General features: G+C 43.0%; 204 protein-coding genes, 2 tRNA genes and 5 pseudogenes (2 of these 211 only partly in view). 132 read left to right on the top strand and 79 right to left on the bottom strand.

Annotated elements, in window-relative coordinates; genetic code table 11:
* The 6 genes from fadB to JMV76_RS10140 form a co-directional block, all read left to right on the top strand.
* A protein-coding gene (gene fadB / locus JMV76_RS10160) for a fatty acid oxidation complex subunit alpha FadB (RefSeq protein ID WP_201502581.1) crosses the window boundary here: on the top strand, positions 1–1,606 show its 3' portion. Its footprint begins 554 nt before the window's first position; the window shows 1,606 of its 2,160 coding nt (coding positions 555–2,160); the start codon falls outside the window, past its left edge; it ends in the stop codon at positions 1,604–1,606.
* A 259-nt stretch (positions 1,607–1,865) separates the two neighbouring features.
* Positions 1,866–3,038: an acetyl-CoA C-acyltransferase FadA gene (gene fadA, locus JMV76_RS10155; protein WP_201502580.1), complete on the top strand. Its 1,173-nt coding sequence runs from the start codon at positions 1,866–1,868 to the stop codon at positions 3,036–3,038.
* A gap of 520 nt (positions 3,039–3,558) precedes the next feature.
* Positions 3,559–3,909: an IS630 transposase-related protein gene (locus JMV76_RS14890; RefSeq protein WP_227690088.1), complete on the top strand. Its 351-nt coding sequence runs from the start codon at positions 3,559–3,561 to the stop codon at positions 3,907–3,909.
* 13 nt (positions 3,910–3,922) lie between these two features.
* A complete protein-coding gene (locus tag JMV76_RS10150; RefSeq protein ID WP_265090271.1) occupies positions 3,923–4,402 on the top strand; it encodes an IS630 family transposase in 480 nt (159 codons plus the stop codon).
* Positions 4,403–4,584: 182 nt separating this feature from the next.
* Positions 4,585–5,031 (top strand): hypothetical protein, encoded by a 447-nt coding sequence (locus JMV76_RS10145; protein WP_201502579.1) that lies wholly within the window; start codon positions 4,585–4,587, stop codon positions 5,029–5,031.
* A 17-nt stretch (positions 5,032–5,048) separates the two neighbouring features.
* The gene (locus JMV76_RS10140; protein ID WP_201502578.1) at positions 5,049–6,677 is read left to right on the top strand and encodes a rhomboid family intramembrane serine protease; all 1,629 of its coding nucleotides are present in this window, start codon (positions 5,049–5,051) and stop codon (positions 6,675–6,677) included.
* On the opposite strand, the gene JMV76_RS10135 is transcribed toward JMV76_RS10140, so the two are convergent.
* Positions 6,664–7,224, bottom strand: a complete 561-nt coding sequence (locus JMV76_RS10135; RefSeq protein WP_201502335.1) for an IS630 family transposase — start codon at positions 7,222–7,224, stop codon at positions 6,664–6,666. The two genes, JMV76_RS10140 and JMV76_RS10135, sit on opposite strands and share 14 nt — an antisense overlap.
* Positions 7,163–7,504, bottom strand: coding sequence for an IS630 transposase-related protein (locus JMV76_RS10130; protein ID WP_037026110.1), 342 nt, complete (start codon positions 7,502–7,504; stop codon positions 7,163–7,165). The genes JMV76_RS10135 and JMV76_RS10130 overlap by 62 nt, the downstream gene beginning before the upstream one ends.
* 371 nt (positions 7,505–7,875) lie before the next feature.
* Between JMV76_RS10130 and JMV76_RS10125 the strand changes: the two genes are divergently transcribed.
* From JMV76_RS10125 to JMV76_RS10115, 3 genes are all read left to right on the top strand, one after another.
* On the top strand, positions 7,876–8,451 hold the full coding sequence (locus tag JMV76_RS10125; RefSeq protein WP_201502577.1) for an isochorismatase family protein: 576 nt from the start codon (positions 7,876–7,878) through the stop codon (positions 8,449–8,451).
* Between the two features lie 180 nt (positions 8,452–8,631).
* On the top strand, positions 8,632–9,261 hold the full coding sequence (locus JMV76_RS10120) for an HD domain-containing protein (RefSeq protein WP_201502576.1): 630 nt from the start codon (positions 8,632–8,634) through the stop codon (positions 9,259–9,261).
* Positions 9,262–9,376: 115 nt separating this feature from the next.
* Complete coding sequence (locus tag JMV76_RS10115) at positions 9,377–9,982, top strand: DUF1287 domain-containing protein (RefSeq protein WP_055125874.1); 606 nt, start codon at positions 9,377–9,379, stop codon at positions 9,980–9,982.
* Between the two features lie 132 nt (positions 9,983–10,114).
* Here JMV76_RS10115 and asd read toward each other — a convergent pair whose 3' ends face one another.
* On the bottom strand, positions 10,115–10,951 hold the full coding sequence (gene asd / locus JMV76_RS10110) for an archaetidylserine decarboxylase (RefSeq protein ID WP_201502575.1): 837 nt from the start codon (positions 10,949–10,951) through the stop codon (positions 10,115–10,117).
* Between the two features lie 112 nt (positions 10,952–11,063).
* On the opposite strand from asd, the gene dtd reads away from it, so the two are divergent.
* From dtd to phoR, 3 genes are all read left to right on the top strand, one after another.
* Positions 11,064–11,519 carry a D-aminoacyl-tRNA deacylase gene (dtd, locus tag JMV76_RS10105; protein WP_201502574.1) on the top strand — a complete coding sequence of 152 codons (456 nt, stop codon included), beginning with the start codon at positions 11,064–11,066 and terminating at the stop codon, positions 11,517–11,519.
* Positions 11,520–11,675: 156 nt separating this feature from the next.
* The gene (gene phoB, locus JMV76_RS10100) at positions 11,676–12,380 is read left to right on the top strand and encodes a phosphate regulon transcriptional regulator PhoB (protein ID WP_201502573.1); all 705 of its coding nucleotides are present in this window, start codon (positions 11,676–11,678) and stop codon (positions 12,378–12,380) included.
* A gap of 80 nt (positions 12,381–12,460) precedes the next feature.
* Positions 12,461–13,564, top strand: a complete 1,104-nt coding sequence (phoR, locus tag JMV76_RS10095) for a phosphate regulon sensor histidine kinase PhoR (protein WP_201502572.1) — start codon at positions 12,461–12,463, stop codon at positions 13,562–13,564.
* Here the strand turns inward: phoR and JMV76_RS10090 are convergent.
* The gene (locus JMV76_RS10090) at positions 13,561–14,163 is read right to left on the bottom strand and encodes a M23 family metallopeptidase (protein WP_201502571.1); all 603 of its coding nucleotides are present in this window, start codon (positions 14,161–14,163) and stop codon (positions 13,561–13,563) included. The two genes, phoR and JMV76_RS10090, sit on opposite strands and share 4 nt — an antisense overlap.
* 195 nt (positions 14,164–14,358) lie before the next feature.
* Here JMV76_RS10090 and JMV76_RS10085 point away from each other — a divergent pair, with 195 nt between their 5' ends.
* Positions 14,359–15,060, top strand: coding sequence for a putative quorum-sensing-regulated virulence factor (locus tag JMV76_RS10085; protein ID WP_201502570.1), 702 nt, complete (start codon positions 14,359–14,361; stop codon positions 15,058–15,060).
* A 10-nt stretch (positions 15,061–15,070) separates the two neighbouring features.
* Here the strand turns inward: JMV76_RS10085 and JMV76_RS10080 are convergent, their stop codons facing one another.
* Positions 15,071–15,958 (bottom strand): alpha/beta hydrolase family protein, encoded by an 888-nt coding sequence (locus tag JMV76_RS10080; protein WP_201502569.1) that lies wholly within the window; start codon positions 15,956–15,958, stop codon positions 15,071–15,073.
* A gap of 286 nt (positions 15,959–16,244) precedes the next feature.
* On the opposite strand from JMV76_RS10080, the gene JMV76_RS10075 reads away from it, so the two are divergent.
* Entirely contained in the window at positions 16,245–16,922 is a 678-nt protein-coding gene (locus JMV76_RS10075; protein WP_045455284.1) for an LOG family protein, read from the top strand.
* 122 nt (positions 16,923–17,044) lie between these two features.
* Here the strand turns inward: JMV76_RS10075 and JMV76_RS10070 are convergent, their stop codons facing one another.
* Positions 17,045–18,661 carry an FAD-dependent oxidoreductase gene (locus JMV76_RS10070; RefSeq protein ID WP_201502568.1) on the bottom strand — a complete coding sequence of 539 codons (1,617 nt, stop codon included), beginning with the start codon at positions 18,659–18,661 and terminating at the stop codon, positions 17,045–17,047.
* A 491-nt stretch (positions 18,662–19,152) separates the two neighbouring features.
* Here JMV76_RS10070 and JMV76_RS10065 point away from each other — a divergent pair, with 491 nt between their 5' ends.
* Complete coding sequence (locus JMV76_RS10065; protein WP_045447953.1) at positions 19,153–19,587, top strand: COG4315 family predicted lipoprotein; 435 nt, start codon at positions 19,153–19,155, stop codon at positions 19,585–19,587.
* 109 nt (positions 19,588–19,696) lie between these two features.
* Here the strand turns inward: JMV76_RS10065 and JMV76_RS10060 are convergent, their stop codons facing one another.
* Both JMV76_RS10060 and JMV76_RS10055 read right to left on the bottom strand, forming a co-directional pair.
* Positions 19,697–20,785 (bottom strand): peptidoglycan bridge formation glycyltransferase FemA/FemB family protein, encoded by a 1,089-nt coding sequence (locus JMV76_RS10060; protein ID WP_201502567.1) that lies wholly within the window; start codon positions 20,783–20,785, stop codon positions 19,697–19,699.
* A gap of 219 nt (positions 20,786–21,004) precedes the next feature.
* Positions 21,005–21,628 carry a YceI family protein gene (locus JMV76_RS10055; protein WP_201502566.1) on the bottom strand — a complete coding sequence of 208 codons (624 nt, stop codon included), beginning with the start codon at positions 21,626–21,628 and terminating at the stop codon, positions 21,005–21,007.
* 466 nt (positions 21,629–22,094) lie between these two features.
* Here JMV76_RS10055 and JMV76_RS10050 point away from each other — a divergent pair, with 466 nt between their 5' ends.
* Complete coding sequence (locus JMV76_RS10050) at positions 22,095–22,376, top strand: type B 50S ribosomal protein L31 (RefSeq protein ID WP_149491046.1); 282 nt, start codon at positions 22,095–22,097, stop codon at positions 22,374–22,376.
* A gap of 139 nt (positions 22,377–22,515) precedes the next feature.
* Here the strand turns inward: JMV76_RS10050 and JMV76_RS10045 are convergent, their stop codons facing one another.
* The 4 genes from JMV76_RS10045 to JMV76_RS10030 all read right to left on the bottom strand — a co-directional run bounded on the left by JMV76_RS10045 (position 22,516) and on the right by JMV76_RS10030 (position 27,080).
* On the bottom strand, positions 22,516–23,358 hold the full coding sequence (locus JMV76_RS10045) for an SGNH/GDSL hydrolase family protein (protein WP_201502565.1): 843 nt from the start codon (positions 23,356–23,358) through the stop codon (positions 22,516–22,518).
* A 4-nt stretch (positions 23,359–23,362) separates the two neighbouring features.
* Positions 23,363–24,760, bottom strand: a complete 1,398-nt coding sequence (locus JMV76_RS10040; protein WP_201502564.1) for a nicotinate phosphoribosyltransferase — start codon at positions 24,758–24,760, stop codon at positions 23,363–23,365.
* Between the two features lie 133 nt (positions 24,761–24,893).
* Positions 24,894–25,943 carry a bifunctional nicotinamide-nucleotide adenylyltransferase/Nudix hydroxylase gene (locus JMV76_RS10035; protein WP_055125886.1) on the bottom strand — a complete coding sequence of 350 codons (1,050 nt, stop codon included), beginning with the start codon at positions 25,941–25,943 and terminating at the stop codon, positions 24,894–24,896.
* Positions 25,944–26,120: 177 nt separating this feature from the next.
* The gene (locus tag JMV76_RS10030) at positions 26,121–27,080 is read right to left on the bottom strand and encodes an alpha/beta fold hydrolase (RefSeq protein ID WP_201502563.1); all 960 of its coding nucleotides are present in this window, start codon (positions 27,078–27,080) and stop codon (positions 26,121–26,123) included.
* Between the two features lie 859 nt (positions 27,081–27,939).
* Between JMV76_RS10030 and nfuA the strand changes: the two genes are divergently transcribed.
* Together nfuA and JMV76_RS10020 are read left to right on the top strand one after the other, a co-directional pair.
* Positions 27,940–28,623 carry a Fe-S biogenesis protein NfuA gene (nfuA, locus tag JMV76_RS10025; protein WP_201502562.1) on the top strand — a complete coding sequence of 228 codons (684 nt, stop codon included), beginning with the start codon at positions 27,940–27,942 and terminating at the stop codon, positions 28,621–28,623.
* Between the two features lie 206 nt (positions 28,624–28,829).
* Entirely contained in the window at positions 28,830–30,152 is a 1,323-nt protein-coding gene (locus JMV76_RS10020) for an O-acetylhomoserine aminocarboxypropyltransferase/cysteine synthase family protein (RefSeq protein WP_201502561.1), read from the top strand.
* 140 nt (positions 30,153–30,292) lie between these two features.
* Here the strand turns inward: JMV76_RS10020 and JMV76_RS10015 are convergent, their stop codons facing one another.
* Both JMV76_RS10015 and rsmI read right to left on the bottom strand, forming a co-directional pair.
* Complete coding sequence (locus JMV76_RS10015) at positions 30,293–31,312, bottom strand: adenosine kinase (protein WP_201502560.1); 1,020 nt, start codon at positions 31,310–31,312, stop codon at positions 30,293–30,295.
* Positions 31,313–31,363: 51 nt separating this feature from the next.
* Positions 31,364–32,332 carry a 16S rRNA (cytidine(1402)-2'-O)-methyltransferase gene (rsmI, locus tag JMV76_RS10010; RefSeq protein WP_201502559.1) on the bottom strand — a complete coding sequence of 323 codons (969 nt, stop codon included), beginning with the start codon at positions 32,330–32,332 and terminating at the stop codon, positions 31,364–31,366.
* A gap of 135 nt (positions 32,333–32,467) precedes the next feature.
* Here rsmI and JMV76_RS10005 point away from each other — a divergent pair, with 135 nt between their 5' ends.
* Positions 32,468–32,953 carry a YraN family protein gene (locus JMV76_RS10005; protein WP_201502558.1) on the top strand — a complete coding sequence of 162 codons (486 nt, stop codon included), beginning with the start codon at positions 32,468–32,470 and terminating at the stop codon, positions 32,951–32,953.
* Positions 32,954–33,217: 264 nt separating this feature from the next.
* Positions 33,218–34,048, top strand: coding sequence for a BON domain-containing protein (locus tag JMV76_RS10000; RefSeq protein WP_045455256.1), 831 nt, complete (start codon positions 33,218–33,220; stop codon positions 34,046–34,048).
* Between the two features lie 213 nt (positions 34,049–34,261).
* Here the strand turns inward: JMV76_RS10000 and JMV76_RS09995 are convergent, their stop codons facing one another.
* Both JMV76_RS09995 and JMV76_RS09990 read right to left on the bottom strand, forming a co-directional pair.
* Positions 34,262–34,642 (bottom strand): transposase family protein, encoded by a 381-nt coding sequence (locus tag JMV76_RS09995; RefSeq protein WP_238069273.1) that lies wholly within the window; start codon positions 34,640–34,642, stop codon positions 34,262–34,264.
* An 11-nt stretch (positions 34,643–34,653) separates the two neighbouring features.
* A complete protein-coding gene (locus tag JMV76_RS09990; protein WP_201501705.1) occupies positions 34,654–35,094 on the bottom strand; it encodes a transposase family protein in 441 nt (146 codons plus the stop codon).
* A gap of 147 nt (positions 35,095–35,241) precedes the next feature.
* On the opposite strand from JMV76_RS09990, the gene JMV76_RS09985 reads away from it, so the two are divergent.
* The 6 genes from JMV76_RS09985 (at position 35,242) to hisC (ending at position 41,638) form a co-directional block, all read left to right on the top strand.
* Positions 35,242–36,249 (top strand): alpha/beta hydrolase, encoded by a 1,008-nt coding sequence (locus JMV76_RS09985; RefSeq protein ID WP_227690286.1) that lies wholly within the window; start codon positions 35,242–35,244, stop codon positions 36,247–36,249.
* 128 nt (positions 36,250–36,377) lie between these two features.
* Positions 36,378–36,623, top strand: a complete 246-nt coding sequence (locus tag JMV76_RS09980; RefSeq protein WP_025652491.1) for a BolA/IbaG family iron-sulfur metabolism protein — start codon at positions 36,378–36,380, stop codon at positions 36,621–36,623.
* Positions 36,624–36,728: 105 nt separating this feature from the next.
* Positions 36,729–37,997 (top strand): UDP-N-acetylglucosamine 1-carboxyvinyltransferase, encoded by a 1,269-nt coding sequence (gene murA, locus JMV76_RS09975; RefSeq protein WP_201502557.1) that lies wholly within the window; start codon positions 36,729–36,731, stop codon positions 37,995–37,997.
* Positions 37,998–38,144: 147 nt separating this feature from the next.
* Positions 38,145–38,840 (top strand): ATP phosphoribosyltransferase, encoded by a 696-nt coding sequence (hisG, locus tag JMV76_RS09970; RefSeq protein WP_045447985.1) that lies wholly within the window; start codon positions 38,145–38,147, stop codon positions 38,838–38,840.
* A gap of 289 nt (positions 38,841–39,129) precedes the next feature.
* Entirely contained in the window at positions 39,130–40,425 is a 1,296-nt protein-coding gene (gene hisD, locus JMV76_RS09965; protein WP_201502556.1) for a histidinol dehydrogenase, read from the top strand.
* Between the two features lie 79 nt (positions 40,426–40,504).
* Positions 40,505–41,638 (top strand): histidinol-phosphate transaminase, encoded by a 1,134-nt coding sequence (gene hisC, locus JMV76_RS09960; RefSeq protein WP_201502555.1) that lies wholly within the window; start codon positions 40,505–40,507, stop codon positions 41,636–41,638.
* Between the two features lie 125 nt (positions 41,639–41,763).
* On the opposite strand, the gene JMV76_RS09955 is transcribed toward hisC, so the two are convergent.
* Both JMV76_RS09955 and JMV76_RS09950 read right to left on the bottom strand, forming a co-directional pair.
* Entirely contained in the window at positions 41,764–43,416 is a 1,653-nt protein-coding gene (locus JMV76_RS09955) for an anthranilate synthase component I family protein (protein ID WP_227690284.1), read from the bottom strand.
* Between the two features lie 38 nt (positions 43,417–43,454).
* Positions 43,455–44,690: a beta-ketoacyl-ACP synthase II gene (locus tag JMV76_RS09950; protein WP_060491876.1), complete on the bottom strand. Its 1,236-nt coding sequence runs from the start codon at positions 44,688–44,690 to the stop codon at positions 43,455–43,457.
* Positions 44,691–45,186: 496 nt separating this feature from the next.
* On the opposite strand from JMV76_RS09950, the gene JMV76_RS09945 reads away from it, so the two are divergent.
* The 15 genes from JMV76_RS09945 (at position 45,187) to JMV76_RS09875 (ending at position 66,089) form a co-directional block, all read left to right on the top strand.
* Positions 45,187–46,389 carry an EcsC family protein gene (locus tag JMV76_RS09945; protein WP_201502553.1) on the top strand — a complete coding sequence of 401 codons (1,203 nt, stop codon included), beginning with the start codon at positions 45,187–45,189 and terminating at the stop codon, positions 46,387–46,389.
* 458 nt (positions 46,390–46,847) lie between these two features.
* Positions 46,848–47,222: a 30S ribosomal protein S12 gene (gene rpsL, locus JMV76_RS09940; RefSeq protein WP_011281154.1), complete on the top strand. Its 375-nt coding sequence runs from the start codon at positions 46,848–46,850 to the stop codon at positions 47,220–47,222.
* A 206-nt stretch (positions 47,223–47,428) separates the two neighbouring features.
* Complete coding sequence (gene rpsG, locus JMV76_RS09935; protein ID WP_021814163.1) at positions 47,429–47,902, top strand: 30S ribosomal protein S7; 474 nt, start codon at positions 47,429–47,431, stop codon at positions 47,900–47,902.
* 345 nt (positions 47,903–48,247) lie between these two features.
* Positions 48,248–50,374: an elongation factor G gene (gene fusA, locus JMV76_RS09930; RefSeq protein WP_201502552.1), complete on the top strand. Its 2,127-nt coding sequence runs from the start codon at positions 48,248–48,250 to the stop codon at positions 50,372–50,374.
* A gap of 224 nt (positions 50,375–50,598) precedes the next feature.
* Positions 50,599–51,789: an elongation factor Tu gene (gene tuf, locus JMV76_RS09925; protein ID WP_055124836.1), complete on the top strand. Its 1,191-nt coding sequence runs from the start codon at positions 50,599–50,601 to the stop codon at positions 51,787–51,789.
* A gap of 379 nt (positions 51,790–52,168) precedes the next feature.
* Positions 52,169–52,244 (top strand) — tRNA-Trp (locus JMV76_RS09920).
* A 51-nt stretch (positions 52,245–52,295) separates the two neighbouring features.
* Positions 52,296–52,784, top strand: coding sequence for a preprotein translocase subunit SecE (gene secE, locus JMV76_RS09915; RefSeq protein WP_193009082.1), 489 nt, complete (start codon positions 52,296–52,298; stop codon positions 52,782–52,784).
* A gap of 57 nt (positions 52,785–52,841) precedes the next feature.
* Positions 52,842–53,372 carry a transcription termination/antitermination protein NusG gene (gene nusG / locus JMV76_RS09910; protein WP_045443893.1) on the top strand — a complete coding sequence of 177 codons (531 nt, stop codon included), beginning with the start codon at positions 52,842–52,844 and terminating at the stop codon, positions 53,370–53,372.
* 91 nt (positions 53,373–53,463) lie between these two features.
* A complete protein-coding gene (gene rplK, locus JMV76_RS09905) occupies positions 53,464–53,895 on the top strand; it encodes a 50S ribosomal protein L11 (protein WP_010201717.1) in 432 nt (143 codons plus the stop codon).
* Positions 53,896–54,597, top strand: coding sequence for a 50S ribosomal protein L1 (rplA, locus tag JMV76_RS09900; RefSeq protein WP_045443901.1), 702 nt, complete (start codon positions 53,896–53,898; stop codon positions 54,595–54,597). It abuts the gene before it with no gap.
* A gap of 446 nt (positions 54,598–55,043) precedes the next feature.
* The gene (rplJ, locus tag JMV76_RS09895) at positions 55,044–55,571 is read left to right on the top strand and encodes a 50S ribosomal protein L10 (protein ID WP_201502551.1); all 528 of its coding nucleotides are present in this window, start codon (positions 55,044–55,046) and stop codon (positions 55,569–55,571) included.
* A gap of 126 nt (positions 55,572–55,697) precedes the next feature.
* The gene (gene rplL, locus JMV76_RS09890) at positions 55,698–56,069 is read left to right on the top strand and encodes a 50S ribosomal protein L7/L12 (RefSeq protein WP_011514491.1); all 372 of its coding nucleotides are present in this window, start codon (positions 55,698–55,700) and stop codon (positions 56,067–56,069) included.
* A gap of 791 nt (positions 56,070–56,860) precedes the next feature.
* The gene (rpoB, locus tag JMV76_RS09885; RefSeq protein WP_201502550.1) at positions 56,861–60,979 is read left to right on the top strand and encodes a DNA-directed RNA polymerase subunit beta; all 4,119 of its coding nucleotides are present in this window, start codon (positions 56,861–56,863) and stop codon (positions 60,977–60,979) included.
* 188 nt (positions 60,980–61,167) lie between these two features.
* Positions 61,168–65,400: a DNA-directed RNA polymerase subunit beta' gene (gene rpoC / locus JMV76_RS09880; protein ID WP_055124834.1), complete on the top strand. Its 4,233-nt coding sequence runs from the start codon at positions 61,168–61,170 to the stop codon at positions 65,398–65,400.
* Between the two features lie 167 nt (positions 65,401–65,567).
* A complete protein-coding gene (locus JMV76_RS09875; protein ID WP_045453401.1) occupies positions 65,568–66,089 on the top strand; it encodes a DUF6586 family protein in 522 nt (173 codons plus the stop codon).
* 185 nt (positions 66,090–66,274) lie between these two features.
* Here JMV76_RS09875 and JMV76_RS09870 read toward each other — a convergent pair whose 3' ends face one another.
* Positions 66,275–68,923, bottom strand: coding sequence for a penicillin-binding protein 1A (locus JMV76_RS09870; RefSeq protein WP_201502549.1), 2,649 nt, complete (start codon positions 68,921–68,923; stop codon positions 66,275–66,277).
* 193 nt (positions 68,924–69,116) lie between these two features.
* Here JMV76_RS09870 and pilM point away from each other — a divergent pair, with 193 nt between their 5' ends.
* From pilM to JMV76_RS09810, 12 genes are all read left to right on the top strand, one after another.
* A complete protein-coding gene (gene pilM / locus JMV76_RS09865; RefSeq protein WP_201502548.1) occupies positions 69,117–70,172 on the top strand; it encodes a type IV pilus assembly protein PilM in 1,056 nt (351 codons plus the stop codon).
* Positions 70,172–70,834: a PilN domain-containing protein gene (locus JMV76_RS09860; RefSeq protein WP_045443917.1), complete on the top strand. Its 663-nt coding sequence runs from the start codon at positions 70,172–70,174 to the stop codon at positions 70,832–70,834. Before pilM ends, JMV76_RS09860 begins: the two co-directional genes overlap by 1 nt.
* Positions 70,831–71,565: a type 4a pilus biogenesis protein PilO gene (locus JMV76_RS09855; protein WP_045453405.1), complete on the top strand. Its 735-nt coding sequence runs from the start codon at positions 70,831–70,833 to the stop codon at positions 71,563–71,565. The genes JMV76_RS09860 and JMV76_RS09855 overlap by 4 nt, the downstream gene beginning before the upstream one ends.
* Positions 71,565–72,098 carry a pilus assembly protein PilP gene (locus tag JMV76_RS09850; protein ID WP_045453409.1) on the top strand — a complete coding sequence of 178 codons (534 nt, stop codon included), beginning with the start codon at positions 71,565–71,567 and terminating at the stop codon, positions 72,096–72,098. Before JMV76_RS09855 ends, JMV76_RS09850 begins: the two co-directional genes overlap by 1 nt.
* 27 nt (positions 72,099–72,125) lie before the next feature.
* The gene (gene pilQ, locus JMV76_RS09845) at positions 72,126–74,465 is read left to right on the top strand and encodes a type IV pilus secretin PilQ (RefSeq protein ID WP_201502547.1); all 2,340 of its coding nucleotides are present in this window, start codon (positions 72,126–72,128) and stop codon (positions 74,463–74,465) included.
* A 164-nt stretch (positions 74,466–74,629) separates the two neighbouring features.
* Positions 74,630–75,190: a shikimate kinase AroK gene (aroK, locus tag JMV76_RS09840; RefSeq protein ID WP_045453412.1), complete on the top strand. Its 561-nt coding sequence runs from the start codon at positions 74,630–74,632 to the stop codon at positions 75,188–75,190.
* A 118-nt stretch (positions 75,191–75,308) separates the two neighbouring features.
* A complete protein-coding gene (gene aroB / locus JMV76_RS09835) occupies positions 75,309–76,418 on the top strand; it encodes a 3-dehydroquinate synthase (protein ID WP_201502546.1) in 1,110 nt (369 codons plus the stop codon).
* A 129-nt stretch (positions 76,419–76,547) separates the two neighbouring features.
* Complete coding sequence (locus JMV76_RS09830) at positions 76,548–77,621, top strand: hypothetical protein (RefSeq protein ID WP_201502545.1); 1,074 nt, start codon at positions 76,548–76,550, stop codon at positions 77,619–77,621.
* Positions 77,622–78,532: 911 nt separating this feature from the next.
* Entirely contained in the window at positions 78,533–82,996 is a 4,464-nt protein-coding gene (gltB, locus tag JMV76_RS09825; protein WP_201502544.1) for a glutamate synthase large subunit, read from the top strand.
* 180 nt (positions 82,997–83,176) lie between these two features.
* On the top strand, positions 83,177–84,598 hold the full coding sequence (locus JMV76_RS09820; RefSeq protein WP_060491863.1) for a glutamate synthase subunit beta: 1,422 nt from the start codon (positions 83,177–83,179) through the stop codon (positions 84,596–84,598).
* Between the two features lie 162 nt (positions 84,599–84,760).
* Positions 84,761–85,996 carry an FUSC family protein gene (locus JMV76_RS09815; RefSeq protein WP_201502543.1) on the top strand — a complete coding sequence of 412 codons (1,236 nt, stop codon included), beginning with the start codon at positions 84,761–84,763 and terminating at the stop codon, positions 85,994–85,996.
* Positions 85,997–86,241: 245 nt separating this feature from the next.
* The gene (locus JMV76_RS09810; RefSeq protein WP_201502542.1) at positions 86,242–87,477 is read left to right on the top strand and encodes an FUSC family protein; all 1,236 of its coding nucleotides are present in this window, start codon (positions 86,242–86,244) and stop codon (positions 87,475–87,477) included.
* Positions 87,478–87,719: 242 nt separating this feature from the next.
* On the opposite strand, the gene JMV76_RS09805 is transcribed toward JMV76_RS09810, so the two are convergent.
* Positions 87,720–88,841 (bottom strand): ABC transporter substrate-binding protein, encoded by a 1,122-nt coding sequence (locus JMV76_RS09805; RefSeq protein WP_045443939.1) that lies wholly within the window; start codon positions 88,839–88,841, stop codon positions 87,720–87,722.
* A gap of 444 nt (positions 88,842–89,285) precedes the next feature.
* On the opposite strand from JMV76_RS09805, the gene JMV76_RS09800 reads away from it, so the two are divergent.
* The 8 genes from JMV76_RS09800 to JMV76_RS09770 are packed head-to-tail and all read left to right on the top strand — an operon-like array spanning position 89,286 to position 92,341.
* Positions 89,286–89,546, top strand: a complete 261-nt coding sequence (locus JMV76_RS09800) for a hypothetical protein (RefSeq protein ID WP_201502541.1) — start codon at positions 89,286–89,288, stop codon at positions 89,544–89,546.
* A gap of 50 nt (positions 89,547–89,596) precedes the next feature.
* Positions 89,597–90,283 carry a DUF4268 domain-containing protein gene (locus JMV76_RS09795; protein ID WP_201502540.1) on the top strand — a complete coding sequence of 229 codons (687 nt, stop codon included), beginning with the start codon at positions 89,597–89,599 and terminating at the stop codon, positions 90,281–90,283.
* A 44-nt stretch (positions 90,284–90,327) separates the two neighbouring features.
* A complete protein-coding gene (locus JMV76_RS09790; RefSeq protein WP_201502539.1) occupies positions 90,328–90,678 on the top strand; it encodes an IS630 transposase-related protein in 351 nt (116 codons plus the stop codon).
* 13 nt (positions 90,679–90,691) lie between these two features.
* A complete protein-coding gene (locus JMV76_RS09785; protein WP_201502538.1) occupies positions 90,692–90,901 on the top strand; it encodes a transposase in 210 nt (69 codons plus the stop codon).
* Between the two features lie 58 nt (positions 90,902–90,959).
* Complete coding sequence (locus JMV76_RS14885) at positions 90,960–91,283, top strand: IS630 transposase-related protein (RefSeq protein WP_227690282.1); 324 nt, start codon at positions 90,960–90,962, stop codon at positions 91,281–91,283.
* On the top strand, positions 91,259–91,801 hold the full coding sequence (locus JMV76_RS14880) for an IS630 family transposase (protein ID WP_227690293.1): 543 nt from the start codon (positions 91,259–91,261) through the stop codon (positions 91,799–91,801). Before JMV76_RS14885 ends, JMV76_RS14880 begins: the two co-directional genes overlap by 25 nt.
* A complete protein-coding gene (locus JMV76_RS09775) occupies positions 91,777–92,073 on the top strand; it encodes a transposase (RefSeq protein WP_374190053.1) in 297 nt (98 codons plus the stop codon). Before JMV76_RS14880 ends, JMV76_RS09775 begins: the two co-directional genes overlap by 25 nt.
* The gene (locus JMV76_RS09770; protein ID WP_201502537.1) at positions 92,039–92,341 is read left to right on the top strand and encodes a DUF4268 domain-containing protein; all 303 of its coding nucleotides are present in this window, start codon (positions 92,039–92,041) and stop codon (positions 92,339–92,341) included. Before JMV76_RS09775 ends, JMV76_RS09770 begins: the two co-directional genes overlap by 35 nt.
* 110 nt (positions 92,342–92,451) lie before the next feature.
* Here JMV76_RS09770 and JMV76_RS09765 read toward each other — a convergent pair whose 3' ends face one another.
* Entirely contained in the window at positions 92,452–93,282 is an 831-nt protein-coding gene (locus JMV76_RS09765; protein ID WP_227690279.1) for a Cof-type HAD-IIB family hydrolase, read from the bottom strand.
* A 301-nt stretch (positions 93,283–93,583) separates the two neighbouring features.
* Here JMV76_RS09765 and JMV76_RS09760 point away from each other — a divergent pair, with 301 nt between their 5' ends.
* From JMV76_RS09760 to JMV76_RS09750, 3 genes are all read left to right on the top strand, one after another.
* Positions 93,584–94,099, top strand: a complete 516-nt coding sequence (locus JMV76_RS09760) for a hypothetical protein (protein WP_201502536.1) — start codon at positions 93,584–93,586, stop codon at positions 94,097–94,099.
* 382 nt (positions 94,100–94,481) lie between these two features.
* Positions 94,482–94,961, top strand: a complete 480-nt coding sequence (locus tag JMV76_RS09755) for a BLUF domain-containing protein (protein WP_045453424.1) — start codon at positions 94,482–94,484, stop codon at positions 94,959–94,961.
* Between the two features lie 181 nt (positions 94,962–95,142).
* Positions 95,143–95,958, top strand: a complete 816-nt coding sequence (locus JMV76_RS09750; protein ID WP_045453427.1) for a hypothetical protein — start codon at positions 95,143–95,145, stop codon at positions 95,956–95,958.
* Positions 95,959–96,097: 139 nt separating this feature from the next.
* Here JMV76_RS09750 and JMV76_RS09745 read toward each other — a convergent pair whose 3' ends face one another.
* From JMV76_RS09745 to parC, 3 genes are all read right to left on the bottom strand, one after another.
* Complete coding sequence (locus tag JMV76_RS09745) at positions 96,098–96,418, bottom strand: hypothetical protein (protein WP_045453431.1); 321 nt, start codon at positions 96,416–96,418, stop codon at positions 96,098–96,100.
* 236 nt (positions 96,419–96,654) lie between these two features.
* Positions 96,655–97,173 (bottom strand): DUF805 domain-containing protein, encoded by a 519-nt coding sequence (locus JMV76_RS09740; protein WP_201502535.1) that lies wholly within the window; start codon positions 97,171–97,173, stop codon positions 96,655–96,657.
* 90 nt (positions 97,174–97,263) lie between these two features.
* Entirely contained in the window at positions 97,264–99,573 is a 2,310-nt protein-coding gene (parC, locus tag JMV76_RS09735) for a DNA topoisomerase IV subunit A (RefSeq protein ID WP_201502534.1), read from the bottom strand.
* 571 nt (positions 99,574–100,144) lie between these two features.
* Here parC and JMV76_RS09730 point away from each other — a divergent pair.
* From JMV76_RS09730 to JMV76_RS09710, 5 genes and pseudogenes are all read left to right on the top strand, one after another.
* Entirely contained in the window at positions 100,145–101,872 is a 1,728-nt protein-coding gene (locus tag JMV76_RS09730; RefSeq protein ID WP_055124813.1) for an AMP-binding protein, read from the top strand.
* 608 nt (positions 101,873–102,480) lie between these two features.
* A complete protein-coding gene (locus tag JMV76_RS09725; RefSeq protein WP_201502533.1) occupies positions 102,481–104,250 on the top strand; it encodes an AMP-binding protein in 1,770 nt (589 codons plus the stop codon).
* 241 nt (positions 104,251–104,491) lie between these two features.
* A pseudogene (gene rph / locus JMV76_RS09720) lies at positions 104,492–105,207 on the top strand (ribonuclease PH).
* A gap of 77 nt (positions 105,208–105,284) precedes the next feature.
* The gene (locus JMV76_RS09715) at positions 105,285–105,776 is read left to right on the top strand and encodes a hypothetical protein (protein ID WP_060491852.1); all 492 of its coding nucleotides are present in this window, start codon (positions 105,285–105,287) and stop codon (positions 105,774–105,776) included.
* Between the two features lie 365 nt (positions 105,777–106,141).
* The gene (locus JMV76_RS09710; RefSeq protein WP_201502532.1) at positions 106,142–106,912 is read left to right on the top strand and encodes a hypothetical protein; all 771 of its coding nucleotides are present in this window, start codon (positions 106,142–106,144) and stop codon (positions 106,910–106,912) included.
* Positions 106,913–107,027: 115 nt separating this feature from the next.
* Here JMV76_RS09710 and hemJ read toward each other — a convergent pair whose 3' ends face one another.
* From hemJ to serB, 6 genes are all read right to left on the bottom strand, one after another.
* Positions 107,028–107,462, bottom strand: coding sequence for a protoporphyrinogen oxidase HemJ (gene hemJ / locus JMV76_RS09705; protein WP_045453451.1), 435 nt, complete (start codon positions 107,460–107,462; stop codon positions 107,028–107,030).
* An 89-nt stretch (positions 107,463–107,551) separates the two neighbouring features.
* Positions 107,552–108,586: a biotin synthase BioB gene (gene bioB / locus JMV76_RS09700; RefSeq protein ID WP_201502613.1), complete on the bottom strand. Its 1,035-nt coding sequence runs from the start codon at positions 108,584–108,586 to the stop codon at positions 107,552–107,554.
* A 359-nt stretch (positions 108,587–108,945) separates the two neighbouring features.
* Positions 108,946–109,452 (bottom strand): SCP2 sterol-binding domain-containing protein, encoded by a 507-nt coding sequence (locus JMV76_RS09695; protein ID WP_198330565.1) that lies wholly within the window; start codon positions 109,450–109,452, stop codon positions 108,946–108,948.
* A gap of 402 nt (positions 109,453–109,854) precedes the next feature.
* Complete coding sequence (gene aciT, locus JMV76_RS09690) at positions 109,855–110,256, bottom strand: AciT family ciprofloxacin tolerance protein (protein WP_227690277.1); 402 nt, start codon at positions 110,254–110,256, stop codon at positions 109,855–109,857.
* 239 nt (positions 110,257–110,495) lie between these two features.
* A complete protein-coding gene (locus JMV76_RS09685) occupies positions 110,496–111,491 on the bottom strand; it encodes a DUF368 domain-containing protein (RefSeq protein WP_201502531.1) in 996 nt (331 codons plus the stop codon).
* Between the two features lie 169 nt (positions 111,492–111,660).
* Entirely contained in the window at positions 111,661–112,851 is a 1,191-nt protein-coding gene (gene serB / locus JMV76_RS09680; protein ID WP_201502530.1) for a phosphoserine phosphatase SerB, read from the bottom strand.
* A 495-nt stretch (positions 112,852–113,346) separates the two neighbouring features.
* Between serB and JMV76_RS09675 the strand changes: the two genes are divergently transcribed.
* From JMV76_RS09675 to JMV76_RS14870, 7 genes are all read left to right on the top strand, one after another.
* On the top strand, positions 113,347–114,813 hold the full coding sequence (locus tag JMV76_RS09675; protein WP_201502529.1) for a hypothetical protein: 1,467 nt from the start codon (positions 113,347–113,349) through the stop codon (positions 114,811–114,813).
* A gap of 184 nt (positions 114,814–114,997) precedes the next feature.
* Positions 114,998–115,234 (top strand): PA3496 family putative envelope integrity protein, encoded by a 237-nt coding sequence (locus tag JMV76_RS09670; protein WP_045443968.1) that lies wholly within the window; start codon positions 114,998–115,000, stop codon positions 115,232–115,234.
* A gap of 283 nt (positions 115,235–115,517) precedes the next feature.
* Positions 115,518–116,075, top strand: a complete 558-nt coding sequence (locus tag JMV76_RS09665) for a YecA/YgfB family protein (RefSeq protein WP_055124803.1) — start codon at positions 115,518–115,520, stop codon at positions 116,073–116,075.
* Positions 116,076–116,160: 85 nt separating this feature from the next.
* Positions 116,161–116,610 carry a YbjQ family protein gene (locus tag JMV76_RS09660; protein ID WP_193009057.1) on the top strand — a complete coding sequence of 150 codons (450 nt, stop codon included), beginning with the start codon at positions 116,161–116,163 and terminating at the stop codon, positions 116,608–116,610.
* 60 nt (positions 116,611–116,670) lie between these two features.
* Positions 116,671–117,141: a YbjQ family protein gene (locus JMV76_RS09655; protein ID WP_193009056.1), complete on the top strand. Its 471-nt coding sequence runs from the start codon at positions 116,671–116,673 to the stop codon at positions 117,139–117,141.
* 777 nt (positions 117,142–117,918) lie between these two features.
* Positions 117,919–118,386: a bile acid:sodium symporter family protein gene (locus tag JMV76_RS14875; RefSeq protein WP_227690275.1), complete on the top strand. Its 468-nt coding sequence runs from the start codon at positions 117,919–117,921 to the stop codon at positions 118,384–118,386.
* Positions 118,368–118,766: a hypothetical protein gene (locus JMV76_RS14870; protein ID WP_227690297.1), complete on the top strand. Its 399-nt coding sequence runs from the start codon at positions 118,368–118,370 to the stop codon at positions 118,764–118,766. Before JMV76_RS14875 ends, JMV76_RS14870 begins: the two co-directional genes overlap by 19 nt.
* A gap of 99 nt (positions 118,767–118,865) precedes the next feature.
* Here JMV76_RS14870 and JMV76_RS09645 read toward each other — a convergent pair whose 3' ends face one another.
* A complete protein-coding gene (locus JMV76_RS09645) occupies positions 118,866–119,969 on the bottom strand; it encodes a formate/nitrite transporter family protein (RefSeq protein WP_201502528.1) in 1,104 nt (367 codons plus the stop codon).
* Positions 119,970–120,285: 316 nt separating this feature from the next.
* Between JMV76_RS09645 and JMV76_RS09640 the strand changes: the two genes are divergently transcribed.
* The 7 genes from JMV76_RS09640 (at position 120,286) to JMV76_RS09610 (ending at position 126,788) form a co-directional block, all read left to right on the top strand.
* Positions 120,286–123,222 (top strand): valine--tRNA ligase, encoded by a 2,937-nt coding sequence (locus JMV76_RS09640; protein ID WP_201502527.1) that lies wholly within the window; start codon positions 120,286–120,288, stop codon positions 123,220–123,222.
* Positions 123,219–123,413, top strand: coding sequence for a hypothetical protein (locus JMV76_RS09635; RefSeq protein ID WP_201502526.1), 195 nt, complete (start codon positions 123,219–123,221; stop codon positions 123,411–123,413). The genes JMV76_RS09640 and JMV76_RS09635 overlap by 4 nt, the downstream gene beginning before the upstream one ends.
* 62 nt (positions 123,414–123,475) lie before the next feature.
* Positions 123,476–124,641 (top strand): IS3 family transposase gene (locus tag JMV76_RS09630; RefSeq protein WP_201502525.1). Its coding sequence is split into 2 segments (ribosomal slippage): positions 123,476–123,734 and positions 123,734–124,641, totalling 1,167 coding nucleotides; the frame shifts between segments, so codons are not numbered across the junction.
* A 427-nt stretch (positions 124,642–125,068) separates the two neighbouring features.
* Positions 125,069–125,209: a hypothetical protein gene (locus JMV76_RS09625; RefSeq protein WP_201502619.1), complete on the top strand. Its 141-nt coding sequence runs from the start codon at positions 125,069–125,071 to the stop codon at positions 125,207–125,209.
* Positions 125,206–125,601 (top strand): hypothetical protein, encoded by a 396-nt coding sequence (locus JMV76_RS09620; protein WP_201502524.1) that lies wholly within the window; start codon positions 125,206–125,208, stop codon positions 125,599–125,601. The genes JMV76_RS09625 and JMV76_RS09620 overlap by 4 nt, the downstream gene beginning before the upstream one ends.
* Before the next feature lie 311 nt (positions 125,602–125,912).
* On the top strand, positions 125,913–126,335 hold the full coding sequence (locus JMV76_RS09615) for a YbaN family protein (protein WP_087813547.1): 423 nt from the start codon (positions 125,913–125,915) through the stop codon (positions 126,333–126,335).
* Positions 126,336–126,578: 243 nt separating this feature from the next.
* Positions 126,579–126,788, top strand: a complete 210-nt coding sequence (locus tag JMV76_RS09610; protein ID WP_045453470.1) for a cold-shock protein — start codon at positions 126,579–126,581, stop codon at positions 126,786–126,788.
* A 227-nt stretch (positions 126,789–127,015) separates the two neighbouring features.
* Here JMV76_RS09610 and JMV76_RS09605 read toward each other — a convergent pair whose 3' ends face one another.
* The gene (locus JMV76_RS09605) at positions 127,016–128,098 is read right to left on the bottom strand and encodes a YeiH family protein (RefSeq protein WP_201502523.1); all 1,083 of its coding nucleotides are present in this window, start codon (positions 128,096–128,098) and stop codon (positions 127,016–127,018) included.
* A gap of 192 nt (positions 128,099–128,290) precedes the next feature.
* Between JMV76_RS09605 and JMV76_RS09600 the strand changes: the two genes are divergently transcribed.
* Positions 128,291–129,223, top strand: a complete 933-nt coding sequence (locus JMV76_RS09600) for a LysR substrate-binding domain-containing protein (RefSeq protein ID WP_201502522.1) — start codon at positions 128,291–128,293, stop codon at positions 129,221–129,223.
* Between the two features lie 149 nt (positions 129,224–129,372).
* On the opposite strand, the gene JMV76_RS09595 is transcribed toward JMV76_RS09600, so the two are convergent.
* Both JMV76_RS09595 and JMV76_RS09590 read right to left on the bottom strand, forming a co-directional pair.
* On the bottom strand, positions 129,373–129,834 hold the full coding sequence (locus tag JMV76_RS09595) for a universal stress protein (protein WP_087813544.1): 462 nt from the start codon (positions 129,832–129,834) through the stop codon (positions 129,373–129,375).
* Between the two features lie 145 nt (positions 129,835–129,979).
* On the bottom strand, positions 129,980–130,441 hold the full coding sequence (locus tag JMV76_RS09590; protein ID WP_201502521.1) for a universal stress protein: 462 nt from the start codon (positions 130,439–130,441) through the stop codon (positions 129,980–129,982).
* A 263-nt stretch (positions 130,442–130,704) separates the two neighbouring features.
* On the opposite strand from JMV76_RS09590, the gene JMV76_RS09585 reads away from it, so the two are divergent.
* Positions 130,705–133,782, top strand: coding sequence for an insulinase family protein (locus JMV76_RS09585; protein WP_201502520.1), 3,078 nt, complete (start codon positions 130,705–130,707; stop codon positions 133,780–133,782).
* Between the two features lie 111 nt (positions 133,783–133,893).
* Here the strand turns inward: JMV76_RS09585 and JMV76_RS09580 are convergent, their stop codons facing one another.
* Together JMV76_RS09580 and JMV76_RS09575 are read right to left on the bottom strand one after the other, a co-directional pair.
* On the bottom strand, positions 133,894–135,222 hold the full coding sequence (locus JMV76_RS09580) for a serine hydrolase domain-containing protein (RefSeq protein ID WP_201502519.1): 1,329 nt from the start codon (positions 135,220–135,222) through the stop codon (positions 133,894–133,896).
* A 176-nt stretch (positions 135,223–135,398) separates the two neighbouring features.
* The gene (locus tag JMV76_RS09575; protein ID WP_045453478.1) at positions 135,399–135,962 is read right to left on the bottom strand and encodes an NUDIX hydrolase; all 564 of its coding nucleotides are present in this window, start codon (positions 135,960–135,962) and stop codon (positions 135,399–135,401) included.
* 591 nt (positions 135,963–136,553) lie between these two features.
* Between JMV76_RS09575 and JMV76_RS09570 the strand changes: the two genes are divergently transcribed.
* Entirely contained in the window at positions 136,554–137,288 is a 735-nt protein-coding gene (locus tag JMV76_RS09570) for an NUDIX hydrolase (RefSeq protein ID WP_201502518.1), read from the top strand.
* 67 nt (positions 137,289–137,355) lie between these two features.
* Here JMV76_RS09570 and JMV76_RS14865 read toward each other — a convergent pair whose 3' ends face one another.
* The 4 genes from JMV76_RS14865 to nhaA all read right to left on the bottom strand — a co-directional run bounded on the left by JMV76_RS14865 (position 137,356) and on the right by nhaA (position 140,745).
* On the bottom strand, positions 137,356–137,766 hold the full coding sequence (locus JMV76_RS14865) for a hypothetical protein (RefSeq protein ID WP_227690273.1): 411 nt from the start codon (positions 137,764–137,766) through the stop codon (positions 137,356–137,358).
* Positions 137,751–138,731: an oxygenase MpaB family protein gene (locus tag JMV76_RS09565; protein ID WP_227690271.1), complete on the bottom strand. Its 981-nt coding sequence runs from the start codon at positions 138,729–138,731 to the stop codon at positions 137,751–137,753. Before JMV76_RS09565 ends, JMV76_RS14865 begins: the two co-directional genes overlap by 16 nt.
* A 77-nt stretch (positions 138,732–138,808) precedes the next feature.
* Positions 138,809–139,393 (bottom strand): DUF2799 domain-containing protein, encoded by a 585-nt coding sequence (locus tag JMV76_RS09560; RefSeq protein ID WP_201502517.1) that lies wholly within the window; start codon positions 139,391–139,393, stop codon positions 138,809–138,811.
* A 149-nt stretch (positions 139,394–139,542) separates the two neighbouring features.
* Entirely contained in the window at positions 139,543–140,745 is a 1,203-nt protein-coding gene (gene nhaA / locus JMV76_RS09555; protein ID WP_109591860.1) for a Na+/H+ antiporter NhaA, read from the bottom strand.
* 497 nt (positions 140,746–141,242) lie between these two features.
* On the opposite strand from nhaA, the gene JMV76_RS09550 reads away from it, so the two are divergent.
* The gene (locus tag JMV76_RS09550) at positions 141,243–141,998 is read left to right on the top strand and encodes a TSUP family transporter (RefSeq protein WP_045453480.1); all 756 of its coding nucleotides are present in this window, start codon (positions 141,243–141,245) and stop codon (positions 141,996–141,998) included.
* A 105-nt stretch (positions 141,999–142,103) separates the two neighbouring features.
* Here the strand turns inward: JMV76_RS09550 and JMV76_RS09545 are convergent, their stop codons facing one another.
* The 3 genes from JMV76_RS09545 to radC all read right to left on the bottom strand — a co-directional run bounded on the left by JMV76_RS09545 (position 142,104) and on the right by radC (position 148,239).
* A complete protein-coding gene (locus tag JMV76_RS09545) occupies positions 142,104–143,480 on the bottom strand; it encodes a dicarboxylate/amino acid:cation symporter (RefSeq protein WP_045444003.1) in 1,377 nt (458 codons plus the stop codon).
* A gap of 780 nt (positions 143,481–144,260) precedes the next feature.
* Positions 144,261–147,206: an acyl-CoA dehydrogenase gene (locus JMV76_RS09540; RefSeq protein ID WP_201502516.1), complete on the bottom strand. Its 2,946-nt coding sequence runs from the start codon at positions 147,204–147,206 to the stop codon at positions 144,261–144,263.
* A gap of 349 nt (positions 147,207–147,555) precedes the next feature.
* On the bottom strand, positions 147,556–148,239 hold the full coding sequence (gene radC, locus JMV76_RS09535) for a RadC family protein (RefSeq protein WP_201502515.1): 684 nt from the start codon (positions 148,237–148,239) through the stop codon (positions 147,556–147,558).
* Positions 148,240–148,366: 127 nt separating this feature from the next.
* Here radC and coaBC point away from each other — a divergent pair, with 127 nt between their 5' ends.
* Both coaBC and JMV76_RS09525 read left to right on the top strand, forming a co-directional pair.
* Positions 148,367–149,779 carry a bifunctional phosphopantothenoylcysteine decarboxylase/phosphopantothenate--cysteine ligase CoaBC gene (gene coaBC, locus JMV76_RS15250; protein WP_201502514.1) on the top strand — a complete coding sequence of 471 codons (1,413 nt, stop codon included), beginning with the start codon at positions 148,367–148,369 and terminating at the stop codon, positions 149,777–149,779.
* A 39-nt stretch (positions 149,780–149,818) separates the two neighbouring features.
* A pseudogene (locus JMV76_RS09525) lies at positions 149,819–150,601 on the top strand (sulfite exporter TauE/SafE family protein).
* Between the two features lie 48 nt (positions 150,602–150,649).
* On the opposite strand, the gene JMV76_RS09520 reads toward JMV76_RS09525, so the two are convergent.
* The 3 genes from JMV76_RS09520 to JMV76_RS09510 all read right to left on the bottom strand — a co-directional run bounded on the left by JMV76_RS09520 (position 150,650) and on the right by JMV76_RS09510 (position 153,640).
* Positions 150,650–151,567, bottom strand: a complete 918-nt coding sequence (locus tag JMV76_RS09520) for a histone deacetylase family protein (protein ID WP_201502513.1) — start codon at positions 151,565–151,567, stop codon at positions 150,650–150,652.
* A gap of 118 nt (positions 151,568–151,685) precedes the next feature.
* On the bottom strand, positions 151,686–152,480 hold the full coding sequence (locus tag JMV76_RS09515) for a hypothetical protein (RefSeq protein ID WP_201502512.1): 795 nt from the start codon (positions 152,478–152,480) through the stop codon (positions 151,686–151,688).
* A gap of 68 nt (positions 152,481–152,548) precedes the next feature.
* Complete coding sequence (locus tag JMV76_RS09510) at positions 152,549–153,640, bottom strand: hypothetical protein (RefSeq protein ID WP_227690268.1); 1,092 nt, start codon at positions 153,638–153,640, stop codon at positions 152,549–152,551.
* A gap of 76 nt (positions 153,641–153,716) precedes the next feature.
* Here JMV76_RS09510 and ccmA point away from each other — a divergent pair, with 76 nt between their 5' ends.
* The 5 genes from ccmA (at position 153,717) to ccmE (ending at position 157,210) form a co-directional block, all read left to right on the top strand.
* A complete protein-coding gene (ccmA, locus tag JMV76_RS09505) occupies positions 153,717–154,346 on the top strand; it encodes a heme ABC exporter ATP-binding protein CcmA (protein ID WP_201502511.1) in 630 nt (209 codons plus the stop codon).
* Between the two features lie 58 nt (positions 154,347–154,404).
* A complete protein-coding gene (locus tag JMV76_RS09500; protein WP_227676482.1) occupies positions 154,405–155,142 on the top strand; it encodes a heme exporter protein CcmB in 738 nt (245 codons plus the stop codon).
* A gap of 241 nt (positions 155,143–155,383) precedes the next feature.
* Complete coding sequence (gene ccmC / locus JMV76_RS09495; protein WP_060491821.1) at positions 155,384–156,172, top strand: heme ABC transporter permease CcmC; 789 nt, start codon at positions 155,384–155,386, stop codon at positions 156,170–156,172.
* Positions 156,173–156,216: 44 nt separating this feature from the next.
* A complete protein-coding gene (ccmD, locus tag JMV76_RS09490) occupies positions 156,217–156,438 on the top strand; it encodes a heme exporter protein CcmD (RefSeq protein WP_201502510.1) in 222 nt (73 codons plus the stop codon).
* 271 nt (positions 156,439–156,709) lie between these two features.
* On the top strand, positions 156,710–157,210 hold the full coding sequence (gene ccmE / locus JMV76_RS09485) for a cytochrome c maturation protein CcmE (protein WP_045453493.1): 501 nt from the start codon (positions 156,710–156,712) through the stop codon (positions 157,208–157,210).
* A gap of 108 nt (positions 157,211–157,318) precedes the next feature.
* On the opposite strand, the gene JMV76_RS09480 is transcribed toward ccmE, so the two are convergent.
* From JMV76_RS09480 to JMV76_RS14860, 9 genes and pseudogenes are all read right to left on the bottom strand, one after another.
* A complete protein-coding gene (locus JMV76_RS09480) occupies positions 157,319–158,167 on the bottom strand; it encodes an aldo/keto reductase (RefSeq protein WP_201502509.1) in 849 nt (282 codons plus the stop codon).
* Between the two features lie 301 nt (positions 158,168–158,468).
* Positions 158,469–159,428 (bottom strand): MetQ/NlpA family ABC transporter substrate-binding protein, encoded by a 960-nt coding sequence (locus JMV76_RS09475; protein WP_201502508.1) that lies wholly within the window; start codon positions 159,426–159,428, stop codon positions 158,469–158,471.
* Positions 159,429–159,650: 222 nt separating this feature from the next.
* A complete protein-coding gene (locus JMV76_RS09470; RefSeq protein ID WP_045453498.1) occupies positions 159,651–160,337 on the bottom strand; it encodes a methionine ABC transporter permease in 687 nt (228 codons plus the stop codon).
* 19 nt (positions 160,338–160,356) lie between these two features.
* Positions 160,357–161,127, bottom strand: coding sequence for a methionine ABC transporter ATP-binding protein (locus tag JMV76_RS09465; RefSeq protein ID WP_201502507.1), 771 nt, complete (start codon positions 161,125–161,127; stop codon positions 160,357–160,359).
* A 543-nt stretch (positions 161,128–161,670) separates the two neighbouring features.
* On the bottom strand, positions 161,671–163,860 hold the full coding sequence (locus JMV76_RS09460) for a sensor histidine kinase (protein ID WP_201502506.1): 2,190 nt from the start codon (positions 163,858–163,860) through the stop codon (positions 161,671–161,673).
* 102 nt (positions 163,861–163,962) lie between these two features.
* The gene (locus tag JMV76_RS09455; RefSeq protein WP_045444030.1) at positions 163,963–164,685 is read right to left on the bottom strand and encodes a response regulator transcription factor; all 723 of its coding nucleotides are present in this window, start codon (positions 164,683–164,685) and stop codon (positions 163,963–163,965) included.
* A gap of 297 nt (positions 164,686–164,982) precedes the next feature.
* Positions 164,983–166,275 carry an efflux RND transporter periplasmic adaptor subunit gene (locus JMV76_RS09450; RefSeq protein WP_201502505.1) on the bottom strand — a complete coding sequence of 431 codons (1,293 nt, stop codon included), beginning with the start codon at positions 166,273–166,275 and terminating at the stop codon, positions 164,983–164,985.
* 679 nt (positions 166,276–166,954) lie between these two features.
* Positions 166,955–167,425 carry a transposase family protein gene (locus tag JMV76_RS09445; RefSeq protein WP_227690265.1) on the bottom strand — a complete coding sequence of 157 codons (471 nt, stop codon included), beginning with the start codon at positions 167,423–167,425 and terminating at the stop codon, positions 166,955–166,957.
* A 79-nt stretch (positions 167,426–167,504) separates the two neighbouring features.
* Positions 167,505–167,690, bottom strand: a pseudogene (locus tag JMV76_RS14860) (helix-turn-helix domain-containing protein); the annotation flags it as partial.
* 190 nt (positions 167,691–167,880) lie between these two features.
* On the opposite strand from JMV76_RS14860, the gene pilG reads away from it, so the two are divergent.
* The 9 genes and pseudogenes from pilG (at position 167,881) to JMV76_RS09395 (ending at position 181,247) form a co-directional block, all read left to right on the top strand.
* A complete protein-coding gene (pilG, locus tag JMV76_RS09435; protein WP_045453505.1) occupies positions 167,881–168,258 on the top strand; it encodes a twitching motility response regulator PilG in 378 nt (125 codons plus the stop codon).
* A 282-nt stretch (positions 168,259–168,540) separates the two neighbouring features.
* Complete coding sequence (locus JMV76_RS09430) at positions 168,541–168,903, top strand: response regulator (RefSeq protein WP_045444033.1); 363 nt, start codon at positions 168,541–168,543, stop codon at positions 168,901–168,903.
* Positions 168,904–168,906: 3 nt separating this feature from the next.
* Positions 168,907–169,437, top strand: a complete 531-nt coding sequence (locus JMV76_RS09425) for a chemotaxis protein CheW (RefSeq protein ID WP_055124771.1) — start codon at positions 168,907–168,909, stop codon at positions 169,435–169,437.
* A gap of 516 nt (positions 169,438–169,953) precedes the next feature.
* Positions 169,954–171,027, top strand: a pseudogene (locus JMV76_RS09420) (methyl-accepting chemotaxis protein); the annotation flags it as partial.
* Positions 171,028–171,172: 145 nt separating this feature from the next.
* Positions 171,173–172,114, top strand: a complete 942-nt coding sequence (locus tag JMV76_RS09415) for a CheR family methyltransferase (RefSeq protein ID WP_374190056.1) — start codon at positions 171,173–171,175, stop codon at positions 172,112–172,114.
* Between the two features lie 30 nt (positions 172,115–172,144).
* Positions 172,145–179,047 carry an Hpt domain-containing protein gene (locus tag JMV76_RS09410; protein ID WP_201502502.1) on the top strand — a complete coding sequence of 2,301 codons (6,903 nt, stop codon included), beginning with the start codon at positions 172,145–172,147 and terminating at the stop codon, positions 179,045–179,047.
* Positions 179,037–180,041 carry a chemotaxis protein CheB gene (locus JMV76_RS09405; protein WP_201502501.1) on the top strand — a complete coding sequence of 335 codons (1,005 nt, stop codon included), beginning with the start codon at positions 179,037–179,039 and terminating at the stop codon, positions 180,039–180,041. The genes JMV76_RS09410 and JMV76_RS09405 overlap by 11 nt, the downstream gene beginning before the upstream one ends.
* 17 nt (positions 180,042–180,058) lie before the next feature.
* Positions 180,059–180,574 carry a hypothetical protein gene (locus tag JMV76_RS09400; RefSeq protein WP_201502500.1) on the top strand — a complete coding sequence of 172 codons (516 nt, stop codon included), beginning with the start codon at positions 180,059–180,061 and terminating at the stop codon, positions 180,572–180,574.
* A gap of 145 nt (positions 180,575–180,719) precedes the next feature.
* Positions 180,720–181,247, top strand: coding sequence for a cytochrome b (locus JMV76_RS09395; protein WP_201502499.1), 528 nt, complete (start codon positions 180,720–180,722; stop codon positions 181,245–181,247).
* 109 nt (positions 181,248–181,356) lie between these two features.
* Here the strand turns inward: JMV76_RS09395 and minE are convergent, their stop codons facing one another.
* From minE to JMV76_RS09370, 5 genes are all read right to left on the bottom strand, one after another.
* A complete protein-coding gene (minE, locus tag JMV76_RS09390) occupies positions 181,357–181,647 on the bottom strand; it encodes a cell division topological specificity factor MinE (RefSeq protein WP_055124765.1) in 291 nt (96 codons plus the stop codon).
* Positions 181,647–182,462 carry a septum site-determining protein MinD gene (gene minD / locus JMV76_RS09385; RefSeq protein WP_045444058.1) on the bottom strand — a complete coding sequence of 272 codons (816 nt, stop codon included), beginning with the start codon at positions 182,460–182,462 and terminating at the stop codon, positions 181,647–181,649. Before minD ends, minE begins: the two co-directional genes overlap by 1 nt.
* Positions 182,463–182,912: 450 nt before the next feature.
* On the bottom strand, positions 182,913–183,776 hold the full coding sequence (gene minC / locus JMV76_RS09380; RefSeq protein WP_201502498.1) for a septum site-determining protein MinC: 864 nt from the start codon (positions 183,774–183,776) through the stop codon (positions 182,913–182,915).
* Positions 183,777–183,902: 126 nt separating this feature from the next.
* Complete coding sequence (locus JMV76_RS09375) at positions 183,903–184,964, bottom strand: hypothetical protein (protein ID WP_374190055.1); 1,062 nt, start codon at positions 184,962–184,964, stop codon at positions 183,903–183,905.
* 326 nt (positions 184,965–185,290) lie between these two features.
* On the bottom strand, positions 185,291–186,253 hold the full coding sequence (locus JMV76_RS09370) for an acyltransferase (protein ID WP_201502497.1): 963 nt from the start codon (positions 186,251–186,253) through the stop codon (positions 185,291–185,293).
* 355 nt (positions 186,254–186,608) lie between these two features.
* Here JMV76_RS09370 and JMV76_RS15180 point away from each other — a divergent pair, with 355 nt between their 5' ends.
* The 8 genes and pseudogenes from JMV76_RS15180 (at position 186,609) to JMV76_RS09335 (ending at position 195,440) form a co-directional block, all read left to right on the top strand.
* Positions 186,609–187,262 carry an OmpA family protein gene (locus JMV76_RS15180; RefSeq protein ID WP_055124860.1) on the top strand — a complete coding sequence of 218 codons (654 nt, stop codon included), beginning with the start codon at positions 186,609–186,611 and terminating at the stop codon, positions 187,260–187,262.
* 490 nt (positions 187,263–187,752) lie between these two features.
* Positions 187,753–189,213: an imelysin family protein gene (locus JMV76_RS09360; RefSeq protein ID WP_201502496.1), complete on the top strand. Its 1,461-nt coding sequence runs from the start codon at positions 187,753–187,755 to the stop codon at positions 189,211–189,213.
* A gap of 292 nt (positions 189,214–189,505) precedes the next feature.
* Positions 189,506–191,173: pseudogene (locus JMV76_RS09355) on the top strand (di-heme oxidoreductase family protein).
* Positions 191,174–191,324: 151 nt separating this feature from the next.
* Positions 191,325–192,473, top strand: a complete 1,149-nt coding sequence (locus JMV76_RS09350) for an imelysin family protein (RefSeq protein WP_201502495.1) — start codon at positions 191,325–191,327, stop codon at positions 192,471–192,473.
* A 3-nt stretch (positions 192,474–192,476) separates the two neighbouring features.
* Positions 192,477–194,015 carry a DUF1513 domain-containing protein gene (locus JMV76_RS09345; protein WP_201502494.1) on the top strand — a complete coding sequence of 513 codons (1,539 nt, stop codon included), beginning with the start codon at positions 192,477–192,479 and terminating at the stop codon, positions 194,013–194,015.
* 2 nt (positions 194,016–194,017) lie between these two features.
* Positions 194,018–194,686 carry a M48 family metallopeptidase gene (locus JMV76_RS09340; protein WP_201502493.1) on the top strand — a complete coding sequence of 223 codons (669 nt, stop codon included), beginning with the start codon at positions 194,018–194,020 and terminating at the stop codon, positions 194,684–194,686.
* Positions 194,687–194,835: 149 nt separating this feature from the next.
* On the top strand, positions 194,836–195,114 hold the full coding sequence (locus JMV76_RS15090) for a TPMT family class I SAM-dependent methyltransferase (RefSeq protein ID WP_265090289.1): 279 nt from the start codon (positions 194,836–194,838) through the stop codon (positions 195,112–195,114).
* Positions 195,042–195,440, top strand: coding sequence for a TPMT family class I SAM-dependent methyltransferase (locus tag JMV76_RS09335; RefSeq protein WP_265090288.1), 399 nt, complete (start codon positions 195,042–195,044; stop codon positions 195,438–195,440). The genes JMV76_RS15090 and JMV76_RS09335 overlap by 73 nt, the downstream gene beginning before the upstream one ends.
* On the opposite strand, the gene JMV76_RS09330 is transcribed toward JMV76_RS09335, so the two are convergent.
* The gene (locus tag JMV76_RS09330; RefSeq protein WP_201502492.1) at positions 195,418–196,101 is read right to left on the bottom strand and encodes an HD domain-containing protein; all 684 of its coding nucleotides are present in this window, start codon (positions 196,099–196,101) and stop codon (positions 195,418–195,420) included. The genes JMV76_RS09335 and JMV76_RS09330 overlap by 23 nt on opposite strands.
* 48 nt (positions 196,102–196,149) lie before the next feature.
* Positions 196,150–197,055: a hydrogen peroxide-inducible genes activator gene (locus JMV76_RS09325; RefSeq protein ID WP_201502491.1), complete on the bottom strand. Its 906-nt coding sequence runs from the start codon at positions 197,053–197,055 to the stop codon at positions 196,150–196,152.
* Positions 197,056–197,403: 348 nt separating this feature from the next.
* Between JMV76_RS09325 and ahpC the strand changes: the two genes are divergently transcribed.
* Complete coding sequence (gene ahpC / locus JMV76_RS09320) at positions 197,404–197,970, top strand: alkyl hydroperoxide reductase subunit C (protein WP_045453533.1); 567 nt, start codon at positions 197,404–197,406, stop codon at positions 197,968–197,970.
* A gap of 173 nt (positions 197,971–198,143) precedes the next feature.
* On the opposite strand, the gene JMV76_RS09315 is transcribed toward ahpC, so the two are convergent.
* Entirely contained in the window at positions 198,144–198,392 is a 249-nt protein-coding gene (locus JMV76_RS09315; RefSeq protein ID WP_201502490.1) for a YdcH family protein, read from the bottom strand.
* 502 nt (positions 198,393–198,894) lie between these two features.
* Here JMV76_RS09315 and ahpF point away from each other — a divergent pair.
* The 3 genes from ahpF (at position 198,895) to JMV76_RS09300 (ending at position 202,328) form a co-directional block, all read left to right on the top strand.
* Positions 198,895–200,472, top strand: coding sequence for an alkyl hydroperoxide reductase subunit F (ahpF, locus tag JMV76_RS09310; RefSeq protein ID WP_201502489.1), 1,578 nt, complete (start codon positions 198,895–198,897; stop codon positions 200,470–200,472).
* A gap of 129 nt (positions 200,473–200,601) precedes the next feature.
* A complete protein-coding gene (locus JMV76_RS09305; RefSeq protein ID WP_201502488.1) occupies positions 200,602–201,456 on the top strand; it encodes a hypothetical protein in 855 nt (284 codons plus the stop codon).
* 74 nt (positions 201,457–201,530) lie between these two features.
* Positions 201,531–202,328: a hypothetical protein gene (locus JMV76_RS09300; RefSeq protein WP_201502487.1), complete on the top strand. Its 798-nt coding sequence runs from the start codon at positions 201,531–201,533 to the stop codon at positions 202,326–202,328.
* 16 nt (positions 202,329–202,344) lie between these two features.
* Here JMV76_RS09300 and JMV76_RS09295 read toward each other — a convergent pair whose 3' ends face one another.
* The 5 genes from JMV76_RS09295 to JMV76_RS09275 form a co-directional block, all read right to left on the bottom strand.
* A complete protein-coding gene (locus JMV76_RS09295; RefSeq protein WP_227690261.1) occupies positions 202,345–203,094 on the bottom strand; it encodes a glutathione S-transferase family protein in 750 nt (249 codons plus the stop codon).
* Between the two features lie 150 nt (positions 203,095–203,244).
* Complete coding sequence (locus JMV76_RS09290; protein WP_021813753.1) at positions 203,245–203,577, bottom strand: TIGR01244 family sulfur transferase; 333 nt, start codon at positions 203,575–203,577, stop codon at positions 203,245–203,247.
* Between the two features lie 128 nt (positions 203,578–203,705).
* Positions 203,706–204,032 carry a beta-lactamase hydrolase domain-containing protein gene (locus JMV76_RS09285; protein WP_201502486.1) on the bottom strand — a complete coding sequence of 109 codons (327 nt, stop codon included), beginning with the start codon at positions 204,030–204,032 and terminating at the stop codon, positions 203,706–203,708.
* Positions 204,033–204,249: 217 nt separating this feature from the next.
* Positions 204,250–205,959, bottom strand: a complete 1,710-nt coding sequence (locus tag JMV76_RS09280) for a SulP family inorganic anion transporter (RefSeq protein WP_201502485.1) — start codon at positions 205,957–205,959, stop codon at positions 204,250–204,252.
* A gap of 238 nt (positions 205,960–206,197) precedes the next feature.
* The gene (locus tag JMV76_RS09275; protein ID WP_319020723.1) at positions 206,198–206,566 is read right to left on the bottom strand and encodes an ArsR/SmtB family transcription factor; all 369 of its coding nucleotides are present in this window, start codon (positions 206,564–206,566) and stop codon (positions 206,198–206,200) included.
* Positions 206,567–206,845: 279 nt separating this feature from the next.
* Here JMV76_RS09275 and JMV76_RS09270 point away from each other — a divergent pair, with 279 nt between their 5' ends.
* The 3 genes from JMV76_RS09270 (at position 206,846) to trxC (ending at position 208,602) form a co-directional block, all read left to right on the top strand.
* The gene (locus tag JMV76_RS09270) at positions 206,846–207,718 is read left to right on the top strand and encodes an MBL fold metallo-hydrolase (RefSeq protein WP_201502484.1); all 873 of its coding nucleotides are present in this window, start codon (positions 206,846–206,848) and stop codon (positions 207,716–207,718) included.
* 166 nt (positions 207,719–207,884) lie between these two features.
* On the top strand, positions 207,885–208,067 hold the full coding sequence (locus JMV76_RS09265; RefSeq protein ID WP_045444095.1) for a YgaP family membrane protein: 183 nt from the start codon (positions 207,885–207,887) through the stop codon (positions 208,065–208,067).
* Positions 208,068–208,164: 97 nt separating this feature from the next.
* The gene (gene trxC, locus JMV76_RS09260; protein ID WP_055124746.1) at positions 208,165–208,602 is read left to right on the top strand and encodes a thioredoxin TrxC; all 438 of its coding nucleotides are present in this window, start codon (positions 208,165–208,167) and stop codon (positions 208,600–208,602) included.
* Positions 208,603–208,762: 160 nt separating this feature from the next.
* Here trxC and JMV76_RS09255 read toward each other — a convergent pair whose 3' ends face one another.
* The 4 genes from JMV76_RS09255 to JMV76_RS09240 form a co-directional block, all read right to left on the bottom strand.
* On the bottom strand, positions 208,763–209,164 hold the full coding sequence (locus JMV76_RS09255) for a hypothetical protein (RefSeq protein WP_045444098.1): 402 nt from the start codon (positions 209,162–209,164) through the stop codon (positions 208,763–208,765).
* A gap of 147 nt (positions 209,165–209,311) precedes the next feature.
* A complete protein-coding gene (locus JMV76_RS09250) occupies positions 209,312–209,671 on the bottom strand; it encodes a SirB2 family protein (RefSeq protein WP_201502483.1) in 360 nt (119 codons plus the stop codon).
* Positions 209,672–209,763: 92 nt separating this feature from the next.
* Positions 209,764–210,087, bottom strand: a complete 324-nt coding sequence (locus JMV76_RS09245; protein WP_201502482.1) for a BolA family protein — start codon at positions 210,085–210,087, stop codon at positions 209,764–209,766.
* 352 nt (positions 210,088–210,439) lie between these two features.
* Positions 210,440–211,252 carry a M48 family metallopeptidase gene (locus JMV76_RS09240; protein ID WP_201502481.1) on the bottom strand — a complete coding sequence of 271 codons (813 nt, stop codon included), beginning with the start codon at positions 211,250–211,252 and terminating at the stop codon, positions 210,440–210,442.
* 672 nt (positions 211,253–211,924) lie between these two features.
* Between JMV76_RS09240 and JMV76_RS09235 the strand changes: the two genes are divergently transcribed.
* Positions 211,925–211,999, top strand: a tRNA-Gly gene (locus tag JMV76_RS09235).
* A 289-nt stretch (positions 212,000–212,288) separates the two neighbouring features.
* Positions 212,289–213,080 carry a glucose 1-dehydrogenase gene (locus JMV76_RS09230; protein ID WP_201502480.1) on the top strand — a complete coding sequence of 264 codons (792 nt, stop codon included), beginning with the start codon at positions 212,289–212,291 and terminating at the stop codon, positions 213,078–213,080.
* Positions 213,081–213,295: 215 nt separating this feature from the next.
* On the opposite strand, the gene JMV76_RS09225 is transcribed toward JMV76_RS09230, so the two are convergent.
* Complete coding sequence (locus tag JMV76_RS09225; protein ID WP_201502479.1) at positions 213,296–214,531, bottom strand: amidohydrolase family protein; 1,236 nt, start codon at positions 214,529–214,531, stop codon at positions 213,296–213,298.
* A 432-nt stretch (positions 214,532–214,963) separates the two neighbouring features.
* Here JMV76_RS09225 and JMV76_RS09220 point away from each other — a divergent pair, with 432 nt between their 5' ends.
* The 4 genes from JMV76_RS09220 (at position 214,964) to JMV76_RS09205 (ending at position 217,203) form a co-directional block, all read left to right on the top strand.
* Positions 214,964–215,323, top strand: a complete 360-nt coding sequence (locus tag JMV76_RS09220; RefSeq protein ID WP_109591771.1) for a hypothetical protein — start codon at positions 214,964–214,966, stop codon at positions 215,321–215,323.
* 188 nt (positions 215,324–215,511) lie between these two features.
* Entirely contained in the window at positions 215,512–216,240 is a 729-nt protein-coding gene (locus JMV76_RS09215; RefSeq protein ID WP_201502478.1) for a BLUF domain-containing protein, read from the top strand.
* 4 nt (positions 216,241–216,244) lie between these two features.
* Complete coding sequence (locus JMV76_RS09210; protein ID WP_201502477.1) at positions 216,245–216,778, top strand: GTP-binding protein; 534 nt, start codon at positions 216,245–216,247, stop codon at positions 216,776–216,778.
* Positions 216,779–216,786: 8 nt separating this feature from the next.
* On the top strand, positions 216,787–217,203 hold the full coding sequence (locus JMV76_RS09205) for a roadblock/LC7 domain-containing protein (RefSeq protein ID WP_201502476.1): 417 nt from the start codon (positions 216,787–216,789) through the stop codon (positions 217,201–217,203).
* Between the two features lie 880 nt (positions 217,204–218,083).
* Here JMV76_RS09205 and JMV76_RS09200 read toward each other — a convergent pair.
* The 3 genes from JMV76_RS09200 to nadR all read right to left on the bottom strand — a co-directional run bounded on the left by JMV76_RS09200 (position 218,084) and on the right by nadR (position 220,610).
* A complete protein-coding gene (locus tag JMV76_RS09200; RefSeq protein WP_201502475.1) occupies positions 218,084–218,551 on the bottom strand; it encodes an Mpo1 family 2-hydroxy fatty acid dioxygenase in 468 nt (155 codons plus the stop codon).
* A 196-nt stretch (positions 218,552–218,747) separates the two neighbouring features.
* The gene (gene pnuC, locus JMV76_RS09195) at positions 218,748–219,479 is read right to left on the bottom strand and encodes a nicotinamide riboside transporter PnuC (protein WP_201502474.1); all 732 of its coding nucleotides are present in this window, start codon (positions 219,477–219,479) and stop codon (positions 218,748–218,750) included.
* A gap of 90 nt (positions 219,480–219,569) precedes the next feature.
* Positions 219,570–220,610: a multifunctional transcriptional regulator/nicotinamide-nucleotide adenylyltransferase/ribosylnicotinamide kinase NadR gene (gene nadR, locus JMV76_RS09190; RefSeq protein WP_201502473.1), complete on the bottom strand. Its 1,041-nt coding sequence runs from the start codon at positions 220,608–220,610 to the stop codon at positions 219,570–219,572.
* A 561-nt stretch (positions 220,611–221,171) separates the two neighbouring features.
* Between nadR and JMV76_RS09185 the strand changes: the two genes are divergently transcribed.
* Together JMV76_RS09185 and glyQ are read left to right on the top strand one after the other, a co-directional pair.
* Positions 221,172–221,384, top strand: a complete 213-nt coding sequence (locus JMV76_RS09185; protein WP_201502472.1) for a PspC domain-containing protein — start codon at positions 221,172–221,174, stop codon at positions 221,382–221,384.
* Between the two features lie 449 nt (positions 221,385–221,833).
* On the top strand, positions 221,834–222,823 hold the full coding sequence (gene glyQ / locus JMV76_RS09180; RefSeq protein ID WP_374190054.1) for a glycine--tRNA ligase subunit alpha: 990 nt from the start codon (positions 221,834–221,836) through the stop codon (positions 222,821–222,823).
* Between the two features lie 8 nt (positions 222,824–222,831).
* Here glyQ and JMV76_RS09175 read toward each other — a convergent pair whose 3' ends face one another.
* Positions 222,832–223,290, bottom strand: a complete 459-nt coding sequence (locus JMV76_RS09175) for a DUF6998 domain-containing protein (protein WP_201502471.1) — start codon at positions 223,288–223,290, stop codon at positions 222,832–222,834.
* 125 nt (positions 223,291–223,415) lie between these two features.
* On the opposite strand from JMV76_RS09175, the gene glyS reads away from it, so the two are divergent.
* Together glyS and JMV76_RS09165 are read left to right on the top strand one after the other, a co-directional pair.
* Complete coding sequence (gene glyS, locus JMV76_RS09170) at positions 223,416–225,509, top strand: glycine--tRNA ligase subunit beta (RefSeq protein WP_201502470.1); 2,094 nt, start codon at positions 223,416–223,418, stop codon at positions 225,507–225,509.
* 251 nt (positions 225,510–225,760) lie between these two features.
* Entirely contained in the window at positions 225,761–226,057 is a 297-nt protein-coding gene (locus tag JMV76_RS09165; RefSeq protein WP_227690259.1) for a hypothetical protein, read from the top strand.
* Positions 226,058–226,139: 82 nt separating this feature from the next.
* Here the strand turns inward: JMV76_RS09165 and JMV76_RS09160 are convergent, their stop codons facing one another.
* Both JMV76_RS09160 and JMV76_RS09155 read right to left on the bottom strand, forming a co-directional pair.
* Entirely contained in the window at positions 226,140–226,571 is a 432-nt protein-coding gene (locus JMV76_RS09160; protein WP_201502469.1) for a cell division protein ZapA, read from the bottom strand.
* 109 nt (positions 226,572–226,680) lie between these two features.
* Positions 226,681–227,121, bottom strand: a complete 441-nt coding sequence (locus JMV76_RS09155) for a hypothetical protein (protein WP_201502468.1) — start codon at positions 227,119–227,121, stop codon at positions 226,681–226,683.
* 246 nt (positions 227,122–227,367) lie between these two features.
* Between JMV76_RS09155 and JMV76_RS09150 the strand changes: the two genes are divergently transcribed.
* The 4 genes from JMV76_RS09150 to JMV76_RS09135 all read left to right on the top strand — a co-directional run.
* The gene (locus tag JMV76_RS09150) at positions 227,368–228,021 is read left to right on the top strand and encodes a UPF0149 family protein (RefSeq protein WP_055124733.1); all 654 of its coding nucleotides are present in this window, start codon (positions 227,368–227,370) and stop codon (positions 228,019–228,021) included.
* Positions 228,022–228,099: 78 nt separating this feature from the next.
* Entirely contained in the window at positions 228,100–228,582 is a 483-nt protein-coding gene (locus JMV76_RS09145) for a nucleoside deaminase (RefSeq protein WP_201502467.1), read from the top strand.
* A gap of 135 nt (positions 228,583–228,717) precedes the next feature.
* The gene (argE, locus tag JMV76_RS09140; protein ID WP_201502466.1) at positions 228,718–229,938 is read left to right on the top strand and encodes an acetylornithine deacetylase; all 1,221 of its coding nucleotides are present in this window, start codon (positions 228,718–228,720) and stop codon (positions 229,936–229,938) included.
* Positions 229,939–230,072: 134 nt separating this feature from the next.
* A protein-coding gene (locus JMV76_RS09135; protein ID WP_201502465.1) for a LysE family translocator crosses the window boundary here: on the top strand, positions 230,073–230,686 show its 5' portion. 121 nt of this gene lie beyond the right edge of the window; only the first 614 of its 735 coding nucleotides appear in the window; the start codon lies at positions 230,073–230,075; its stop codon lies beyond the right edge, outside the window.

Below are 230,686 nucleotides of genomic sequence, written 5' to 3'. Positions count from 1 at the left end.
TGATGCGACTGTTACTGCAGATGACTTGCAAGATGCTGCGATTGATCTAGTCAAAAAATGTATCTCAGGTGAGCTTGATTGGAAAGCGAAGCGTGAAGAGAAGCTGGTTCCAGTTAAATTAAATCAGCTTGAGCAAGCAATGGCGTTTAACAGTGCCAAAGGTATGATCTTTGCCAAGGCCAATCCTAAGCAGTACCCTGCGCCAGCACTGGCTATCGCTGCAATGGAAAAACACGTTAATTTACCACGTGATAAAGCCATCGAAGTAGAAGCCGCTGGTTTTGCAAAAGCGGCGAAAACGCCACAAGCAGAAAGCTTGGTTGGTTTATTCTTAAGCGATCAGTTGGTTAAGAAGCTAGCCAAACAGCACAGCAAAAAAGCACATGAAATCAATGAAGCGGCCGTATTAGGCGCAGGCATCATGGGCGGCGGTATTGCTTATCAAGCAGCCAGCAAAGGCTTGCCAATCATCATGAAAGACATCAAGTCTGAGCAATTAGACCTTGGTATGGGCGAAGCCAGCAAGTTACTTGGTAAAATGGTTGATCGCGGCAAAATGACCCCAGCAAAAATGGGCGAAACCTTAAGCCGTATCCGTCCTACTTTGAATTATGGCGATTTTGCTGAAACTGATATCGTTATCGAAGCAGTGGTAGAAAATCCAAATGTGAAGCGTGCGGTTCTTAAAGAAGTTGAAGGCTTGGTAAAAGATGATTGTATCCTAGCATCAAATACGTCGACTATCTCTATTACTTATCTGGCTGAAGCACTTGAGCGTCCAGAAAACTTCGTTGGTATGCATTTCTTTAACCCAGTACACCGTATGCCATTGGTTGAAGTTATCCGCGGTGAGAAATCCTCTGAAGAAGCGATTGCGACCACTGTTGCGCTAGCCTCTAAAATGGGCAAAGTGCCTGTTGTCGTTAACGATTGCCCAGGTTTCTTAGTCAACCGTGTGTTGTTCCCATACTTTGGTGCCTTTGACTTGCTCCTTAAGCAAGGTGCTGATTTTGCTCATGTCGATAAAGTCATGGAAAAATTTGGCTGGCCGATGGGTCCTGCTTATCTAATCGATGTGGTTGGTTTGGATACGGGCGTACATGGTGCAGAAGTCATGGCTGAAGGTTTCCCTGACCGCATGAAGCCTGATTATAAAGGCGCGATCGAGCTTTTATATGAAAACAAACGCTTAGGTCAGAAAAACGGCGTTGGTTTCTATAAGTATGAAATGGACAAACGCGGCAAGCCAAAGAAAGTAGCTGATGAAGCCACTTATGAGCTATTAAAAACCACGACTGATAGTGACAAGCAAACGTTTGAAGATCAAGCGATTATTGACCGCACTATGCTGGCTTTCTGTAATGAAACTGTCCGTTGCCTAGAAGACAACATCGTCAGCACGCCGTCAGAAGCGGATATGGCGATGATTATGGGCGTTGGTTTCCCGCCATTCCGCGGTGGACCTTGCCGTTATATCGACCAAATGGGTCTAGATAACTACTTGGCACTGTGTGAAAAATACGCATACCTTGGCAAAGCTTATGAAGCCCCGCAAAAGATTCGCGACATGGCAACAGCAGGCGAGACCTTTTACGCCACCGCGTAATAGGCAGTCATTACTAGGATGAAGTGCCGTACGTGTGCTGTTTGAGGGTGAGAGCTATTAATCTATTTATATTTAATGGCACTATTTTTTAATAACAAATCTTTAATAGCACACGTACGATTATAGTTGGCTTCACTTAATGCTAGTACAAGGAAATCGAGCGCAGAGGTACGTATTGTACTTCAAGTGAGATTGACGAGGTAATAGCACTAAAGCGGACTGACTACACTGACAATAAAAACTGAAAAGGAAGTATAGTATGACAATCTTAAGTCCAAAAGACGTGGTCATCGTAGATGGCGTACGCTCAGCGATGGGTAAAACCAAAAACGGTATGTTCCGTCATGTCCGCGCTGATAGCATGTCTGCTGAGTTGGTCCGTGCATTGGTTGAGCGTAATGACTTTGACCCACGTGACGTCGAAGACATCATCTGGGGCTGTGTCAATCAGACCCTAGAGCAAGGCTTGAACATCGGTCGTAACATTGGCCTGCTAGCGGGTATTCCAAAGACTGCTGGCGGTCAAACCGTTAATCGTCTATGCGGTTCATCTATGCAGGCGCTACATACTGCTGCGGCTCAGATCATGACCAACCAAGGTGATGTTTTCATTATCGGTGGTGTTGAGCATATGGGTCACGTCGGCATGATGCATGGTGTTGATCTCAATCCTGAAGCGTCAAAGCATTATGCAAAAGCCTCAAACATGATGGGCTTGACCGCTGAAATGCTTGGTCGTATGAATAACATCACTCGCGAAGAGCAAGATGCCTTTGGTCTTGAGTCGCATCGCCGTGCATGGGCTGCGACTACCGAAGGTCGTTTTGACAATGAAATCATCGGCATCGAAGGTCATGACGAAGCAGGTCGCTTGCAACTATGTACCGTTGATGAAGTGATTCGTCCAGATGCCACGATGGAGCAAATGCAAAAGCTACGTCCAGCCTTTGATCCAGTAGGCGGTACCGTGACTGCTGCTACCTCATCTGCATTATCTGATGGCGCATCAGCGATGCTAGTCATGAGCGCGCAAAAAGCTAAAGAGCTAGGTCTTAAACCTCGCGCTCGTATTCGTAGCATGGCAATTGCTGGTTGTGACGCCGCTATCATGGGCTATGGTCCAGTACCTGCCACGCAAAAAGCATTGAAGCGCGCTGGCATGAGCATCGATGATATGCAAACCATCGAGCTAAACGAAGCATTTGCAGCGCAAGGCTTATCAGTACTTAAAGCATTGAATTTGACGGATAAGCAAGACATCGTCAACATCAATGGTGGCGCGATTGCACTTGGCCATCCACTTGGTTGTTCTGGTGCTCGTATCACGGTTACTTTGCTAAACGCCATGGAGCAATCAGATACTGAAATCGGTCTAGCGACCATGTGTATCGGTCTTGGTCAAGGTATCGCGACGATTATTGAGCGTGTGTAATTTTTATCTAATCTCCAAATAGCAGTAAATATTAATAAAGCTGATATTTGTTGATTAAACTTGTACTAATGCCTTGTAAAATGAGCGTCTCTCACTTAATGTTGGAGGCGCTTTTTTTTGGTTTAAGTCATAGTAATGAAAGGTAGAGTATAAATGGCACATCATAAATCGTCAGATAAGAGGCGCTTAGATTTAGAGGTGTTTAAGTTAAAAATGCGCTATGTTTTCCTTCCTTTTTTAGGTTTTAGTATTGGCGCCATTTTATTCTACAACATCATAAGATGGATTTTAGACATCTGTCTAGGGATATGGCCTCTAAAAGATACGGTCTGGAACTTAATTATCCCAATAATTATCAGTGTTATTTTAGTGCTTGTCATAATGCGATCAAGGATTAGACTGCTACGATTTGAATTATTTGATGATAATAGCGCTAATGTATTTTACTTGGTGATGATATAGTCTAATCCAAATAAAACCGATACAATCCTATTAACAATTGCATTTAATGAAATAAACGATGACTTATTCAATAGACTATCGCAAGCAGGTACTTTCTAGCATCGCTAATGGTATGACCATACGTGAAGCTTCCCTGTTTTATGGACTTAGCACCAGCACCATTCACAGCTGGCAGCAGAATTTAGCCCCTAAAACAACCAGAAATAAAGCACCGACTAAAATACCTGATGACGCATTGATTGAAGACGTAAGAAGATTCCCTGATGATTATAACTACGAAAGAGCTCGTCGATTAAATTGTAGTAAAACGGGCATCTTCAATGCTCTAAAGCGTCTTGGCATCAGTCAAAAAAAAGACACTGGAGCATCCAAAAGCATGTCTGATAAAGAGAGCTCAGTATCAGAGTAGGCTTAGTAGCTTTATGCAGCAAGGTTATCCCATAGTATATATGGATGAAAGTGGCTTTGAGGCTGAAACTATCAGACCTTATGGCTATGCACCGATTGGAACCCCTTGTATTGATAGCTACAACTGGCAAGCAAAAAAACGTACCAACGTCATCGGTGCTCTCTATGAGAAAGTACTGTTTGCGCTTGATTACTTTGAACAGAATATCAACAGCCATATATTTTATGACTGGTGCAAGTTCACGCTTATTCCAAGTCTCAAGACTAAATGCGTGATTGTCATGGATAATGCTCGGTTTCATAAAAATAAGCGTATTCAGAGATTACTGAACAGGCATGGCCATCGCATTCTATGGCTGCCACCCTACAGTCCTGATCTCAACCCCATTGAAAAGAAGTGGGCACAAGCAAAGTTTTTACGCCAAGGTTGGATGGAGAATAATCTGCCTAAACTATTTCATGATATAGGCTGTATCGATTTTATAACGACTTAACTATACTTGCTTTATTTCCGCCTATATCAATCAGTCAAGCTTACTTATATGAAGCAGCATATGACATTATTGATATAAGTAATATAAGTGATATTAAATTATATCCAAAACAAAAATACTTCCAATTTGATAATAAAAGTATTGAGAAACAAGGGGTTGTTTCTTACTTCAATACTAGGGAGATGGGGAAATCTAGACAAGAGTTAAAAATATACTTATATTTTGCCACTCCTTTTTATGGAGATAAAGATATCTGGTGGGGACAGGCTTTTACTAAGGTTATTGATAATGATCTTGAAGAAAAAGAGAAAGTTCAACAAATAGAAAATTTTAAAAAGATTTCTAGACAACAATATGCAAATGAAGAGATATCTACTGCTGATTATTTTGAAAAATTACAAAACTCAGATACTAAGTATGGTTATTTAGAAGCGATTAGATTGTCAGGTCAGCAACATATTAATGACCCAATAATACTTGTATCTCAGTTGAGCACACTTAACGAAAAAGCAGATAAAGAGTTAGCAAAATTCTTTAGATTTTTTATCATTGGCATGTTTATTTGCTTACTATTAGTCTTAAAAGCAACGATTGATAAAAAAGCATTTCAACAGTTTAAGTTACGCTAGATTTGTGGTGATAGGGCATGGATAATAATAAGCAAAGCCAGTATAGGTATAAAGATAAAAATAGAAGCAGAAACAAAAAAAGAGTAAGCAAAAGGGATAAACAGAAGCGAACACAAAGCCTAAGCGCTAAAGAATCGATCATAATAAAACTAAAGCAAATATTCTTGCCATATTTAGGTCTTAGTATCCTGACTATTCTGCTTTTTGGGGCTTTACGCTGGTTGCTTGATATTTATCTAGATGTTCTACCTTTAAAAGAGGGCTACTGGGATTTTGGTATTCCTCTCCTTTTATCTGTTTTAGTCGTTAGTATTTGGATGTGGCCGAGGTATGAGCTTCTAACTTTAAAGTGGGTTAAGCGTAGTAGTTCAGGCTACTTTTTTATAACGATGGTTCCAGCATTAGTGATACCGCTCGTTCTCAGCCAAAACTATTTGTCTAAAGCGGCTTACGAGGTCATTGAAGTAAATAGCTTGAATGATATTCGTCATTATCCAAAGCAAAAGTATTTCAGAGTAAATGATTTTGAGCCACTCAAATTAGAGAGCGTTTCTTATATAGAAACACAAGTAATCAGTGGACGAAATTTTGACTCAACATTGCATATTGATTATTACATTGCGACGCCATTTATAGCCGCTGAGAATATTTGGCTAGGTTCTAGCTACCACACGAAATACGATAATCGTGCAGACCAAAGTATTAAAGACAGTCAATATTCAGCATTTATTAACGACTCGCGCCATAAGTACGAAGCCAACGACCTCTCTACTATCAGCTACTTTAAGAAACTTAAATCATCAAATAGCAGAAATGCTTACTTACACACGATTTCTACGGCTAATAGGCAATCTAATTTGCCACCCTTGATATTGAAGCCAGAAACAGGATTACTTGCTGATAGCTTAGTTCGTGATTTTGTTTGGGGATTTGGTTCGTTTTTTATTGGTATGGTGCTGTGCTTGTTGCTCGTTCTCGCAGCAGAGTTTGATAGTCAAGAAAAGAAAAGTACGCAAAAACATATACAAAAGCGAAAACATATACAAAAACAAAAGCCCGTAAAAAAACGAGCACCAGTCAGTGATGTATCAAAAAGCCTAGTAGTTTGGTTTAGAAGTAATAAAGAGCGACCTGCGACGTTGGTGTTAATACTGACCTGTATAGGTGCATTTATACTGACCGTATTCATGGGTATGGATATCATTGACCCTCTATCTAGACAGGTAAATAGTGTGGGTGGGTTGACGATGGACGCGCTGCAAGCTGGTAAGTATTGGCGAGTAGTAACATCGCTTTTTGTACACGCAGGGATTATGCATTTAGTAATGAGTCTGGGGATGCTTTTTGCGACAGGTTATATTTTGGAAAAAGTATTGGGTCCTATACGTTTTACGATTGCGTTTTTTATATGTGGTATTTGCGCTAATGTTTTAGGGGTGCTATATTTTGATATGGATATGGCAGGTGTTTGGGGTGCTACATTTGGCTTGTTTGGTATCGCGATACCGTTGGTGGTCTTTAAGATTTTTAATAAAAAACATCGAGAGCTATTCGGCGGTACTATCGCTGCGATATTAATCATTACTTTAACCAGCATGTTCTTTGCATTTATAAACACGCTCATTTATATAGTCAATCCAGAATAAAATTGGTACAACCCATATCATGAAACAGCTTAGGTAAATTATTCTCCATCCACCCTTGTCGTAGAAACTTAGCCTGTGCCCATTTTTTTTCAATAGGGTTTAAATCAGGGCTGTAAGGCGGTAGAAATAACAAGCGATGACCATGCCTGTTGAGTAATCTCTGAACGCGTTTATGAAAGCTGGCGTTATCCATGACGATTACGCATTTTATTTTAAGACTTGGTATTAGCGTGTTTTTGCACCAGTTGTAGAATATGTCGCCATTGATATTCTTTTCGAAGTAATCAAGTGCAAATAACGCTTTTTCATATAAGGCACCAATAACATTGGTGCGTTTTTTACCTTGCCAGTTATAGCTATCGATGCAAGGGGTACCAATAGGTGCATAGCCATGAGAGCGGATGGTCTCAGCCTCGAAGCCACTCTCATCCATGTATACAATTGAATAGCCTTGAGCGATGTAGTCGCCCAGTTTACTTAGATATTTAGCTCTGTTTAATGGGCAAGCTTTTGGATGCTCTAAGGTCTTTTTTTTGACTGATACCAAGACGTTTTAAAGCGGCCTCGATGCCCGACTTACTACAGCCAAAACGCTGTGCTCTCTCGTACATGTAATCGTCTGGATGCTGTTCAACATCTTTTAATAAAGCTTCGTTAGGTATTTTACTGGGTGGTTTATTGCGAGTGAGTTTAATACTAGGATCTTTGAGCCAATTCTGTAGCGTGGCCTTACTAATGTCATAAAATGCACAAGCTTGTCTGATACTCATATCTTGTTGTTCGACACTTTTAATCACTTGAGCACGGAAGTCTGCTGAATAAGTCATAATCTTTTTACTTTTCGCTTGTTTTAAAACTACTGTACCACTTTTATAAAATATCTACTATATGGTGTATTATCTTTTAACCTTGTGTTTTGGCGTTGTTCTCGGTGTGGTCATGGTTATGACTCAAAAACAGTCTTTATTACGTAATGCTAGGCGTCATAATATATAGTTATTGGCTACTCTTCATTAAGAAACTATATCAAGCAGTATGAATCAAACGTGATGAATTGTTATTAATCATTATTAGAGACTATCTCCATTGACGCCCTCAGCAAACTATGACTAAATAAGAGTAAGGCTAATAAAGACAATATCAATGATAAAATTAACATAGCCTTTAACAATAAAGTCAGCCGTACAAGGAGTGTGCCATGTCTACTATGATTACCGACCGTACCTATCGAATCGCTCGCGAAAATACCCAAGCGATGATAATCGATGTTCAAGAACGCTTAACACCGCATATTTATGACCATGAAAACATCGTCAAAAAAATAGTGACGCTTATTAAAGGTTTACAAGCACTGAATATTCCTATCATGCTCAATGAACAGTATAAAAAAGGGCTCGGCGATACGCTACCTGAAATACGCGAGGTATTAGAAGGCGATAACGCCAAAAGCTTTGAAAAGGTCACTTTTAGCGCTTGTGATAATGATGATTCGTGGCATTATTTAGCGCAGCAAAATCGAAGTATTGTTTTGCTATTTGGCGTAGAGACACATGTCTGTGTACTACAAACAGCGCTTGATTTGCTAGATAATGGTATGCAGCCCGTCATCATTGGTGATGCGGTAGGCTCACGCTTTCCATATGATAAAAAGCAAGCAATACGCCGTATTCGCCGTGCTGGTGGCGTGATTACCACGGTTGAAACCATTCTGTTTGAGTTATGCCGTAGTAGTCAAGACCCTGCGTTTAAAACCATCAGTAACTTGATTAAATAGTTCTTTTGTTCAAAATAGAACCGATAGCGCTTACTCACATAAGCGCTATTTTTTATAGTGGTGTTAATTAGCTATAGGTTGGCATGCGCTTTTATAGCGCTCATAAAATGTATAATAATTGCTTATGCGTAAAGGTAAAATGAAGCGCTATATCTTCGTAGAAGAATTAAGAGAAAATTTATGCCATCAACAAAACCCCTTTTATTAACCAACCCAACGCTTGCCTCAAACATTGATATAGATCATGTCACTCATTTCTTATTAGAGCTTGATGCGCTTAAACGTATCAATCGTCGTAGCTATGTGACGCATACCACACGCAAAGAAAACTCTGCCGAACACTCATGGCATTTAGCCATGGCGTGCTGGTCTATCGCTGAACAGTTTGAGCTAGATGTCAATCATGAAAAACTACTCAAGATGGCGTTGGTACATGACTTGGGTGAGATTGACGCTGGAGATACGTTTTTATTCGCAAACAGTCGTAGCGAGGCGCACATTGAAGAACGTGCTGGTATTGCCAGGTTACAACGTGAGCGTGGCAATGGCATCATGGATTTAAATGAAATTTGGGAAGAGCAGGAGACGGGTAGTAGTAAAGAAACCCAGCTGATCAGAGTGGTTGATCGCTTATTGCCTTTTTTATTGAATTTAAATACCAATGGAAAAACGTGGATTGATGCTAACGTCACGTGCTCGCAAGTGGCTGCGGCACTTGCTTTTATCAAAGACAGCTTTCCTCCCATTCATGATTGGCTATCAAAAAATATCGACTATGCGACTCGGCAAGGGTGGTTGGTTGATGCTTAAGTAAAGCCATCATTTTGCCGTTTACATGTTTGCAAATATTTATCTTTTTCAACTAGTAAAGCATTTATAGTTAGCTCAATGAGCGGTTAAATCCATTATATAGAGAGATTGTTAAATGAGAATTACTGGCACTTATAAGGTTTTTGCTAAATCGCTCGTCTTTGTTAGCCTATTAACTTTGGCGCAACTAACGCAGGCCGCCGCACCTATTAGTAATGGTGATAAACTGGCGCACGATGCCAAAAAACAGATCGGCATTACCACTAGCTATGATCCTGCTTACCGCAAGTTGGATTTTCCGCGTGGCGATGTGCCGATAGAAACTGGCGTCTGTACCGATGTTATCGTCCGTGCTTATCGCTTGCAAAATATAGATCTACAGCAATTAGTCAACCATGATATGAAGTCAAATTGGTCGGCTTATCCAAAGACTTGGGGGCTCAAATCAACCGATAAGAATATCGACCATCGCCGAGTGCCCAATCTTGAAGTGTTTTTTGCGCGTCACGCAAAGACATTATCGACGACTGATAAAGCCAGTTTTCAAGCAGGGGATGTGGTGACGTGGCGACTACCGAATGGCAATTTGCCGCATACAGGTATCGTCTCTGATAAAGTCGCTGCGGATGGTACACCGCTGATTATTCACAATATCGGACGCGGCACGCAAGAAGAAAATATCTTATTTGCTTATCCTATTCTCAAACACTTTCGTTATTAACTACTTTTTTTATTAACTACTTTTATTATTAAGCTAGTACGTTGCGATAAGATAATTACCCATAATAAAAAGCTCAGTTCAACATAGATTAGGATGCTGAACTGAGCTTTTTTGAGTCGTTAAATCGCTTGCCTATTGAGTGTTAGCGACACCCAATAACTGTCCCATTTTTACCACACTATCGGCTTTCATACTGTCTTGCCAATCGGCTTTTGCGCCTTTTGGCAGTATCACAATAGCGGTTGAGCCTAAATAAAAACGACCCAGCTCATCGCCTTTCTCAAAGCTCATATTGTGCTCAGCTTCTTGAATATCGTCAGTGCGGGCAATTTTGCCAGTCGCCACCGTTTCGATACCAGCGACAATCATTGCCCCAACCATCACCACCGCTGCTTTACCATATGCTGTATCAAACAGACAAACCAAGCGTTCATTACGCGCAAATAAGTCTGGCACATTTGCTGCCGTAGTATTGTTGACCGAAAACAGCGTACCCGGTACATAACGGGTTTTGGTCAGAGTACCGGCGAAGGGCATATGTACACGGTGATAGTTACTGGGCGCAAGATAAACTGTCGCAAAACTGCCATCCGCAAAATAGCGCCCATCTTCACTGTCAGCAAGCAGTTGACCAACGTCATAATAGCGACCTTTTGCTTGGAGCAATTTATGGTCGTCAATTTGACCCAACTGCGAGATAATACCATCGGCAGGACTGACGATACCATGAGGCGTCATGTCGATAGGGCGCGCGTCTTCTTTTAGCTCACGGGTAAAAAAGTCATTAAAGCTCTCATAGGCGTTGAGACTTTGGCGCTCATACTCGTCCAAGCTGACGTTATAGGCTTTAGCAAAGCTACGGATAAACGTGCGTTTAACATAAGGGTGGCGACTAGCGGCTAGACGCCCAGCAACTTTACTCAGTTGCTGCTGCGGGACAAGCTGTTGTAAAGTAGTGAATACATTCATAATGAGGCTACCAAAATAGGGTGTGATGTAATAATTAATAAGCAAGAGAATGGCCGTATTTTATCATGGACGGCGTATTATTGTATGGGCATAATTGGTAAGGAATCCGTAAATGAAAGCACTTATACAGCGCGTACGCCATGCTAGTGTCACTGTCGATGCGCAGTGTGTTGGTACGATTGAGCAAGGCATATTGGCTTATATTGGTTTGGGGCCTGATGACGACCTAACAAGCGCCCAGCGCATGGTGGATAAAATCCTCACCTATCGTATTTTTGACAATGATGATGATCCTGCCAAGTACGGCAAACTGGATAAAAATGTCCAGCAAGTTGGTGGCAGACTATTATTGGTATCACAGTTTACGCTAATGGCAAAAACAGACAAGGGTCGTCGCCCTGACTTTGGTGGTGCGATGGCACCTGATGCGGCTCAAGCATTGTTTGCGCAATTGGTCGCCTATGCCAACACGCAACATTCAAACGTGGCAACTGGTCAGTTTGGCGCTAATATGCAAGTGTCGAGCGTCAATGATGGGCCATTGAATTTCTTGTTAGAAGTGAATTGAGTAAACTAAGCATTAGCCGTCACGAGACCTATGAACCGCTTAAAAGTTGAATGTCATTAAACTGTCATAATTACCCCGTTTAATAGAGAGCAGCAGGCGAGCATTTATCGCCTTTTTTGTCAGCCAAATGTTGTCCTCTAACACTGAGAATGCCGTATGTATAATGAGCAAATTTTGATTGTTGAAGATGAACCTGCGATTCGTGAAATGATCGTCATGACGCTAGAGATGGCGGGATTTGATAGTCTGCAGGCAGCGGATGTATCTGAGGCGCACCAACAAGTGGTCGATCACCGCCCTGCGCTGATTTTGCTAGATTGGATGCTGCCCGGTGATAAAAGTGGCATTGATTTTTGCCGATTGCTCAAAAATGATGAGCTACTCGCTGAGATACCAGTCATTATGCTGACGGCTAAAAGTGAAGAGGACAGCAAGGTGCATGGCCTTGACGCTGGGGCTGATGATTATATGACCAAGCCTTTTTCGACACGTGAGTTAATATCCAGAATCAAAGCAGTACTGCGGCGTAGTAACGCGCTCAGTAGTGATAAATCTATCGAAATCGGCAATCTGAGCCTTGATCCCAAAAGTCAGCGGGTGACAGCGGCTGGTAAAGTGGTTGATGTCGGGCCTACGGAATATCGATTACTGGCATTTTTTATGAGTCATCCAGAGCGTGCCTATACGCGGACGCAGCTGCTAGACCAAGTATGGGGCGGTAATGTATATATTGAAGATAGAACCATTGATGTGCATATCAAACGTTTGCGGACATTACTACGACCGCATCAATGTGATACGTTGATACAGACAGTGCGTGGGACAGGCTATCGATTTTCTAGCTTTATTGAACCAATTTAACAGACGGTTTTTATTCGCTATAAAAGCAGTATGTCAATCGTAGCACAGTGAAAAACGGCGAATAGTGATAAGGATGATGGATGAACACCCTAATATCGGCTCAAGGCGACCAACAAAATAAGTCACTGCTAGCAACTCAGCAGAATACAACGGATCAACTCAAAAAAATTAGAAGCGCACTACGCGCATTGCGTGATGCGGTGGTTTTGCTCAATGACGATGATGGGCTTGAATGGTGGAATCAGGCCGCCGAAGATTTAATGTTGTTACAGTTGTCAGATAAAGGTAAGTGCATTTTTGACTTTATTAGTGCGCCTGAATTTCGTCAGTATTATCAGGCGACGACCAACCCTAACGATGGTGCTCAGGATGGTGTACACATTGTCTCGTGGCGCGCGCCCAAGCGTTATCTAAAGTGTGAGCTCACGCCTTTTGGCGATGAGAAGCTGCTCATTATTTATGATGTGACGCGCTTGCATCATTTGGAGGAGATGCGCCGCGATTTTGTGGCGAATGTCTCGCATGAGTTACGCACACCGTTGACCGTCATGATGGGCTATCTAGAAAATTTTTCGGATCAGCCAGATATGCCGCCGCATTGGAAGCGCGGGTTTGAGCTGATGAGCCAACAGACTGCGCGTATGAATAGAATTGTGAATGACTTATTGCTGTTATCTCGCATCGAAATCGAAGAAACCCATGAGCTCAGCTATATTGATATGACCAAGCTGCTGACCCATGTTTATGATGATGCGCAAGCGTACAATCAAGAATATGGGCATACCATTCACTTGCAGATAGACACTTATGACGGACTGTATGGCTCAGAGATGTATCTAAATAGCGCGCTTTCTAATCTGGTGATTAATGCCATCAAATACACGCCCAAGGGCGGTAATATCGCCATTAGCTGGACAAAAACGTCAGAAGGTTGCCGATTTGCCGTCGAAGACAACGGTATTGGTATTGCACCTGAGCATATCGCACGGTTGACGGAGCGTTTTTATCGTATTGATAAAGGTCGTAGTCGGGCGACTGGCGGCACAGGGCTAGGTTTGGCAATCGTTAAACACGTTTTATATCAGCATGAGGCTAACTTACAAATTGAATCAGTAGAAGGGGTAGGCTCGACGTTCAGTATGGTATTTCCAGCTGCCCACATTAGATCAGCTGCGGTACCCTAATCTTTTTGTAAAAGTGGATAGGGGTTCACTGCACTGCCGCTGATATAAATACCGTAATGTACATGTGGCGGCGTACCTTTTGCATTGCCACTGTCGCCGACGTAGCCGATGATATCGCCGGCATTAACCCAGTCGTTTGGACTAATATCTGCATAATCTTCTAAATGCGCATAATAATGCCCTGCGCCGCCTGGTCCAACCACCACCACCACACGACCGCCTAACGTATTTTCACCAACTTTGCTGACGATGCCTTGTGTCGTGGCTCGTATTGGTGTGCCTCGTGCGGCAAAGATATCGATACCTTCATGACTGCGACCTTGACTGCGTGCAGCGCCCCATGTATCTGTTAGATGTTGCTCTGGAAGTGGACTGGGTAAGCTGTTTTCCGTCGGTAGTTCCTGCTGTAATAAACTGAGCTGTTGCCATTTTGCCATCACAAATGACTGAGTTTGTTGGCTGATACTGGGTAAGAGCCTATCAAATACAAATAATAGCATCAACAATACAGCCGCTTTAATGAGCACACTGAGTACACGATTTAAAAAGGTTGGCTTTTTCTGTGGCTTTAATTGTGGATTACTGTCATCTGCTGGCATCTATCTCTCTTCAGTTTTTTAAATGGACTTCAATTGATATTATATAAGTGAAGTTATCTATTCTTTGTATGCCATTGTTATCTCTAGTTTTTATCCCCATAAACATAACGTTTCTTTTAAAGTTTACGTATTTTTAAAACGTTACATAAAATACCAATGTTGTTATCTATTATTGTTATCCATGGCTGAACTTTTATGACTAATACTGCGCTGATTATCGATACCGAAACCGACCAAGGTCGTGATCCGCGTCCGATTCAAGTGGCGACTATTAATGCGATGACGGGCTTTGAGTGGATGAAGTACTTTAATAGTGGTCGTTCGATATCACCAGTTGTCATTAGAATTCATGGTATTACTGATGAGGATGTCGCTGGTCTTGAGCGCTTTGATTTAGAGGCGTTTGAGTTGCCGCAGTATTTGATTGGTCATAACGTCCGCTTTGATTGGCGGGTTATTGGCAGTCCGTCTACTAAGTTGATATGTACGGTTCGGCTGGCGCGTGTGGCTTTTCCAGAGTGGAGTGCTTATGGTCAGTCCAAATGTATCGAGCAATTATTAGGCAAAGAAGAAGCAAGCAGGATGACGATTGCCGCTCATGATGCGCTGGGTGATGCACGTATGTGTTATCTGCTTTATCAGGCGTGTTGTGAGCGCCTAGCCATTGCACCGACGGATTTTGCTGCTGTCCATGCTATCGCCAATAAAGCCAATCCAGTGAGCAAAATGCCCTTTGGCAAACATAAAGGCACGCTGATTAAAGACGTGCCCATCAGCTACGTAAAATGGATGCTGGGTAATATCCATAATATGCAGCCGTCGCTTTATTCTGCATTGACCAAACGCATCAAGGCAGAAAACATGAAAGAATCAATAGACGAATCCGTAGTTAAATAGGCTCTGAAGTCTATTGATTCTTTAGCCAATCAACCGCCATTTGCCAAAGCTGCGGTGCTTTAGCGTTGGTTCTGCTACTAAAATAGCGCATATGACCGATGCTGTTTAGACCAAAGTTTTTGGGATCTAAAAAGTGCTTTTCGACTGGCATTTTAGTAAAAACACGAATCATATCATCCATATTTTTGCTATTGGCAATGTCATCATCACTAAACCCCAGCCATAATGATGGCATAGTAATGTCATTGTAAAAGTGCGTTTGTATACTTTTGCCAAAGGCTGTTTTGATATAGCCTGCGCCATTACACCATTCGCGCCACTGCCGAGACACGCCCCGTGGTAGCGGTTCGCCCATACCAATTTTATCTGACGGCGTGTACCCTAACGTCAAGTTGGCGAGTGGAATAAAGGCATCCATAAAACCCATCGCTTTGAGTTTATAGGGCATGCTCATATTTTTAATACGACCTGATGAGCAGGCGACATTGAACACTGAAGCGAGCGCACTATAATTTGGCATCAAACCAATCAGCTGACCGCCAGCGCTATGACCAATTAAATGATAAGTGGCGTTGGAAAATTCATCTTGCAACGCATCAAGGACGGCTGGCATATCATGGCGACCCCAGCTAATCAGCGATGCATCGCATTTAGCCAATGCAGACGACAGCGATTTACCGATGCCTTCATTGTCAAAGGTTAGTACACCAAAGCCATTTTCTGCTAAGTGAGTGGCAAAATTGTGATAAAACTGGCGCTTGATACCCGTTGCTGGCGCGAGCATAACCGCTTTTTTTACCTCATTTTTAGGGCGATAGACAGTCGCTGCCAATGCCTGATTGCGCTCAGTCATGATACTCAGTGAATAAATATCCGTCTGATACTGTTTATTTTCCATGCTTTAACCTTCATATTGTTAGGGTTCTATGCGGTGTGGAGTGGTTATTTATTTGCAATTATTTATCAACAATCTGCTCTTAAAATGTAGTCATTACGTAGTGATAAACCGCTTAAATTAGCTGATAGCCACCTGATAGCATCGCTTATGTTAAGATAAATGCTGGCAAGCAAGGCGTTCAATTGTGACTTTCAAGTTCTATGCTATTTATCTTGGGTGGTATTATCCATTAGGGTTTTAACGAGTATTTAACAAAAACAATCGATATAAAAATTAAGGAAGCTATATGCAAATGAAAATTAACAATGACACTTATGAAGTCATTACCAGTCAGGACATTACCAATATTGAAAAAGCAGTGGATAAATCAACGTTAACGATGCCGTTGGTAGCGGTTTATTGTGGTTCGCGTTTGGGCAATAATGAAGTCTACGAGCAGGCAGCCCGCGAGTTGGGTAGTGCGCTTGCCGACAATGGCATGGGTTTGGTCTACGGCGGCGCGAGCATCGGGCTGATGGGTGCCGTTGCAGATGAGGTGATTCAAGGCGGTGCGCAAGCGGTCGGTGTGATTCCAACCTTTATGCTCAAGCACGAAATTGCTCATGAGCAGCTGACTCGTCTGCATTTAACCGATACCATGCACACCCGTAAAACCGTGATGGCAGAGTACGCGGATGCTTTTATTACCTTGCCGGGCGGGCTTGGTACCTTAGAAGAAATTATGGAAATCGCTACGTGGCGTCAGCTATATCAACATGAAAAACCGATGATTATTCTGAATATCAATGGTTTCTATGATCGTATGATCGAGCACTTAAAATATACGGCTGACCAAGGTTTTATGAAACAAGAAGATCTGGAGCGTTTGGTAGTATGTAACACGATTAATGAAGCCATTGAGCTATTAAAAACAGTCGTAAAAATAGACGATGCAGTCGATACCGAAAAAATGGCTGGTAATTAAGAGTACATATTCTTATTTATAAATGCTTTGATCTATAAATGTTTTTATCTATAAAAAAAGAGAGAAGGGCTGATCGTTAGCCATTCTCTCCTTTTTTTGTTCAATTTTTAATAGAACGCTTTTTATATCTCAGTAGCACTTGCATCATTAGCCGTGTTGAAACCCTTTAAAGTTGTCTCGCCAATACCGTGATTCACATCAGCCATTGCTAATGGAAAGCCTCGTTGCTCAGCCAGTGTACGCGCGACTTTATCAATCGCCATGCTATCGTGTTTTGTCAAATACGCCCAATTATGAGCATAACGATTGCGGTTGGCTGGCGTGTCATGATCGATTAAGCCAAGTTCAGTCAATTCATCAACGATTTGATCGGCAGCAATCAAAGTCGAGGATGCTTTGACGTTTTCTGCACGTGCATAGCGAATATTAGAGTACAAGCTTACATCAGCCACTCGCAGCGTATCGTCCTCACCAGGTATTTGTTGCCCACCATATAGCGCATTACCGACCGTACGCGCGCTATGGAAGGTCGGTACAAACTCAGCCACATAATCAATCGCTTGCTGACTACGCGCTTGTAACGGTGCTTTATCCCAGCCATCTTCGATGTAGTGCACATACTGTGGCGGCAGCTTAGGTTGGGCGCTGTCTTTGCTAGAGGCGACCAAGCCATCATCGAATAGCGTGATAAATTTGCTCATGCCATGTATTTGAAAATAACCACCGGGGTAAGGCGTGAGTTGTGCCATGCCTTCAGGTGTGCCGCGACTGCCATAAACGATAATCTCTGGTATCTGTCCGCCAGTATCATCCCAGTGGGTAATATAAGACGATTTAAACTCGACCATACGCGTGACTTTGACCCCGACCATATCGTCGATGACGCCCGTACGAAAACCGCAAGCGTTGATTAAATAATCCACTTCGATAGATTCGGTTGTATTTTTGGTCTCAGATTCGGTTGTAAGCTGAGTTTCAGAGCTGGCAGCTTGTTGATAATCAATACGCCATTTAGTAACATGATGGTCTGCGTTTGAGCAATTTTCACAATCAACAGGCATGACTTGCTTAACCTGCGTATCTGTAAAGACGTGGGCATGCTCATAATCTGCTAATGCCAATTGCGCAGAGGCCGCCAAGCGAAAAATATTCCAGCCATACTCTTGCACGACAATCAGTGGAAACTTGACTTTATTTAAGTCCAAATACTTAGCTACTGGTATCATCCATTCATCAACCGACCGCGGCACTGCGACTTGCTCACGTTCTGACAGCGCAATGAGTTGCTCATGGCTATAAAGCTGATAATAGTTTTCAGGTTCGCCCAACACTTTGTTATTAGCATCTTCAGCGATAAGCTTACGATACGCATCAGTCAAGATATCAAGACGTGGTAGCAAATCTTCTGGCAAGCCTTCATCGCGGGTTGGCACGGCAAATACTGTTGGGCGAACATCGATGGTATAAGGATAAAGGCGCAATATATCGATACATTGTTTGAGGAGAGCCACACAATCTTCATCAGGAATTTCGCGGTATAGATTGCCGCCAGCATGCAAGTGACACATCGGTGGACCATCAATCAGCGATTTGTTTTTTTCAAATACATAAGTTTCAAGCCCCAATGCCGCAAGGCGAATAGCAATGGTTGCTCCTGCCGTACCACCACCAAGAATACCGACGCGTTTGGCAGAGTGCGCTTGGTTTTTCACTGGGTTTTTAATGAAAGAGTGAGTCATTGTCGTTGTTATATCCTTAATAGCAGTTACAGCAGGTCATGCTCGGTGTATTTGTTAAATGTTTTATTTTAAAATTTTTGTCCTAATGGATGTTGTTCTAAGCCGTTTATAACTATTGATATGCGTGCAAAGGACGTCAAGTTCAATATGCATATGAAGCCGCAAGGGTCATATTTGTCATTGTGTAGTAATTCTTAAGCTGTATAGGGTATTCTACGAAAAATGACAACCAATATGACGGCAAATACGTAAGTAGATAGGTGAGTTTTGTCAATGAATGGCTATGCCAGTTTACCCAATTTGCAAATACATAAGCTTTTGTAAATTTATATATGGATAGAAACGACTGCGCTGTTGCATATGCTATATTAAAACTGCTTGAAGTCAGCGATAGGTTTTTTTGCTGCTTAAATAGTCTGACGATGAGAAAAATCCAAATAGAAATTTATGATGACAATCATAATCACAATCAAAATGACAAGGAAGTTATTATGAAACGTATGCTTATATTATCGGCTCTCACTGGTGTTTTAACGCTTACTGGTTGTACTACGTTAAACAATGTATTCGGCAATGATGATTCTGGCATGCATGATGTACAAGCCACCAATAAAAATACCGCGCCAGTCGCGAGTAAAAACGGCATGTTAGTCGATGCAAGCAATCACATGACCTTATATACCTTTGACAAAGATGGGATGAACAAATCAGAGTGTGGGAGTGCCTGTCTAATTGCTTGGCCAGCATTTATGGCACCGAGTAATGCCAAAGCATCAGGGCAGTTTGCAGCGTTTCAGCGCGAAGATGGCAAGTATCAATGGGCGGTAAATGGTAAACCGTTGTATTTCTATGCCAATGATACAAAGGTCGGCGATAAAGATGGCGACAATAAACTGGGCGTTTGGCATATCGTCAAAACCAAGTAAAGTAAGCCCATTGTCTACCGAAATGAAAGACAATTAGCATCAAAAAAGCAGCCATCGTAATGGCTGCTTTTTTATTGGCTTGACTGATTAGAATCGTAAAATAACGCGATCAAATATCTGCCAAAGCTTCAGCTTGTTCAGTCTCCAAGATAGTTTCTTTAGTAGGCTCTTTTCTATATAGAGGGAAAAAGTCAGAGCGTAAATCATTTTCGGTGAACCAGCTATCAGCGACTAATGCTGCGTATTTTTCTGGATTAACGACGAGTCTATAAGTTTTGAATAATAACTCTTGTGAGCTAAACCCTTTTTTATACTCGTATAAAGAATCTAGATTAGAGCCTACGCCGCCGCCAAGATGCAGTAATTTATAATGATTGGTTCGACCCCAATCACGAGCAACATGGGTAATGAGTTTGGAAGGTTGTAGATGAGTATAGGCGTTGAGCGTGCCTCCGAGATGAAACTGCATAATCCCCGATTCTTTGCAGATTGTGTAGATAGAGGAACCAATCGCTTTATTATCCTGATAGGCAGTTATCAGTAGTATTCTGTCTTGCAAATTTTCGAGCAAATTAAAAAAGTAATCATCATCAAAGAAGTAGTACTGATCTGCCTTCACCTGCGCCATCGTTTCTTTGTAAATATTGGAAAACATCACTGCATTCTCTCTGGTTAAACGCTCAATTTTTGTCACGACATCCATTTTTAAGGCTTTTTTGATACCTCTGCGATGACGATTCTGAGTCTCGCTCCAGTGCTCTTCTTCAGATTTACTCAAGTCAGACATCAATGTCAATCCATGAGTGAGTGCTTTGCCGACCGTTGGTAGCCACTCTTTATTGATGATTGGATGCAGTCTCATGAATAAAGACACACAGCCTTTTGCTAAGAGAAAACCCCTTACTTCTGCCAAAATTATGTCTAATTCGGCATCAGTGAGAGACTTATCCATGACAGGACCGCCGTAACCATAAGTAGAGGTAGCATCCCAATGCTCTGAGTCGATTTCTCTTATAATGAGAGGTAAAAAGATTTTTTTATTGTTATAAGTGGCAATCACTCCTTGAGGAGTGCCTTTATCGACAATAGCTGACGCAGCAATCCAACCAGATAAGTGATAAATATCAAAGTGATAATCAGCGATGTTTTTATCCCAGTCTTTATTTATCTCGGCAAATTCTACCTGTACTGTATCCATCTTTCTGCTCCCTCAGCTTTATGTTTTATATTCGTAAATCCGTATATATGAATATAACAATAAAAACTGAGGTTAACAAGCAAATGGGAAGTATTTATGCGATTTATTGAATATATATAAATGTCGAGTGAGTTGATTCATTATTGTCAAAAAAGCAGCCTTTATGATGGCTGCTTTTTTTAGAGTATGTAGCGATTTGTGCTTGGCTAAAAATTAGACTTATTTAGATTTTTTGTTGGTTTGCGCTTTTTTCTCTATCAACTCACCATCGATTTGGATCGGGACATTGGTGGTAATGCCATCTGCGAAAGCTGTCATACCATAGGCTGCGCGATCAATATTACCCGTTGCACGGAAGCCAATAACTGGCTCTTTGGTAAGAGGGCTGTTGGCGATTTTATTCAAAGTCACATCCAGCGTTAGTGGTTTGGTTTGACCCAGCATAGTAAAGTTACCTGTGACCTTGGCTTGTTGCGGATTTATAAATTTTACGCTGGTTGATTTAAAGATCATGGTTGGATATTTGGCGACGTTAAAAAATTCAGCCTTTTTTAAATGCTCATCACGTGCATCCCAATTGGTGTCAATGCTATCGGTTGCAATGGTGAAGCTCATATTGGTTTTACTGGGTGATTTGACGTCGTAATTAATGACCCCTTTGACGTCGTTAAAATGACCCATGGTGGTCGAAAATCCTAAGTGATTGACAGAAAATCCCACACGGGTGTGCGAGTCGTCTAATTGCCATTGATTAGGCAATGCCGCACCTGCAACAGTGGTGAGTGCCAGTGCTGAGCTGATAAGCAGGGCTTTTGCGCTATTCTTCATAACAGTATTTATCATTATATTGTCCTTATTGAGTGTTTATAAATAGTGGGTGCTTGATTAATGAGGCGACATCAGACGGTATCCATCATCATTAACAAATGATGAATATCAAAAATAAATTATTAAATAAATCTAAACTTAAATTATTTATTGGTTGTTTTAACTAATTTAATATTATACTAACATAGCGTATGCCTCTCAATAAAATAGAGGTTTCGGTGACAACTTATCACATATGTCACTCACAACTGCTGCTTGCGTCTAGCGGTAAAAACCGTTAAAATCGCGTTTTGATTTTCCCGCTGGGGAAAGGCTAAGTGAGCAGAGGAATGGTGTTGGGTGCTGGAATAAGCCAGTGACGCAGCTGCCATACTTATCAATGTCCTTAGTGCCTCAGTTACGTATGTCATGACTTGTTTGACACATCGTCTAAGATGGTGTTCAAGAGTGCTATACATACATCGGACATAGAGAGTTTATTATGCGTAAAGATATCCATCCTAATTACCAAGAAGTTTTATTCCATGATACTAACGCTGACGTGTTTTTCTTAACTCGTTCAACGGTTAAGACTAAAGCGACTCGTGAATATGAAGGTACAGAATATCCATACTACCCACTTGATATCTCAAGTGCGTCGCATCCATTCTATACTGGCGAACAACGCAAAACTTCTACTGAAGGCCGTGTTGCTAGCTTCAACAAACGCTTTGGTGCATTTGGTGGCCGTAAGAAAGCTGCTGATACTGACGCTGCAGAATAATTCACACCTATTGCGTGATATTATTTTGAGCATGTGTTTTCTCAAACATGCACAGCTATAGTATTAAGAACATAAAAAAACCGCTGACTATTCAGCGGTTTTTTTTGTTTAGATTTTTAGAAGTAACGGCTAAATGGTTTTAATCAGTCAACTCAGCATCGGAAGGGTTCAGTAACTGTATAATCAACTCTGACAATTGCTGCGCCCAATAGCCATACATGAGGCTACTAGGATGAAAACCGTCACTGGCAAACATCACTTTGATATCGATTGGAGTACCGTTCGAATGCTCTGCTATCATTCGTGGAAAGTCAGTGGCCATGTAGGTGACACTATCATGAGCGGCGCAAACTTGCTGCAACGTGTTATCAAGGATAGAGGCTTTGGCACCTACAAAGTTACTTAGCGGGGCAGGTATCGCAGGCATCTGTGCCATCGGCGGCAGGCTTAAAAAAATCAACTCTCGCACGCCAAATTTACGCTGAGCGATAGCGATAATACTTTCAATTTGCTGTTGCCATTTATCCACCGAGACTTTAGAGGTGGTGTCGTTGACGCCGACACTTAGCACCATCACATCAACAGGCTGGCTAGGCGCGGGTAGAACATAAAGCCTACGCAAGATATCGAAGCTGGTATGCCCCGTCGTTGCTTGCAATGACCAGTTCAGCGTATCAAACTGGTTGTGGATAGCGGACTGCTGCGTCAAAACAGGAATTAAGTTACCGACAAGCGCTTCTTGCTGCGTCTCACTACCGACGCCAGCCGCCGCCGAATCGCCAACGACCATTAGGTTTAATGTTCGCTTGTGCGCATCTTTTGGCGACTCAATCGCGTCATTTAATTGAACTTGCCCGTGCCTTTCACCATTTGGCTCAGGTAGCCGTACCGTATCACGCTTAATTTTGCGCCCTTGATAAAGATAAATAGGTGCAAGCAGTACATCTCTTGCCACCGAGGCGATTTTATTGCTATTTATCATATTGCTACCATCCTGCACGCTCCCGAATAGTGGTGAGATTGTCTTCAATTAATAATTTACCATCGACATAAATATCACGCAGTAGGTTATCTGCGTCTGCAGATAGGTCTTCAGCCTTGATGGTTTTTAGCTGTCCATTGCTGTTTTTGACCAGCGCCAAACGTCCCTTCTTTGAGCGTTTAGAGCGGCTGGTAATCGGGTCTTTATAGATGTCTGTCCATGTGCCATCGATAGAGATAGCACTGGCTTTCATCGCCCAGCTCATGGTGTCGCGGTTGACTTGTTGTAATAGACCACCGCCCATACCAAAGGTCACATTATCTGCGCTAAAGCCTGCTTTCATGACCACATCAATGATCTTAGTTAAGCTTTGTGGGCTGATGCCATCCCCTTGGATGACACGTACATAATCAGGCAGCACTTTATAGCCTTTACTATTAATTGTCGTTCCAAATTTTACTGCCAAGCGCTCTAAGGCTTCGCGAACCACTTTGGCAGGCTCACCACTATCGGGTCGGATAACCAAAGTCCCGCCCATATTTTTGACGTCGTCTTTTAGGCTGCCGCCCCAAATATTATCGATGGCGTTCCATAAGTCATAGCTGTCAGAGACCACTGAGAAGCTTTTACCAGCGCCGCCAAACTGCTCAATCATATTGGTAAAAGCAGCGGTTTCGCCATCACGACCCCACGCGGTCATGGTGCTATGCTCAGCGGCAGGAATAGAAAACGCGGGCATGTCCTTATCCATGTGATACCAGCGACTAGCAGCCACCAACGCTGTCATCGAATCGGTACCAGCAAAGTTCACCAAATGCGCTAAGCTGCCGAGCGCGACAGACTCTTGACTAGATGCCCCGCGCGAGCCGAAATCGTGCAAACGAAAAGTGAGTGATTCGGTATTGTCCGCTGATTTTTCTAACGCTTGACGAATGATGCCTTTGCAATAATGCGAGACACTAGCGACGGTTGATGGATACCAGATGGCACGAAGCAAGGCAGTCTCGATATAGCTTGGTAGCCAATAAAACTCAGGATCAGTGTTGATAACTTGGCAGACCACATTGGACACGGGTACGATGTTGCCTTCAGGGATGGCTTCGATACGTAGTGGTAAATAACCGCCATGTTTATCAACCAAACGCTCCCAGCCAGCACGGTTAAAGGTTAAACCATGTGCTTGAATGACCATTTCGGCTTCATCAATGTCTTGATGAGTGATTGGCGTGCTTAGATATTCTTTAATAAAGGCTTGCAAGCCAAAGAACACCACATCGTAGTCACCTTTACGCGCCTCAATGTAGCTGGACAGATACTCACTACCTTTTGGGTATTGCACCCAATGTGAGGTTTTGTAGCTGTCGCTATTTAGAATTAAATTGTTTAAATTGCTGGTATACATCACAGAACTCCTCTGCTTTGAGATGCCGTAGCTGCGTTAATGAAAGAACAGTTACGGCGGTTAGCCCTTGCTGTCTATCAGCTTGGGCGTGGAAAAGTGTTAATGAAAAATCGGATAATCGCCTGATAAAATCCTACAAACCGACCATTTTAGTAATAATTGCATAATGGTCTTCAAACATCATGGTAGCGTCAAGCTCAGCGAGTGGTAACCAAAAAGCCGTGGCTGCATCGTCGCCGCCTTTTACTTTTGGCAAGCCTTTTGGGTCATTTTTAAGTTGAAAATAAAAGGCTTGGGTAATCGTCCGACCACGTGCTGAGCGATATGGGTCATCAAAGGTATGCTGACTATGACAAGAGCCGCGCAATACTGGCTCAGGGACTTTTAGGCGAGTCTCCTCACGTAGCTCACGGATACAGGCATCGAATAAGGTCTCTTTTGGATTTAAAAATCCGCCTGGTAATGCCCACAGTCCGCGCCCTGGCATGCTGCGGCGCTCAACCAATAGAATATGTCCCGACTGGACAATCAGAGCATCTGCTGTCATAAAGGTTGGTGGATAAGGCGCTGATTCCCACTGTCTTTTATATTTATCAATAAAGTCCGCTTCTTCGTGTAGATTTTGATATTCGTCTGTCTTTTTGAAATCGTTCAGAACCTTGCGCGTCGATTCAGGCGTGCGTTCAGGAGTCGGGGTCGCGCCCATTAGATAGCTATCGCGAATTGGGGTGGCGGATAGATTGTGATAGCTCGGTACAGAGACGGACGCCCAGTTGGGGAATAGCGATAAATAATATGAGGAGCTGTCTTTGGAATGACCAATCAAGCCGATATCAGTTTGCAAATCACCAGTAACAGACTTCACGCCTGCTTGCACGTACTGTAGCCAGCGCGTGTCGTTGTAGAGTGCATCATCTAGAGCAACGCAGTGAATACGTGCTGCTTCTGCTGCTGAATACGCGCCTTTAATCATGGCAGCACGCTCAGCGACACTAAAGGGATTGCGTAAACTACGCGGTAAGTTAGCAGAGCCGATCAACATAATGACATTATCAGCACGCTTCAATGCTTCGTCGATGACCGCCTTATGTCCACGATGGAAGGGCTGGAAACGCCCGATAAAAACCAAATAACGATAGTGTTTATTATCTTTAGCTGAACTTTGCTCTGATGATTCGCTCATATACGCCACTTTCCTACTACGGATATTTCATTGGTTAAAATTTATTGAGTAAAAAGTAATGACGCCAATACTGACACAGCCCATCACTCGCTGACAAGTATAAAGATGTTTAGAGGTGTGCGGTTTTTGGTTATAGTCCGTACCATGTTGTAGTTAGGCTACAACCGCACCGCTATTTTAACGGGCATGCTGCTCAATCCACGCGGTAACTGTTGGCCAAATTTCGTGGGCGGCGTGACGACTGATCATAATGCGGCTGTGCGTATAATCGTCCAAATCTCCATGGCTGAGCGAGTATTCTCGAAAAATATTGGCAGGGTTTTTAAAGGGTTCAAAAAACAGCTGACAACCACGAGTAGGGGAAATGAAATTGTCGCCTTTTGCGCTGATAGCATAGATAGGTATCGTGATTTTTGGCATCTGTTGCCGGTAGTCTAAAGGTGCATCATTAGCGGCGAATGTATCCATGCTGGCTGTCTTAAATGTACGTTGCTTAAGAAAACTGCTGTTAAAGTTTTTTTGTAGATTCCAGTCGTACCACTGGCTCATCATATGATAGCTTTCATTAAAAGGCCCTAGCTTGATTTTTTTAGCAGGGATATAGCCAACCAGCCGCGTGAATAATTTTGCTACAAGAATTTTAGTATGATTTATCGGATTTATTGCAGCGCCATAAGCTTGGCAGGCAAACATGCTGGCGCTATTAATCTTATCGATATAGCAGGGATGCTGGATCAAAAACATCGTTAAGCCAACCCCGCCGCCGCTATGGGTGACGCAATGTAGATTATCGAGTTTTAATTCCTCAAAAAGGTAGCGAAAAGTCGCTTCATAGTCATAGGTTGCAACCGTTTCAAAGTTGAATTTTTCTTTGGGTATTGAGCTTGCGCCATGACCGCGCCATTCCATGATGTAGCAATGATGACCGAGGCGAGCTAGATACTCAGCGATTTTCAAACAGGTTTGTTTGTCCGAAAACGTGCCGTGCGTCAAAAATATGTTTTGCGCTTTTATGGCAAGTGTATTGGTGGTAGGGGTATCGCTCTTTGTTTCGTCTTTTGTATTATCCACAATCTTCCAAACGGCTGCTTGTTCGTCGTCTTTGGTCGTTACTAGATTCAGTGTTTGTGTCATCATAAGATTGATTCAACTAAAATATGAAATTTCTGCTAGCTTAAATGTAATGTTTAACAATGAAAATTATAGTAATAAATATAAAGATGCTAAAAAATTGCGTTATAAAATAGCGTTTGAACATCCTCTTTTCTTCGATATCTAAGCGATCTCTATAGTCAATATAAAAGAATATCAACTGGAGTAATGGATTGCGAAAAAATACCAACGCTACATGAATTTTGATATAGCGGGACATAATTTCTTTTACAGCTTTGGTATAGTCAACACCCTCCGGTACTAAAAGCGCGACGACTATAATAAGGGCAACAAGAATGCCTAATATAATGATCAATAAGTAAACCTATAAAAAGATATTTAGGACAACACACTTTACCTTGTAAATAGATCTAAAACTAGCGCTAGAAAATAGCAAGCATGATAAGTGCTTTGGTTGTATGGTCTCACACAGTGTTAGACATGCCGTAGCATTCGGAAGAAAGTAGGTGGTTAGTTAGTGTTCTAGGTGCTTGATAATCACGGTAGCTGTCTTTATATAGTAGGGGATATATCAATCATTAGATAAGCGCTATTTGTCGTCTCTATTTCGTCATTGTTAATAAAGCATTAATAAAACCGATAGCAGTCATTTGTGAGCATTTTGGTTTAATTCACAGTAGCGCAGTCGGAATTGTCGTCTGAGTACGTTATAATAGCTGCTATAAATTGAGCAAAATGTTATAACAACGGCAGTCCGCATTTTAAGACAACAGACCGTAATGATTGATAACCCGCATAACTTATACCCGCTACCTAATTTTAAATTCACGACACAGTAGCCATGACAGATATAGCGTTTGTGTCATAACGCATAGGACATATTATGAGTGAGCACAACCAAGCTGAGAGCCAACTAGACCAGTCAGCAGACTATGAATCAGCGCTAGATACTGAGCAAACTGTAGCAAAGAGCAATATTACTATTACTGAGTCAGCCCAAAGCTACTTAGCAGATTTGTTATCCAAGCAGGATACCGATGGTATCGGCGTGCGTATTTTCGTTGAGCATTCAGGTACGCCGCGTGCAGAGTGCTGTATGGCTTATAACCAACCGGGTGAAGAGGATAGCGCTGACCTGCGTTTTACGTATGAAAGCTTTTCTGCCTTTATCGAAGCGGCGTCTGTTCCTTATTTAGAGGATGCGGTGATTGACTATAATAAAGACCGTTTTGGTGGTCAGCTGACCTTCCGTGCGCCAAATTCTAAAGTGCCTAAAGTGGGTGCGGATGCCAGTGTCGAAGAACGTATCAACTACGTATTGCAGTCAGAGATTAATCCCGGCTTGGCGGCGCATGGTGGCGACGTACAGTTGCTTGAGCTGATTGATGAAGAAGGCGTTGGGCTGACTGCGGTATTGAAGTTTGGTGGTGGTTGCCAAGGCTGTTCAGCCGTTGACATGACCTTACGTCAAGGCGTTGAAGTACAACTTAAGCAGCAAATACCAGAGTTGACGCAAGTGATTGATGAGACCGATCATACCCGTACAGAAAACGCTTACTATAAATAGAAATCTCAGTAAAAGCCAAAGCGTTAAGTAATGTCTGAAGAGTTATTTTAATTAAAAAGCCAAGTTTTGATGAACTTGGCTTTTTTTATTGCTATGATTTGGTAGATTGTTTTTTAGTTGAATTTTCAGTGACATATTGTTGATTAATAATTTGTTGATTAGTCATTTATTGATTAATAACTTTTATCGAAATAAAGGAATATATGATGAGTGACGAACAAGCAGCCCAGCAAACAGCCCAAAAATCAGAGACGCCTCAACGTCTTGAGACCTTGGCGATTCACGCCGGTTATAGCGTTGAGCCAACGACCAAAGCGGTCGCAGTGCCGATTTATCACACCAGCTCGTACGCCTTTGATAACACTCAGCATGGTGCTGATTTGTTTGATCTAAAAGTTGCAGGCAATATTTATACCCGTATTATGAACCCGACCAATGCCGTGTTGGAGGAACGCGTCGCGGCACTCGAAGGCGGTATCGGTGCCCTTGCAGTAGCATCTGGCATGGCAGCCATTACTTATGCGATTCAAACCATCTGTGAAGCGGGTGATAATATCGTTGCTGTGTCGACCTTGTACGGCGGTACTTATAATTTGTTTGCCCATGCATTGCCGCGTCAAGGTATCGAAGTCCGCTTCTTTGATCACAAAAATCCTGAGGCGATTCGTGATTTGATCGATGATAAGACTAAGATGGTCTTTGCAGAAAGTATCGGTAATCCATTAGGTAACATCGTTGATATTCAAGCGCTGAGTGATATCGCACATGAATATGGTGTGCCAGTGGTGATTGATAGTACGGTTGCCACGCCTGCGTTATGTCGTCCTTTTGAGTTTGGTGCGGATATCGTGATTCATTCATTGACCAAATATATGAGTGGTACAGGTACCTCAATTGGTGGGGCGATTGTCGATAGTGGTAAATTCGCATGGGGCGACTATCCTGAGCGTTTTCCCTTATTGAACACGCCAGATCATAGTTATCACGGTGTGAACTTTGTCAAAGATGTCGGTGCAGCAGCCTTTATCGCTCGTGCTCGTGTGGCACCGCTGCGTAATACTGGCGCGGCACTTAGCCCGCTCAATGCTTTTGGTATTTTGCAGGGTATGGAGACATTGAGTCTACGTATGGAGCGCCATGTACAGAACGCGCAAGCCGTTGCGGAATATCTGCGTGACCATGACAAGGTTGCTTGGGTGAAATATGCAGGTTTGCCAGATCATCCTGAGCATGAGCTTGCCAAAAAATACATGAAAGGCACGCCTTCTGCTATTTTGACCTTTGGAGTAAAAGGTGGCTTGGAAGCTGGTGCTCGCTTTATCGATGCGCTGCAGCTGATTACTCGTTTGGTCAATATCGGTGATGCCAAATCACTAGCCTGTCATCCAGCGACGACCACCCATCGTCAGCTCAATGAGCAAGAGCTCGAAAATGCAGGTGTAAGCACTGATATGGTACGTCTATCAATTGGTATCGAGCACATCGAAGATATCAAAGCGGATCTTGCGCAAGCATTAGCCTCGGCTTAGTATTAAACGCTTTTTATTGAACTGAGCCATGTGAGCTGAGCAATGTGAACTGAATAATTTGTCTCATAATTAATAACAAAAAAGCCCATATCAATTGATATGGGCTTTTTTTGTTATCGGCAATGACAGATTTTTATAAGTTAAGCAGATAGTACACGCTTTGCAATATCTCTATAATCTTGTGAGGCCAATCGTGGTCCAAACTGTTGAATCACCTGCGCCGCTACTTCGCTGGCAAGACGACCACATTCAGGCAAGCTATAGTGCTGTGACAACGCGTATAAAAATGCTCCTGCGTAATTATCACCGGCACCGTTGGTATCAATGACATTAGTAACGATTGGTGTAGCAACTTCATAAATCTCAATTTCTGATTTGTCGTCAGCTTTATGGGCGATCGTTGCACCATTGGCACCATCAGTGACGACTGCCGTCTGGCAATACTCAAGCAGTGCGCGTGCGGCTGCCTTGACTTGTTTTTTGTCTGTAAAGAGCTTGGCTTCCTCACTATTACAGAATATCACTGCCACTTTATTGCCCAGCATATTGAGTAAACTGTCTTTGGCAAACTTCACCACGGCAGGATCAGCAAAACTTACGGCAATTTTTGCAGAATGAATCCCTGCTTGTTGACGCAACTGAGTCATGGCAGGCTGAATACTCTCAGTCATGGCCAAGTAGCCTTCTATATATAGCCAGTCAGCTTGTGTCAGCGCATCAAAATCGACATTTTCTGCGGTGATTTCGCTTGAAGTACCGAGATAAGTTTGCATGGTGCGCTCGCCATCTTCAGTCACTGCGACCACACATGAACCCGTTACTCCGCCTGCATGGATAGATTTCTCTGAAGTTGCAACACCTGCTTCATGTAAGTCTTTTAGATAAAACTCGCCTTGTTGATCGTCACCGACGCGGCACGCATAAAATGGCTTGCCGCCTAAACTGGCAAAGGTATACATCGTATTGGCCGCTGAGCCACCACCAGCCTGCTTTGATGGTGCAATTTCTGCCAGCTTAAAATACGCCAACAATTGCTGTTGCTCGTCGATACCGGCCAGCGTCATATTGCCTTTGGTCAAATCAGTCTCTTCTAGCGCCGCATCTGACAATACATATTCATGGTCAACCAATGCGTTGCCTATCGCCATTACATTGTACATTGCTCACTTCTCCTCAATTAAGTTATAAATGCCTATTTTTTATAGTCAAAATTAGTCAGCTTGTAGCTCAAGCAGACGCTGATATAGCGCATTCTTTTTTACGCCCGTGATATCAGCGCCCAATGCAGCGGCTTTTTTAACCGATAAGTCCTCAAGCAAGCGCTGCAATAATTTATCATGAATACTGATGTCATCCGCATCCTGCGCCACATTCACGCCAGCGACGACCACGACTATCTCACCGCGCTGTTGATTGTCATCAGCTTTGACAAATTCCACCAAATCGCCAAGGGTACTTTTATGGACAGTCTCAAAGGTCTTAGTCAATTCACGGCAAAACGTCACTTCACGATCTGCGCCAAATACCGCCGCCATGTCTTCTAAACTGGCGATAATACGATGCGGCGCTTCATAAAATATCAGCGTTTCGGTACGTGAGTTTAGAGCCGTAAGCTGTTTTTGGCGACCGTGGGTTTTGGCGGGTAAAAACCCAATAAAGCTAAAGCGGTCTGAGGGCAATCCTGCGACTGACAGTGCGGCAATGGCAGCAGAGGCACCAATGATAGGAGAGACTCTAACGCCTGCGGCATGAGCGGCCTGTACCAGTTGATAACCTGGATCACTGATGAGTGGCGTACCGGCATCACTTATCAAAGCAACCGAATGACCTTGCTCGATCATCTCGATAATTTTGGGTGTTTGCATGGCACTATTGTGCTCATGATATGCCCAAAGCTTGTTATGACCTTTTTGCTTGGTCGCGGTATCAGCGTCTGTCACGTTATTATCGGTATTATTTTTAGTGTTGGGAGCTTCTGACTCTTTTGCGTCGTCGGCTTTACTGCCTTTGGTATCAATGCCAAAATGCGACAATAGCTTACCTGAGGTACGGGTGTCTTCACAGGCAATGATGGCGACTTGCTTTAAAACATCAATGGCATGCGGCGTCATATCGCTTAAATTGCCAATCGGCGTGGCAACGATATATAGACAAGCTGGCATCGCGGTAGGGCTGGACATGAAAACCTCGGAGTATTAAAAGCGGAAATGAAAATATAATGTGGCGCGCTGACTGACAAAACTGGTCAAAAATAGAACTTAAGCAAAGCATAAAACACCATACCAGCATCTGCACGCGAAAGTGGCTAGTTTAGCATGATGTGCTATGATAATTATGAAATGTTAACCAGACCCATCGACCTTATGTCCAGTCATAAACCTTTGAACCTCACTTCACCAAGGCAGCGCCAAGGCAGTCTGTTCGAGCAGCAGGCGTGTGAGTTTTTACAATCGCAAGGATTGATTTTGATTGCCCAAAATTGGCAGCAGCCCAAAGTGGGTGAGCTGGATTTGATTATGCTGGAGACAGGTTCAGCATGGTCAACATTGGTATTTATCGAAGTGCGTCAACGGCAGCGTTCAGGTTTTGGTGGTGCTGCACTGAGCGTGACGGCAAGCAAACAACGTAAAGTGATTAAAACGGCGCAATATTTTTTGCAACAGCATCCTGAGTATGAGGATTATGACTGCCGGTTCGATATCATCGCTTATGATACGGTAGGTACTCATATTAAGACCAGTGGTCAAAACATAGCAAATCAGCCACAATGGCTCAAAGGTGCTTTTATAGCAGATACGTGATAATAGGATATAAAAGCAATCCAACTAGAAGGTAGTAAGTACTTATCATCGAGTGAGCGTTACCAAAAACCTAACCGCTGATAGTAAAAATTAAGTAAAGTAGCTAAGTTGTTAAGTTGTTAAGTTGTTAAGTTGTTAAGTTGTTAAGTTGTTAAGTTGTTATTAACTGAATTAACAGTTGTCAAAACAAATGTTATTAGATTAAAACTGGCTCAATCAATTGACTTTATACGATCGTCACACTCATGTTCTAAGAGGTAAATCATGACACGGATGCATTTGCGCACTGCTATTTTTGGCTCATCACGCCGCACCGCGATAGGCGTCATGCTAATGACCAGCATCGTCACTACGGGCTGTACCACCAATTATTTGACCAACAGTACAGAAGGTACGTATGGTGTGCCGATGACAGAGCGTACCATTCCGCAGCGACTACTGGATCGCAGTATTGAACATACTGTCAAAATCAATGTTTATGGGTTAAAAGAAGACCTGCAACAAACCAGCCGTATGGGTATTGATAGCTTTAATAGTGAAGTGTTATTGACAGGCGAAGTACCGACTGAGGCCATCAAAGTAGAAGTCGAAAAAGTTGTCAGCTCTATGCCAGATGTGCGTCATGTCTATAATGAGCTAAACGTCAGCGCGTCTAAAGGCTATAGCTCGACGGTTCATGATGGCTATATCACCTCAAAGCTGCTGGCAAAAGTAGCCGCGAGTGATGGTGTCAAAGCCTCACAGATCAAAGCCGTGACCAATGATGGTGTGGTTTATATTATGGGACGTATGACACCGACTCAGCAGAGTCACCTAATCGATATCGCCAATAGCACCGTTGGTGTGACTGAGCTGGTGCTGCTGACGACCGTCGTTGATGACAGGGGCGTAAAGATAAGTAAAGACGACATTATGTCTGAAAATAACTTGGTAAATCCTGCTTCAGCGCCAGTCGTTGTGGATGCTGCTAGCGTTAATAATTCTGAAGCGCCAGCGTCCGTTGGCACATCGACTCCTATCGTCGTGACCGAAGATGGCACAACCGTTGAGCAACCGTCATCAAGCCCCTATATTGACCTGTATCAAGATCAGTAAAAAGTGTTCTAAAACACAGCTGTTATTTATCAATGAAACAAAAAAACAGTGGCTAAATAGCTTGTAGGGTAAGCTATTTGCCCCGTTAGTTTAAACCGTGTTTAATGACAAGAAACCTAAACACTGTTAACAGGAAAAACACGAGAACTTCTGAGCCAGCCAGTAAGATATAAAAAGCGAAGAATAGACGAGACAGTAGACCTCTTGCAAAAGTCAGATATTAAGCTCAAGATTTACCAGTCCTGCGAACAGCTTCATTCTTAAATCATAACGTTGACGTCGATTACGGTAGCGTTCAGCCACAATTTTGAATAGCTTAATCAGCCCTATTTTATGCTCAACCAGAATACGACATTTTGCCAAATATTGATTGGCCTGTTTGCAAAGCGCTAGCAACTCACCGCCTTTTGGTTTCTTAAAGGGGATAAAGGTCTGATCGTGTAGCTTGGCTATACCTTGATAACCGCTGTCTGCTAGATAGCTGGTGTTTTTAGGCAGCCAATCAGGACAAGTTTGTTTATAAAGACTAAAGTCATGTACTGAACCGTTGCAGGTTTGCACATCCAATATCAGTCCTGTTTGCCAATGTACGATGACTTGCGCTTTTAAGGTATGTTGTTTCTTTTTTCCACTGTAGTACTGTTTTTGGTTTTTTTTGGCCGTTCAATGGGCGTTTCGGTGGCATCAATGATGACTGCTGACCAATTGATATCCTCAGGCTTACCGTGTGGCAGTTTTCGTGGCAAATCAAATCTGCCTGAGTGGATAAGGATGTCTTCTACTCTTCTGACAATGCGACTGGCAGAGGACTCATGAACGTTGAAGTCCACACCAATATGATAAAGGGTTCGGTATTCACGCCAATAGGTCAGTGCGAGTAAAATCTGCGCCTCTAAGCTAAGTTCACTTGGACGACCTGATTTGGTCTTGGAAGCTTCATGCTCTTGCATGGCTTCTAGCATTTTCTCAAAAGTGGCTTTGTGGATGCCAGTATAACGTTTAAAACCTGCATCGCTCTGTTCAAGTAGTTTGGCTATATTTGGCATATCTTTTAAATATTTAGGGTTCAGTTATAGTCTTTGAGTCTTGAAACTACTTTTGCAAGAGGTCTAGTATTAATGCTTATTTTATAAAACGGCTGTCGCAGTGCTGTTAATTTTGATCCATGTATAAATATAATAGGGATACTGGCAATGAAGGATGCAAACAAGCGCTTAGAATATAATAAAAGCCGTCAAAAAATAAATAATGAAAGCATGATTAGTAATACTGCTAGCAAAGTAGGCATTCTAAAATTCACAGGTGTCGCCGCCTTAGCACTGGGTAGCGTTGCCCTAGCCACCCAGAATGCGCAAGCCTTATCGCCACTGGCTATCGTCAATGGCATTACTGCTAGTGGCGGCGTTGGCGTCAGCAAAAACATTCTCTATGGTGATGAGCCCGATCAAGATTTGGATATTTATTATCCCAAGCCATTAGCACAAGCGATGAAAGCCCAAAGCGCTATCAATGATTGTGTGATTAATGATAGCTATCCGATGGTGGTGTTTGTCCACGGTGGCTCATGGGAGAGTGGCAGTAAAGAACAGTACGCATTTGTTGGTCAGAGTTTGGCGCAAGCAGGTTATGTCACCGCCGTAATTAATTATCGTAAAGCGCCTGAGCATGTGTACCCTGATTATGTCAAAGATACGGCGCAAGCGATTGCTTGGAGTATCAATAATGCTCCGAGCTTACATGCTGATCCTAAACGCTTGGCGGTAATTGGACATTCTGCTGGTGCATTTAACGCAGTTGCAGCGGTCGCCAATGAAGATTTTTTAGCGCCTTATGGTATTAAGCCAAAAGATATTACCGCGGTCGTGGGTATTGCTGGTCCTTATAGTTATGACTTCCGTAAATTTGATAGCGCCACCGCCTTTGCTGCTGATGCTACGCCAGACGACGTTATGCCAGACCGTCAAATCAAAGGCGAGCAGCCCCCGTATTTATTGTTGACTGCCGAAAAAGACAAAGTGGTGTATGCGACCAATACGATTAAAATGACCAAAGCGTTGCAAGAGGCGGGCGTCACTGTGGAAAACGGTGAAATAAAAGGTGCCAGTCATGCGACCAGTATTGGTGCGATGGCACCGCCGCTACGTTGGGTCAATGATGTACGCGCGCAAGTACTGACGTACTTGGATAAAATGCTCAAATAATGGACGGCAATCAGAAGTTAGGTGCAGTTGCGTAAGACAGTACTGTAAGATGCTTAAACTCTTGTTATAATGTCGTCACTTTAAATCTATACCCTATCTGACACTTTAAGGCAGAATATTCTATGAGCATGAACGCTGACGATTTGATTGCATTTTTACAGACTCACTTCCCAGACGCTTTTATTCAAGCTGCTAATCAAGGTAATAAGTTTGATGTACGCGTGGTTGATGCAAGCTTTGAAGGTAAGCGTGCCGTGCAACGTCAGCAGGCGATTTATGCATTAGTCAATGATAAGATCGCCAGTGGCGATATTCATGCGCTCAATATTCAAGCGCTGACGCCTGCTGAATGGGACGTTCAATCCAAAGGCTAGACCGTTATACATATGATTGGGCTTATTAGACTGGCTATTATATTGGCTAGGTGTGATTGGTCTGATTTTCACTATTTTAATACTCATCGTTAGGTTGTCACTTCTATGGATCAATTTTTAATCACTGGTAGTAGTTGTATCGCAGGGGAAGTTACTATCTCAGGCGCCAAAAATGCTGCTTTGCCGTTACTTGCCGCTATGATATTGGCCGAGACGCCAACGACATTGCACAATGTGCCATCGTTACAAGATGTGCGGACGTTGATTGAATTGATCGGTGGCATGGGTATCAAAATCCAAAAGCAGGACGATACTGTCACCTGCGATACCAAAAATATCGATAATTTCTATGCACCGTATGATTTAGTAAAGACCATGCGCGCCTCAATTTTAGTGCTTGGACCATTGCTAGCACGTTTTGGTGAGGCAGAAGTGTCATTGCCCGGCGGTTGTGCCATTGGTTCACGTCCTGTTGACCAACACCTAAAAGCCTTTGAGGCGATGGGTGCTGACATTAGTGTCGAAAATGGTTACGTAAAAGCACAAGCGCCAAAAGGCGGTAAGCTGATTGGCTGTAACTACTCTTTTGATATGATTACCGTTGGCGGTACTGAAAACGTCATTATGGCAGCCGCACTTGCCAAAGGTACGACCGTCTTAGGTAATTGTGCCCTTGAGCCAGAAGTCGTTGATTTGGCCAATATGTTGGTCGCGATGGGCGCTAAAATCAGCGGTATCGGCACTTCGATTATGACCATCGAAGGCGTTGAGCGCTTACACGGTTGTGAGTATTCGGTGGTACCGGATCGTATCGAAACAGGCTCATACCTTGCTGGCGCACTCATGACGCGTGGCGATGTGTTGACTAAAAACACCTCTGCGCTATTACTAACACCTGTATTAGAAAAATTCGAAGACATGGGTGCCATTATTACCACTGGTGATGGTTGGATTCGTGCGCAGATGAAAGGTCGCCCTAAAGCGGTTGATATCCGTACTCAGCCGCATCCAGGTTTCCCAACCGATATGCAAGCGCAGGTCATGGCTATTGCGTGTCTGGCGGATGGTACGAGTACCTTTATCGAAAATATCTTTGAAAACCGCTATATGCATGTCCCTGAGCTTAATCGTCTAGGCGCTTCTATCCAAGTAGATGGTCATACGGCCGTAGTAAAAGGCGTCGAAAACTTCACCGCTGCCCCTGTGATGGCGACTGATTTACGTGCGTCTATGTCATTGGTGATGGCAGCGGCAACTGCTGAAGGTGAAAGTTTAATCGACCGCATTTATCATATCGATCGTGGTTATGAGCATGTCGAAGAAAAGCTGCGTGCGCTTGGGGTCAATATCGAACGTATCAATACTAATGACTAATATCGATTTTCTTATCAAATCCATGACCTCAATGATTGATACGATTGGCGTTGATATGAATGGCTTAGCAATCTACCACTATTAGTAACCTACCACTAAAAGCCCCCTTCAGCGGGGGTGTTAACTGCACATGGACACGATGTCATTATGACTGAAGCAAGCAATAGCCTACCAAATGATGGTTTGTTAAATGAAGTAAATGATGAGTTTTCAGGCTTAACACTGGCCTTATCAAAAGGTCGTATTCTAGAAGAGACCATGCCACTGCTACGCGCAGCTGGTGTTGAGTTATTAGAAGATCCTGAAGCCTCACGCAAACTTATTTTTCCAACCTCAAACCCCAACGTGCGTGTATTGATTTTGCGTGCCAGTGATGTGCCAACCTACGTTGAGCATGGCGCGGCTGACTTTGGAGTGGCGGGTAAAGATGTGTTGCTTGAGCATGGTGCCAACCATGTCTATGAATTACTTGATTTGCAAATTGCTCAGTGTAAGTTGATGACAGCTGGCGTGAAAGATGCGCCGCTACCCAATCGTCGCCTACGTATTGCGACCAAATACGTCAATGTTGCCCGTGCTTACTTTGCCAGCCAAGGTCAGCAAGTGGATGTGATTAAACTGTATGGCTCTATGGAGCTTGCGCCGTTGGTCGGATTGGGTGATTTGATCGTCGATGTGGTTGATACAGGTAATACGTTGCGCGCCAACGGTCTTGAAGCACGCGATCATATTTGCGATGTGTCCTCACGCCTTATCGTCAATCAAGTGAGCTACAAGCGTAAATTTGCGTTACTTGAGCCGATTTTAGATAGCTTCAAAAACAGTATTGCCAGCGCTTCATAAATTAATTCCTAATGAATCAATGCTTTATCAAACGATACTAATCATTGGTAATCTTAAGCATTGTCATACAAATTTTTAAACCAGTTTAGCGCTATAAGATAGATATAGCGTGCTAAACTGGTTTTGTTGTATTTGCTTGCCAGAAAGTATGAGGTTAGTATAATCTGAACAAACTAAATATATAAAAACTGGTATATCAGCCATCATAATTATTATTAATACTCAATACCCCTCATTTTTACATCGCTAATTTTCAGCAGTCTTTTATGCTCAGATATAGGATTAAGTCATGCGCCAACTAAGTACCCAAGATGCCGATTTTGACAGTCAATTGACAGAGTTACTTGCCTTTGAAACCGTCAATGATGCCGATTTGTTAAAGACCGTTGATGATATTATCGCGCAAGTTCGGCATGATGGCGATCGCGTCGTACTGGCGTTAACCCAGCAATTCGATCAGCATCCAGCGACGACAATGCAAGAGCTAGAGCTGTCTAAAGAGGCGCTTGCTGAAGCGTTTGCGAATCTTGATGATACAGTGAAATCCGCATTGACCACCGCAGCAACGCGTGTGCAGACCTTTCATGAGCGCCAAGTACAAGAGACTTGGCAGTATGAAGATGAGCTTGGTAATCGCTTGGGTCAAAAAGTCACTGCACTTGATCGAGTAGGCATCTATGTCCCTGGTGGTTTGGCCTCTTATCCATCTTCTGTATTGATGAATGCCATTCCTGCCAAAGTGGCGGGTGTTAAAGAGGTCATCATGGTGGTGCCAGCGCCAAAAGGCGTGCTCAATCCATTGGTGCTAGCCGCCGCACATTTGGCACAAGTCGACCGTGTCTTTACCATCGGCGGTGCGCAAGCGGTTGCTGCCTTGGCTTACGGTACCGAAACGATTCCAGCGGTGGATAAAATCACTGGCCCTGGTAATAAATATGTTGCTGCCGCCAAGCGCGCAGTATTTGGTCAAGTTGGGATTGATATGATCGCTGGTCCCTCTGAAGTATTGGTCTATGCAGAGGGCGAGGCGCAAGATCGCGCCGATTGGTTGGCGATGGATTTATTGTCACAAGCTGAACATGACCGTATCGCTCAAGCTATCTTTGTCACGACCAGTGAACAGCAGCTTGCAGACGTAGCGGCTGAAATTGAAAAAGCGCTGGCAGAGTTGCCAAAAGCCGATATCGCCCGCGATTCGCTAAAAAATCGTGGCGCACTTATTTTAGTCAAAGACCGCGTTGAAGGTATGGCGGTGATTAATCGGGTTGCCCCAGAACATTTAGAGTTGTCAGTTGATCATCCTGATGTGCTACTCAACGATATTCGTCATGCAGGTGCTATTTTCATGGGACGTCACACGCCTGAGGCGATTGGTGACTACTGCGCAGGACCCAATCACGTGTTGCCAACCTCTGGCACTGCGCGTTTCTCTTCACCGCTTGGTGTTTATGATTTCCAAAAGAAATCCTCTATTATTTATTGTACTGAAGCCGGTAGTAAGCCATTGGCTGAGACCGCAGATATTTTAGCGCAACGTGAGGACTTAGAAGCCCATGCGCGCTCAGCCCGTTATCGTTATCAGTAACGTGGCTTAATGATTGCTTTTGAATTGTAATTTTGAGATTTATATTTAATAATTTATGTGGCTAATAGTAGGATAACTTATGAGTGAGTTAAAGATAGACACCAGACTTTGGTCATCTAAAGCGCGTAATTTGTCACCTTACGTTCCTGGTGAGCAGCCTCAGCATGAAAATTTATGCAAATTAAATACTAATGAAAACCCATTCCCGCCGTCACCGAAAGTAGGCGAGGCAATCGCAAAGGTTCTAGAGCAGCAAGCGGCTGATCTGCGTTTATATCCAGCGCCTGAGTCTGATGATTTGCGTGCCGCATTGGCACAACTTTATGATATTGATATCAACCAAGTGTTTGTTGGCAATGGCTCTGATGAAGTATTGGCACTAGTATTTGCCAGCTTTTTCCTAAAAGAGCGACCTGTTTTAGCACCCGATATCAGCTATAGTTTCTATCCAGTCTATGCGCAGACCTTTGGTATCGAGCTGGTACAAATCGCCTTGGAAGAAGATTTTAGTATTGATCCTGATGCCTATCGCCAGCCTTGTAGCGGCATCATCATTGCCAATCCAAATGCCCCAACTGGACTGCTGTTATCGCTTGCCGATATTCGCAAGCTGGCTAGTGAGCACTCAAACTCAGTGATTGTGATTGATGAGGCTTATATTGATTTTGCACGGGCAGTTGACGGCAGTTCAGATGCAGAAATTTCAGCAGTGAGCTTAATCAATGAGTTTGACAACATTCTTGTGACCCAAACTTTTTCAAAGTCACGTTCGCTTGCTGGATTACGCGTTGGTATGGCTTTTGGTAATGCCTCATTGATTGAAGCCTTAACCCGTATGAAAAACAGCTTTAATAGCTATCCACTGGATAAGCTGGCGCAAGTAGGGGCGACTGCCAGTGTATTGGATGTCGAACATTTTACCCAGACCTGCCAGCAAGTCATCGACTTACGCCACTCTCTGACAGCAGAGCTGACAGTGTTAGGTTTTGATGTGTTGCCATCGCATGCCAACTTTGTTTTTGCCCGTCCTAAAGGCGGTAATGCCAATATGGTAGCGAATGCGTTACGTGAGCAAGGCATCATCGTCCGTCATTTTGACAAGCCACGCATCAATGAGTATTTGCGTATTACTACCGGTACAGCAGAGCAAAACAGCCGTTTGATAGATGCTTTACAGACGTTGCAGAAAGAGGCTGAAATTATTACTGATTAATATCTGGTTCGCGATTTTGACAGTTAATAATTGAATGACGATGCTTATATTGATAAAAAAGCCTGCCAACATTGTGTTGCGCAGGCTTTTTTATGGATTTCTTTGGTCGTACTTTTAGAACAACCTTAAGGATATTTGTGGGTATTTTCTTGAGTTAAAACGCTTAATAGATTACCGACTTTATCCAAACATTCTTGGTATTCAGCATCGCAATCAGAGGCGACAGTGATACCACCGCCTGCCCATAAGCTAATATGTCTTTTTTTATCCAACTCATTATGTGATGAAGTGTTAGCTTGCAGCGTACGAATGAGTACATTCCATTGACCACTACCATCAAAGTTCATATAGCCCAATGTGCCGCAATAAGCACCGCGCGGTGTAGTTTCTAGCTCAGATATAATTTCAACCGCTCGCTTTTTTGGTGTGCCAGTAATTGAGCCAGCAGGCAAACTACCAAACAAAACGGCAAGTGGGTGAGTGTCCGTCTGTAATTCTGCGGTAATGGTGCTGACCATATGGTGCACATTGCTAAAACTCTCAATCGCGAATAACTGCGGCACTTTTACGCTACCTATCTTGGCATATTTACCCAAGTCATTACGCAATAAATCGACAATCATCACATTTTCGGCGCGATCCTTTTCACTATCAGTCAGTTGCTGTTTATAAGCATGGTCTTGTTGAATATTGGTGCTGCGCGGCATCGTCCCTTTGATGGGCTTAGTGATGATATGGTGCTTGCCAGTATCGATATCCTTGGTAAATGTAAAGAACAACTCAGGCGAGCAGCTCAATAATTCAAACGGATGCTGGGACGTATTATTTTTGATTTCACAGTTAAAGGGATTAACCGCTAAGTATCCAGCAAAAGGTGCTCGGGTATTACGATGTAAAGCAGGTAAATAATCAATCAGCATCGGTAAAGCGCCATTATCGCTGGGGTTATGATCAAAAAAACCTTGCCATTCTTGGGTTAGGTTGATTTGATAACAGTCGCCTTGCTGTAGATAGTTTTGGGTTTGCTTAAATGATTGTTGATAGTCTTGTTTGCGCCATCGTGACTTTAATACTAAAGGAGCAGGCGTTGATGATGCTGTCAGTTGCGTTTTATTGAGACAGTCATCAGCCAGCTTTTTATCTACTATATCTAAATAAGAGACAAGTGCCGTGATCATTTTATTTTTTTGCTGATTATCAGAGTCGTTAGCAATTGCATTTATCTTTAATTCCCAACCCATGTTGCCATTATTTCCATCAGGTGTTAGGTAAATATCGTAATGTCCTAATACGGCACAAGGCTGTGCTGCTCGCTCAATTTTGGCGGCTGGGCTTAGCTCATGAGCCGCAATATCATAACCAATAAAACCTATCAAACCATGATGATAACTTGGTTTTTCATTTAAATCGCTTACTGATTCTGAGTTCTCATTATCAGTCTCATAAGTTTGACTATAACTGATTAATTCATCTTGCCAGTCGCTATAACTCATATGAGTGATATCATTGTGAACGGCGTCACGATAGGTTTTTGTGACTTGATAAAGGGCTGCTTGTTCGTTCGAATCTGGCGTGTTTTCAGCGCAATCATAAACAGACCAGCTTACTTTTGGCAATAAGCCAATCACTGGTTGACCATCATTGTTGAGCCAAACCAATTGCCAGTTTGCCTCAGTATCTTGTGCGATTAAATACTGCTGTAGCAGCGGCATAAGTTCTGCAGCCGATAGGTCACCAAAACGCCAGCTAGGTTTAGTAGCTGGCGATGGGTCAGACATTATCTGCTCAGTTTTGAGAGGATGTGCTGCGAGCATAGTTAGGCGTCAAACTTTTTAATGATTAATGTGGCATTAGTACCGCCAAAGCCAAAGCTGTTGCTCATTAGCGTCTCAAGCTTGGCTTCACGCATTTCGGTGACAATATCAAAGCCTTCAGCCGCAGGGTCTAAATTATCAACATTGATACTGGGCGCAATGAAGCCTTCTTCTAGCATCAATAAGCAATAGATTAATTCTTGCGCACCAACGGCACCAAGGCTATGACCTGTCATAGATTTAGTAGAGCTGATCGCAGGTACTTGACTGATATCATCGCCAAATGCTTTAGCAATGGCTTTAAGCTCAGTGATGTCACCAAGTGGCGTACTAGTACCGTGGCTATTGATATAGTCGACAGTTTGCAAACCAGCTTCGGCCAGTGCTTGCTGCATACAGCGCACGGCACCTTCACCACTTGGCGCAACCATTTCAGCGCCATCAGAGCTGGCACCATAACCGACGATTTCAGCCAGTATATTGGCACCACGTGCTTGGGCATGCTCTAGACTTTCAACCACTACCATCGCACCACCAGCAGCAATCACAAAGCCATCACGATCTTTATCATAAGCTCTTGAGGCGCGCTGCGGTGTCTCATTATACTGCGTACTGACTGCACCCATCGCATCAAACATACAAGACTGTGTCCAATGTTCCGCTTCACTACCACCCGCGAGTATCACATCTGCTTTGCCTAACTGAATAAGTTCAGCCGCATGACCGATACAATGGGTTGAGGTGGCACAAGCAGAGGTTAAAGAGTAGGAGACGCCTTGGATTTTTAGACCGGTAGCAAGCGCCGCTGATACTGAGCTGCCCATCGTTTTTGGCACAGCCATCGCGCCGACACCGCGCAGACCTTTATCCCGCATGGCATCTATAGCATTGACAATATTCTCTGTCGATGCGCCGCCAGAGCTTGCGACCACGCCCACGCGTGGATTATTATTGATGGTTTCAAGCGACAAACCAGACTGCTCAATGGCGTTTAAAGCACTAACATAAGCGTATAGACTGGCATCACTAAAAAACCGCTTCAACTTACGATCGATACCACTGGTATCAAGCGTCGACTGGTCGATACTGCCGCTAACGTGTGATTTAAACCCATGCTCAGCATAAGCCTCATTAAATGTAATGCCAGACTGCCCTTGCTTTAAAGCGGCAGTGACCGTGGCTAAATCATGTCCGATACAAGAGACAATCCCTGCTCCAGTGATAACAACGCGGCGCATATTCTATTCCTTATGAGTAACGATTTTTCACAATTACTTTTAATAATCGTTTTTAAGTATGTATTTCTATTATTTAATATTAGGGTGTATTGAGCGTCGAAGTCTCATTTTACAATCATTGTGATGATCATAGTAAAACTATATGCTTGGTAACTTATTATCTATAAGTAACGGACTACTTATAAATAGAAGTACAAGTGTACTGTGAGTTATGGCACATGATAACGTATCGAGCGTCCAAAATCTTTGTACAAGTGCAAAATAACGACAAAATCGCGCTTGCTGTCTAAATCCATCTAAAAAGACTATTTGCTTGAAGACAGCTTATAAGATGGTATCAATCATACATCAAGTGATACTTTTGGATACAAAATTTGTGATTGCGATAACATTGTTCGCACTGACATCGATTATAGTGATTGACTAGAATGGCACATCTATTATTATAAATCTCTTACAATAAAACAAAATTACTCATCACATTAAGGACATCACGATGGCGAAGCGCAGCACTCTCTCTAAAGGTATCACTACCGTTGGCTCTTTTACTCGCAACAATCTAGAGCGCGTGGGCGCTATGATTGATAGCATGAATGCTAAGACGGGAAAACCGCGTCAATACAAAGCAGTCAACTTAGGCGATGAAGACTATCAGCAGGATTTATTCCGTGAGCAAACGTTAAAAGCCACTCAGCAATTATTAGGGCCACGTTTTGCCACTTACGGTAAATATGCCAAAAAAGTAGTGCCAAACAGTTTTTTTCAGTCGACGGTCGATAGCGCTTTTGCACAAGTGGCAAATCTTGCTTCTAACTGGAGTCAGATTGATTTACCTAATGAGCATCGTTTCGCTAATATCGCAAGCTTGGATGATGAAGAGCGTTATGCATTAGCCACTGATATCGCCAATCAAAACCGTGCATTGGCAACGATAGGGGGCTTAACAGGTTTGGCTGGGCTTCCTGGTTTGCTGGCTGATACGCTATGGCTTTTATTGGTATCATTACGTACCGTCTATCAGTTGGGTGCTGTCTACAATAAACCCCTCACAGGTAAGCAAGGCGTCAAGATGGCTTATGAGCTGCTAGCAAATGCTGATCTGAGCAAGATGCAAGAAAAACAAGCATTGCTAGCAGGTATTGGCATTGGTAAAGGTTTATTGGATAATGCCCAAAGCAGTGGTCTACACAATGAGCTAAAAAACCTAGGTCTAAAGGATAAAAACGTCAACTTTTATGCAGAACAAGTTGACAGTATTGCCAGTCAGGTCGGTATAGACTTGGATAAAATCAATTTAACATGGATACGCAAATTCTTACCAGTTACCGCTGTTATCGTTGGTATGCGCTACAACAGCCAGCTCATTGATGAAGTGATTGGCGTGGCTCAAGCGACTTTTGCCCCAGAAGCCAAACTTGCCAATCGTGCAATCACTGATGATAGCGGTAATGAAGCTAAGGTAAACAAAACAGCTGACAATGACAAGCAGCAAGATGCTGAGAAAGAGTCAAGCAAGGATACTGATAGCAAGAAAGACACTGCTGAAGATAAAAACAACCGTCAAGAAGCTAATGAAAAGGTCGTGAAAGAAACGCAGAAAGACGATAATGACAACAATGACAACAATGACAAGCAAGGTAGTCAGAATAAATCCTCTGACAGCAAATCAAACAAGACGGCTAACAAGAAAAGCAAATAAGAGCATCTAAATAATCAGACTTAAGTACCTTCTTTCTTAAGCCAGCTTATATCATAGAAGGATTATGAGCTGAATATCTACTACTAATTTTGGCGATAGTATCTTTTTTATCTTGAAAAACAAGATACTATCGCCATTTAGTATTTATAAATTGCTATTTATTTATAGTCAAACATCTTATTTAAATCGTTCGTGACGCTACTTTCGATATACTGTATGACAATCTACTTTTTAGCTGATTTTTAACTAAAAATAGATAAAGTGTTATAGTAGTAGGGTGAATGCATATCTATCAAATGTTGTAAAGTGCAATCACGCATAAGTGGTTGAAATAGCAGCAACAACTCTTTATAATACACTGTCCTAAAAATGGGTGTACCAAAATCTGTCGTTAAAGTCAGATGGATGGTGCGTTTCCCCATTTTTTTGTTTTATACCAAACGGGAGAAGGATGCCTCATGGCAACAACTAACCAATTGATTCGTAAAGGTCGCAAAACCATCAAGGAAAAGTCAAAAGTTCCTGCGTTGGAAGCGTGCCCACAACGTCGTGGTGTATGTACTCGCGTATATACTACTACCCCTAAAAAACCTAACTCAGCCATGCGTAAAGTATGTCGTGTACGTTTGACTTCAGGCTATGAAGTATCAAGCTACATCGGCGGCGAAGGTCATAACTTACAAGAGCACAGTGTTGTTCTTATCCGTGGTGGTCGTGTAAAAGATCTACCAGGTGTACGTTATCACACCGTTCGTGGTGCATTAGATTGCGCAGGCGTAAAAGACCGTAAGCAAGGTCGCTCTAAATATGGTGCTAAGAAGCCTAAAGTTTAATAACTAATCGTTATTAGCTAAGCTTTTTTATACCAAACATTAACTGTGCATGGGTCTGGTGTTGACAGTATTATTAAATTAGTAATTCACTGTTAAAACATACCGCCGTGCAGTAAGGCTGACTGACAACTCGATATAACGCCATCCAATATTAATTGGTGCGAGATTGTGAATGTCAGACACTCCTGAAGAAAAGGATATTTATTATGCCAAGACGTCGCGTCGTTGCTACCCGTGAGATCCTACCGGATCCTAAGTTTGGTAGCCAAACTGTTGCAAAATTCATCAACCATGTAATGAGTCATGGTAAAAAATCTACTGCTGAGCGTATCGTTTATGGTGCACTTGAAACAGTAAGCGAAAAACGTAAAATCGAAGATCCAGTATCTTTCTTCGAAGAAGTTTTAGAAAATGTACGCCCAATGGTAGAAGTGAAAGCTCGCCGCGTTGGTGGTGCAACCTACCAAGTACCAATGGAAGTACGCCCCTCCCGTCGTACTGCCTTGGCTATGCGTTGGTTAGCGGAAGCTGCTGCTAAGCGTTCTGAAAAATCAATGGCTTTGCGTTTGGCTGGCGAATTGAATGATGCTGCTGATGGCAAAGGCGCTGCTATGAAAAAGCGTGACGAAGTTCACCGCATGGCAGATGCTAACAAAGCGTTCTCTCATTACCGCTTCTAAGCTCCTGTTTATTAGTAGTAGCTTTAGATTAGCTGGCTGAAGTCAGCTAATCTTACATTGTTATTTATTCTATTGATTGCCGCCATCATTTATTTTGTTGTAAATAGTTTTTAACTATCAACAACGAGATGGCGGACATCTATCAAGATGTCTCTCTTAATTAAGTATGCTTGTCACAAGAGAGCATCCCAAATCTGATGCCGCACTATTCTTAGTATTTGCTCTTTTTTTGTCCGTATTAGGCTCAATAATCAGTAAGTAATATGAAGCTGACCGCTTTGTCATAGAGTATGAGGTAGAGACACAATACATTATTATATACACGACTTTTCCTAGGAAAACACTATGGCTCGTAAAACTCCCCTAAAACGCTATCGCAACATTGGTATCTCAGCGCACATCGATGCTGGTAAGACAACCACTACTGAGCGTGTTTTATTTTATACCGGTGTTAGTCACAAACTTGGTGAAGTACATGATGGCGCAGCCACTATGGACTGGATGGAGCAAGAACAAGAGCGCGGTATTACTATTACCTCAGCGGCGACGACTTGTTTTTGGTCAGGTATGGCAAAACAGTTTGACGAACATCGTATCAACATCATTGACACCCCAGGTCACGTTGACTTCACGATCGAAGTTGAACGTTCTATGCGTGTACTTGATGGCGCTTGCATGGTTTACTGTGCAGTAGGCGGCGTTCAGCCACAGTCTGAGACCGTATGGCGTCAGGCAAATAAATATAAAGTTCCACGTCTTGCATTTGTAAACAAAATGGATCGCGTTGGCGCTGATTTCTATCGTGTTATTGAGCAGATCAAAACTCGTCTAGGCGGTAATCCTGTGCCATTGGTTATTCCAATTGGTAAAGAAGATGATTTCGAAGGCGTTATTGATCTAGTTACGATGAAAGCTCTTTATTGGGATGAAGCATCTCAAGGTATGGAGTTTGAAGAGCGCGAAATCCCAGCTGAACTACAAGAAAAAGCAGAAGAGTATCGTGAGATTCTTGTAGAAAATGCGGCTGAAGCAACAGAAGAATTGATGAATGAGTATCTAGAAAATGGCGAGTTGTCTGTAGAGCAGATCAACACTGCTATTCGTCAATTGACTATTGATAACCAAATCATTCCATTACTTTGTGGTACTGCCTTTAAAAACAAAGGTGTACAAAAGATGTTGGATGCGGTTATTCAGTATCTTCCAGCACCAATGGATGTACCTGCTATTAAAGGTATCCTTGATGACAAAGATGAAACTGAAGGCACTCGTGAAGCGTCAGATGAAGCGCCATTCTCAGCTTTAGCATTTAAAATCATGAATGACAAATTCGTTGGTAACTTAACCTTCGTTCGTGTTTATTCAGGTGTTTTAACGCAAGGCAGCAGTGTTTATAACCCAGTTAAAATGAAGCGTGAGCGCGTTGGTCGTATCGTACAGATGATGGCTAACTCTCAAGAAGAGTTGCAAGAAATCCGTACTGGTGATATCGCTGCATTGGTCGGCATGAAAGATGTAACGACTGGTGATACGCTATGTGATGAGCAAAATGTTATCACGCTTGAGCGTATGGAATTCCCCGATCCAGTTATCAGCCTAGCGGTTGAACCTAAGACCAAAGCTGACCAAGAAAGAATGTCAATCGCTTTGGGTCGTTTGGCGAAAGAAGATCCATCGTTCCGTGTACATACTGACGAAGAGTCTGGTCAGACAATCATCAGTGGTATGGGTGAGCTGCATCTAGAGATTCTTGTTGATCGTATGAAGCGTGAGTTTAACGTTGAAGCGAACATCGGTGCGCCGCAGGTTGCTTATCGTGAAACGATCCGTAACACGGTTGAGCAAGAAGGCAAATTCGTACGTCAGACTGGTGGTCGTGGTAAATTCGGTCACGTTTGGTTACGTCTTGAGCCACTTGATCCAGCGGGCGCAGTTGAATATGAATTCGCTGAAGAAGTTGTTGGTGGTACTGTACCGAAAGAATTCCATGGTGCTGTTGATAAAGGTATCCGAGAACGCATGAAAAATGGCGTACTTGCTGGTTATCCAGTGGTTGGCGTAAAAGCGACCTTGTATGACGGTTCTTACCATGACGTCGACTCGGATGAGCTATCATTTAAGATGGCTGGTTCTATGGCATTCAGAAAAGGCTTCATGGCAGCGGATCCAGCGCTACTTGAACCAATTATGAAAGTTGAAGTTGAAACGCCTGAAGATTATATGGGCGATATCATGGGCGATCTTAACCGTCGTCGTGGTTTAGTACAGGGTATGGAAGACCTACCTGGCGGTACTAAGCAGATCCGTGCCGAAGTACCATTAGCAGAAATGTTTGGTTATGCCACACAAATGCGCTCAATGTCACAAGGCCGTGCTACTTATTCAATGGAATTCCAAAAGTACGCTGAAATTCCAAAATCAGTTGCTGCTGACATCATCTCTAAATTCAACAGTAAAGATGATGACGAGTAAGTAATCGTCTATTAAATATGACAATGTAGCTATTATCTCTATGTTGTCATAGAAGAATACGCCAATAATTGGTTAAAAGACTTGTTATTGGCGGTGATTTTCTTATAATATCTGCACATTAGTATGTGTACCCTTTTAACAATTATCTTAATGTGGTCAAGATCGTCTTTGTTATCGTATTTATACGAGCTTAGCATTTGACCCCAAAAAAAGAGGAAATACCCATGGCAAAGGCCAAGTTTGAACGCGTAAAGCCACACGTCAACGTCGGTACAATCGGACACGTTGACCACGGTAAAACAACCCTAACAGCTGCCATCGCAACGGTAGCAGCAATCACTTCAGGTGGCGAAGCCAAAGACTACGCGTCTATTGACTCAGCACCAGAAGAAAAAGCACGTGGCATCACCATTAACACCTCACACGTAGAATATGACACCCCAGCACGTCACTACGCTCACGTTGATTGCCCAGGTCACGCCGATTATGTTAAAAACATGATCACTGGTGCCGCTCAAATGGACGGCGCAATCCTAGTCGTATCAGCAACTGACGGCCCAATGCCACAAACCCGTGAGCACATCCTGCTTTCACGTCAGGTTGGCGTACCGTACATCATCGTATTCATGAACAAATGTGATGTTGTTGATGACGAAGAATTGCTAGAACTTGTAGAAATGGAAGTTCGTGAACTTCTTAATGACTACGACTTCCCAGGTGATGATACCCCAATCATCCATGGTTCAGCGACTGAAGCCCTAAAAGGCTCACAAGAAAAATACGGCCAACCAGCGGTTGTAGAACTTCTTAACGTTCTTGACACCTACATCCCAGAGCCAGAGCGTGACGTTGACAAAGCATTCCTAATGCCAATCGAAGACGTATTCTCAATCTCAGGCCGTGGTACTGTAGTAACAGGTCGTGTTGAATCTGGTATCGTACGCGTAGGCGACGAAATCGAAATCGTCGGTATCCGTGACACTCAAAAAACCACCTGTACTGGTGTAGAGATGTTCCGTAAACTGCTTGACGAAGGTCGTGCAGGCGAAAACTGTGGCGTACTACTACGTGGTACTAAGCGTGAAGACGTACAACGTGGCCAAGTACTTGCTAAGCCAGGTTCAATCACGCCTCACACCAAGTTTGACGCTGAAGTATATGTATTGAGCAAAGAAGAGGGTGGTCGTCACACACCATTCCTAAACGGCTATCGTCCACAGTTCTACTTCCGTACTACTGACGTAACTGGCGCAATCCAATTACAAGACGGTACTGAAATGGTAATGCCTGGTGATAACGTTGAGATGGGCGTAGAGCTTATCCACCCAATCGCTATGGACAAAGGTCTTCGCTTCGCTATTCGTGAAGGCGGCCGTACTGTAGGTGCTGGTGTTGTTGCTAACGTACTAAACTAATCTGTCATTCTCAGTAATGAGATTGTGAGTTAGTCATAAAAAAGCCATCCTTGTTTAAGGGTGGCTTTTTTTAGATCAAATGATCAGGAAATATGGTTATTCTTCAGTAGTATGATCAAACCTTTCGTTGTCTTAGCAACATGATTAGCCAGTTATACCTATAACGTTTATAATATACTTTCCAATCTATTGTAATTCTAAGCGGAGCTTGCTATATTAACGCTGCTTCTTATTAGCCGCTTACATTTTCATTTTGTTAAAGTAATGATGATTTAGTAGCACATTCAAATAAGAGCAAAACTAGGTAAAAATAATAATTTTACCGCTAAAGGCTTGCATTTTATATCAAATATTGTATAATGCTGTCCTTTACACCCATAGGCGATTGGCTCAATTGGTAGAGCATCGGTCTCCAAAACCGAGGGTTGTAGGTTCGAGTCCTACATCGCCTGCCATCTTCTTATCACATCTTTGTTATACCTCACCATCTCCGAAGCGAGTTCTTTATGAGCAATGATCAAGATAACCTCGAGACTAAGTTATCTGATGCCAAGGCGGGTGCTGGTGGAATGCTGTCTAAAGGTAAGCACATCTCAGCGGGCAATCAAACAACTGCTGTTGAAGTGGCTAAAACAGGCTCAATAAAAGATGTGATATTGTGGCTACTTGCCGCAGCAGTATTAATCGGGGCGACGTTAGTTAATCAGTACTTACCTGGCTATTGGCAACCTGCCAATGATGTCTGGGTACGTATTGGTATTATCGTTGCCCTTATTGTATTCGCCTTAGTATGCTTGGCATTAACGCATCAAGGCCGCGCTTTTAAAATATTATTGAAAGACGCTGCTGTTGAATTGCGCCGAGTGACATGGCCAGGTAAGGATGAAACGTTTCAATATACCTGGCAGGTCATTGTCATGATTGCCATTGTTGGTTTTCTGGTTTGGTTATTAGATAACTTTTTCAATTGGTTCGTTGGCATCTTTATTGGTTAGTCGCACGTATTAGTGAGTCTTACCCCAAAATTTACTTATAATGATCAGGAGCGTGATATGCGTTGGTATATTGTCCAAGCGTTTTCAGGATATGAAAAGCAAGTACAGCGTTCATTAACTGATCGTATTAATCGTAGTGACTTTGCTGAATCATTCGGTGACGTATTGGTTCCTACTGAAGAAGTCGTCGAAATGAAAGACGGCAAAAAGCGTAAGAGTGAGCGTAAGTTCTTTCCGGGTTATGTATTGATCCAGATGGAAATGAACGACAATACTTGGCACATCGTTAAAGAGTGCCCACGTATTATGGGTTTCATCGGTGGCACACCTGAAACACCAGCGCCAATTACGCAAGTAGAAGCGGATCGTATTTTAAACCGTTTGAATCAAACTGAAACTGACCCACGTCCTAAGACTCTATTTGAGCCGGGCGAAGAGCTGTTGGTTATCGATGGTCCATTTACTGACTTTAAAGGGTTGGTAGAAAAGGTGGATTACGAGAAGTCTAAACTACATTTAACGGTAAACGTATTTAATCGACCGACTCAGGTCGAGCTTGAATTTAGTAAAGTTGAAAAGCTAGACTAAATCAGCAAAAAAGTTCATCAACCGGGGAGCTGTTAGTCAATAAGGTTTATACCACATTGATTTGGCGCTATTACCCATTTAGGAGAAAATCATGGCTAAGAAGATTGATGGTTACATCAAACTACAAGTCCCTGCAGGCAAAGCAAATCCTTCACCACCGATTGGTCCAGCATTGGGTCAAAAAGGCGTGAACATCATGGCGTTCTGTAAAGAATTTAACGCTGCGACCTCAAATCAAGAGCCGGGTCTACCGATTCCTACTGAGATCACTGTATATAGCGATAAGTCTTTTACTTTCATCATGAAGTCACCACCAGCTGCATACTTACTACGTAAGGCTGCTGGTATCGCTAAAGGTTCTGGTACACCAAATACCGCTAAAGTCGGTAAAGTTGACCGTGCACAACTAGAAGACATCGTTAAGACCAAAGATGCAGATTTAACTGCTGCTGATCTTGATGCTGCTGTTCGTACCATCGCTGGTACTGCACGTTCAATGGGTATTACCGTGGAGGGTGTGTAAATGAGCAAGCTAACCAAACGTCAAAAAGAAATTCAAAGCCGTATCGTACATGAAAAGCAGTATACAGTTGAAGAAGCGGTTCAAATCCTAAACGATTTACCACCTCTTAAATTCAAAGAGTCAATTGATATTGCGATTAACTTGGGTGTTGACCCACGTAAATCTGATCAAGTGGTTCGTGGCGCTACCAACCTACCTGCTGGTACTGGTAAAACCAAACGCGTTGCTGTATTTGCTCAAGGTGCTGCTGCTGAAGCCGCCAAAGAAGCTGGTGCAGATATCGTTGGTTTTGAAGACCTAGCAGAATCAATCAAAGCCGGTAACATGGACTTTGATATCGTTATTGCTGCTCCTGATGCAATGCGTGTTGTTGGTCAACTAGGTACTATCCTAGGTCCACGTGGTCTAATGCCTAACCCTAAAGTCGGTACGGTTACGCCTAACGTTGCTGAAGCGGTTACTAACGCTAAAGCCGGTCAAGCACAGTATCGTGTAGACAAAGCAGGTATCATCCACACGACTATCGGTCAAGTTGGTTTTACTGCTGAGCAAGTAATCCAGAATGCTGAAGCACTGATTGCAGATTTAAGACGTGCTAAGCCTGCTACTTCTAAAGGTACTTTCATTAAGAAAATTACTTTGTCTAGCACGATGGGTCCTGGTCTAAGTATTGATCCAGTTCCATATCGCACAGCAAAATAATTAGATATGTGCCTTTATTTGACGATTTTAAATGAAGGCTGCAAAAATATTTTAAAGAATTAGGTCAGCGTAGCAAACGCTATGCTGTCTAAGACCGTAGGTAGAAAGCGGTTTTACGTTTTTATTAATTGTTTTCGGATCATTAGTAATAACAACGAGCTGCTTTTGTTAATCGACGAAAGATGAAAATCTTAGTTGTCCTACGCAGACGGTGACCCACCCAGTTGTTGATAAGAGCCGATAGTTCAATCTATCACTTGATGTCATTCTGATAACGGTGCCGTAATCAGTCGTTATGAGTAAATTTATTATGAATAAATATGCTGATAACGTGTCGTATCAAGTCGGTCTAAGCGATTCGTTTAATTATTGAATGCCAATGCTTAAAAGCTTAGGTTTAAATGATTAAATATTCAGCTGATTGATAAGATTAAAGGAGTCAACTTATGGCATTAACGCTAGAGCAAAAACAACAAGTTATGGCTGAAGTGTCTGAAGTTGCTGCTAATGCTTACTCAGCAGTAGCTGCCGAATATCATGGTATTGGTGTTGCAAAGCTTACTAAGCTGCGCGAACAAGCCCGTGAAAAAGGCGTCGTTTTGAAAGTGGTAAAAAATACCCTAGCAAAACGTGCGTTTGAAGGCACTAAGTTTGAGAGCATGTCAGACCGTATGACTGGTCCATTACTTTTGGCTTTCTCTATGGAAGATTTGGGATCTGCTGCTCGAGTTGTTTTCGAGTTCAGTAAAGATCACAAAGCTTTAGAGACCAAATTGGTATCAGTTGGTGGTGTTGTTTATGGTCCAGAAGAGCTAGAGCGCGTATCGAAGCTACCAACTCGCGACGAAGCACTCTCTATCTTGATGGCTACTATGAATGCACCAGTTACCAAGCTTGTTCAAACTATGAACGCTGTTCCTAGTAAGCTTGTTCGCACGGTAGCAGCAATCAAAGACGCAAAAGAAGCGGCATAATTGCTTGTTTTAACGTAACTTTGACATCGCCGATTGCACTTTATTGCCAACCCTATTTGAAAATTTGGCAAGCAATCCAAGCGATTTTAAAATCAATTAATTTTTATCAGATAACGGAGAGTTCTCATGGCACTATCTAAAGATGACGTGTTAAACGCAATCGCTGAAATGTCAGTAATGGATATCGTTGAATTAATCAGCGCTATGGAAGAAAAATTCGGCGTAACAGCTGCTGTTGCTGCTGCACCTGCTGCTGCTGGCCCTGCTGCTGCTGCTGCTGAAGAAAAAGACGAGTTTGACGTAGTTCTTGCCAGCTTTGGCGAGAAGAAAGTTGGCGTAATTAAAGCCGTACGTGAAGCTACTGGTCTTGGCTTGAAAGAAGCGAAAGATTTGGTTGAAAGCGCTCCAGCTCCAATCAAAGAAGGCGTTAACAAAGCTGAAGCTGAAGAGTTGAAAAAGAAACTTGAAGAAGCTGGTGCAACTGTTGAACTAAAATAAGCTTCGCTTATCTTAGTGTTGTACAAAAAAAGCTGGTAATGCCTTGCATTGCCAGCTTTTTTTTACTATAATTCGTAGCTTGACCTTTTGTGTCTGCCAACAGTCGTATGCAACATCACGGTGGATACCCATCAAAAGGACAGACGATATACATGCAAGCACACATGCCAGTTTTTGAAATCAGTTAATTTAAGCTAAACGTCCATAGATGTTTGGCATTTTTTTGTGTCTGCATGCTTTCCCATTAACACTATAGTTTATACTGATTCTAAAAGTTATAGTTACCCCGATTATTATTAATTCTGAAAAGCTATTAAGTTTAGGTTGTCCGTTTCGCAGAGTATTACTGTCAGTAGTTAGGCTTATAGACGGTACATATCAGCGACGATATTAGTTTTGATAGAATTGTTGGTTTTGAAAGAGCCGGTTTTTTGAAAGAAAAATGACTAAATACAATCAGTTTTGATAGCAGATAACTTAGAAATACCCTTGAACGAGTCATTTTTTCTTACCTCTATGAGTAAGTTTTGCCTAAAAAGTAATATGTTTTAGATGATGTGATATTGAATTTGGTCGTCTGAGTGGTCATATAGACTGACTTAGATACCGATCATAAAATGAAAGTAAGGGTGCTAAGTAAGCACTGATAGCAGAAGTAGTAATTGACAAAAGATATCAACTGAACACGATTACCTGTTTTATATTATCGTTTACGTCGCCAAGTTTGCATCGTATTTATGCACGCTGGCCACGCTTTTAATTTGTTTCCACGTTTACTGTAAGGACTCTCGATGGCATATTCTTATACTGAAAAAAAGCGTATTCGCAAAAGTTTTGCTGAATTGCCCACTGTGATGGACATTCCCTATTTACTGTCTATTCAAGTAGATTCTTACGAGCAATTTTTGCAAGAGCACAAAAAGCCAAAAGCTCGTGAGAATACTGGTTTGCAAGCTGCGTATTCCTCTATTTTCCCAATTGAGAGTCACTCTGGTAATGCAGAGCTACAATTCGTTGAGTACTATTTAGGTACGCCTGAATTTGACGAGCGTGAGTGTATCTTGCGTGGCTCAACGTTTGCTGCGCCGATGCGCGTCAAAATCCGTCTGATCATCAAAGACAAAGACAGCAAAGACAAAGACAGCAAAGCGGCTATTAAAGATATCCGTGAGCAAAGCGTCTATATGGGCGAGATGCCTTTGATGACAGCTAACGGTACTTTTATCATCAATGGTACTGAGCGTGTTATCGTCTCTCAATTACATCGCTCACCTGGCGTGTTCTTTGACCATGATAAAGGTAAGTCGCATTCAAGTGGTAAGGTGCTATATAACGCGCGTATCATTCCTTACCGTGGTTCATGGTTAGATTTTGAATTTGATGCCAAAGACTTGGTCTTTGCTCGTATTGACCGTCGTCGTAAGCTATTGGCTTCAATTATTCTACGTGCGCTTGGTTTGACAACGTCTGAAATTTTAGATTTGTTCTTTGATAAAGTAGCCGTTTATAAAGGTGAAGAGCAGTTCGAGATTGATCTGGTTGCTGATCGCTTGCGCGGTGAGATGGCTCAGTTCGACATCGTATCACCAGAAGGTGATGTCATCGTAGAGCAGGGCAAGCGTATTAATGCACGCCGTATTCGTCAGCTTGAAGAAGCAGGTATGACGAAGACTGCGATACCTGATGAGCATCTCTATGAGCGTATTTTAGCTGAAGATATCGTGGTGAATGACGAAGTTATCGCTAAAGCGAATACTCTAATTGACCATGAGTTATTGGTTAAATTAAGCGCATTTGAAGCCAGCGAGTCTATCAAAGAGTTCAGCATTCTATTCACCAATGATATCGATCAAGGCAGTTATATTGCCGACACTTTGCGTGCTGATAGTACGTCAAGCCGTGAAGAAGCATTGATTGAAATCTATAAAGTCATGCGTCCAGGTGAGCCACCAACGGTTGAGACCGCTGAAAAACTATTTGACAGCATGTTCTTTAACGCTGATCGTTATGACTTATCGAACGTCGGTCGTATGAAATTTAACCGTCGTTTAGGGTTAGAGTTTGATAATACTGATGATCCAGACATCCAACGCGCTCGTAGCGTATTGACCAATGCCGATATCGTTAATGTCCTAAAAGAGCTGATTGAGATTCGTAATGGTCGCGGCGAAGTCGATGATATTGACCATTTAGGTAACCGCCGTATTCGTTCAGTAGGCGAGATGGCAGAAAACCAATTCCGTGTCGGTTTAGTACGTGTAGAGCGTGCGGTCAAAGAGCGTTTAAGCTCAGCGGAATCTGATAACTTGTCACCACAAGATTTGATTAACTCAAAGCCTGTTGCTGCTGCGGTTAAAGAGTTCTTTGGTTCAAGCCAGTTATCGCAGTTTATGGATCAGAACAACCCATTGTCTGAAGTTACCCATAAACGCCGTGTCTCAGCTCTAGGACCCGGTGGTCTGACCCGTGAACGTGCAGGCTTTGAAGTACGTGACGTACATGATACCCATTATGGCCGTGTATGCCCGATTGAGACTCCTGAAGGTCCAAACATTGGTCTTATTAACTCATTAGCGACCTTTGCTAAAACCAACAGCTTTGGCTTCTTAGAAACGCCTTATCGCCGTGTGGTTGATGGTAAAGTAACAGACGTTATTGAGTATCTATCAGCAATTGAAGAAGTTGGTACGGTCATTGCACAGGCTGATTCACCAGTAACCGCAGAAGGCGCGTTATCTGATGAAATGGTTAGTGTGCGTAGCTATGGTGAATTCGTGCGTATGCCGCCAGAAAAAGTGACGCATATGGATGTGTCGCCAAGTCAGGTAGTATCGGTAGCAGCAGGTCTAATTCCATTCTTAGAGCATGATGATGCTAACCGAGCGCTTATGGGCTCGAACATGCAGCGTCAGGCAGTTCCTACGCTACGTGCTGATAAGCCGTTAGTCGGTACGGGCATGGAGCGTCACGTTGCTCGTGACTCTGGCGTTTGTGTTATTGCTAAGCGTGGCGGTGTGATCGAAGACGTTGATGCCTCACGTGTTGTGGTTCGTGTCAATGAAGATGAGATGATTGCTGGTGAAGCTGGTATTGATATCTACAACCTCGTTAAATACACGCGTTCTAACCAAAATACTTGTATCAACCAACGTATTATCGTCAACCAAGGTGATGCTATTGCTGTAGGCGATATCTTGGCTGATGGTCCGTCAACGGATCTTGGTGAGCTTGCATTGGGTCAGAACATTCGCATCGCATTTATGCCGTGGAATGGTTACAACTTCGAAGATTCAATCTTGCTGTCTGAAAAAGTGGTTAAAGAAGATCGTTTCACGACCATTCATATCCAAGAATTGACTTGTGTGGCACGTGATACCAAGCTTGGAACCGAAGAGATCACTGCGGATATTCCAAACGTTGGTGAAGCTGCTCTATCAAGCCTCGATGAAGCAGGTATCGTCTATATCGGTGCTGAAGTGGATGCTGGTGATATTCTAGTTGGTAAAGTGACGCCAAAAGGTGAAACGCAACTAACGCCAGAAGAGAAATTGCTCCGGGCTATCTTTGGTGAAAAAGCGGCTGATGTTAAAGACACGTCACTACGTGTACCAACGTCAAGCAAAGGTACGGTTATTGACGTTCAAGTCTTTACTCGTGACGGCGTTGAAAAAGATGCACGTGCAAGAGCGATTGAAAAATCACAGCTTGATAGCTATCGTAAAGATTTAAAAGAAGAGCTACGTATCTTTGAAGAAGCGGCTCGTGGTCGTATTGGTAATCTGTTAGATGGTCAAAAAGTCAGCGGTGGTTCTGGTCTAAAAGCTGGTACAGTGATGGCATTGGCTGATATGAAAGATATGAGCCTTGAGACCTTACTGGATATCCAACCAGTTGAAGAAGAAATCTCTGAGCGTCTAACGCAAATCGCTGAGTACTTGGTTGATAAGCAAAAAGATATCGATGTGAAGTTTGCTGAGAAAAAACGCAAATTAACCGCTGGTGATGACTTACAACATGGCGTACAAAAAATCGTTAAGGTATATCTAGCGGTTAAGCGTCGTATTCAGCCTGGTGATAAAATGGCGGGTCGTCATGGTAACAAAGGTGTGGTATCGCGCATTATGCCAGTTGAAGATATGCCTTATGATGAAAATGGTAATACCGTTGACATCGTCTTGAACCCGCTTGGTGTACCATCTCGTATGAACATCGGTCAGGTTTTAGAGACGCATTTGGGTATGGCAGCGAAAGGCTTGGGCGAGAAGATCGATGGTATGCTCAAATCGCAAGCAGCGATCAAAGATTTACGTGACTTCTTAGACAAAATCTATAACCAAGTCGGCGGTGAGCAAGTTGATCTTGATAGCTTGAGTGATGATGACATCATGGCGCTAGCAGATAACTTGCGCGCTGGTGTACCAATGGGCACAGCAGTATTTGACGGCGCAAGAGAAAGCCAAGTTAAAGACCTGCTAGAGCTTGCTGGTATGGACCGTGATGGTCAGCAGACGTTGTATGATGGTCGTACTGGTCAGAAGTTTGACCGTAAAGTAACCGTTGGTTATATGTATATGCTCAAACTTAACCATTTGGTTGATGACAAAATGCATGCGCGTTCAACAGGTTCTTACTCATTAGTGACGCAGCAGCCACTCGGTGGTAAAGCTCAGTTTGGTGGTCAGCGCTTCGGTGAGATGGAAGTCTGGGCACTAGAAGCTTACGGCGCGACTTATACGCTACAAGAGATGCTGACTGTGAAGTCGGATGACGTTGAAGGCCGTACGCGTATGTACAAAAACATCGTTGATGGTGAGCAGTATATGGATCCAGGTATGCCTGAATCGTTTAACGTACTGACCAAAGAAATCAAATCATTGGGTATTAATATTGAGTTAAAACAAACCCATTAAGCACGGCTGATTGAGACTATCGTTAACATGGTCTCAGTTGATTATTATCCTTAGTGGTCAACCTAAAAGCAGTATGCGCATCGCTGCTGCTTTTAGTGATTTGTCTCAACCCTATTCATTGCCTTCATTCATCTTATTTGCGTCAATAATACGCTATCAGATGATTATAAAGATAACGGAGAAGCAACTTGAAAGATTTACTCGATATCATGCAAAGCCCTACCGGCAACGGTAATCAAGAGTTTGATAGCATTCAAATTACTTTAGCCTCACCTGACGTCATCAAGTCATGGTCACATGGCGAAGTGAAAAAGCCTGAAACTATTAACTATCGTACGTTTAAGCCTGAGCGTGATGGTCTATTTTGTGCCAAAATCTTTGGTCCAGTAAAAGACTTTGAATGTTTATGTGGTAAATATAAGCGCCGTAAGTTCCAAGGCGTTATCTGTGAAAAATGTGGCGTAGAAGTGACGACTGCGAAAGTACGTCGTGATCGTATGGGTCATATTGACCTAGCCAGTCCAGTGGCGCATATTTGGTTCTTAAAGTCATTACCAAGCCGCATCGGTCTATTGCTAGACATGACGCTACGTGATATCGAGCGCGTTCTATATTTTGAAAGCTATATTGTTACTGAGCCAGGTTTGACTTCTCTAGAGAAGTATCAACTGCTTGATGATGAAGACTATTATAAAGCCCTTGAAGAATTTGGCGATGAATTCACTGCCAAAATGGGTGCTGAAGCGGTTCAAGACCTATTGAAAGATATCGATTTAGATCTTGAAATCGATGATTTGCGCGAAGCAATTCCGCAAACTGGTTCTGAAACCAAGCTTAAAAAGATGTCTAAGCGTCTTAAATTATTAGAAGCCTTCCGTGACTCTAATAACAAGCCTGAGTGGATGGTGATGAATATCTTGCCAGTACTACCACCAGATTTGCGTCCGCTAGTACCACTAGAGGGTGGCCGTTTTGCGACTTCAGATCTAAACGATCTATATCGCCGCGTGATCAACCGTAATAACCGTCTAAAGCGTCTGCTTGAGCTGAGCGCCCCTGATATCATCGTACGTAACGAAAAGCGTATGTTGCAAGAATCAGTGGATGCCTTGCTTGATAACGGTCGTCGCGGTCGTGCGATCACTGGTAGTAACAAGCGTCCATTGAAATCTTTGGCAGATATGATCAAAGGTAAGCAAGGTCGTTTCCGTCAGAACTTACTTGGTAAGCGTGTCGATTATTCTGGTCGTTCGGTGATCGTTGTTGGTCCGACGCTACGTCTACATCAGTGCGGTTTACCAAAGAAAATGGCACTTGAATTATTCAAACCATTTACTTATAACAAATTATTGTCTCATGGTTTAGCCACGACAATTAAAGCTGCCAAAAAGATGGTAGAGCGTGAAGAGCCGCAAGTGTGGGATATGCTGGCCATGGTTATCCGTGAGCATCCAGTGCTTCTTAACCGTGCACCAACGCTTCACCGTTTGGGCTTGCAAGCATTTGAGCCAGTACTAATCGAAGGTAAAGCAATCCAATTGCATCCGCTCGTTTGTACCGCGTTTAACGCCGATTTTGATGGTGACCAAATGGCCGTTCACGTGCCATTGACACTAGAAGCACAGCTTGAATCACGTGCCTTAATGATGTCTACCAACAACATCTTGTCGCCTGCCAACGGTGATCCAATTATCGTACCGTCGCAAGATGTTGTATTGGGCTTGTACTACATCAGTCGCTCGTCTATCAATGCCAAAGGCGAGGGTATGATTTTTGCCACCGTTAATGAAGCATTGCGTGCGATTGGTTCAAACGATTTGCATGTAAACGCTAAGATCAAAGTGCGTGTCACCGAGACGCATATTGATGAAGATGGCAATGAGACTAAAGAAATCAGCTTAAAAGAAACGGTTGCAGGTCGTTTATTGATCTGGAACATCATGCCTAAAGGTATGTCTTTTGATGAATGTAACCAAGAGATGACGAAGAAAAACATCTCTCGTTTGATCAACTCTTGCTACCGTAAAGTTGGCGTTAAAGAAAGTGTCATGTTTGCTGACCAATTGATGTATCTTGGTTTTGCCCAAGCGACATTGTCTGGTGTGTCTATCGGTATTGATGACATGGTCATTCCACCACTGAAAAAGCAAATCATTGAAGTGGCAGAAGGCGAAGTTCGCGAAATCGAAGATCAATTCGAGCAAGGTTTTGTGACCGCTGGTGAGCGCTATAACAAAGTGGTTGATATCTGGTCACGTACCAATGACAAAGTCGCTAAAGCGATGATGGACAACTTGGCAACAGATAAAATCATGAACGCCAAAGGTGAGGAAGAAGAGCAGAAGTCATTCAACTCTATCTTTATCATGTCAGATTCTGGTGCTCGTGGTAGTGCTGCTCAGATTCGTCAGTTGGCTGGTATGCGTGGTTTGATGGCTAAGCCAGATGGTTCAATTATCGAAACGCCAATTAAAGCAAACTTCCGTGAAGGCTTGACCGTACTTCAGTACTTTATTTCAACGCATGGTGCACGTAAAGGTCTTGCGGATACGGCACTTAAAACGGCTAACTCAGGTTACTTGACGCGTCGTTTGGTTGATGTGGCACAAGATTTGGTTATTACCAGTGATGACTGTGGTACTGAGCAAGGCTTGCTCATGAAACCACATATTCAAGGTGGTGAAATCATTGAGAAGTTAGGCGAGCTAGTACTAGGTCGTGTGACGGCTCGTGATGTGACTTATAACGATGATGCCGATAAGGTATTGATTCCAGCAGGTACTTTGATCGATGAGCATTGGGTAAACGTGCTTGATAACAATGCGATTGATGATATCTGGGTACGCTCAGTTATTACTTGTAATGTTGAGCATGGTGTTTGTTCACAGTGTTATGGTCGTGATTTGGCTCGTGGTCATAAAGTGAATATCGGCGAATCAGTCGGTGTTATGGCTGCACAGTCTATCGGTGAACCAGGTACTCAGTTAACGATGCGTACATTCCACGTGGGCGGGGCAGCAAGCTCAGCATCAGTGGATAACAGCATCTCAGTTCGTAGTGCTGGTCAAGCGCATTTCGAAAACATGAAAACGGTTCAACATACCGATGGTCACTTAGTCATCGTATCGCGTTCAGCTGAAATCGCCTTGACCGATGAGCTTGGTCGTGAGCGTGAGCGCTATAAAGTGCCTTATGGTTCTAGCGTGCTTGTGAAACACGAAGATCAGGTTGATGCTGGTCAAACCATCGCTAAATGGGATCCGCACACGCATCCTATTATCACAGAATTTGCTGGTACAGCACGCTTCAGTGAGATTACTGATGGCTTAACTGCTACCGTAAAAGTTGATGATGCGACGGGTATGAGCTCATTTGAGATTCTTGCTACTCGTGACCGTTCAAGTTCAGCAAAAGACTTACGTCCTGCGATTATCTTGAACACTGATGAAGGTAAAGAAGTGGTTTACTTCTTACCAGCTGAAACCATCATTCGCGTCAGCGATGGTGAAAAAGTAGCAGCCGGTTCGATTTTGGGTCGTGTACCACAAGCCTCTTCAGGTACCAAAGATATTACCGGTGGTCTACCACGTGTTGCTGACTTGTTCGAAGCACGTCGTCCAAAAGATCATGCCATCATGGCAGAAATGACAGGTGTGGTTAGCTTTGGTAAAGAGACTAAAGGTAAAAACCGCTTCATCATCACCAATGAAGATGGTGAGATTCATGAAGAGCTAATCCCGAAATGGCGTCAAATCAACGTCTTTGAAAACGAAACGGTAGCACGTGGTGAAGTGATCGCTGATGGTCCACAGAATCCACATGATATCTTACGTTTGAAAGGTCAGACTGCACTTGCTGATTACATTGTTAACGAAGTACAGGATGTTTATCGCTTGCAGGGTGTAAAAATCAACGATAAGCACATCGAAGTGATTATTCGTCAGATGCTGCGTAAAGTTGAAATCACTGATGGCGGCGATTCAAACCACTTCAAAGGCGATCAAGCAGAGTACTCTGATATCAAAGCATTGAATGCGAAGCTGGAAGCGGAAGATAAATTCCCAGTACAGTTTGAACGTCAATTACTAGGTATCACCAAAGCAAGTCTGGCAACAGAAAGCTTTATCTCAGCAGCATCGTTTCAGGAGACGACCCGTGTACTAACTGCGGCTGCCGTGACTGGTAAAGTGGATGAGCTACGTGGTCTGAAAGAAAACGTCGTTGTTGGTCGCTTGATTCCTGCTGGTACTGGTCTTGCTTATCATAAAGCACGCAAAGAGAAAGCGGAGCAAAAACTGCTAGATAAAGATCTTAAAGCAGGGTTTGACAATGCAGCATTTGATATGTCAGCGAGCACGGATAGTAAAGACTTTGCAAGCTTTGATGAAGCCTTTGCCCAAGAGCTTAATCAGGATAATTAATAGTATTAAGCGTCTTTGATTTATTGTTAATTTGATAAAAAGCCAGCCTAAGTTGCTGGCTTTTTTGTGTGTGCAATAAAGTGAGAAATGCATGGTACTGTTATCTAAAAAAATAGTACACTGGAAAATATGCCCTAATTTACACTTCATATAAGGATAAGTCGCAAATGGTAGGTAAAACCCGCGTTGCCAAATATCAAGCAGATCGAACCAATCAAAAACTGTATTTCTGTCGTCTATCCTGCCAAGCAGCGGGAAGTACCGATGATAAGCAGCTATACCAAGCCCATTGTGAAACTGCTATTTTTCATCTATACGGTGCCTTTCTCGCATTTACCCAAGAGCTAGGTTATTTTTATAGTTTAAACATGAGCGCACCAACATTGTCAGATATTGAGCAAGCATTGAGCGAGCGTACCCAAGTATCACCTGAGATTCAGCGATTACAGCAGTTACAGCAGCAGGGTTTTTTGGCCAATATAGAGCGTGCGTATCAGCGTTGTTTGTACGCCGTGCCACCAGATACTATCGTAGATCAAACACCAAGCAATACTGCCTCGCCTGATCTTATTGTTAACGTTGTGACCTTGTCGAATCAATGGCTGCCAGATGAGACGACAATACGAGAATGGCGTCAGCAGTTTTTAGAGCTGATTGAGCAGCTACGTGCTGGTATGGTTGAGTTCTAAAAATAGTTATTAAAAATTTATCTCATTTTTATTACCATTTTTGAAATGAAGACGTGTCCTAGTTGACTGATGACTGTCCTTTAATAGAGTGGTATTGAGCAAAGTATTGAGTATAAAAAAGGCTTATTTAGCGAGTGCCAAATAAGCCTTTTTTTAAGTCATAAGTTTATATTATTAATGGTTGTCTACTCTGGTATCGGTGGCATGAGCTCAACGGGTGTTACCGATAAAGGGTTTTGCGGCACACTATCATTACTACGACTGTTACTAGGTTTGGCTGCTTGAGAGCTAGTTTGTACTTCAACAGGCTCAGCTGGTGGTGATTTACGCTGTTGAGTCTGCGTCTTAACTGGTTTTTCTGATTCGCTGCTATCCGTATCTTCATCATCGGCCAGAATACCATCATCAGTCATTTCTATAATTCTTTGTTTTTGCTTTTTCGATTTGGCGCGGTTATTGATAGACACCCACTGATGAGGCGTGTCTTTAAGTTGGGCTTTCATAAAATCCATCCAAACAGGTAGGGCTGCCACACCACCATATTCGCGACGACCCATGGTTGATGGTTGATCAAAACCCATCCATACGACAGTTGCATTGGTAGGATGAAAACCTGCAAACCAAGCATCTTTTGCTTCATTGGTGGTACCGGTCTTGCCACCAATATCATCACGACCTAAAGCCTTGGCTCGTACTGCCGTACCACGCTGTACGACATCACGTAAGATATCTGCCATCTCAAAAGCGACTCTGGGTTGTAAGATTCGAGGTGCTTGCTTAGCCACTGCATATTGAACCGCTGGCGCTTTTAAGCGATCGGCCTGTGGACTAGCATCATAAACCTTTAGATTTAGCGCTTTACCGTTTTGTTCACTATTATCACTGTTCTCTAAATTTTGTTCTTTAACCGTCACTTCATCATCGATAGCACTGTCTTCATTTTCAATTGACTTCTTATAATCTTCGATGAGATTTCTATTGAGGTCTTCAAGTTTTTCATTGAAGCAGGTGGCACACGCTTGGCGTGGGTTTGCCTGAAAGAGGAGGTTATTATTATAATTATAAATTTGTTCGATAAAATACGGCTGTACACGGTGACCACCATTCGCAAACGTGGCATAGGCTGTTGCCATTTGTAACGGTGTTGCTTGTCCTGCACCTAACGCTAACGACAAAGTCGTCGGTAGCTTTTCTTTATCAAGTCCGAATTCATCTAATAGGTCGCGCGTATCAGAGATACCAATGGCTTGTAAGAGACGAATAGAGACTAAGTTACGAGATAAATACAGTCCACGGCGTAAAGTGATTTCGCCTAAAAAACGTTGATCAGAATTTTTCGGTTTCCAGTCACCCACTTGAATCGGTCGATCCGAAACAATGCTATCTGGGCGATAGCCTTTTTCTAGAGCAGCAGTATAGACAAGCGGTTTAATGGTTGAGCCTGGTTGACGCCAGCCTTGTAGAGCACGATTGAATTTACTGTGATTAAAGTCAAAGCCACCGACCAATGCATTAACAGCGCCAGTTTCTGGATTCAAGGAGACCAGACTTCCTTGTAGTTTGGGAATTTGTCCCAACTGCCAATTACCATTCGCGGTCGGTATCAAACGAATGATATCGTTTTTATTGACAATTTGGCGGGCGTTGTCAGGAAAGTAACCGATACGATTGGCAGAAATATACTTGCGTGCCCAGCTCATCCCAGACCAACCAACGGTCACATTCTCACCAGAAGGCATTGTCGCCTCAAAACTGCGAGCATTCACTTTGGTGACTTTGGCAGGAGTCATATTGCTATAGCGGCGGAAATTTTCTAGAGGTTCATCATTTGCTTCAGCCCCGCGCCAACCATGACGATGTTCGTAATCCACCAAACCGGTCAGTACCGCCGCTTCCGCATCTGTCTGTGCCTTGCTATCAACGGTAAGACGTACCCGCCATCCACTATGCATCACTTGCTCACCATAGCGATCAACTAAGGTAGAGCGTGTCATTTCTGCCAAATACGGCATATTGACGTCGAGCTTCTCTTTATAGAGGTTAATGCCTACTGGTGAGCTGATCGCTTCGTCGCGTTGTGCTTTGCTGATATAGCCTAATTCGTGCATGCGTCCAATGATCCAGTTGCGGCGAGTCAGCGCGCGACTGGGATTGGCAACAGGATTGTATTTAGAAGGGGCTTTTGGCAGGCCTGCCAACATTGCTGTTTCAGCAATAGTGAGGTTTTCTAGGGATTTACTATAGTATTTTTTGGCCGCCGCGCGGATACCATAAGCGCCTTCGCCTAGATAGATTTTGTTGACATAAAGCGTCAAGATATCATTTTTACTGAGCTCATCTTCTATTTTACGTGCTAAAAATAGCTCGACCAATTTGCGATTTAAGGTACGCTCTGGACTTAAGAAGTAGTTTTTGGCAACCTGCATAGTAATGGTAGAGCCACCCGTTTGGCTGTCGTCATCAGTTACTACTTCTGTCACCGCGCGACCAAGACCCTTAATACTAATACCGCTGTGCTGAAAAAAGGACGCATCTTCTGCTGCTAAAAAAGCATGAGTCAAATTTTCAGGAATATCTTCAAAAGTAACGGGTAAGGATAAACGGTTACCATATTGGCCAATGAGTTTGTCATCACTACTATATATCTGTAATGGCATCTCTAAATTTGCTGTTTTAATCTCTTGAATGCTAGGCAGGGTAGGCGATAAATACATCGCCATCCCATAAAAACCAATGGGCACAGCAAGTGCTAAGATAACTGCCAATGCCAAGCAGGCAATAACAAGCCCCACCAAAAAGTGAATGAGACGGGCGGTAGCATTTTTTTTGGTCATAAGAAGACTTATCAATTAAAATTTGCAACAGATAAAACATTATACCTTGAACAAAATCAGCAGGTCATAATAAATGTGTAAGTTGACCTTAATAACCTGTTTAAATGCTTGAATCTATCTGTTAAGTAAAGTATAGTACTGGATTATTACAAATAACTATCAGATTGTATACTTAATATAAGGTATAGAGTTTGTGAGGCTATTTACTTCCAAAAGTCAGAATTTAATTGGTGTGGATATCTGTGCCACTTCAGTAAAGTTGGTTGACATACAGCGCCAACAGGGCATGTTTCATCTAAAATCTTATGGTACTGAAAGACTACCAGAAGGTATAGTCGTCGATAAACTTCTTGTAGATACTGAAGCGGTTGGTCATATTATTGCTAACTTAGCTAAACGTTGTCATGTCGCTGGTAGTAGTGCTGCAACTGCCGTGTCAGGGTCAGCAGTAATCACTAAAATTATTGATATGGATGCTGCGCTAAGCGACGTTGAGCGTGAAGCGCAGATACGTCTAGATGCTGATCAATACATACCTTATCCATTAGAAGACGTCAACCTAGACTTTGAAGTTTTAGGGCCTTCTTTAGCAAGTGATGACATGGTGCAAGTCTTACTTGCCGCATCACGCTCGGAGAATGTTGACCAAAGAGTTGATGCCTTAACCTTTGGTGGTCTTCAAACGAAGGTCATGGATATTGAATCCCATGCGATAGAGCGTGCTTTTGGACTCATGGTAAATAACTTACCAAATGCCCCTGAGTTAGTGGCTTTGATAGATATTGGTCACAATCAAACGACTTTATATATCGCTAAGAACGGTGAGTTTATCTATAGCCGTGAACAATTATTTGGTGGTGTTCAGTTAACAGAAGCGATACAAAACCGTTATGGACTATCTGCTGAAGAAGCGGCTGTTAGTAAGCGTGAGCGTACCTTACCAGATGACTACTATCTTGATGTGCTGACGCCTTTTATCGAAAATGCTATTCAACAAATTACTCGCTCATTGCAATTTTATTTTTCTTCAAGCCAATACAGTAGTATCGATCATGTGATCCTTGCTGGTGGTAGTAGCTCTATTTCTGGTCTTGCTGGCATGGCACAGCAAAAACTTGGGGTGACTGTCAGTATTGCCAACCCTTTTACCAATATGACTATTGCACCAAATATCGATAATGAGCAACTGGCCATTGATGCACCAAGTTTAATGGCTGCATGCGGTCTTGCGTTAAGGAGCTTCGACTAATGGCTCGTATTAACCTATTACCTTGGCGCCAAGAAGAGCGCGAGCGTCGCAATAAAGAATTTCTCACGTTAGTAGTGGCAGTGACTTTGCTCACTTTATTGGCTGCATTTGCTTCATGGAGCTACTTTAACAACGAGCTTGATGAACAACTTGATGCAAACGCATTGATTGAAAAAGAAAATGCGCTTCTAGATACGGCTTTGACTGAAATTGATAGTCTGGAGCAGCGCCGTGAGGATATTATTTCACGTATGCAAGTCATTCAAGACTTGCAGGGTCGACGTCCTGTGCCTGTTCGTTTATGGGATGATCTTGCTAAAGCCATCCCGCCGGCACTCTATTTGAATAATCTCAAGCGTGAAGGCGATGTTTTGACGCTGACAGGTCGAGCTGATAATCCTAATATTGTATCAAGTTTGATTCGTAATCTTGATGATAGTAAATGGATGGGTGATTCAGCCGTTAGTAATATCCAACAAAATATCAGTGCTTATGAATCTGCACCAGTGCTTAATAATACGGTCACCGCTGGTGAACAGCCGCGTCCTATTTATCCTGAAGACAGTTATGTACAGTTTGTGATCACGACCAAAGTACAGTCGGAAACAGCCGTTCCTGTAGAAGGTGCTGACGGTACCACTGTACCTGGAGGTGAGTTATGAAGCTTAACCGTAAAAAAAGCCTGATTAAAACCAAAAAAACAGCATTAAAACCAAAGCAACAGTTTGATTTACAGGAATTTCGCCGCAGTTTTGAGTCGTTAGACTCTGAAAACTACGGCAGCTGGCCATTACCTGTAAAGGTAACGGTAATAGGGCTTATCATTACGCTCATCGCAGCGTTGGCGTGGGCTTTACCGATTAGTAGTAAGATCGACGAGATCAATGCTGCTGAGAGCCAGCAACAAACGTTACTTGATAGCTATCGTGAAAAAGAATCACGCGCGCGTCATTTAAAAGCTTACCAAGAGCAAGTTGTCCAAATGGAAGCTGAGTTCAATACCTTACTCGATCAGCTACCAAAAGATACTCGTGTATCAGAGCTGGTAGAGGGCATTAACATGACGGGTGTCGGCAGCAATATACGTTTTCAAGACATTTCAGTAGAGCCTGAGATTGAAAACGAATTTTTTATTGAGCAACCTATCCGCATTGCTGCTTTGGGCGAATATCATCAGTTTGGTAGCTTTATTAGTGGTCTTGCCGCCTTACCACGAATCATTACTATGCATGATTTTGAGGTCAGCAATCCGCAGCCGACATTGGATGTTTTACCGGAGCTTAATTTGGTATTACAAACCAAAACCTATCGTTCAAAAGAAGCTGACCCTGAGGGTGATGAAACGGTTGCTGTCACTGACGCTGCGACCACTGATAATGCAGGAGGCAACTAATGAATATTCAAAAACTGCCTACGCTATTGGTTTTAAGCATGGCTGTATTGTCCATAACAGGGTGTGCGGATCGCATTGGTATGGCAGAGCAATCTATGACCGATATCCGTAATCAGCCAGCTCAACCTATTGAACCACCGCCCAAAGCTGAGCTAGTAGAAGACTTTGTTTATAGTGCCAGCGCACAGCGCAGTCCATTCTTACCACCGAGTTTAGTCAATGTCCAAGGTCCTACCACCTCCATCGATGGTGTGCGTCCTGACATTACCAGAGTGAAAGAACCTCTTGAGCAATATGAGCTATCGCAACTGATTTTTCGTGGTGTCGTAATTTCACCTGAAGGTCAGCGATATGCGTTGGTACAACGCCCTGATGGTTCAGTCGCGAGTGTTAAAGTAGGTGATTATCTTGGACTAAATGACGGCCGTATTGTTGAAATCACGCCGACCCAGATTAACTTGATTGAAATTGTGCCAGACAGCCGCGCTGGGTTTGTTGAAAAACCCCAGTCGTTGGTTTCACCCATAAGCTAAGTCGGCAGATTTTTTGAGGAATAAATAATGACAGTACGCAATAACAAGGTAACGATGATGAGCAACCGCGTATCTTCTGCTTTTGCCATTTCAGCATTGGCAATCAGCATGGTAGCAGTGAGTAATAGTGCCCATGCCGCACAGCGCATTAACGAAGTTTCTGTGGTACAAACTGCACCAGCAGTGACGCAAATGCGTTTGGGATTTGACGGTTTACCAGTGTTACCTGCCGCCTATCAGCTTGATAACCCTAGCCGTTTGGTACTAGATTTTGAAAAAGTGCAGAATGGACTTGCTAGTCGCTTTAATGAATACAATATTGGTATGATTGATAAGGTCACGACGTTGAATAGTGACAGTACTACGCGCCTGATTGTTGAGCTAAAACAGGCAGGTAACTATACGACATCGATTGAAGGTAACGATTTACTATTGACCATTACCGATCCTAACCGTCCAGTAATGACCAATGATCCTATCCAAGACGTACTCAATGACAATAATGCGATCACGACGACAGCAGTGGTTACACCGATTGTAGAAACCAGTAGTGCACCGGCAGTCAATATAGCCAGTAAAACGGTGGTTAAAAATCAAGTGCCTGCTGATACCATGGTGGTCAGAGTTAACCCATTATTAAGCCCACAACTTGCTGCATCGCAAGTGAGTAAGCAATATAGCTATGATGGTTTGAGTGCCGTCAATTTTGCCGCAGGAAATGATGGTGGTGGCAACGTTAGCATCGCACTTACCAATGAAGCCATTCCAGTTGATGTCCAACGTCAAGGCAACAAGTTAGTGGTACGCTTAACGGGTAGCACCGTGCCAAGAAATTTATTGCGCCGTTTGAATATTAATAGTGGTCTGGTTGATAGTATTGATACTAAAAACCAAGGTCAAAATGGTGTAATTACTATTAATGTCAAAGAAGATTATGAGTATCAGGCTTATCAATCAGGAAATCAGCTGAATATTAATATCAGAAAACCTGAGCTACTACGTGAGCCAACACTTGAAGAAAAAGTCTATAGTGGTGAAGCGCTATCTATGGAGTTTCAAGACGTTGAAATTCGCAGTGTCTTAGATATCCTAGCGCAGTTCACAGAAATGAATATTGTGGCTAGTGATTCAGTCGCGGGCAATATCACCTTACGTTTGATTAATGTCCCATGGGATCAAGCGCTAGATATTATTTTAAAGAGTAAAAATCTTGGTAAGCGTGAAAATGGCAATGTCATTTTGGTTGCGCCTTCCACCGAGCTTGCTGAGCAAGAAGCACGTGAGCTTGAAGCACAGCAAGCAGTTGAGTCTTTTGCGCCATTACGCACAGAATATATTCGTCTTAGCTATGCAAAAGCGCCAGATGTTTTGACACTTATTTCTCAAGGCAGTGGCTCATCAGGTGGCAGCAATGCAAATGCTGCTGATAACAATACCTTATTGTCTAATCGTGGAACGGTAACGGTAGATGAGCGTACCAATACTTTAATTATTAAAGATGTGGCTGACAGTATCGAGAATATCCATAAGTTGATTGGTAAAATTGATATTCCAGTCCGTCAGGTCATGATTGAAGCGCGTATTGTGAGTGCCACTGATAGCTTTAGTAAAGAGATTGGGGTTCGTTGGGGTATCTTGTCAAATGGTGCTGCTAACAACCGTAATTTATTGGTCGGTGGTAGTAATCAAACGCTATGGGATTTAAAAGACTTTGATGTAGAAACGACGACGGTAAATGGTCAAACGGTTTCTTATCCTTCATACGATATTACTCGTCCTGATAACTTAAACGTCGATTTAGGGGTTGCCAACCCTGCTGGTAGCATTGCCTTTGGCTTGCTTAGTATGTCAGATGTAATGCTTGATCTTGAATTGTCAGCACTGCAAGCGGATAATCGCGGTGAAGTGATTTCTACGCCGAAGATTCTGACAGCAGACAAGCAAACGGCGAAAGTTTCTTCAGGGACGCAGATTCCTTATCAAGAAGCGTCTGCCAGTGGAGCAACCACTACTAGCTTCAAAGAAGCAGCATTGAGTTTAGAGGCCACACCAAATATCACCCCAGATGGCAAAATCGGTTTGCAATTGTTAATCACTAACGGTACGCCGACCATTATTAATAATCAGGTTGCTATTGCTGAAGACTCTATTTCGACCAATGTTATTGTTGAAGATGGTCAAACGGTTGTGTTGGGTGGTGTCTTTAAGAATCGTACCAGCAATGGTGTCGATAAAGTACCGTTCTTAGGAGACCTACCTTATATTGGTCGCGCTTTCCGTAAAGACGTGCGTAGTAATTCGAAAGAAGAGTTATTGATATTTATCACGCCAAAATTGATCAATGATGGTATTAGCCGCATAGATTAATCATTTATTGATTGGTTTTCGCTCAAAAGAAGCAAGCCTCAACGCTTGCTTTTTTTATGGGAAAATTTTCATATTGATTGAATTTTACTAACAATAATCAACGCTCATTACTAGCCAGAATATCAATGACGTTGTATCATAGCTAATTTAGCTGAGTAAGTATTATGGTGGAGGAATTGCCGTCGGTATTTTTAGTAGGGCCGATGGGAGCAGGGAAGACAACCATCGGTAAATTGCTGGCTAAGCAGTTGGGGCGCACCTTTGTAGACAGCGATTGGTACATTGAATCGCAGACAGGGGCTGACATAGCTTGGATATTCGCTAAAGAAGGCGAGGCGGGCTTCCGTGAGCGTGAAACGCGCGCTATCGATGAGTTGACTCAAAAAGACCAAATCGTCTTAGCGACAGGTGGTGGCGCTGTGATGTGTGCTGAAAACAGAGCGTTTTTGCATCAGCGCGGTATCGTGGTTTATTTGAATGCGCCAGTTGATGTGCAAATGGCTCGCACGGCTAAAGACAAATCACGACCACTGTTACAGCAGCCAAATCCTAGAAAAATCTTGCAGGATTTATATAGTACCCGTGATCCCTTATATCGCCAAGTTGCTCATATTATTATGCCAACTGGTCATACTTATCCCCGTCATATGGTCAATCAGCTCTTACAGCAACTAGAGTCATTTACTGACTCGACTGCTATAGCACCAGAAGATAAAGAAAATTAACCATAATGATAAACTTTATCAAGGCGTGTCCTCATTTAAAAATGGCGATAAAAATCAGGACGCGCCCTAGTTAAGCTCAGCTACTTTTATCTCATTCAAAATGCTTAGGGAGTGTTTAATGGCAACGCCACTGTTTCATGACGGTTTAACGGTTCATACGCAAAGCCATGACTATCCAATCGTCATTACTGAAAAAACAGCGATAGATCACAACAGTATGGCAAAGCTGATCACACCTTATATTCGTGGTCGCCAAGTATTGATTGTCACTAATGATACTGTTGCGCCTTTATACCTAAACGCTTTAGAAAAAGAGTTAACAGAGCAGTTCACTGTGCGTGTTTGCGTATTGCCAGATGGTGAGCAATATAAGCATCAGAACAGTATCAATCAAATTTACGATGTATTGATGGCAGCGCATTTTAATCGTGACGTTACGCTTATTGCTCTAGGTGGTGGCGTTATTGGTGATATGACGGGCTTTGCTGCTGCAAGCTTTATGCGCGGTGTAAATTTTATCCAGATTCCAACCACGCTACTGTCACAAGTGGATTCGAGCGTTGGTGGTAAGACGGGCATCAATCATCCTCAAGGCAAAAACATGATTGGCGCTTTTTGGCAGCCGCAAATGGTCCTTGCTGATATGAGTACGCTCAAGACTTTGCCAGCGCGCGAGTTGTCAGCCGGGTTGGCTGAGGTTATTAAATATGCACTCATTATGGATGTCACGTTCTTAGATTGGCTGGAAGTCAATCTGCCAGCGATGATGGATTTGGATTTAGCGGTACTTGGTGATGCCGTAAAACGCTGCTGTCAGTATAAAGCGGATGTCGTCGCGCAAGATGAAAGAGAGTCAGGCGTGCGAGCATTGTTAAACTTCGGTCATACTTTTGGTCATGTCATTGAAACACATGAAGGCTATGGCAATTGGCTACACGGTGAGGCAGTCGCTGCTGGCATGGTACAAGCCGCAGAGTTATCACAGAAAATGGGTTGGTTAACGGTCGAAGACGTTGCTCGTATTAAGCGTATTTTAACCTTAGCAAATTTGCCTATCACCCCGCCACGCATTGATACACAAACGGCGCTGAGCTTGATGGGACATGATAAAAAAGTGAAACACGGACAAATCCGCCTGATTTTGTTAAAATCACTAGGTCAGGCCGTATTGACCAATGATTTCGATGAAGATCTTTTGCACGAGGTATTGTCACAACACCGCGTATAATGTCTTAAAGCTTTAGTGCTCGTGAATACTCACTGAACTCAACGGTTTAAAGCAGACTGGCTCGCCGCCATTCTACTTACTGCGCATCTCTTGAATGCGGTCAACTTTATTTTCACCAAGGATACTCCCATGGCAGCTTCAAGATCGACGCCGCGTACCGCTAGCCAGTCATATCGCCGTCAAGCGTTGATTTGGCTGATAATGACCTTGCTGCTGGGTGTGGTTACGGCTCTGATTTGGATGTTTAGTCAAACGCCAGCGATGGGTGCCAAAATTGAAAATGCCCCCATATCAGCACCGCAACCATTGAGTGCTGAGCTTGAGCAGCCCTTAAAAATAGAGTCGTTACACGAGCTTGATACCGACGTGCAGCCCATTAGTTTTGATACGACGGTACGTGATTTGCGCAATTATCCTGCTGAGTTTAAAGACAAACGTTATTTGTTGGCGAATAAAGGTAAGTGGACAGTGCAGGTGATGAATGTCGCCGAAAACGATGTGATTGTCAGTTATCTAGAAGGCCGCGCAGACCGTAATAAATTTGCTTATTTCCGTTATCTTGACGATGAAAATCAAGTCCGCTATATGTTAACTTATGGGCTCATGAGTAGTCCACAAGAAGCGGTTGGCGCGGCAAAACTGATAGACTTTAAGTTGCCAGCCAATGTGCGTGTGTTGCCAGAAGAGATCAATCGTTATGTCGGTATCATCGATAATTATGAACGCCCTGATCCGGTTAAAGATTTGAGCACCAGACGTACACGTTCTGTTGATCTAAAACCGACTAAGCGCGAAGTGCCAGTGCGCCAGCCACTGCCAGAAACGGATTATGGGGACAATGCTGGTCGTAGCAGTCAAGAAACTGCCAGTAATGGCGACAATGAAAGTATCCGTCAGTCAGCGGATACCTCCGATACTTTATCGGTCACTGAAGAGCGTATTGTTGGCAATGAAGAGGAAGTCTCCTCTGTCACCACGCCTAAAAATGAAGGTAGTGGAACTAAGTCTGAATCAGAGAATAAAAAACCAGTGACATCAGGCACTGAAAATACCACTAAAAAACCCCCAGTAGTCGCAACGCCAAAGCCGCCAAATAGTACCAGTAGCACAAATTCTGGCGCAAACGCTCCTAGCAAGAATACCAATCCTCCTAAGAGCAATAACGACAGCATAAAAACACTGATAGAAGACAAAAGTAATTAGAGTGTGTTTGTCCTTTGACCATATCGTTGATAGCTATGATAACCTCGTTACCACTATGATTGACAAAAACCCACTGACAAGCTGGTTAGTGGGTTTTTTTGTGGAGCATCATAAAGCATATAATTAGTGCTAAAAATACATTTCCAAAAGAAGTTGATCTTAATTAAGTATCTCAATTAAGCCTTGCCACAGATACTATGTATCAAAATTTGCATAGAACATTTAATCATCCTATAACCAATAGTAATAAGTTCTCTTACAAAATATGGTGGGTGAATCGATAGAAAAGACTAGATTTTTTGTCCGTCATTAATTAATATAACTGTGGGCGACGTTCTGTATAGTTATCGTAAAAATTGTTTTTTAACAATGAATTGGTAAACTTCTATCATTTAAAAGATACGTTACTAAAATTTTTTGTCTCAAGCGTTGTCACTTGCTATCTATAATTAAGCTATCGCGAGTGACGCAACCTCTCTTATTATCGCTCTCTTTAGAGTGAATGAAGCGCTTGATTACAGAGCGTCAGATATTCAAAATTAATCAAATGCACGGTTATTACATGCGTAGTCAATCAGTCTGGATTGCTAGGCATGGTGTGATAACAAGTGACACTCAAGATAGCGACATTGCGTTATTGATGATTAGGTAACGGGTATACAGGGCTGTATGTCATTGCCAAGGGCTACCGTTTACTATCTTTTAATATGTTAATGATCTATTGAAACATCATTCAATGACTGGGAGTGCCAGAGCTTTCACCTTAGTCTCAAAGTATGATGTCTATGAGCGTCACACCATTTATTAATTCGGATATACGAATATTAATTATTAGCCCGTTCTGCTTACGGTCTTCATTTTATGATCTGCATTGGATGCATAAATTGCCCGTTCACCTAAAAGGACTAGCCATGTCAATGATTTCCTCGCAAACCCACCTGGCCACGCCAGATGACTTTTCTGATAACTGTGGTTTTGGTTTGATCGCTCATATTGAGGGACAAGCCAGCCATGATTTGGTAAAAACTGCTATTCATAGTCTAAGCTGTATGACCCATCGCGGCGGTGTTGCTGCTGATGGTAGAACGGGTGATGGCTGTGGTCTACTACTGGCGACGCCTATTGAGTTTTTTAGAGGTATTGCTGCTGAGCAAGGGTTCGCGATTACTGACAACTTTGCCGTTGGTATGATCTTTGTCAATTTAGATGAGACAAAAGCTTTTGATAGCCAGCAAGTGCTGAGCGATGAGATTGTCGCCCAAGGATTAGAGGTTGCTGGCTGGCGTGATGTGCCGCTTGATTTGAGCATCGTCGGTGACATTGGCCGTGAGACTTTACCTGATTTTAAGCAAGTGTTTGTCAACGCCCCCGATGATTTGGCAGCGGATGACTTTAATCGTAAACTGTTTGTCGCACGCAAAAAAGCAGAGCAGCGCTTAGCTAATGATGAGCTGTTTTATGTGTGCTCATTAAGCTGCCAGACGATTATCTATAAAGGTTTGGTGATGCCATCAGACTTGCCAGCATTTTTCTTGGATCTACAAGATGCGCGTTTGGCATCGCATATCGTGGTATTCCATCAGCGTTTCTCCACCAATACCTTGCCGCGTTGGCCTTTGGCGCAGCCGTTTCGTTATCTTGCCCACAATGGCGAGTTGAACACCATCACAGGCAATCGCAACTGGTCTGAGGCACGGACGCCAAAACTAAAATCAGAAAAACTGCCCAATTTGAATGAGTTGACGCCACTGGTGAACAGTACGGGCTCTGACTCATCAAGCTTAGATAATATGCTTGAAGTCCTCATGTCAGGTGGTATGAATCTATTCCATGCGATGTCGATTCTCGTGCCACCTGCTTGGCAGAATGTCGATAGCATGGATATGGATTTGCGCGCCTTTTATGAGTTTTATTCGCAGCACATGGAAGCGTGGGATGGTCCAGCAGGTTTGGTGATTCAAGATGGACGCTATGCGGTCTGTATGCTTGATCGTAACGGTCTGCGCCCATCGCGTTGGGTGACGACTAAAAACGGCTATATCACCGTTGCCTCTGAAGTTGGTGTGTGGGATTACTCGCCAAAAGATGTATTGGCAAAAGGACGCGTTGGCCCTGGTCAAATGCTCGTTATTGATACTTTAACGGGTCAAATTTTAGATACTAAAGCGATTGCGACGTTACTTAAAAAAGCCCATCCGTACCGTAAATGGCTGCGTGAAGAAGCAACCCGTATCCGTGATGATGAGCGTTTAGAAGAAGAATTAGCAGCGCAAACATGCCGTGGTAATGAGCTAAAAACACTGCAAAAAATGTATCACATCACCAATGAAGAGCGTACTGAAATTATCCGCCCCAACGCCGAAAATGGTCAAGAGCCCGTCGGTTCAATGGGTGATGATACGCCTATGGCAGTGCTGTCGCAGCAAATCCGCCATGTCAGTGATTTCTTCCGTCAGCAGTTCGCACAGGTGACCAATCCACCGATTGATCCATTGCGTGAATCTATCGTGATGTCATTGCAGACCTGCCTCGGTGCTGAAACTAACGTGTTTGCGCCATCAGCGCGAGATGCACACCGTATTATCTTATCGTCGCCTGTACTGTCAGCTAGCAAGATGCAGCAGCTTGAGACCTTGGGTGATCTAGCCTTTAAAATGGCGCGTATTGATTTAAACTATGATCGCACCCTTGAGTTATCAGAAGCCATCATGGCTATCTGCGAGCAAGTGGCTAACAGCATCCGAGCTGGTCACACTTTGATTGTCTTGTCTGATAAAGATATCGATGCCGATAAAGTACCAGCCAACGCCATCATGGTAACGGGTGCGGTGCATCATTATTTGATTGGTCAAGGTATTCGTACTGATGCTAATTTAATCATTGAGACTGGTTTGGCGCGCGACTCGCATCAAGTGGCAGTATTGATTGGTTTTGGTGCGACCTGCGTCTATCCATATTTGGCTTATGATGTTATTGATGACTTAGTAGCGACTGGCGAGCTGCTTGGCGATCCGATTCAAGCGCGGGTTAATTTCCGTAAAGGCTTGGATAAAGGCTTGCTAAAAATCTTATCAAAAATGGGCATCTCGACCATTGTCTCTTATCGCGGCGCGCAGTTATTTGAAGCAGTGGGTCTCTCTGAAGAGGTGGTGAGCCTGTGTTTCAAAGGTGTACAGAGTCGTATTAAAGGTGCGACCTTTGCTGACTTAGCTGCCGATCAAGCACAGCTAGCGGCGAATGCTTTCAAGCGCCGCGCGCCACTCGATCAAGGTGGCTTACTGAAGTTTGTCTTCAACAAAGAATATCATGCCTTTAACCCAGACGTGATTAATAGCCTGCATACAGCTGTACGCACGGGTGATTACGACAATTATCGTAATTATGCCAACTTAGTGAATAGCCGTCCTGTGGCGACCTTGCGTGATTTATTGCAATTAAAAACAGATAACTCTATCGATGTGAATGACGTAGAGGATATCTCAGCTATTCTGACGCGCTTTGACTCGGCAGGCATGTCGTTAGGAGCATTGTCACCGGAAGCCCATGAAGCGATTGCCATGGCGATGAATACCATCGGTGGACGTTCAAACTCTGGTGAGGGCGGCGAAGATCCAGTACGTTATGGCACGCTGCGCAACTCAAAGATCAAACAAATTGCCTCGGGTCGTTTTGGCGTCACCCCAGCGTATTTGCGTTCAGCAGAAGTGATGCAAATCAAGGTTGCACAGGGTGCCAAGCCGGGTGAGGGAGGTCAGCTGCCGGGTGGTAAGGTCAATGCTTTGATTGCGCGCTTACGTTATTCTGTACCGGGTGTGACGTTGATTTCACCGCCACCGCATCATGATATCTATTCTATCGAAGATTTAGCACAGCTGATTTTTGACTTAAAACAAGTCAATCCAGATGCCTTGGTATCGGTGAAATTGGTCTCACGTCCGGGCGTTGGTACTATCGCGACTGGTGTGGCAAAAGCCTATGCCGATTTAATCACCATTTCAGGCTATGATGGCGGCACAGCAGCCTCTCCGCTATCGTCTATCCATCATGCAGGGTCACCATGGGAGCTAGGACTTGCTGAGACCCACCAATCACTACGAGTAAATGGCTTGCGTCATAAAGTTCGTATTCAAACTGATGGTGGTCTAAAGACAGGACTTGATGTGGTAAAAGCCGCTATCCTTGGGGCAGAAAGCTTTGGCTTTGGTACCACGCCGATGATAGCCGTTGGTTGTAAATACCTACGCATTTGCCATCTTAATAATTGCCCGACTGGGGTTGCGACGCAAAAAGCCAAGCTACGTGACGAGCATTTCATTGGTGAAGCAGAGATGCTCATTAACTTCTTTAAATTTGTAGCAACTGAAACGCGCGAATGGCTTGCCGCCCTTGGTGTGCGTAGTATGGAAGAGTTGGTCGGACGGACTGACTTGCTTGAAGTATTAGAAGGTAACACGGATAAGCAGCGTCATTTGGATTTAACGCCATTATTATTTAGCCATCCGGCCAGTAGTGGTAAAGCCCAAACCTGTCAGGTTGAGCGTAATGAGCCATTTGATAAAGGCTTACTCGCTGAACAGATGATTAGTGATATGCTGCTCAATATTCGTCAAGGTAATGGCGGCGATTATAGCTATTATGTCGGTAACTGTGATCGCTCTATCGGTGCGCGTATCTCTGGTGAAATTGCGCAAGTATGGGGCAACCTTGGCATGAGTGATATGCCAATTAAACTGCATCTGACTGGTACTGCTGGGCAAAGTTTAGGCGTCTGGAATGCAGGTGGTCTAAATATTGAGCTAGAAGGCGATGCCAATGATTATGTCGGCAAAGGTATGGCTGGCGGTGAGATTGTTATTTATCCACCAAAAGACTCAAGCTTTACGGCGCAAGAGACCGCCATCATTGGTAATACCTGCTTATATGGCGCAACGGGCGGCAAACTATATGCAGCTGGTACTGCTGGCGAGCGCTTTGGAGTGCGTAACTCTGGCGCGCACGCAGTCATCGAAGGCACAGGCGATCATTGTTGTGAATATATGACAGGTGGTATTGTCACTATTCTTGGACGTACGGGTCTCAACTTTGGCGCTGGTATGACAGGTGGCTTCGCTTATGTGCTCGATATGGAAGGCGATTTCTTTGACCGTTGTAACCATGAGCTGATCGATCTTAATCGTATCTCAAGTGAGCAAACCGAAGAGCATCGTATTCATTTGCAGCAAGTGATTGAAGCGCATGTTAATAAAACAGGCAGCGCGTGGGGTCAGACGATATTGGCTGACTTTGAGCATTATGTTCGTAAGTTTTATTTGGTGAAGCCTAAAGCGGCAAACATTGCGAGCCTTCTCAAGACCACCATGGCTGACCCACAGTAGCTTTGCTTGGATTATCCAATGTTCCGCTTTTAAAAACCTTTTAACTCAGAGGTTTTCAGCAGGTAAGTGACGGTCACGATATAAAGTTCTTAATTTTGCGATAAATGAGACATCGTTGACTGTCACCGCCCACTTTAAAAAAGCTTGATATAAAAAGCCTCATATTAAAGAGACAATACCATGGCAAAACGCTTAGAAAATAGTTTTCAGTTTTTAGATGTACCACGGCTTGAGCCGACCAAAAAAGACATCGCCACGCGCTCAACGGAATTTGTTGAAATTTATAAACCGTTTGAGAGTGAAGCCGTTGCGCAGCAGTCGCACCGCTGTCTGGAGTGTGGTAACCCTTACTGTGAATGGAAATGCCCTGTACATAACTACATTCCTAACTGGCTCAAATTGGCCACCGAAGGGCAGATATTTCAAGCGGCTGAATTGTGTCACCGCACCAATACGTTGCCTGAGGTCTGCGGCCGCGTCTGTCCACAAGATCGCTTATGTGAAGGCGCTTGTACCTTAAATGATGGTTTTGGCGCTGTGACCATTGGTAATGTCGAAAAGTACATCAACGATACTGCCTTTGCACTTGGCTGGCGTCCGGATATGTCTGATGTGGTTTGGACAGACAAAAAAGTCGCGATCATCGGTGCAGGGCCAGCAGGTTTGGGCTGTGCGGATATACTCGTTAGAAACGGCGTAAAACCAGTTGTGTTTGATAAGCGTCCTGAAATTGGTGGTTTACTGACTTTTGGTATTCCAGAATTCAAAATGGAAAAGGACGTCATGCGTAACCGCCGTGTCATCTTTGAAGGCATGGGCATGGAATTTCGTCTTGAGACAGAAATCGGTACTGATATTAGTATTGATGAACTCTTAAGCGAATACGATGCGGTATTTATGGGCATGGGTACTTACACTTATATGCGTGGCGGTTTTGCTGGTGAAGAGCTTGTCGGTGTTCATGATGCGCTAGATTACCTGATTGCCAACGTCAATCGCTGTAACGATTGGGAAAAAAATCCTGAAGAATATATCGACTTTAAAGGCAAAAGAGTGGTAGTACTAGGTGGTGGCGATACTGCGATGGATTGTAACCGTACCAGTATCCGCCAAGGCGCTGAGCAAGTAGTTTGTGCCTATCGCCGTGACGAAGAGAACATGCCAGGTTCGCGCCGCGAAGTGGTCAATGCTCGCGAGGAAGGCGTTGAGTTTCTATTCAATCGTCAACCGACAGAAATTATTGGCTTGAATGGTAAAGTGAATGGCGTGAAAGTCGTCACGACTCACTTGGGTGCGCCAGACAACCGTGGTCGTCAGCGTCCTGAGCCGATTCCTAATTCAGAAGAAATTATCCCATGTGATGCCGTAATTATGGCTTTTGGCTTCCGTCCTAGCCCTGCTGACTGGTTTGAGTCTCAGCAAGTGGCAATGGACAGCTCTGGTCGCGTGCTGGCAGCGGAAAAGCAAACCTTTAAATTCCAAACCAAAAACCCCAAGATATTTGCTGGTGGTGATATGGTACGCGGTTCTGATTTGGTCGTGACCGCGATTTGGGAAGGTCGTGAAGCCGCTGAAGGTATTTTGGACTTCTTAGAGGTATAATGGGTTTGGTTTACATCCAATTATTGAACACTCTATTTCGATCTCAAACGTCTTTTGCCTTTTAACAGGTAAGAGACGTTTTTTTTGATATCAGCAGTACATGATGGTTCGATATTACTTTTCATTGACTATATATTCTTCAATTAATAAGAGTACCTGTGCGTGAAACCAAAAATTTGGCAACGATTTACTGCACCATTCATTGAACCTTATGCGCGCTATCAGCATGCTGATATCTTGCACGCCATACGTATCGGTGCAGCCATCGTACTTGCGCTGTTAGCCAATCAAATAAGCCGTTTTCCACACGGAGAATGGACGACGATTACCGTCTTCATTATTTTGGGATTGCTACAGTATCAAGGCGCTATTTATACCAAAGCCAAAGAGCGAGTACTAGGCACGGTTTTGGGTATTGTCGTGGCATTTGCAATCTTATGGTTCAATAAAGGGACGGGTGCTTGGTTAGGGATAGAATACCTACTTATTGGTATAATTAGTGGGATTATTGGTTATTTTTCGGTCAGGCGGCTAGGGTATACTGGGTTACTCACTGGCATTACTATGCTGATGATCGTTTCTAATTTGAATCAAGTTAATATGGCGCAAGATGGTGTCTATCGTGCACTCAATATCTTAATCGGTACAGGTATTGCGGTCATGGTGACAGTGGTCTTACCTCTAAAGTCGACGTTGATGTGGCGATTTTTATTGGCAAATAATTTAGAAGCCTGTAGTACTCTTTATGCTGGTGTCGGACATCATATCGATGCTGAAATAGTGGCTCCCAAGTCGCTTGTCTATACTAGGGCGACAAGCTCAGCTAGCTTGTTTTATCCTCAAAGTAGCGCTACTGCAGATATGCCTGTTAATAAAGCGTTGATAAAATCGCTGCAGCAAATAAACAAGCGACTACTCGCAGTACGTCCACATATCGCTGCAACAGCAAGCGAGTCCGGCATTCATAAAGAGACGATAGAAACGATTCAGCGTACCCATCGCAATATCATCGGTACCATCGATTTGTTACTCAGTGCAGCACCGCGTTTGGCGAATATCGATATCGATGACGATAATCATACGCTACTGATTCACTATCAACACGAGCTCACCCAAGCCATGCAGCATATCGCGGCAGTATTACGCAGTCCAAGCGATCAGACTTTTCGACCTATTACGCGCATTGCGCTATCAGAATATCCTAGCGTACAGTATGCAACGTTTGAGTGGCAAGGATATTTTTGGTTGACGCAAACGTTGCAAGCACAACTGCAACAGTTAAGTGATCTGCTACAAACGACCAAACCGCAGTGGTATGCCGCTTCTGGTCTGCGCTATCAAAGGCGTGAACAGCGTAGAATGAAAGAGCAGGGGGGCGAGTCCGATTTACACTTGTAAATATAGGAGGTGCTGGCAAGTATTTGTCAGCACCTTTCAGCATTACCAATAGCCAAATGCTATGTTGTTAGGGTGTTTTTTTGTCGTTATGTGCTAGCATGTTTTGACCTTCAGCGTCTTTTATCTTTTAATAGGTAAAAGGCGTTATTTTTTGATCATGACTTTATCATCGCTTTATTAATAGTTAAGCCAGTAGCTAGAATTTAACCGATTTTTTCTTCCTTCACTTATAAGAGATACCCTGCGTGAAACCGACTTTTTGGCAACGATTTACCGCCCCGTTTGTAGAGCCTTATGCCCGTTATCAGCATGCAGATGTTTTGCATGCCATACGTTTGGGTCTGGCTGTACTTATTGCGCTCTTGTTAAATGAGTTTACGCACTTGCCGCATGGTGAGTGGACGACCATTACCGTGTTTGTGATTTTGGGTTTGTTGCAATATCAAGGAGCGATTTATACCAAGGCTAAAGAGCGGATATTGGGTACTTTGCTTGGGGTAGTAGTTGGGCTTAGCTTCTTATGGCTGATTAAAGATATCGGTGGCTGGCTGTGGTTGTATTATGGGCTGATTGGCAATATCAGTGGCATCATCGGTTATGTGGCGGTCAAGCAATTGGGCTATATCGGTCTGCTGACAGGTATTACCATGCTGATGATTGTGTCGAGTCCTGACCACAGCAATATTACTCAAGATGGCTTATATCGCGCGTTCAATATTTTGCTTGGTGCAGGAGTAGCGGTGGCCGCTACGTTAATTTTACCGCTTAAATCGACGTTGATGTGGCGGTTTTTGTTGGCCAGTAATCTTGAAACCTGCAGCAATTTGTATGCAGGGGTTGGCAATCATATTGATGCGGATGTCTTAGTGCCCAAGCCGTTTAAATATAGTAAGGCGACCAGTTCGGCCAGTATTATTTATCCATCGAACAGTTCTATACCAGATACACCCGTCAATAAGTCTTTGGTGAAAGCATTACAAAAAATTAATAAGCGTTTGCTTGCTGTGCGCCCGCATATCGCCGCCACAGTGAGCGAATCTGGTATTGAAAAGGAAACACTAGAAACCATTCAGCGTACCCATCGTAATATCATTGGTACCATTGATTTGCTGTTAAGTGCGGCACCGCGTTTGGCTAATATTGAGATTGATGATGAAAACCATATTTTGCTTATTCATTATCAGCACGAATTGACGCAAGCGATGCAGCATATGGCGGCTGTATTACGTAGTCCAAATGATGAAGTATTTCGACCGATTACGCGCATCGCCGTATCAGAATATCCAAGTGTAGAAAACTTAGGCTTTGAATGGCAAGGCTATTTTTGGCTGACCCAAACCTTACAAGTACAGTTGCAGCGACTTAGTGATTTATTACAAACCACCAAACCGCAATGGTTTGCTGCCTCTGGTCTACGCTATCAGCGCCGCGAACAGCGCCGTATTGAGCATAAAGGTAGTGAAACTGATTTGCACTTATAAATATAGTAAATCCTATATAAATCAGATACGGTGTCAGGCTCGATTAGTCTACTATTGTTAATAATTTCGCTCGCCTTCCTTGTATCCAAATTATATTGAACCGACTATAAAAGCTAAATAACAGCCAAATGAAGAATAAATAAAAAACGCTGACTCTCCCAAGTCAGCGTTTTTTTTGCGGTAACAGTTGTTAAAAAAGTTATTAAAAATGGCTATAAAAAACAGCTATCAACAAACAGTGATTAACGACCAGTTTTTAGCTTATCCCAATACTGCTGATAAACTTGCAATGCTTCATCGCCCACATCTTCTTGGAACTCAGCTTTTGCCAGTACGTCTTTGCTCGGATAGATGGTTGGATTGTTTCTCACCTCTTCTGGCATCATCTCACGCGCAGCCATATTAGGCGACGCATAACCAATCTCTTCGCTGACGATTTTAGAGTTCTCAGGACGCAGCAAGTAGTCAATAAACTTATGGGCTGCATCGACTTGTTTGGCGTTTTTCGGAATCACAAAATTATCCATCCACAAGATAGCGCCTTCAGTTGGATATTTATAAACCAAGCTGGTCAAGCCTTCGTTATTGGCGATAATTGCCTCGCCATTCCAACTCATACCAACCGTGGTTTCGCCTTCCATATAAGGCATACGCGAGGCATCCGAGTTAAAGGTCTTCACATTTGGCATCAAGGTCGTGAGCTTCTCATAAGCGGCTTTGATTTCGTCAGGATTTTTACTATTACCTGAATGCCCAAGGGTCAATAGCGCCATGCCAAACACTTCGCGCATATCGTTCATCAGCATCACTTGCCCTTTATACTCAGGACGCCATAAATCGTTCCAGCTATTTACAGTTGCAGGATCGACCTTGTCACCATTAATGGCAAGACCGGTGCTGCCCCACATATAAGGAATCGAATATTTGTTCTCTGGATCAACCTTGGTATTGGTAAAAGACGTATCAAGATTCTTAAAGTTGCTTAATTTAGATTTATCGAGCTCTTGCAGCAAGCCTTCTTTGGCCATTTTTTCGACATAATATGTTGATGGGATGGCTAAGTCATATTGGCTAGAGTCATCGAGCAATTTAAGCTTGGCGTACATAGCTTCGTTAGAATCAAAGGTGGTGTAATTGACCCGAATGCCTGTCTCTTCAGTAAAGCCGTCAAGGATTTCTTGCGGCATATACTCTGACCAGTTATACAGATTGAGCGTTTCAGCACTCGCCGCTGTACCATCAGCCGCTGTATTGTCTGACTTGCTACAGCTAGCAAGTGCTAGCCCAACAGCCACGGCTAATAGTGCTTTTGGTAGTATACGAGCGCTACGAGCAATGTTGTGGGGCGATGATAAATGAGTCAAAATATCTCTCCTAAATAAGAATGATGCAAATGAGTAAAAAGTTAAAAGATAGATAATGGAAGCTAAGGGCTAAATACTAAGTGCTGAATATAAATACTAAGTGCTGAATATAAATACTAAGTGCTGAATATAAGGTATCGAGCCAGTTGTGAAACTATTATGGCTATGATTGTTAAGAATTTAAAGGGCAAGGAAGAAGTTCGTTCTTCATAATATTGTTAAAAGTGGCGCTGATGCATGGCTGAAGAATCTATAAAATCACAAATATGAGGTTTACTGCTGTCTTTGAGTAAGATAATAAGCGTAAATAATCATGCTATGATGAGAGTTGCTTTACTCTTAAGCCATGAGTTTAAAACATGGTTTTTATAAGATGCAAAGAGTATAGATAAAATAAAAATAATCGAATGTTAATTAAATGGTTCGAATTAAAAGAGGCAAAAGATGAATAATCGTAAACGCGCTGGACTGATTACTGCTGTGCTTGGCATAATTGCCTTTATGACCATGTTTAACGCTGGCTCGCCGACACCTATCGTTAATTGGCCGGTTGAGACGTACATAGGTTTGGCATTTACGATTAGCTGGTTGAGTAATGTGCCTGTTTGGTTGGCCTATGTGCTGGCAGCGGTGGTGCTTATTTTGATCGTGATCGGATTTTATAAAATTGGTAGTTGGGTTTATGGGTTAGTCATGCAGAATTAAGTGGTTATTTTCAATAATTAAAATTATATAAAACATAGATTGAGGTTGTTATGGTCGGCAGAATTGAAAGAGTTGCTCTAAGAGAAATATGGCGGCATGAGGCTTATGACTTTACTACTTGGTTAAGCCAGAATATAGAAGCTTTAAACGAAGTGATTGATTTTGAAATACTAAATGTAGAAACAGAAAAGTCTACAGGTACTTTTTCTGTAGACATTATCGGAGAAGATTCAGCTGGTAATATGATTATTATCGAAAATCAGTTAGAGAAAAGTGATCATGATCATCTTGGCAAATTAATCACTTATTTAGCAGCATTTGATGCCAAAGTCGCTATATGGATTGTAGCTACTGCTAGGCAGGAACATATTCAGGCTGTAAGTTGGCTAAATGAAAATAAAGAATCTAGTTTTTATTTGATTCAAGTTGAGGGAATTAAAATTGGTGATAGCTTACCAGCACCTTTATTTATAACAATTGTAGAACCAAGCGAAGAATTAAAGCGAATTGGTAGTGTTAAGCAAGAAAATACAGAGCGACATAAGCTAAGACGTGATTTTTGGTCTCTTCTTCTTAATGAGTTTAAAACTAAAGATCCATTATTTCAAAATATATCGCCTTCTCAATATAACTGGATTGGAACTAGTTCTGGATTAAGAGGCGTCGGCTATACTTTTTGGTTAAAGAAAAATAGTGTTTCTATCAAATTGTATATTGATATAGTTAATCTTAGATAAAACCGATACAATGTTTATAATCAATTCATTTAGTGAAATAAACGATGACCTATTCAATCGACTTTCGCAAACAAGTACTGCGTAGCATTAAAGACGGCATGACCATTCGAGAAGCTGCTGCTTTTTACGAGCTTAGCACAAGCTCTATTCACAGCTGGCAGCAGAGCTTAGTTCCTAAAACGACTAGAAATAAAGCACCGACTAAAATATCAAATGAAGCATTACTGAAAGATGTTAAGCAGTATCCAGACGATTATATGTACGAGCGAGCACAGCGTTTAGGTTGCAGTAAGTCAGGCATTGAGTCGGCCTTAAAGCGTCTTGGCATCAGTCAAAAAAAAGACCTTAGAACATCCAAAAGCATGTCCGATCAAAAGAGCGGCGTATCAAAGTAAGCTTGATCATTTTATGAAGCAAGGCTATCCCATTATTTATATGGATGAAAGCGGCTTTGAAGCTGAAACTATTCGCCCTTACGGCTATACACCAATAGGAAAACCTTGCATTGATCGCTACAACTGGCAAGCAAAAAAGCGTACCAACGTCATCGGTGCTTTATATGAAAAGATGCTGTTTGCGCTTGATTACTTTGATAAAAATATTAATGGCGATATATAGTCTAATCCAAATAAAACCGATACAATCCTATTAACAATTGCATTTAATGAAATAAACGATGACTTATTCAATAGACTATCGCAAGCAGGTACTTTCTAGCATCGCTAATGGTATGACCATACGTGAAGCTTCCCTGTTTTATGGACTTAGCACCAGCACCATTCACAGCTGGCAGCAGAATTTAGCCCCTAAAACAACCAGAAATAAAGCACCGACTAAAATACCTGATGACGCATTGATTGAAGACGTAAGAAGATTCCCTGATGATTATAACTACGAAAGAGCTCGTCGATTAAATTGTAGTAAAACGGGCATCTTCAATGCTCTAAAGCGTCTTGGCATCAGTCAAAAAAGACACTGGAGCATCCAAAAGCATGTCTGATAAAGAGAGCTCAGTATCAGAGTAGGCTTAGTAGCTTTATGCAGCAAGGTTATCCCATAGTATATATGGATGAAAGTGGCTTTGAGGCTGAAACTATCAGACCTTATGGCTATGCACCGATTGGAACCCCTTGTATTGATAGCTACAACTGGCAAGCAAAAAAACGTACCAACGTCATCGGTGCTCTCTATGAGAAAGTACTGTTTGCGCTTGATTACTTTGAACAGAATATCAACAGCCATATATTTTATGACTGGTGCAAGTTCACGCTTATTCCAAGTCTCAAGACTAAATGCGTGATTGTCATGGATAATGCTCGGTTTCATAAAAATAAGCGTATTCAGAGATTACTGAACAGGCATGGCCATCGCATTCTATGGCTGCCACCCTACAGTCCTGATCTCAATCCTATCGAAAAGAAATGGGCGCAAGCAAAGTTTTTACGCCAAGGTTGGATGGAGAATAATCTGCCTAAACTATTTCATGATATAGGTTGTATCGATTTTATAACGACTTAACTATATTCTACGACTGGTGTAAATACACCCTAATCCCTAGTCTTAGAACCAAATGTGTAATTGTTATGGATAACGCCAGCTTTCACAAACGAGTTCAAAGACTGCTGAATAGGTACGGTCACAGGCTTCTATTCTTACCACCCTACAGTCCTGATCTAAATCCTATCGAAAAGAAATGGGCGCAAGCAAAGTTTCTACGCCAAGGTTGGATGGAGAATAATCTACCTAAACTATTTTATGATATGGGTTGTTCCAGTTTTATTGTGGATTGACTATAGAGGTAAAGGGTCAGGAGAAGATAATGTTAGTATCTTTAATCAGCTCTATGAGAATAGAGCAGAGATAGAAAGTAGTTTGAATTATAATATCAACTGGCTTAGTCTCGAAAAATACCGTGCTTGCGTCATTGATTGCGATATTGAGTCAGGTGGATGGCAAACTGACAAAGATGATTGGTATATTGTCATTGAAGAATGTATTGAGAAAATGATTCAGTTTAAAAGTGTCTTACAGCCTTATATTAATAAAATCAAAATTTAACTTATCAATAAATGTAGCTAGGCTGTGGCGTGTGTGCTAACCCGTGACTTGGATTGAGATTCCTTGGATTAGCACTTACACTACGAAAATGAAAAGCTTAACACTATCTTTTAAGACGCAATATGAAATTGCTCAAGCACCAACTGAATACCGCGCTCCTCAATCGTACCCGTGACGAAGTCTGCACGCGCAATCAATTCTTGCTTGGCATCACCCATCGCCACCGCATAGCCGACCAAGTCAAACATCTCTAAATCATTCATTCCATCACCGAACGCCATACACTCACTGGCATCTACCCCATAGTATTGACAGACGTCTTTAATGCCTCGCGCCTTGGATGCCTCTATCGGTAAGATATCTGCGCCGATCTGATGCCAATGGACGAGCTTTAAATCGTACTGGGCAAAATCGACGTCTTGCATTTTCTCTTGTTGATTGTTAAAAAATACTGAGCATTGATAGACGATATTCCCTTTATGATATTCAGGATCAACGATAGAGTTTGGCGTGATGGCATTAAACTCGCGCAAGCGCTCATTTTCACCTGACCAAGCGATATGGGTGGCAGAGTCAAACTTATGAATCAACTCGCTCTGCTGGCACAGACGCACGATTGTATCCGTTTGTTCAGCGGACAACGGATAGTGGCTAATCCGACCCTTTTTATCAAAACTATACTGCCCATTCATACAAATAATCGCATCTAAGACATCAGCTTCGAGCAAGGCTAAAATATCTGCTGGCAATATGGCTTTGGAGCGTCCCGTTGAAATCACCAGCTTAATATCAGTATCTGCAAGCTCCTCAAGGGTCGCTTTGTTGTGTTCGGCAATGATGCCATTGCGGCTCAAGGTATCATCGATGTCAAAAAAGATGATCTTGGGTGTCGGAGTCTTGATAGTCATACTTTCTTTGGCGATTTTGTCTTCGATAAACATGATGATCCTATTGTTTTTTTAGTCGTTTCAATACCAATGATTTAGATACTACTACAACACACCCAAAGAGATAAATACCTATAAAGTAACCTGCGATGATGCAAATTTGGCTACTGCTGCGGTATTCGCTTTGCTGGCGGTGCGATTTATTAATGCTTATTCCAAAGGTTAACAAAAACCCTAAACGATATAATTAACTTAAGAGTGGCTATTTATTATAAGGTTAGGATTAACGATCAATATCAGCTAACAAAATGATGAACGGTTTTTATCAGTGTATCCGCTACTTAAAGGAGCTAGTATGAAACTTTTTACCTTAAAATCAGTCACCGCTTTGACGGCACTGGCAACATTGGCACTATCTGCCAATGCCTTTGCAATGGATATTAAGTTTAACGATGCTGCTTGGAATGGCAGAAAAATACCTGAAGGGCAGCAGTGTCTAAACTATGATGGCAAAAATCCAGCCACGCCGAGCATGACGGTCTCAAACATACCGATGGGCGCGGAGAGCTTGGTTTTCGTTTATAACGATGTGAGCAATAAACGTATGCAACATGGTGGACATGGCATTGTAGAGTTTGCCCTACCAGAAGGTGCTACGAGTGCTGAGATTCCACGTGTGTTTGGGCACACTTATGAAGTGTCAGTCGGGATTGAGATGATCGCGGAATATCGTAGCCGTGCAGGGGAAGCGGGAGGGGCGTATAAACCACCTTGTTCAGGTGGTAAAAATCATCTGTATACGGTAGATGTGCAGGCTTGGCAAGGCGATAGTGTGCTTGCTGAGACAACGGTTGAGATGGGTCGGTATTGATTTGATGCCTTGGTCGTTTTAATGAGCGTAAAAAAGCCGTCTATACCGTGTGTATAGACGGCTTTTTAGTAAGAGTAAGTGATGTTTGCAACGTCTGAGCTATGAGTAAGCGTGGGTTAGTCGTATGTTAGGGTTGAGACCGTGCTATAGGAATATATAGATTAGGCTTGTTAACTATTAGAATAATGATATCGCAGTCATTGTACCAATTTTTATAGTACAATTGTACTCTGAGAAGTATAGGCGTCCTATTTCATTAAAATTCCAATGGTTATTTCTAGAAATACAATGATGCTAGATGACAAAAAACCACTAAGAAAAAAAATTTTATTGATTATACTTTATCTTAAATTAGATCAGGTTTTTATAAATAAGGTTTCTCATGACTATAGCGACAAGCCATACTCCAGAAAGCAAAAAAATAAATGGCGAGCATATTCTTATCAACATGATATATATCGCCAAAAATGTCGACCTAGATTCGGGAATCGAGCTGACTCGTGCACTTGAGTATTGGCGAAGGTATTTTGAAGAAAACAATATAGCTTCAGCTTTAGTCATTAGTGAAGGTTATTTCGTTCAAAGTTTTCAAGGGACAAGGCCCGCTATCAATATTGCCTTAGAAAAAATACTTGACGAGCATTCAACCATTTTTCCCAATATTGTTAATATAGAGGAAATAGAGTCGCGTCAATGGAATGGGTTTTTAGTGAAGCATCTAACATCAAGCGCTGAAGATGAAGAATATGCCCTCAAAAGCTTCTCAGCAGGTTCTGACTATAATCCCTATCTAATGACAAGTGCTCAGATTAAGAGCTTTTTGTCAGCGATTTTTAAAGATGCTGAATCCAATAAGCCTTAGATAAGTTCTCTATTCTGATTAACGTAAAAAAGCCGTCTATACCGTGTGTATAGGCGGCTTTTTAGTTGTTTTCAATATCTTATATTTATAGATCGTAAAGGTTGAGTGTTGTAATTCTACATATGTTGTGTATTATCATCTGAGGCGTTCGCTATTTGAATAACTTAAACGGATTATACATATGAAAAAATTGTCTTTATTACTAGTAACGCTTTTAGGTTCATCAATCGTATTAAATAGTTGTGCGACTATCGGTCTTACAGATTATGCCAAAAACGATAATAAAAAGGAGCATACAAAAAACGTTTTATCTGAGAGCGTCATTGCAGTGGGATATCCTAATAAACCTATACAAGGATACGAAGATGCTATGATTCTAGCTGGTAAAAATTATAGTTTTTTGGTAGAGCCTGTAGTCTCTGCTAATACGCAATCTGATCTGTTTAAAAGAATTTTCGCTCAAGTGGATTTAGGCTCGTTATACATCGACACTCAATCTTCATATACCAATCGTAATATTCAACAAAAAACTCAAGCTGGTTCCAATGAGCTTATTCTAGATGTAGAAAATGATGAATCAAATCAAATTAAAAACGTACCTACAACTGTTGGCTTGCTATATGCTAAGCCGATTAGTGCCCTAAAGATTAACGAGCAATCAAAGTTAGAAAGTTTTGGATTTGAATGTAAGACAGCCATTGTTACTGAGCAAAAAAATTTAATTTGTCAGCGTGCAGTAAACGTTGAGCTGACGGTAGCTTCTGCAGTACAAAACATTAATGACGTCAATTATAAGCTCAAGCAGCCCTTAAATATCCAGTTGAATTATAAGTGGGAGACAGGCAGTAACGCTAATAAGTTTAGCGCGGTTCTACTACCAGTTGCCATGGCAGTAGATATCGTCACTCTACCTATTCAAGCTTTAGGTGTTGGTCTTACATATGCAGCTTTCGCAGCAGCATATGGTCAATGCGGTAGTAGTCGTAGCTGTATATAGCGTGTCGGCTTTCGAAAGTTAAAGCGTGCCTTCCATGCACCTTTCGGGTTTTATTTATGTAATGGAAACCTGAAGTTCAGCCTACGCCAGGCCGTCAACTCTATATGATAAAGGCATCATTTATATTTACTAATGCAATTTAACCAACGACGCTACCCATTTCAAAAATAGGTAGATAAAGAGCAATAATGGTCAAAGGAATAAGAAGAATAGCCAAAGCTAAGAGAAAATATTGAGTGGTAGCTTGCCATCTTTTTGACGGTTCCAACAAATAAACCAAGGGTATTGGGATCAAGGCTAACCCTAACCAGTATTTATGAGTACTTAACACGACCTTAGTGAAGACTGGTATATCAACACCAAAACTTTTATACAATTCTCCAAAAGTTGGAGTCACCAAAATTACTACTATTGCGCAGAATAAAAATAAAAAAGATACAATTATTGCTAAAGCTTTCATATAGTCACTAATAATTAAAGTCGTAAACTGCGTCCAGTTTTCTATTTTTTAACGTTATTAATCTCATCGGTGTGTGGAGTGCACCCTACGCACTAAGACCACACTTGAAGTAGATTGCTATTAACGTTTGTATCGTTTTAGCTAGTGTGAAAAAGCCGTCGATACAAATTATATAGTCGGCTTTTTGGTGAGAATAAGGTATGTTTGGGCAGCGATAAAGTATGCTGACTTAGTCGTTAGAAAAAATCCAACTGATAGACATGCATAGCAATTGATGCAGATAAAAAAATGAATATAATCATAAAGATGGCTATAATAGGCATTAACACCGCTATAATTTTAGTTAATAACGAAGATGGTTCAGAAGGTGTACCATAATCGTTAACGTTAATATCTCCTTTAACAAATGCAAGGCATAGTAACAGTATTAGATTAACTACCGGAATGAACCACAAAAGAGATACCCAACCTGATATATTTAAATCATTAAGCCTGCGCTTGCTAGGTATGAGTAAGATGTAGAGATACACTAAAAAAGCCAAAATAACAATCAAAAAACTTAAAGCATCAGTAATTTTGCTGTCATCACTAAATAAGTAAGAGCTAATCTCAAGCAGCCCGCCAGCAATTAAAACTAAAGGTATGAGCATGATATTAAGTAATAGGTTATACGCTAAGAAGCGAATGCGGCCTATTCTGCCATGCACTGAATAAAATCGCTCTTGATTATAATTATTAGGTATTTGCTCGTGCATCTCTACCTTCTTTTTCATATATTTTATTTATTTAAAGCTTTAGGTGAAGTAGTAGCTATAGCTAAGCTTTTGCTTCAGTATTCAAAAAACTTAATCCGCAACCTCAACGCTCGTCACATTCTGAAAGCCTCTTGGCAACTGTCCACCACGATTGCCTCGAACTCCCGTATAGTTAGCCAAATCATTTGGCTTGAGTGTCACATGACGCTTACCAGCGGTAATGACAAGGCTGTCCTGCTGACTGAGTGGCGTGATAGTAAGTACCTCTTCGCCGTCTTTTAACTTGATAAGTTTATTGCCTTTACCGCGTGCCTGTTCAGGCAAATCATCGAGGGCAAATATCAGTAAATATCCAGCATTGGTCACGACGGCGATATGGTCAGGCGCTACCTTTGCATTGGTATTGTCACCATCAGCATTGGCAGTCGTATCTACTGGCGCATCGATACGCGCAACAGGGAGCAATCGACTATCAGCCGCTAGGTTAATGATGTTTTTACCTGCTTTTTGATTACTATCAAGATTACCGATGGTGTTGATAAAACCATAACCTGCGGAGCTAGCGAGGATGATGCGCTGATTGTCAGCACCGGTTAATAGCTGCTCAAAGCTAGCACCTGCTGGTGGTTTTAACACACTGGTCAGAGGATCGCCTTGACCACGAGCCGATGCGAGATTGTGCGCATCAATACTATAGCTGCGTCCAGTGCTATCAAGCACGTAGATTTTCTCATTGGATTTACCGCGCACGTGCGCTTGATAGCTGTCACCTGATCGATAGCTCATGCCAGCAGCGTCAACATCATGACCTTTGGCAGCACGAATCCAACCTGCCTTTGATAGGATGGCAGTGATTGGCTCGCTCGGTACGAGATCAGACTCTTTTAATGCTTGCGCTTCTTCGCGCTCTGCTAGTGGTGATACGCGCTCATTGCCATGTTCTTTCATATCAGCTGTGAGTTCTTCAATCATCAGATTGGTCAGACTGTCTGGATTGTCCAAATACTCTTGAATGATCGCGCGTTCGGCAGCCAACTCATCTTGCTCGCGGCGCAGCTCAATTTCCTCTAACTTTGCTAGCTGACGCAGACGAATATCCAAAATAGCATTGGCTTGAATCTCAGTGAGGTCGTAATCTTGCATTAACGATAATTTTGGATCGTCCTCTTCGCGAATGATGCGAATGACTTCATCAATATTAAGATAAGCAATCAGCAAGCCTGCGAGGATATGTAAGCGCTTGTCGATTTTATCGAGGCGATATTGCAGACGACGGGTGACCACTGAACGGCGACAGATTAGCCATTCATCAAGGATTTCTTTTAGGTTTTTGACCTGCGGTTTACCATTTAGGCCAATCATATTCATATTGACGCGGTAATTGCTTTCAAGATCAGTACTGGCAAACAAATGACTCATGACGCGCTGCACATCGACGCGGGTAGATTTTAGCTCTAAGACGATACGGCAAGCGTTTTCATGGTCTGATTCATCGTGAATATCAGTAATCCACGGTAGTTTCTTATCCGTCATCAGCTTAGCGATTTGCTCTTGAATCTTATTGCCTGAGACTTGGTAAGGAAGCGCATCGATGATGACGAGATTTTTTTCTTTTGGGTCAATGTGAAAGGTGGCGCGCATTTTATAGCTGCCGCGACCGCTCTCATACATCGCCTGCAAGTCTTTTTTACGGGTAATGATTTCAGCTGGCGTTGGCAAGTCAGGCGCTGGTATCGATTGGGTTAATTGTTTAACCGATAGCTCAGGATTTTTTAGCAGACGAATAGCCGCGCGTACCACTTCATTAAGGTTATGCGGCGGGATATCGGTTGCCATACCAACCGCAATACCAGTCGTACCATTTAATAAAATATTGGGCAGGCGGGCAGGTAGGGTGGTTGGCTCTTGCATGGTGCCATCGAAGTTATCTTGCCAATCAACCGTGCCTTGTCCTAATTCTGCAAGCAAGGTATTGGCGTAAGCGGACATTTTGGCTTCGGTATAACGCATCGCGGCAAAGGATTTGGGATCATCAGGGCTACCCCAGTTACCTTGACCCGTGATGAGCGGATAGCGATAACTAAACGGCTGTGCCATTAGTACCATGGCTTCATAACAGGCGCTATCACCATGCGGATGATATTTACCCAGCACGTCACCGACCGTACGCGCCGACTTTTTCGCCTTGGCAGAGGATTTCAGCCCCAGTTCGCTCATCGCATAGACAATACGGCGCTGTACAGGCTTTAGGCCATCAGCGATATTGGGCAACGCCCGATCCATGATGACGTACATCGCATAGTTGAGATAGGCCTGCTCAGTGAACTCTGCGACTGAGCGAGTATCCATCGGTTCATTGGGAATAATAGGGTCAATCGTATGATCAATAACATCGGACATAAAATAGGGTTCACTTATCAGTTTTAATAGGTATAAATAATTGGTGCAAGCGTACAAATAGGATAGCGCTATCGTAAAGGATATTGGCAAAATTAAAAAGGCATAAGTCAGAATAGACGACAGGTCGTGACGTGCTGGATAATGATAAAGAGAGTACACAGCGTAACTTTGTGACCTTAACAGAGCTTGCTACTGCCCTTGATAGTAAAGGTAAAAAATAGTTAACGATAAAACACTATAAAGAGTATTAATGAATAAATGTTCGCTAATAAATTGCTGAAAGATTATCGATTATTGCTATTAAGGTTTTGATAACTATGACATTATTGACCGTCAAGACAGTTTGCGAACTCAAGTAGCAATCTTTTATATTGAGTAGTCTGTATAAAGTGTGTATGTTAATGAACAGAGGGCTATTTACCGCTATATTGTTTGCTCATCACCATATGATTGCCTCACAGCCAAGCCTGCCATTACGATGACAAGCCTGCGCTCTGAGCTGTTATATTTTTATCACACTGTGATTCGCATGGGTTGACGGTAGCGTACTATTACTAGGAGAGAAAAGATTATGGAAAATCACAGTAACCTAATTCGTCGTAACGATAAAGTATGGGTCAAAACTTATGAAAAGCTTGGTATTCAATACGACATTGAGATGCCAGCCGCTAATACTTCTTTAATCGATATATTTGAGCAGAATTTTACGAAGCACGCTGGTAAGACAGCGTTTGTCTGTATGGATGCAAAACTCTCCTACGAAGATTTAGATCGTTATAGCAAACAAATTGCTGCCTACTTGCAATCACTTGGGTTAAAAAAAGGCGATAAAGTCGGCGTTATGATGCCAAATATCTTGCAACTACCTGTTGCGGTATTGGGTGTGCTGCGTGCTGGCATGACCTTGGTTAACGTTAACCCGCTTTACACCTCAAAAGAGCTTGAGCATCAACTAACAGACTCTGATACCAAAGCATTATTTATTTTAGAAAACTTCGCCAAAACCTATGAAGACATTGGTAAAGACTTGGTTGACCATGTCGTCGTGACGTCGATGGGCGATTTGATGAGTCCATTAAAAGGCTTTATCGTCAATATGGTCGTGCGTCACGTGAAGAAGCTTGTACCTGACTATAACCTTAAAACCAGCACCAACTTCAAAACGGCGCTGAATCGCTTTTCAGCCAAAAATTACAAACGTCCAGATAACATCTGCCTTGATGACATTGCCGTTTTGCAATATACCGGTGGTACGACCGGTGTCGCTAAAGGCGCAATGCTCACGCATGGTAATTTAGTCGCCAACCTGATTCAATGTGATACCTATCTTGGCGATGCTTTTGATAAGTTTGAAGGTATGGATGAGCAGCCAGTTATCATGACCGCCTTGCCGCTATATCATATCTTCTCGTTTACCGTTTGTGGTATGTTTGGCTTATATCGCGGCTGTATCGGGTTACTGGTACCAAACCCACGTGATGGCGCAAGCTTAATCAAAGCTTACAAAGATTATCCACCAGCGTTTTTCCCAGCAGTTAATACGCTGTTTAATGCGTTGGCAAATAGTGATCCATTCAAAGCTTTAGATCATAGCAAGCTTGAGATGTCGATGGGTGGCGGCATGGCAGTATTAAAAGACACCGCTGACAAATGGCAAAAAATTACTGGTAATGTAATCGTACAAGGCTATGGTCTGTCAGAGACGTCTCCTGTGGCGTCAGCAAACCCAGAAGGTACGGGTGAATTCTCAGGTAACATCGGTCTACCGATGCCAGCGACAGACATGGCTATCTTGGATGAAGAAGGCAATGAGGTCGCACTGGGTGAGCGCGGCGAGATTTGTGTTCGTGGTCCACAGGTTATGAAAGGCTACTGGAAACGTGATGATGCTACCGCTGAAGTCATGACGTCTGACGGTTATTTCCGTACGGGTGATATCGGCGTGATGGATGAAGAAGGCTACTTTAAAATCGTTGATCGTAAAAAGAATATGATTTTGGTATCTGGCTTTAACGTCTATCCAAACGAAGTCGAAGATGTGATGTCAGGTCATCCAAAGATTTTGGAGTGCGGTGTCATCGGTATCGAAGATGAAAAGAGCGGCGAAGTGCCAAAGATTTATGTTGTGCGTAGTGATGACAGTTTGACTAAAGAAGAAGTGCTTGCTTATAGCAAAGAGAATTTAACTGGTTATAAGCGTCCTCGTTATGTTGAGTTCATCGATGAGCTGCCAAAGTCAAATGTCGGTAAGATTTTGCACAAAGATTTGCGTGTGCTGGAAGAAAAGAACCACGGTTAATCAGCTAGCCTTCAGCGCCAGAGTATTTTTATGAGTGTCTGCTACTGTTTGTTAGGCACTCGTAAAGTCATCATGATAAGTCACCACGATACTAATGATAAAAATTAACGCTACAAACTAACGCTACGAACTAAATCTGAAAGAAACTATCAGGATGCTAAGTCGTCGTGATAGTGGTGGTTGTGATACTGGGTGTCGTGATCCAAAAATGGTAAGGTTGCTGGTATGCTGCCTTATCATTTTTTGTATTTATTGCTTTTTTTGTCGCTATGACCCAGTCAGGTAGAGATAGAGAATTTTTAGCAAAACTGCTATAGTGCTTACCGACATATTTGTCTATTTATCGACGAGATGACGTTAGTTTTGCGCTATATCTCTGATAAAACTATCAGGGATAAAGGGGTTTTTAATTCGTCAATGCCGAGTTATTGTGCTATTTATTAAGGACTTAACGTTGCGCTTTGATTGACAAAGCTTGTGAATGACAAACCTTTTTTGTTACCACGTTTTTTATTCACAAGCTTCTGCTGTCATTGATCAATCACAAAAAATAATGGTGTTTTCATTAGATTATTCTACGTTTTTAACGGTAACATTTAGGGGAAATTATGACCGACAGTATCAATAAAGAGACCACAAACGATAACGCTGCAATGAATAAAGACAGCGTATTTCCTACTATGCCGACGATAGATAGTGACAGCCCATGGTTGAAAACTTATGAGCGTTATGGCATTGATGCGACTATCGATATGCCTGATGACAATACCTCTTTACTTGATGTGTTTGAGCGTAACTTTAGCCGTTATGGGAAAAAAACGGCCTATATTTGTATGGGTGCATCGATCAGTTTTAAGGAATTGGATTTATACAGTCGCCAAATTGCCAGTTACTTACAATCATTAGGCTTGGTAACAGGTGATAAAGTTGGGGTGATGATGCCCAACCTCCTGCAATATCCAGTGGTTGCTTTGGGGATCATCCGTGCAGGTATGGTGTTGGTCAACGTCAACCCTTTATATACCAGCCGAGAGTTATCGCATCAGCTGCATGATAGTGGCACCAAAGCTTTATTCATCGTTGAGAACTTTGCGAACACTTATCAAGAGGCGGAAGACAAAGGTCAGGTTGAGCATGTCATTGTTTGTAAGATTGGCGATATGCTAGGAACAGTGAAAGGAGCCGTCGTTAACCTCGTTGCGCGCCATGTCAAAAAAATGATTCCGGCTTATAGTCTGCCAAACAGCGTGAATTTTAAGCACGCTTTAAATGCAGTATCAGCCAGCAAATATAAGCGCCCTGATTTGAATTTAAGCGACGTGGCATTATTGCAATATACTGGCGGTACGACAGGGGTTGCCAAAGGTGCAATGCTGTCGCACGGTAACTTAGTCGCCAATATGCTACAGATTAGTGCGCTTATGGATAGTGCATTTGATGATGATGTTGATGCCAATGATGTCATCCTGACGGCACTACCGCTATATCATGTATTTTCATTTATGGTCTGCGGCATGTATGGCATGTACCGAGGTTATGCAGGCTTGCTTATCCCAAACCCTCGTGATCTTGATGGTTTGATTAAAGAGATGGCCAAATACAAACCCGCCTTTATCCCTGCGGTGAATACTTTGTTTAACGGTCTAGTACACAAAGACGGCTTTGCAGACTTAGATTTCTCTAACCTAAAAGCGTCTATCGGTGGCGGTATGTCTGTCTTGCCAAGCGTGGCAAAAGAGTGGCATAAAATCACTGGTCTGCCTATCGTGGAAGGTTATGGTTTGTCAGAAACCTCACCAGTGGCTGCTTTTAACCCGATGACGATTGCTGAATTCACGGGTAAAATTGGTATCCCTGCCTCTAGCACCGATATAATCCTAATCGATGATGATGAAAATGAAGTCGCATTGGGTGATCGCGGCGAGATTTGTGTCAAAGGTCCGCAGGTGATGATAGGTTATCAAAATCGTCCAGAAGAAACGGCTGAAACGTTTACTGCCAATGGCTTTCTGAAAACTGGCGATATCGGTATCATGGATGAAAAAGGCTTTATTAAAATCGTTGACCGCAAAAAAGACATGATTTTGGTCTCTGGTTTTAACGTTTATCCGAACGAAATTGAAGAAGCCATGAGCGAGCATCCAGCTGTGGTAGAATGCGGCGCTATCGGTATTCCAAACGATGACCGCGGTGAAGAACCAAAGTTGTTTGTGGTCAAAAAAGGCGATGTGACTGAGCAAGAGTTGCTTGATTTTGGTAAAAAGCAACTGACTGGTTACAAGCGTCCGCGTCACATACAGTTCGTCGATGAATTACCAAAATCAAACGTGGGTAAAATCCTGCGTAAAGAATTGCGTAAGATGGAAGGGTTAGAATAAAGTTGGTGCTATTTCTTGGTTAAGCCAATGACTGGCTCAAGTAGCGGCGCAATAGCTCGAACGAATCTTGCTATTGCGCCGCTGCCACGTTAGGATATCTCAATATTTACGTCTGCTATGGCATCCAATCATTATTTATTTTAGCTTGTTAATAGTTTGCTAGATAAATGGTGGTTAGCCACATAATGACAGACACCCCATTTTATGACACCGCCTTTAAAACATTGTACTAGGGATTTTTATGCGTATTGACAATCGTGAGCTTGACCAACTTCGCTCGATCAGCTTTGAGCGCCATTATACTAAGCATGCCGAAGGGTCAGTGTTAGTCAGCTTTGGTGATACCAAAGTACTATGTACTGCTAGCGTCGAGTCTGGCGTACCTCGCTGGTTGAAAGGTAAAGGCAAAGGCTGGATCACTGCTGAATATGGTATGTTGCCACGCGCGACCAATACCCGTAACCAACGTGAAGCGGCACGCGGTAACAATCAGGTCGTACCCAAGAAATCCAGCGTTTGATTGGTCGTAGCTTACGAGCGATGATTGACCTGAGTAAGCTGGGTGAAAATACGATTTATCTTGATTGTGATGTTTTGCAAGCTGATGGCGGTACTCGTACTGCTAGTGTGACGGGGGCTGCTATTGCGCTTATCGATGCATTAGAGAGTATCCAAAAAAGCAAAAAACTCAAGGCAGATCCACTGATTGGTTTGGTCGCTGCGGTCTCTGTTGGTATGAAAGACGGTAAAGCGTATCTAGATTTAAACTACGAAGAAGATGCCAGCTGTGATACCGATTTGAATGTGGTTATGACCCAAAAAGGCGAATTTATTGAGCTACAAGGAACAGCGGAAGAAAAGCCATTTACTCGTGCTCAAGCCGACGATATGCTGATTCTTGCCGAAAAAGGCATCGCTGAGCTGATTGCCATGCAAAAAACAGCCTTGGGTTGGTAGTCCTATTGATGATTACTTGCTCATCGTATTTTAATTAAACTTTTACTTTCTTATTACTCTGTAACAGGTAGTCATGCATGCTCAAGCTGACCGACGATGGTGCCAAAATCACGCTACAAGATCAGCCCAAAACGACTGATGATGGCATGTTTTGGTTTGGCTCAGCATTATTGGTTGGGGCAGTGGCGGTTGCTTTGGCAATGAGTCTGCTGCCTGAGCGCTTGGCTATAGGAGCATTGGCGCTACTGATTATTGGTAGCTTTATCTTTAATCGAAAACGCCAACAACAGAAAAAAGCCATGGCTGGCGTTATCAGCAGCGGCATCTTGTGGCTGCGTGCGGGTGAGCTGGTGCATGACAATCAAGGTAAGCGTCAGCATATTCAGTTGACCGACGGTGATAAAATTATGCTTATTGGTGAGCAGTTACAGATTGTTGATTGTGATGATATACGCAAATACCATATTAGCGGCTTTGATAGTATCCAAGAGGCAACCGCTGCCAAAGCTATTTTGCAGGGCCAAGCATTGGGCAAGCGCCATGTGAATATCAAAATGAGTAACGATTAGCTTATTTCTCAGCCGATTATCTACTGGATTGGGCTATAAAAAACCTAAGTGGCTTTCTCTGAGCAGTATTTTATTTCAGCAATCTTCTATCTCAGATAATATTTTATCTGCTCAGTACTCTATCTACGCAGTATTTAATCTAAACACTGCTTATTCTATTTCCTTTTTATTTAGCGCCAGCTCTCCATCGTTTTTCTACGTGCTCTTCTTATCTAACCATTAGTCTGCATTTTTATACCTTTTATCGGTCATTTGAGCCGAATAATGCTTGCAGCGTCATGTCTAAATGGTTTATAAGTAAGATTAGAACATCCTATTATTATGGTTTATGTTGTCATTTATATTTTATTGACAAGGAGTTGGTCATGCCGCGTTTGCCTGTGTCATTGTCTATGTCGTCGTCGGTCACCGCGTCGTGCAGTCTTTTATTGTTTACTGTTGGCTTAGTAGGTCAGGCCCATGCCGATAGTATGAGTGCGCTGATCGCCCAAAAATCTGTGCAATCTGATTTTAGTGCTCGCTATACACCATCGTACTCAGCCGTGCCCTCTGCGAAAGTCAGCAGGCGTTCTACCATTCAACGTGCAGGAACTTATCGCTCAAATACTGCCAGTACTCCACCAGTGATTCAGACATCCTATCGTTATCCTGAAGTAGCGCGTCAAGCACCAGCAGTGATGCCCGCTTTTTTATCGGGTAATTATGATAATGTCGATAGCGAGTATTTACCGTTACTGAGCAGTGCGGAGATGCAGAGTAGTTTGGCCGCACGTGAAGTGGTTAGCACCGCCCGCAAGATGGCGCTGAACGAGCGCGCGATCATTCAAGGTGGCTGCTGGGACTATCTCAATGCCGTGTTTAAACGCGCTGGGGTAACACGCGATACCATTCATAAAGGTACTTATGGTCAAGGTCCGTATGCCAATAGTGGCGAGATTGAAGTTGGGGACTGGCTCTATTATATCAATCATGGCTACAATGGAGTTGAGCATAGTGGACTGTTTGTTGGCTGGGTTGATGAGCGCGCAAAGCAAGCACTGATCCTCAGCTATGCGGGCGAAAACCGCCGCGAACCTGCGCGTTACCGTGTTTATGATTTGAGTAATGTCTATCAAATCATGCGCCCTAGTGTTTAAGGTGTCATATTTATGATGTCCTAAAAAAAGCGTCCGTTACTTATTAAAGTAACGGACGCTTTTAGTTTAGAGGTGTTCAGATCTAAAAATCAGTTACTAGCCTGTTTACTGGATTTTAGAAGGGCTTTACTACTACTAAGATGACGATAATGACCAAAGCAAACACTGGTACTTCGTTAAACCAGCGCCAAAATTTATGCGTCTTATAATGCGGATTATCCATTAGCTTTTTACGATAAAATCCACAAGCACCGTGATAGCCAGAGAGTAGCACCACTAATAATAGCTTGACGTGTAACCAGCCTTGGGTTTTATATACCTCCCAGCCTAGCCCCAACATCCATAGACCGAAGACCCATGTGGCTATCATCGATGGCGTCATAATACCGCGATATAGCTTGCGCTCCATAATAGCAAAGCGTTCGTGGCTGATGCTGTCGTCACTCATCGCATGATAGACAAATAAGCGTGGCAAATAAAATATCGCCGCAAACCAGCAGACCATCGATATAATATGTGCCGCTTTAATCCAATTGAAATAATCTGCCATCACATTCTCTCTTACGATTTAATATTTTATCATCAATAATGTCGGCAAGCTTAGCGCAGATGATCCAATAATGGTAGCGATAAAAAACGCTACTCTGCCATCATCACTTGCGATTGATGACCACTCATCGCATCCATCACAGGCAATACTTTGGGCGCTCTTGGCGCGGCAAATTGCTTTGTTAGACCAAGCTCACGCATGAGTCTGTCATCGCCTGATTGGCTTGCATTGCCAGTAGTCAGCAGTTTATCGCCATAAAAGAATGAGTTGGCACCTGCCATAAAGGCCAAGGCTTGCTCAGAGTCGGACAAGCTCTCACGACCAGCAGACAAACGCACATAGCTGGTCGGGCAGCAAATACGTGCTACGGCAATAGTACGAATCCACTCAATCACTGACAGTTGACCTTCTGCCAATACTTTGTCGCCAATCGGTGTGCCTTTAATGGGAACAAGCAAGTTGACCGGAATTGACTCTGGTGCTTTGGGCATTTTTAGCAGCTCATGTACCCAATCGATACGGTCGTCACGGCTTTCACCCATACCGACGATATTGCCACTACAGACATTGATGCCTGAGTTACGCACGTTGTCTATCGTATCTAAGCGCTCGTCATAGCTACGCGTGCTGACGACTTGCTCATAATAACGACGTGAGGTATCTAGATTATGATTGTAATAATCGAGTCCAGCATCCGCCAGTTGCGTCGCTTGATTGCTATCTAGCATACCAAGGGTCATACAGGTTTCAAGTCCCAAGGCCTTGACTTCTTTGATCAGCTCAACCACATAGGGCATGTCTTTGGCACTTGGATGTTTCCATGCTGCACCCATACAAAAGCGTGACGAGCCACTGGCTTTGGCACGTTTGGCCGCAGCAATGACTTTATCGACTTCTATGCGCTTCTCTGCTTGTAATTTAGTCGTGTCGCGGTGGTGACCTGATTGCGAGCAGTAGCCACAATCTTCGGGGCAGTTACCTGTTTTGATCGACAACAAAGTACTGATTTGTACTTCATTGGCAGTGAAGTGCGCCCGATGTATCGTTTGCGCTTGCAACAACAAATCCATTAAAGGCAAATCAAACAGTTCGGCGATTTCTTCGCGGCTATGCTTACGGGTCATTTGTTGGCTGGCGGTGGCATCCGTTGTTAAGTTGTTTAAAAAGTCATTGTTCAAGCCGCTGTGGCTGTTATTTTTATTATTGAACGTGTCAGTGGGGCTACTGGCATTAGGCTCTGAGATGTTAAGTAATCCTGCCATCATATAATTCCTTTTATAATAGTTTTTGAAACAATCATTTTGAAGAGAATAGTGGTTAAAAGAGTTGTGTGTAAAGCCATAAAATTTTAGGTAATAAAAAAGGCTGCGATATAGTATACCGCAACCTTTTTAGAAAATCAGAACACTGCGAAAGAGTAAAGTAACTGAGCGCTAAATAGTCGTGATCTGTTTTCTTTATTTACGTCGCTCTATTTACGTCATTATTTGCCAAGTTTGTGCTTAGCAACCCCAATCCAATGGTTGGCAAGTTTTTGTGCTTTATAAGCATAAGGCTTGGCTTTTTGGATATAAGGTTTACATTCTTCTGGAACAGCTGGCACGATATGCTTAGCAAGCTTATTGAACCACATCATTAGGCTGTAATCGCCTTCGATGCTGAGGTTACCTTCTTGTACAGCAGTCATAAAGGCAGGAAGATTGCCTTTGGTCAAAAGCTTAACACCTGTCATCGAATCCTTGAAATTGATGGTGAGGTCTGCTTTTTTAGCATGACCACTGTATTGGCTGAAGCTCCCATTATCAAAGACAAAATAACGGGCGATATCCGCTTCAGTGCTGGCAAGCTCAATCGTAACATTGCGATCAGCGAATAGTGCTTTCACATCTTCGTTATCACTATCAGCAAGCATGGACAAACGATAGCCAATCACAGCCAATAGCACATCTAACGGATCAGATTTAATATCTAATACAGGAACAGTAAACATAATCGAACTCCTAAAGAATGAGACGCAAAATAATGCGTACTTTATAACAATTTTTGTGACAAATATATAACTAGATTATAAACGATAGAGAGGTTGCTATTCTTTAGGAGTTACGTAGAGAGCGTTAAGTATCTTGTAACATCCAATGACGTCATCTTGATTAAAACCAGTTGTTAATATTTATAAAAATGACAGTAGAAAACAGAATAGCAACGAAAATGAATGCTCGCACTACCTATGCTAGATTGAGCGAATTTGACGGCAGGCTAATCGTAATTTTTGGACGAGATACAGTCGGATAAAGATAATGTAATACAGGTTATATACAAGGCAAGTGAAAGGACCGTAAGTAGAAAATGAGCCAACCTAACAGCGTCGCTCGTTGATATAAGCGCGACTCTATCAGTGGAAGCGCGGTTGATAGTCGTCATCATAAACAGGCGTGTGCTCGATATAGCGTGCCGCTTGCAATTGACGCTGCTGCTGAACGGATTGACTGACATCCTCGTAACGTAGTGCCCGATACAGCACCCAGCCCGCTAAAGGCAACCAACTGATACCCATGGCGATGATATAGCTGTGCCATTCTGACAGCTCTGATAGCATAGGACGAGCCGCCACAATGCTTTGAATCGCCTCAACCGCTAGCCAATATGCCATACCACCAAATAGATACCAGAGCAGCCAGCGCTGTGAGGATAAGGCAAGCGCCAAAATCAAGCCTGCCAGCAAGCTATAACCAAGCAGTGCCGCCGTGCTCCACGTTTCTATACCAATAACCGAAAATATAGTCAGTAACATCATTCATCTCGCTATTCATAAGGTGAACTCCAATAGGGTCATTATGAAAGTTTCGGGAACAAAGCTAAAGAGGGGACAGGCGACTTTGCGACAACCGTTGACGTTTGGTTTTTTAGCACATTTTGATGGTTTTGTATGGCAAGGTTTAAGCATAAGCGCCGCAAGGATGGGCGCTTATTATTAAGAGTGTATAGGAGGGTTTTTAGGTTTTAAAAAGAGAATGATGCAGATTTAAGGTAGGGTTAAGCGCGATTGCTACGAGTGCCCCACCAAGACAATAGTGAGACTAAAATCGCGCCTAACAGCATCAGTCCTACAGTGGTTAGCCAATGTGGACCAGTAGGATATTGCCATGGCATCACGTTGTTTATCGCGTTACTGTTAAGCGCGCCTAACGCATCTACTTTCCATGGCCATACTTTCACAAGCGAGCCTGCGATAAAACCTGTGAGCAAGGCCAAAGTTGCCTGATAGTAGCGAGACAATAGCCATTTAAGTGCGCGAGTAAATAATAATAATCCCGTCGCCATACCCGCAATGACTGTGAAGATTATCGTAAAGTTAAGGCTATGTACGGCTTCTAATACTGCGTCATAAGCACCTAATAGTAATAAGATAAAAGATCCAGATATACCGGGCAGTATCATGGCACAAATAGCGACTGCGCCAGCAAAAAACAAATAAGGCAAGCTTGGTGTGGTCGTAAGTAATGGTAAGCTGCTAATGACTACAGCGGCAACAAGACCAGTCACGAATAGTGCTGCTCGCCCTATATTCCAACGCTGAATCTCACTCAATAATATAAATACCGTTGCGACAACCAGTCCAAAAAAGAACGACCAAATAAATAACGGCTGATTATCTAATAGATGCTTGATAATACCGGCTAAAGTAGCAAAACTGGTGGCGATTCCCAATAACAAAAATAACAAAAAAGTGGCATCAACTTGTCGCCACACTGCAACCAAACCTTTGATTCCGCCTTCCTGTCGAAATATCTGCCAGAGATTGGGGCCGATGCTACTCAGGGCGTTAATTAAGCGCTCATAAATACCGGCAATCAGCGCAATGGTGCCGCCAGAGACACCCGGTACGATATCCGCTGCCCCCATCGCCATTCCTCTGATATAAACCCCAAATAGTTGCTTTGGACTATCGGAGGATGCAGCAATGCTGCTCTTATCCAGTGGTTGTGGCGCTGACGGCTCATTTTGCCGCGGTGATGGTGATGCCGTCATGGACAATCCTTTTTTTATTGAAAAACACAGTGAAAGTTAATGCGATGCCGCTAAGTATGCTAGGACAGTGATGCGAAAATTGAATGTAGCAATGTAATAAGACATAAAAGCCAGATTAATGTTAAAAACACTAACCTAGCTCCATGGTATGGTGTTGCGAGTGTAGTCGTTACTCAGCAGGCGCAAGTGCTGGATAACCAAGGGCATAAAATATGCCTTCAAGCCCTGTGACATTGATGGCGGCATCAGCACGTGCTTGGACAATGGGCTTAGCATGATAGGCGACGCCTAGGTCTGCAATGGCCATCATCGGTAAATCATTGGCACCGTCACCGATACAGACTACTTGTGACATCTCGATGCCTAAACGTTCAGCAGTATGCTCAACGATAGCTGCTTTTTTGGCACCATTGACGATGGGCAGCTGTACGTGACCAGTGACTTCCCCTTCGTCGATATCTAGGGCGTTGGCGTGAACTTCGTCAATGCCTAATTGCTCAGCGATATAGCGCGCAAAGTAGGTAAAACCACCTGATACCAGTACGGTATGGTAGCCCAAGGCTTTTAGTGCACTGATGGTAGTGCGAGCGCCCATTGATAGTGTTAGGCGGCTGCAGATATCATCCAGCACATCGGTCGAGATGCCTTTTAGTAACGCCACACGCTGGGCAAAAGATTCATCAAAATCCATCTCACCGCGCATTGCCGCTTCCGTAATTGCTTCGACTTCTTCGCCGATGCCCGCTGTTTTTGCCAACTCAACGATGACTTCTTGCTCGATTAAGGTGGAATCCATATCAAAGCAGGCAAGCTTGTGGGTACGTAGCATATGACCGACTGATAAAATATGGCAATCGACAATATCCAAGCGTTCAGCACTGCTCGCTTGATGACTATCGTTATAAGCTTCGGTCAAGTCATGACGCAAGCGCGTGGTCAGCTGATCATCAATGATGTGAGCTGCTGCGGTCTTTTTGCCAGGATGCATGAGCGTATCAGTGACTGGTACCAACAAATATCGGAATACTTGTGCTTGGGTAAAAGGCAAGCGCTGTGCGTTTGCTGCTGTTGGCTCTGTATCAGAAACGGTAATATTGACAAAACTGGCATCAGTATCTTCAGCGACGGTGACCAAATGCCAGCTTGGCTGTTCATCGACCCATGATTGCACATACTGGTGGATATCAAGCGTCGATATTTTGGTCGGTAGCACAACAATAAGAGCAAAAACTGGCAGGGACTGTAGCGCATCAAAATCTTGTAAGTTCGTGTTATCTGGTAACAGTGACGCAATAGAGTCAACGGCTTGTTGCCATGCTTTGCTGTCTTTTGGTAACGAGTAAGATGTATTGTGTGGCATGGCTCAATGGTCCCTTGTATGCTCATATAAGATTGGGAATAATAGCAGCTTTACTCGGCAGCGCCTATAGATGACGCGCAAAGTATCACCGTCGATTAAAGATGGCAGCAATCGTTGAAAAATCATTTGAAATTGAATGTGATTATTATGATAAATTTATAAATCTACTAACGCTATAAGACTTATTATGGTGATATAGTAGATAAGATAAGCGGTCTGTATTCATGATGATATTCACAATAATGCTCTCAGTCGCCGCTTACCAAATGTGCCGTAGATTATCCTGAGTATTAGTATTTGAGACAGCAGTTTTTAAGTAACCAAATCTTGTTGTAAATGCTATTTTAGGCAACAACAGAGGTGTCGGGTTATGGTACTTAAATTCAATACATACTTGTTAAGATACGCACTATTATAGTTTTTTTAAATTCGCCAAAAAATGAGGGATAGCCTTGTTTTTTTTAATTTCTCTTATCCAAAAAAGTTTACCATATCATGACGTATTTAGCGCCGCGGCAAGGGTTGTTTGCCATTATTCTTCTGGTTAGTTTTTGTTTGCAGACGTTGTTATTGGTCATCAGCACCGATCAACAGCTGAGCAAAAGTCGTGCGTTAAAAGGCGAGCAGATGGTCGCCCAGCTGATTGATGAAGCAAGGTTGTCTTTAGAAAATAAAGACCGTGTCAGCTTAAGTGTAATTGCCAATCGCTATACCAGCGAGCAAGACGTGACGCGCATATTGATTAAAGACAATAACGACGACATTTTGGTGCCTGTTGGCAATGCGCCCATGCAGCAAGGTGATACCATTCGGCAGATTGCCACCAATGGCGATTCGGTGATTGGCAGTGTGTCGTTGACGTTAAAAGATATTAGCAAAGGCGAGATTATCGCTATGCAATGGCCGTTCGTCATCGGTACGATGCTGCTGCATTTGTTGCTTTGGCTGGTTTATGGTTATCTTGCTCGCCCAACCAAAGAGCAAATTAACGCGCTTAGCCGCGATATTCAAGATTTGCATCGTGAGCAGTATATGCAAATCGATCAGCGCAGTTATGATCGGGAGTTTGAACGCCGTGCCACAGATACGGATAGAGAAACTTCGGAGCATTCTGTAGAGAGTGCGACGGACGGTCAGCCAGCCAATGCACACAAATTGGATGTACATAGTGAAGTAAACCAGTATTTAAGAACGCAACAAAATCAAGCGGCGACTGATACCACTGGTTCTGATAGTCAGCCTATCGATAGTACGACTGAAGAGCGAGCGGAGCATGATGCAGCAAATGGTGCTGCCCAAGATGAGATAAGCCGCGCTTCTAAATCTGGTAGCGCCTCTCGGTTGTCTGCCACCCGCTCATTTGACAGTGTGAGAGTGCAGATTGTATTCCATGACGAGTTCAATATGCTTGAGCGTCTGGCACCGGCTCAGCGTTTACCTTATTTGGCATTATGTACGCAGCTATTAAACCAAGCGGTGACCGAGTTACTTAAGCAGCCATTGTTGTTGGGTGTCAGCGCGATGAACGAGCCACGTTTCGATGACACGGGTGCTAGCGTGTTGTTAAAGGCGGACAATAGCCATGCCAAAGTGGCGTTAGCAGGTGTAATGCTTGGCAAGCTGTATTTGATGCTCAACAAAATCATCCATGACAAGCACATTGAGCTAAGTCGCTTTGCACTACCTGCTAAAGCAGGTGTCAGCGATGATGCACAGGCGCAAGCAATGACGCAATTATTACACAGCGTCGGCAAAAAAGAGCAGATGCTGATTTTGTTGCCCAATGCAGGTCTTAAGCAAATCAGCCACCATGTGCAGGTGCAGAGTATCATGCGCCCAACCACGGTTTATGAGCGTGAATGCGCGGTGTTCGATGGTGGCAACGATTCGATGATTCAACGCTTAGCAGATGTGCGCAATGCGGTATTGATGATTGAAAGCGCAGATGAGTCGGCTATTTAATGCTGCTTATATTCGCTTATTACTATACAATTGTCTGAGATATTGTCTCTGTCGTTATGTTTATATAGCCTAAAAATAGGGCAGTAATAATAAAAAGCATTGACAACGTGAAGTAGGGACTTTATAAGGCATATATATATTAATGTATTCTTAATACCCTTGCTAAAAATGATAGGAGTTTGTCATGAGTGACGCTGATATTGACGACGATTTTGATGATGATTTTGTCGACGATGATGATGCAAAGATGGTGGAAGAGGCCGAGACGAGCGTGCGTACGCGCTTAAGTAGTCTTGAGAAGCGTCGACTGATCGATAATCTGCTAGAAGAAAAGCGTTTGGCCAAAGAGCTAAAGGATGATCTAGACGATATAGACAATTTCGATGAAGATGGCGATGATTGGGATGATGACGATCTTTAGTTTTTAAACTTAAGTCATAGCCTAATGTGAAAGTGCTCAGTCATTTAAGCCGACTAAAGCCTTTTAATAACGGCATATTAGCTGACAGTGTAATGCTAATGATATCGCAATCGTTACTTTTTGACGGTTGCTAGCAACCCGCTCTATGCAATGATTCTTATTTTATAAAGATGGTTTGGGTGCTTTACCGAAACCATTTTTACCTTCAAATTATCCACTATTCTGCACTTAACCGATCGTTTATGGCGACTGCCGCACTCTATCTTTCAAGGACAATTACATCATGAGTAACCAACTAAGCTTCGATGAATTATTAGACTATTTGGACAATCAAGAGAGCCCGTTTGTGCTTGATAGTGTCGCCGCGCATGGTTTTTTGACAGCGACAGTCATTGGGCGTCCATTACCGAATTGGCTGGATGCACTGTTTGAAGGTCATGTTAGTGAAATTCCAGAAAACGTCATCGACGGTATTCAGCGCTGGCGCGATTCTATTATCGCTGAGCTAAAAAATGAGACGCCTATTGAGCTACCGTTTGGTGAAGATGCGGGTGATGAAGAAGTGGCTGTCGATTTTTCAGATGAATCAGATATCGTTGCTTGGTCCATTGGCTTTGTTGATGCGATGTATGGCGATGAAGCCAGCGATTGGTTTGAAGATGAAGAAACGGCTGAAGATGTGGCTGTCTTGACCTTACCAATGATTTTGCTAAGCGGTATCGATGATGAAGATCCAGAGCTTGCAGAGATGCGTAAAGATGAAGACAAGCTGGCACAAATGGCCAATAGCATCGAAGGCAATTTGACTGAATTATTTTTATTGTTCCATACCAACGATTAGCCTTTTTTATCAATATACGGACAGCGTGGTTTGGTCTATATCCAAGTTGACGCTGTCTATATAACGTCACCGATAAGGTCGTATTATGACTGTGCAACTCTCCAATCTTGAGCATTTGCCCAACTATCAGATCACCGAGCGTTTAGATGTGGTGTACGGCAGTACAGTACGCTCAAAACACGTCGGCAAAGACTTGTTTGCTGGGCTAAAAAATATCGTTGGTGGTGAGCTGACGGCCTACACCGAGCTGTTAGAAGAGTCACGCCAAGAAGCGATCGATCGTATGGTCATCAAGGCAGAAGCCTTGGGTGCTGATGCCGTGGTAGGTCTGCGGTTTTCGACCTCTAGCATTGCCCAAGGCGCTTCTGAGCTGTTTGTCTATGGTACCGCGGTTAAAGCCATACCGATGCCGCAGCAAGTCTATCAAACCCCACCAAGCGACTCTCATCATCATCAGTCTGGTCAACAGCCAAATCTACAAAATTCTGCACCGACAGCGACCGATGACTTGCCACGTTTCAACCCTTTTGGTTAGCTAACCAAATCTTAAAGCATCGATATTTTTTTCTGATAAGTTTATGACAAGAGACGTGCCATGAATAATTCCCTTACCCAAATGCTTATCAATTACGCACCGTTTATTTTACTATTCGCTGCTGGTTGGTTTTTTGGGTCGCGTCATGAGCGCCAACATCTCGCGCAGTTAAGCGTTGCAGAGCAAGAATTAAGCCATATTATGGTCTCAAGTGAGCGCTTTTATGTGCCGAAACTTGTTGCCAATACTGAAGGTGAGCTGGTACTTGGTAGCGTGGTTATTGCCCAAGATTATTTCAAAATGATTATCGCTAGGCTGTTGAGCATTTTTGGCAAAAACTTGACCACTTACGAGACCTTACTCGACCGTGCCCGCCGCGAGGCTCTTGTACGTATGCGTACCGAAGCACAAGCCAAAGGCTATAACCATATCTACGGCTTACGTCTAGAAGTTAGCAATATCAATCAATTGGGCAGCATGGTCGAAGCTATTGCCTATGGTACGGCAGTTATCAGTACTGACCGTCACTAAAGTCCTGCCAATTTAAGATATATTCTTAATCTTATGTTCTTTCTTATCCCCAAAATAAGCACTTATCTTAGTTATCCTTGCGTTGCTATCAATGTCTAACAAGAAATTATAGAGAGTCGACTATATTATGCTTGAACTTTTCTTCTGGGGCTTCCTGCTACTTTTACAGATTGTTTTTGGGCTACTGATGTTTTATGGTGTGTTTAAAGTGATGCTCTGGTCTAGTCGTACAAAGCTTTCAAAGCGTACTTCCAGCTCATCTTCTGGAGATGACATCAACAACAGTAATCATAGCGGATATAGCAGCAATGACTCTTGTGGTGACAGTGGTGGTGATGGTGGCGGGTGTGATTGATTCCTTTCTTAGCGACAAATCTGCTCGTTCTCAGCCTAAAAATATAAATAACGGTATACCTTAAAGTTTTTCTATACTTTTATATGGCGGATATCCTACGTTTGGATACTGACTGGTGAGTAGTTGAATAAAATAGATAAGGCAGACTTTACCCCTATATACTTGCTTTTACCATGTCTTATTTTTTGCTGTTTTTTAATTGATTATCGGTGTTTAACGGCTATTGATTATGAGGACACGCCTCAGCAAGGATTGCTAATCAGGCGTCATTTAATCAGCATAATCGGTCTAAAAATTCATCTATAAAATGAATCTATAAACAGCTCTTATCTACAAGGATGTAGTTATGGAAGGTCTTGCCATAGTCACGTTAGTCAATTCAGTTATCATTCCTATTTGTCTGTTTTTAATCATGATGGGGCATGGGTCTGACCCTCGTCACCAACGATTTTAAACGGGTTTTAAAATATCCAAAGGCAGTCGGCATAGGCTTGACCAATCAGTTGATACTGTTACCTATCATTGGCTTTGCCTTAGCCAATATCATGCCATTACGCCCAGAGTATGCCGTCGGGGTTATGCTCCTCGTATTGTGTCCGGGTGGCACTACCTCAAACTTATTTACCTATTTGGCTAAAGGCGATGTGGCGCTGTCGGTGACGATGACTGCGATTGCGAGCGTGATTACCGTCTTTACCATTCCCATTGTGCTGAGCTTTTCATTGATTTATTTTATGGGCAGCGGTAGTGAGTTTGAGTTACCAGTAGTAAAAACGATGCTGACTTTGGTGGTGCTGACGATAGTGCCTATTAGTGTCGGTATGCTGATAAACGCTATGCACCAACCGTTGCCGATCGCTCACAAGTCTATGTGTCTCGATTTGGGGTGATATTTTTAACGTTTTTAGTGCTGTTTTTGGGCTATGTGCAACGCGATATCATTGTCGACGCCTTTATCGCTACGGGTCCCGTATCGGTATTATTAAACCTTTCAACCATGGCGCTCGGTTATTATAGTAGTAAATGGTTCGGTCTCAACTGGGCGCAAAGAACCTCGGTGACGCTAGAAGTCGGTTTGCAGAATAGCACCTTGTCGATATTTATGGCATTGACACTATTGTCTAACTACGACATGTCGATGATGCCAGCCATTTATACCTTGGTGATGTTCTTAAGCGCGGGGATTTTGGTGCGTATATTTAGCGCTCAACACGATAAGCTGAGAAAATCTGAAATAGAAAATAGCGTGTTGGCAGCGCGTATGCTGTAGATGCTGAAAACCCATAACAGGTTTAAATATTGAACCTTGTTATGGGTAATAGGTGAATTATCTATTTATAGCATTTAGCATTAACCAATATCAATCAAGTCAAGGTCGGCGGGTATTTATACTGCTTCTAGCTTCCGCTTGTTCACTAGCCGTTTGTTCTTTTACTTTTTCGATTTGAAATAAGAAGGTACGGTTTTTGAGTACCGCCACAAACACCACGCCGCCGACGGTATTGCCCAGCAATATCACTACTAAAAACAGTAAATAACGCCCCAAGCTGACGGTATTGCCATATAGCAAGGCAGAGAAAATCTCAATGTTGCCCACGATACTGTGGTGCAATCCTAAAAAACCAATACTGCCAGTAATAAGCGTTACCAAAACGATGCGGCTAAGGGTGTCGCGTGCTGAGGTCACAAGCCAAGCGGTGACTCCCATCATCCAGCCTGCCAAGATGGCACTACCAAATATGACCCACCACCTAAACCCTAAAATGTGTTCGGCATAAGTGTCGATGTCGCTCACGCTAAACAGCTGCATATTTAAACCCAAACCTATCATCAATGCGGCAAACAAACAGCCGCCAACGATGTTGCCAGCGATGACAATACCCCAAAGGCGTAGTAATTTATGCAGCGGTTCAATCTTATTAAGCACAGGTAGGCTTAATAATGAGGTTTGTTCGGTGAATAATAGCGACTGACCAATGACAACGATGATAAAGCCAATTGGGTAAAGTAGGGAGGCGAGCACGATTGCGTATTGGCTTGGTAGTACGCCACTCAACAGCGCAAAAGCCGATAAAATCATAAAGAAGCTAATGCCAATCTCAAGCCCAGCGGTAAAGGCACTGGTAAATAGCGAGCCAAGTGAGCGCTCAAAGGTTTCTTTGGCATCCATCACTTGCTCAACCAAGATACTGGCATAGCTTTTTGCTTGACTCAAGTTATCATCATTGGCGACTTTTTTGATGGTTTCTTTATCTGCTTCGCTCATATCTTCAGAGAAATCTTCGTCTTCTAAACTTTCTGTCGCCTCGGTATCATCTGGCATCGCAGTCTTGCTAACGTCTTTACCTTCAGCAACAGATGGTTGATAAGCGCTATCATCAATCAAGCGCTTATCGTCTATTTCATTAGCGTCAGATTCATCAGCTTGAGAGTGGCTGCTATTGTTGTAGGTGTGCTCGGTATCTTTGGACACGGTCGGCTCGCTGTTTATAAGATCATGATTTTAGGATAAAGACGCCATTTATATGCTAGTGATGTTATAGAATATACCTCATAGCATGACCCATATTTTATAACATCACTAGCACTTATTTTGTTGGATCTCATTCGATTGAGGACGTTTATGGGCTTTTGCGCTTATTAATGGAGCAATGCCACTCTGCAAGTCTGATAAATTGCCTTAGCATCTAACAAAATCTGCCTATCTGCGTTAAAATCACTCTATTCATGATTTTCCTAATTTTTATATTCGCTTTAATCACATTCAATCAATAAAAGATAATGCCATTATGAGTAACCACAACCTCACTACATCTATTCAAGCGGCCCTAAGCCAGTTAGAGAATGCTTACAATCCTGCAGAAGTTGAAGCAGGCATGTATCAAGGCTGGGAAGAAAGCGGTTATTTTAAGCCGACGTTTGATAAAGACGAGTCTTTTTCTATCGCGTTGCCACCACCGAATGTCACAGGCTCGCTGCACATGGGTCATGGCTTTAACAATGCGATTATGGATGCGCTCACGCGTTATCACCGCATGGATGGTGACAATACGCTGTGGCAACCGGGTACGGATCATGCCGGTATCGCGACCCAAATGGTCGTTGAGCGTCGTTTGGAGGCGCAAGGTATTAAGCGCCGTGATATGACGCGTGAAGACTTCGTCGATAAAGTGTGGGAGTGGAAGGAAGAGTCGGGCGGCAATATCACCAGCCAAATACGCCGTTTGGGCAGCTCGGTTGATTGGTCGCGTGAGCGCTTTACCATGGATGATGGGCTGTCTAACGCGGTAAAAGAAGTGTTCGTTCGTCTGTTCGATGATGGTCTTATCTATCGTGGTAAGCGTTTGGTCAACTGGGATCCTAAGTTCCAAACCGCGCTGTCTGATTTAGAAGTTGAAAACCATGATGAAAAAGGCAGCTTGTGGCATTTCCGCTATCATTTCACGGATACAGAGCTGCTGACTCAAGATGGCAAAAATTATCTGGTGGTAGCCACCACACGTCCTGAAACACTCCTTGGTGATACCGCTGTCGCAGTCAATCCTAGCGATGAGCGTTACGCGCATCTGGTCGGTAAAACCATTACCTTGCCAATTACGGGTCGTGTCGTACCTATCGTCGCTGATGATTATGTCGAAAAAGACTTCGGTACGGGCTGCGTAAAAATCACCCCAGCGCACGATTTCAACGATTATGAGTTGGGTCGTCGTCATAGCTTGCCATTGATTAATATCCTCGATGAGCGCGCCAACATCTTAGCAGCGATGGAAGTTTATCCTGACTTGCAAACGCGTGAGCCAGAATTAGAAACCACACCTAGCGAGTATGCTGGACTTGAGCGTTTTGCCGCTCGTAAGTTCCTCGTTGAGCAAGCAGGTGAGCAAGGCTGGCTAGAAGATATCGAAGACTATGCGCTAAAAGCTCCGCGAGCTGAGCGTGGCGGTACGATCGTTGAGCCGTGGTTGACCGATCAGTGGTATGTCGCGGTCAAAGAGCTGGCCAAGCCTGCGATTGACGCGGTAGAAGACGGCAGCATCGAGTTCGTCCCTGCTCAGTACAAAAACATGTATATGTCGTGGATGACCGATCTGCAAGACTGGTGTATCAGCCGTCAGTTATGGTGGGGACATCGTATCCCTGCGTGGTATGACGATGCGACTGGTGAAGTTTATGTCGCCCGTGACGAAGCTGAAGTCCGTAGTAAATACAGTCTCGGCGATGATGTGATTTTGCGCCAAGATGATGACGTACTCGATACATGGTTCAGCTCTGGTCTATGGACGTTCAGTACGCTTGACTGGGCAGACGTCAACGCTGATCCACGCGTGATGGACACCTTCCACCCAACCAGCGTGCTCGTGACAGGTTTTGACATTATCTTCTTTTGGGTGGCCCGCATGATCATGATGACCATGCACTTCGTGAAAAACGAAGACGGCACGCCGCAAGTACCGTTTAAGACCGTCTATGTGCATGGTCTGGTCCGTGATGGCAATGGTCAAAAAATGTCTAAATCAAAAGGTAACGTCTTAGATCCGATTGACCTAATCGATGGTATCGATCTAGAAGCGCTGGTAGAAAAACGCACCAGCAATATGATGAATCCAAAAGACGCGGCCAAAATTGAAAAACAAACGCGTAAAGAGTTCCCAGAAGGCATCCCAGCCTTTGGTACCGATGCACTGCGCTTTACTTTTACCTCGCTTGCCAGTACCGGTCGCGATATCAACTTTGATCTAAAGCGTGTCGAAGGCTATCGTAACTTCTGTAATAAAATTTGGAACGCCAGTCGTTTTGTACTCATGAACTGCGTCGATAGCGAAGGCAGTGCCAAGCCTATTGACCAAGTGGCGAATCCTGATGTATGGGAATTACCAGAAAAATGGATCATGAGTCGTCTGAACTCTACCATTGCCGATATCCATCAGCATTTCGCCCAGTATCGTCTCGATATGGTCAGCCAAGATATCTATGAGTTCATCTGGAATGAGTACTGTGATTGGTACGTTGAGCTTGCCAAAGCCAGTCTAAATGACGACTCGGTATCTGACGAGCGTAAAGCGCAAATTCGTTATGTATTGCTGCACGTGCTAGAGACGGCGCTACGCTTTAGCCATCCAATCATGCCGTATCTGACCGAGCAAATCTGGCAGACGGTCGCACCGCTATTGAATCGTAAAAATACCGATAGCATCGTCGTTGCTGACTATCCACAAACGGATGATGCCCAAATCAGTGAGCAAGTCGAAGCCGATATGGCGTGGCTACAAGAGCTAATCGCGAGCGTGCGTAATATCCGCGGTGAGATGAAACTCGGTAATGCGGTACGCTTGCCAGTACTCCTACAAAATATCTCTGCTGATGAAGATGTGCGTCTATCACGTATCAAAAATCAGTTTAAAGCGCTTGCCAAAGTTGAGAGCCTAGAGATCGTCAAAGAAGGCGATGAGGTGCCGCTATCGTCATCAAGCATGGTCGGTCAGCTACGTGTACTCGTACCGATGAAAGGTCTGATTGATCCAACGGCTGAGTTGGCGCGTTTGGGTAAGTCATATGATAAGTTGAAAGGTCAAGCAGAAGGCATCGCCCGTAAGCTAGGTAATGAAGGCTTCGTCAGTAAAGCCCCTGCGGAAGTGGTCGATGCTGAAAAGGCGAAACTAGCTGAGCTAGAAGGGCAGTTGACGGCGATGACGGCGCAGATGGAAGAGTTGCGAGGATTAGAATGATATTAACATTTTATGGTGTAGCTTTCCCATTTGAAATGGTTAGTAACGATGATAGTTACTTTATTTGTCGAATAAAATTTGATGAAGAAAAGTCAGATTTTTATGATCGCATTGTAGAAGAAGATATTGTCTGGTATTTGGATGACACAGGACATAGACTCGAAGCTGATAAGCTATTTGAAGCATCATGAGCTATGCTGAAGAAACCGTACAATTAAACTTGGTAAACTAACGACTCAAAGAGGAGTTTACCATGGTCAAGAAAGTAAGAACCTACAGCGATGAATTTAAAGCCGAAGCTATTAAGAAGATAGCAGACAATAAGGGTAATGTTTCAGCGACTGCAAAGCAGCTTGGCATAGCCATGCAAACGCTATCTAACTGGCAAAACAAAGCCACTCAAGGCAAGCTTGCAGGGACTGAGCAATATGACCCACAGCTAATGGCCGTGCTAGAAGAGAATAAGCGCCTCAAGCGACAGCTGAAAGTTGCCGAAGAGGAGCGCGAAATTCTAAAAAAGGCGACGGCGTACTTCGCCAAACACAGCTAGTAAAGTACGCCTTTGTTAAAGACAACCAGCAACTCTTTCGCATCAGTAGCATGTGCCGTGTACTACATATTAGACCCTCAAGTTACTACGACTGGCTGGGTCGTGACATCAGCGCTCAGCAGATACATCGTAACCAGTCTGAGCTACTAATCAAAGCGGCACACAGTGAAACAAAGGAGCGCTACGGCTTTGAGCGTCTGCATGCGCATCTAAATGAGCAAGGATATGATATCAGCCCATACATGGTCAGAAGCATCAAGGAAGAACACGGTATCAAATGCCGTCGTCATAAGCGTTTTAAAGTTACTACCGACTCAAACCACAACAAGCTGGTCTATGACAACGTGCTCGATCAGCAGTTTGACGTCAACCGCCCTAACGAAGCATGGGTCAGTGATATCACCTATATCTGGACAACCGAGGGCTGGCTGTACTTAGCAGGCGTTAAAGACTTGTATACCAAAGAGCTGGTTGGCTATGCCATCAACAAACGTATGACCGCTGACTTAGTTTGCAAAGCATTGAACATGGCAATTAAGAATAAGAGACCAAGCAAGGGACTAATTGTTCACTCTGACAGAGGCAGTCAGTATTGTAGCCATGCGTATCATAAGATTATTAAACAGCATCAGTTTATAGGCTCAATGAGTGGCAAAGGTAATTGTTATGACAACGCACCCATAGAGAGCTTCTGGGGTGTATTAAAGAATGAGCTGGTATATCATCAGGACTATAAGACCAGATTTGCCGCTATTACCGATATCATTAGATATATCGAGTTGTACTACAACCAAACGAGAATTCAAAAGGGTTTAGGCTATAAATCGCCAAGACAGGTGTGGTTTGACTATTATCGTCAAGCGGCGTAACTAAAATCTCCCAAGTTTAACTGTACGGATTTGACGGCAGGGGTCACTTTGCGTATCTTGATGCAATGGTTTTTGATACACCAATATTCAATGACGATCTAATCCAACCTATGATAAAAAAAGCTGAATCGTTTTATATCTCAGACAGATATGATCGCACGGTAAAGTTCAAAGAGTATTTACTTACGGTATGGAATCAGTTCAATTTGGAAGCAAGTTACTTTGATTTCCCTACAGTTATTTCTAATGAAAAACAAAGTTTTAACACAGTTAAAAGAGCGATAGATCGAATCCAGAATTCGTAAATTAAGAATAGATTTTTAACATATCTAAAGAAACCGCTCCATCTTTCACTGTGAGCGGTTTTTTAATGCCAGTAATTAGTCTATTATCTTTAAAGGAATAATACGCTAACGTAAGGAACACCATGAACCATCTCACCGTCGGACAACGCGCGCCTCTAAGCAACCTTGCTATTGACGACACCGTACCAATCACGCTCAAGTTCACTCGCCAAAGCCCGATAGAGATGGATATCAGCTGTTTTAAACAAGGACGCTCAACATGAAAATGACATCTACTGCCAAAGCCTTCACTTTAAGCGCCTTGTTATTAAGCCTAAGCGCTTGCGTCTCTTTACCGACCAATGAAGACACCTTAACAGATGCCGATCTTATTCGCGCTGTTCAGCAAAAAGAACCCGCACCAACCGAAGGCGAGCAGCAGTGGATTATTGGCTACCATCATGGGACTGAAGTCGTTAAATCCTTTCGGTGTGCGGATTTATGTCCTGAGAATACTCTACGAATTATCTATTACAATGTGCCTGATGTAGAGAGCTGCGCTCGCATTGGTGGTGTCACTAAACAGATTTTAGTACCGATAGCAATTACCGTTGCCCCAAGAACGTTTTGTTTTCCTAAGGTGATTGTGGACAACTGGAAAGGCTATCTTAAATAAGCAGATATTGAGTAAGATGCCATCGAATAAATCTCAAATTTAGCAGTTAGCTTTTGACTCTTAAACTATTTAGTACGGAAGAACCGCTCTAGCTTAGACTATGGGCAGTTATTTTATGCCTGTTATACTATTAATAACTAATTAATAGCAAAAACCTCGTAAAAATAGCCTTGTACCATTTGGAGTGATATTGCATGCTTAGCTACCTATATAGGTAGGCAGTTCTATAAATGATTATCTGGTTTAAGAATATAGCTGTCTAACCTTTATCGAATATTAGCCACTCCATATCATTCAATGACAGTATTTTTATGAGCCAACACAAAAAAGCCTTTTATTATCGACCCAAAACCAATCAGCATAACAGCCCAACGGTGCGTTGGACGTTTGTCATACTGGGCTGGCTATTTTTTGTATTAGGGATTATCGGTGTATTGCTGCCAGTCATGCCGACTGCGCCTTTTATATTACTGGCAGCAGGTTGCTGGGCACGTAGTTCGCGACGCTTTCATTTTTGGTTGATTAATCATAAATACTTTGGGAAATTTGTCCGCGATTGGGAAAATAATCATGCCGTGCCACTCTATGCCAAGTGGTTAGCGACAATAATGATGACTATTTCAACAACGATGTTATTTTTTAATATTCCCGCCGATATGATATGGATGGCATGGCTGGTAGCCGTGGTCTGTACTGGGGTAGCGGTCTATTTGTTCCGTTTGCCAAATGCCTAAAATACATTGATTTTCAGGTCAAAATCGTAATAAATGGGCTTTGGTTACATGAAAGCTAAGATAAGACTTGCGAAATCAGGATGTTCCCCCTATAATACGTCCAAGCTTAAGAGCAGTTCTGCACCAAATCATTACCTCGTAGTATTAGTTATAATCCTTCGTTTTAATATTTATCGTTCAGTAGCTATTTGCAAGCGTTATCGGTCACTAGGCCATTAATAAATTTAAAAGTAGGATTATATTATGTCAGACGTTCAAAAAGGTACAGTTAAGTGGTTCAACGAAGCTAAAGGCTTTGGTTTTATCGCTCCAGAAACTGGCGCAGACGTTTTTGCTCATTACAGCGAAATCACTGGTTCAGGCTTCAAAACTTTAGCTGAAGGCCAAGAAGTTGAGTTCACTGTAACTCAAGGTCAAAAAGGTCCACAAGCTCATAACATCGTTGCTATCTAATTTGTCTTTATAGACAACTAGAGCAAGATGAACAAAAAACGAACCTTCGGGTTCGTTTTTTTTCGTCTGTTGTTTATATTTATCGCTTATGATAAATGCCTTAATAATAAGGCGTTAAGCAAAATCTTAGAACAAAAATGCCTACGACTATGGTGATAGTCGTAGGCATTTTTGGTTTGGTGTTAAGAGTTTGGTGTTTAGTCAGTAACTGTTTTAGAGTGAAGTAATTAGAGTGCAGCAATGCCGATATTAATCAGTCCACCGCCAATGATAAGCCAAGCAAACATCATTGCGCCTAAGATAAGCGGTTTAACACCTGCTTGTTTAATGGCGCTTAGGTGTGTGGTTAAGCCTAGCGCAAACATTGCCATGGTAAGCAACACATCATCGAGCATGACCATGCTACGCTCAAAGCTTGCCGCCATTGGCACCCAAGTATGTAATAACACTACCAAAATAAAGACAAAGGCAAACCATGGCACTTTGACTTGTTGTACACGCTTCATCAATGACAGTTTTTCGCCATTTTTGCTACTACCTGTGGTTAAAGCAAACGATAAAATCAGTAAAAAAGGCGCGAGCATCATCACCCGTATCATTTTAGTGACGACTGCCGTATTCCCAACCTCGGTACTAACAGCATTACCAGCGACCACCACTTGCGCGACTTCATGAATGGTTGAACCCGTATAAATGCCGTATTGCTGGGCGTTTAGCCACGGTTGCAGCCAGCCAAGCTGATATAAAAACGGATAGAGCAGCATGGCAATCGTACCAAAGACCACCACGGTGGCGACAGCAATAGTGACTTTATGGGCTTCAGCTTTGACGACCGGCTCTGCGGCAATCACCGCTGCTGCGCCGCAGATACTGGCGCCAGCACCAATTAATAACGTCGTCTGCTTATCGACTTTGAGCCATCTGGTGCCAAGCCAATAGGTGAGTAAAAACGTTGAGGTTAATACCAGCGCATCCGTCATTACCGCTGGCATACCGACACTAGCAACTTGGGTTAAAGTCAGCTTAAAGCCATAAAAAATAATAGCAAGGCGTAATATTTGACCTTTGGCAAAGTTAACGCCATCGCTAAGTTGTTCAGAAAAATTTGGATATAGCGTATTACCCAATATCATCCCAAGCAAGATTGCTAGGGTTAACGATGACAGCCCAATAATACGCCCGTCCGACCACGTATCTAAGCTCATATTCAGCCACAAGCAAAACAAGCTACCAATCAGCACGACAATCAGCCCCAAAATAGGGCGGTTATGCGGAAAGTAGTTATGCATGTTTTGTGCTAAAGCGTTCATGTCGTACGCACCTATTATTTATCATCTATAATCGAAATAAGCATAAGCTTATGAATAGACAGTATAAGTCATGTCGATTTATAATAAAAACAGATTAATAAGATATAAACTATCGATTTTTTAGGTTAAGAAACGATTCTTAGAGTTTAGGCTTTTGGAAATTTATAGGCAGCATAGGATGTCAGAGCCATTATGAAAAAACCCATACAGATGCTGCCGAAGATTACCCTTAAGCAGCTATCGGTGTTTGTCAGTATTTATCAAACTGGCAGCACCAGCCGAGCCAGTGAAGAGTTGCATTTGTCGCAGTCGGCGGTCAGCAGCGCGCTCACTGAGCTGGAGTCAAGGTTGCAGATGCCGCTATTTGAGCGCGTCGGGCGCAGGCTCAATCAGCATCCAAACGCCCATCCTATTTATATACAGGCGCAAGCCATCTTGGGGCAGGCTTTAACGCTAGAGCATTATCATAAGCACCAAGCGGGGCAGATTCATATTGGTGCCAGTACCACTATCGGCAATTATGTGCTGCCGCCGCTGCTTGCCAAGCTATATGCAGCGCTACCGGATGCTCATATCGATATGTATATTGCCAATACCCAAGAGGTAGTCGGCGAGGTTGAGCAATTAAACATTGATATTGCTTTGGTCGAAGGCATGCCGCGCCCGACAGATATGAAGGTGATTGAGCAGCGCGCTTGGCGGACCGATACCTTGATGGTCTTTGCTAAGCGTCATAGTAAGTGGCTGACAGACATGAAGTATAACGAGAAAGGAAAATGTTATGAGCTGAGTGCAGAACAATTGGCAATACTCCCGCTGTTGGTACGAGAGGCGGGTTCGGGTACGCGGCAAATTATCGATGAGCAATTATTGCAATATCTGCCGCATGCCGAGATTGTGATGGCGATTCAGCAATCAGAAGCCATTAAACATATGGTCAGCGCCGATATTGGGCTTGGTTGTTTATCGCAGCATGTCATTGAGGCGGAGCTGGCAGCAGGAAAATTGGTGCAGGTAAAAGTAGCGGGTATAGACTTATCACGTACGTGGTGGCTAGTTTGGCACAAAGCCCGCCATCAAAGCCCTATTTGGCAAAGCTTTATTGATATTTTGATAGAAGATTGATTTTAATGGTAAATGTAGAGATTCTAGTGAGAATATTTACTGTTTTAATGAATAATAAAAAAGCGCAATGTCATACAATGCGCTTTTGTTAATGAGCTATTTTAATAGTTTCAAATAACTTAGGAATTACGTTAAGTGTATTCTTAAACTTATTTATTAACCGGTTTGTCCAGTCTCACCACTAAGCTGTCGCAAGGGACATTGGGCAAGATGTTATCTGCCGTCGCGCCACTGAGCCAAGCGGCGATACCATGACGTTCGTGACGACCGATGACCAATAGATCAACATCATGCTTATGGCAATAGTTGACGATACCTTCACTGTTAGAGATGGCGGTGGTCACTTCAGAGTTTACCGCATGTAAATCGTTACGGTCCAAAAACTGTGCCAATTTGGCGCGCGCTTCTTGGCAGCGTTCATCGTCAATTTCATCATATAAGCTTGAGGCAGGCACCAGCTCATAGCCGAAGCCAACCATAGTATCTTTAACGATATGAAGCACCGATAGCTTGGCGTTAGGACGATTCTCAACGATGCGTTTGGCCTTTTGGGCGACCACATCAGCATCGGACATTAGGTCGGTGACCAATAAAATATGTTCGTAACTCATAGCGTCTTCCTCGTGTCAGATAGTATTTACTATAGCACTCCTACCGAGCGCTGTTAAGTGCTGCTAAGCTATCTTTGTCTATATCTTATAAGGATATTTGTTACGCTTAACAGTAGCTTTTTTAGCGCCTTGCTTGCTTATCTCGTTATTTTGGTACGGGCTGATCAAGTTTTACCACGAGACTGTCGCAAGGTACGTTTGGCAAGATACTGTCGGTAGTTGCCTTGACTAACCAAGCGGCGATACCGCGGCGCTCATGGCGACCGATAATCAGTAAATCGACTTCTTTTTCGCGGCAATAATTGACGATGCCTTTACTGTTAGAGATAGCAGCAGTGACCTCAGAATTGACCGCGTTTAGCTCATTGCGTTCTAAGAATTGCGTCAATTTAGTGCGTGCTTCTTGCCAGTGTTCGCCATCGAAATCGCCTGATAAACTAGACGCAGGCACCAGCTCAAAGCCGAAGCGCACCATATCATCTTCAACAATATGTAAGACAGATAACCTAGCCTCAGGCGAGCCTGCAAGGATACGTTTGGCTTTTAGGGCAACCTCGTCAGCATCGGACAATAAGTCGGTGACCAGTAAAATATGTTGGTAGCTCATCAGGGGCTCCTAAAATAGTAGTTAACTTTATAGTAGCAGTGCTGGCTACCTTTGTTAAGGGTTAAAACCATTATTTGATTATGGATATTGCCTTAATACTACTTTTAAAATATTCATTGATAAATCTTACCCAGTGAGCCGTTATTACCATATGGCTAGCTTGACTTATCCATAGGTAAGCCCCATCTATTAGCGCTATAGACACCATTTTATGAGCCCTGAAAATCAGGGCACGATATACATTATCATTGATAAGGATAACTATGACTGACACGCCATTTACTGCGGATTTAACGCTACATCCAGCGTTTGAGCTGATTGAGCATCGCCACATTGAGGCGCTATCGATGGATGTGCTGATCAGTCAGCATGTTAAGACTGGGGCGATGCATTACCATTTGGCGCATCCGAGTGATGAAAATGCCTTTTTGGTCGGCTTTCGCACTCAGCCAATGGATTCAAAAGGCGAAGCGCATATTCTAGAGCACGTGGCTTTGTGTGGCTCTGAGAAATTCCCTGTACGTGACCCGTTTTTCTCAATGATTAAACGTTCATTAAATACTTTTATGAATGCGATGACTGCTGCTGATTGGACGGCGTATCCGTATGCGACGCAAAATAAAAACGACTACTTTAATTTGCTAGCCGTTTATCTGGATGCGTCCTTTTTTCCGAATATTCATCCGCTGGATTTTGCCCAAGAAGGTATTCGCGTCGAGTTAGACGAAAATGACAAGCCGCAATTTAAGGGTATCGTTTTTAATGAAATGAAAGGCGCAATGAGCGGCGAGATTGACCAGTTATATCATACGGTCGCCCATCATTTGTTCCCAACGACAACCTATCATTATAATTCGGGCGGCGATCCTGCTGATATTCCTGACTTGACCCATCATGAGCTGGTTGAATTTCATCAAAGCCATTATCACCCATCAAACAGCGTGATTATGAGCTTTGGTAATATTCCGGTCGCTGAGACGCAGGCGAAAATCCATGAAGATGCCTTGATTCAATTTGAAGCAGGCAAAAAACACGTCTCGCGTCCAGAACAGCGTCTGTCTGCACCGATTAGCGCGGTTGATACTTATACTGCTGATGAAGCCGGTCCTGACCAAACGCATCACGTGGTGGCGTGGTTATTACCATCAATTACTGATCCAAAGCAGCGTTTGGCGTTACGTCTATTAGAAGGGGTATTGGTTGAGCATGCTGGTTCGCCATTGCGTGCGTATTTGGACAGCCATCCACTTGGTAAAGCGCCAAGTCCGCTATTGGGACTCGACGACAGTCATTATGAAATGGTCTTTTATACCGGTCTGCGCGGTTCAAACCCTGAGCATGCCGAAGCGGTAGAGCAGGGCATTATTGATTTGCTTAAAGAGGTCGCGAGCAAGCCGATTGATGATGAAACCATTGAAACCATTTTGCATCAAATTGAGATTGATCAGCGCCATATCGGTGGTGATAGCATGCCGTATGGTTTGAATCTCATGCTAGAAGGCTTTAGTACGGCGATTCATGATGGCAACCCTATCGACGTCTGGGAAGTTGACGAGCATTTGCAGTGGCTACGTGAACAAGTAAAAGATGCGCAGTGGTTACCGAATTTAATCAAGACTCATTTACTCGATAATCAGCATCGTGTCCGTGTCACTATGACGCCTGACAGCGAAAAAACTGCCCGCCTTGCAGCAGCTGAGCAAACCCGTCTTGATACCATTGCGATGGATTTGACCGCTGATGATAAAGCTATCTTAAAGCAACAAGCATTAGATTTGGCAGTGCGCCAAGCAGCACCTGATGATTTAAGCCTATTGCCAAAAGTTGGCTTAGAAGATGTCCCGACCGATATCAGCTTTAAACAAGGCACGCAAAAACAAGTGAATTTAAGCGGGCAAGACAGCACCTTATTTGAATATGAAGCGGGCACTAATGGCTTGTATTATTATCAAGTGATTGTGCCGTTGACCGATGCGATTGGTAATCAGGACACCAGCGAGCTACCCGTTAATGAGGTAATCAATCATCCATTGTTGCCTATTTACTTAAGCTTACTATCTGAGCTTGGTACTGATTCGTTAAGCGCTCATGAGATGCAAGCCAAGCAAGCGGCGCATTCATCAGGGGTGACGGCGCGTATCAGTCAGCGTACCAATATCGATGACAGCCAAGCGATTAGTAGTTACTTTGTCGTAGCAACGCGTGCGCTAAATCGTAAACCTGAAGCGATTGATTTGCTAAAAGAAGTCATGGAGCATAGTGTCTTTAGTGAGCATGACCGTATCAAAGAAATCTTGCAGCAGCGTCAAGCAGGTTGGCAATCAAACCTTGCCGGTTCTGGACATTCGTATGCGATGCAAACTGCCAGTCGCGGCATGAGCCGCCAAGCGCAGTTAGAATATGTGCGCAGCGGTCTGCCAGCACTAAACGCGCTAAAAGACTTCTTAACTCATGCCAGTACTGATGATGCGCAGTGGGATAAATTGGCAACCAGTCTGATGGATTTACATCAACGTTTAATCAGTTTACCTAAGCATGCGGTTATCATTTGTGAAGCCGAGCAAACCGAACGCTTGAGCAATTTGATTGTTGATAGCTGGAAAGACAGCCAAGCGCCAAAGATTGCTGAAAAAATCACAAACTCTGATGCGGGTATTGAAGACGAAATCCCAAGCGAGTTTGCCGAGTTGCAACTTGATGCGGCGTTAAATGGCGAGACAGACGCGGTCAAAGCACTAGAAAGTGGTGTGGCGCTCGATGTTGAAGATTTGGCGTGGCTAGTTCCGACCAACGTCTATCATAATGCTAGCGCATATACCGTGCCAGCAGCCGACCATCCTGATACCGCTGCCTTGATGGTATTAGCGCCTTACTTACGTAATGGTTACTTGCATAGTGCCATCCGTGAGCGCGGCGGTGCTTATGGTGGCGGTGCAGGTTACGATGCCAATGCTTGCGCCTTTAAGTTCTTTAGCTACCGCGATCCGCAGTGTGCTGAGACCTTTGCGCATTTCGATGCCAGTATCGAATGGTTATTAAATGAGCCACAAACCGATGAGCAGTTAGAAGAAGCCATCTTAGGTATTATCTCAGGTATGGATAAACCAGGCTCTCCAGCAGGTGAAGCGGTCAAAGCCTGCTTTGCTAATCTGCATCATCGCGGTGTCGATTGGCAACGTAAAATGCGTGCGGCAATATTGGCTGTGACGGTTGCTGACTTGCAGCGTGTTGCTAAGCAATACCTGCAAGGGCAACAGCATGTACGTGCGGTACTTGCGCCTTATGATAAAGAAGCAGCGGTACAAGAGCTTGCCTTTAAAGTGTGTAAAATTAAAAGCTAGTTCACTTAAAGTCTATTGACTTAATTGCTATAAAAAACCGCCGCTTTCACTAAAAATGAAAGCGGCGGTTTTATTTTGGGTTAGTTTTTTAAAGCGCTATTTCTTAAATGCTTACTTTTTAATTAAATAATTTGCCAGCGCTTTATAAGCGGGTAGTGAGGTTGGGTCAATCTTGCTATTGCTGGCATCTGGGTATGACGCAAAGCGGACGATAACCATATCGGCTGCGGGATCGACATAAATGGTTTGACCGTGGACGCCGCGTGCCGCATAGATAGGCGTGGGATTGTTAAATAACCACCACATGCTTTTGTAGCTGCCGTTGGTTAGCTGTTTATAGCCTGCTTTTGCAAAAGCGTTTTTATCACCGCCGGCTTCGATATTATCAACGACTGCAGCTGGGAATAAACGTTCGCCATTAATCTCGCCTTTATTGAGCATCAAGCTACCAATGCGTGCCATGTCATGCAGGCTTGCGCTGATACCGCCGCCAGCGAATGGTGTACCTTTAGCATCGACAGTCATATAAGCACTTTGTTCAGCACCGATTTTTTGCCAGATGCGTTCTGAGAGTAGCTCATTGACCGCTTTGCCAGTGGTACGCGAGATAATCCAGCCAAGCGCATCACTATTGATGGTGCGATAGTTAAATTCTGCCCCATGTTGACCCTTTTTCTTAACCGTTTGCAGATACTCAAAATAACCATTAGGTCCGCTATAGCCTTTTGGTTTCGGTAGTGGGCTTGCTGCTTCTGAATACTGCCAGATATCGGCATTAGGGTCAGCATAGTCTTCGCTATAATCGAGGGCGGTGGTCATATCCATCACTTGGCGGACGGTTGCATCCCCAAAGCCACTGTTTTTGAGCTCTGGAATGATAGATGCGACTAATGCCTTATCATCAAGCTTACCTTCGGTGACAAGGATTTCTGCTAGCAGCCCAGTCATGGATTTGGTCATCGACATCGCCGCATGATTGCCCAGCTCATTGAGGCAGCCGTTTTGGCGCTCGTATACCACCTTGCCATGATGCATGACCATAATGCCGTCAGTATAATTGGCATCCAGTGATTGCTTCCAAGTCATCGGGCGCTTACTGTTAGTAGGCATAAAGGTGATGGCATCGATGTTTTTATCTAACGCATAGCTGAGCTTGGAAGGCGCACCGATACCGCGACTGACGTCAGTGGTGGGCATCAATTCACGGATATGACAGACCGTCCAACGCAGCTTGGGAAAACTAAAAAAATTAGAGGAGGGTTGAGTAATCAGTTTATCAGCAGGCGGCGGAAAACCTTGCATCCAGCCAAGCGTTTGTGGGTCGGATTGTTTGGCGGTTAACCGTGTGTCATCCGCATGGCTGGTGATACTTATAGTGGTTAGGGTCATGGCGATGGTCAGTGGTAGTAGCGGTAAAGAGCGTTGCAATAAAGTCAGCATAATATTCTCGCAAGTCGGCTTAAACGATTAACTTCAGACAATAAAAAACCATTGATAAGTGGCTATATTCAAAACTTAGCATAAGACTTATCAATGGTTTTTACCAACCACTTTTGTAAAGCAGTCGATTTTTTATAAGGTTATTTTTTATAACTCTATTCTTTATATGTTTAGGGCTAGTAGCGCTTGATCGCTTGGTCTTTACCGATGATATCTTGATGAATAGGGAAGTTTTCATGGTTATCGTATTGCTTGCGGTCAGCAAAGTAGCTTTTTAGGGTGCGACGTACCGCTTCAAAGGCAAGTTTGTCCCATGGAATGTCTTCTTCGGTAAATAACGCACAATCAAGACTTTCAGAGCCGATGCCATAAGCGCCGTCTTTTAGCTCAGTGATATAGATACTATAAATTTGCCCGATATCAGGAATATCATATAAGCAATATAAATGCGGATTGATGACGACCGCTTCTGCTTCTTCAAAGCTTTCACGAGCGGCCCCTTCTGCCATGGTTTCGCCATTTTCCATAAAGCCAGCTGGCAGTGTCCATAAGCCATACTGTGGCTCGATCGCGCGGCGACATAGCAGTACCCGATGCTTATGCACAACGAGTGAGCCACAAATCACTTTTGGATTTTCATAGTGAATATAGTGGCAATTGGGGCATACCAAGCGTGGGATATTATCCGTGGCTGGTATTTTGCGTTCCGCTTCATGACCGCATTGTAAACAATAGCGCATATTAACTGCCTTATTTAATGATAAATCTACATGATAAATAGAAATGAGAAAAAGGATTGTCGTTCTTTGAAGAATTATGATTCTTATTTTATAAAATAGTATGACTTTAGCTTATCAGATGTTATGTGATCATAGCTGTTAATCCTAAGATAACACAAATTCTCATCACACTGGCAGTGATAATAACAAGCACACAGGTTTGCGCAACTGCTTACGGCTACGGTTGCTATTAATGAATGTATCAGCAGGCAGAGCAGGACAGTCACATAAAGTATATGCAGTCACGATAAGATTGCGCTAGGCTAGACTCACGCTAACTATTGAATGATAGCTTTACCTATAACGAGAGTAATGGCTTCCGCGACTGGTGTTGTTCTAAGTAAGGGCAACCAGCAAAGCGAGCGCATCTATCAGAGTAGGGGGTATTAAAAAATGCCACTTTACGTCGCCAAGCATGACGATGAATGAATAGAGGCCAGCATGTAGATGCGATATGCGTAGCAATAACACTGGCGCAAGCTTTGTACACATTGCGAGAGATAAGCTCCACAATCCGATGCTTAATTCTAATAAAAATATAGGGCAATAATCATGTTACTTCCCCCGCAGTCGCTACGTTTTGATGAGTTTTCAGTCGCTGTGCCGGACTTTATTCGTTATCCCACTATTAGAACGTTGGCGGAACGGGTGCAGCATGAGACCTTAAATGACGTCACCAGTCCTGCGCTGTATGATGCTAGCACTTCTCGTAGCACTCGCATTCTAGATAGCTTGTATCAAACACCCATTGCCGATGCCTCGGTATTGGTTGCCATTACTCATGAACGCCATCCAAAACTGCTACTGACACGCCGCGCTGCGCACATGAACAGCCATGCTGGCGAGGTCTCTTGCGTTGGTGGTAAACATGACGCAGGCGACGGTAATAATGTCGTCACCGCTTTGCGTGAAGCCTGCGAAGAGACGGCACTACCACCTAATAAAGTCCAGCTAATTGGTCAATTGCCCATTCAAACCTCTAAAAGTGGTATGAGTGTGCGTCCTATTGTGGCGCTGATTGCGCCCGATTTATTATTAGTCCCTGAGCTTGGCGAAATCTCGCGCATTTTTTGGGCAGATTTTGAAACCTTGCTGACTCAGCCTACTGTCGAGTATGCGGTAGAATATGCAATGCAAGATAAGATCGCGACCATTCTCACGCCTAGCTGGCAAGTGGATGGTGAAACGGTTTGGGGTCTGACAGGACGAGTCATTGCCAGCTTGTTAGAAACAGGCTTTGATCGCCAGCTTGAGTGGTATTATCGTATCCAAAATACGCGAAATTAATCCGTAAGGTGGCTGACGTCTAATCATTATTCGTTTCTTTTATCTACTATGCTTTATTTATAATTGCTTACTTATAATATTCGTCATTTTTCTTTAGCCACCAGTTCATATTATCTTGGCGTTTGGCGCGGAAGGCTTCTAGTTTTTCGGCTATCGTTTGATTGTGTTGGCGTGCCGTATCGAGCGCAAAGAGAATCGGCACCGATGATAAGACACCAAAGCGGATTTTTGATTTTGGCAAATCCAGCCCATCGCCAATATCATCGCCGACCAAGGTACGGGTCACGCTAGCATTAACCATCTCAACGAAACGCCCCCGCCGATTGTCTTCGCCCATCAGCTGACGTGGCAAATCATGCAGAGCCTTGGCTAATGGTTGCCCCATTTTAAAATCAAGTTGCTGAATTGATAAATAAGTATAGAGCCATTCCCAACAGGCGGTTTCATCTTTTGGCAGGCGATCTAAGTCAACCCCCATCCAATAACTGGCAAGATTCCATAGATGCAGAATTCCTGCCCTCTCCCTGCCGCTTCTTCAGTGCTGATGCGTGCGCCAAGCAGCCGTAACCCGCGCATAATCAACAATGAAAACTGCAAATGAGTAGCAATCATATCGGTTTGATTGATAGGAAGACCCCAATAATTAGTATTCCAGCTGCCATCTGGGTTGTGATGTTGGTCGGCATTTGGTATGACGCCTTTAGCAGCATTGCCTTTACCTTTGAGCAAGTTTTGCCGTACTAGGGTATGAATTTGCCGCACCTTGATTGATTGCCGCCAACCTTCTGAGCCAATCGCCAATACTTGCTCGATAGACTGACGTTGATTATGGGCGTTTGTATTCGACTTATGTAATGGGGGGTGTTCAGAGACGGCTAAGATATAGGCATACGTACGCATCAGGCGGGGCAAGGCATCGTGCATCAATGCGCCTGTCTGAATGAGCGGCAGGGAGAGGGCAGGAATGCTGTAGCCTGCCATCAAGGCGACATTACGTAATAGCCAAATCAGCATCAGCGGATAGCGTCGATAGGCAATCGCACCGATTTGGGCAAGCTTGGGATCGAACCAATCGGGATGGTGGCTAAATTGTTCAGCCAAGGCGTTAAATGCAGAGTTGTTTACGAGGTCAGCGTCGAAGTTATTGCTGTTGTCGCTGATAATAAATTGCTGTAGGGGCTTTGCAAAACGAATGCCGTCAGCGGCCAATGTATCTGCCAGTGAATCGCCAATATCGTAGCCTGCGACTATTTTATTTAATAAATCTTGCGAGATAACAAAACCTTTTGGTAGCAAATAACGTCTAATTCGCTTTAAGACTTGCAAGTCACTATGGTCATCAATCGCGGTCGTCCGTCCGTGACGCTGATAAGGTTTTATTGAGGATTGTTGGTGATTCAAAGTATCAGCCGTCTGTGTATCAGTTATGTTGATTGAATCCATATTTATTAAATGCCTTTTTACCAAATGCTTTCTTACCAAATATTTTCCTATTAGATCATTTCACAAGGCCAATAGTATTAATAGCTATTTGACTGGTTTAGAGCTTCTAATTGTCTTTGCGTGGTGTTTATACGGCGTTTGGCTTTACGCAGCTCGTCGGCTAATGACAGTAGGCGCGCGCGTGCTTCTTTTTCATTAGCAAAGTTTAGCATCGCCCCACTTTCTAGCTTATCAAATTCTTCTTGGTAGGTTTCTATGAGGCGCTTGTCTTTGTCTAACTGACTGTCTAAGGCGTAATAGTCTAAGCCTTTTTGATTGGCAGTTTGCAGTGTGTTCGCCAAGGTTAAGGGGCAGACATTATTGAGCTGACGTCCGCGCCGACCGACATTGTAAGCATTACTGGTCGTGCAGTATTGCTTAAGCCCCAGCTGGCGACCGCGCTCCCATGCCAGATAGTTGGGGGCAACACTGGCCTTGGCACAGGCTTTGGCATGTGATGCAAGGCGATCTGATGGGTAACCTGCCACGCCATCGTTGTAGCCAATAGCCTGCCAGTTACCAACAAGGCACTCCTGCTTAGAGAGCGTGGCACAGCTTGATAGTAAAACAATGCTACCAAGGAGCGCCAAGCTTAATGAAGGCCGCAGTACAAACTGTCGCATGATTATCTCTTCTATGGCTACTGATGCAAGTGCTGATATAGTTAATGCAAAATACTTTTAATGAACCATGCTCGGCTGCCAAAGTACGTGAACTATAAAATAATAAGCCACCGATAAGCTAAATCGCCTCTAAGTGGCTTATCTTCTTATTAATGAGGGCGAGTCAGATCGACTGAGGTGCCGCTTACATTGTCTTTCAAGCTGACTTTGAGCATGAGATAACCTGCGATACCAGAGACGATTGAGCCCATAATAATACCTAAGCGCTCATCAAATAAGGCTGTTTCACCAGCAAATGCCAGACCGCCGATGAACAGACTCATGGTAAAACCAACACCACAGAGTAAGGCTGCACCGTAAATCTGCTTATAATTCATGCCCCTTGGCATGGTTGAGATACCAAGCTTAAAGATTAACCAGCACATAACCATTACACCAATTTGCTTACCGATGAATAGACCGGCCGCAATACCAAGCGGTACTGAATGGAACAGCTCAGCGAAGCCTGCACCTTTGAGGGATATGCCTGAGTTGGCAAATGCGAATAATGGCAAGATACCGAAGGCAACGGTGTTATGTAAATCGTGCTCTAGCTCTTCTAGTGGTGAGTGCTCAGGATCAGTACGGTCAAACATAGGAATAAATAGTGCTAAGACCACGCCAGCCAAGGTGGCATGGATGCCGGATTTGAGTACCGCAATCCACATGATCACACCGATCAGCAGATAAGGCGTGATGCTGGTGACGTTGCGACGATTAAGAAGGTATAAGAAGGGTAGACATAGACCTGCCACTGCCAATGACTCTAATGACAAATCACTGGTATAAAATAAAGCGATGATTAAAATGGCGCCAATATCATCGAAGATAGCAATCGATACTAAAAATACTTTTAAAGAGTTGGGAACGCGGTTGCCTAATAAGCTCAAAATACCTAGGGCAAAAGCAATATCGGTCGCGGCTGGAATCGCCCATCCTTTCCAAAACTCAGGCTCGTTATAGTTAAAGAGCAGATAGACAATCGCTGGCATAATCATGCCACCGAGCGCCGCACCAGCTGGCAGGATGATTTGCTTAACGTTAGACAGCTCACCGATCAACACTTCACGTTTGAGCTCAAGTCCCACTAAGAAAAAGAAAATCGCCATCAAACCGTCATTGATCCAGTGATGAGCGTCTTTAGCGATAGCGAACTCACCGATTTGAATGGCAACGGGTGCGTGAATAAAGCCCTCATACCACACATTAAGAGGGGAGTTGGCAATAATCATTGCAGCAATGGCAGCCAATGCTAGGACGATACCGCCCGCTGCCTCAAATTCAAAAAATGCTTTAATCCTGCGTATTGCCATATCATCCTCATTTGCTAAACACGAATTACAAATTAATCCAATAACCTCAAATATCTATGACACGACTCATAAAGACATGATAGACAGCAACAGTTTCTCATACTCTTATTGATATAGACAACAAAATACGTCAACCAAAAGTTATAAGTGCCGCCTGTCACATTAATAATAGCGATATTATAAAGTCGATAGAGCAGACAAAAGCCTTATAAGTCGTTACATACTTTTAATCAATCGCTGCTTATTTTAGATACTTATTAAGCCGTTAGACAAATCTAGCAGACTTTTTTACGTTTTTGGCTTTTTTTAGCGTTTTATCTTTATAATGATTGGCATTTTGTGATGTTCTGTCACAGCTTTAATACATATCAGCAGTACTATCAGCTAATGAATAGCAAAGTTGATAGCAACATTGCTACTAATATTTTATTTCCTGTTCTTAAAGCCAGTTTTTAGGACTTCCTCATTTTCCATCATAAAATTTACAGGTCAGCGTCATGGACTTATCGCTTTCGTTAGAGGTTATATTAATGCTTACCGCTGTGGCAGCGTTGGCAGGCTTTATTGATGCTATCGCTGGTGGTGGCGGTTTATTGACCATCCCCGCCATGTTACTCGCCAATATCCCACCAGTGCTAACGCTCGGTACCAATAAGCTACAAGCTGCTTCAGGTGCGCTAGCAGCCTCTATTACGATGATTAGAAAAGGAGTGGTCAAACCGCAACGTATCAAAGTAGCTATTGTTGGCGCTTTTATCGGTTCTGTTCTCGGCACTATTGCTGTACAGATGTCGCCGCCGGATCTGCTTGAGACACTGATTCCGTTTTTGATTGCGGCTATCGGGATTTATACCCTGTTTGCGCCTCGACTTGGCGAAGTAGAAGCTGCGCCGCGTATCTCAGAAGGCAAATGGCAAAAAGTGGTTGCACCGCTAATTGGTTTTTATGATGGTTATATTGGACCAGGCACAGGGATGTTTTTCGCGCTCGGCAACGTGGCGTTGCGCGGTCGGCAAATTATCGAAGCAACAGGCGCAGCAAAGGTATTGAATTTATCGACCAATATTGGCTCGTTAATATTCTTTATTTTGGGCGGTAATGTGTTGTGGAAAGTAGGGCTTGCCATGATGGTGGGACAAACGATAGGCGCGTATTTTGGCTCTCATATGGTGGTCAAGGGCGGTAGTAAGCTGATTCGTCCGATGATTGTAGTGGTATGCTTGGCGATGGTAACCAAATACGTTTTTGGTTGATTGCTTTTCATTAAGTGAATGTATTTAGTAAAGCAAAAAAACCTCAGCCAATATGACTGAGGTTTTTTATGTATCGTGAATAAATTATCAAAATCTATTCAATGCCTAGCGGCGACGATCGATATCATCGTACTCACTGCCCATGATCCCATCACTAAAGACTTCAGAGAATTCACGCTCATTGTCTTCATCAATGTGACCATCAAACACGTCTTTTGCGCCAGCGTTAGGATCGTTATAAATAGCCAAATCCATTTTGCCTTCTGATTTTGCCACAATAGCCGTCACAGCAGCATCGCCACCGACGTTCACTGCGGTACGTAACATATCAAGGATACGATCCACACCTAAGATAAGACCGATGCCTTCGATAGGTAGACCGACTTGGGCAAATACCATTGATAGCATAATCAGACCAACACCCGGTACACCAGCGGTACCGACGGAAGCCAAAACGGACATTAGAATGACAGTCAGATACTCAGTCACGCCCAAGTCAATGCCATAAATATTGGCAATGAAAATGGTCGCCGTACCTTGCATGATGGCGGTACCATCCATGTTGATGGTCGCACCAAACGGAACAGTAAATGAAGCAACTGAGTTATTGACACCCATGCGCTTGGTGACCGTACGCAAGGTAATAGGAATCGTCGCGTTCGAGCTTGACGTACTAAAAGCAAAAATCTGAACTTCACGCATTTTTGCCAAAAAGGTTTTGATGGATAAGCCCGAAGAGACTTTGAGTACAATCATCATGGTGACAAAGAAATGGAATGCCAATGAGCCGACCAATACCGCCACATAGCCGAGCAGTGACCAAATCAAGTCTAAACCCAGCTCTGCCATTGCTTTGGTCAATAGCGCAAATACACCATAAGGTGCAAGATTCATAATGATGGTCACCATTTTTAAGATGACTTCATTGATTAATTCTAAGCTCTGCACTAAGCCTTTGGCAGGTTTACCCACCATCAAGATACTAACACCGATCAAAATAGCAAAGAAAATAATCGATAACATATCACCATTTGCCATCGCGCTGATGGGGTTTGATGGGATAATATTAGAGAACACATCTAGCAGTGGTGGTGCTGAAGCTGCTTCAAATGCCGCTTCGGTTTCGATATTCATGCCTTTACCGATACCAAATAGCACGCCAAGCCCAATCGCTGTTGCGATAGCCAGAGCTGTTGTCATCATATAAATAAGAAATGTCTTGGTGCCGATGCGACCAAGCAAACGAATATCCCCAATACCGCAAACACCGCAAATCAGTGAGATCAGCACCAAAGGCACGACTAGCATTTTGAGCGAGTTGACAAATAGCTTGCCGACAATGGCGAGGAAGCCATTGGTAATGTACGTATGAATGAAACCGCCTTCAGCGTTCAGTCCTGAATAGTTTATAAACAATCCCAGTATGATACCGAGTACCATAGCGACAATAATCTTGCCGGTCAGTCCCATATTTTTCCACATAACTTATATCCTTTGTGTACGTGCCCCAGTAGCGAATAGATAGGCTGCTCACATCAATGTGATTGTTGCCATTATTATCACCGCTCTTGCTACGTCTATTAAATTCTTTCAACTTCCACTTAGTGTCACGTTTTCGGGGCACAATATAAAATAATTGTTAAGGATACTGCAACGTTTTTTTATGACTAAGGTAATATAAATCAATAGTTAAGTTGTCTACGCCGAATTTTTCGCGAGTAAAGTAGGTAAATAACAAGGCACATTGACCAATATTAGCGCATGTTGAACATTCAAAAATAGATACTGCTGATCGCTAAAACTGTTCCAGACAAAGCATAAAATGAGGATAATACTCATGCCTGAATTAGTTTTATAACATATTTTTTTATATGGAGCTGGGGGAATTTAGTATTATTTCCAATATTAAGAGAGGGAGACAGGGCTGTTTTTTGCCATTTCATTGTTAAAAGTAGACGCTTAGAATGACTAAGCTGACTATTTTTAATGTTGAGCTGCCTAAAAAACAGTCTCTGTCAGTGTCATGGTTGAATCATCAAACACGCCTCAATGGTTAAAAATGGCGATTCACAACTAAAAAAAGACTGCTCAAATGGGGCAGTCTTTTCTAAGTGAATGGTCAGAATGTATCGTGCAAGGCTCCTAGCAGCCTTAAAAGCTATTGTTTTTTAAATATTTTAAGCCTGATTCTTTTGTGCCTTGTTATTTCAAAGCCTATTGTTTCAAAGCTTGTCATTTTAAGAATTATCAAAGCTTTTTATTTTAAACTTTGTCACTTTCATCACGGCGTAGACCATCCTGCCATTTAGGATCAGTAGCGGCAGGTTTGTCTATATCATCCTTCACATTTTCTGCATCTTCAGATATTTCAGAAGGCTCTAGGTCGTCAGCATTATGTTGATTCAGACGATGGTTGTTACTCATGCGTTCACTTAAGTGTGACTCTGCATCACGGTGGCGATGATCTAGTGCTTCCACCTCAGGCTCAGACTCATCAAAGTCGGTCTGTGCACGTACCTCCTCAACGGTATCTTGCTCTTTGACCATTTCTACGTCACCGTCACTCTCATAACCATGATTGGGATTGGCATCGCCAGTTGGTTTGTCTGTACTGACGGGCGTAGCCAAATCATTAGAGTCGATATCATTTTCAGCTGTCATGTTTGTCGCAATGCCCTTTCTGGCTTGCGCGTCATTTTTCAGTTGTGCATAGTCCGTTAATTGCTGTACGGCATTATCGAGGCTGTGTGGATTGGTGCGCTCTTGGGCATGCAATAAATGTTTATCAAACACATCGGTCAATAATGAGTCAAAGCGTATGGCGTTGTACTGAATAAGCACTTCAGCTTCTTCTTCGGTAATATCGCCGTTTTGGCTGGCATATACCACATGATCTTCAAAAGTAAGCCCTTCAAAACTGTCTTTGTGTTCAGCCTTTTTAAACCTCTGCCATAATGGCTCGATGCTCAGTAGCGTTTGATAAGCGTGTTCCATACGTCCAGTGACATCATCGGCTTCAGTATTATAATAGACCATGGTTTTGAGATAATCACGGAACGGGTTGGCTTCAAAGTCATCCATAAAAGCATCGCCCAACTTGCGTTTGAGCTCATCGCTTGGCGGCGTAAAGATAGAGCCGCTAGGAAAAGTCACAAAACTGACCAAACTGGCCGCCATGCGATTAGGGAAGTTTGCAAAAAAGGCTTCAAAAGCTTCTTGAATGGTATATAAGCTATTTTGTAAGGCAACCTCAGCATGCAAGCGTTCGGAAGCTGATTTAGTACCATGCTCATAAAACTGCAAAATAGCAGTGCTAATGAATAAATGGCTATGAATATCAGCTAAGCGTCCAGACAGCATCTCTTTGCGTTTTAAGTCACCAGCGAGCAACCCTAACGCCATATCAGCCGTTAAGGCAAAACTTGCGCTCAGGCGGTTGATGTATTTGTAGTAGGGACGAGTAAAGCTGTCCGCGAAGCTTGGTGCATGATTACTGCCACCGACATAACCTGCGACAAATGCTTTTGCGCCGCGATTAAAGGTATAACCCAAATGTTTAAAAAACAGTGTGTCGAACTGTTTGAGTGCGCCTTCTTTATCTTCGCTTTGCAGCAATTGCAGCTCATCAAAGAGATAAGGATGGCAACGCATCGCGCCTTGACCAAATATCATGAGTGAACGCGTCAAGATATTTGCGCCTTCAACCGTGATAGATACTGGAATTGCCTGATAAGGTGTGGCCAAAAAGTTACGTGGACCCATCTGTACCGCGCGACCACCAACCACATCCATACCGTCATTGACCACACTGCGCATGGTTTCAGTCGCATAGTATTTTGCCATTGCCGTCATCACTGATGGTGTGCCGCCTTGGTTCAGACCGCAGGTGACGAGGTGACGAAATGCCTCTAGCATATAAGTGTTACTGGCCATGCGGCTGGTGGCGTCTTGGACGCCTTCAAACTTGCCAACAGAGATTTTAAACTGTTCGCGTACTTTGGCAAAAGCACCGACAGACAGATATGTCATTTCACTGGCTGAGGTTGATAAAGCTGGTAAAGAGATGCCGCGACCAACGCCCAAGCACTCCATCAGCATACGCCAACCGCGACCTGCATTTTCGACGCCGCCGATGATGTAATCTAGTGGAATAAAGACGTCTTTACCATCGACTGTACCATTCATAAATGGTGAGCCAATTGGATTATGGCGTGGTCCTATGATAACGCCTTCATGGCTGGCAGGCACAAGCGCACAAGTGATACCGTAATCGGTCTTATCAGGATTGCCAAGCAAACCTTCAGGATCGTGCATCTTGAATGCTAACCCCACGACCGTGGCGATAGGTGCGAGGGTAATCCAGCGCTTAGAAAAGTTCATACGCAAACCGAGCACTTGCTCGCCCTCGTGCGTACCATAACAAACCACCCCTGTATCTGGAATCGCACCAGCATCGGAGCCTGCTTCTGGGCCCGTCAAACCAAAGCAAGGTACCTCGTCACCTTTGGCAAGACCGGGTAGCCAACGCTGTTTTTGTTCGTCTGTACCGTAATGCATCAACAGCTCACCAGGGCCGAGCGAGTTTGGCACCATACAGGTAACCGCAGCGGTTGGCGAGCGTGAAGCGATTTTGCTCATGATACGGCTTTGTGCATAAGAGCTAAAATCTAAACCGCCAAACTCTTTTGGAATGATTAAGCCTAAAAATCCATTGGCTTTGATAAATTGCCACGCTTCAGGCGACAGCTCTTTGTCTTCATGCTGAATTTTCCATTCATCAAGCATGGCACATAGTACTTCTACTTCATTATCAATAAAGCTTTGCTCTTCTGCCGACAGCTCTGGATAGGGATATTGAGCAAAAGTATCCCAGTCAGGTGCACCCATGAATAGCTCTTTTTCCCACCAGCTGGTACCCGCATCGAGTGCTTCGCGCTCGGTATCGCTCATGCTCGGCATTGCCCCGCCCAAAGTCTTGTAAACAGGTCTGGTAATCAGTGACTGACGAATAGGGGCGACGAGCAAAACGATGCAAAGTAAAGCGATTGGTATGCCCAAAATGAGCGACCAAGGACTGATAAAGGCGGTGACAAGGACGGTAACTAGGGCAACGATACTGCCTGTGACTCGTGATAGGGACAATAAAAATATGGCCAAAACCATGGCTAATTGAATAATGATTGCCAAAATAAATAAGCCAATTGCCATGACTGTCTCCTTTTATAACGCTAAACCAAAAGCGCGAAAAATGTGTGTGTATTAAAGTATTTGAATAAATCTTGTTGTTATTTTTGCTGATGTTTAAGGGTCTGGTGACCAAATTAAACCAATGAGCCGTTATGGATTTTGTAGCATATTTTATGATTAATTTTAATTTGTTGAGCATTTTACAAAAGTGGCTTTGATAACTACCTAACCAGTGACAGACAAATAAAAGACAAATTTAGCCATCAATATGAAACAGTTGCCGATAACTATCAATAGCTAAAATGCTACGCTGTGTCGATTATATGTATCAAGATTTTCTCATATAGGCAAAAATAACAGTCGTAATCAGTTATCCAAAGGGCGCTAAGCAGCTTTCGGCATAAGATAATGTCTCATTGCGTCCAACAATGATATGGTCTACCAAGGATAAATCGATTAAATCGCAGGCTTTCTTTAGCTCGTAAGTTAATAAGTTGTCTGCCGTTGAAGGGGTCGCATCGGTATGTGGATGATTGTGTGCGACGATGAGTTGGCTGGCGGCGTGACTCAAAGCATGACGCAGAACGTGTTTAATGCAGACGGAGCAAGAGGAGATGCCGCCAGTAAACAGTATCTCAAAATTAATGAGATTTAACGCATTGTCTAAGCAAAGTACCGCAAAGACTTCGCGATGCTCCCCGCGCAGCTGAGTGCTGATATAGTCTTTGACCATTTGCGAGCGCCCAAGTGCGTGACCAGTTTTAAGCTGACTGTCCAAATAACGCGTGCCCATCTCAAGTGAGGCCAATATCTGCGCGTATTTAGCAGGACCAATACCATGACAAGCCAGTACAGTCTCTTGCGGCGCTGCCAATAATTCTGCCAAGCTACCAAATTGCTCGATCAAATGACGCGCCAATTCGATAGCTGACTGTGACTGCGTACCTGTGCGCAGAAATATCGCTAATATCTCGGCATCAGATAAATGCGCTGCCCCAAATTTTAGTAGTTTTTCACGTGGTCTATCATCTTCATGCCAGTCTTTAATCGCCATCGTCACTCCTTGAGAATGGATTGCTGCCAGATATATTGAGTAAATACGGAAATTCTTACCCAACTTATCTCATAATTGTTACTATAAGCGCAATTTTATCTTTCAACTTTTTATTGATGCCATGCTTATGTCCAATATTGTGCTTGCTATCACTGGCGGTATCGCCGCTTATAAATCTGCTATCTTTGCCCGCCTATTAATCAAGGCAGGCTTTGATGTGCGTGTCATTATGACCACAGGCGCACAAGCCTTCATTACGCCACTGACCCTGCAAGCTTTGACTGGCAATGAGGTGCATATCTCATTACTCGATGAGCAAGCAGAAGCGGGGATGGGGCATATCGAATTAGCGAAATGGGCGGACTTAATCATCATTGCGCCAGCCTCTGCCAATACGCTTGCGCGTCTCGCGATGGGCATGGCAGATGACTTACTAACCACAGTGTGTCTGGCAACGGCGGCACCAGTCATCATTGCGCCAGCCATGAATCAGCAGATGTGGGCGCACCCTGCGGTGAATTTAAATGTGCAAACGCTGCGTGATATGAATTATCAAATTATTGCGCCTGCTAGCGGTGAGCAAGCCTGCGGTGATGTGGGAGCAGGGCGTTTGCCTGAACCTGAGCAGCTATTGGCAGAGGTGTTATTATTTAACGCCATGCAAAACACGCCGCAATTATTGGCAGGTAAACGAGTGGTAATTACTGCAGGACCGACGGTAGAAGCTATCGATCCGGTGCGTTACTTGTCCAATCACTCTACTGGCAAGATGGGATTTGCATTAGCACGTGCGTGCGTGGCTGCTGGTGCAGACGTTATCTTGATTGCGGGCGGCAAAGTGGCACTGCCGACACCGCTGAATGTCACGCGCATTGATGTGTTGTCGGCTAAAGAGATGCTGATAGCAGCCCAGCAGTGCGTAGATGGTACGCACAGTGCGCTACAATATGTGCCTGAAGATGAGCACGACCATTCTCACGATCACGATCATAGCCATCAACATGAACATCATGGCGAGTGTGATTGCGGCGATGATCATAGCCACAGTCATAACCACAGCCATGAGATTGATGATGAGGAGCATGCTCATAGCGAGAATCAAAATGTAATGGCGGATATCTTTATCGCCACGGCTGCTGTCGCTGATTATCGTACTGAAGAAGCTGCCCCGCAAAAAATTAAAAAAACCCAAGATGCTATGACGCTGAGTTTGGTCAAAAACCCTGATATTCTAGCGACGATTTCGCTTGCGCATCCAGTGCTGTTTGTCGTTGGTTTTGCAGCAGAAACGCAAGATATCGAGCGCTATGCTCGTGGAAAACTGGTGTCTAAAGATTTAGATTTGATCGCGTGTAATGATGTTTCACGAGCAGACATTGGTTTTGCCAGCGATGACAATGCCATGCAGGTATTTTTCTCAGAGCGTTATGAGCACGATAGCGTCACACTTGAGAAGGCGAGCAAAGATAAGATTGCCGAGCAGTTGGCTGGCATCATTGGTGAGACAATATGGCAACGCCACAATGGTCACAATGCCTAGTTATGTCACTATTAATCCAGATATTAGGTCTTAATGTTTATGGCTAATATGATGGATAGTGATAGCACCCAGACGTTGTTATTGATGGTAATCTTTGCGCTGGCATCGTTGCTACACGGTATTAGTGGGCTAGGTGTGACGTTGGTGACGACCACTGCGCTTGCTAGTATCTATCCGTAACCACATGCTATTGTGTTGGTCATTTTTCCGTCATTATTGCTTAATGCCATGACTTGGCTCGCGGGTGGCGGGCGCACAATCTGGCAAAATTTCATCTATTACGGCAGGCGCTATTGGTTACTGGCATTGACCAGCTTACTCGGTAGTATTCTAGGCGCGAAGCTCTTACTATGGGTCGATAGCGCCTATATTTTATTACTATTGGCAGCGGTCATTGGTTTTTATGTCATAAGCAGCTTGCTTGGTAAGCAACTCCGTCTACCTGCTACCAAGCCTGTGTTAATCATCGTTGGCTTTAGTGCAGGGGTGATTGGTGGCTCGACCAATGCCATGTCGACCATATTGATGATGTATCTACTGTCTGCCAGCGATGATAAAAATACCATCGCTAAAGTCGGAAATATGTGCTATTTTCTGGGTAAAATTGCTCAAATAATTGTATTACGTGAGCCTATTATGGCGCTCAGCAGTGGTGAATGGCAGCTGATTACTTTGCTCAGTATTTTATCTATTGCCGCGCTTTTAGTTGGTATCCGCTTACGTCGTTATTTACCACAAGCACGCTTTCGTCAGCTTATTTTATTGATACTTACCGTGCTTGGTATTCGTGTCGGCTGGCAGGGAGTTATGGCATTTTTATAAGATAGCTCGCGAGGCAGCTGGCTTTTTAGATACTACTCTATGCGCGCGTTATTTTATTATTTCATTAAAAAATATCTGTTGCGCCAAACGAAAGGTATTACAGTGCGCTTCAACCACATCGTCGATATCTTCTGAATAGCCACCACCCATCACGATAGCGATAGGAATTTTAGCGGCTTTTGCTTGGCGTAATACATATTCATCACGCGCCTTACAACCCTCTATCGTCAGCCCTAACTTTCCTAATTTATCAGTTGCCAGCACATCGACAGCGGATTGATAAAATATCATATCTGGCGCAACGTCGTTAATCAAACGTGGTAATGTCGCTTCTAGTAACTGCAAATATTCCACATCGCCAGTATCATTGTCTAGCTCAATATCCAAATCTGATACTTGCTTTCGAAATGGATAGTTTTTTGCGCCATGCATGCTAAACACAAAAACGCGTGGCTCACCTGCCATAATACTGGCATTGCCATTGCCCTGATGGACGTCTAAATCGACCACTAAAATCTTTTGCGCTTGTCCGCGATTTAATAATAAATTACTCGCGATACAAACATCATTAAACACGCAAAACCCTTCGCCATGATCAGCAAACGCATGATGCGTGCCACCTGCGACATTCATCGCCGCGCCATATTGCTGCGCATATAATGCACATTCATAAGTGGCATGAGCAATATAACGCCCACGTTCTACCAGCTCTGGTGTCATTTCAAAGCCAATGGCTCGCGCTTCCTTTCGTGGTAGCGTTTGGGTTTTCAGCTGATACCAGTAGTCCGCAGTATGCGTGGTCAAAATTTCATCTTCGCTCAAACATGCAGGGGCAAAAAAGTTGTCGGTACTGATAGTGCCTTCAGCCAATAGCCGCTCAGGAATCATGGTGTATTTTTGCATGGGAAAGCGGTGTTTTTCAGGCACGGAATATCGAAAAATATCAGAGTAAGCAATTTTTAGCATAGTGTTAGAGGATGTCTTTTTTGAAAAGTATGTTAAGAATAAATAGGTTTAAGCGCTTTAACAATAAGGTGCTGATGAGACATTGTAAAAGCTACGGATAGCTATGGTAGTCAGTTCATTACTGCACAAATTGCGTTGGCAAAAAGAAGGTTCTAGAATCTGATTGTTGACGTAGCTCGGTCAGCAATGTCGGTAAGTCTTCCGCAGGGTTTTGATTATCGATCAAATCACTAAATATCTCATTCGCGACCGTGGTCATCGCGATGACACTTTGCAATAAATGCTCGATAACATCATTACCGATGCCTACCGCTTCGACATCGATAGCGTGTTTGTAGCGTATTTCGCCATCATTGACATCCATTTCTAGATTGCCGATTAGCAAGTCATAATTTATTTGAGTAATCAGTAGTATCGCCGTGCTTTGATGACTCTCTGGTATTAAAAATAGCAAAATTCCATAGACGGCCAGCAGCTTGTTGTTTTCTTGCACGCGAAACAAATAGCCGCAATCGAGATTTTTATTGCGCATTCTAAGCGATAAGTGATGCGATTGCTGACGGTCATTGTTTTTGTTGCCACTGCTTTTGGGTCGATAGTGAGTATAGTGCCATTGCTTATCATTAAAGTACTGTTTCAGAAAATCGATAATGGGCGTGTCGCTAGTTTCGTGTTGACTGGCACTCGAGTTAAAGGCGTCAGTTTCTGAGTGTTCGCTATTATTTTTGACATCAGATTCAGAATCGATTTTGGTATCATCATGAGCGTCACTATTATCCTCATCATCTGTATCACTACTATATATGTCATGAGGCTCTGTTTGTATCATATCAACTTCATCAGCCTGCGCTGCTGAACCAGTCAGTAACTGTTTGAGTTTTTGCCACAAGCTGAGTGTGTTACGTTGACTCATAAGTATGGTGCTGTCAAATAAATGAATGATATGGGAAACTGAGACAAATACATCAAGACAGTAAACGACTAGGTATTAAATGCTAAGCCTTTTTTGATATTCGGTTGCTCATAAAACGCTTGTAACATTTCACGAGTATGTGCCGTCAACCACTTGCTTTCAATGGCATCGTGCATCACAGGTAATAGCGCTGTACTCAATTGAGTCATGGCTTGCTCATCAATATGAAGACTCGAAACTACCGTCGCAATAGTATCTGACTGATGATTACCATACCAAGTATCGATGCTCGCTGCCACAAGGCTGTGTAAGTAAGGTGACTGGCGCAGGCGGTTATAGCTTTGCTGAATGCTGGCTTCGATATGATCGATACTGCTGTTGTCAGGTTCATCACGCAGATAAGTCTGTAGATGACTGACAGGCTGGTCTTTGATTCGTGCCCAACCAGTGATTAATAATCGCGCGACTTCTTCATTTGATAAATGCTCTTGCGCATTGGCTTCTGCGCGGCGTGCTAAGTCTTTAATATTACGATGCAAATACGCCTGCAGTTTTTCGTCAAGGTTTCTATTGGTCGCTTTTTCAAAAGAGCTGCGCCCAAATTTCATGAGTTTACCAGCAGCGCCTGCTTTATCCAGCGTGGTTTCCATAAAGTCATTAATGGCATGATAGAGCGTTTGGGTTAGCAAATCGGCAAAAGTCTCGTTGCCGACCAGGGTATGAATCAAGATATTGCGTTGCTGATCGTGGCTACCAACATAGTTGGCAAGGGTCTGAACTTGAGTGTCATCCACCAGCTCAGACAACGGCACGTTATCATTGACTGGATGATAAATAATCGTATGCAAGATATCGCGAATATCTTTACGTATCACATCAGTCATCGGTTGATTGAGTAGCCAGTCATTAATCAGCTGTTGCAAATTATCGGCGCTGACATATTTATTTAATGGCTGTGCAGCAAACCATTGCCATGCCTGCATAGACAGCGGTTCAGCTTGTGTGCGTAGCCATTGCTGCATAAAGGCAACTTGTGCCTCGATTAAGCCATCTATGGTTAGCGCTGGCATATCTAAATTTTGGTTATCTTTTGAAGTCTGCATAGGTTTTGAGGTCATAATAATCGACAATTTGTTATACTGTGTGGTTGGGGTAAGCATAAAGTATTATGCCATGAACGTCATCTGTGTTTGTGATGAATATTGATTGCCGCTTAATAAATAATGAGAGGTTTTGATGACAGCTCTGAATACCGCCTTACTTGCGCTTGATGAGCTGACCGTTCAGCGCGGCGAAATCCCTCTATGTGAAGGGGTTGTACTCAATCTGGCAGCTGGTAGCATTTGCCATTTAATTGGTGCCAATGGTACTGGTAAGACCACTTTACTGATGCAGCTGGCTGGGTTATTGCCAGTGTTAAGCGGTGAGGTTTATTATCAAGGAGCAGCGAATTTACCTATTCAGCCTTTGTACGTGTCGCACCAGTTGGGTATACATCCAAATCTAACGGTCGCACAAAACCTGACCTTTTTGCTGAATTTATATGGGATTAGCCCAAGCGTTACTGATATTGATGACGCCTTGGCTTGGGTCGGATTACAAGGATTTGAGACGATTAGCTCAAGCCATTTATCTGCAGGGCAAACCCGCCGTATTACCCTTGCAAGGTTATATTTATTGACCCCTGAGGTGACACCATTATGGCTACTTGATGAGCCTTTTACTGCCCTTGATGTCGATTTGGTAGCGCGAATGGAAGACAGATTGCACGATTTTGCCCATGAAGGCGGCGCTATATTAATGACCAGTCATCAGGCCGTTGGTGTTGCCAATCAAGTGCTCGATTTGTCCGATTATATGGTTTGAATACTAGTTTGCATACTCTCAGTATAAGTGTCCCAAGCATCCGTAGAAGAGCAAATAAATGATAGAAACAGACGGTCCAGTACAAACAGTGAATAAAAGCTCAAATGCTGACTTAGCTGCGGTGCGCGGTATCAGCTTTATACAGTTATGGCGGCGCGAGTGGCAAGTCAAACAGCAAGGCGCCGTGCAGTGGCTTTATCCGCTAGTGCTATTTTTGGTCATTATCACCTTATTTCCGCTAGCAGTGGGTAGCGAGCCTGCGCTATTGCAACGCCTTGGCGTGTCGGCGGTGTGGATTGCCGCTCTGTTGTCACTGGTCATGGGGGTCGATGGTTTGTTTAAGCCTGCCCTTGATAATGGCACGCTGGCGCAATTGGTCGTTGCCAAAGCGTCATTGCCCTTATGGGTGTTGATTCGTTTGGTTATCCATTGGATTTTTAGTAGTGGTATTGTGGCAGCGCTTAGTTTACTTGCCGTGCCTTTGTTTCAGCTTAGTTGGTTTGAGGCGTGGATATTGATGGCTTCTATTGTGACCGGCAGTCCGATGTTGTTGATGCTGTCAGCGGTCGCGAGTAGTTTGACGCTGTCATTAAAGAATGGGGCGGTGCTAGTGCCTTTGATTGCCTTACCGATGCAGTTGCCTGTATTGATTTTTGCCACAGGAGCGGTTGATTTATTTGCCACTGGTCTCAATGGTTTACCGATACTGGCTTTATTATTAGCAGGCAGTATTATCTCGGTTTTGGTGATGCCATGGGTGATTGCCATGACGTTAAAAATGGCGTGGCTGAATTAGAAACGACATAATTTATGTACAACTCTCTGTATTGAGAGTTTGTAATAAAAAAGGCTATAAAAAACCTTTGTATTAACAGCATGTTGAAAACTGGCAATTTTGCTATAATAGTCAGTTAACTAAGCAAACAATCACTTGTAGATTCTACCCAGTGTTTAACGCCAGCAGGTTAGCAGGTAGTCGCGCCCATGATGCGCTATATCGGTTACAACCAATACGCTGTGCCAATAGGTTTATTCCCATGCCCAACCTGAATAACGTCTCATCTCCTAGCCTGTGGCAGCGCATCTGGCAAGGCTTTTTGACCACTGTGGGTACCAAGCAGTTTTTTCGCATTTTTTCGCCTTGGGTCAAGTGGCTGGCGATATTAGCCAGTATTTGCCTGTTGATCGGTAGTGTCTGGGGTCTCGCTTTTGCGCCGCCTGATTACCTACAAGGTAATAGCTACCGCATTATCTTTATTCACGTACCCGCTGCCAGTATCGCCATTTCCATCTATTTTGCCTTAGCAGTGCTCGGGGTCATTTTTTTGGTTTGGAAAATTAAGACCGCCAGTCTGGTTGCACAGGCGCTTGCTCCGCTAGGATTCTTGCTCTGTGTGATTAGCTTAATCACGGGCTCTATTTGGGCGAAACCCACTTGGGGTACTTACTGGGTTTGGGATGCACGTTTGACCTCTATGCTTATTTTGGCGTTTCTGTATGCGGGGGTGATGGCGTTATTTGCCGCGTTTGAGCATACTGCCAATCGTGGTAAAGCCGCGGCCATTTTGTCTATTGTTGGCGCAGTAAATCTACCCATTATCAAGTATTCAGTACAGTGGTGGAACACCTTACATCAAGGCTCGACCTTTACTTTGACCGCCGCGCCCAAGATGTCAGCAGATATGTGGATGCCATTATTACTGATGATTATTGGTAGTTATTTATTAGTGGCAACATTAGCGATTTATCGTACCAATACCCTTATCTTGTATCGTGATCAAGGCAAAGCATGGGTCAAAGAATACATTCGCGGGCAAGCTAAATGACGATAATGACTGTCGCCAAAAAAAATCACGGCTAGGAAAATATTATGCAGCCTTACTTTTATAGCGTATCTGAATTTCTTGCCATGGGTAAGCATGGCGTGTTCGTTTGGTCGTGCTGGGCAATTACCGTTGGCATGATGCTGGCGTTTGTTATTTATAGTCGGAGACAACGACAGGCTTTAATCAAACAGTTGACCATTCAGCAAGCGCGGCAAGCACAGCGTACGGCTAAAACAACCATGCCTGTCACCAAGCAGCATAATTAGCTAGTAGGTTCGTCTTATCTAGCGTTAGCCGTTAATTTTTAGCCACTCAATCTGCAACTTAGCACTTGATAAAGAGGTGACTGCCACAGAGGTTATTGGGCTTATTGATTTGTCCGAAAAATGCTACCATATAGCCATTAGAAGAGTACGATTAGAAAGACATTTTTAGAACGTTTTTCTAATGGTAGTTTCTTCAAATTTTTCTGTTTTATATATTTGTATGGCATTGACTATAGTTTATAAAACAGTGACTCATCAATGAGGTAGTGGTATGAACGCAGTTCGTCGCAAAAAACTGATGTGGGTTATGTTTACGCTTGCAGGGGCGGCGATAGCCGTGGTATTGGTTCTTTATGCCATTGGGCAACAGACCGATTACTACTTTGATGCTACCGCGATTGCACAAGGTGAAGCACCACAAGATAAGCGTATTCGAGCAGGCGGTATGGTCGTCGCGGGTAGTGTCCAGCGCGCAGAAGACAATCCACTAAACGTTGAGTTTGCCATTACGGACTTTCAATCGACAGTACCAGTGACTTATCAAGGTATTTTGCCAGATTTATTTGCTGAAAACTCAGGCGTCGTCGCGACAGGTAAGATGCAGGGTGACACTTTTGTCGCTGGAGAAGTCTTGGCGAAGCATGATGAAAACTACATGCCGCCAGAAGTGGCCAAATCAATGAAAGAAAACAACCGAAGCGGTGTAGTGCCTCCTTCTGAGCAATATAATCCTGCTGAAAAGGTGCATGAGACGGATACTCTACAGCAGTAGTTATATAGTCGTCCATACCATAGTAAAAGAGCCGCTAATATATTATTAGCGGCTCTTTTTTTACATGAATTTTAGTACTAATAAGTTTTGGTGGTTTTTTACGAGAAATTAGTCATCCCATTCAGGCGAGTAATCTGGATGCTTAATTTTGCGCCCATCAGCACGTGCTAAGCTGCTGATTTTCTCAATATCATCCGTACTTAATTGTACTTTTATAGCGTCTAAGTTGCCTTGCAAATGATCAGGGTTAGACGTTTTCGGAATAGCGATACGATGCTTGTCTGACAGAATCCAAGCCAATGATATCTGTGCTGGCGTGACATTATGTTTGTCAGCGATTTCTTTAATAATCTCATTATCGAATACATCCCCGCGTGCAAGTGGTGAATAAGCTTCGAGTAGAATGTGGTGATTGTTCAAAAAAGTCTGCAAAGTTTTTTGCTTGATGAACGGATGAAACTCAACCTGATTGACCACAATCGGCACATCAGCATATTTCTCAGCTTCAATGATATTAGCAATATTAAAGTTAGAGACGCCGATATGGCGCGTCAAACCTTGTTTCTGTAGCTCGCACAAGGCAGGAATAGTTTCGGATAAAGGAACACGGTCATCTGGCCAGTGCAATAGTAGCAAATCAACATAATCAGTATCTAAGTCTGCTAAAGAGCGTTTGGCGGCGGCAATCAATTTCTCAGGCTCAAACTTCATATCATCAGGAAAAATCTTTGTGGTCAAAAAGAACTTATCACGAGATACCCCTGATTGTTTGATACCTTGACCCACTTCTTTTTCATTACCATAAGCTTGAGCGGTATCAATGTGCTCGTAACCCATTTTCAACGCTTGACTGACGACATCAACACAATCTTGACCGGTCGATTGCCATGTGCCAAGCCCTAGGACAGGAATATTTGCTTGTCCAGCGGTACGAATATTATAAGTTTTAGCACGCATCTTATTATCCTTGTTATTTATGTATTTATTGATAGAGCATCGAATCATCAATATTCTGATCACCCTCTCTATTTGACCTACCCACTATAGAAAAAATTGGCAGCAAGTAAAAGGGCACGTGACGCTTTCCTACAAAGGACAAACAGGCTGTAACGTCATTTTTAGTAACTGATAGACAGCAGCGAGCGGTTAAAAAATAAAAATCGTAAAATCGAGTCCATAAAAAACGCCCATCACTATCTAGCAATGGGCGTTTACAATCGGGACGAAGACGATATTTAAGTGCTTTTGGCTTAAGAGCTTATTGAGCAGCAGCTTCTACAGGTGCAGGTTTTGTTGCGGTATCCGTGTGCGCACTGTGATCAGAGCCCCAGATTTTTGGGTACTTATAACCAGGGAAAGTTTCATGAGCATACTTTTTAAAGGCTTCCGAGTTATATGCATTGGTCACATCTTCGACCCATTTTTTGCCAGCATCGGCTGATTTGATGGCTGACCAGTTGACGTAAGCAAAGCTAGGCTCTTGAAATAGCGCTTCAGTCAGCTTGATACCAGCATCCGTGGCATAGTTGCCATTGATAACTGCAAAGTCGACTTCATCACGAGCACGTGGCAATTGAGCGGCTTCTAACTCAATGATTTCAATATCGTATTTGCTGTTATCAGCGATGTCAGTTTTTGATGCCGTTAGTGGGTCAATATTGTCTTTTAGCGTGATCCAGCCAAGATCATCCATCATCACCAGCGCACGAGCAAAGTTACTTGGATCATTTGGTGCAGAGACTCTCATGCCTTTATAGACATCATCAAGTGTGGTCTTTTTACCTGAGTAAATGCCAAGTGGGGCAGTAGGTACTTGGAAAACTTCTACTAGATCAAGATTGTTTTCTTTTTTAAAGGTATCAAGATAAGGCTTATGCTGGAAGATGTTGATGTCCAAATCACCTTCAGCCAAGGCAAGGTTTGGGCGTACATAGTCAGTAAAAGCAACCAGCTCAACTTCGTAACCTTGCGCTTCCAGTGAGCTTTTCACTTGGTTGCGCACCATATCGGCGAAGTCACCTTCGGTGGTACCGATGACAATTTTGGTATGCTCAGGATCGATATCGCTAGCGGCAGTCTCTGCTGTTGAGCCTTCCGTAACAGGCTCTTTAGTCGCTTCTGGTGCTGATGAGTTGTTGCAACCAACCAAGACTAGGCTTGATACGCCAACGGCAGCAAATGCAGTCGCTAACTGACGGCTGATATCTGTTAATTTCATGGAACTTCCTTAATAAGAGGGATGGATGGGATGGAGGGCAAACGCTGGCCATTAAAAAAGCAACATTAGGGATAGTAATGCTGCTAAGTTAACGACTGTTAAGTTAGTATCAAAATTAAAGGGTCTCAGTAACAAAGTCAAGCATTTTGCTTAGGATGAATCGGCATTAAACCCTGAGTATTATTCATATTAGCGTTAACTGACTTTGTCTAAGTCTTTTTTCTATCGTTTATCCAAACGGTTAGCCAACCAATTACCCGATGCTTGAATGGAGACGACCATTATTGATAGGACAATAACGATAAAAATCATCACCTCCGTTTGATAACGATAGTAGCCATAACGAATGGCTAAATCCCCCAGACCACCGCCGCCAATCATACCTGCCGCTGCTGAATAAGAGAGCAGGCTGATACAGAGAATCGTCACGGACAATACCAGTCCTGAGCGTGCTTCATTGAGTAAGACTTTAATAATGGTCAAAGGACGTGCGCCCATAGACTCGGTCGCCTCAATGATACCGCGTGGCACTTCACGTAAGTTTTGCTCGACCAAACGGGCAAAATAAAACGAACCTGCAATGGCGAGTACCAATGAGGCCGCAATCGGTCCAATACCCGTGCCAACGATAGCCTTAGTAAATGGGCTCATGGCAATCATCAAAATGACAAATGGGAAAGCGCGCATAAAGTTGGTGATACCACCAAGCAGACCATACAATGTTTTGTTTTGCAAAAACTGTCGATCACTGGATAAAAACAAAAATATGCCAAACAACCCACCGATGACAATCGCCACCGTCGTTGAGATGCCAAGCATAATAAATGTATCAATAAACGCGTTCACAATCTCTTTGCGCAGGGCAAACAGCTTGTCTATCGAGGCGGACAATTCACTACCAGTTAACATATTTATTTCTCCTGCCTCATTAGTCTTCGTGCACTAAGCCTTTGCCAATCGGGGTGGTCGCCTGAATCAGACCGTCTCTAACATCTGCAACTTCCAAGAGTTGACCTTGATGCAGTAATGCGGCGCGATCACAAAGCCTACGGATGACACTCATCTCATGAGTCACAATCACAATGGTGACGCCAAGTTGTTCGTTGATATTGCGTAGACAAGTCAACAAGCTGCGGGTCGTCGCAGGATCAAGCGCACTGGTTGGCTCATCAGCCAATAATACTTTAGGACTGGGGGCAATCGCTCGGGCAATACCGACACGCTGTTTTTGTCCGCCTGACAGCTGCGCAGGGTAGTGACCAGCGCGGTCTGTTAGATCAACAATCTCTAGGCAATCCATCACTCGTTTATGAATGTCGCGGCTCGGATATCCTGAAACGGTTAAATTAAAGGCCACGTTGTCAAAAACAGTACGATTGGACATCAGATTAAATTGCTGAAAAATCATACCAATATTATGCCGAGCGATACGCAATTCACTGGCAGACAATGTGGTCAGGTCGGTGCCATCGACGATGACTTGACCAGCATCTGGACGCTCAAGAATATTGATTAGGCGTAGCAAAGTAGACTTACCTGCACCCGAGTATCCCATTAGGCCAAAGATTTCGCCTTGCTGGACAGATAACGAGGTCGGTTCAACGGCAGTAAACCAATGTGGTTTGCCATCTTTGTCTTTGATTGATCGGTCGCTTAAAAAACTCTTGGTCACATTGTTTAAGACAATCATGTCATTCATGGAGGGCTCAAAATTCAATAATTTTTTTAATAGTCACAAACGCGCTGTCGGGCCTCTTTAACAATGTAAGAAGCCAATTAAGAAACAACCGTTAATAACCGTATAATAAGGGGCGCTAATATAGCATATTATCGAGCACTTTGGATATGAACATCCGTGACAGGCTTATGATTAATAGCTATTAGTAAGAGGGGTTTTGTAGAATATGAGTCGCGACGATCGAGTAGAATGAAGTGTCTGTTCATAGCACCTTATATAGTCGATTCAATTTAAAAGTATTACTGCGTTAACCTCGCTTGAAGTATTAAATATACATCTACACTCGGTTGCCTTGTACTACTTTTAAATTGAATCGACTATAGCATCGCTGACTAGGTCGTGTCCTTATTTTAAAAATGGTGATGAAAATGAGATAAATTGCCGTCGAATAAGGAAAATAGCGCAAATAATATCGAGACATTGATACGCTATTTGACGATGTTTGGCAAAAATTAGCCATTTTTAGCCCATTTAAAGGTTAATAGAGTGAATTGAAGAAACGCCCTAGTCATGCTGGTGATAATGTGGGTCGTGCTTGACTGGTATGACAACTAAAAACCTGGTATGTCCATTCAACGTATCAGTAATGATGCGCCCTTGATGGGCGGTAACGATTTGTGATACTAGCGATAAGCCTAGTCCAGAACCTTTATTTTTTTGTTGCAACCGCACAAATGGGCTAAATACTTCTTCACGTTTGTCTTCTGGAATACCCGTGCCTTCATCAATCACTGCTAATACTGCATATTTCGGTAATGGGCGTACAGGATCGGTCTTGGCCTTTTTTAGATGCTTGGCAAACAACCCTTCTTTACGTGGCGTACTGAGTATTTCTGTAGGATTTTGAGTGTTATTTTGAGCATCACCCTTGTCGCGTGTATTGCCACCTTTATTTATTATGGCACCTTTGGATTTAGGAATTGCATCATTCAAGGCAGTACTCTTAGCGTCATTGATAACTGCAGACGGCTCTTCATTGTCAGGAACTGCTTTCCAAACCATCTTTTTAATTTTGTCAGTCAAATCATTGGTAAAGTTATGATAATTAGCAATCAATGAGGATGCGCTGGTGCTTCCAACGGTATCGTTACTGTTGACTGCATTTGTCGAAGTGCTTGAGTCAGTTTGAACACTATCCACATCAGTAGATTCTGTTAAGGTTGCACAGGTCTCAATAGAATCAATGTCGCTGTTGGTATTAATATCAGCCTTATCTATTTTAGTCTCTATATTTACATTGGTATCGGTATCGGTATCAATATCGGAATTGAGATCATGCTCAACCGCAATATTTTCTCCGTTTCTATATATCGGTGGTGCTGGCAACACGATAATAGCATCCGTTGCTTCAGATTTAACTTTACCAGTACTATGAGAAGAATCGTTTGAGTGTGTATGACTATGCGCAATATGATTATTCGTATTGTCTTCATTAACCTCGATTGGTTCGTGATAGGAGTCAAAATCAGAGCTATTATAATCGGCAAAGCTACTGCAGAGTATCGTTTGTAGCAGGTAATCAGGTATGGTATCTGCTTCATCAATAGTTTGCACACCATACAATAGTACCGTCACGGGTGGCTTGCCGTGTAGCATGGCATTGGTTAACAAGTTACGAATCAAATGGGTCAACATCGATGATTGACCCTCGATCACAATATGTTCACCAATGAGCGTCGCTTCAGGATAATGTTGCCGCTCTTGATTCACCAGATCGTATAAGTCTAAGCTTTCAACTTGCTGCAAGGCATGACCGGCGTCTAAACGACTCACCAGTAGGATACTCTCTACCAAATCATTGAGCCCTGACAAATCACGGTTAATCGCTTGCGCACGTTTATCAAACTTTGCTTTGGTATCAGATGGTAGCGCTCCTGCGAGCATATCCATCATCTCAATCTGTAAGCGGATACGAGTAATGGGGGTACGTAGCTCGTGAGAAGCATGTGCTAAGAGCAGGTTATTGGCATCGATAAGGTGTTCAATTTTTTGTGCTGCTTGGTTAAATCCACGCGCTAGTGAGGCGATCTCATCGTTACCACGAGCATTCACCCGTACGGTAAAATCACCATCACCCAGTTGCGCCATCTGCTGGCTCATCTGATTGATGCGCCAAGTGATGGTACGAGCAATCCACCATAGGACACCTGCCATAATCAGTAATAGTAGTAGTGTGCCAGTAAATAAATTCAGCGCAGAAGAGAGTACTGGTTTTTTAGGCGGTAAGCGTGATTCATACAAAAGCGTATAGCCGGTGCTGCTATAAACCTGAGCTTGCTTGGTAGGGGAGGTGTCTGCGAGAGAGGGAAAAACGCGTGAAAATAAAGAGGGCGGTGCGGGCAACTCCAATGGCAAATCGCTGTTATCCGTTTGCATTAGCAATCGACCTTCGCTGTCATACAAGCCCATCTTTGCCTGTAATGACTCATCAAAGATATCAAAGCTCTTTTTGACCACTGCTAGCATAAAGCGCGCTTGCAAGCGATTGTCCTCACTAACAGAGATATTCAGCTCATGCAAGAAAGGGTCTATTTGTCCTAAAATCTGGGTAGCCAATACTTCTGATCGAATACTTGCATCTTTATCGTGTACAAGTTGCGTCAACAGCACCATCGCCACTGCAAATAAAATAAGTGCCAGCATGACACTGGCAAATAATTTGGCAAATACCGAACGAAATCCCAACTGCTGCATTAAACCATCTCTACTATCAGCCGTTTATATCGACTCATACTTCTAATTTGCATAAACAAATCAAAAGTATGGTTTTTATCGATTAATTTGCCGCTTTTGTGATCAAACCTGATCAGTGGCAAATTGATAACCAACACCGCGTACCGTAATAATACGTTTTGGCTGGCGTGGGTTGTCTTCAATTAAAGCACGCAGGCGCGAGATATGAACATCAATGGCGCGATCGATATTATCTGAGCTGTCATCATTGGGCATGGCTTGCCACAGTTGCTCGCGATTCAGTACTTTACCAGAATGGGTGGCAAAGTAATGCAATAATTGAAACTGATGCGTCGTTAAACGAACAGGCTCATCGTCGATGGTCACTTCATGGCTGTCAGGAAAGACACTCAAACGACCAAAGGTCAAACTGTCAGACTGGCTATCTGCTTGATTGGGCTGCTCATGACGGCGAATAACAGCACGGATTCGAGCGAGAAGCTCACGTGGCTCAAAAGGCTTAGATATATAATCGTCAGCACCCATCTCAAGACCTAGCACGCGATCGGTGGTATCACCTTTCGCGGTCAACATGATAATTGGCACTTTATTGGTCATGTTGTTTTTATTGCCGCGAATTTTTTGACACACTTGCATACCATCCATGTCAGGCAGCATTAAGTCAAGCACGACCAAATCAATGTCACGTTCTTTAGCATCCAATAAATCAAGCCCTTCTTGACCAAGCCCTGCATGATGGACGTCATAATAATTCATGGTCAGGTAATCGCTGATTAACTCAGCTAGATCAGGATCATCTTCGATTAATAAAATCTGCTTGCTCATGGGTTATCCTCTAGTTGTTGTTATGGTTGGCCAAACGTTTCATCTGTTTTGATATTTTGTATCGCGATAAATACATCGCTGATTTTAGGATCTCAAACAGTTAAACGATTAAGCCTCTAGGTTCTCAAACTTTCTAAGATTTCTCAAACTTTCAAGATATTGAGTCATTTAATACCAATGATTCAGAATACTCGGTTAATGCTATATATTATACGGTCATATTGCCTAATTAGGCAGTTACAAAACAAGAGAGGCTTTGTTAATGTTTCTACACAATGTAACTGTCAGCATGCATAGCTATGAGACATTGACTTTTTTACCTTTAGCATCAGCCGGTAAATCAGCCAAACAAATCAAACTGTCGTTGCTAATGCCCGCAATTAAATACTGCTTTGTGATAGGGTCATATTCGACTACTTCAATAGGCTGGCGTGTCAGGCGCTGATCCTGTCCAATAATCCACACGTTAGCAGTCAACGGTGACAGAGGCTTATATGGTGACGTTTGTAATTCTGTCAAGTCAACATCGTGCAACGCGCGCTTAGGTACGATAGTGCCCACATCTATTTGACCATAATTAACCCGCCCCGTGACTTTCATATCTGGCAATAATTTGTCTCGACTTGCTTCATTGTCAATGACGTTAACATAGACCAACAGCTTTTTCGGCTGGCTGGTCGCGGTCAGTTTACTGACTTGTCCTGTGAACTGTTCCGACATACCTTCAGCTGTAAAATTGACAGTCTGACCAACCGAAAGTTGCGGTTCTGCTTGGATAGGTAGGGTCGCGATAAAGTGTAATTTAGTTTCATCGCTAAGCTGTAATAAAGGCGTGCGCGCCTCTAGTCTTTGATCTGCTTTGGCATATAAGTTTTTTACACGGCCAGAAAAACTGGCACGCACAGTGACCAAGTTATACTGACTCTGCTGCGGTTTTGAGCTCGCCGTGCTATTGGCGCTGGTTTGGTCATTGTTTTTAAGGTTGCCGACGGCGTTTTTAGGAGCGCCCACTGTGGTGTTTGCTGCTGCCTCTTCTTTGTTAGCAATTGGGTCGTTTTTAGTGGTTGTTGCACCATTTTCTGCTGTAGGCTGATTTAGTTTTGAGCTAGCGTCTGTTTTTTGTGAGTGTGTTTGCTTTACATCAACCGCATCGTTCGTCATCTCAGAATCTGGGGCAACGCTGTTCGATGCCGAAGATTGTGCCTTGGCTGGGTTGGATGCATCTGCTGTTTTGCTTTCTGATTGCACGCGTCGAACAATAAGCAGCGGCATATCTTTTTCTACCCATTGACCCTCAGTAACTTGTATTTCTTCGACGTTAATGGGGTATGCAGCGATAAGCTTAGTCTGTTTGATAGGTTCGATCTTACCTTGTAAACCAAGACTGGGCTGATAACGTGAAGGTTTTATGCTCAATATATGATCTGGCGTCATGGTCACACTATCGTCGGTAATGACAATAGGGGTATCTACAGTCTCACTGTTTTCTGCAGTCACAGGCTCATTGGTAGGCGGTGATGGCTGACAGGCAGCAAGAAGAAAAGCACTCAGTAGATAGGTGCTATTTTTTAAAAATTTAGAAGCCGTCATAGCAGTCACCATAGTAGTCATCGTTTTATTATATAGTGAATTGCAACTGGGTGAAATAAGTGCAGAAAACTTAATAAGCAGCTGGCATTAAGGCTATTAAATCCAGTCATTAGCTAAGGTAGGAATGACAGCAAGTTTGAACAAATTTTTATATTACTGACCAGTTCGAATATTGGCTCACTCATAACTGGAAATTAGTCGATAACTGTGCTAAAACAAACATAACAAAATACAATGATACATTTTTATCACAAAAGAAAATTATTCAGCAATGTGTCAAGCGTTTCTATATAATGCAGAAATATCATAAGGTTGATGGTTCTTCTACTTCGGGCTTACCTCTTTTATCGTCATGGTCATCAGTAATAAAAGGTACTTTACCTTGTTTTAGACCAAATACGGTTGCAGTGGACGATAATAAAAGCAAAATAAGTCGTCTAAAAAGCCATAGATTTGGCGCAATTTAGTAAGCTTATTAATTAGAAAGTGCGTATAGTAGCCCATGTTGACGCTCTGGTTGACAGGCGGATACTGGCAGCTGATATGTTGACTGTCATAACATATGGTAATGCAAATTTAGCGTCTCATATCAGTCCAATAATGAATGATATGACAGGTTGAAATAACCGTTAAATTTTTGCATTGATGGATGGTATTAAGAATAGACCTCTTGCAAAAGTCATAAACCAAGCTCGAAATTAACAACACTGGCGAATAGCTTCATTCTAAGATCATAACGCTGACGACGGTTGCGATACTTATGAGCCACGATTTTGAACAACTTGATTAAGCCTATTTTGTGCTCAACCATAATACGAAACTTAGCCAGATAGTGATTGGCTTGTTTGCAGAGCGCTAACAGCTGACCACCACGTGGCTTTTTAAAGGGGGTGAAGCTTTGTTCATGTAACTTTGCAATGCCCTGATAGCCACTATCGGCTAATAGTTTAGTGTCACAAGGAAGCCAGTCAGGACAAGTATCTTTATACAGCTTAAAATCGTGCACTGACCCTTTGGACGTTTGAATATCTAATATTAAGCCTGTTTTCCAGTGGACGATCACTTGCGCTTTTAAGGTGTGTTGTTTCTTCTTGCCGCTGTAGTACTCTCTTTGGTTTTTTTGGACGCTCAATTGGGGTTTCAGTGGCATCGACGATGACGACTGTCCAATTCATATCGTCATCGGCTCTACTAGGCAGCTTTTTAGGCAGTTCAAACTTGCCTGAATCAATAAGAACATCTTCTACTTTACGAAAGATACGACTGGCAGACGACTCATGAATGCCAAAGTCCATACTGATGTGGTACAGCGTTCGATACTCACGCCAATAAGTAAGTGCTAGTAGTATTTGTTCTTCAAGACTAAGCACGCTTGGTCTACCTGATTTAGTCTTTTGTGCTTCACATTGCTGCATAGCATCCAGCATTTCATGGAAGGTCGCTTTATGAATGCCTGTATAGCGTTTAAAGCCTGCATCATTTTTTTTGAGTAGTTTATCTATGTTTGGCATGGTTCCTAGCCAGTTGTGGATGTGTTTCTTATATTAAATCTCTTTGCTACTTTTGCAAGAGGTCTAATAAATAGTCGTTTATAGGACACTGATAATGGAAAATAATTTTGATGGTTTAAAAGTAATGGTGATTGATGATTCAAAAACCATTCGCCGTACCGCAGAGACTTTATTACAAAAAGCGGGTTGCGAAGTTGTGACCGCCATTGATGGTTTTGATGCTTTAGCAAAAATTGTCGATAACAATCCAGATATTATTTTTGTCGACATCATGATGCCGCGTTTGGATGGCTATCAGACTTGTGCGCTAATAAAAAACAACCCTGATTATGCCAGCAAACCTGTGATTATGTTGTCGTCTAAAGATGGCTTATTTGACAAAGCGCGTGGTCGTATTGTGGGTTCAGATGAGTATCTGACCAAGCCATTTAGTAAAGATGAGCTGTTCGAGGCAATTAATCAGTACCGCTAATATATATAAGTCCGCTTGTAGATATATCGTTAAATATCGTCTTACAAGTTGGTATGATTTATGCATTGCTATGCTTTATATAGAGTCAGATAAATTAGGCTAGGCATTACGGTTAAGAGATTTAGTATTGATAAAATATTACTAATAACGGCTCAATATTTAATCGAAACTGTTAAGAGAGTTGCCCTGCCATTTATGGTTGGCGTGCTACTTTCAGTCGGATTGTCTCAATAATATAACAACATATCCTTATGGATACTTTCGAAAATAAAGGAAATTCCTATGACTACAGTTTTAGTCATTGACGACTCACCATCTGAGATGGCGAAATTTCGCGACATGCTTGCCAGACATAATTTTAAAGTGTTAGAAGCCATAAATGGTGAGCAAGGTTGCCAGATGGCCATTGATCACTTACCAGATGTCATTTTAATGGACGTGGTTATGCCTGAGATGAACGGTTTTCAGGCCACTCGCAAAATTACTCGAGGTAAAACCACCGCGCATATTCCAGTGATTATGATCAGTACCAAAAATCAGGAAACCGATCGAGTTTGGGGAAAACGCCAAGGCGCTAAAGAGTATATGGCAAAGCCCGTTGATGAAAATGGATTGGTTAATATCATCCGTAAAGTAATGGAGTAGATTGTGGCTTCCAGAGGGTTTATTGAGCTTCTGCGTTTAGCAGACTTGGCACGCGCGCGCAAAAGTGGTCGCCGCGGTGGACAAGAGTATGACTGGCAAGGTGTGGTATTCGAGATTGGCGGACAGCGGTTAGTTGCACCGATGGGTCAAGTATCAGAAGTATTGGCCATGCCAGAGTATACCAGCTTGCCTCTAGTGAAGCCTTGGATGCTAGGCATCGCCAATATTCGCGGACGCCTATTGCCAATCACCGATTTGTCTCAGTTTCTACAGGTTCCTAGTCGTTTAACGCAAATGAGCCAACGAAAAGTCATTGTTATTGAACATGACAATCTCTTTTCAGGACTGTTAGTGGATCAAGTTATTGGGATTGAACAATTTACGCATGATCAATACCGTGCAGAAGCTATAGAGCCTAATTCGCCCTTTGCTCCTTATAATCACGGTAAGTTCTTTAAAAATGAGCAAGATTGGTATGTTTTTATGCCAAGCCTGCTCGCACAAGACCTGCAGTATACCGATGCTGCAATATAGCAGTCGATAACAGCTATCTGGCTGCTATAACGATGACGAAATAATAGCGAATGACATGATACGGTTGGGTGTCAGTATTCATACAGGCTTTGCTAATCACTGTTGTTTTTATAACAATAAGATTGTCAAAGTCAGTCACGATGAGACTTTGATGATTGTGTGAAAGGAATACGTACGATGAGTGATGTTATAAAGAAACCTGTAGCTGGTACGAACAATACAACAGATGGCAAGGACGCTAATAGCAAGTGGAAGTTATTGTTAGGGTTTTTTGTGCTAATAAGTGTGGCCTGCCTGATTTGGCTGGTCAATTCGTTATCGTCAGTAAGTCAGTACTTGGCTGATTTTAATCAATCCGTTACTTTACCAGCGATTATATTTGTCGTAGGGGTATTAGGCATCCTCTTTGCTCTGTATCAGTTACTGAAGCAGCGTGGGGGATCAGAGCGCCTACTCATTGAAAAAGAAACCTTGCGTCGTCGTCAGGAAGCAGAAGCGGAATCTGAGCGAGCGCGTCAAATTCAAGAAGAAAACGAACGTAACCAGATTGCTATTCTACGTTTACTTGATGAATTGGGTGATTTAGCAGAAGGTGATTTGACGGTTAATGCCACCGTATCAGAAGATTTTACTGGGGCAATTGCTGACTCAGTGAACTTTGCGATTGACCAATTACGTCAATTGGTTTTGGTTATTAACAACACGGCTGACCGCGTTTCGCAGTCTTCAGACCAAACACAGATGAATGCAGTCGAACTTGCTGAAGCATCTGAGCACCAAGCACAAGAAATTGCTGGTGTATCAGCGGCTATTAATGAGATGACAGTATCGATTGACCAAGTTTCGAACAACGCTTCAGAATCAGCGACTGTTGCTCAGCGCTCAGTAGCTATCTCTCATAATGGAGCGGAAGTTGTACAGCGCTCTATTGAGGGTATGAACGTGATTCGTGATCAGATTCAAGAGACCTCAAAACGTATCAAGCGTCTTGGTGAGTCTTCGCAAGAAATTGGTGATATCGTTGGTTTGATTAATGATATTGCTGACCAGACCAACGTTTTGGCATTGAATGCTGCTATTCAGGCATCGATGGCAGGTGAGGCCGGTCGAGGCTTTGCGGTCGTTGCTGATGAAGTCCAACGTCTTGCTGAGCGTTCAGCTAACGCTACCAAACAGATTGAAACCTTGGTGAAAACCATTCAGGCAGATACCAACGAAGCCGTTATGTCAATGGAATCGACGACCTCTGAAGTTGTGCGCGGTGCACGCTTGGCAAAAGATGCTGGTGAAGCCCTAGAAGAAGTGCAGAGCGTTTCTAATACCTTGGCTGACTTGATTCAAAACATCTCAAACGCCGCTTTGCAGCAGGCAGAATCTGCTGGTCACATCTCGCATACGATGAATATTATTCAAGATATTACCTCACAGACCTCTTCTGGCACAATGGCAACCGCGCGCTCTATTGGTGAGCTGAGCGAAATGGCTGCAGCATTGCAAGAGTCAGTCACTGGTTTTAAAGTGTCGAACGATGATGAGCTACTAGAAAACGAGATGTTGGACACCGAAGAAGCGTTATCAGCAAGTGTGTAATGACAAGTGTTAACGTCAAGTAGGTGTTAGACCACTGACCGTCTTTAAATTAATGTGTTAATAATATGCTGTGCAGATACGATGATTTGCAGCAGTGACTATAGCAGGTGACGTGAATAATTTTACTCAACCAGACAGCAATCTAATCAAAGCAGTCAAGCCCTCGTTGATTAAGGGTTTGCTGCAGGCAGACAGTTTTGATGTGCAGCAGTGGCAGCGATATATAGAACAAGAGATTGGTTTCGTTCTACCCAATGTCCAGCTGCAATGGTTGATAAATGCGATTGAACACACGGCATTATCACATGGATTGACAGTTGAAAAGCTGTGGTGTCAACTACCAAAAAACGATGAAATACGCCAGCAGTTATTGGATAAAGTACTGATTCACGAAAGTCGTTTTTTTCGCCATATGCCTTCTATCGATTTTGTCACAAAGTGTGCATTACAGCATCAGCGCCAGCAGCTTACTGCTACTAGTACTGATCGTGGTCACAACAATGATGCTAATGATTTATTTCGCATTTGGAGTGTTGGTTGTGCCAGTGGACAAGAAACATGGTCATTGGCGATGAGCTTGGCTTCTGAACAATTGATTAATTATACGATATTGGGTACGGATGTTAGCCAACAAGCCATTACGAAAGCACGATTAGGGCAGTATGATAAGCGGCAGCAGTCGTTAATTCCAGACCTGTGCCAGCAGTTCGTTCAGCCATTGCGAGCTAAGTGTGATATCAGTCAATCGCATTTTTATAAGGTGTCTACCGCAAAAAAGGCGATGACTGGCACTCAGACCGACTGGCAGATTGCGCCAACATTACGACGCTATGTTAGCTTCGCTTTACACAATATTATTGAGCAAAAGCCACCCACTTCGCACCTTCAGCATGTCATTATCTGTCAAAATATGCTGCTATATTTTCGCAAGTTTGATCAGCGTGATATTTTGGCAAGGCTATCAGAGCAGTGTGTGTTAGGTGGATATATTATATTGGCTCCAGGTGAGGCGTTGTTTTGGCGTCCTTCAAATATGCGCCGTATTGCGCACCCACAGGTTAATGTGTGGCAAAAAATTAATGCCTAGATTAGTGCCTAGACAAGTTAGGATAACCCTATGAAAAACCAGCCCAATGACATAGTGACGCTTGAGTGGTTATTACCACTGTTTAATCAGCAATTATCACAGATATCTGATGGCTGGCAGTTAGACGCTGATAGCACTGATTACGAGCAGATGGTGCAACATTATCATCAGGTTGGCGGCGCGCTAACGATGATTCGCCTTAATTTGTTAGCAGATCTTGCCAATAAACTGAGCTTGCTGGCAGACCTTAGCAGTCGCGATCGTATTTCTGCTAACGACCGCCGCATTGGTCAGTTTTCTCATCGCTTGCTACAGCGTGAGTTGAATCAATACGCAGGTATGGGTAATCACAACACCGTTTTAATTGATAATGCTGCTGACGAGCTTACTCAAGCACTAGCGAAACTGGGGGTAGCGCCAGATATCTCGGTCAGCTTGGCGAATACTCAGCATAAGAATCTAAATAATCATGCTATCGATGATCATATTATCGATGGTATTAATAGCATCGAAGTGATGATGCCGGCGAATAGAACGGCGACGCATTTAGCTGATTATCACTATCAACAATTATTACTGGTTTGGCGACAGCAAGTACAAGCGTTATTGAGTGCCAATACCAATCAACCGTCCTTATTGACTACACTAGAAAGAGTCAGCCAATACTTATGGCAGACCACTCAACATGATGACTTACAACGCCTTTGGTACTTAACGGAACTGTTGCTAAATGACCTTGCTCATAATGATACCCCATTACCTGAGCATTATGCGTCATTGCTAAGTCAGCTGGATCAAGTAATAGAGTCTCGCACTCAGCAAGCTGAGTTATCATCAAGCGTTATTCGAAGCTTAACCATAAAGGTGTATATCGAACTAAATAACCTTGCTCAAAGTAGCAAGCGTACTCAGTTACTCCTAAATGATTTGTCGCAAACGTCGTCAACGGGATCACGTTTTTTACCACGTATACTCAGTGAGCTTGAGACACTTATCTTTACTTTGGATAAGCCAGACACGCTTCTCGTTCCTTTACAGAAAATACAAAGTCAACTCGAAGGTCGAGGTTGGACTTATTACGTGTCGCAAATACATGCAATCGTTACAGACATAGAGCAGGCTCTATCATCAGAAACAGGATTTGCGCAAGAACAATGGCAGATTGAGCGTCAGCTTCAAGAGCTATATAACGCTATCTATCATACTGAACAGACGATATCTCTCAAGATAGGGGATGCCGCTTCTTTTACGACATTGTCTGCAACGTTTGAAGATATTGACACGCAGTCGGAAGAAAGTCCTGCGACGGCTTCTGTTGGTGGAAGTTTACGTGAGCTGCGCATCGCGGTAGAAGATGTCAAACAAAGCTTCCATGAATATGTACAGCGTCAAGACACTGACTTACTGCCCATTGCTGCTGATTTTACCGATATTGGCGATGCTTTTGCCGACATGGGATTGCCATCAATTCGTCAAACCATGAATGATATGGCAAGTCTATTTACACAATTGACCATTCATGAGATTGACGTACTCAGTTGGGATGTGACTCAGGCATTGGCTGAAGGACTAACGTCTATTGAATTGTTGCTTGACTACCTTGCGCAGCAGGTTTTTGACCCGCAGCTATTAATGCGGGCAAATGAGTATACTGCGACTGCCGCCCAACTTCTGACTCATTATATTGCATCGCCAGAGACCATTAAAGACACTTTCCTTACCCAAAAATCCGTAGCGACCAACGTATTGCGTTACGATGATAGTGGCGAGATTGCTCCTGCTAATAGTCAAAATGATGTTGCTAACCAAGCTTTGACTGATGTAGATAATGAGCGTGTGGTAGGGCAAGATACGGCTGATGATGATAGTACCGAGAGTGAACCATTAACGCGTGCTCGTGAGCAAGTTAAGCCTGATAATTTTGAGATGGACGCAGAGATTCGTGACATCTTTATCGAAGAGGTGACGGAAGTCATTGCTGATTTAGAAGACTTTCTACCTATCTGGCAGCAAGATTCAAAGGATTTAACCCCACTCACTGAAGTGCGTAGAGGGTTCCATACTTTAAAAGGCTCAGGACGTATGGTTGGGGCTTTTAGCATCAGCGAGATGGCATGGTCGATCGAAAATCTGCTCAATCGCCTGTTAGATAAAACGCTGCCTGTCACAGATGAAGTTGTAAGTCTGGTGATGAATACGGCAAAACGTCTACCAGCATTAGTGGTAGATTTTGAAGTACAACAATCTCCAAGCTTTGATCCTGCTGTCACTATTCTACAAAGCCATAACCTCATGACACAGCAACCTATCAATGCTGGGCTGACCATATTAGATGCTGTCACTGCTGATTCAGACTCAGCACTATCTCAACCATTTGATGATGATGCTGAATTGCTAAGTGCTCTCGACATGAGCAATGAGTCAAGCGAGACAACTGCTGATAGTACAAAGAGCACTGCTGTTGCTTCCTTATCTGCCATTGATATTCCAGCGATACTAAAACCCTTTATGCAAGAAACCGAGCAGCTAGCGGCAGATGCTCATGATGCCGATCCTGATATTAAAGAGATATTCTTAGAAGAAGCTGATGAAGTATTGGCTGAGATTGTACCTTTATATGAAGATTGGCGATTATTGCCAGCTGACTTAAGCGGATTGGTAGATATTCGTCGTGGGTTCCATACCTTAAAAGGTTCCGGTCGTATGGTCGGTGCAAATTATACGGCTGAGCTGGCTTGGGCTATAGAAAATATGCTTAATCGCATTTTGGATCATAGTGTGACTGTCTCAGCAGATATGCGTCAGCTTATTGCTGATGTGCTAGCTGCCTATCCTACGATGCTAACAGTATTTGAAAATGACAGCCAAAATTATCCAGCGATGGTGCCTTTATGGATCGCATGCGCCAATGCTTATAGCAAACAGCAAGGGGACGAATTTAGCTATTCTGCCTTGTATGAGCAAGCATCAAATAGTTCTGAGGATGAGACCATCCAAGCGTCAGCACTATCGCCTGCTATTGATGAGCATAGCCCTACCCAAGATAATCTTAATACAGCGATAGATACCACGCTGCAGACGATTAATTCTGTCAATGAAATGATAGCAGAAGCGCCTATTTATTTAGCACCGCAAAGCGAAGAAGAAAAAATGTTTTGTGAGATTTTTATCGACGAAGCAGAAGGACTATTGCAAGATATTGACCAATTCGTTGATGAGCATCAAGATCAGTTTTATATTGAAGTAACGGATGAGATTGTACGCGCATTCCATACCTTGCGAGGGGCTTCAGGTTCTAGTGCTTTAGCAGCGATCAGCGAGGTTAGCGCAACGATAGAGCATAGCTTAGAGCTACTGCAGCAGCAAGATACTGCCATGAATGCTCAACATCTAGAAGCATTGGCGAAGTCTGCTACGCTAATGGACGGTTATTTAAACAACTACAAGCAAAACGTTCAGCCGCAAAATATATCGATCGAAGATGCACAAAGTCAGCAAGACATAGCCTCATTGCAAGCCATGCTTGGTGAGCAATACGTCATTAGCGATGATAAGGTCACGGCTGATAACAAGCCAACGATAGAGCAGTTGTTAGACAGTAATATTGATGAACTGTTGGATGCTGAGTGGGAGTTAGATGACGCACTTAATCATTCTGAGACAGCACATGTTCAGGGCTATATATCGCAGCAAATATCGCAAATAGCTTACTTAGCCAATAAAGCAGAAGCGTTTCCAAAATTCACCTATATTCTCAATGAGTTGGGTCACGCTTATGCCTATTTGAAAGATAATATTGATACAGCAAGAAAGATCGATACCCAAGCGGTTTTACACGCTGGTCATGCTCAATTGGTTGGTTTGTTCGACGCATTGGCTGGTAGCACGTCATTGAAGATTGACCAACAAGTTATTGAAGATCTACAACGTATTTACCAAGACGATGATAGCAATGGTGATGAGAGTGTCTTTGTCGTGAGAGCCGTTGCAGCACCTGAGCTACAGCTTGAATCTATTGATACTGATGCTGAGCTATTAGAGATATTTTTAGAAGAAGCTCAAGAGCTTGATGCCGCGCTGGATGAGAGTTTTAATAAGTGGCGTACTGATATCAGCAATATAAATGCGCTAAAAGTTTTACAGCGCCATCTGCACACTATCAAAGGTGGTGCGCGAATGGCAGGTATTCGTAGTATTGGTGATCTGACCCATGAAGCTGAAAGTGTCTATGAAGCATTCGTAGAAAATAGAAGAATACCGACAGCACAATGGCTTGAAATAATGCAAATAGTGCAAGACACAATGTCGTTGCAAGTACTGCATATCGTAAATCATAAAAAATCATTTTTTGCCTCAGCGCTGATTGAGCAACTACAACAGTTTGTAAAAGCCCAAGCCTTGCCAGAAACGGTAGAGCTAATCATACCTATACCGAAAACCCACTTCGAACCTGAAATACAAAGTAGGGTGGCTAACAACGCTCACCTCAGTGCTGACGTATCTGATACCTTGAGCCTAGACATGATGATTAAACAGTCATGGGCGAATGGTTTGCCAGATCCTGATATATTGTCGGTGTTTTTAGAAGAAGCTGAAGAGCTCACCAATCGTAATAAGTATCTGCAACTGTTCTTAAAAGATACCAATAATACGACAGCATTACAGGCATTGCAGCGTGATTTGCATACCATCAAAGGTGGCGCACGAATGGTCACCGCAGCTGGTATCGCTGATCTGGCACATGAAATGGAATCGGTTTATACAGATTTTGTAGATAATCGTCGTCCTGCTACCAAAAAAGTATTGGAGTTGCTGGTTGCCAGTCATGACTGGCTTGCTGATGCGATCTCTATCCTTAGACAACATGTCAATCCACCGACGCCTGCGCTATTGATTGAGGCATTGCAGCAATTTAGTAAAAATCCTGACAGCTTAAAGCAAATCCCTAAAGAATCCCTACAATCGCAGCATGAAGCGCTCTTTATTGCTAGAGAACAGCAAGACTCACAGTATCTGGCAAAAGATATTAGCGAGATGCCTTCTATGCTCAGCAGTACGGGTGAGGAAGATCAGAGTGCCAATAATAATGAGATGATTCGTATCTCAGGTGGTTTGATCGAGCATATGATTAACTTGTCTGGTGAGTCAGCCATCAACCGTGCTCGTATCGATATGGGCATGAGTAGCTTGACCAATAGTATCGAAGATATGGGTATTACGGTACAGCGCTTGGCTGATCAGTTACGTCGAATGGAAATCGAGCTTGAGGCGCAGATCTTGTCGCAGATAGACGATGAGCTGATTAATCATGAAGGGTTTGACCCTCTAGAGATGGATCAATATTCTTCTTTAAATCAGATATCCAAATCTTTGGCAGAGTCAGCCTCTGATTTGATTGATATTCATCATACCTTATTAGAAAAAACACGAGACAGTGAAAGCCTTTTGTTACAGCTGTCTCGTACACAGACCGAGTTACAAGATGGGCTTATGAATTCACGTATGGTGCCGTTTACGCGCTTAACGCCACGTCTTGAGCGTATCGTACGACAAACTGCCAATGAGCTGAATAAATCTGTCGAATTAACGATCATCAATGCCGATGATGAGATGGATAGAACCATTCTAGAGCGCATCACTTCACCGCTTGAACATATGCTCCGTAACGCCGTCGATCATGGTATCGAAAATACCTCAACGCGTTTAAAAGCAGGTAAAGAGCGTAGTGGTCGCATTACTCTTGAGGTAAATCGAGAAGGTAGTGAGATTGTCATTCAGTTAATAGATGACGGTCGCGGCATTGATGTAGAAGCCGTTCGTAACAAAGCCATTTCTCAAGGCTTGATTGATGCAAATGATAATAGCCTAACTGATCTTGATATCATGCAGTATATTTTCCATGCTGGACTGAGTACCAGTAAGCAAGTAACGCAGATTTCTGGACGTGGCGTGGGCATGGACGTGGTCATCAGCGAGATTCGTCAATTAGGTGGCGCTGTATCAGTTGTTTCAGAGCTGGGTAAAGGCTCACGCTTTACGATGCGCTTACCACTGACGGTTGCGGTATCTGATGCATTGGTTGTGCGTGCCGCGGATCGCTATTATGCGATACCTTTGGTACAGATTGAGCGTGTGGTACGGATTAATCCAGAAAAGCTTTATGACTATTACCAGTCAGGCGATGCAACATTAAACTTTGAAGATGTTGATTATCGAGTGCGTTATTTAAATGAGATTTTGTCAGGCAATGAGCTGAATGAGCTGGTCGTTAATACCAATACCAGTTTGCCACTTATTATCATCAAGAATCGTAGCGGACAAAATATTGCATTGCAGGTTGATCAGATTGCAGGGTCACGTATTGAAGTCGTGGTCAAACCTCTAGGACAACAGTTATCGAATCTACCAGGTATTTCAGCAGCGACTATCATGGGCGATGGTTCAGTAATGCTTATTTTAGACCTGATTGCTTTGATGCGTAATGCGCAGTTGGTCAAAAATATCTCGCAATCTGCTGATGCTAAACGGAGTCGTTTAGAGTTTAAGTCTACTATTTTAGTGGTGGATGACTCTGTTACCGTACGTAAAGTGACGTCACGTTTCTTAGAACGCCAAGGGTTTACTGTGGCCGTGGCAAAAGATGGTATCGATGCGATTGAGATATTACAAGACATGATACCAGACATGATATTGCTCGACATTGAGATGCCACGTATGGATGGTTTCGAGGTGGCTACTCAAGTGAGACACAGCAAGCGCTTACAACATATCCCAATCATCATGATCACATCACGTACAGGTGAAAAGCATCGTGAGCGTGCACTGGAAATTGGTGTGAATGATTACATGGGTAAGCCATTCCAAGAACAAGAGCTACTTAATAAAATCCAGCACATACTGGGTCAAAAGGTCAGCTTAACTTATGAAGGATAATGCACGTGTTTTGGCGCTAAGAGGAAAAAACAAGGATGATATTAAGGTGATGGTAGTGGCAGAAGACCATCATCAGCGTATGGCCTTTTCAGATACTGTACGCAGTTGTGGTTTTAGCCTTGTTGGCTGTATGTCACGGGCGCAACTGCAAGAAAAACAGGGGCGCTCTGATACCTCGATTGACATCTGGCTAATAGATAGTGATTACGACGACAGTGTGGTAGCCGCGACCACGGCATCTAAACCTGCTGCAGTGTTGGTGGGTTTTAGTCAAGCACCTTATCTAAATGAAGCGCCGCAATATGCCAAATGGCAGCGCAAATTAAAGCGTAAGCTGGCACATATGCTGGCATTACCCGTTTTAATGGATGCACCCGTGCACAAACCTGATAATGCTGATGCAGACTGGCGCTACGTAGTATTTTTGGGTGCTTCTATGGGTGGGCCGAGTGCTATAAAAGAATTTTTGGATAACTTGTCGGCGACGCTACCGGTGTGTATTTTGCTGGCGCACCATTTTAATAAAACGATGATTGGCACACTGCCACGCATCCTGAATCGCCATAATGACTGGCATTGTCAGGTAATTACTTCTTCGCAGCGTTTAAGAGCAGGCCAGTGTCTTATAGCTCCTATTGATAAACAGATTGTTTGTGACTCTACCAGTCGAGTCATATTGCTAGAGCAAGCTTGGGAGGGTGAGTATAAGCCCGCGATTGGTCAGATTCTCAAAAACACCAGCGACGTTTATGGTAGCGAGCTTATCAATATTATATTTTCTGGCATGGGTAATGATGGTTCGCAGTATCTGGATCTTATTCAAGAAAACAACAGTCAATTGTGGGTGCAAGATCCCAGCTTAAGCGCTTGCCCAAGTCAACCTCAGGCGATTATTGATTCAGGGTATTGTGGTTTTATTGGCAGTCCAGCAGATTTAGCACAAAAACTAACAGATTATATTGATGAAAGATTAGTAGTAGCCTCTTTGCATTAACTGATTGTGAGCGATGTATGAAACAAATTTTGAAACATTCGTTTGAGGCAGTGAGTTTACTGACCACGAATAACGGTATGCTTGATGTCACTATTGTGCCAGCATTTGACCAACCTGACTGGCTTATTCCAAGCAGTCTGATTTTGAGTGTGGATGATTATAATGAGCGCACGGCAACCTATGAATGGCAGCAGCAAAAGGTAGTAGTATGTCATCTGCTACCACAGGATCAAATGCCAGATACCATGATTGTATTAGAGGGCAATACTGCCGATCATCGCTTAGCTTTACAAACGGCAGGCGAGCTGCACCAGCGACAAGTGCGTATTTCTGAGGTCAAAGATATTGACGTTCCTGAGCAATTTAACAGCCCTAAGCATGCCGATAATATAGACAGCGACAAAACAGCCCTACCTTTTGATGAAAACGTTATGCTATCCTATCTTTTCCAAACGGTTATGATTGATGATAAGGCTTATTTGGTGCCCGACTTAGACAAAATTGCGCATCAATTGGTCGATTTAGACAGTTAGCTTCTCGCTTATATCAGGGTTATTTTTCACTATCAGAGAAATAGGGTTACCAATTATTTTGATGATTGCTAATCGTTGAATGAGTGGCTGTTTTGTCTATAACATTGATGATAGATAATTAGTGATGAGGGTAATAGGACAGCTCATGAATAGTACCAATTCAAATATGTCAAAGTGGCCAGTCAGCAGCCGGATATTTCACTGGATCAGTGCAGTTTTACTGTTGGTTACGTGGATAATGATTCTGTTGTACGATAATCTGGATAACAATCTTTATATTGGGTTGCATAAAGCGTTTGGTATTAGTTTGTTATGTTGGATGATAGCACGGGTGCTTAATCGTGTATTTATTAAGGCGCCGCCACCTGTACCGATGCCAAAGTGGCAGTTATTAGCCTCTAAACTGTCGCATTTTGGCTTATATGCCTTATTAATTGCAATGCCAATAGCTGGTTTGCTGATGTCCGTTTATGGTGGACGCCCCGTCGATGTTTTTGGCTTGTTTCAAATCCCTGTATTTGTCACACCAGATAGAGGGTTGGCACGCTTTTATAATGACCTGCATACTGATATTATTTGGCCGACCATTATTGCCTTTACACTTATTCATATCGGTGCTGCTCTATATCATCAGTTTGTCAAAAAAGACAATTTGATAGCGCGTATAAAATAATGGTATCAAAATAATCGTAGGCTGCTATAGGTAAACCTACTATTTCATGCAATATAAAAAAGCCCTAAGTTATGATACTTAGGGCTTTTTTGTTTTTATAAGACAGCGCTTATTTTTTGTGTTCAGGTAGACTGATATTCATCTCTAATACGTCTAGGCTGTCCTCAGAACGATGATTGATATTCACATCATCAATCTGTACGCCATTGACATATTTGTTGACCACTTCTAAAATCTCACGTTTCATTTTTTCGATACGATCAGCTGTTAAGCGGTTGTTTAAGCGATTTTCGCTCGCGACGATAACCTTAAGACGCTCAGTAGCCATATTAGCGCTACCTGCGCTACCACTGTCGTCAGTACCAAATAGGCTACTCCAAAATCCTTTTTTCTTCGTCATCATTGACCTCCAAACCAGCGCTGTAATAGACTCTTTTTCTTCACGTCAATATGACGTAGTGGGCGTTCTTCACCTAAAAAGCGGGCGACGATGTCATCATAACATTGACCAGCAACTGAATCGGTATAATGAATGACAGGCTCACCATGGTTAGATGCTTCAAGCACTGAGTGACTTTCAGGAACAACCCCAAGTAACGGAACTTTTAGGATATCATTTGAAATGGTATCAATGTCCATCATCTCGTTGGCTGCTGCGCGCTCGGCATTATAACGAGTAATAATCAAATGCTCACGTACAGAGCCTTGGTTTTCTTCAACCTTTTTGGTCTGGCTTTGCAAGATACCGATAATACGGTCTGAGTCACGCACTGAGGAAATCTCAGGGTTGGTGACGATGATCGCTTCATCAGCATGATACATGGCGAGTTGTGCACCGCGCTCAATACCAGCTGGTGAATCACAGATAATATAGTCGAACTGTTTAGACAGCTCAGACATAACCTCTGCCACCCCTTCGTCTGTCAGGGCGTCTTTATCACGCGTTTGACTGGCGGGTAGGATATACAAGTTTTCAAGCTGTTTGTCTTTGACCAGTGCTTGCGACAAGCGTGCGCTACCAGTGATGACATCAACAAAATCATAAACAATTCGGTTTTCACAACCCATGATTAAGTCTAGATTACGTAGACCTACATCAAAATCGATAACGACTGTCTTATAGCCACGCAATGCTAAACCTGCGGCAAAAGAGGCACTTGTTGTGGTTTTGCCCACACCGCCTTTACCTGAAGTGATTACAACTATCTTCGCCACAATGGCACACTCCTATGAATCAATGGGATATCTTTTATATAAAAAAATAGCGCAATTGCACATTATTCACATGCTATATATACACTACCTGCGAAGGTAGCCTAGCATAAATAAACAAAAATTTATAGCACGTCCATAGTAAAGCAGAAAAACAGCTTATATATGGATCACAAAGCGTTGCTACCTAGAATTTGCTGGTCAATATTGCCTATTGTGAATAATAAAATAGACGCTAACGAGTAGTGTAGATAGTGGCAGAGCTAGCGATTCATCATAGAACAGTTTTGTTAAATAAACTTACTATAATATTAAGTGCGCTGTCTAAACGTCTACTGTTTGGATTTTCTAATAAACGTTCTTTGATAAGCGTCATGTATAATGAAAATCGGCTTAGCCTGTCTACATTTATAAAAATCACGGACGCATCTATTGTTGTTAACGGCAAAAGATTTAAGCGTCATCCATTACCGTAAATACTAAGCCTTCACCTTCTACAAATCTTACTTGTACAGATTTGTCAATCACGTGCTCAGGTAAGTTGTCTCGTAAGCAATAAGTTCCCGCTACTGACACCAAAGAAGGATTAAAAACTTGACAAAAAATACGAGCATCTTTGTCACCGGTAGCGCCAGCAACCAAGCGTCCTTGGGCACGACCGTAAACGTGCAAGCTGTTATCGGTAATCGCTTCCGCCCCGCTATTGACACTATTGGTCAAAATCAAATCACCGCCCACGTGATTCAGGCTTTGTCCTGAACGTAGCATTTGATCGTAAATTAGGCTGGTAATATGCTCAGCGCTCACCAATGTCTCTGCTGTGGTGGTTGCTATCGTTGTTTCTGTGTTTGACTCGCTGATGGCTGCAGTATCATTGGTGCTGTCTGAATTGGTGCTGTCTGAATTGATGCTGGCTGATTCTGTATGCTTATCATCGGGAGCTTTACTTATTTGAGTTGCAGCTTTCTTGCTGGGTAAGATGCGCTCAATACGTTTGCCATCAGCAGGGAAGATAGCCAATCGCTGCTCACGGGCTTGCGCATCTAGCGTGCCGGTCACGACGCCGATAGGCTGTAAGCCCCACGACCATAAAAGCTCTACCAATGCTGATAGATCTTGTTCGACCTCGCTATCAATGAGGATGGGGATGTTGCTAGACTTATTACTAAGCGTTGCGGCAAGCTGGGCGTCTATCGCACCTAAATCATCTGTGCTAAATTGCAAACGTGAAAAAGTCAGCATCTTGCCATAAAATGCCAATGCTGGTAATGCTGGCGCGGCGCTCGAGCCTTGGCTGTCGTTGTCTGAAACTGTCATATATAAATCCTCAAGAGATAATTCTGTCACTGTATTCACGGTGTTGTTTTTATTATCGAGTCATACCATTCATTTGCTTGCCAAGCCTAATGTTTTTTAGGTAGGGCGTGCTATTAGCAGTATGGATTATAGATGAAGCATCTCTTGATGCTTCCACTGCTGCACTTTTACCTGCGCTTCAAATTCTGTCAAACTGTCATCAATGATACTCGAAATCAAGGTATCTAACGCAGTATTATCCGTATCGATACTGGCAATGCCATTGGCAATTGCTACCATCAATGAATCGAGGCGTTCAGGGTCTAGAAGGCGTTTATTGAGTGCGTAAACGACGTTTTCACCTATATTGTGACCGATGTGTTGCAACTGTGATTCAATCAAGCTACCGGCAATCGGTATCATGCGTAGGTAGCGACGCAGCTCAGGCGTATTGGCCAAACCCTCTTCAATAGCATTGCCCATCTCGCTGGCTAATATACTGCCGCCACCTGATGATGCCGTCAACTCCTGTAGTTTTGGTGCTAGCTCTGTGCGCAGTATCGACAGCACCGCTGCCTCAATCTCGTTACGATTACGAGTTATCGTTGATTCAATAAAAGATTTATGCGTTTTAGGATCGGTCAGTTGCTGCCGAAAGTTTTGAATAGTCGTCAATATGACGCGGTCTGACAGCTCTTCTAATAATAAGTCGATATAGAACCTAATCCGATTGATCCATGGCTGCGGCAGCACTTGGTAACCAAGCTGGTATAAGCGTCGCCCAATGATGACTGCTCGGAATAAACGTAAGGCACGCAGCTGCGGAAAGCACCCCAATACCTCATACCAATGGACAAAAGGAAAAAAGAACCAGCGATAGTAGACGTTTTGTTTTATCGCAATCGACCAACGTAGCAGTAGCTCAAAGATCAAAAATAGGGTAAAAAACCCACCAGCGGTACGTAAAGGCTCATGTAAGGTATTTTGATACCAGTTGAGAGCATCGCTAATACTGAGCCATCCTGCGGCATTGCTACTAAAGCTACTCATCAAGATAGCATCAATACTAATCAATAATAGATCGATACTGATGGCAATAATCATCAGGATATCGTAAGTGAGTTTTAAGCGATTTGGCGTTGGTCGGTTTGGCGGTGGCAGCGTATTATCAGGCGGCTGATTGGATACAGGCACTGAGTCAAGAGGCAGGCTAGTAGAAGAGGAAGCGGGCACAGTCAAACCTTATAAATGATAAATAGCACGAAAAATAAGCGGCTCAAATAGTACAGGGCTATCAAGTCACTAACGGTCAAAAAGTCATGGGCTCATGACTATTCACATTATCAATGAATAGAGCCAAAAAACAACCCATCTTTCATTATAATTACGCATTATCATTTACGAGTTGGGATTTACAGTCAGCATTTACGAATCGGCATTTAGCATTCAAGTTTAAAACAACAGCGCTCAATCGTAGTTTTAAAACAAATTAAAGTAATTCACTGTTGTATGCCGTTGCTCTGTTAACGATGTCTCTAAGCATTCGGAGCTTTAGGGTTTGTTTCAAACTCAGCCAACATATCGGTAATACGCTGATCTTTTTGCTGCCAAATTTTCTCTACCCAATCAAACATTTGTGATTTTACCGCGTCATCATTTTCGTAACCACCATTTTTAATACCGTTAAATAATGCATCAGGCATCTCAATATAACGCACATCGACGCCCAAACGCTTGATGTTGCCTTTCCACAAATCACTATAACTTGGCACACCATCAGGATAAACGATGGTCATATCTAGCATGCCATCGATGTCTTCGCCTAGCGCGTTAATGGCTAAAGATAGGCCGCCTGCCCGTGGCTTCAATAAATGAGTATAAGGAGACTGTTGCTTTGCATGTTTGGCTTTGGTGAAACGCGTGCCTTCTAAGTAATTTAACAAAGTAAAAGGTTTGTCTTTTAGCAGGGCACAGGCGCGTTTGGCTTCTTCGATGTCTTTGCCTTGTAGAGCAGGGTTTTTAGCGACGGCTTCTTTAGAATGCCGACGCATCATTGGGAAGTCTAAAAAGTAAAAGGCTTGACCCACAATCGGAATGTAAATCAGTTCAAATTTGGTAAAAAACCGTGTCAATGGCAAGCGTTTTTCACTAATGTACTGCACGATACTGGTATCGACCCAAGACTGATGATTGCTGACCAGCAAATATTTGCCATTGATGTGAACGTCATCGGGTAAGCTGATGCGCCAATCTTTACGTGGCAACATGTCATCGATCAAGGCACTGTTGCTACTGATCCAATAAGTCGCGATTTTGATGACCGCTTTGTCTGCGATAGGAGCACCAGTGATGACTTTGCCGACACCCATTAACCATAAGGGAATACTACCACCGAAGCTGTTGGCTGCAATAACCCCAGTCGCTGTCGCAAGTGAAACGGCTTTGCCTAATTTAGGGTTGCGTTCGTGTATTTTTCGAATAGTAGATGTCAATCGCATGCTAAATCCTTTTCGGTCAGTCTTATTAGTATATAAATGATTCATTGCCAGTTTTATTGCACAATTTTAGCAGAAACGGTTCAGAGTGTACGAGTGTAAACGTGACTTGTGATAACACCTTGCGCTAATGGATAGTTAAAAGTGAGAACACAAACGTATCCAATCACTGTGAAAGTCTCATTAAATCATTCTGCACTTCTCATACACAGGTGTGACAAAATATTACACATGATTAGATTGTAATTGCCATAATAATGACGAGTGTATATTAAGCATGTAGATGGAATTAACAGAAAATATTTATAAAAAGCACACTTTGTTTGTCTATAATTTTTTAAACTTAAGAGGAAATATTATGCGTAATACATTAATGATTGCAGCAGTAGCGTCAGGTCTAGCTCTTAGCGGTTGTGCTACTGATCCAAACACTGGACAACAACGCTTGAACAAAACTGCCATTGGGACATTGGCAGGTGCTTTAGGCGGCGGCGCAATTTCAAAAGCAACAGGTGGTGATAACACAGGTCGTGATGCCGCGATTGGCGCAGCTTTGGGTGCTGGTGTTGGTTACTACATGGAGCGTCAAGCCAAGCAGCTTGAGCAGCAAATGGCTGGTACAGGTGTAACCGTTACGCCAAATGCGAACGGTAATATTGACCTAGTAATGCCAGGCAACATCACGTTCTCATTTGATGATGCGTCTTTAAACCCATCATTTAGACCAACGCTTGATAAGCTTGCATCAACGCTAAATGAATATAACCAAAACACGATAACGGTTGCTGGTCATACTGATAGCAAAGGTTCTGATGCTTATAACATGAAACTGTCACGCGATCGTGCTTATGCAGTAGCCAACTATTTAAGCGCACGCGGTGTGGCTTCTAGCCGTATCAATGTCGTCGCTTATGGTGAGTCTCGTCCAGTTGCGGATAACAGCACCGAGTATGGTCGTCAGCAAAACCGCCGTGTTGAATTAACCATCAATGCGCCAAACAACGTACGTTAATTCATACGATGGTTTAGCTGTCATTATAGTGTTAAAAAAGGTCAGTGATAAACTGGCCTTTTTTTATGCCTGATATTTAGATTTCAAATTTAAAATGATTTTAGGTATGAGAATTCCGTTAGTTTTAAATCAATTTAGAATATTTCTGATGCTTTCATTTATAAAACAATCGTTAGCTAAATGGTAATATTAATATTAATTAAATATTGATAATGATTATCAATAACACTATAATTTACAAAGCTTTGTTATTGTGGCGATACTAGGGTAGGTTGTCAGTTCATTTGAGGCTTTTCTAAATGGACTAAAAATAGCTAAACTTTGTCTAATAATGTCAAATTCTGGTCGATATTTTGATATTATGGGCACTGTTTTTCTCGTTTGACTGTCATTTATCTCATTTTCATCAGCATTATTTAAAATGAGGATATGCCCTAATGCTCTTTATTCAAAGCCCATTTTTCTTTTGCGATACTTTTTGAGGATATGTATGACGATTACCACAGTAACGAGCCGTAAGATTTTACCAACTACTTTAGCTGCTGCGCTTGCAGGGTTGTTAATGGTGTCGGGTTGTACCAAGCAAGCCAAGGAAGACACAGACTCTACCGCCGATACGCAAACAGCGGTGCAAGACACAACCGCTGCAGATACGACGAAACTATCAGCGGTTGATCAAGCTTATACCGATAGACTTATGATCAGCTATGCCAACATGGCGCATGCGGCGTATAAAGATTCGCTTGATACTGCTAAAGCCCTGCAAACGGCAGTAGAGACATATGTGACAACACCAACCCAAGCAAACCTTGATGCGGCAAAAGCGGCGTATAAAGCCGCGCGCCAGCCGTATTCGCAAACTGAGATCTTCCGTTTTGATGAAGGCTTTGTGACAGCCAATGATAAACGAGCTCTCGGTAGTATCGATGGTTGGGAAGGACAGGTAAATGCTTGGCCACTTGATGAAGCGCTGATTGATTACGTTAGTGATGGCTATGAAGGTGAATACAATAGCCAAGACAATATCATCAATAGCGATAGCATTACGGTCGGTAGTATCAAACAAGATACCAGTACTATCACTCCTGAGCTATTAGCAGAAATGAATGAGATTGGTGGCAGTGAAGCCAATGTGACGACCGGCTACCATGCGATTGAGTTTATGCTATGGGGACAAGATAACAACGGTGTTGGCGAGGGTGCAGGCAATCGTCCAGTGACTGACTATGTAACTGAAGCGGGTCAATGTACCAGTGGTGAGACGGTCAATGCAGATGCTGGTATATGTGAGCGTCGTGGCGCGTTCTTAAAAGCAGCGACTCAATTATTGGTTGATGATTTGACTGCAATGGAAGCTGAGTGGCAGCCTGAGAGTGAGAATACCTTACGTAGCGACCTGATGGCTCGCAAATACGATAATGGTCTACGCCAAATCATGTATCAAATGGGCAGCTTAGCATTGGGTGAGCTTGCTTCTGAGCGTATACAGGTTGCGTTTGTAACGGGCTCTACTGAAGATGAGCACGAATGCTTCAGTGATTTGACCCATCTAAGCTATGCCAACAATGCCCGTGGTATCCAAAATGTCTTTAACGGCAACTATAAGACAGTCGCTGGTAAGAGCGTCGGTGGTTATGGTGTTAAAAACTATCTAGTCGATACGAACAACAAAGAAGCTGCTGATAAATTGGCGACTGACTTTGCTAAGGTAGAAGCCGCCTTTAATGTGATTGTTGAAAAAGGTGAAAAAGAAGGCATCAAAGTTGATCAAATGATTGCCACCGCTGGTCAAGTAAGCAAACAAGGTATTTCAGCTGAAGAGCAAAATACCCGTCGTAGCTGGATTGAAAATAGTATCACTAGCCTACAAGAGCTGACAGCTGGTATCGAAAATGCGGCAAAAGCGGTCGGTATTGACAATTTAGATGCTGACGCAGGTTCGCAGTTTTAATTGCTCATTAATCTACTGGCTTAACAGCAAGCATAGCATTGATTGACATAGTATTGAGCGATAATGCCTGACAAGTCGTTATAAGCTAATGAGAATTATTTTCATGGAAAAATAATTTAGGTATAATACACACGTTGTCGACTACCGTTGGCAGCGTGTTTTTTTTACCATATTAAAATAGCCTGATAGGTCAGTACATCGCTGTACCTTATCGACTAGAAGTGAAACACTTTATAGCATGCGATTTTAATGGTTCTAGATTAGAACTAAGGTACTCTTTATGAACACCACGATGAACACCACAAATATCTTTAAAGCCAAAATCCCTACCTCTTTTTATGCGTCTTTTGTCAGCAAAACCACCCTGTTAAAGCCAACGCTTGGTATTCTGTGTGTGCTATCCCTTAGTGCTTGTCAGCCGACGGACAGTGTGTCTGATGATATTTCTGAAAACGAAAAATCTGCCATTAATAATGGTGACAACCCAACGCTAACACCTGAACGCCTCCAAACCATTGAAACGCTCGCTGGCGTACCAATGCAGCAATTGGCAAGCTTTGATCCGCAAGAGGTCAAGCAAGGTGGTGATACAGGAATCAGTATTAGCAGCGCTGAGAGTTACTCTAAACCTTCATCAAACTTGACGGCATCACGAAAAGGGCATTTTTTTATTGGTAATGCGTTTTTTCGTCAGCCGTGGGTGATTGCCCCTGCGAGCACTGACAGCCGCGATGGTCTGGGCGCATTGTTCAATGTTGCTGCCTGTCAGTCGTGCCATGTCAAGGACGGTCGCGGTCATGCGCCTATGACCAGTGATGACGATGCCGATAGCTTGCTTATTCGCCTTGCGATGCCAGCGACCTCCGATGAGCAGCGTCAGTAACTGCAAAACTCACTTATCGAAAAAGTCGTTCACCCTATGTATGGTGGTCAGTTACAAGATCGAGGTGTTCAAGGTGTGCCTGCTGAAGCCAGAATTGCGGTGCAGTGGACAGACAAGCTCGTTACTTTTGCGGATGGTCATATCGAAACATTGCGCGCGCCGACCTTTAATTTAACCAAACCGGGTTATGGTGCATTTGATGATGATTTGATGGTGTCGCCGCGAGTGGCTTTACCGATGATTGGGCTTGGATTACTTGAGCAAATACCGGATGAAGCGATTAAAAAACAAGCGGTTGATAATAAAAACAGTACGAATGGCGATATCAGTGGCAAGTTCAATTGGGTCATGGATCCACAGACTGGCAAGCATGCCCTTGGACGCTTTGGCTGGAAAGCTGGGCAAACTAAGCTGATTACTCAAAACCAAAGTGCTTTTAATGAAGACATGGGCTTGACCTCAAATATACGTCCTCATGAATCCTGTATGCCGACACAGACGGCTTGTATGAATGCGACAACTGGGGCTGATGAGCAAGGCAATGGCAAGCCGCCCGTTGAAGTCAATGATGAAGTGGCTAAGTTTGTGGAGTTTTATACACGCAATTTGGCGGTACCGCATCGGCGTGATGCTGACGATCAGCTAGTATTAGCAGGCAAAAAACGCTTTTATGATATGGGTTGCCAAAGTTGCCATACGCCAAGATATCAGTTGCCAAAAACCGACGATGACCATATTGAGCAGCATGGACAAGTGATTTATCCTTATACGGATTTGCTATTACATGACATGGGTGATGATCTTGCCGATCGCACGATTGCTGGGAAATTACCCGCAAAAAATATCCAAGTTGAGTTTTTAGCGAATTCTTATGAATGGCGTACGCCTGCTTTATGGGGCATTGGTCTGGCGCAAACGGTTGATCCACAAGCAACATTTTTGCATGATGGTCGCGCCCGTACGTTGATGGAAGCGGTGCTATGGCACGGCGGTGAAGCCCAAAAGCAACAGCAAAAAGTACTCAAACTCGACAAACAAGGTCGTTCTGAATTGAATGCGTTCTTACAGTCATTATAGAGATAATGTCATTTACCTATGCTAAATGACTGAGTAATAACTGAGAAAATAAGAAAGTGTTGATAAGGTTATCCGCCCAATCAGACACTAGAGATTAAAGCTTGTAAAGATTAGAATTTAAACCATTATTAATAATAACATTGAGAAATTTATGAAAATAAACCATGCTTTAGCGATGGCCTTATCGGCCTTAAGCGCAGGCTTGCTGATCAGCTGTGTTAAACCGGCTGATGACAATAAAGCGCCAGAAGCAGATAGCCAAAAAGTTGCGCAAGACAATGCGGCATCTACCAGCGCTGCAGAAAAAGATAGTAGTGGAGATAAAATTACTGCTGTCGATATTAGTGCCGAGACCGAAAAGACCTATTTGACCCATGTGGCAAATGACATTGTCATTCCAGCCTATGCGGATGCCGCAAAACAGAGTGATTTATTGCATGATTTGGCACAAAAGTATTGTCAGCAAGCACCAGTCAGCGGTGATGAGCTGCAAGCACTGCGTGATCAATGGCTAGTGCTGGCACAAGCATGGGCAGGCGCTGAGATGATTAACTTTGGCCCAGCGACCGCCAGCATGAGTAATTTATATATCAATTACTATCCTGATGAGCGCGGTCTGGTACACAGTGGCGTTGCCGATCTAATCGCTGCCAATCCTAAGCTCACCGCCGAGCAATTGGCTAACGAGAGCGCCATCGTGCAAGGGGTGCCAGGACTAGAAGAAGCGTTATATGCCAATGACAGTCTGGATGCTGCTCAATGTGCTTATGTGATGAGTGCAAGCAGTGCTTTGAGCGCGCGCCTAAAAGATATTGAGAAAAACTGGCAGCAAAATGCCACTAATCTATTAGCCATTGATAAAACGGCTGACAGCGATCAAGGGTTGAATCAATGGTTTAATTCTTTACTCTCGTTGGTTGAGACCATGAAGTCTAATGCCATCGATCAACCGTTAGGCTTAACAGGAAAGGCAAAAGGTCATTTGCCAGCCGCTACCGCAGAGCAAAGCCGTGCCATTATCAATGCTAAATTGGCGACATTGAATGAAGTAATGACGGATCCCGTTTTGACCGCTATTTTGGGCAGCAATAATGAAAATGAAGTCGCGGATAACTTATCGACCGCGCTTGCTGATGCCACTACATTATTAGCGCAAATGCCAGAAGACTTAGGGACCGCCGATAAAGCGACTCAACAAGAGCTGTTTGATCACCTCACGACTATTACACGTATTATTAAGCGCCAATTGATTCCGACGCTGGGTATCCGTGTGGGCTTTAACAGTACTGATGGCGATTAAAAAATGCACTCTATCGATACTAAGACAGCAAAAAAATCACAGCCGCAGCCAGAAGATAAGCAGTCTAATAATGAGCTGTTAGCAACATCAGCATTGACGATGCTTTCTACTATAATGGGTACCGTAGCGCTTGTCGGTATTCATCATCGTTATCGCAAGCAGCGTCAGCCTGATGCCCGCTTGCAGGATTATGTCGTAGGCATACGTTCGCAGTTGCAGTCGTTAACCTCTACACCAACACCCCAGCTAGCACGGTTTAGTTACGCTTGTCAGCAAGCCGCTACTGCATGGCAACACGCTTATCATTTATCGCTAGATGATAAGAATAATACCAACCATCATAGTGTCGCTGACTTTAGCGCGGCACATACCACCACCGTACTAACGCGACCCATTTGTTGGGTTAGCGGCGTGGCGTCTATGCCAAAAAATAGCGCCTTAGCAAATGATGATCAGCGTGCTGACAATGATTTTGGTGTGGTCGGTATTGATGCTGATCGACAAATCGTTTGGCAAACGACCATGCCTGAACGTGTCCATGATATTGTTGTTCAGCCCGTCGCTGATATTAAAAATGCGTGTATCGATAGTAAAAATAGAGATGTCGTGGTGATGGGGCGTCGTCCGAGCGAAAATTTTTGGGTATTAGACACAGCAACTGGACACGTGAAATTTGCCATTAACGCTGCAAACAACCGTCATTTTTATGGACACGCTTGTTATAGCCTAGACGGTGAATTGCTGTATGTGACCGAGAATGACACCATAAGTTTGGATGGTAAAATCGGTATCTACGATGCTTACGATAATTATAAGAAAATAGCAGAGTACAACTCGCATGGTATCGGTCCGCACGAGCTGATTATGCATCCTGATAGCGAGACATTAGTGATCGCTAACGGCGGTATCAAAACTGAGCAAGCGTCGCGTGAAGAGCTAAACCTAGACAGCATGCGTCCTTCATTGGTTTACGTTAATCGTCATACTGGTGCTTTACTTGAACAAATTATGCCTGAGCACAATCAAATGAGCGTGCGTCACCTAGCCATGCATGATGATGGAACGGTGATGATAGGGATTCAATTTCAAGGCGAAAAGCATATCAATGTGCCGTTAGTATTGACCCATAAGCGCGGTGATGCTGATTTTAAAGCGCTCATTATGCCCAATGATCAATGGCAGCGCTTTCATCAGTATATCGCTAGTGTAGCGGTCGATAGTGCGCGTAACCTACTGTGCGTAACCACACCAATTGGCGGTTGTGCAGTGATTTATGATTTAAACACTCGCACCTTGATAAATGACGTTAGCCTACCAGATTGTGCAGGGGCAGCAATGTTTTTGCGGCAAAGCACTAATAATACAGCCAATCATGATGAGCGATCAGGTTTTATCGTTAGTGATGGTCAAGGTCAGTTAACGGTGTTAACTGTTAATAGCTTGGCAACTGCTGAACTTGCTACTATAGATCAAGGTGAGCGTATTTTTATCAACAGTAAATATCATATGATGTCCTTTGATAATCATCTGCAAGCGCTCTGAGCATGAATGTACCGCCAGCATATCAGTCTATTTTATTAGACAGCGCTAAACATTGTTTGGCGCAAGCAGGTATTGAGCTACATATCAGCAAAAAGCGGGTCAAAAATATCAATTTCCGCTTAAAGCCACATCAATTACTGGTATCTGTACCACTATTTATTAGACCAGCCCAAGCTGCGCAGGCTGTGATGAAACGCGTGCCATGGGCAATCGCTAATCATGGCCAAGTATTAGAGCAGTATAAACGGCAACAACTTGCTTTAGCGCAAGCTTTAACTGCTGATAGTACTTTGCTATTGTGGGGTAAAGAGCAACCATTCACTTTAAACCATGATGAAAAACTTGCCTATTATCGGCAACATCTCGCCGAAGCGATACCTGCATTATTTGCAAAGTGGCAACCGATTGTCGGTGCGACAGCCAATGAGATACGCCTAAAAAAAATGCATACGCGCTGGGGCAGTTGTAACACGCGTGCGCGCCGAATTTGGTTGTCTGTGTATCTGCCTGCTTATCCTATTGCGTGCACCGAATACGTCATCGTCCATGAGCTGTGTCATTTGCACCATGCCAATCATAGCCGTGCCTTTTGGCAAATGGTGGCAACTGCAATGCCTGATTATCAGTATTGGCACGATATGCTGGCAGGGAAGACGGGAAAATTAGATTAAACGATTCATTTAAATAATATCCATAATCGTCATGTCCTCATTTTTAACACCATCTTTAAAATGAGACACGCTCTAATAAGCCTGATATGATAAGACATAACGATATAAACCGTGTCGTTTAAATAATAAGTTTGTCTACAGGATGTCATATGGAGAACGTCAATCAAGCGGAATTTTGGCAGCAGCGTTATGAGCAAGATAGCATCGGTTGGGACATGGGGCAGGTGTCACCACCGCTCAAAGCCTATATTGACCAACTGCCCGAATCTGCCAAAGAGCAAGCGATTCTGGTGCCGGGTGCGGGTAATGCTTACGAGGTAGGTTATCTACATGAGCAGGGTTTACCAATGTCACCTTGGTTGATTTTGCCCCAGCGCCGATTGCAGCGTTTGCTGAGCGTTATCCTGACTTTCCAGTTGAGCATTTAATCTGTGCCGACTTTTTTGAGTTATCGCTTGAGCAGTATCAGTTTGATTGGGTGCTTGAGCAGACGTTTTTTTGTGCGATAAATCCATCACGCCGTGACGAGTATGTGCAGCAGATGGCAGCGTTACTAAAACCGAATGGTAAGCTGATTGGTTTGCTCTTTGATAAAGACTTTGGACGGGAAGAACCACCGTTTGGCGGCACAAAAGCTGAATATCAGCAGCGTTTTGAGCAGCATTTTGATATTGAAATCATGGAGCCAAGCTATAATTCACATCCTGCACGGCAGGGCAGTGAGCTGTTTATTAAGATGCGTGTAAAAGCGTAATTTCGTGCTCAATATTTTTTCGCGCCTGTTTTTCTAACCGTTCATAGTAATAATCTGTCAGATAAAGCGTTGGATGCGCCAGTAATTCTTTTAATACTGCTATGCGTCCGACGCGATAATCGTCATCTGAGACATGCGCATACTCTTGGCGTACAGCGTGAGCATACTGTTCATACACCGACCAAGATGACCCTAAAATACTTAAGTCCATATCTAGTAAATAAGCGGCATCGCTGTATTTTTCTCTCTCTTTAGTTTCGTTTGACCATTTTTCAACTTGATGACTAGCCGTCATCATAATCAACGCGTAGATATGTTGGCATTGCTCCGCATTTAAATAACCAGTTAATGACTCTACTGCATATTCTGCACTTTTAAGCTCGTTATCTGAGCGCGTTGGCTCATATATCACATCATGATAATATATGGCCAAGGCGATAATGTGCGGCTCATGAAAGAGATGTTTGATTTGCTCAAACTGCCCAAACAACTGCTGAATATGTTGCAAGGTATGATAAGCACGCTGTGGCTCGTTATATCGTATGGCGATATTCTGCCAAAGTATGCTCACTTGCTCTAGCGTGATATGGCTACTCATAGCGGATAAATGCAGCGTAAAAATCGTACCAAGCTCAGTATTTAGTTGCGACAAATCGTCCATCGTTAACCTTCGTTTGATAACTGCTAGCAATTTACAACCAACAGATTATTATTTATTAGCAGCATCTTCAAAGGCTTGCTTAAACACTTTACCCAATAAATTGACATCATCGACGCGAGCGTAGTTCAAACGGGTGACAAAGGCAATATGACGATGCGGTCCTTGCTCAGCGAGTGGTATCGCGACGGCATTTTGGTTCTGCAGATGCAGCTGATCCAATGCCATTTCTGGCACCAATGTCGTTCCCATATTGGCAAGTGCCATTTGAATCAGGGTGTTTAAGCTAGCATCTGAAAAGCTTGATTTCATCTGTGCACGGTCAAAATGACAGACAGACAGGGTTCGATCGGTCAAGCAATGCCCTTCGCCGAGCAGCATAAGATTGGCGGTAGCCAGCTCATCCGCGTTGACGGTTTCAAGCTTGGCATGCACATCATCTTTTGGGAATACGGCAAAGAAATCCTCGCTCCAAAACTCAAAGCTGTGCAAACCATCGACTGCATAAGGCAGCGCAATAATAGCCGTATCAATATGACCGTAACGCACTTGCTCTAGCAAACGCTCCGTTTGTTGCTCAACGATGGTCATACGAAATTCTGGATAATTGGCTCGCAGGGCAGGCAATACTTTTGGCAGTAGATAAGGCGCAATCGTTGGAATGATACCGACAGTCATCGGATACGCCAGCGGTGATTGATGGCTATGGGCGCGTGTGGTCAAATCGTTGACTTCAGAAAAAACTCGCTGCGCCCGCGTTAAAATGTCTTCACCGATAGGGGTAATCAATACCTGCTTATTATTACGCTCAAAAATCTGCGTATCCAGTTGCTTTTCTAACTCGGCAATACCCAAGCTCAGTGCCGATTGTGAGATATTACAGTCTTCTGCTGCACGTTTGAAGTGACGGTGCTTGGCCACGGCTAAAGCAAACTCAAGTTGACGTAAAGTAATCATAAAACCTCTCTATTAATGGGTTTTTAACGTGATATATTATGCTGATTCATTGGGTGTACCAATTCGATATCCAAACTCGATGTCATCTTATCGTAACCTAACGGCTGTATAGTGACTGACGCATGCTCTATAGTGGCTGATGCATAATGCACTGATGATAAAAAGTAGAGAGAATAGTTTAACAAGTTTAATAAAACAAAACATCACATTAAAAACTTTTAACTGGATTAACGATAGAATTCGCGTATAGTTTGTCAGGTAGCCCAAAGCAGTAAAGGCTTAATAGAAACAATCATACCAAGAAATTTCAATCAACTTAACTATCAATCAACTATAAAGGAGCCAATCATGGCGTCTATTATTAATCAAGAAATCCCAGAATTTTCAGCTGATGCGTACGTTAATGGTGAATTCAAAACCATCACTTCAGAAGATGTAAAAGGCAACTGGGCAATCTTTTTATTCTACCCAGCTGACTTTACCTTTGTTTGCCCAACTGAACTTGAAGACATGGCGGCTCATTACGACGAGCTTAAAGGTTTGGGCGTAGAAGTATACTCAGTATCTACGGATACTCATTTCACGCATAAAGCATGGCATGATTCTTCAGAAGCGATCGGTAAAGTACAGTACCCAATGATCGGCGATCCTACTGGCCGTATCACTCGTGGCTTTAACGTCATGATCGAAGAAGCAGGTTTGGCTGAACGCGGTACATTCCTAGTTGATCCAGACGGCTTGATTCAAGTTGCTGAGATTCATGCTGGTGGTATTGGCCGTAGTGCAAAAGACATGCTACGTAAAGTGAAAGCAGCTCAATATGTTCGTGAAAACGATGGCGAAGTTTGCCCTGCCGCTTGGGAAGCTGGTCAAGAAACATTAAAACCAAGTCTTGATCTTGTTGGTAAAATCTAACTCTTGATTTAACGAACTGGCTCAATACTTTAGATATTTGTAGTGCTGTATATCCTACTTTGAGTTAAATCAGCATTATAAATGAAGACCCCATCAGCATAAGTTGATGGGGTCTTTTTATGTTATTTATCAATAAGTGTTTTTATTCATGCATCGTGATAATAAGTGAAGCGCTAAGCATGAGATTGTAGTTTAGTCTTATCAATTATCTTATAAATCTCATCTTTTAAATGCAGTTTTCGTCGTTTCATCAGTTCAATTTCTTCATCGCGACTGGTGTGTGTCACCAAGTTTTTATCCAGCTGATTAATCTGCTGATCTAGCTGGGTATGCTCATCAAAGATCGTCGCAAAATGACTGTCTTTTAGCTTAAGCTCAGCAATAATGTCTTTGTTATCTTGCCATGTATCAGTCTTTCTCATGTTGTCATCCTTGTTATGAAGCGCAAGCTTGTAGTAAGCATCCGCGCATGGTCGTAAGATTGTTTTGATGAATTGCTATGATTTTGAGACTTGATTTTATTAAGCCAAAACACTATTTAGCTCAATATGGATAAGACCTAATAGTAGCAGAAAGCTTCTTTGATAAACTTGCATAAAAGACAATCTGCAACGAGGGAAATAAGAGTTTTTCCTATTAACCTCATTTGATTGTAGCGAAAAAACAGCCTTGTTACCACGAGAATAATTTAGATGTGTATTGAAATTTAATTTGAAATAATAATTAATGATTGGTTTTATAAAACATAAGGTTTGAGTTTCTCAGCTTGCCGAAACCCTCAGAACCTATGATAATAGAGACATCAAAGGGCATAAACTTATGGCCTACAATATTTTAGATAAAATTATTAATACCAAATAGTCTATATTTGAACGAGCAACATGACAGTTGCCGTTACATATCCAGTAATGATGAGGAACAAACATGATAGATAAAAGTTTATTAGATGCCATCAAAAGTTACAGTGAAAAAATGACTCGTCCAATTACCTTCGTATTGGGTAGTGGCGAACATAGTAAGCGTGCTGAGTTGATTGATTTTTTGACTAAAATCGCTGGCACCACAGATAAAATCAATTTTGATGCAACAGCAGCTGATGATAGCTTACCAAGTCCAATTAGCTTTAAAGTAGTCAGTCATGTCGATGGTGCATTGACTGATACGGGTATTGTTTTTAGTGGTATCCCCGGTGGTCATGAATTTACCTCGCTGATTTTGGCTATTTTGCAAGCCGGTGGTCATACGCTAAAATTGGATGAAAGTATTCAAAAGCTGATTAAGCGTTTTAATAAGCCACTACAGTTTCAAACTTACGTGTCGCTATCTTGCCATAGTTGCCCAGAAGTGGTGCAAGCGCTCAACCAGTTTGCACTATTGAACGATGGTATTAGCAACGAGATGATTGATGGTGCTCTATTCCAAGAGCAGGTTGATGCTAATAACATCCAAGGTGTACCAGCGGTATTCTTAAATGGTAAACCGTTTGCCAATGGTCTCATCGACACGGCTAAATTGATTGGAAAGTTGCAAGAGCAGTTTCCTGACTTGTTAGCAGAAGCTGATGACGATGCTGAGCAGTTAGAGCAGCAAGATGTGACGATTATTGGTGCAGGTCCAGCTGGCGTTGCCGCTGCAATTTATACCGCTCGTAAAGGCTTAAAAGTGACGATGGTTGCTGATCGTATCGGTGGACAGGTGAAAGACACGCAGGATATCGAAAACTTGATTTCTGTGCCTTTAACCACGGGTACTGAGCTATCAGCGAACTTTGAAAAACATTTACGCGAATACGATATTACTTTAAAAGAGCACGTCAGCGTCAAAGAAATCAGTGAGACAGAAGATGAAAACTATCGCATTCATCTAAACACGGGTGAGACGTTTGAGACACGCAGTATTATCTTAGCGACGGGTGCTCAGTGGCGTAAGCTTGGTGTTCCGGGTGAAGAAGAAAATATCGGTAAAGGCGTGGCTTTCTGTGCTCACTGTGACGGCCCGTTCTTTAAGGGTAAAGAAATTGCTGTCGTCGGTGGTGGTAACTCTGGTATCGAAGCGGCATTAGATCTTGCTGGTATCGTGAAGCATGTGACCGTGCTTGAGTTCGCGGATGATTTAAAAGCGGATCAGGTATTAATTAACAAAGCCAAAGAAAAAGCCAATATCGAATTTATCACTGGCGCAGCGACGCAAGAAATTAAAGCGACTGATGGTAAAGTGACTTCGATCGTTTATCAAGATCGCAGCACAGGTGATACTCATGAGCGTGACTTGGCAGGGGTGTTTGTACAGATTGGTCTAGTACCGAACTCTGCGTTTGTTAAAGGCTTTGTTGATTTGAACCGTTTTGGCGAGATTGAGATTGATGAGCGCTGCCGTACTGATCGCAAAGGTATCTTTGCTTGTGGTGACGTGACTACTGTGCCATTTAAGCAGATTAATATTGCGATGGGTGAGGGTAGCAAAGCGGCATTATCAGCGTTTGAATACTTGGTTATGCAGTAAGTTATTTCACGCTAAATTTATTCTAACAAGCCACCTCTTTTGAGGTGGTTTTTTATGGGTGCTGATATACTACTTGTAAAAATTTATAAATTAACTTATGTTCGTTAATATTTTATGAGAACATTAATAGTGAAAAATAAATATGCAATTCGCAAAAATAATCATTGGGTTAAATGTCTGGTTTTTATATCGTTTATATTTAGTGTAACCAATGCTTATGCAGGGCAAACCGTCAATGAGATTCTGAATGAATACTATCCCATCTATAATGAGATAAAGCAGTGTCAAGGTATTATGGCTAATAACGGTTCTAGAATTGATGAGGACGTTTACCTAAAAAGTGGTTACTGTATTAAAATTGATAGACAATTAAAGGTAAAAACCAAGCAAGGCAAGCGTTTATATGTGGTCGTCATTGGAGAGGTATCATTTAATAAAGAAGGTGGAAATGATTCTGGATCTCATGCCGATACTGGACTGGTTGGTATGTTTGTCTTAAAGCCACAAGGTTCCGGTTGGGAGGTGGAATACGCTAATCCAGTGATGAATGCAGGCGCTTCTGGTGCAGGACTAAAAGACTGGAAGCTGATACGAGTTGCCCCTGATATTTGGGGATTTATTAATATTCATAGTGATTCGCACTACATTCAATCTTTTTCTGAATACATATTAATGACACCAGACCCTAAGTCAAAAAAAGTGATATATAGTCATATAGCTGCGAAAGCAACTACAGAAAACAATCCTATAGCACCATCTGGCTGTAGTAAAGATAGAAAGGTAGAATATTGCACATTATTGAAAGCCAAGCTCAATATCGATAAAACGACGCTGATAAATGGTTTTTACCCGCTAGAGATTACAATCAGTGGTCATAAGTATAACTATAACGGTTCAGAAAAAAAGACCTATAACAATCAGGTCTATAAAATAAAATACGAGCCGAAAAAAGGGTATCAAAAGCCCAAAGATTATCCCCTATAGTGATATCATCAGAGTCATTTAATGAGCCAATTGAAGTAGGTATGATGCACGCCAAATTATATGGATCAATACTCATGTTAAGGTTATATCTTAGTTTTGGACTATTAGGATTTGCCACCAATACCTCTGCTGCTGATAGTGTGATGGATATCCTCAAGCCGTACTATCCGCTTTATAATGAAGCATTAGGGTGTCATGGCGCGATTGCTCCTTCTGGTTCCGTCAATGGTTTAACTAGAGAGGCTTATATGACGGGCTATTGCATCGATATTGATAGGCAAAAGGTCATAGAGACGGATAAAGGTAAACGTTTATATATAGTGATGAAAGGTAACGCTAGTTTTAACGAGGATGGTGAAGCGTTGGAGTATACCGACACTCGCTTTGACAGTGGTTTAGTCGGTATGTTTGTTTTAAAGCCTAAAGGTGAAGGCTGGCAAGTTGAGTCGGCCAATCCTTATATGAATGCAGGCAGTAATGGTCTTGGTTTAAGTGGTTGGGATTTAGAACAGTTTGCGACAAATACGTGGGGCTTTATAAATGAGCATGGTGATACGCATCAAGGTTATTACAGTGATAGTCTTGTCATATTGACACCTAGTGGCAGCGGTATTACACAGAGTTGGATAGGTATTAATTTTAATAACGAAAATGCTGGGAAATGCGAAGACGATATGTCAGAGTGCGATAATACCAAAACTACCTTTACTATCGATAGTCATAAAACCGTTAATGGGTTTTATCCTTTAGAAATAACACTCAATGGATTTGTGAAAGGCAAGAAATATCATAACGCTACTTATCGTATTAATTATCAAAAAAACAAAGGCTATATAGAGCCTAATGAATATCCTTTAAAAGATAATTATTAAGCTCGTTTTCAATGATTCACTTTTGGTCAGCCAACACCCCAACCACCGAAAGTATCTCACCTGCTTCATCTTCTTTAATTACGCGAGTTTCTTCAAGTGCTGCCTCTCGCCAAGCCTGTAGATGAGGATTGTTTAACATCGTCTCACAATACTGTTTGGTCGTTGATTTCAACACTATATCAGAGGCATCGGCATACGTTTGCAAACGTAGAATAACTGGTGCGAAAAAAGCATCAGCGGCAGTGAAATGACCAAATAGATAACTATCTGTTGAGCGATTTTTTAAACAATCTGCAAAAATCTCTTCTATCCGAGAGATATCATTTAAGCAGGCATTACTTGGTTGTATCTTCGCCGTCGCTCGGATGTTCATCGGCATCTCACTACGAATGCCCATGAACCCTGAGTGCATCTCAGCGATGATGCTTTGGCAATAAGCGCTATTTATTCTGTTGCTGGTATTGGTCTCAGCGTCAGACTTCTTCAATCCTGTCCAAAGATCTAATTCTGTCAGATAGTCATTGGCATGAATGGCAATCGCTAAAGTATCCCAGACCGTGACTTTTTCATCATCTTGAGCATAGACCAAAACTGGTACTTTGCCTGTTGGCGCATGCTCATTGAGAATGGGTGTCGCGGATGGATGAAACAGTTCAATCAGTTGCTCATCGAAGTCAATATTAAAAGCTTTGAGTAGTAGCCAAGCTCGCAATGACCATGACGAATAGTTTTTATTGCCGATGATGAGTAGCGGTTTTTGCATCATAAAATCCTAGTGAGCTGTATAAGTAGTATTTTATTATGTGCTCAATATTAAAAATTAACCAGTCTATAGTTCAGTAATTTCAATAAAAAACGCCCATCCAAAATTTGGACGGGCGTTTTTTCAGCAGTAGCGATTATATTTAAATCACTATCAATCGTCTAATAAATCCATACGCTTTGCCGCTTCATAAATACCTGTTGAGCGGTTGCCAGTACGGCAAAAGATCAGCATTGGCTGTTCAGCTTGATTAAAGAAATCAGCAAATTCTTCGACATGGTTTTGATTAAGCTCACTACCAGCGAAAGACACTTCTTTATAAGCAAGACCTGCTTTTTTAGCAGCGGCCTCAATCTCAGCGCTGGTCGGTTGATTCGGCTCTTCACCATCTGGACGGTTGTTAATAATGGTTTTAAAACCATTTTCAGCAATCATAGGTACTTGATCAGGGGTGATTTGTCCGGTAATACTAATTTGATGGCTCATAAGAGCTCCTTTTTATTTTTCATATTAAATAAAGTGTGTGGCGTAAAATACAGAATCTTAGACTAATCTTAATAGGCAACTTTCTAAAGAGAACGTATGTAAGCGCTATCGCTTTTTTATAGTAACGGTTATAACAAACCTTGCATCAATGCGCTTTGATACAACAATTTAGCACGTGCACCTGTCCCGCAAAACATCAATATTGGTTTAGGCATAGAGCGATAAAACGCCGCAAACTGCTCGACAGTCGCCATGCTCAAGCGCTCATCATCAAACGGTAAATGATGATAAGTAAGGTTGGCTTTTGCCGTCGCACTGGTAAAATCACAGCTATTGGGCTGAGTTTCTGTCTCGGCATCAGGACGAATATTGAGCACGGAGCGGTAGCCAAGCTCAGAAATCTTGGTGCATTGGCTTGGATAAATTTGCTTATAAATAGTTAAATTATCGGTCATAAGTAGCTTCGGTCGCGTATATTAAAAGACGTTTGGAGGTATCGTATTGTAGCTAAGCGCCATTTTATAAAGGCTGTACTTTAGGTATCTCTTCTAAAGGCTGTATTTTTTAAGGGCTTATACCAATTTAGCATAACACAGCTTTTATCATATCTATATTTTGTCACAGCATAATAATAAGTATGCTTGATTGAGCAACATATGTCTCACAGACCGATTAGATATCTTTTAGCGCATTTACCGCATCCATCGTGCTTAAATAAACTTGACCTGAGAGGGTGGTAATGACCGGAGTATGCTCGATGATGTCCATTACTGGCCCTTTAATAAAGCTAAAGTTTAAATGTTTATTTTGGTTCAACAGCTCTTGATTAAGACTGATAAGCATCTCTTGTCCGGTCAAGTCAATGTGATTGACCGCTGACATAATAAGAATAATCTCATGCGCTTCGGGATATTGCTGAGTGGCTTGTATGACCCTACGATGGACGGATTCACTATTGCCAAAAAATAAGCTCTCATCGATACGCAGCATCAATAAGTTGCTAAAGGTCACCACATCGTGACGGTTTATATTGCGAAAATGCCCTGTGCCAGCTAGCTGACCAACCACAGCGACGTGCGGTTTACTCGATTGCCAAATGAGGCTAGCAAATGACACCATCAAACCAATTACTAAGCCTGTATTTAATCCAAATATCAATACGCCGATGAATGCCGCCAAAAAGCTTGCTGCATCTAGACGGTCGCGTTGCCATGCCGACTTCAAGGTTGCCATATCAATGAGACCGATGATCGATGCCATGATGGTTGCACCCAATAAAGCATAGGGAAGTGGTGCGAGTACATTGCCAAAAGCGATTAAAGCAGCAATCATGACCAGCACGGTTACTAAACTTGCGACTGGTGTTTTAGCACCTGAATCGGCATTGATGGCGGTACGCGAAAATCCGCCAGCGACGGTAAAGCTTTGAAAGAACCCACCCGCCATATTGGCAAGCCCCAGTCCAGTCAGCTCACTATTGGCGTTAAAAGTCTCACCGCGCAGGCGTGCATAGTTGCTGGCGACAGAGCTGCTAGAGACAAAGATAATCAATGCCATCAAACCTGCGCTAGGTAATAGATTCAGCGCTTCATCGAAGTCTGGTACATAGGGCAGGGTAAAGGTTGGTAAGCCTTGTGGAATATTGCCAATCGTGGCCACGCCATTCGTGGTCCAGTGTAAGCTGATGCTCAAAACAATTGCAATACCGAGCAAAATAAGCGGAAATAGTCGCTCAGCCCATTTGGCATAAGATACTGATAACCAAGACTTCCATAGCCATTTGCTACCGTAGCGATTGGCCACCAACAGTGCAAAAGCAATGACGCCAATAACTAAGGTTAGCGGATGTAGCTGGCGTGCATAAATTTGCATGCTTGATAGATAACCGATTAAGTTATTTCCAGCAATAGGAATCGCGGTCAGATATTTAAGCTGACTGATAAAAATTAATACGGCTGCACCACTGATAAAGCCTGCTGAAACGCCGCGACTGATAAACTGCATAATCCAGCCCAGCTTGAGCCGCCCTGCTAGCCATAACATTGTACCAACCATCAATGACAGTAAACTTGCCATCAATATATACTGCTGAGAGCCCTCTGTAGCATAAGGATGTAGGCTGCTGGCTGTCATAATCGCAGTAATAGCGACAGGCCCTACTGCTTGCACATTACTCGATCCTATCCATGCATAGACCAGCACGGGAACGATGGCCGCGTAGAGTCCATAGACGGGTGGCAATCCTGCCAATACCGCATAACCTAAGCTTTGCGGAATGACGAGCACCCCAACCACCAACCCAGCAACAACGTCAGTTGGCAGGGCAGATAGCTGGTATTGACGTAACCAAACAGGAATCAGACGAGCGGTGATAGAAGGCATAGCAATATGTCATCACAATATATAGTCAATCCTATATAAATCAGGTACGGTGTCAGGCTCGCTTAGTCTACTATTTGTAGTACTTTCGCTTGCCTTCCTTATATCTAAACTATATTGAACCGACTATAGTAGAAAAAATTGAATAAAATAAAAGGTTAAATACAGCCTAGCGCTAAATTCATAAAGTTATGCTGAAAAATGACGCTAACAAGTGATGCTAAAAACGCAAGCCAACAAACTAGCTATCAGTTTTGGCACAAAAGCGTTCATACAATAAATGTAACACCGCCAAGGCATCGTCACTGGCAATACTATAATAAATTTGCTTGCCTTCGCGGCGGGTCGTCACCAGCGCATCTTTGCGTAAAATACCAAGCTGCTGTGACAAGCTTGGCTGACCAACACCGACTAAGCTTTCGAGCTCGCTGACGCAATATTCTCCTTGAGTCAACTGACATAAGAGTAATAAGCGATCCGGATGTGAAAGCGACTTTAATAGTTGGCTGGCTTGCATGGACGCTTGCTGCATTTGCTCAGCAAGGTCTTTAGGTGCAAAGTCTGCTACGCTAGATGACGCATCATCAATGCTAGTAGTCGAGGTGCTCAATGCTGAAGTAGAAGTAGTCAGAGCAAGCTCCTTATATAAGACATAATAAAAAATTTAGGATTAATAACTAAGATAAGATTAATTATCAATGATATTGCCACGGATAGCAAGTTATCATTATTTACATTATATAAATTGATAAAATGTTAAATCGTTGCTATATTGGTATGCATCGTTGATCAATATGTGGCGGTCAATACGATAAGCTGAAGCCGGCGCATATTATACTGAACAATTTATCAAAAAATAAAATATTCATCTAAAAGCAAAGAGGTAGCCATGCAAGTTCATTCATTCTTACATAGCGACACAGAAACTTATACTCACGTACTCGCGGACGTTCAACAACAAGTCTGTGCCATCATCGATCCTGTATTGGATTTTGATGCTAAGTCAGGGCGCACGAGTACTACTAGCGTCGATGAGGTGATAGGGTTCGTCCGCGAGCATGGTTGGGAGCTGATTTACATCATAGAGACTCATGCGCATGCTGACCATATATCCGCCGCGATACATGTCAAAGACACACTTGGCGGGCAGTTGGTAATCGGTCAACATATCACCGAAGTGCAAAAAATATTTAAGCAAATATTCAACTTTGATACCAGTTTTCGCACCGATGCCAGCCAGTTCGATATTCTAACGGATGAGGGCGATACTTTGGCGCTTGGCAATATTACTATTACGGTCATGTATGTACCGGGTCATACGCCGGCAGATATGGCCTATATTGCGACTGATGATGAAAAGACCGTGGTCTTTGTTGGTGATACTTTATTTGCTCCTGATGTCGGGACGGCTCGCTGTGACTTTCCAGGTGGGGATGCCAAGACGCTGTACCACTCAATCAAGAAGCTCCTTGCGCTCCCTGAAGATACGATAATATATCTGTGCCATGATTATCCAAGCAAGGGTCGTCAGCACTGTCCAACCACGACTGTCGCTGCACAAAAACTGGGCAATATTCATGTCAAAGATGGCATCAATGAAGCAGAGTTTGTGCAAATGCGTGAGCGCCGCGATGCCACTCTTGATATGCCGCGTCTCATTATTCCATCGGTACAAGTAAACATCGATGCAGGTCATTTCCCAGAGCCAGAAGACAATGGTACCCGTTATCTCAAAGTACCGATTAATGTACTTGGGCAATAAGACAGATATCAGGATAAGCAGACATCAGAAGAAGCAAACATTATAAACATGCCTAACGTTACGTAAGCACAATACGAGTATAAGCCATCATAATGCCAGTCTTTACCGTAAACACATGGCTATATTACTCCTCTACCATTGAGCCTTCACACTTAAGGATTGAACCATGGAAATTAATATCGGCAGTACTGAGCGTTTACTACGTATTATCGCGGGTGTCGTGATTATCGGCTTGGGTTTGTATTTTCAAAGCTGGTGGGGCGTGATTGGCTTAGTGCCTTTACTCACAGGACTCTTCCGCTTTTGTCCTTTGTATAAAATGCTTGGGATGAATACCTGCAAGCGTTAAAAAATCGCTAGATTTATTGTCATAAATACATAATCAAGCATGGGTATTGGATACTTTGATCGACCAACACCCATGCTACTTGTATAGGAGTCTTATAATGAGTGAGCAAAACTCTCATCTGGTCTGCCCACATTGTCAGGCAACCAACCGCATACCAGCGGCCAAACTTAGTGCTGCGCCAAATTGTGGCAAATGTGGTCAGCCGTTATTAACGGGTAGCCCTCATGAACTAAACGCCCAAACGGTTCGTAAAGTCATTCAAAAAAATGAGGTCTTGACCATCGTTGATTTTTGGGCGAGTTGGTGTCAGCCGTGTCTCATGATGGCACCGCAGTTCAAAGCCGCCGCGGCGCGACTGCCACAAGTAGTGTTTGCCAAAATACAAACAGATAAATATGAGCAAGCGGCGGCACCTTATAATATTCGCAGTTTACCAACCATGGTGGCTTTTAAAAATGGTAGAGAGATAGCACGGCAGTCAGGTGCTTTACCTAGCGATCAAATTGTTCAGTGGGTACAAAGCTTACATTCTTGAGTTTTAACGAATTATGATTATAAAAAAGCCAGTATGCTTATTGCATGCTGGCTTTTTTATAACAAATACTATCTAAAGTCATCAAAGAATTGAGCAGTTAAATATTACTTATCAAACTTAACTTATTAAATATAATCTATTAAACATAACCGATCACGCATTACTCGCCATAAATCTTAACACCATTAGCAAAGCTACAACGCTGAATGCGGGCGGATTGAATGATGGCATCACGCTCGCCATAGAGCCGTGATAATTTTGCATCGCGCGCCTTAGTATTGTTGCTTTTGCCAACGCCAAAGCTAATATTAGGGGATATACCCCAACGTCCTGCAGAAACCCCAACCCCGACACCTGAGGCGGATAAAGTTGATTGCTCATTGCGCGCCGCGTCGACATAGCGATTGACGCGGGTATATTCTTGACTAAGGGCTTGGCAATCATAACTTTGATACGTACTTGGTGGCACATATTGTGGCGTGACATTGCCCGTTGAGGCACAGCCTGAGAGACCAAAAATGCCAGCTGTCGCCAGTAGTGTCGCTGCAGTAAGAGTTTTCATAGTGGCTCCATTAGGCTAGGTTAAGGCGATTGGATTTATGTAAGATAGCAAAAATAATGAGATTAAGATATTGAAAATATAGCAATTATTAAATATCTTCAATGCTAGTAATATAAGTATTTGTGCAATTAAAATATGATATGTTTATTAAAATAAGTTGCCGGGTTTAGCAAAGGCAAGTACCACAATGCCCACATATGCCGCTCCAGCAATAAGAATACCGGTTTTTCTTTGGCTAGATGTGGCGTTATTATTAAACGTTTTGATACTGGCACTGATAGCCGCAACGAGTAAGATTACTTTTGCAAATACCCATTGTATGGGTGCATTGGCACTCATCAGCTGCATTAGCATGACTGCCCCTGACACAATAATGAGGGCATACAGAATGTGCGAAGAGATTTTAACCACGCGTGGTGCTTGCTTGTTTGAGCTTGATACCAAATAGCTCTGATATAAAAACAGGGCAATGAGCAATACAGCCATGAGCATGTGTAGATGATTCATGAGATATTATTTCCTTTAAAGGTGCAGTTTCAGCGCTTACTGGTTACATATAATTATGGTATGGAAAATACTATCTTCGCAATAGTTCGTTATTAGCCCTTGTTTTGTCCAGCACATAACGGACTATCAGGGCTTTGACCTTGCCATTCTATTGGGGTGTAAGCATGAATCGCTAAAGCATGGATTTGACCGCCTTGCGAGGTTAATAAGGAGTTTGCCAGTCCATATACAAGCTGATGGCGTGCGACCAATCTTTTGCCTTCAAAAGCATCACTAACAATCGTAAGCTTAAAATGGCTTTCTTTACCATCAAAATAACCAGAATGATTCATTGATTCATTCAACAATTCTATATGTTGCGGCTGCAACGCTTGTAGCTCAGCATTGAGAGCATCAGTGGTCGGTGTTTTACTCATAATAATCTTTCCATATATTTTGCCTAATAGTACTTGGCGGTATCATACTTAGCAATTTGTGAATTGCAAATAATGCCCATTATAGCAGACGCTATTAGCGGTAAAGCCTGCTATTAAGTTGCGTGTGCCTGTAAGCGATTACACTTTTGAGCAATCCTGTTTTTAAAAAATATAGCTATGAAAGATATTCTTTTTGACATACTGTCTTTAATGACGATAAATAATAGCCAGTCATGGCAAGTAGCGGCATCTGTTAGCTATCAGCATAAAAAAGCAGAGCACAATTGATAACCTGTACTCTGCTTTTATAAGTAACAGCCATTTACTCAAAGCATGAAATCTAACAATCTCGTTAGCGGCGCGCTTTTTGATAAAGCGGCATCACTTTAGGCATTAACGATTGCAATTGAGCAATACGATTGCTGCTGGTCGGGTGAGTGCTTAAGAACTGCGGTGGCTCACCTTGGCTCGCGCTTTGCATTTTTTGCCATAAGGTAACCGCTGCTTGCGGATTATAGCCAGCACGTGCCATTAACTCTAGACCAATCTGATCGGCTTCAGCTTCTTGTGTGCGACTGTGTGGACGGCTCAGCCCCAAATCCCCAGCAACGTTTGCTAGTTCAGCTTGACCTTGTGACAGTCCAAAGATGCTAGCAGCCACGCCGATACCAGTCTGTGTGGCATATTGGCGTGAGAGACGTTCACGTGAGTGCTCACGCAGCGCATGTGACATCTCATGACCCATAATGGCCGCAATCTCATCATCGGTGAGATTCAGGCGGTCAATGATACCCGAGTAAAACATGATTTTGCCACCCGGCACCACAAAGGCATTCAGCTCATTAGATTTGATCGTATGCACTTCCCATTGCCATTTCGCCGCATCTGGACGGTAGACACCGACCTGACCGACCAAACGATTAGCGATGTTCTTTAAGCGATTAAGCTGAGCCTTATTGGTATCTAGCACGCCGCGCGCTTTTGCTTCTTGCAACGTTTTGGCATAACTCTGTGCAGACAGCTGCAAAACTTGTTCATTAGAAACCAGTAATAGCTGCTGACGGTCAACGCCAACGGCCCCAGTACTGGTGGTGCTGGTACAGCCTGTCAGGGCTAGTGCCGACAATGAAGCGGCCATCACGGTGCTGGTCAGTAATTTTTTCATAATAAACATCCTCACTGTAAATGATAAAAAGTAAAATAGAACAAAGTGGCGGTTAATAACAAAGTGACTGTTATCAAAGCGGCTATTAATAGCAAAGCGACTATCGTTGAAACAATTGTCGTTCAAATGACTCGTATTAAATTTTTTTGTGGAATAAAGAGTTAAAGCAGCAAGTAAGGCAATTTTTTATTAATGTTCTACCTATGCTTGCTACGTGACCTCAACAGTAAAATTTTACCCGAACTGTCATTAGGCATAAGTATAATAATGTTACTAAGGCAAAACCAATGCATGAAAAGTAACAATACAACGTAGGATTGTAAGTGAGAGGGACGTTGACACCAACAAATCTATTTTTCGCTACTAACGTCTATAAACTTGATAGGCGGCATAAATCTCAGTCAAAAAATAGTCTCATAGGCAATGAGATACTACCTACAAGGACAGAGCTTTAGATTTCTAACATTATTGTGAAAAATAATTGATATTATTTAAAATAAATAATTATCGCTAAATCAATTATTTATGATAATTACATCAATAAATAGCGAGTTAAAGACATAATATTGGAAATAAACGTTAAAAATGAGGTTGACAGGGTTAGAATATCTGATAGAATAGCCAGCCTATCGAGACGGAGTTGTTGTTAACAACACTACAATTCGATAATCAGCGGGAATAGCTCAGTGGTAGAGCATAACCTTGCCAAGGTTGGGGTCGAGAGTTCGAATCTCTTTTCCCGCTCCAAATATGGCTTGAAAAAGCATCAAAGCCTCACTTTATTGTGAGGCTTTTTTTTGTCCTGATTTTAAGGGTTGTCATTGTTTCTTAAGAATATTTCGATGACATGCCAAGTTACTATCGACGGAATTAACGACATAGATTACTAAAAGTGGCAGCGCCGAAACTAAGTTACAAAAGGTGGTCAATTTGACACATTAGGCTCAGTTCAATCATGCATAATTATATAGATCGTTTAAACGAATATAACAACAAATAATCCATCTATAAACAATGATGATAATAAGGAATAATTATGCAAGAATTCAAACATAGAGCATTCAATGAATTATTTGATCTGTCAGGAAAAACCGCAATTGTGACGGGTGGTGCAAATGGTATTGGTAAAGCAACGGCGTTACGTCTAGCACAAGCTGGGGCAAATATCGCTATTGCTGATTTAAAACTAGAAGATGCAAAGGCTGCGGTCAAGGATATCGAAGTGTATGGTGTAAAAGGCTTGGCAGTCGAATGTAATATCTTGAAAGATGAAGATTTGGTCGCTATGGTAGACAAGGTCGTCGCTGAATTTGGCACTGTCAATATTTTAATCAATAATGCTGGTGGCGGCGGCGGTGGTCGTGAAAACCCAGCCACCGCATCGGTCGATGATATTCGCCGTGACTTTGAGTTGAATGTTTTTAGTGGCTGGCGCTTGTCTCAATTATGCGTGCCATACATGAAAGCGTCGGGTTATGGCTCGATTGTATTTACCACTTCGATGTCGAGTATCAATAAAAGCCCGAACATGAGTGGTTATGCAGGATCAAAAGCGGCTGTCAATCATATGGTGGCGAACTTGGCACATGATTTTGGCCCTGAGGTACGCGTCAATGCGGTTGGCCCTGGTGCCACGCGTACTGATGCGTTAAAAACCGTACTAACACCAGAAATCGAAAAGAAAATGCTAGAGCATACGCCGATTCAACGTTTGGGTGAAGCCGATGATATCGCCGGTGCTATGCTGTATTTTGCCGCACCGCTATCTGAGTGGGTCAGTGGTCAAACCATATTTGTGAATGGCGGCGGTGTGCAAACCTTAGACTAAGCTTGTCTGCATATGAAAGTATTTAAACCATGATGTTAAAGCTATAGTAAATAGTAAAAAAACCGTTATGAAAAGCGTCATCCAATGTATAGTTGGGTGACGCTTTTATCGTTTTAAGCCTATGTTTCATGATAAAGGTGCTGGCGCATTGATAGGCTGTATCTTTCAATTGACTGAATGTGCTCAATTAAAGAGTATTCAAGTTACTCAAGTTATTAAAAGCAAATATGGGCGACCTCATTGCAAAAGGTTTGCTTGCCATTTTTAAAGCCTGCGATGGCTTGCGAATTGATTCTAATCGCTTCTACCGCGTCTTTCGCTTCTAATATGACTAGGGTAGCCGGTGCTCCTACTTTAATCTCCGTTTGCCGTGACAAAAGCTTCGCTGCATTTTTGCTAATCATATCGAATACCTCCGCTATCTGCTCATCTTTTGCTAATTGAGTGATATTGGCATACATATTTGCCATTCTAATCAGTGAGGCATCACCGTAAGGCGTGAAAGCATTTAAAATATTATTGCTAGAAATAGTCGTATTGATGCCCATTGCTAATAGCTCATTGGCGTTGACCATGCCTCTAGGAATGAGCGTATCATAATCACGTCCATTCAAAAATATGTCGGTAGCTGGTAACACGGTCAAGGTAATGTCAGCGAATTTAAGTAACGCAGCCATTTCAATACGTTTGTCTTTGTCCATCGCCGACAGTTTAGTCACATGACCAATAGATATGCGACCTTGATAATGGCGCTTGATGGTTTCTTCAACCAATTTTGGAATGCTCGAGCCTTGTGGATCCAGATCAAAATCCAGATGAAAATCAACATCGACGTCAAACTGCTCAGCCAAATCAAACAGCATTTCAATATGCTTGTGAGGATTCTCATCTTTGTATGGACATCCACCAACCAAATCAGCGCCTTGCGACAATGCCAGTTTTAGTAGCTCATAAGTATGCAGGTCATTGCTCAATCCTGATTGCGCAAAGGCGCAAATCTCTATATCGATGGCAAATGCATAGGTATCGCGGGCTTTTTTGATGGCATTAAAGGCACGCATCTCTGTTTTTGAATCTGTTTCAACAAAGGTGCGCAGACCAACGGTGCCTTTTTTAATCGCCATCTCAATCACTCGTGAAGCACGATTAAACACATCTACTTCCGTAAAATCCTTTTTAGCCTTACCTGTTTCTTCAACAGCCTCGTTTAAATCACCTTGCTCTATAGTACAGCGATCAAGGATGCAGGCTTTATCAAGGTGAATGTGGCTCTCATAGAATCCTGCACAGACAAAGTAACCTTTAGCATCGTAAAGTGCTCTTGGCGCATCATCATGTTCAGTTTTTTTTGCAACGTCGTCAATGCTCTCAATATAAGCGCCGTTTATACTGATATTAACCAAGTTTTTATGATTGGGTAATTGGGCATTTTTTATAAGTAAATCTGGCATCGTTTTTCCTTATTTTTTTGCTTGAAATGACTTAATGATCAATGGCATTTTAGTGTCAAGAGTGGGGGTTTTAAGCTTTAAATCCGCATGACTATTCGATGTTTTTATTTTTTCCTACTCAACGGTCGTTTTTTTGTTCATGAGTGGTTAGGGGCAAGCGTCATCGAGTCTAATATATGGAATATAATGACCACCGCTACGGTATGTAGACTTTGTTTATAAATAGACTATATCGTTTTTACCAAAAAACATACTTAGTTATTGATATTTTATTGTTATAATTATCTTATAAGTTTTGAGTGTACGTTAAGATATACTAATAATAAAAAGAGTAAATAATAAGCTAAATTTAGCTTCATAGCTTGAAACTACGAAGGCATTTCTGTGATGGAATGACTTCATTTAAATACAATCAGATAAACAGGAAAAAGTATGTCAAATATCGATGAGTCGTTACAAGAATTAATGAATCTTGATGGTGCAATGGGTGGCTGTATCGTCGACTATATGTCAGGCATGGTACTTGGTATGGCTGGCGGCGGCGTTGACTTAGAACTTGCAGCAGCAGGTAACTCGCAAGTGGTAAAGGCGAAAGTAGCAACGATGAAATCATTAGATATCAAAGGTGAAATCGAAGATATGTTGATCACCTTGGAGTCTCAATTGCACATCATTCGTCCTACAGCCAAGCATGAAGACTTGTTTATTTATTTGGTGCTTGATAAATCAAAAGCCAATCTTGCATTAGCCCGCCGTAAGGTACAAGCCGTAGAAAATAAACTAGAAATATAATTCGGTTGGTCGTGTTCAAAAAATGAGTGATTTATCAAACTCTCCTTGTTGCTTATCACGCCTTAAATAAGACAAGACTGGCAACAAGGTCAAATTCGTTATGTACGTACTGTACATAGCGAATTATTATTTTATAGACAGTGGTAACAACTTAACGAGCGTGAGCCGTTTTATCAAGTGGTGGCAAAATGAAGTGTATTGCATACGTCAGTAGAGTGCCTATCAGTGATCGTACTATTCGAATGCCTACTGGGTTATCAGACATTGTTAGCGTCTCTCGCAAGCATAATCCAAAATCGCAAATTACGGGTATCATCTCTTACCGTGACGGTCAGTATCTGCAAGTGCTAGAAGGCCCTTATCTTGAAGTAGACAAGTTAATGAGTAAGATAGCTTCTGATCCTAGACATGAAGATCTTTGGGTGTTTTTGGATGTGCGCGTGATCAAACGCAGCTTTAATAATTGGGCTGTGAGCGTGTTTGATTTTGTGGATCAAGGCAACTTTTTTAATGCGTTCATTGAGAACAATAGCGCTGTGTTAAACAGCTTTGATGAGTCTCAACAAAGACGTATTCAACCGTTTATTGATATAAAAAAATCTGATACGGTGCCTGAAAAGTATTATGAAGGTAAGGATTTAAGATTGCTGGCATGGCCTGATCTCAACAATGAAAGCCAGCCGCAGATGATGATAAACCTGTGTATCAAATTGACTAAAAAGCCTTATTCGTTTAATGCACTAGCGGACAGTGGTGATTTTGGCAGCCATCATCAAGTCACACAGATTATCAGAGAGTTTGATCGTTTAGGTTTATTGAGTGTCACAGAGGCAGCACCGATACATGAGCAAACCGTAAATGAGAAAAAGCCTAACAAATTTTATGGTGCGATCAAAAAATTCTTAGGAATGAGGTAAAAAATTGAATTATCAGAAGCTAGCAATCATTGGTGAAGTAGGTGCTGGAAAAACTCGGTTGGTCAAGACATTAAGCGAGATAAGCCCCATCAAAACAGAAGCAAAATCTAGTATTGATATCGGTAAAGAGTACACGACGGTCGGCATCGATTATGGGCGCATCACTCTGTCTGACAATATGGCGCTAGGTATTTACGGTGTGCCAGGTCAAGAGCGGTTTTCTTTTTTATGGGAGTTTGTCAATCAGTCGCTATGGGGATTGCTCATTTTGATTAGATATGGCGAGACACCCGATTATGCCAATTTAGATAAGCTATTACACTTTTTTGCACCAGAAAAAAATCAGACCACGTGTATCATTGGCATTACTCATTGCGAGGATGCTGACAAAGATAGCCTTTCAGCACTGGGACAAGAAATAAGAGTGATGTTGATGCAGCATAACGTGGTGGCACCTGTGCTCCATACAGATCCTAGAAATAGAGAGTCCGCCGTGTCTCTGCTGTCATTATTTAATACCCTTAATAATCAAGACTAATGCCAGATATGACTATGTTAAAAGAAAAATTAGACGAAAAATCACCAGCAAAAATAGCGTTGTTAAGCCACATGAAAGCATTGTGTGACGCCAATAGAGAAGTCATATTGGTTAGCTTATGCACCACAGATGGCTTTCCCATTAGTTGCTTTTCAAGCAGCGAATTGAGCAATCAAACGGACAAGTTTGCAGCGATGAGCAGCACACTATCAGCACTGAGCGATTCATCCGCGAGTCAAATGAAGCAGGGCAAGTGCGACATCACTATCGTCGAAGCCACTGCTGGAAACATGCTATTTGTCAAAACTGACTATATCGGTAAGCCGTGTGTGTTGACCGTAGTAGCACAGAATAAGATGGCACTAGCAGAAGCAAGATATAAGACCAAAAAATTGATTGGTGTCATTTCTGCTATCACTGAGTAAGGCGCATAAGTAACTAAGATTGCTGGATTCGGTAGGCTATAAGCGATAATTCAACGTGATAGACATGTGATATTATTTGCGTGATCAAATATCGACACTGTATTCAGGTATCGACCTTGTATAAAGGTAATGCCCTGACCTTTGACGACCATATCTACCAAGAACGCACCATTAGTGGCATTAATTTTGGCATGAGTCGTGTGGTTGTGCCTTCTGCGTCGGTCAGCTATAGGTTGCTTCTTTTGCCCAGACCATATTGTAAAAACTCATGATTTCTCAAATCTGCTAGCGTCTCAAGTAATCCCATCCTGCTCAGATAACCGGGACTGGCACAGAGCGAATAACGAGTCAGCGCCAGCCGTTTTGTTTGGTCGCTGGAATCTTGCAGCTCTTAAGGCGAACGGCGAGCTCATACCCTTCTTCGATCAAATCAATGTCGATCAGAAAAACCCAACTCAACGTTTAGGACGGGACAGCAGTGCTGTATCTATCGGTGATGGCGCGTAATGAAGAACTTCTACAGTACGTTACGTAGAAGCTTGTCACGTATTAACTATCGGGCGAATAGGCTGAATTTATGCTGTTGGCTCTATTCTAAAATGAATGGTTCGATTTTGAAGTAAACGGTTCTGCTGTGGCTATTTGACGCTATATTTACAGTATTATTGTTCTGAAAGTTAGAGTAATTAATTACAGTCAATAATTTTTTTTGAGAGCTTATTTTTTATAACTTGTTCTTTGATAGCGTAATATAAAAAGCACCACTTAACGGATTGTTGAGCGGTGCTTTTTTGAGTCAAGATATCAGTTTTAGATAGTGGTTTTTTAGGTACTAATTCTAACGGTACTGAGCTTAAAGATACTAAGCTTAAAGATACTATCAAGGATAAATAGTTAGGCTTGGCCTTTTTTTACGACCCATCAAGCTATTAGCTACCCATGCTGGACCAATTAATAAGAATTGTAAGTCTTCAAAAAATGAGGGTTTTTTGCCTTCAATTTTATGACCGATGAACTGTCCAATCCAAGCAACCACAAAAATAGCCGCCCAAACTTTAAAGCCCCATGGTAATAATGCCATTACTGACAAACAGATAAGAATAAACATTCCCATCGCCAAGAATAACGGCGTGGATAGACGCATATAAAATAACAATACCAACGCGCTGAGTACCAAGGTAAACCAAACTGATAGCGACATGCCCATGCCTAACAGGCTGACAAATATCGTGGGAACGCATAGCCAATGGATTTTTTTATTGACTAGGTTTTGATGACTGACAGAATATTCACTAAGCCATTGCTCAAGTGTGCGTTTAGACAGGCGTTTTTGCTGAGTACGAGACATACTAACCTCCATGTTAGTAGATGAATTGAAAAATCTCTCCTATCAGTTGTAGCACTAATTGAGCCAGTCCACCACATTATCTGATAGACGGCACAGTCAAAACCTATAGCGCTATCAACATATTTACCAATATCTGCGAGCTCTTCGATTTTATCCTTTTAAGATATCAGTGCTTATGCGTCACACAAGATAACCGTTAACCTTGTTCACTGCGCTGCCATTCATACAAACCAATAAAAGCGTTTATTTGATATATCATGGTTTGAATGGCAATAATGTAATTGCCTGACATTAGATTGACGATGAGCCAGACAAAGTTAACGATAATCCATAACCACCAGTTAAATGAATAGCGCAAAATCATCGCGGCTTGTGCAGTAATGGAGAGGACAAAAGCAATGACGTTGATCCAAAAGAAGGAAATAAATCCTAGGAATTTACTATTATCATCTTCAACCACTGCATAGCCATAGCTGGCGAGTAAATCATTTACCGTGGGAAAAAGTGCGAGACCAATAATAATAAAGGCGGCGGTAATCAACCAAATCGCTTTGCTCGCCGCCTTTGGTATCATGTCGCCATCAGGATCGGTATGTTTTGACCAATAAAAAATACCGTAGACATGGGTGAAAAAGTTAAAGAGTGGCGCGAGCATCAAACCGACTGCACCAGACGTCGCCTGCACGACGACTTCTCCCGCAGTCGCTGCCATTCCCAACCCGTTGCCCATGACGTTTTTGCGAAATGATAGCGAAACCACACAGACCAAACCAACGAAAGACACGCCCAAATAAAACATATCAAGCGTGGTGTGTTCTGTCGTGAGCCAAAAACCTGCGGATAATGCTATCACCCCGCAAATAAACCAAGTGACAATCCATTGCATCGCCCATTTTCCAGTAATATTATCTAATAGCTGAATACGCATAAAGCCTTTTTCCTTAAAGTATTAAAACTACAATGGGTGCTTATCTGATTTTTTAATATCATATTATTATCGCTATTATCGCCGTCTCGTCTATCTGCCATAAACATACTGATCGATAAGCAGCAGCGCTTGCTGATAGCGCGCATCGTAATCTGGCTGATCAACCATGTGTGGTTTGATATCATGATGAGCAAAAATATCGACGAGACGTCGCTCAAAGCGTCCACGTGCCTCAGGCGTGCCCAATGAGCGCATGCCATCATCAATCCACGGCGTATTGTTATCCAGCATAATGGTATGATCTAAGCGAAACTCATCGATACAAGCCGCCACAAAAGGATGGCTGCGACCTTCATATTCTTCACAAAATGCTTGAGTGGTCACAAAATCGGTATCAACGATGGTGACAGGAGCGGTCGCATTAGCCGCCGCATCTCTTATAGCTTGAGCATGCTGAAGGGCAATCGGACCATAGTCATTGTATTGTAGACCGACTTCACTACCACCCAAATCTGTACCGACATATAAGCGTCCCATCTCTAAAGCAAAGCTGGCGCCATAATAATTGGCCAGTTTATGCACCAATGTGGTCTTACCTGAACTTTCACCGCCGACAATCGCCACCGTTTTGGTATAGTCGCCGCGCGCTTGGGGATGAATAGCTGACCAATGCGCGACTGGATTACGAGCGATGGCATAAGAATCAAACTCAGGCTGTAGCGGGGTCGTGATGACTGGTATTGATAATCGCTCATAGACATCACTCTGTGCTAATGGGTGGTTTTCTGCGACAAACAAGACTGTATCTGCTGGTAAGTCGAGCGCTGTCGTCAAACGTTGTAGTTTGGCATTGCTGGCGGGAATGTCGATTGTCACATCGACGAAGCTATCATGTAGCGGCAGCTCAATCTCATGAGTGGTATGAATCTGGATAAATGGCAAATCAGCACACGCCATCTGTAGCCAACGTGCTTTGTCTTGCAAAGTAATGTCAAAGTCTGGATGCGGTGCTGGATGCGCCATGATGATAATATGTAAGGTTTTCGCTTGTCCTGCCGCAGCCAATATACTGCGCATTTGACCTAAGTGTAGTGGCTCAAAATGTCCAATCATCAATCCTGACTCGTACATAGCTTTCCTTAATTTTTAGTCATGCTTCATCGCACTAATGTTATCGATAGACTGCTGGAATATCTGTTATTTACCAGCATGTTATAAAGGTTTAAGGCGATTTACAGGTAGGTTATTGTAAAGGGGTGTTTTTTTATACGACTTTTTTCTGATAAAAATATGACCAAGCTATTAATTTAACTGTAATTGTTTGAGTATCTCACCATTTCTGAAGTTCCATCTATACAATATCTATGTGCTGAAAATGGCTAAATATTGGATTTGTAACAACATGTGTAATATGGCGGCAATAAAGCTAATCGTGAAACATTTTGAAATAACTATTTAAAATCAGCAGTTTATGAGGTTTTATGACAGATTAGGGCAAGCTTGGTTAGCATAAACTCACAAAGTACGTCTATACGTTCAACAGATAAATATTAAATAGTTGCTATACTTATTCATAAGTTAAGAAGGCTAAGCAGCTTCCTGACTACAATCGGAAAAAATCATAAAAATAGAAGAAAAAAAGTAAAAAGCAGAATTTTAAATAACAATAGAAATGATAGAGAGGTATTTGATTTGGCTAAACTAGCAAAACTACATCGCTCACAGAACAATCGCATGATAGCAGGTGTGATGGGTGGCATTGCCGAATACGTTGGCTGGTCACCGACTTGGGTGAGAGTGTTATTCGTGATTATCTCATCTTTGAGTGCAGCAGTACCTGGCATCTTAATTTATATAATTTTATGGATAATCATGCCAAAAGCAATTAGTGCGTCTTACGAGTAAGGTTATTTTATATTTGCTCGTATCTTTTTAATCGCTTAATAGTAATACCATTTTAATAGTATCGTTTTGATAGCATCACTATCGAGATTAGCTCAGATAGATTTTTACAAAAAAGAGAATAGCAGTTCGACTAAAAAACAAAAAGCCTGACTCATCAGGATACCAAAGACATACCTTTCCTCCTACCCAGATGCTCGCGCATTTGGGTATTTTTTTATCTGCTACTTTTATGCCTCCTATATTGCAGCAGTTTGAGTATAAATGAGCCTTATAACGACTGGTTTAGGTCTGCAGCATAAATTTAATTGATGTAAATATAGATAAAATAGTCAATTTTTAGTAAGGTGAGCAGGCAAATAGAGTCGTTGCCGAATAGGCTACACGAGTGCTATCAAAACTTTATTTATAAATATCCATTCCACAGTGGCTTTACTATGAAAACCCAAACTATGACATCCCAAGCGACAACTCCGATGATAGAAAATACAGCCCCTCAACCGATGACGTTTCAGGATTTAATCCTAACGCTACAGAATTATTGGGCCGATAAGGGCTGCGTTATTTTGCAGCCTTATGATATGGAAGTCGGCGCGGGTACTTTTCACACCGCGACATTTTTACGCTCGTTAGGTCCTGAGCGTTGGAATGCTGCCTATGTGCAGCCGTCACGTCGTCCAACCGATGGTCGCTACGGTGACAACCCCAACCGCTTGCAACATTATTATCAGTTCCAAGTGGTGCTTAAGCCAAATCCACCCAATATCCAAGAGTTGTATTTGGACTCGCTAAGAGCCATTGGTATTGATCCATTGGTGCACGATGTGCGTTTTGTTGAAGATAACTGGGAGTCGCCAACGCTGGGTGCGTGGGGACTAGGCTGGGAGATTTGGCTCAACGGTATGGAAGTAACGCAATTTACGTACTTCCAGCAAGTAGGCGGTCTTGAGTGCTTCCCAGTGACTGGTGAAATCACTTATGGACTTGAGCGCTTAGCAATGTACGTGCAGGGTGTTGACAGCGTTTACGATTTGGTCTGGGCAGATGGTGAGTTTGGTCGCGTCACTTATGGTGATGTCTTTCATCAAAACGAAGTTGAGCAGTCGACTTATAACTTTGAGCATGCTGATGTGCCGATGATGGGTCAGATGTTTGACTTTTATGAGCAGCAAGCAGATAAATTGGTTGCCGAAGGTTTGCCATTACCTGCCTATGAGATGGTACTAAAAGCCTCACATGCTTTTAATTTACTCGATGCTCGTGGTGCGATTTCAGTGACCGAACGTCAGCGTTTTATCCTACGTGTGCGTACGCTTGCCCGTAAGGTTGCCATTGGTTACGTTGAAGCACGCGCAAAATTGGGTTTTCCATTGGCAGATGAGGCGCATCGTCAAGCGGCGCTCGATAAGTATTTGCCAAAAGAACAAGGTGAAGATAAGTAGTTTTCGTTCTAAATATTAATTTTAGGTACTCGATCATGTTCAGATACCATTGCATTGAGTGCTTTAAGTTTAGTAATAGAGATTTGGAACTGACCGTTACTAGGTCGTTTTTTATTTTTAAATTGCTCCCATACAAGCGAACCTGAGCCATTATATATTTCTTCAAATGTACCATTTGGCATTATTTTAATAATAATTGCATGTTCAGGTTCACTTCGAAAGGCAACAGATTTAGATTGAGTGGCTTTTATCTCAACTTTCAAACCGTCTTTCGTTATAGCGTCGTAGCCTTTGTTACTTGCAGCTAATAGTTCTAGCTCGTAAGCATCTGCTACCAAGCATTCACCTAAGCTACCTACTAAATGACCGTCTGGAGTAAAGTGTCGACCGGGAAACATGTTTTCCAATTCGTTGACGGTGTTGTAAAGCTGTTTGACTAGAGTTTGCAGCTTTTCATGAGCTATCATAAATGGTTCCGAAACATAAAAAATAGTGTTCCACAATAATATGATCAATTTTTGATTACCATGATTTTGTTATAATCTACTCAATTTTTAAATATATAAAAAATTCTTAATAAACCGAGATTCCCATGAGTACTATTCTATTTGAACTGGGGTGTGAAGAGCTACCTCCAAAAAGCCTAAAACCTCTACGTGATGCGCTACAAGCGAGTGTCACCGAACAATTAAATGAAGCAGAAATCAGCTTCGATAGTATCAAAGCCTTTGCTGCCCCGCGTCGTTTGGCACTTCAGATTCAGGGTATTAGCGATAAGCAGCCGGATCGCAGTGAGCAAAAACGCGGCCCTGCGATTAAAGCCGCGTTTGATGCGGAAGGTAATCCAACACGCGCGGCAATGGGTTTTGCGAAAGGCTTAGGTATTGAAGCCAGTGAGCTGATAACGATTAACACCGATAAAGGTGATTATGTCGGTTATGAGCAAGTCATTCATGGTCAAGCAACTACTGAACTGTTAGCTGCCATTTTTCAGACTGCACTAGACAATCTACCGATTGCTAAGCGTATGCGTTCAGGTGCCAGCCGCAATGAATTTGTGCGTCCAGTACAATGGGCAGTATTGATGCAAGATAGTACTATCATTGATGCGACTATCCAAGGCCATCAGACGGGAACGCAAACACGTGGCCATCGCTTCCATAGTCCTAATTATCATGAGATTGCGCACGCCAATGACTACGAAGAATTACTAGGCGGTCTAAAAGTCGTGGCTGATTTTGATAAGCGTCAAATGCTGATCAAAAACCAAGTCAAAGCGCTAGCAGATGAGGTAAATGCTGATGCTATCGTGCCGCAAGATTTGTTGGATGAAGTCACCGCATTGGTTGATTTCCCGATTGCACTGCGAGCAAGCTTTGAGCCGCGTTTTTTACAGGTACCGCAAGAAGCGCTTATCTCTACCATGCAAGCGGATCAGAAGTATTTTTGCTTAACTGATAAAGCAGGCAAGTTGCAGCCTTACTTTATTTTTATTACCAACATTGAGTCAAAAGATCCCAATCAAATTATCGAAGGTAATGAGAAAGTCGTGCGTCCACGTTTGGCCGATGCCGAGTTTTTCTTCTTACAAGATCAAAAACAGCCATTGTTTGCGTTGACAGAAAGCCTCAAAACTCGCGTCTTCCAAGATAAGCTGGGTACGATTTGGGAGAAGTCTGAGCGTATTGCCAAGCTTGCCGCCTTCATTGCCGCCTTGATGCAACAGCAGGGTCAGCAGATTGATATCGATGAAACGGTGCGTGCGGGTATTTTGTCAAAAGCCGATTTGGCAAGCTCATTGGTCGTTGAATATCCTGAGTTGCAAGGCATTGCAGGCACTTATTATGCGCGTTTGAATAATGAGCCTGAAGCAGTCGCTGCCAGTTTAGAAGAGCAATATTTGCCCAAGTTCAGTGGTGATGTACTGCCTCAGACGCCAATTGGCATTTGCTTAGCATTAGCCGACCGTTTAGATACGCTTGTTGGTATTTTTGCCATTGACCAAGCGCCGACAGGGTCAAAAGATCCGTTCAGTCTACGTCGTTCAGCCATCGGTATCTTGCGTATTTTGATCGAAAAGCAATTGCCAATTAATCTGGTTGCGCTCGTTGAACAAGCAATCAAAGGCTATAGTGACGCTGAAGGCAGCAAGATTGAAAAAATGGGTGATACGTTTACTCAGGTCATGGCATTCTTAAACTCGCGCTATCGTGCGATGTATACCGAACAGGGCGTGAGCGTCGATACCATTCAGGCAGTGCAAGCGATGAACCCGCATATGCCACTTGATTTTGATCAGCGTATTCGCGCGGTACAAGCCTTTAGCGAATTGTCACAAGCCTCGATGCTTGCTGATTCAAACAAGCGTGTCGCCAATATATTAGCCAAGTCAGAAGTGAGTGTCGCTGATACTGTCGATGAAGCGCTATTGTCTGAGCCTGCGGAGCAAAGCTTATACGCAAGTGTGCTGCAAGCGCAGACGGCGGTTAAACCGCTGCTAGAGCAAGCGGATTACACACAAGTATTGCAAACGCTTGCCAGCTTAGATGAGCCGTTGACGCAATTTTTTGATAATGTGATGGTCAACAGTGAAGACGCCGCCCTTAAAAACAACCGCTTAGCATTACTTAAGCAAGTACGCGCATTGTTTTTAACCGTCGCTGATATCAGTGAGTTGCAGCTATAGTTTCACTAATATAGATCGCTCACTTTATTTTCTGTTTAATACAAAAACTGGCTCGCTATGGCCAGTTTTTTACAACGTATTATGGCATTTATTGATAAATTATCATGATAAATGGATGGACAATTAACTCGCTAAAGCATAGCACTATCGTCAGTATTGCTGGTTAAGTTATACTGCCTAGACGTATTGAATAATCCGCCAAGCGGCTTTTATCATTCATAGCGCTTACTCATATTCAAAGGAGCACTGCCGTGTTTGCTGTTATCATTATCATCATCGTTATTTGGATAGTAATGTGGGGGTTTTATAAATTTATGTACCCGCGTGCGCCCAAAAGCATGATGCCAAAAAAAGGGGATGTGATCACACCGCGTCAGTGCAATTTTTGTGGCAACAGCTTGGCTGAATACCGCGGCGCCCTTGAAACCAAGCCCAACTTGTCTGCAAATAGTGAGAGTGCCATTGGCGAAAACCAAACATTGTTTTTTTGCAATTATGAGCATCAAGCAGATTTTTATGCAGGTAAGGTTTATAACCCTGACGTATAAATAATTAGATTATGGCTTGGGCATAAAAAAGCGCTTGGCTCATCAGAGCGAAGCGCTTATTGTTTCGTCGCGTAATATGCGCTTATAAAACAGACTGTGCGTCTTTCATAATTTTATTTAATAGCGCTTCAGATTGTTTGTCTTGCTGTAGTCGATCTTCATCGCTTCTTTGATTGGTGTGTATTTTTTCATACAAATTCAAGCAGCACAGTACTAAGATACTTTCTTGACTGAGGCTTGGCGCATCTCGTTTGAGATCTAGTGCATGGTTATTGATATACGAGACAGCTGAGAGCAGCTCTTCTTGTTCGTGTACTGGGCAATAAATAGGATAAGTGACACCCGCAATTGCAATATCGACCTTTTTAATTTGTGGTTCAGGGATAGTGGTTTTCACAGTAGCACTCGACGAACTTGAACCAGTTGCAGCGAGTGGTTGTGGTTTAGAAGAAATATTCTGCTGTTGGCCATTTTGCGGCTGTTTCTCTATAGAGTTTTTGTGGTCATCGGTCATGATAAATCCTACAATGTTTGGTCAGTAAAATGAGTAATATAAGATATTACCGTTTTGATTTTGTCGGTTTCATTAGCAAGCAGTGATGATCGCTCATTGCCATCACTGGTCAGCCTTCTACTTGATCGATGTGGGTTAAGCGTTTTAATACAACTTGTGTACGCTCCGCTGCCAATTGATTCTTTTTCTGCAGCTCACTGTTTTGCTGTTTAATATCGCTATATTGCTCCTTTAATTCATTATTTTGTTGTTGTAACTGGCTGTTTTGTTGTTGCAATTGGCTAACCTGTTTTTGCAATTTATCTTGTTCTTCGCCTATCATATGATGCGCTTCAGCCAAGCTTTGGTAGCGCTTGTCGAGATCGTGCAATTGTTTTTTGGCACCGTCGCGTTCGCTATGACTAGTGTTGAGCTTGGTCGTTAATGCTGCAAGCTCTTGAGGGTCGCTAACAGGATGCTGTTTGAGGCTGCTAAGTTCAGCACTGACAAGCTGATACTGTTTTTTGATGTCGAGTATCATTTTTTCTAATATTCTAAGTTGATCATACATAGTCAGTTTTTATCCTTAACAAGTAAGCGTGAATGAATTTTGTTCTCTGCGTTTAATAATGCCATAGGTGACCGCATAATATCTATATCAACAAAGTAATTACCTATATTAGACGTTGTTTGTTTATTTTTATTAGCCATGGTTTGATTGATAATATCAAGCGATGTCTCACACCTATTTTATCCGTCTGTTTTTATTTTTTAAGCAATATTTTTTAAGCAATAATCAATCACTAGGACCTCTATTATGAATGACAATATATCTGGCTGGAATACATGGCTGACTGCTTTTGATGACTGGACTGACGTCTCTATCAGCGAAGTGCATGGCTTGATGACAGGGCTGATGACTGCCTGTAATGCGCCTGATGAGCAAGTATGGGCTAAGGTCTTTGAGGAGCTCAGTTTTGCGCCGTTACCTGATGAGGCATTGACACTGTTAACAGAAGAAGCGGAAGACACGGTTTTTCAGCTTAAAGACAAAGACGATGCTTATTCTTACACGCCATTAGTGCCAGATGATGAACATGATTTGTACGAGCGCGTGATGGCATTGAAACAGTGGGCAAATGGTTTTATGACGGGTTTTGGGATTACCGACTGTGGTCTCAGTGGTGACGAAAATGAGATGCTGTCTGATTTGGCTAAAATCGGTGGTATTCGCTTAGAAGATGATGAAAACTTTGAAGGTGGCGAAGAGTCTTATCTGCATATTTATGAGTTTGCGCGCATGGTGCCAGTGAGCTTTGCCACCCGCACGCGTAAACCTGTCAAAGATATTGCCCTGATTGCTGGACTGGCTATCGATGCAAAAACCACCAAAGAGCTGCAGGCAGAAGGCAAATTACCAAAGCCAATGCCGCCAGTCGTTGATGCGATGAATCAAAACCGTCCTTCATAATAAAGACGCTATCGTAAATGCTTTGATATGAGTTGATATTCAACACGTCCTAGTATGAAGTGATAAAAGGAGATGGAGATGATAACTGACAATGATATGATTCATTTACGCCGCTCTATTGAGCTTGCTACTGAAGCGCTAGAGGCGGGCGATGAGCCATTTGGTAGCGTATTGGTCGACGGCGACGGTCATGTGCTGCATGAAGATCGCAATCGTGCCAACTCTGTCGATGCTACTTATCATCCTGAGATTGCCGTTGCTAAATGGGCAGCAGCAAATATAACAGCGGAGGCGCGCGCTAACGCTGTGGTTTATACCTCGGGCGAGCATTGTGCCATGTGTTCGGCCGCGCATGCGTGGGCAGGGCTTGGTCGTATCGTTTATGTCAGCTCATCAAAACAGTTGGATGAATGGATGGAGGAGATGGGCGTAAAATCCTCATCACCGATCAATTCATTAAGTATTCAAGAAGTGGCTCCGAACATACTAGTACAAGGTCCGATTGCTGGATTAGATGCAGAAGTAAAGGTGCTGCAACAGCGCGCATTTCAAAGGCGCTAACGCTTTCTATGTTTACCATTCCAGAAATTACAGTAGCGAAAAACGAGTGCGAGTACTACATCTAGTAGGCTTGGAAAATTTAACATCGCTAACCGTATTTCTAAAATCGGTATTATATCGTGATAAGGATATTTCATGACTTCGAACAATAATAATCAGCTCAAAAATACGTCTTACCCTGCGCATATTATCGATTGGCTAAAGCGCTTGATTGCTTTTGATACGGTCAGTCGCCATTCAAATTTAGCCTTGATTGAAGACGTAAAAGCGTACTGCGAAAAATTAGGCTTAACAGTGGATTTGACTTTTAATGAAGCCAAAAACAAAGCCAATCTATTCGTTACTGTGCCAGCAGGGGCAAACGCTGACGAAGTCAATCACGGTCTGGTGCTGTCTGGTCATACTGACGTAGTGCCAGTTGATGGTCAAGATTGGGCGTCAGATCCATTCACTGCGACGATACGTGACGATAAGCTATACGGACGCGGTGCGTGTGATATGAAAGGCTTTATCGCTTGTGCATTGACGTTATTACCACGCGCTGTGCAATTATCAAATAGCGGTCAGTTACGTCGTCCACTGCATTTAGCATTGTCATTCGATGAAGAAGTGGGCTGTTTGGGAGCGCCATTGATACTGGCAGATTTGAAAGCGCGTGGTATCACCCCTGATTATTGTATCGTTGGTGAGCCAACCAATATGACGATGGTTGTGGCACATAAGGGCATTGCCGTTTATCGTTGCCGCGTCCATGGTAAGTCTGCGCATTCGTCATTGACCGCCCAAGGTGTCAATGCTATCAGCTATGCCAGTCGTTTGATTGGTTATGTCGATGGATTGGCGGAAGAGATTAGTCATCGCAGTGATAATGATGCGCTGTTCGATGTGCCTTATTCCACATTGTCTGTAGGCACGATTCAAGGTGGTACTGCGACCAATATTGTGCCTAATCTATGTGAGTTTACCTTCGATTATCGCAATCTGCCGCATATGACGCAAGAGGATATTCTTGCACCGATTCAAGCGAAAGTGGCAGAATTAAATGCCCAGATGCAAGCACGTTCTGCCGACACCGGCATTGAGCTGATGCAAGAAGAAAGCGTACCGGCAATGACTGATAACGACAGTGCTGAATTGCAATCGTTAATAGCCGCTCTGACAGGCGATAACGAGCGTCATAAAGTGGCTTATGCGACTGAGGGTGGGCAATTTACCAATGCTGGCATTCCAACGATCATTTGCGGTCCCGGTAGTATTGAACAAGCACATAAAGCCGATGAATACGTTAAGCTGAGTGAAATTGAGCGCTGTGATAGTTTTTTACAGAAGTTATTAGATAGCTGTACTGTTAATTAGTCTATTAGATGACAGACCGTTTGTTTTTGATATGAATGAGCATAAAATACACCGTCGTTATGGCGGTGTTTATTTTTTAGCAGTTTGGCATTATTACGATAAATTTTTATAAATAACAAAGTAGGGGTTGGTCGATGTCTTGGCATCTGTTTGCAGTATTCTTTGCAAGTACGTTTTTTATTTCAGCGACCCCAGGTCCCAATATGCTGCTCGCGTTTCAGTATGGCATGAACTATGGCGTAAAGCGCACATTGTGGACGCTGGCAGGACTGAGCCTTGGGTTGTTTATTTTGCTGCTATCGACACTACTTGGACTCGATGTGATTAGTCGCCAGTCGCCTTGGTTGTTGACAGTCATTAAAGCAGTGGGTGCGGCTTATTTAATCTATCTGGGTATTAGCTCTTGGCGCGATGCAGGCGATGGCAGCTTAATGAAAGACGCTCGCGAAATGAGTGAAGAAGTCGCAGCTGAATATACTGTTTCTGGTAGTGAAGATACGGCTAATACACCGCAGCCACGTTCGCTCTCTAGCGCGGCAGTCAAAGTTTTTCCAAGTAATACGACCCTATTTCGTACAGGTGTATGGGTATCGCTATCTAACCCCAAAGCCATCTTATTTTTTGCCGCTTTCTTCCCCAAATTTATCAATTTTAGTGCGCCGTTATGGCCGCAATATGTTTTATTAACGATAGGGTTGTTTTTAAGTGAAACAATTTGGCAAATCGTTTATACCTTGGGTGGTACAAA

Origin of the sequence: Psychrobacter cibarius, assembly GCF_904845955.1 — a bacterium.
Taxonomy (GTDB): Bacteria; Pseudomonadota; Gammaproteobacteria; order Pseudomonadales; family Moraxellaceae; genus Psychrobacter; species Psychrobacter cibarius_B.
This window is presented reverse-complemented; position numbering and strand designations above follow the sequence as displayed.

Excerpts from the sequence above, each read along its gene's own strand:
- fadA (WP_201502580.1), top strand. The coding sequence starts at position 1,866 with ATGACAATCTTAAGTCCAAAAGACGTGGTCATCGTAGATGGCGTACGC.
- JMV76_RS14890 (WP_227690088.1), top strand. The coding sequence starts at position 3,559 with ATGACTTATTCAATAGACTATCGCAAGCAGGTACTTTCTAGCATCGCT.
- JMV76_RS10150 (WP_265090271.1), top strand. The coding sequence starts at position 3,923 with ATGCAGCAAGGTTATCCCATAGTATATATGGATGAAAGTGGCTTTGAG.
- JMV76_RS10145 (WP_201502579.1), top strand. The coding sequence starts at position 4,585 with ATGGGGAAATCTAGACAAGAGTTAAAAATATACTTATATTTTGCCACT.
- JMV76_RS10140 (WP_201502578.1), top strand. The coding sequence starts at position 5,049 with ATGGATAATAATAAGCAAAGCCAGTATAGGTATAAAGATAAAAATAGA.
- JMV76_RS10130 (WP_037026110.1), bottom strand. The coding sequence starts at position 7,504 with ATGACTTATTCAGCAGACTTCCGTGCTCAAGTGATTAAAAGTGTCGAA.
- JMV76_RS10125 (WP_201502577.1), top strand. The coding sequence starts at position 7,876 with ATGTCTACTATGATTACCGACCGTACCTATCGAATCGCTCGCGAAAAT.
- JMV76_RS10120 (WP_201502576.1), top strand. The coding sequence starts at position 8,632 with ATGCCATCAACAAAACCCCTTTTATTAACCAACCCAACGCTTGCCTCA.
- JMV76_RS10115 (WP_055125874.1), top strand. The coding sequence starts at position 9,377 with ATGAGAATTACTGGCACTTATAAGGTTTTTGCTAAATCGCTCGTCTTT.
- asd (WP_201502575.1), bottom strand. The coding sequence starts at position 10,951 with ATGAATGTATTCACTACTTTACAACAGCTTGTCCCGCAGCAGCAACTG.
- dtd (WP_201502574.1), top strand. The coding sequence starts at position 11,064 with ATGAAAGCACTTATACAGCGCGTACGCCATGCTAGTGTCACTGTCGAT.
- phoB (WP_201502573.1), top strand. The coding sequence starts at position 11,676 with ATGTATAATGAGCAAATTTTGATTGTTGAAGATGAACCTGCGATTCGT.
- phoR (WP_201502572.1), top strand. The coding sequence starts at position 12,461 with ATGAACACCCTAATATCGGCTCAAGGCGACCAACAAAATAAGTCACTG.
- JMV76_RS10090 (WP_201502571.1), bottom strand. The coding sequence starts at position 14,163 with ATGCCAGCAGATGACAGTAATCCACAATTAAAGCCACAGAAAAAGCCA.
- JMV76_RS10085 (WP_201502570.1), top strand. The coding sequence starts at position 14,359 with ATGACTAATACTGCGCTGATTATCGATACCGAAACCGACCAAGGTCGT.
- JMV76_RS10080 (WP_201502569.1), bottom strand. The coding sequence starts at position 15,958 with ATGGAAAATAAACAGTATCAGACGGATATTTATTCACTGAGTATCATG.
- JMV76_RS10075 (WP_045455284.1), top strand. The coding sequence starts at position 16,245 with ATGCAAATGAAAATTAACAATGACACTTATGAAGTCATTACCAGTCAG.
- JMV76_RS10070 (WP_201502568.1), bottom strand. The coding sequence starts at position 18,661 with ATGACTCACTCTTTCATTAAAAACCCAGTGAAAAACCAAGCGCACTCT.
- JMV76_RS10065 (WP_045447953.1), top strand. The coding sequence starts at position 19,153 with ATGAAACGTATGCTTATATTATCGGCTCTCACTGGTGTTTTAACGCTT.
- JMV76_RS10060 (WP_201502567.1), bottom strand. The coding sequence starts at position 20,785 with ATGGATACAGTACAGGTAGAATTTGCCGAGATAAATAAAGACTGGGAT.
- JMV76_RS10055 (WP_201502566.1), bottom strand. The coding sequence starts at position 21,628 with ATGATAAATACTGTTATGAAGAATAGCGCAAAAGCCCTGCTTATCAGC.
- JMV76_RS10050 (WP_149491046.1), top strand. The coding sequence starts at position 22,095 with ATGCGTAAAGATATCCATCCTAATTACCAAGAAGTTTTATTCCATGAT.
- JMV76_RS10045 (WP_201502565.1), bottom strand. The coding sequence starts at position 23,358 with ATGATAAATAGCAATAAAATCGCCTCGGTGGCAAGAGATGTACTGCTT.
- JMV76_RS10040 (WP_201502564.1), bottom strand. The coding sequence starts at position 24,760 with ATGTATACCAGCAATTTAAACAATTTAATTCTAAATAGCGACAGCTAC.
- JMV76_RS10035 (WP_055125886.1), bottom strand. The coding sequence starts at position 25,943 with ATGAGCGAATCATCAGAGCAAAGTTCAGCTAAAGATAATAAACACTAT.
- JMV76_RS10030 (WP_201502563.1), bottom strand. The coding sequence starts at position 27,080 with ATGATGACACAAACACTGAATCTAGTAACGACCAAAGACGACGAACAA.
- nfuA (WP_201502562.1), top strand. The coding sequence starts at position 27,940 with ATGAGTGAGCACAACCAAGCTGAGAGCCAACTAGACCAGTCAGCAGAC.
- JMV76_RS10020 (WP_201502561.1), top strand. The coding sequence starts at position 28,830 with ATGAGTGACGAACAAGCAGCCCAGCAAACAGCCCAAAAATCAGAGACG.
- JMV76_RS10015 (WP_201502560.1), bottom strand. The coding sequence starts at position 31,312 with ATGTACAATGTAATGGCGATAGGCAACGCATTGGTTGACCATGAATAT.
- rsmI (WP_201502559.1), bottom strand. The coding sequence starts at position 32,332 with ATGTCCAGCCCTACCGCGATGCCAGCTTGTCTATATATCGTTGCCACG.
- JMV76_RS10005 (WP_201502558.1), top strand. The coding sequence starts at position 32,468 with ATGATGTGCTATGATAATTATGAAATGTTAACCAGACCCATCGACCTT.
- JMV76_RS10000 (WP_045455256.1), top strand. The coding sequence starts at position 33,218 with ATGACACGGATGCATTTGCGCACTGCTATTTTTGGCTCATCACGCCGC.
- JMV76_RS09990 (WP_201501705.1), bottom strand. The coding sequence starts at position 35,094 with ATGCCAAATATAGCCAAACTACTTGAACAGAGCGATGCAGGTTTTAAA.
- JMV76_RS09985 (WP_227690286.1), top strand. The coding sequence starts at position 35,242 with ATGAAGGATGCAAACAAGCGCTTAGAATATAATAAAAGCCGTCAAAAA.
- JMV76_RS09980 (WP_025652491.1), top strand. The coding sequence starts at position 36,378 with ATGAACGCTGACGATTTGATTGCATTTTTACAGACTCACTTCCCAGAC.
- murA (WP_201502557.1), top strand. The coding sequence starts at position 36,729 with ATGGATCAATTTTTAATCACTGGTAGTAGTTGTATCGCAGGGGAAGTT.
- hisG (WP_045447985.1), top strand. The coding sequence starts at position 38,145 with ATGACTGAAGCAAGCAATAGCCTACCAAATGATGGTTTGTTAAATGAA.
- hisD (WP_201502556.1), top strand. The coding sequence starts at position 39,130 with ATGCGCCAACTAAGTACCCAAGATGCCGATTTTGACAGTCAATTGACA.
- hisC (WP_201502555.1), top strand. The coding sequence starts at position 40,505 with ATGAGTGAGTTAAAGATAGACACCAGACTTTGGTCATCTAAAGCGCGT.
- JMV76_RS09955 (WP_227690284.1), bottom strand. The coding sequence starts at position 43,416 with ATGTCTGACCCATCGCCAGCTACTAAACCTAGCTGGCGTTTTGGTGAC.
- JMV76_RS09950 (WP_060491876.1), bottom strand. The coding sequence starts at position 44,690 with ATGCGCCGCGTTGTTATCACTGGAGCAGGGATTGTCTCTTGTATCGGA.
- JMV76_RS09945 (WP_201502553.1), top strand. The coding sequence starts at position 45,187 with ATGGCGAAGCGCAGCACTCTCTCTAAAGGTATCACTACCGTTGGCTCT.
- rpsL (WP_011281154.1), top strand. The coding sequence starts at position 46,848 with ATGGCAACAACTAACCAATTGATTCGTAAAGGTCGCAAAACCATCAAG.
- rpsG (WP_021814163.1), top strand. The coding sequence starts at position 47,429 with ATGCCAAGACGTCGCGTCGTTGCTACCCGTGAGATCCTACCGGATCCT.
- fusA (WP_201502552.1), top strand. The coding sequence starts at position 48,248 with ATGGCTCGTAAAACTCCCCTAAAACGCTATCGCAACATTGGTATCTCA.
- tuf (WP_055124836.1), top strand. The coding sequence starts at position 50,599 with ATGGCAAAGGCCAAGTTTGAACGCGTAAAGCCACACGTCAACGTCGGT.
- secE (WP_193009082.1), top strand. The coding sequence starts at position 52,296 with ATGAGCAATGATCAAGATAACCTCGAGACTAAGTTATCTGATGCCAAG.
- nusG (WP_045443893.1), top strand. The coding sequence starts at position 52,842 with ATGCGTTGGTATATTGTCCAAGCGTTTTCAGGATATGAAAAGCAAGTA.
- rplK (WP_010201717.1), top strand. The coding sequence starts at position 53,464 with ATGGCTAAGAAGATTGATGGTTACATCAAACTACAAGTCCCTGCAGGC.
- rplA (WP_045443901.1), top strand. The coding sequence starts at position 53,896 with ATGAGCAAGCTAACCAAACGTCAAAAAGAAATTCAAAGCCGTATCGTA.
- rplJ (WP_201502551.1), top strand. The coding sequence starts at position 55,044 with ATGGCATTAACGCTAGAGCAAAAACAACAAGTTATGGCTGAAGTGTCT.
- rplL (WP_011514491.1), top strand. The coding sequence starts at position 55,698 with ATGGCACTATCTAAAGATGACGTGTTAAACGCAATCGCTGAAATGTCA.
- rpoB (WP_201502550.1), top strand. The coding sequence starts at position 56,861 with ATGGCATATTCTTATACTGAAAAAAAGCGTATTCGCAAAAGTTTTGCT.
- JMV76_RS09875 (WP_045453401.1), top strand. The coding sequence starts at position 65,568 with ATGGTAGGTAAAACCCGCGTTGCCAAATATCAAGCAGATCGAACCAAT.
- JMV76_RS09870 (WP_201502549.1), bottom strand. The coding sequence starts at position 68,923 with ATGACCAAAAAAAATGCTACCGCCCGTCTCATTCACTTTTTGGTGGGG.
- JMV76_RS09860 (WP_045443917.1), top strand. The coding sequence starts at position 70,172 with ATGGCTCGTATTAACCTATTACCTTGGCGCCAAGAAGAGCGCGAGCGT.
- JMV76_RS09855 (WP_045453405.1), top strand. The coding sequence starts at position 70,831 with ATGAAGCTTAACCGTAAAAAAAGCCTGATTAAAACCAAAAAAACAGCA.
- JMV76_RS09850 (WP_045453409.1), top strand. The coding sequence starts at position 71,565 with ATGAATATTCAAAAACTGCCTACGCTATTGGTTTTAAGCATGGCTGTA.
- pilQ (WP_201502547.1), top strand. The coding sequence starts at position 72,126 with ATGACAGTACGCAATAACAAGGTAACGATGATGAGCAACCGCGTATCT.
- aroK (WP_045453412.1), top strand. The coding sequence starts at position 74,630 with ATGGTGGAGGAATTGCCGTCGGTATTTTTAGTAGGGCCGATGGGAGCA.
- aroB (WP_201502546.1), top strand. The coding sequence starts at position 75,309 with ATGGCAACGCCACTGTTTCATGACGGTTTAACGGTTCATACGCAAAGC.
- JMV76_RS09830 (WP_201502545.1), top strand. The coding sequence starts at position 76,548 with ATGGCAGCTTCAAGATCGACGCCGCGTACCGCTAGCCAGTCATATCGC.
- gltB (WP_201502544.1), top strand. The coding sequence starts at position 78,533 with ATGTCAATGATTTCCTCGCAAACCCACCTGGCCACGCCAGATGACTTT.
- JMV76_RS09820 (WP_060491863.1), top strand. The coding sequence starts at position 83,177 with ATGGCAAAACGCTTAGAAAATAGTTTTCAGTTTTTAGATGTACCACGG.
- JMV76_RS09800 (WP_201502541.1), top strand. The coding sequence starts at position 89,286 with ATGAATAATCGTAAACGCGCTGGACTGATTACTGCTGTGCTTGGCATA.
- JMV76_RS09795 (WP_201502540.1), top strand. The coding sequence starts at position 89,597 with ATGGTCGGCAGAATTGAAAGAGTTGCTCTAAGAGAAATATGGCGGCAT.
- JMV76_RS09790 (WP_201502539.1), top strand. The coding sequence starts at position 90,328 with ATGACCTATTCAATCGACTTTCGCAAACAAGTACTGCGTAGCATTAAA.
- JMV76_RS09785 (WP_201502538.1), top strand. The coding sequence starts at position 90,692 with ATGAAGCAAGGCTATCCCATTATTTATATGGATGAAAGCGGCTTTGAA.
- JMV76_RS14885 (WP_227690282.1), top strand. The coding sequence starts at position 90,960 with ATGACTTATTCAATAGACTATCGCAAGCAGGTACTTTCTAGCATCGCT.
- JMV76_RS09770 (WP_201502537.1), top strand. The coding sequence starts at position 92,039 with ATGATATGGGTTGTTCCAGTTTTATTGTGGATTGACTATAGAGGTAAA.
- JMV76_RS09765 (WP_227690279.1), bottom strand. The coding sequence starts at position 93,282 with ATGTTTATCGAAGACAAAATCGCCAAAGAAAGTATGACTATCAAGACT.
- JMV76_RS09760 (WP_201502536.1), top strand. The coding sequence starts at position 93,584 with ATGAAACTTTTTACCTTAAAATCAGTCACCGCTTTGACGGCACTGGCA.
- JMV76_RS09755 (WP_045453424.1), top strand. The coding sequence starts at position 94,482 with ATGACTATAGCGACAAGCCATACTCCAGAAAGCAAAAAAATAAATGGC.
- JMV76_RS09750 (WP_045453427.1), top strand. The coding sequence starts at position 95,143 with ATGAAAAAATTGTCTTTATTACTAGTAACGCTTTTAGGTTCATCAATC.
- JMV76_RS09745 (WP_045453431.1), bottom strand. The coding sequence starts at position 96,418 with ATGAAAGCTTTAGCAATAATTGTATCTTTTTTATTTTTATTCTGCGCA.
- JMV76_RS09740 (WP_201502535.1), bottom strand. The coding sequence starts at position 97,173 with ATGCACGAGCAAATACCTAATAATTATAATCAAGAGCGATTTTATTCA.
- parC (WP_201502534.1), bottom strand. The coding sequence starts at position 99,573 with ATGTCCGATGTTATTGATCATACGATTGACCCTATTATTCCCAATGAA.
- JMV76_RS09730 (WP_055124813.1), top strand. The coding sequence starts at position 100,145 with ATGGAAAATCACAGTAACCTAATTCGTCGTAACGATAAAGTATGGGTC.
- JMV76_RS09725 (WP_201502533.1), top strand. The coding sequence starts at position 102,481 with ATGACCGACAGTATCAATAAAGAGACCACAAACGATAACGCTGCAATG.
- JMV76_RS09715 (WP_060491852.1), top strand. The coding sequence starts at position 105,285 with ATGCTCAAGCTGACCGACGATGGTGCCAAAATCACGCTACAAGATCAG.
- JMV76_RS09710 (WP_201502532.1), top strand. The coding sequence starts at position 106,142 with ATGCCGCGTTTGCCTGTGTCATTGTCTATGTCGTCGTCGGTCACCGCG.
- hemJ (WP_045453451.1), bottom strand. The coding sequence starts at position 107,462 with ATGGCAGATTATTTCAATTGGATTAAAGCGGCACATATTATATCGATG.
- bioB (WP_201502613.1), bottom strand. The coding sequence starts at position 108,586 with ATGACCCGTAAGCATAGCCGCGAAGAAATCGCCGAACTGTTTGATTTG.
- JMV76_RS09695 (WP_198330565.1), bottom strand. The coding sequence starts at position 109,452 with ATGTTTACTGTTCCTGTATTAGATATTAAATCTGATCCGTTAGATGTG.
- aciT (WP_227690277.1), bottom strand. The coding sequence starts at position 110,256 with ATGATGTTACTGACTATATTTTCGGTTATTGGTATAGAAACGTGGAGC.
- JMV76_RS09685 (WP_201502531.1), bottom strand. The coding sequence starts at position 111,491 with ATGACGGCATCACCATCACCGCGGCAAAATGAGCCGTCAGCGCCACAA.
- serB (WP_201502530.1), bottom strand. The coding sequence starts at position 112,851 with ATGCCACACAATACATCTTACTCGTTACCAAAAGACAGCAAAGCATGG.
- JMV76_RS09675 (WP_201502529.1), top strand. The coding sequence starts at position 113,347 with ATGACGTATTTAGCGCCGCGGCAAGGGTTGTTTGCCATTATTCTTCTG.
- JMV76_RS09670 (WP_045443968.1), top strand. The coding sequence starts at position 114,998 with ATGAGTGACGCTGATATTGACGACGATTTTGATGATGATTTTGTCGAC.
- JMV76_RS09665 (WP_055124803.1), top strand. The coding sequence starts at position 115,518 with ATGAGTAACCAACTAAGCTTCGATGAATTATTAGACTATTTGGACAAT.
- JMV76_RS09660 (WP_193009057.1), top strand. The coding sequence starts at position 116,161 with ATGACTGTGCAACTCTCCAATCTTGAGCATTTGCCCAACTATCAGATC.
- JMV76_RS09655 (WP_193009056.1), top strand. The coding sequence starts at position 116,671 with ATGAATAATTCCCTTACCCAAATGCTTATCAATTACGCACCGTTTATT.
- JMV76_RS14875 (WP_227690275.1), top strand. The coding sequence starts at position 117,919 with ATGGGTCTGACCCTCGTCACCAACGATTTTAAACGGGTTTTAAAATAT.
- JMV76_RS09640 (WP_201502527.1), top strand. The coding sequence starts at position 120,286 with ATGAGTAACCACAACCTCACTACATCTATTCAAGCGGCCCTAAGCCAG.
- JMV76_RS09635 (WP_201502526.1), top strand. The coding sequence starts at position 123,219 with ATGATATTAACATTTTATGGTGTAGCTTTCCCATTTGAAATGGTTAGT.
- JMV76_RS09625 (WP_201502619.1), top strand. The coding sequence starts at position 125,069 with ATGAACCATCTCACCGTCGGACAACGCGCGCCTCTAAGCAACCTTGCT.
- JMV76_RS09620 (WP_201502524.1), top strand. The coding sequence starts at position 125,206 with ATGAAAATGACATCTACTGCCAAAGCCTTCACTTTAAGCGCCTTGTTA.
- JMV76_RS09615 (WP_087813547.1), top strand. The coding sequence starts at position 125,913 with ATGAGCCAACACAAAAAAGCCTTTTATTATCGACCCAAAACCAATCAG.
- JMV76_RS09610 (WP_045453470.1), top strand. The coding sequence starts at position 126,579 with ATGTCAGACGTTCAAAAAGGTACAGTTAAGTGGTTCAACGAAGCTAAA.
- JMV76_RS09605 (WP_201502523.1), bottom strand. The coding sequence starts at position 128,098 with ATGAACGCTTTAGCACAAAACATGCATAACTACTTTCCGCATAACCGC.
- JMV76_RS09600 (WP_201502522.1), top strand. The coding sequence starts at position 128,291 with ATGAAAAAACCCATACAGATGCTGCCGAAGATTACCCTTAAGCAGCTA.
- JMV76_RS09595 (WP_087813544.1), bottom strand. The coding sequence starts at position 129,834 with ATGAGTTACGAACATATTTTATTGGTCACCGACCTAATGTCCGATGCT.
- JMV76_RS09590 (WP_201502521.1), bottom strand. The coding sequence starts at position 130,441 with ATGAGCTACCAACATATTTTACTGGTCACCGACTTATTGTCCGATGCT.
- JMV76_RS09585 (WP_201502520.1), top strand. The coding sequence starts at position 130,705 with ATGACTGACACGCCATTTACTGCGGATTTAACGCTACATCCAGCGTTT.
- JMV76_RS09580 (WP_201502519.1), bottom strand. The coding sequence starts at position 135,222 with ATGCTGACTTTATTGCAACGCTCTTTACCGCTACTACCACTGACCATC.
- JMV76_RS09575 (WP_045453478.1), bottom strand. The coding sequence starts at position 135,962 with ATGCGCTATTGTTTACAATGCGGTCATGAAGCGGAACGCAAAATACCA.
- JMV76_RS09570 (WP_201502518.1), top strand. The coding sequence starts at position 136,554 with ATGTTACTTCCCCCGCAGTCGCTACGTTTTGATGAGTTTTCAGTCGCT.
- JMV76_RS14865 (WP_227690273.1), bottom strand. The coding sequence starts at position 137,766 with ATGGGGGTTGACTTAGATCGCCTGCCAAAAGATGAAACCGCCTGTTGG.
- JMV76_RS09565 (WP_227690271.1), bottom strand. The coding sequence starts at position 138,731 with ATGGATTCAATCAACATAACTGATACACAGACGGCTGATACTTTGAAT.
- JMV76_RS09560 (WP_201502517.1), bottom strand. The coding sequence starts at position 139,393 with ATGCGACAGTTTGTACTGCGGCCTTCATTAAGCTTGGCGCTCCTTGGT.
- nhaA (WP_109591860.1), bottom strand. The coding sequence starts at position 140,745 with ATGGCAATACGCAGGATTAAAGCATTTTTTGAATTTGAGGCAGCGGGC.
- JMV76_RS09550 (WP_045453480.1), top strand. The coding sequence starts at position 141,243 with ATGGACTTATCGCTTTCGTTAGAGGTTATATTAATGCTTACCGCTGTG.
- JMV76_RS09545 (WP_045444003.1), bottom strand. The coding sequence starts at position 143,480 with ATGTGGAAAAATATGGGACTGACCGGCAAGATTATTGTCGCTATGGTA.
- JMV76_RS09540 (WP_201502516.1), bottom strand. The coding sequence starts at position 147,206 with ATGGCAATTGGCTTATTTATTTTGGCAATCATTATTCAATTAGCCATG.
- radC (WP_201502515.1), bottom strand. The coding sequence starts at position 148,239 with ATGGCGATTAAAGACTGGCATGAAGATGATAGACCACGTGAAAAACTA.
- coaBC (WP_201502514.1), top strand. The coding sequence starts at position 148,367 with ATGTCCAATATTGTGCTTGCTATCACTGGCGGTATCGCCGCTTATAAA.
- JMV76_RS09520 (WP_201502513.1), bottom strand. The coding sequence starts at position 151,567 with ATGCTAAAAATTGCTTACTCTGATATTTTTCGATATTCCGTGCCTGAA.
- JMV76_RS09515 (WP_201502512.1), bottom strand. The coding sequence starts at position 152,480 with ATGAGTCAACGTAACACACTCAGCTTGTGGCAAAAACTCAAACAGTTA.
- JMV76_RS09510 (WP_227690268.1), bottom strand. The coding sequence starts at position 153,640 with ATGCTTACCCCAACCACACAGTATAACAAATTGTCGATTATTATGACC.
- ccmA (WP_201502511.1), top strand. The coding sequence starts at position 153,717 with ATGACAGCTCTGAATACCGCCTTACTTGCGCTTGATGAGCTGACCGTT.
- JMV76_RS09500 (WP_227676482.1), top strand. The coding sequence starts at position 154,405 with ATGATAGAAACAGACGGTCCAGTACAAACAGTGAATAAAAGCTCAAAT.
- ccmC (WP_060491821.1), top strand. The coding sequence starts at position 155,384 with ATGCCCAACCTGAATAACGTCTCATCTCCTAGCCTGTGGCAGCGCATC.
- ccmD (WP_201502510.1), top strand. The coding sequence starts at position 156,217 with ATGCAGCCTTACTTTTATAGCGTATCTGAATTTCTTGCCATGGGTAAG.
- ccmE (WP_045453493.1), top strand. The coding sequence starts at position 156,710 with ATGAACGCAGTTCGTCGCAAAAAACTGATGTGGGTTATGTTTACGCTT.
- JMV76_RS09480 (WP_201502509.1), bottom strand. The coding sequence starts at position 158,167 with ATGCGTGCTAAAACTTATAATATTCGTACCGCTGGACAAGCAAATATT.
- JMV76_RS09475 (WP_201502508.1), bottom strand. The coding sequence starts at position 159,428 with ATGAAATTAACAGATATCAGCCGTCAGTTAGCGACTGCATTTGCTGCC.
- JMV76_RS09470 (WP_045453498.1), bottom strand. The coding sequence starts at position 160,337 with ATGTTAACTGGTAGTGAATTGTCCGCCTCGATAGACAAGCTGTTTGCC.
- JMV76_RS09465 (WP_201502507.1), bottom strand. The coding sequence starts at position 161,127 with ATGAATGACATGATTGTCTTAAACAATGTGACCAAGAGTTTTTTAAGC.
- JMV76_RS09460 (WP_201502506.1), bottom strand. The coding sequence starts at position 163,860 with ATGCAGCAGTTGGGATTTCGTTCGGTATTTGCCAAATTATTTGCCAGT.
- JMV76_RS09455 (WP_045444030.1), bottom strand. The coding sequence starts at position 164,685 with ATGAGCAAGCAGATTTTATTAATCGAAGATGATCCTGATCTAGCTGAG.
- JMV76_RS09450 (WP_201502505.1), bottom strand. The coding sequence starts at position 166,275 with ATGACGGCTTCTAAATTTTTAAAAAATAGCACCTATCTACTGAGTGCT.
- JMV76_RS09445 (WP_227690265.1), bottom strand. The coding sequence starts at position 167,425 with ATGCCACTGAAACCCCAATTGAGCGTCCAAAAAAACCAAAGAGAGTAC.
- pilG (WP_045453505.1), top strand. The coding sequence starts at position 167,881 with ATGGAAAATAATTTTGATGGTTTAAAAGTAATGGTGATTGATGATTCA.
- JMV76_RS09430 (WP_045444033.1), top strand. The coding sequence starts at position 168,541 with ATGACTACAGTTTTAGTCATTGACGACTCACCATCTGAGATGGCGAAA.
- JMV76_RS09410 (WP_201502502.1), top strand. The coding sequence starts at position 172,145 with ATGAAAAACCAGCCCAATGACATAGTGACGCTTGAGTGGTTATTACCA.
- JMV76_RS09405 (WP_201502501.1), top strand. The coding sequence starts at position 179,037 with ATGAAGGATAATGCACGTGTTTTGGCGCTAAGAGGAAAAAACAAGGAT.
- JMV76_RS09400 (WP_201502500.1), top strand. The coding sequence starts at position 180,059 with ATGAAACAAATTTTGAAACATTCGTTTGAGGCAGTGAGTTTACTGACC.
- JMV76_RS09395 (WP_201502499.1), top strand. The coding sequence starts at position 180,720 with ATGAATAGTACCAATTCAAATATGTCAAAGTGGCCAGTCAGCAGCCGG.
- minE (WP_055124765.1), bottom strand. The coding sequence starts at position 181,647 with ATGACGAAGAAAAAAGGATTTTGGAGTAGCCTATTTGGTACTGACGAC.
- minC (WP_201502498.1), bottom strand. The coding sequence starts at position 183,776 with ATGACAGTTTCAGACAACGACAGCCAAGGCTCGAGCGCCGCGCCAGCA.
- JMV76_RS09370 (WP_201502497.1), bottom strand. The coding sequence starts at position 186,253 with ATGCGATTGACATCTACTATTCGAAAAATACACGAACGCAACCCTAAA.
- JMV76_RS15180 (WP_055124860.1), top strand. The coding sequence starts at position 186,609 with ATGCGTAATACATTAATGATTGCAGCAGTAGCGTCAGGTCTAGCTCTT.
- JMV76_RS09360 (WP_201502496.1), top strand. The coding sequence starts at position 187,753 with ATGACGATTACCACAGTAACGAGCCGTAAGATTTTACCAACTACTTTA.
- JMV76_RS09350 (WP_201502495.1), top strand. The coding sequence starts at position 191,325 with ATGAAAATAAACCATGCTTTAGCGATGGCCTTATCGGCCTTAAGCGCA.
- JMV76_RS09345 (WP_201502494.1), top strand. The coding sequence starts at position 192,477 with ATGCACTCTATCGATACTAAGACAGCAAAAAAATCACAGCCGCAGCCA.
- JMV76_RS09340 (WP_201502493.1), top strand. The coding sequence starts at position 194,018 with ATGAATGTACCGCCAGCATATCAGTCTATTTTATTAGACAGCGCTAAA.
- JMV76_RS15090 (WP_265090289.1), top strand. The coding sequence starts at position 194,836 with ATGGAGAACGTCAATCAAGCGGAATTTTGGCAGCAGCGTTATGAGCAA.
- JMV76_RS09330 (WP_201502492.1), bottom strand. The coding sequence starts at position 196,101 with ATGGACGATTTGTCGCAACTAAATACTGAGCTTGGTACGATTTTTACG.
- JMV76_RS09325 (WP_201502491.1), bottom strand. The coding sequence starts at position 197,055 with ATGATTACTTTACGTCAACTTGAGTTTGCTTTAGCCGTGGCCAAGCAC.
- ahpC (WP_045453533.1), top strand. The coding sequence starts at position 197,404 with ATGGCGTCTATTATTAATCAAGAAATCCCAGAATTTTCAGCTGATGCG.
- JMV76_RS09315 (WP_201502490.1), bottom strand. The coding sequence starts at position 198,392 with ATGAGAAAGACTGATACATGGCAAGATAACAAAGACATTATTGCTGAG.
- ahpF (WP_201502489.1), top strand. The coding sequence starts at position 198,895 with ATGATAGATAAAAGTTTATTAGATGCCATCAAAAGTTACAGTGAAAAA.
- JMV76_RS09300 (WP_201502487.1), top strand. The coding sequence starts at position 201,531 with ATGTTAAGGTTATATCTTAGTTTTGGACTATTAGGATTTGCCACCAAT.
- JMV76_RS09295 (WP_227690261.1), bottom strand. The coding sequence starts at position 203,094 with ATGATGCAAAAACCGCTACTCATCATCGGCAATAAAAACTATTCGTCA.
- JMV76_RS09290 (WP_021813753.1), bottom strand. The coding sequence starts at position 203,577 with ATGAGCCATCAAATTAGTATTACCGGACAAATCACCCCTGATCAAGTA.
- JMV76_RS09285 (WP_201502486.1), bottom strand. The coding sequence starts at position 204,032 with ATGACCGATAATTTAACTATTTATAAGCAAATTTATCCAAGCCAATGC.
- JMV76_RS09280 (WP_201502485.1), bottom strand. The coding sequence starts at position 205,959 with ATGCCTTCTATCACCGCTCGTCTGATTCCTGTTTGGTTACGTCAATAC.
- JMV76_RS09270 (WP_201502484.1), top strand. The coding sequence starts at position 206,846 with ATGCAAGTTCATTCATTCTTACATAGCGACACAGAAACTTATACTCAC.
- JMV76_RS09265 (WP_045444095.1), top strand. The coding sequence starts at position 207,885 with ATGGAAATTAATATCGGCAGTACTGAGCGTTTACTACGTATTATCGCG.
- trxC (WP_055124746.1), top strand. The coding sequence starts at position 208,165 with ATGAGTGAGCAAAACTCTCATCTGGTCTGCCCACATTGTCAGGCAACC.
- JMV76_RS09255 (WP_045444098.1), bottom strand. The coding sequence starts at position 209,164 with ATGAAAACTCTTACTGCAGCGACACTACTGGCGACAGCTGGCATTTTT.
- JMV76_RS09250 (WP_201502483.1), bottom strand. The coding sequence starts at position 209,671 with ATGAATCATCTACACATGCTCATGGCTGTATTGCTCATTGCCCTGTTT.
- JMV76_RS09245 (WP_201502482.1), bottom strand. The coding sequence starts at position 210,087 with ATGAGTAAAACACCGACCACTGATGCTCTCAATGCTGAGCTACAAGCG.
- JMV76_RS09240 (WP_201502481.1), bottom strand. The coding sequence starts at position 211,252 with ATGAAAAAATTACTGACCAGCACCGTGATGGCCGCTTCATTGTCGGCA.
- JMV76_RS09230 (WP_201502480.1), top strand. The coding sequence starts at position 212,289 with ATGCAAGAATTCAAACATAGAGCATTCAATGAATTATTTGATCTGTCA.
- JMV76_RS09225 (WP_201502479.1), bottom strand. The coding sequence starts at position 214,531 with ATGCCAGATTTACTTATAAAAAATGCCCAATTACCCAATCATAAAAAC.
- JMV76_RS09220 (WP_109591771.1), top strand. The coding sequence starts at position 214,964 with ATGTCAAATATCGATGAGTCGTTACAAGAATTAATGAATCTTGATGGT.
- JMV76_RS09215 (WP_201502478.1), top strand. The coding sequence starts at position 215,512 with ATGAAGTGTATTGCATACGTCAGTAGAGTGCCTATCAGTGATCGTACT.
- JMV76_RS09205 (WP_201502476.1), top strand. The coding sequence starts at position 216,787 with ATGACTATGTTAAAAGAAAAATTAGACGAAAAATCACCAGCAAAAATA.
- JMV76_RS09200 (WP_201502475.1), bottom strand. The coding sequence starts at position 218,551 with ATGTCTCGTACTCAGCAAAAACGCCTGTCTAAACGCACACTTGAGCAA.
- pnuC (WP_201502474.1), bottom strand. The coding sequence starts at position 219,479 with ATGCGTATTCAGCTATTAGATAATATTACTGGAAAATGGGCGATGCAA.
- nadR (WP_201502473.1), bottom strand. The coding sequence starts at position 220,610 with ATGTACGAGTCAGGATTGATGATTGGACATTTTGAGCCACTACACTTA.
- glyQ (WP_374190054.1), top strand. The coding sequence starts at position 221,834 with ATGACATCCCAAGCGACAACTCCGATGATAGAAAATACAGCCCCTCAA.
- JMV76_RS09175 (WP_201502471.1), bottom strand. The coding sequence starts at position 223,290 with ATGATAGCTCATGAAAAGCTGCAAACTCTAGTCAAACAGCTTTACAAC.
- glyS (WP_201502470.1), top strand. The coding sequence starts at position 223,416 with ATGAGTACTATTCTATTTGAACTGGGGTGTGAAGAGCTACCTCCAAAA.
- JMV76_RS09160 (WP_201502469.1), bottom strand. The coding sequence starts at position 226,571 with ATGACCGATGACCACAAAAACTCTATAGAGAAACAGCCGCAAAATGGC.
- JMV76_RS09155 (WP_201502468.1), bottom strand. The coding sequence starts at position 227,121 with ATGTATGATCAACTTAGAATATTAGAAAAAATGATACTCGACATCAAA.
- JMV76_RS09150 (WP_055124733.1), top strand. The coding sequence starts at position 227,368 with ATGAATGACAATATATCTGGCTGGAATACATGGCTGACTGCTTTTGAT.
- JMV76_RS09145 (WP_201502467.1), top strand. The coding sequence starts at position 228,100 with ATGATAACTGACAATGATATGATTCATTTACGCCGCTCTATTGAGCTT.
- argE (WP_201502466.1), top strand. The coding sequence starts at position 228,718 with ATGACTTCGAACAATAATAATCAGCTCAAAAATACGTCTTACCCTGCG.